This is a genomic window from Bradyrhizobium roseum, assembly GCF_030413175.1.
Taxonomy (GTDB): Bacteria; Pseudomonadota; Alphaproteobacteria; order Rhizobiales; family Xanthobacteraceae; genus Bradyrhizobium; species Bradyrhizobium roseum.
Window position 1 is genome coordinate 1138293 of sequence record NZ_CP129212.1, and the last position, 223954, is coordinate 1362246.

Consider the following 223954-nt stretch of genomic DNA (forward strand, 5'->3'; position numbering starts at 1 on the left):
GAAGCCTTGTCCTTGGCGGTGAAGATGCCCACGCACTCCATCGCGATGTCGACCCCGAGTTCCTTCCAGGGCAGCTTGGACGGATCGCGCTCGGTGGACACTTTGATCTTGCCGTTGCCGACGCTGATCGAGTCGCCGTCGACGGTGACGATGCCGGGGAAGCGGCCATGCACGGAGTCGAAACGCAGCAGGTGGGCATTGGTCTCGACCGGGCCGAGATCGTTGATGCCGACCACCTCGATATCCTTGCGGCCGGATTCCGCGATGGCCCGCAAGATATTGCGGCCGATGCGGCCAAACCCGTTGATCCCAACGCGGATTGCCATGCTCGTTTCTCCTCTGATAGCTGGCGCCACCCCGCGGATCCGTTCCACGAGGAGCTTACGGCGGAACGCCCGGTTCGGCCGGGCGGGAACGGTCAAGATGGCGTTTAGGTAGCGCCTTTTCCCGGCAATCTCAACCGTCAGCCCAAGCGCTTCAGGGCAGCGTTAACGGCAGCCTCGGCCGTAATTCCGAAGTGCTTGAAAAGGTCCTTGGCGGGGGCGCTGGCACCAAAACCGTGCATGCCCACGAATTCACCATCCCGGCCGATCACGGCATCCCAGCCCCAGCGCACCGCGGCCTCGATGGCGATCTTGACCGGGGCGTTGCCGATGATGGCCTTCTGGCGGTCCGCCGGTTGCGCCAGCAGCAGTTCGAGCGAGGGCACCGAGACCACCCGCGACGCGATGCCACGCTCAGCGAGCTGTTTCTGGGCGGCCACGGCGATCTCGACCTCGGAGCCCGAGGCGAACAGCGACACTTTGGCCTCGCCCTGTGCCGCGACCAGCTCATAGGCGCCATGCGCGCAAGGATTGTCGTTCGGCGCACTGGTTCGAAGCTGCGGCAGGTTCTGGCGGGTCAACGCCAGCACGGTCGGGCCGTCGATCCGGTTGAGCGCCAGCTCCCAGCACTCGGTCACCTCAATGGCATCGCAGGGCCGGAACACGCGCATGTTGGGGATCGCACGGAGTGCCGCGAGGTGTTCCACCGGCTGGTGCGTCGGGCCGTCTTCACCGAGCCCGATGGAATCATGGGTCATCACATAGACGACGCCGGCGCCCATCAGCGCGGCCAGCCGCATCGCCGGGCGGGCGTAGTCGGTGAACACCAGGAAGGTCGCGCCGTTCGGCGCAAAGCCGCCGTGCAGGAAGATGCCGTTCATGGCAGCCGCCATGCCGTGCTCGCGGATGCCGTAATGGATGAAGCGGCCCTTCGGCGTCTTGGCTGAGAACGCCACGGCCGATTTCGCCTTGTTGTTGTTGGAGCCGGTGAGGTCGGCGGAACCGGCAAGAAATTCCATCGGCATCGCAGATGCAATTGCTTCGATTGCAGATTCGGAAGATTTCCGCGTGGCGATATTCTGTGGCGATTCCAGTAGCGCCTTCTTGTGCGCCCGCAGCGCTTTCGAGAGCGTGGCCGGCCGCTCGTGCCGCATCCGCCGCTCGAATTCGGCGCGCTTGCGCGGGCCGAGCTCGGCAAAAACGCCTTCCCATTCCTGGCGGGCGGCGGCGCCGCGGCTGCCGGCTTCACGCCACGCCTTCAGCACATCGTCGGGTACCGAGAAAGCTTCCTGCGAGATTCCGAGCTTTTCCTTGGCGCCCTTCAGTTCGTCGGCGCCGAGCGCCTCGCCATGGGCTTTTGCGGTGCCAGCCCGCGTCGGCGCGCCGTAGCCGATCGTGGTCTTGCAGGCGATCAGCGACGGCTTGCTGGATTTCTGCGCGCGGGCGATGGCGGCCGCGATCGCCTTCTGGTCATGACCGTCGATCAGCTCGGCCGCCCAGCCTGCGGACTTGAAGCGCTTCACCTGGTCGACCGAATCGGCGATCGAGGTCGGGCCGTCGATCGAGATGCCGTTGTCGTCATACAGCACGATCATCTTGTTCAGCTTCCAGTGTCCGGCCATCGCGATCGCTTCCTGCGACACGCCTTCCATCAGGTCGCCGTCGGAGGCGAGCACGTAAGTGTGATGGCCGACCACCTTCTTGCCGAATTCGGCGGCTAGCATCTTCTCCGCCAGCGCCATGCCGACGGCGGTGGCGATGCCCTGTCCGAGCGGACCGGTGGTGGTCTCGATACCCTTGGTGTGAAAATTCTCGGGGTGTCCCGGGGTCAGTGATCCGAGCTGGCGGAAGTTTTTGAGATGGTCGAGCGTCATGTCCTTGTTGCCGGTAAGGTACAACAAGGCATAGAGCAGCATCGATCCGTGTCCGGCCGAGAGCACGAAGCGGTCGCGATCGGGCCAGGCCGGCGCCGCGGCGTCGAATTTCAGAAACTGTGTGAACAGCACGGTGGCGATGTCGGCGGCGCCCATCGGCAGGCCGGGATGACCGGATTTCGCCTTCTCGACGGCATCCATGGCAAGCCCGCGAATCGCATTGGCCATACGGGTGTGATCGACCTGCGTCATGATGAAAATCCGCCTGAATTGAGGTGCTTGGTTACGGGTAACGTACCGGGCAAAGCCGGAATACGGGCGTGGGCCTAAGGGAGTTAAGGGCTGGATAGCACCACAATCCCCGTGAGTCCAAGGCACGGAAACGCGCCTGCGGTGCGAAAAGTTGCTTAGCAGTGCATAGCTTCGCGTCGGCGTTGCGCTTGCCTCGCTTGCCACGTAAATTTCGTGCTCTAACCGCTTGCCGAACCGCGGATTTTGCTGCCGCGCGGCGGGCCTACGCGAAGGTGCGCGCTGCTTCCCATGAGCGATCGTCTCACCAACGGGGCCGGCAATGCCGAGCCGATCCAGGTCGACATCGACGCCGCCACGCGGCGGCTGATGATGGCGCTCGACGCGCTTGAGGCTGCCGCGGAACGACGGCGCGATGCCGATCGCGACGAGAACGAGCTGGCGAGCCGTATCCAGGCGCTCGGCGCCGATCGTTCGCGGCTCGCCGACGAACTCGACGGCTCGCTGGTGAAGACACGGCGGCTGGAACGCACCAACCGCGAGATCGCCGAAAGACTGGATATCGCGATCGGTACCATCCGCGCGGTGCTCGATGCCGGAGAGGATGAATGAGCCACATCAACGTCACCATCAATGGCCGGCAGTACCGCATGGCCTGCGAGGAAGGGCAGGAGGTGCGGCTGCTGAAACTTGCCGAAAGCCTGGAAACGCGGGTCGGCGAATTGCGCGGCAAGTTCGGAGAGATCGGCGACGCGCGCCTCACCGTGATGGCCGCGCTCACCGTGTGCGACGAACTGGTCGACGCCAACGCGCGCATCCGCGCGCTGGAGGGCGAACTCGAAACCCTGCGCAATGTCCGCGTCGCCGCCGCCGACCGCGCCAAGGCGACGCAAGCCGCCGTCGCCAATGCCCTCAACGCCGCCGCCGAACGGATCGAAAAGACCACGCAAGTCATTAACCGCACGATAGGTAATGGTGTGGCGATAGGCTGAGGTGGGGGCGGTGTTTTTCCCACCCGCCCCTCGAGGGGGCGGGTCGGCTCACATGACGCGTAGCGCCATGTGAGCCGGGGCGGGGTGACAGACTATCCGCGCCGGTGGCGTCTCAGTGGAAGCGCGTCAGCATCCAACGCACCGTGTACCTCTGCATAGACCCGTTCCATCACCGCGTTGAGGTCACCGGTCACATCCGAATTCCAGAAGCGGATGACGCGATACCCTTCCTTCTCCAGCCACGCTTGCCGTTCGTTATCGCGCTGAGCCGTCGCGTCTTCGTTATGATGCCCGCCATCGAGTTCGACGATTAGGCGCTTCGCTGGACAGAAGAAATCCACGACATAGGGACCGATCGGCGCTTGTCGTCGAAAGTGCGTGCCTTCGATTGGCAGTTCTTTCAGTGCGCGCCAGAGGATACGCTCATGCGGCGTTGTGTTCGCGCGGAGTTTCTTGGCCACGGCGCGGCGGATTGCTGGTGAAACCATTTCTATCTCGCTCGCGGAGAGATCACCCCACCCCGTTTGAAGTCGGCCATGCCGACCTTCAAACGACCCTCCCCCTCCAGGGGAGGGTAAAGTAAAACGCAATCTTAAGATGTTCGCAATCGGTACCGCTGGCGGTTTCCTTCTATAACCCTTACATTGCTCCTGCGAAGCTGCGTCGTGCGTCAGGAGCCATAATATCCCCGGGGCCTTATCGATCCTTTAGGGAACTGTCCCTGGCCGGGTCCGTGGACCCGGACATATGGTGCCCACCTACTTTCGTAGGGAACTCCGGGATCGAGTGCTTCAACGGCGTTCGCGGCTTCGTACTTGTTAATTGGGTTGCTTGCGGCGTTGTGCTACGCGCGCGTCCCGTCATACCCCGCGAATGCGGGTATCCAGTACGCCGCGGCGTCTCGGTTGAATCACTGAAGTCTCTGGATTACTGGATCAGCCGCATTCGCGGGTGATGACAGCGGAAAGATACTGCATGACCGCAACCTTGTCGAAAGCCGATCTTCGCGCTGCTGCGCTCGCCAAGCGCGATGCGTTGAATGACGAGCAGCGCGCGGCTGCAGCGCTTGCGATGGCCAAGCGCGGCGTGCCGTTTGCGATCCAACCCGGCATGATCGTGTCGGGTTACTCGCCGATCCGCAGCGAGATCGATCCCGCGCCGTTGATGCGCAAGCTCGCGGAGCGGGGCGCCAGGCTGGCGCTGCCGGCCGTTCTCTCGCGCGGAAAGTCGCTGGCGTTTCGCGCGTGGTCGCCCGACGACCGGCTGATGCTGGGGCCGCTCGGCATCCTCGAGCCGTCGCCGGCGGCGGAAGAACTGATTCCCGATGTCATGCTGATCCCGCTGGCGGCGTTCGACCGTCAGGGCCACCGCATCGGCTATGGCGCCGGTCACTACGACTATACCCTCGCGCATCTGCGGAAGGCGAAAGCCATCATCGCCGCCGGTACCGCCTTTTCCGTGCAGGAAATAAAAGCCGTTCCTGCGCTGCCGCACGACGTGGCGCTGGATTATGTGCTAACGGAAAAGAAAGTGTTCGATTTCCGGAGCTGAACTTTGCGCATTCTCTTCGTCGGCGACGTAGTCGGCCGTGCCGGCCGCACCGCGATCGCGGAATATTTGCCCGGCATGGTCAGGGACTGGGCGCTCGACCTGGTCGTCGTCAATGGCGAAAATTCCGCGGGCGGTTTCGGCATTACCGAGGCGATCTACCAGGAATTCCTCGATGCCGGCGCCGATGCGATCACGCTCGGCAATCACGCCTGGGATCAGCGCGAGGCGCTGGTGTTCATCGAGCGCGCGCCAAAACTGGTCCGTCCTGCGAACTTCCCGAAAGGCACGCCCGGCCGCGGCGCGGCGCTGATCGATACCAAGAACGGCAAGCGCGCGCTCGTCATCAACGCCATCGGCCGCGTCTTCATGACGCCGTTCGACGATCCCTTTGCCACGCTCAATCGCGAGCTTGAAGCCTGTCCGCTGCGCGAGGCGGCGGACGCCATCGTGGTCGATTTCCACGGCGAGGCGACCAGCGAGAAGCAGGGCATCGGCTATTTCTGCGACGGCCGCGCCAGCCTCGTCGTCGGCACCCACACCCACGTGCCGACCGCCGATCACCAGATCCTGGCCGGCGGCACCGCCTATATGACCGACGCCGGCATGACCGGCGATTATGATTCCGTCATCGGCATGCAGAAGGAAGAGCCGCTGCGGCGTTTCACGACCGGCATTCCCTCAGGCCGGTTCGAACCGGCGGCGGGCGCTGCGACACTCAGTGGTGTGGCGGTCGAGACCGACGACGCCACCGGCCTGGCGCGGCGCGTCGCACCGGTGCGGGCCGGCGGCAGGCTGGAGCCGGCCATGCCCGGCTTCTGGGCTTGAAAATCCCAACGCGGAAAGAATGACGATGCGCAGGCTGCTGATCGTCGCGCTGGCGCTGTTCGTTTCCGCCACGGCCGGCGCGCAGACGCTGACGAAGCGGCCGGTCTCCCAAGGCGCGGTGACACCTGCCGACATGACGGAGCGGCTCGAGAAGGCTGCTCTCCGAACCAAGGAGCAGGCGCCGAAAGGCGCCGCGCGTGGATCGTCGATTGATTTCTGCTGGCCGTCGAGTGCCGCTGAATATCAGGCGATCGGCAAATACGTGCTGGTGCTGGTCAGCGTCGTCACCCAGGACGCAGCCGAACTGCCGCTGCGGCGGGTCTACGTCACCGTCAACGGCGAGCAGACCGAGCTCGTGAGGCTTTCGAGCCAGCGCCGCGACGTCGGCAAGGGATCGACCACGTTCTCGATCCTTGGCCCGTTTCGCGAGGATAGTTTCTACGTCGCGCCCGCCGGCCTGATGATGCGCGACGGCTATCTGCAGGCCGACTTCGCGATCCGACGCAGCAATTTCAATCTCTACAAGCTGCCGGGCACACCGCCCGATTTCATCAAGGCGGACAGTAACCCGATGCCTTCAAAGGATGCGACGCCGAACATGCCGGTGCTGAAGGCGTTGCTGACGCGGGAGTATCAAGGGTTTGAACTCCCGACGGGACTGCGCTAGCGCAGGCCCGCGACGGTGGGTTCGAATTGAACCACCTTGTCCAGCGTGATCGGCAGGTCACGCACGCGCTTACCCGTGGCGTGATAGACCGCATTGGCAATCGCCGCCGCAACGCCGACGATACCGATTTCACCGAGGCCCTTGATGCCGAGCGGATTGACGAGTGTGTCCTGCTCATCGACGAAAATGACCTCGATGTCGTGAATGTCGGCATTCACGGGCACATGATACTCGGCGATATTGGCGTTCATGACGCGCCCGAAGCGGTGGTCGTAGAGCGTCTCTTCGTGCAGCGCCATGCCGATGCCCCAGACCACGCCGCCCATGATCTGGCTTCGCGCTGTCTTTAAATTGAGGATGCGGCCTGCCGCCACGGCGTCGACGATGCGGGTGACGCGGACGACGCCCAGTTCCTCGTCGACCTTGACCTCGGCGAAGACGGCAGAGTGGACGTTGCGCGCGTGAGACTTGTCCTCGTCGGGCTTGTTGGTTTCCTCGCGCGTGATGCGCTCGGCGTTGTCCGACTGCATGACGCTGGCGATCGAAACCGAGCGGCTGGCGTCGCGCTTGCTGGCGATCTTGCCGTCGACCAGCGCAACGTCGTCCACGGTTTCGTCCGCGAGCGGTGAATCCTTCATCGCCTGGGCAAGCCTCAGAATGTCGCCGCGAACGGCGTTCGCCGTATTGGCGATCGCGTTGCACACCGAGGATGCGATCCAAGAACCGCCCTCCAGCGGACATTGAGGCAGCGTCGAATCGCCGAGCTTGACGCTGATGTTCTCGATCGGCAGGCCGAGCATGTCGGCCGTGACCTGCGCCATGATTGTGTAGGTGCCTGTGCCGATGTCGGAGGCTGCTGTCGCCACTTCGGCATGGCCGTTGGCGGTCAGCACGATGCGGACGGTGGCGGGCATCTGCAGGGCTTCCCATACGCCCGTCGCCATGCCCCAGCCCACCAGTTCACGTCCGTCCCGCATCGAGCGCGGCTCGGCGCTGCGCTTGTCCCAGCCGAACGCCGCAGCGCCTTGCTGGTAGCATTCGCGCAACCGTTTGCTGGTGTAGGGGACGTCTTCGCCCTGATCACGATCGGAATAACATTGCAGCCGCAATTGCACCGGATCGGTCTTGAGCGCGACGGCGAGTTCATCCATGGCGCATTCCAGCGCATAGACGCCGGTGGCGGCGCCCGGCGCACGCATGTCGCACGATGTCGGCAGATCGAGCTTGACGAGCTTGTGCTCGAACTTTGCGTTCGGGGTTTTGTAGAGCAAATTGCCCCAGCCGATATCGTTGCGGGAAAATTCTTCATACTGCGATGTGATGGAGACGGCTTCATGCTGCATCGACTCCAGCGTCCCGTCGCGGTTGGCGCCGATCGCCACACGCTCGATGGTCGCTGGCCGATAGCCAAGCGCGTACATCTGTGCGCGGGTCAACATCACGCGCACCGGACGTTTCAGCGCGAGCGCCCCGAGCACCGCCAGCACGACTTGGTATTGCGGCCGAAGGCCAGACCCGAAGCCGCCACCCATGTAGGGCGACATCACGCTGATGGCGTCCGCCTTCATCTTGAACACACCGCAGAGATATTGCTGCACGTTCTGCACGCCCTGCGTCTTGTCGTGGACCGTCAGGTGGCCGTTGTCCCAGACGGCCGTGGAGGCGAACAACTCCATCGGATTATGGTATTCGCTGGGGATGAAATATTCGGCGTCATGGCGAACGGCTGCGGCGGCAAATGCTTTTGCCGCATCGCCCCGCGGCTTTTCCGGCTTCTCGACAACGAAGGCTTCCGAGCGCTGCGCATACAGGTCGGTGACGTGGGGCTCGCGCTGGTATTCGATCTTCACCATCGACGCGGCGATGCGGGCGGTCTCCCAATCCTCCGCCAGCACGAGCGCGAGCGGCTGCCCGCTGAAACGGATTACATCGTCGAACAACGGCCGATAGGGCGAGCCATTTTCGGGCGCGGTTTCGTCCTTGTAGGCTTTATCATCGTCAGCCATCTCCGGCCGGTTCTGATAAGTGAGCACGTCGATCACGCCGCTGACGCCGAGCGCCTCTGAGGCATCGATACGGGCCACGCGCCCTTTGGGAATCGTGGACTCCACGATATAGCCATGGACGAGGCCGTCGACGCTGAATTCGCCGGCATATCTGGCCCCGCCCGTGACTTTCGCCCGGCCGTCGACGCGGGATGTCGCTGTTCCGATATAGCTAGCCATGGCGATCACCGTATCCTCTTGTCTGATATCGACTGCGGCGTTCCCCGCGCAGCCTGACCGAGCGTCCGGATGATCGCGCGTCGCGCCAGGCCGATCTTGAAGTCGTTGTGTCCAAAACCCTTGGCGCCGCGCAGCAGCACGTCGGCGGCGGACTCGAACGCGCCGGCCTCGGCGCGCTGGCCGCGCAGGACGGTTTCCGCCGCCGGGCTGCGCCACGGCCTGTGGGCGACGCCGCCGAGTGCAATGCGGACATCCTTGATCGTGTCGCCCTCAAACTCCATCGCAGCCGCGACCGATACCAGCGCGAACGCATAGGACAGACGGTCGCGAATCTTCACGTAAGAATAGTTCGCGCTGAAACCGTTGGCCGGAAGCTCGATCCGCGTGATGATTTCGTCCGGGTCGAGGTTGGTATCGCGCTGCGGGGTGTCGCCGGGCAGCCGATGGAAATCCGCAAACGCGATGGTGCGCGTTCCGGCGGGGCCGGCGACATGAACGGTGGCTTCGAGTGCGGCCATCGCCACGCACATGTCGGAAGGGTGCGTGGCGATGCAGGATTCGCTCGTGCCGAGGATCGCATTGACGCGGTTGACGCCGTCGATGGCTGAGCAGCCGCTGCCCGGCGCGCGCTTGTTGCAGGGTGTCGTTGCATCGTAAAAATAAAAGCAGCGCGTCCGCTGAAGGAGATTGCCGCCGGTCGACGCCATGTTGCGCAATTGCTGGGAGGCGCCCGCCAGGATTGCCCGCGACAGCAGCGGATAGCGCTTTTCGATCAGCGGGTGATAGGCGAGATCGGCGTTCGGCACCATCGCCCCGACCATGACGCCGCCGTCATCTGTCTCCTCAACTCTGCCAAGCGGAAGGTGCGAGATATCGATCAACCGGGCAGGGCCCTCGACGTCGTATTTGATGAGGTCGAGCAGATTGGTGCCGCCGGCAATGAATTTCGCGGAAGGTTCGGCGGTGATCTGCTTGATGGCGTCGGCGACGTCATTGGCCCGCGTATATTGGAAAGGGGTCATGATCGCTCCATCGCCTGCTGGATCGCCGCCACGATGTTCGGATAGGCGCCGCAACGGCAGATGTTGCCGCTCATCAGTTCCCGGATCTCATCGGGTGTTTTGGCTTTGCCTTCGCTGATCAAGCCGACCCCCGAGCAGATCTGCCCCGAGGTGCAGTATCCGCATTGGAACGCGTCGTGATCGATGAAGGCCTGCTGCAGCGGATGCAGCGCGCCGTTGCTGGACAGACCCTCGACCGTGGTTATCTCCGCGCCTTGTTTCATCACGGCGAGCGTCAGGCACGAATTGATCCGCCGCCCGTCGACGAGCACCGTGCACGCGCCGCACTGGCCGTGGTCGCAGCCCTTCTTGGTGCCGGTGAGATCGAGGTGATCGCGCAGCGCGTCGAGCAGCGTTGTCCACGGCGCGACCGTAAGGTCCAGCTGATTGCCGTTGACGTTCAGCCGGACCGGAATCTTCTCCGGGATCTCTGCGGTTCGGGTAACGCGCGTTGCCGTGCCAGGTTGTGTCATTTCGATCTCCGCGGGCGTGGCTGGTGCGCGCAAAATTGCGCGCGGAGGACGATCCAGCCTGTCTGACTTCGCGCCAACGGGCTTGTCGGCAGCGGGTTCCAGGGCCGCCTGTCAACGAGTTCGAACGAGGAAAGTTCACGTCAAGAACGCCACGCTTGTGGGCTTGCGCAGCCCATCTTCTGGGCAGCTATCGCTTCCCGCGATGCCGTGGCGCGCGCGATGGAGGAGTGCGGTTCTTCAGAAAACGCGGCTACAGCCGGTACGCCGTGCGAAAGCCGCCCCAATGGCGGCCCTTGACACTGACGGGCACGTCGATCTCGCGCATCATCACGGTGTTGCCGTTGCCCATGTCGCGGGCGTAGCTCTGGATCAGATAGGCGCGCTGGTTGCGGCCGGCGGCAAGGCCTGCCGGATCGTTGAAGATGCGGCGGTTGCGGCTGTTAGCGGTGTTCCAGGTGACGTCGCCCGGCCGCTGCGGGTGCGAGTAGATCCTGTTGTGAACCGGCAGATAGCCGTTGGCGTCGATCATTGCGCAGAATGCCATCCGCTTGTCCCTGGCCAGGAAGGCTTCCTGGAACGGGGGCAGGACGCGATCGGCCCAGTCCAGTATCTTGGTGCGATACTGCGTCGGGTTGGTGCCGGGTATCTCGACATAGTTGGTGTCAAACATGTCCTCGATCGAGATGGCCCCGCTGTCGATGGCATCATTGAAAATCTTCTTCAGCGCCGCGCCGGCTTCCATCGCGCGGGTCACCGCCTCGGTGTTGTCGTCCTGGATCGACCACAGCTTGTCTTCGATCTTCTCGGCCAGCGCGGCGTTGACGCGCTCGAAGCGGGCCTGCGTGCCGGTCTGGGTGCGGTCACCGACGTGAATGCGGCAGACGCCGACATCTTGCAGCGTCGCATCGAAACTCTGACCCTGCGTCAGCCGTTCGGCGTTGGGCCCGCCAATCAGGATGCCATCCATCGAAATCTCGTGGACCGGCGCAGATAGCTGTCCGCCCGGTGCCTGGATCTCGAGCGCGAGGCTGCACGGCCATTTTTGCTGTTCGCGGCGCTCGGCGCGCTCGCCTTGCCGCAGCAATACCGTGCAACGCGACTTGAGCTTCTGCGCGAACGTCGTGACGGCGCGCCCGGCCTTGGCGACGCTTTCGCCATGCAACTCGGCTTCCTTGGTCGCCTGATCGATTTCGGTGGCGCTGTCGCCGACCGAAACGATGAAGCTGGAGGCGGTGGCGGCGTTGTCGGCAATTTCTCCGGTCGTGGCGTTCTGCTCGGCGACGGCGCCGTTGACGTTCTCGAATACCGGGCGGATCGCCTCGATCGCCTGCGAAATGCGATGCACGGCATCGACCGAGCCCGCGGCGTCGCGCTGCAGCGCCTCGATCTTCTTGGTGATCTCTTCCGTCGCGTTCTGCGTCTGCACCGCAAGCGCCTTCACCTCGGTGGCGACCACCGCAAAGCCACGCCCCGCCTCGCCGGCGCGCGCCGCTTCGATGGTGGAATTGAGCGCCAGCAGCGTGGTCTGGCGCGCGATCTGCGCGATCAGGTTGACGACATTGCCGATTGCGGCTGAGGATTCCCGCAGGCGGTCGACATTGGTGCTGGCCTCGCGGGCGGCGTCGCTGGCCTGGTCGGCGAGCTTGCCGGCGTCGCGGACCTGGGAGCCGATCCCCTGCGCCGACCGGGTGAACTTGTCGGCGGCGTGCGAAAAGGTCGTGGCCGTGCCCTGCGCGGCGCTGGTGTGGCTTGTCAGGGCATCAGTGCGCTGGCGGATGGTCGACAGCGTGGCAGCCGTTGCCTCCGCACCCCCGGCCACCGAAGTGGCAGCACGTTCGAGCTGGCGGATCATGGCGCCGAGTTCGAGTTCCAGGAGTTCAAGGATGGCCCTGGCCGAATCGCCCTCAGCGGACACGGCTTCCGTTGAAGTGGCGGCCCGCTGAGCCTTGGGCTGGACAGCAGGCAACGCCGGTTCCGGCACCCGCCTTTTGAAGAAACCGAAGGCCATAGCGTCTCGTAAAAGTTGAGGGTCGGTGGGAAATCCTCTCATCCGAGCATGAAATCATGGTTAACAACTGCCTGATATTTTGGTGGGCGGGCACTACTTTAGTCGCCGACTCCGTCCCAAATCTTTGATTTTGCCTGATTGTCGGCCTATAAGGCCGCGCTTTCACCCCACATTCCCACCGGACGAATCCAAGAGAGCCCTGCATGGCCGGCCATTCCCAGTTCAAGAACATCATGCACCGCAAGGGCAAGCAGGATGCCCAGAAGTCGAAACTGTTCGGCAAGCTGGCGCGGGAAATCACGGTGGCGGCCAAATTGGGCACCCCGGACCCGGCCATGAACCCGCGGCTGCGCGCGGCCGTGATCGCGGCGCGCCAGGAGAACATGCCGAAGGACAATATCGAGCGCGCCATCAAGAAGGCGACCGGCGGCGACAGCGAGAGCTACGACGAAATCCGCTACGAGGGCTACGGCCCCGGCGGCGTTGCCGTGATCGTCGAGGCGCTGACCGACAACCGCAACCGCGCCGCCTCCGACATCCGCTCCTTCTTCACCAAGTCCGGCGGCAATCTCGGCGAAACCGGCTCGGTCGCCTTCATGTTCGACCGCACCGGCATCATCGAATATGATTCCAGCAAGGCCTCCGACGACGCGATGCTGGATGCCGCGATCGAGGCCGGCGCCGACGACGTGATCTCGAGCGAGAGCGGCCACGAGATCTACGCCTCGCAGGAAACTTTTCGCGAGGTGGCCAAGGCGCTGGAAGCGAAATTCGGCGAAGCCCGCAAAGCGGCGCTGACCTGGAAGCCGCAGAACACGGTCGCCGTCGACGACGAGACCGGCGAGAAGCTGTTGAAGCTGATGGACCTCTTGAACGAGCACGACGACGTCCAGAACGTCTACGCGAACTTCGAGATTTCGGATGCGCTGGTCGCGAAGATGGGCGGATAGTACCCGGCGTTACTCCCACGCCGTCGTCATCACCCAGCTCGACGGGCGATCCAGTATTCCAGAGACGTCCGTTATCGACCGAAAAGCCTCGGCGTACTGGATCCCCGCCTTCGCGGGGACGACGAGCGAAAGTGGGGCGAGCTCTAGAGGCAGGGGATTTCCGTTCTCTTTATGTTTCGTTCATCCCCCTCTGGCGTTATCACTACGCCATGACACCCCCACCGATTCGCCAACCCGTCCGGATCATCGGCATCGACCCCGGCCTGCGCCGCACCGGCTGGGGCGTGATCGAGACCGAGGGCAACCGCCTCGTGTTCATCGGCTGCGGCTCTGTGGAGCCGCCGGACGATCTGCCGCTGGCCAGCCGCCTGCTGGCGATCCATGAGGGGCTTGCCGCCGTGCTCGGCGATTTCCGCCCGGCGGAGGCCGCGGTCGAGCAGACTTTTGTCAACAAGGACGGCGTCGCCACGCTGAAACTCGGCCAGGCCCGCGGGGTTGCCATGCTGGCGCCCGCGATGTTCGGGATATCGGTTGCCGAATACGCGCCCAACCAGGTGAAGAAGACGGTGGTCGGCGCCGGCCACGCCGACAAGAACCAGATCGCCGTCATGCTGAAGATCCTGCTGCCGAAGGCAGACCCGAAATCCGCCGATGCCGCCGATGCGCTGGCGATCGCCATCACGCACGCCCATCATCGCGGAGGCATAGCGCTTCGGCTGAAGGTGGCGAGCCTATGATCGGCAAGCTCAAAGGCCTGATCGATTCCTACGGCGAGGACTATGTGATCCTCGATGTCGGCGGAGTCGGCTATCAGGTGCATTGCTCGTCGCGAACGCTGCAGGCGCTGCCGTCGTCCGGCGAGGCCGCCGTGCTCTCGATCGAGACGTACGTGCGCGAGGACCAGATCAAGCTGTTCGGCTTCCGCACGGATACCGAGCGTGAATGGTTTCGCCTGCTGCAGACCGTGCAGGGTGTCGGCGCCAAGGTCGCGCTTGCCGTGCTCTCGACGCTGCCGCCGGCCGAACTTGCGAACGCGATTGCGCTGCGCGACAAGGCCGCGGTATCGCGGACGCCCGGGGTCGGCCCGAAAGTCGCCGAGCGCATCGTGAGCGAATTGAAGGACAAGGCGCCGGCCTTCGCCAATGTCGATCCGGCCGTGGTGCATCTCGCCGGCGCGCTCGACGACCAGCGCGCGCCGCGCCCCGTGACGGACGCGATTTCCGCGCTGGTCAATCTCGGCTACGGCCAGCCGCAGGCGGCCGCCGCGATCGCCGCGGCGTCGCGCAGCGCGGGCGAGAAGGCCGAGACGGCACAGCTGATCCGGCTGGGCCTGAAGGAATTGTCGAAATAGACTGGCGTCGGGTAGCCGCCGACCGAAGGAACGCACTCACCACCATGCCGAGCAAAAAAGACCAGGAACTGATCGATGCCGCCACCAAGGCCATCAGCCGGCGCTATCGCAACGATTGGCAGGAGGTCGGCGCTGCCATGCGCACGCGCGACGGCCGTATCGTCACCGGCGTCAATATCGACGCCTATATCGGCCGGATCGCGGTCTGCGCCGAGGCGATCGCCATCGGCCGTGCCATCACCGAGAAAGGCGACCACGGCATTGAGACGATCGTCGCCGTGCGCCATCCCAAGCCCGGCGAGCCCGGCAAGATCGCGGTGGTTTCGCCGTGCGGCATCTGCCGCGAACTGATCCACGACTATGACGCCAAGGCGCGCGTCATCGTCCCAGACAACGGCAAGGCGCCGAAAGTCGTGACCATCGGCGAACTCCTGCCCAACAAATACAAGCGGGGCAGCGAGTGAACACGCCCTCGCGCATCGTCACACCCGAGCGCCGTTCCGACGATGTCGGCGACACCGTGCTGCGCCCGCAATTGCTGTCGGAGTTCGTCGGCCAGGCGCAGGCGCGGAAAAATCTCTCGATCTTCATCGAGGCGGCGCGCAAGCGGGGCGAGGCGCTGGATCACGTGTTGTTCGTCGGTCCGCCCGGCCTCGGCAAGACCACGCTGGCGCAGATCGTGGCGCGCGAACTCGGCGTCGGCTTTCGCGCAACGTCAGGTCCCGTCATAGCGAAGGCCGGCGATCTCGCCGCGCTGCTGACCAATCTCGAAGAGCGCGACGTGCTGTTCATCGACGAGATCCATCGGCTCAGCCCGGCGGTCGAGGAAGTTCTCTATCCCGCGATGGAGGATTTTCAGCTCGACCTGATCATCGGCGAGGGACCGGCGGCGCGTTCGGTCAAGATCGATCTGGCAAAATTCACGCTCGTCGGCGCCACCACGCGCGCCGGGCTTTTGACCAATCCGCTGCGTGATCGCTTTGGCATTCCGGTGCGGCTGAATTTCTACACCGAGGAAGAGCTGGAAAAGATCGTCAGCCGCGGCGCCCGCGTGCTCAACGTCGGCATGACGCCCGACGGCGCCAACGAGATCGCGCGCCGCGCCCGCGGCACGCCGCGCATCGCCGGCCGCCTGCTGCGCCGCGTGCGGGATTTTGCATCCGCTGCGGATGCCAGCTCGATCGACCGCGCCATCGCCGACCACGCGCTGAGCGCGCTGGAGGTCGATGCCGCCGGCCTCGACGCGATGGACCGGCGTTATCTCACGACCATTGCGATGAACTACGGCGGTGGGCCGGTCGGCGTCGAGACCATGGCGGCGGCACTGTCGGAGCCGCGCGACGCCATCGAGGACATCATCGAGCCGTTCCTGATCCAGTGCGGCTACCTGCAGCGCACGCCGCGCGGCCGGCTGCTGACCTCGCACGCCTTCCGCCATCTCGGTCTTGCCGAGCCGGCGCGCGATCCAGCACAGTTTGGGCTGTTCGGCAACGGCGACAGCGACGACTGATCGCTTCGAACCCGATCGTTGCCGCGATGCACTAACGGCCAAATGCCAGGCGCGCTTCAGCGTCGGGTTTGCTGCCGTGGGGTGCGAGTATGGGTTCAATCGAAGACGCTGACATGCTCGTCTTCATCGCGGCGGTGCCGGAACGGGCGACGTCCGACGAGACGGAAGCCTTTTTTGACGCCATGCCGATCGTCGAACTTGCCTCGATGTGGGCCGAACTGCAGCGTCCGGGCCAGCGCGCGCAGAATGGCGCCGTCTGGCCGGCGGTTCTCTATTTCGACCGGCTGCCGCACAGGCAGCCGGATCGCGCGCTCGATCTTGTGCGCGAAGTACTGCGTTCCCAGCTCGACAAGCGCGACGACCAGTTCATGCGGTCGCTGCTTTATGCCTATGGCGTCGCTGCGATCGGCCAGATCGGCGGCGCCTCGCAAACCCGCGCGCCCGACGAATTGAAGGCACGGCTGGATCCGCTGGTGGGACAGGACGGCTGATGAGAAGCTGCTGGAGCTCTGCTGGCGATCTGCACAAGCGCACCGCAATTCAGGCTCAATCCGTCACCATCCTTGCGATGCATCACGAGCGGATCAAATGTTAACACGCCGTCATTTTCTGCAAGGCATCGGTGGGCTGGGTGCGGTGGGCGTCTCGACCGCTGCGTATGGGTTTAGTGCACCGGTCGTGCGGCTTCGGGTTGCGCGCTACCATATCTCGCCGCCGCAATGGCCGGTAGGCTTCAAGCTCCGGATCGCCGCGATCGCCGATCTCCATGCCTGCGATCCCTGGATGTCGCTCGATCGTGTCCAGGCGATCGTCGAGCGCACCAATGCGCTCAAGCCCGATATCGTCGTCATGCTCGGCGACTACGTGGCCGGGCATCGCAAGGTGACGCGGTTCATTCCGGATGCCGAATGGGCCGCCGTGCTGGCCGGCCTGAAGGCGCCGCTTGGCGTGCATGCGGTGCTCGGCAATCACGACTGGTGGGAAGACAAGGAAGTGCAGCGGACGGGGCATGGATTGCCGTTAGCGGGCCGTGCGCTGCAGGCGGCCGGTATTCCGGTTTACGAGAACGATGCGAAGAAGCTCAGCAAGGACGGCCATTCGTTCTGGCTCGCCGGTCTCGGCGATCAACTGGCCTACATCCCGGCGCGCCGCTTCCGGCCGCTCAAGCGCATCGGCGTCGACGATCTCGGCGCGACGCTGGCGAAGATCACCGACGATGCCCCCGTCGTTCTGATGGCGCATGAGCCCGATATCGCGCGGCGCGTGCCTTCGCGCGTCGCGCTGCAGCTTTCCGGGCATACCCATGGCGGCCAGGTGCGGATGCTGGGCTGGTCGCCGGTCTCGCCGTCCGGGCAGCAGCTCGCCTATGGCCATATCAAGATGAACTGCGACGTCGTCGTCTCCGGCGGCCTCGGCTGCAGCATCATGCCGTTCCGCCTCGGCGTTCCCCCGGAAATCGTGCTGGTGACGCTGGGCGCGCCACGGCCGGCGGTGGCGTAACGGAACCTTGCCGCGCTTGCGTGCCGGGCTGATTTTGCGCAAAAGCGGGGCTTTCCAGCGCGATCAGGGACCGCAAGTGACATCACCTATTCTCGACGGCGAGATCCGCGACGGCCGCCATCACATGCAGGTCCGTGTCTATTACGAGGACACGGACTTCTCCGGCATCGTCTATCACGCCAACTACCTGCGCTTCATGGAGCGCGGCCGCACCAATCATCTGCGGCTGATGGGCGCGTCGCAGCATGCGCTGTTCGAACAGGCGCTGGAGGAGACGCCGGGCTTTGCCTTCGTCGTGCGCTCGATGGAACTCGATTTTCTGCGGCCAGCGCGCATGGACGACGTGCTCGACGTGGTGACATGGCCGGTCGCGGTGAAGGGCGCTTCGATCACGCTTGCGCAGGAAGTACGGCGCGGCGACGAGGTTCTGGTCAAGGCCGCGGTGCGGGTCGCCTTCATCAGCGAGGGGCGGGCAAAGCCGATCCCGAAATCGTTGCGGCTGCTGATGAAGGCCGATCTCGCGCCGGAGTAATTACCGATTGACTCTTTGTACCGATCGGTACAACTTCCGGAAGTTGCCCACTCCCGGAGAAGCCACATGTCGCGTCCGCCGCTGCCGCCCTTCACCCGCGAAACCGCCGCCCAGAAGGCGCGCATGGCGGAAGATGCCTGGAATTCGCGCGATCCGGTCAAGGTTTCGCTGGCTTATACCGAGGACAGCCGGTGGCGTAACCGCTCCGAATTCTTTCAGGGCCGCGAGGCGATCGTCGCCTTCCTCACCCGGAAATGGCAAAAGGAGCATGACTATCGGCTGATCAAGGATCTATGGGCGTTCGACCAGAACCGCATCGCCGTGCGTTTCCAGTACGAATGGCACGACGATGCCGGGCAGTGGCATCGCTCCTACGGCAACGAGCAGTGGGAGTTCGACGAGCACGGCCTGATGCGGCGGCGCGAGGCCAGCATCAACGATTTAGCCATCAAGGACAGTGAGCGCCGCTTCCTCTGGCCGGCGCCGGGTCCGCGCCCGGCCGATGTCGCAGGCCTCGGCGAAAGCCCGCTGTGACGCCATGCTGAAGCGGGGCGCCGAGCGCAGGGATGTGTTGCGCGCGCTGGGCGAGGTGTTTCGCGCGCACGGCTATGAGGGCGCCTCGCTGACGCTGATCACGGACGCCACCGGGCTCGGCAAGGGCAGTCTCTACAATTTGTTCCCCGGCGGCAAGGAGCAGATGGCGGCCGAGGTGCTGGCCGATATCGACACCTGGTTCGAACTCAACATCTATGCGCCGCTGCGCGAGGCGGAGAATCCCGCGCGGGCCATCGCCGCGATGATCGCGGGCGTCGACCAGTACTTTCATTCCGGCAATCGCGTCTGTCTGGTCGGGTTAGTGGCGCTTGGCGCGGCGCGCGACACCTTTGCCGAAGCGGTCGATGGCTATTTTGCGCGCTGGCACGCTGCGCTGGCGCAGCTCCTGCGCCGATCCGGCTTGAGCCGAAGCCAGGCGCAGCGGCGCACGGAAGACGCGCTGTTGACGATCCAGGGAGCACTGGTGCTGGCGCGGGCGCGCGACGACACCGGAATCTTTCGCCGGGCACTGAACGACCTGACGGCGCGATTGCTCGCGCCGCCGGAGTGATGGCTGCGATCACGATGTCGCCCCTGCGAACGCAGGGGCCCATACCGCGCGATCTATCGATGAAGCGCCGGAGCTGACGCTACGCCGTGTTCAACACTGCTGTCGCGCGCAGTAGCGTGCCCTGCCGATCCGGCGCGCCGTATGGGTCCCCGCGTTCGCGGGGACGACGTGTTGAGAGATACGGGCTACGCCGCCGCTTTGTGGCGGGCGAGTTCGGCCTTGTACAGTTCGAACTCCTCGGCGACCGCTTTGGCGATGCTGGGGCGGGTGCGCAGTCGCTCGTGATAGGCCTTCACATTGGGCCATTTCGCCAGTTCGATCGGCGGCGTCGCCATCGTCCAGTTGATGATGGTGACGAGGTAGGCGTCGGCCACGCTGAAATGATCGAGCAGGAATTCACGGCCTTTCAGGTAGTTTTCGAGATAATCGAGCCGCGAGAAATTCTTGCCGAGCGCATAAGTCTTCGCCTCCGGCGGCGCGGTCTTGTCGAGCAGCGGCACGAACAGCGCCTTGTGCAATTCAGTGCCGATGAAGCAGAGCCATTGATGCAGGCGGCTGCGTTCCTCGGCCGAGGCAGCCGAGATGCCGGCTTTCGGAAAGCGGTCGGCGACATATTGCAGGATCGCCGCGTTCTCCGTCAGCACCGTGCCGTCGTCGGTGCGCAGCGTCGGCACCAGGCCGAGCGGATTGACCTGGCGAAAATCCGAGCCGTCCTTTCGCACCAGCTTGGTCTTGGGATCGACTTCGAGATAATTGGCCTCGGCGCCGGCTTCATACAGCGCAATCCGTGTCGCCAGCGAGCAGGCGAGCGGCGAGAAATAAAGATCCATGGGTTACCTCCTTGGCGGTTAATCAATCCTGCCGCGCAGGCCGTGCGGGATTGATTATTATACTGTTCCGCATAATATAAATCGGGTCAAGGAATTTATTGCGATATGGTACAAAAAAGTAAAAAGCCGCCCGTGCCGAGGATCGACGATCCCGTGCCGCCAAAGCGCCGCGGCCGGCCGCGCGCCTACCAGCCGGAGGTCGCGCTCGGCAAGGCGCTCGACCTGTTCCGCAAGGACGGCTTTGCGGCGACCTCGCTCGACGATCTTTCCGCTGCGACCGGCATGAACCGGCCGAGCCTTTACGGCGCGTTCGGCGACAAGCGCGCGCTGTTCATCAAGAGCTACCGGCGCTATCGCGAGGACGCGCGCGCCGCCATGGGCAAGATTTTTCTCGACGAACTTCCGATCCGTCGCCGGCTGGAGCGGATTTATTCGGTGGCGCTCGATATCTACCTGTCCGGCGAGTCCGGCCCGCGCGGCTGCTTTACGGTCATGACGGCAGCGTCCGAGGCGGTGCACGATCCCGATATCCGCGCCATGGTGATGGAAGGTTTTACCGAACTCGACAAGGCCTTCGCGGCCTGCTTCCGGCGGGCCAAAGAGAACGGCGAATTGCCCGACAGCGCCGATCCGGCCGTGTTGGCCCAGCTCGCTTCCGCCACCCTCCACACCATCGCCATCCGCGCCCGCGCGCAGACGCCGCGCAAGGAGCTGGAATCGATCGTCAAGGGCGCGCTCGACGTGATGCTCGGCGCGGTGAAATAAGCCGCGGACGCGACCTTAATGCGCAGCGCTTAACGTCGGACGCTGGTAGCGCAGCCACAACACGGCGCAGGCCGCGGCCAGCATCAGCAGCATCGAAAACCAGTTGAGCGGCTGCCAGCCCCAGCGCTCCTGCAGAAAACCCGCCATGAAGCTCGATGTCGCGGTCGTGCTGAACACCAGCAGGTCGTTGAGCGCCTGGGTCTTGCCGCGTTCGTTCGGGCGGTAGCACGTCGTCACCAGCGTGGTAGCGCCGACGAACAGGAAATTCCAGCCGACGCCGTTGACGGTCAGCGCAATCCTGAAATTCCATTCGGTCATGCCCGACAGCGCCGCGACCACGCCGGCCAGCATCAGCGCCACGCCCCAGGCCATGACCGTCGTGGCGCCGAACCGGTTGATCAGATTGCCGGTGAAGAACGACGGCACGAACATGCCGAGCACATGCACGAAGATGACCCAGTGGGCCTCTGAATGCGGAAATCCACAGCCGACGATGGCCAGCGGCGACGCGCTCATGATGAAGGACATCGTGCCGAACGCCAGCATGCCGGCCATCGCCGATGCGACGAAGCGCGGTTGGCTGGCGATCTCCAGCAGCGGCCGCGGCGGCGCGATGGCCTCAGCCGGGCTCGCCGTCGGCGGGGCGGCGGCGACCGATGGGAAGCTGATGAAGGACATGATCGTGAAAACGATCAGATGCAACCCGAGAATGGCGGCATAGGTCGCGACGTACAACGGCATCGCCAGATCATGCGTCACGCGCACCAGGCTCGGCCCGATCACGGCGGCGGCGACGCCGCCCGCGGTCACCCATGAGATCGCCTTGGCGCGGTAGTGGATCGGGACCAGCTCCGCCGCGGCAAACCGATACATCTGCAGACAGGCGACCGCGTAGCCGAGGACGAGCCCGCCGCCGCACATGACGAGGAAGTTGGCGGTGTACAGACCGATGCACATCACGGTGGCGCCGGCCATGCCGAACAGCGAGCCGACGCGGAAGCCGATGCTGCGGCCGATGCGCTGCATCAGCAATGCGGCCGGGAACACCCAGATCATCACGCCAAGATGCTGCATCGTCACCGGCAGATTGGCGAACTCGGGATGATGATAGAAGGTGATGACCGACAGCCCGGTGGCCGCGAACATCATGGTGTTGCAGGATTGGCCGACGGCCTGGCAGCAGGTGAGCAGCAGGAGATTGCGGCGGGTGCGCCGGTCGAGCCCCGGTTCCGGATCGGTTTCAGGCTTGAGCCCGGATTCTGGATTCAGCGCATCCATTATTGTTCTTGCCCAATCGCTCCGGGATGCCGCGCGGCGCAGAGTGCGCGAGGCGGCGCCCGACCTTGTCGGGGAAAAGCGGCTGCCGCTCAAGGAAAAAGAGGAATATTTTTGCTGCCGGGGCCTGCGTGGAAAGCATAACAGTCTCTCCGGCGTTGATGGGTCGCTCAAATCGCGTAAGCTCGCCAAAATGTTCGCGCCGGACGCCGGCCCAAAAGCATGAAAAGCAGGACAGGGGACAGCGATGGCCGATGATCTGAAATTCACGGTCCAGCGCCCGCCAGCCTATGGCGAATTGACGGATGTGCTGCCGGGATTGTTCTGGGTACGGCTGCCGATGCCGAACGCGCCCAATCACGTCAATTGCTGGCTGCTCGACAACGGGCCTGATTGGACGATGGTCGACTGCGGCTACAATACCGACGACACGTTCGAGATGTGGGACAAGCTGTGGCGCGGTCTGCTGCGCAGCCGTCCATTGCAAAACCTCGTCTTCACGCATGCGCATCTCGATCATTTCGGCTTGGCCAGTTTCTTTGTGAAGGAAACGAAATGCGCGGTGCGCCTGCCATTGGCCGAATGGCTCAACGCATGGAAGCTGTGGCACGAGCGCGAGGAGGGGCCGGACGAGCAATTTGCGGTCTTCATGAAGCGCAACGGGGCCTCCGACGACGACGCGACGAGGATCGTGGGAACCCAGCGCCCGTCGAAATATCTCGGCCTGCGGCCGCCGCGCGAATTCATTCGGATTCGCGACGGCGATGTTGTCGCGATGGGAAAGCGCGAGTGGCGGGTGATCACGGCCGGCGGCCACTCGGTCGAACACGCGCTGTTCTATTGCGAAAGCGACAAGATCCTGATCGCGGGCGATCAGGTCCTGTCGCATATGACGCCCTCGGTGATCACGCCATCGGCGCAGCCGGAGGCCAATCCGATGAAGGAATATCTGGATTCGCTGGCGCGGCTCGAGACGCTGCCGCCGGATACGCTGGTGCTGCCGTCGCACGGCCTGCCGTTTCGCGGGCTTCATGACCGCCTGGCGCAGTTGCGTGAACATCATCAGGCACGGCTCGACGACGTGGCCTCCGTCATCAGCGGTAAGACCCATGCGTTTGCGATAGCGCAGGAGGTATTCCCGCGGGTGCTGTACGCCAATCCGCGTCAGGCATTCGGCGAATCGCTGGCGCATCTGAACATGCTGGCCTCGCTCGGGCGGCTGTCGCGCGATGTCGACGCCGATGGCGCGATCACGTTTGCGCCGGCGTGATTACCGAACCTGGTCTTCCCAAGGCGCCGGCCGGCCTGTTTCGCTCCAGGGGCTGGCAGGTCGCCATGATCGGGCTGGGGACGGCGACGGCGCAGCTCGATACGTCGGTGAATATCGCGTTCCCCGCCATCACCCGTGGCTTCGATCTCGGCATCGCCGACATCCAGTGGGTGGTCATCTGTTACGTGCTGACCTACGCCAGCCTGCTGCTGACACTCGGGCGCGTCGGCGACACCGTCGGCCATGCGATCGTCTTTCGTGTCGGCCTGGTCTGGAGCGCGGCGGCGTTGCTGTTCGTCGGTGGCTCGCCGAGCTACGGGGCGGTGCTGGTTTTCCGCTGCCTGCAAGGTGTCGGTGCGGCGCTGGTCTTGAGTTGCGGCGCGGCGTTGGTGACATCGCTCTATGGCGAGGAGCGGCGGAGCCGGGCGCTCGGTGTCTATACCATGATGATGGCGTTCGGATGGATGCTGGGTCCGCTGCTGGGCGGTGCGTTGACGGCCGTTTGGGATTGGCCCGCGGTATTCTGGTTCCGGATTCCCATCGCCGTCGGTGCACTGCTGTTGTTGCGCGGGCTGCCGGTATCGCCGCTGCAACGCGCCGGCGATCGCCTCGATATTGTGGGCGGCATCGCGCTGGTTCTGGGCCTGGTGACAATGCTGCTGGCGATCAACCGCGTGCGTGAATTTTCCGCCGTCTGGTTCGCGTTGCTATCCGCGGCTGCTTTCGCCGCCTTCATCGTCCGCGAGAGGCGCGCGGCGCATCCCATCATCGCGATCGACATTCTCCGGCTGCCGGGATTCGCGCTGCTCAATATTGTGAGCGTGCTGGCCAATCTTGCGGCCTTCTCGGTCTGGCTGCTGGTGCCGTATTTTCTGGCGCGCGCTCCCGGCTATGCGCTGGCCGCGAACGGCGCGATTCTGGCTGCGGCTGCTGCGGGGGCGGTGCTGGCCGCGCCGATCGCCGGCCGCCTCGTTGGGCGAACCATTTCAGCCGAGCAGCTCGCGGTCTTGGGGGCGCTAGCCATCGGCGCAGGTCTCGTACTCATCAGCACGTGGACGGAGCAAACGCCGACCGCGCTGCGGGTCGCCGGGCTCATCGTGCAGGGCGTCGGCCTTGGCCTGTTCCAGCTTGCCTATTCGGATATCGTCACGGCCGCGCTGCCGCTGCGGGATCGCGGCGTCGCCGGCAGTCTCGTCCTCCTGACGCGAACGCTGGGAACGGTGACCGCTGCCTCGATCGTGCTGATGGTGTTCGAAATCCTGCAGCAGCACGACAGCTTCCTCGAAGCCTTCCAGCAGACCTTTCAACTGGCGGCCTTGCTGGCATTTGCCGCTGCGGGTTTGTTGGCGTTGTCGCCCCGCAGGACCGGAACTTCCTAATACCCCCGTCCGCGGTCCACCACATTCTCCAGCGCGCCGCCGGCCTCGAAGCGCGCGATCTGCTCCGCGACGTATTTCGATATTTCGTCGGCATCGGTATCGGCGGCATTGTGCGGGGTCAGCACTACCTTCGGGTGGGTCCAGAACGGACTGTCCGTGGGCAACGGCTCGGTGGCGTAGACGTCGAGCGAGGCGCCGCCCAGCGTGCCGTCGTTCAGGCTTTGCAGAATGTCGGCTTCGTTCTGCAGGCCGCCGCGGCCGGCATTGATCAGGACCGGCGCGCCGAGCGGGCTGCTGCGATTGAGTTTTTCGAACAGCGTGCGGTTGAGGACGTGGCGGGTCCCGGGCGTCAGCGGCAGCAGGCAAACAAGAATATCGGTCCGTCGGAGGAAGGTGTCGAACTGCGCTTCGCCGTGAAAGCAATCGATGCCGGTAAGCGTCTTCGGGCTGCGGCTCCAGCCCGCGACGCGAAAGCCGATACGCTTCAGCGCATCGGCTGCATCCGCCCCTAGCGTGCCGAGCCCCATGACGCCGACCGAGATCGCGCCCGCCGCCCATTGGAGTTTGGGCGCCCAGCGCTTGGCGCGCTGTGACTCCCGCAAATAGAGTTCCTGCCGGTGGTGCATCAGCACGTGCAGCACGACATACTCCGTCATCCGCGCGGTGAGGTCGGTGACGGCCACGCGCACCAGCGGCACGTCGGGCAGGGAGCGGTCCGCCATCAGCGCGTCGACGCCGGCGCCGAGGTTGAAGATGACACGCAGGTTGGGAAAGGCGGCCAGCTCGCCCGGCTGCGGCTTCCACACTGCAGCGTAATGCACCTCGGCCGGATCGAACGAGTCGCCAGGCAGCAGGCGTACGGGGCGATCCGGGCAGACGCCCTCGAACCGGCCTTTCCAGCGCTGCGGCGACCAGTTGTCGGTCCCGCCATGCACCAGAATGGCGAGCGCACCTTTGTTCTCTGTCATTTTCTTGGCCGTCCCTTTCGTGCCGTCACGGGCGTGACCCGTCTCACATCGTCGATCGAACCGCTTCTCTAGCCTCCTTTCGGTGAACAAGGGAGACGCCAGGTGCGCGGAATGACCCCGGCCGACGAGCAAATTGCACGCCAGATTGCCGCGCGACGCGGCTTGATCGGATGATACCGGCCTTCTTCACCGCGGTCGCAGTGGTGTCGCTGGCGGTTTGCTGGCGCAACGACCGATGCAAGGGCATGACCCGGATCGAAATCTTCCGGATGCGGATGAAGACCCTGTTTCTGGTTCTCGTCCTGTGCAGCCTTTGTTCCAAGGTCGCCGTCCACACCTACCGGCATTTCAATCCGCCGCCGGCTGCGATCGTCGGCCCCTGAACGTCTGCGGAACCTCCGATAATTTCTTCGACCCACCTGTCGGCGACAGGCATAATCGTTCGTCATCATGACAATGGAGATGCCGGCCCCATGCTATATGCCATCCTTTGCTATCACGACGAAGATACCGTCGGCTCCTGGACCAAGGAGCAGGACGCCGCGGTCATGCAGAAGCTTTCCGTCGTGCAGGACAAGCTCACCCAGCAAGGCCGGCTCGGCCCGGTCGCCCGCCTGCTGCCGACGACGGCGGCGACCACGCTGCGCAAGGAAGACCCGCCGCTGGTGCTGGACGGCCCGTTCGCCGAAACCAAGGAGCAATTGCTTGGCTTCTATGTGGTCGACTGCAAAAACCTCGACGAGGCACTGGATGTCGCGCGCGATCTCAGCAGGGTCAATCCCGGCGGCGCCTATGAAATCCGCCCGGTCGGTCACTTCACACCCGGGAGCGTCAAGCCGTGACCGATACCGCCTGGATCGATGCCGCCCTGACCTCGGCACGCCCCCAGGCTGTCGGCGCGCTCTTGCGCTATTTCCGCAATCTCGACACCGCCGAGGAGGCGTACCAGAACGCCTGTTTGCGGGCGCTGAAGAGCTGGCCGCAGAACGGCCCGCCGCGCGATCCCGCGGCGTGGCTGATCATGGTCGGCCGCAACGTCGCGATCGACGACATCAGGCGCAGCAAGAAGCAGGAGGCGTTGCCCGACGACGCGGCGATCTCTGACCTCGACGACGCCGAGGAGCAACTCGCCGAACGGCTCGACGGCTCGCACTACCGGGACGATATTTTGCGGCTGTTGTTCATTTGCTGTCATCCGGACCTGCCGGCGACGCAGCAGATCGCGCTGGCGTTGCGCATCGTCTCGGGGCTGACCGTGAAGCAGATCGCGCGCGCCTTTCTTGTATCGGACGCCGCGATGGAGCAGCGCATCACCCGCGCCAAGGCACGGGTCGCCGACGCCGAGGTGCCGTTCGAAACGCCCGGCGCAGTGGAGCGTTCCGAGCGCCTCACCTCCGTCGCCGCCATGATCTATCTGATCTTCAACGAGGGCTATTCGGCCTCGGGTGATACCGCCGAGATCCGCAGTCCGCTGTGCGAGGAGGCCATTCGCCTGGCCCGGCTGCTGCTGCGGCTGTTCCAGAGCGAACCCGAGATCATGGGGCTGACCGCGCTGCTGCTGATCCAGCATGCGCGCGCAGCCGCCCGCTTCGACGCGGGCGGCGCGGTGATCCTGCTCGACGATCAGGATCGCTCGCTGTGGAACAAGTCGCTCATCGCCGAGGGGTTGGCGCTGATCGACAAGGCGATGCGTCATCGCCGCAGCGGGCCCTATCAGGTTCAGGCCGCGATCGCCGCACTGCATGCGCGCGCCGAAACCCCTGCGGATACCGACTGGACCCAGATCGACCTGCTCTATGGCGCGCTCGAGATCATGCAGCCGTCGCCGGTGGTGACGCTGAATCGCGCGGTCGCGGTGTCAAAGGTGAAGGGACCGCAGGCCGCGCTCGACATGATCGAGCCGCTGGCACAACGGCTGTCGAACTATTTTCATTTCTTCGGCGTGCGCGGTGCCTTCCTGATGCAGCTCGGCCGCAACGACGAAGCCCGCACCGCCTTCGACCGTGCCATTGCCTTGGCGAACACCTCGGCCGAAGCCGCCCACATCCGCATGCACCTTGATCGCCTGCAGCGCGACAGCCAGCCCCGCGGCAAGAAGTCGGGGAAGTAGGCTATCGTCGCGCACGACGGACGCTAAATCCCAAAATTTTTCGCTCTTCCTGTCGGCCCCCGCCCGCCCCGTTCGTCTTCAATCCGAACCGCCATTCACGACACGGAGAACCAGTCATGACCGTCATCGCTGACACACCTTCTGGGCCGCGATGGCTTCGCATGTGCGGATCGGCAGTCCCTTGTTTACGCACACGCTGTTCGGACTTTATCTCGGCCGATGGTATGGGGTGGGCTGTGGCTGCGCGACCGGAATCTGCAAACCTTGATCCCGTTTCGCCGCTGACGCGCGGCAACATGTGTGGAGCTCGTCATGTTTGATGTCGTCGTCATCATCGCCGTCATCCTGGCGGTCGCCATCGCCGCGGTTCTCGTTCTCGCAGCGACCAAGCCGGATACGCTGCGTGTGCAGCGTTCGATCGATATCAAGGCGCCGCCGGAACGGATATTTCCGATGGTTGCGGACTTTCATCAATGGCTGAACTGGTCGCCTTACGAGCAGAAGGATCCGGCGATGAAGCGCAGCTATGACGGCGCGGAGCGCGGCGAGGGCGCGGTTTATGCCTGGAATGGCGACAAGAACGTCGGTTCAGGACGCATGGAAATTCTCGAGGCCGCCGAGCCGCAAAAGATCGTCATCAAGCTCGATTTCTTCACGCCGTTCGAAGGCCACAATACCGCCGAGTTCACAATGCTGCCGCAGGGCGATGTCACCCACGTCACGTGGCTGATGCATGGTCCTGCGCGCTTCGTGACCAAATTGGTTCAGGTGTTCTTGAACCTGGACAACATGATCGGCAAGGATTTCGAGGCCGGTCTCGCCAATCTGAAGCGGATCACCGAAAAATGAGTTTCGCCGCAATGACCCCGGAGCAGCAGCGCATCGCTCTATGATGTGCTGCATCCGGGAATGCAATACACACTGATTGACAACCCAAGGAGCCCCCGATGCAAGTCAACCCCTATATCTTCTTCAACGGCAATTGCGAGGAAGCTCTCAGCTTTTACCAGAAGGTGCTCGGTGCGCTGATCGAGGCCAAGATGCCGTTCGGCGACGGGCCTGCCGACATGCCGGTCGCGGCGGATTGGAAGGACAAGATCATGCACGCCCACGTCACCATCGACGGCGAGGTGCTGATGGCGTCAGATGGCATGCCGGGCGACTATCAGCAGCCGCAGGGTTTCCGCATCGCGCTCCAGGTCGAGGACCCGGCGGAAGCCGAGCGCCGCTTCAAGGCGCTCTCCGAAGGCGGCTCGGTGCAGATGCCGTTCGGCGTGACGTTCTTCTCCAACGGCTTTGGCATGTGCGTCGACAAGTTCGGCATCCCCTGGATGGTGAACAGCCCGAAGGACTTGATGTAGCGGCAGATCGGCAGCGCGCGGCAGATTGCGTATGGGGTTGGGTCGGGCGAAGCCGTAACCCACCCCTGGGGCGGGGAAGTTGGCGGGGTACGCTGCGCCAGCCCACCCTGCACGAAATCTCACCTGCACCTTGGGTACATCGCCGCGAGTTCGCGCCCGCGCAGCAGCAGCAGCCGCGAGGTCAATCCGCCGCGGCGGGCGATCCACCGTCGCACTGGCTCCGGATAAGCGGCCTCCACCTCGCGCGAGGCTTCCGGCTCCGCGTACATCCGGCCGCGGCGGTCGATCGAGCGTGCGGCGTGAAATCCCAGCACCGCGCGGCGGGTCACGCAGATTCGCTCTTCCGGTATCGTCATCAGCACCAGCGTGCACGCCGACAGGCAGGGCCCGTCGATCACCACGCGCTCGCCGGACTGACGAACGCGCTCGAACATTTCAAGAAACGGCCCGACCGCGCCGCCGGGGCTCGCCAGAATGCGAATTTCGGCCCGCGCAGGCAGGATCGCCGCCAACAGCGCGGCGGACCCAACGACACCTCTGATGAACGCCATTCGCACGCGCGGCTCCCTTGTCAGACGGAATGCCCTTGCCCAGTTACGCTGAGGTATGTGGCAAGGTTTCGTCAATCCCCCGCGCCGGCGACGCCGGCTTCGGCGAAAGTCGCCATCCCGGCGTGACAGGCGAGCGCGGCGCGGGCCAGCAGGATTGCCACGCCGGCTCCCGAGGCCTCGCCGAGCCGCATGCCGAGGTCGAGCAGCGGATCGAGCTTCAACTCGCGCAGCAGGTCGCCGTGGCCGGATTCGGCCGAAACGTGCCCGGCGCGGCAATGATCGAGCGCACGGACGTCGAGACGCGCGAGCGGCAGCACTGCCGACGTTGCGACGAAGCCGTCGAGTATCACCGGAATGTGACGCCGCCGCGCGGCGAGCACGGCGCCCGCGATCGCCGCGAGTTCACGGCCGCCGAGGTTTACCGCCGCCGCCAACGGGTCGCCAAGGACGTCGCGGTGGAAATTCAGCGCGGCCTCGATTGCCGCGCGCTTGCGGGCCAGCCCTTCGTCGTCGACGCCGGTGCCGCGGCCGGTCCAGCGCGCCGCGCCGCCGCCGAGCAGGGCCGCGCACAGCGTCGCCGCCGTCGTGGTGTTCGCAATCCCCATCTCGCCGACCGCCAGCAGGTCGCAATCGTCGGGTAGAGTGCGGAAGCCGATATCGACCGCTGCGAGAAACTCGTCCACGCTCATCGCCGCGGCCTCCGTGAAATCGCGCGTCGGACGTTCGAGCTCGATCGGCACCACATGGAGTTCGGCGGCCGCAGCTTTTGCGATCTGGTTGATGGCTGCGCCGCCGGCAGCAAAATTCGCCACCATCTGCGCGGTGACAGCCTGCGGATAGGCGGATACGCCGCGCGAAGCGACGCCGTGATTGCCGGCGAACACGGCGATCGCGACGCGGTCCAGCCGCGGATTCTCGCGTGCCTGCCATTGCGCGAGCCAGATCGCGAGTTCTTCGAGGCGGCCGAGGCTGCCCGGCGGCTTTGTCAGATTCTGCTGGCGCTGGGCTGCTAAATCGGCGAACCGCTGTTCGCCGCCGGGCAGGTCGCGACAGAAGGCGCGGATGTCGTCTAGACTGGCGAAGCGCATGCGATTCCTTCGGAGGCATCGTGAGGGGCGCGCAAGCTAGACCAATTCTCCGGACATCTCCATGAATGAATGGTTCGACGATCTCAAAACCGCCGTCGCGTTCCTGACGCGGCTGCCGATGCCGCATCCGGACGGCGCGGTCCCTGCGAATTTCGTGCGCGCGCACCGGATGTTTCCGGTGGTCGGCGCGCTGATCGGCGCGGCAGTTGGATTGCTATGTATCGGCCTGCGATCCATTGGCGTGCCGGATCTGGCAGCGGCTGCGCTTGCGCTGGGCGCCAGCGCGCTTCTGACAGGCGCGTTGCACGAGGATGGGCTGGCCGACATTGCCGACGGATTCGGCGGTGGCCGCACGCGCGAATCCAAGCTGGAGATCATGCGCGACAGCCGGCTCGGCACCTATGGCGCCATGATTTTGCTGGTGAGCTTTGCCGCGAAATCGTCGGCGCTGGCGGCCATCCCGAGCGGCTACGTCGTGCCGAGCCTGATTGCCGCACATGCGTTGGGCCGCGGCGTCCTGCCGGCGATGTCGCTGAATCTGCCCTATGCGCGCAAGGATGGATTGGCCCGCAACGCCGGTCAGCCCGATACGGCGACGGCGGCCATCGCCGGCGGATTGTCGCTGCTGATCGCGCTCTCGTCGCTGTCGTGGAGCAACGCGCTGTTCGCGGCGCTGCTGGCCGGCGCGAGCGCGCTCGTGATGTCGTGGCTGGCGCTGCGGCAGATCGGCGGCCAGACCGGCGACGTGCTCGGTGGCGCCGAACAGGTCGCCGAGACGGCGATTCTCGTCCTGCTTGCCGCGAGATTGGCGCAGCCATGAACGGGCCGACGCATCTCTGGCTGATCCGCCATGCGCCGGTCGATGGGCCGCGCGGCGTGATTCACGGACCCGACGCGCCGGCCGATCTCGGCGATGCCGCGCGCTTCGCCGCGCTCGAGGCAAGGCTGCCGGCAAACGCATGGGCCGTATGCAGCCCTGCGCGCCGCACGCGGGAGACGGCCGATCGGCTGGGCCTCGTTGCAGCCGAGCAACCCGCCTTTCGCGAGCAGGATTTTGGCGCCTGGACCGGACAGCGTCACGAGGAACTCGAACGTGAGCTCGGCCCGGCCTATCGCGAGTTCTGGAAATCGGCCGCCAGCAACCGGCCGCCCGGCGGCGAAAGTTTTGTCGATCAGATCGCGCGCGCCGGCGATGGGCTTGCGCTGCTGCCGGCGGGCGAGGCGATCCTGGTCGTGCATTCCGGCACCATCCGCGCCGTGCTCGCCATCGCGCTCGATCTCGCGCCCGAGCACGCGCTGCGCTTCGTGATCGACCCGCTGTCGTTGACGCGTATCGACAGGCTCGAGAACGGCTGGCGCGTGGTGGCGGTCAATACTGCGTAGGGTGGGCAGAGCGAAGCGTGCCCACCATTCAGTCGTCATCAGATAGATGGTGGGCACGTCGCTCCGCGCCTTTGCCCACCCTACGAAGTCCTACCCGTTTCGCCGCGCGCCGCGCAGCGTCGGGAGGCCGATGCCGGCGGCATCAAAGCCACCGTCGACGGCGAGGATCTGCCCGGTGATGTAGCTGGAGCGATCGCTGCACAAGAAGAAGATCGCTTCCGCCAGTTCCTCTTCCAGGCCGTAACGATTGAGCGGAATCGCGTCGTGATAGTCGGCGCGGATTTCCGGGGTATGGACCTGTTTGGCCATCGCGGTTTCGACCGGGCCGGGCGCCACAGCGTTGACGCGGATGCCGAGCGAAGCAAGTTCGACGGCGAGTTGCTTGGTGAGATGGGCCAGCCCGGCCTTGCTGGTGCCGTAGGCCGATCGCAGCGTCGAGGCGCGCACCGCCGATATCGAGGTGATGTTGACGATCGCGCCGCCACCGTGCTCGCGCATCAGCGGCGCCGCCGCCTTGGTGCAGAGGAACGGCCCGGTGAGGTTGACCTGCAGGATGCGGCTCCAGTCTTGATCGGAGGTTTCGAGGATCGGCGCGAACACCGCGACGCCCGCATTGTTGACCAGTGCGTCAAGCCGGCCGAAGCGCGCGCCGACCGATGCCACGGCGTTCGCCACCGCCTTGGCATCGGAGACATCGCAGTGCAGTTCCAGCGTATTGTCCGAATCGGCAATGCCGGCGATCGCGCCACGCAGCAGTTCGCCCTCGATGTCGAACAGCGCCACCTGCCAGCCCTCGGCGAGAAAGCGCCTCGCGGTCGCGAGCCCGATGCCGCGCGCGGCGCCGGTGACGAGAGCAACTTTTTTGGGAGAGGAGGGCATGAGCGGGTCCGTGGGCGAGAGAAAGAATTCCCGCACCTATAACCCAAGCCCTGTACGGTGTCCCGGCGGCAATGATGCGGGAATTTGGCGCGTCCCCCGGGCAGCCGCTGTGATGCGTGCCCTGGATTTCGCCGAGCGGGTCGCCGAGGGCCTTGAGGCAATGGTTGTTGGCGCGAAGCGAAGCTATCGTCCGTTCACAACGCTTTCATAGGCCGCCTGCAGGCGCGCACCGACCGACGGGCCCGGCCGCTTGCTCCGCTTCGCGCCGAGATGGCTCTCGCGCAGTTCGTCCATGAACTCGGCCCATAATTTCGGTCCGCCATCGCGCAGCAGCCGCGCGCGAATGCCGAGTTCCTTGCTGACCGGAAGATATTTGTAACCCCAGGCCGCCATCTGCGCGAGAACGGGCAACAGCTCGATGCCCTGTTCGGTCAGCGAATAGATTCCCTTCTGCTTGTGCGTGGGATCGTCCTCGCGGGTGATGATGTTTTCATCGAGCAAAGTCTTCAGCCGGTCGGCGAGAATGTTGGAGGAGATGCCTTCCTCCGATTTGGTCAGAAGTTCGCGAAAATGCCGCCGGTTGCCGAACATCATGTCGCGGATGATGAGCAGGCTCCATCTGTCGCCGAGCACTTCCAGCGAGAGGTTGATCGGGCAGCCGGAGCGGGTGGTGTCGGCCATTGATGGTTCCAGGCGGGGCAGGACACCCTCGGAAAACTGCTTGCAATATTGCATCGGTTATCTCAAGATACAACCGGTTGCAAAATGCAATCGGTATGAAGAGATGCTGGCATCCGCGACCAATGTCGGCGTGCCCGCCCGTCGATCGTCTTGCTGGTAAGGCCTGTCAAAACCGGAGATTTTCATGTCGCTGACGCTGCACTTCCACCCGCTGGCCTCGTACTGCTGGAAGGTGCTGATCGCGCTGTACGAGAACGACATTCCGTTCACGCCGAACCTCGTCGATCTCGGCAACCCGGCCGAGCGCGCCGCGCTGGTGAAGCTGTGGGGGATCGGAAAGTTTCCTGTGCTGTGCGACGAGGCGCGGAACGAGACCGTGCCGGAATCGAGCATCATCGTCGAATATCTGGACCGCCACTATCGCGGTGCCACCCGGTTCATTCCGGACGATACCGGACGTGCCTTGCAGGCGCGGCTGCGCGACCGCTTCTATGATCTCTACGTGCATCTGCCGATGCAGAAGATCATGATCGACCGGATGCGGCCTGCCGACAAGCGGGATCCGCTCGGTGTCGAGGAAGCCCGCGCGCAGTTGCGGACATCCTACGCGATGATCGAGCGACAGATGGCAACGGGCGGTTGGGCGGCTGGCCAGGATTTTGGCCTCGCCGACTGCGCCGCGGCGCCGTCGCTGTTCTACGGCAGCATGGTGGTGCCGTTCGAGCAGACGCAGACACATCTCACGGGCTATTTCGAACGGCTGAAAGCGCGCCCCTCGTTCGCGCGGGTGGTGCGGGAGGCGGAGCCGTATTTCAACATGGTGCCCAAAGAGTCATGACCGGGGGCTGATATGACCGAAGCAGACCGGGCAGAGACGATCCGCGCGATCTTTGCAGCCTATCTCGCCAACGATCGTGCGTTCGTCGAGAACGCGCTCAGCGACGATCTCCGCTTCACCAGCCCCTATGACGACGGCATCGACAAACCGACCTATTTCGAGCGGTGCTGGAGGAACAGCGACTGGATCGAACGGCACGAATTGGAGCGGATTGTCGTCAGAGGCGATGAAGCGTTTGTCACCTATCGTTGCGTCGCCAAGGGCGGAAAGACGTTTCGCAATACCGAGTTCTTCACCTTCGACGGTGACAAGGTGAAGCAAATCGACGTCTATTTCGGCGCGACCTACGACAATGGCAAATTCGTCAGCCAGCCCAGGTAGCCCGCGGACTGCCCCGCGCCTGCGGGCGGCAGCACAATTGCCCGCGAAATAATTTTTCCCGATATGTCGGCGGGGTAAAGCCCCGCTCGTCTTGTTGACGAAGGCGGGCGCTGCGGTAGCCGGCCCAAAGATATCCAACCGGGGAACGACGATGCGATTCATGGTGATTGTGAAGGCCAGCAAGGATTCGGAAGCCGGGGTCATGCCGAGCACGGAAATGCTGGCCACGATGGGCAAGTTCAACGAGGGAATGTGCAAGGCCGGCGTGATGGAGGCGGGCGAGGGCCTGCATCCCACCGCCAAGGGCGTGCGGATCAGATATGAAAACGGGCAAAGCAGCGTCAGGCGCGGGCCGTTCGCGCTCTCCGGCGATCTCATTGCCGGGTTCTGGCTGATCAACACCAAATCGCTCGATGAAGCGATCGAATGGATGAGCCGGGCGCCCTTCACCAATGGTGAGGAGATCGAAATCCGCCAAGTGTTCGCGACGGAAGACTTTGGCGAAGCCTTGACCCCCGAACTGCGCGAGAAAGAAGCGTTGATGCGCGCGCAAACTGCGAAGAAATAGCTCTCTCCGAGACGAAGGAAACCCCCATGCGCTTCATGATGCTGATGATTCCCCTGGGCTATGAGACCGCGTCACCCGACGTCCAGCTCGATCCCGAGAGGGTCAAGGCGATGATGAAATACAACGAGGCGCTGCAGGAGGCGGGCGTGCTGATCGCGCTCGACGGGCTGCATCCGCCCTCGATGGGCGCGCGGGTTTCCTTCGCCACCGGCAAGCCGGTCGTGACCGACGGCCCCTTCACCGAGGCCAAGGAAGTGCTCGGCGGCTACTGGATGATCAACGTCGCGTCGCGCGAGGAGGCGATTGCCTGGGCGAAGAAATGCCCGGCTTCCGAGAACGAGATCATCGAGATCCGCCAGGTACAGGAAATCGCCGATTTCTCCGATGAAGTGCAGCAGGCGGCCAAGGGTTTCGAGGAACTGCAGCAGGGTAATGCGCACAAGGCGCGGTGAGAGGCTGCCACCTGTTCCACCGTTAACCTTCCTGAACGCGTAAAATAAGTGACCTTTTCATCCACCTCATGTAAAAGCCGTTCACATGAGCTGGCGCAAGGAACGAGGCCGCGCCGAGCGCGGCTATCATCACGGCAATCTGAAAGAGGCGTTGCTGCAGGCGGCGCTCGGCCTGATCGCCGAGAAGGGCGCGGCCGGCTTCACCTTTGCCGATGCCGCGCGGATGGCCGGGGTCAGCCCCGCCGCGCCCTACCGGCATTTCCGCGACCGCGATGAATTGCTGTCCTCGATCGCCCAGCGCGGTTTCGAGCAGTTCGAGGCGCTGCTGACGCAGGCCTGGGACGACGGCCGTCCGGACACGGTCACCGCCTTCGAGCGCGTCGGCAAGGCCTATCTGGCGTTCGCCCGCAACGAGCCCGCCTTCTATTCGGCGATGTTCGAGTCGGGTCTGCCGATCGACGCCAACCCGACGCTGATGGCGGCCAGCGAGCGCGCTTTTGCGATCATTCGCGCCGCCGCCGAGCGGCTTGCGGCGATGGCACCACCCGGCATACCGCGACCGCCGGCGATGATGATGGCATTGCACATCTGGTCGATGTCGCACGGGGTCGCCTCGCTGTTCGGCCGGGGCGATGCCGCGCGGCGCAAGCTGCCGATGTCGCCGGAAGAGCTGCTGGAAGCCGAAGTGCTGATCTACCTGCGCGGCCTCGGCTTCCCGACCGACCGCCGGCCCGGTCAGAAGCCGTCCGGCCCGCCGCCGGTGCCGCCCGGCAGCGCACCACCCGGCGCGCCATCAGGCCCCTGGGGCACCCCCAAATAATTTTTTGAGAGGCGCGGCGGGCCGCCCGCTTGACAAAACCGCTGGATGGTTTAGGTATGTAAATGTTATTTACATTCACAACGGCGTGATCGCCGTCATGGAGAGGGAAATGGCCTACACCGCAGATGTCAATCGATGGCGCGGCCCGACGACGGACGAGAACTACCGCCCACGCCCGCATATGCTTGAGAGCCCGTGGCATCCCGGCTGGATCGCCGTGACCATCCTGGGCTTCATCATCTGGTGGCCGATCGGCCTCGCCCTTCTCTTTTTCACACTCGGGAGCAGAAAAATGGGTTGCTGGAGCAACGGAGACCGCTGGCAGAACAAGATGGAGCGGATGCAGTACAAGATGGACCGGATGCGCGGCCGCATGGAAAGCCGCGGCTTTGGCGGCTTCGGCTTCGGCCAGCCCACCAGCGGCAACCGCGCCTTCGACGAGTACCGCATGGAAACCCTGCGCCGGCTCGAGGAAGAGCAGGTCGAGTTCAGGAATTTCCTCGATCGGCTGCGCCACGCCAAGGACAAGGAAGAGTTCGACGCCTTCATGGCGCAGCACAAGCCGCGCCCGACCCCGCCGAACGACCAGCCGCAGCAGGGCTGATCGAACGTGAGAGTTCAGCCGCGGGTGTGATGCCCCCATGACGCCCGGTGGCGGATACAGCCGCCCATCTGCGAAAGCAGGTGGGCGGTTTGTTTTGGTGCGCCCAGCATGAGCGCACTTTTATGGGTGCAAGTCCCATCGTGAGTTACCCTGGCCGGTGGCCGGCGCGGGCGTACGAACCAGCGTAAGCCTGGGAGTGCCAGGGTATGGTGGATTTTGCTTGCTGCAACCCGGCATTCCGACTGCCCGCTGTCGTGGTCCGATTATGTGTCCGGATACACCCGCGCGCCCGGCGGTCACAGCAAGGAATTTTCGGCTGGACCGCTGACCTTTGCCGCCTCCGCATCGGACCTCAAGCCGGGAACCCTGTGAAGTTCAGGCCACGGGCCGGTGCGGGCGTAACATTTGCGGTTTCCAAACGAAGCTCATCTGAAGCAACAAGGAGGGCACATGCTGACCCGGCGCGGCCGGTTGCCGGCTGCGGGAATGAATCAGCGCTCGGTCTTTTCTCCTTGTCGTCGGCATCCTCATCATCTCCGGAGCGGACAAGGCGCTTGAGGCCTTCCTGGTCGATGCTTCGCCGGAATGGCTGACCAACCTGACGACGCGCTTCTAGATTCCCTGGCGGCAGGATGAATCCGGCCACGCCAGTTACTCGCTTTAAGATTTTGAAACCAGCAGGAGAAGTCCGATGAAGTTCATATTCGTTTTGGCGGCACTGGTCATGGCAACGCCGGCTCTTGCAAGCGACGGCATCATTACAAGGCCCAGCAATTTTTCGGTGAAGGATACGATTTCGCGCTTTGAGGCGGCCGTCAAATCAAGGGAGGGCGCCGGCTTCATCGTGTTCACCGAAATCGACCACGCCGCCGCCGGAAAGAAATTCGGCATCGATATGCGGCCGCGCACGGTGGTCGTCTTCGGCAATCCGAAACTCGGCACGCCGGTAATGGCCAAGACGCCGTTGCTGGCGATCGATAATCCTCCGAAGGCTCTGGTCTGGGAGGATGATCAGGGCAAGGTATGGCTGTCCTACAATTCGGCTGACTACCTGTACAAGACGATATACCCGCGGCATGGATTGGAAACCCCGCCCAACTACGCGGCGTTCGCAAAGACCTTGAGCGACATCGTCGACGAGGCGACAAAGTAAAGCCGCTGGCTTAACCGGAAGCTCAAAAATAGGCTGACGTCGAGCACGCAGGTTGGCGCGCTTTGGCGGCCAGGTTATATTGGGTGGACGCACTGAGCCGGAGCGGTCGTCATGAACGGAATATTGTCGCTCGATCGGCTCTGGCAATCGATCCGGGATGAAGCGGAAAGCGCCGCGTCGCGAGATCCGTTGTTCGGTACGGCGCTGTCATCGGCCATTCTTGACCACCCCGACTTCGCACGCGCGCTGGCGCACCAGATCGGTGCACGGCTCGGCAAAAGCCCCGCGGATCGCGAGCGGTTTGCGCGCATGGCCGGCGAGGCATTTGCGGCTTCATCCGATCTGGTCGAGGCGGCGAGCCGCGACCTGCAGAGCATCGCTATTCACGATCCCGCCGTGACGACGCTGCTGCCGCCGCTGTTGAACTTCAAGGGCTACGTCGCGCTGCAGGCCTGGCGGGTGTCCCACTGGCTGTGGGGCCAGCGCCGCCACGATCTCGCGCTGCTGCTGCAAAGCCTGTCGTCGGATCAACTTTCCGTCAGCATTCACCCCACCGCGTCGATCGGCACGCAGGTTTTTCTGGATCATGCCACTGGCATCATCATCGGCGCCCACGCCGTGATTGGTGACGAGGTGACGATCCTGCAAGACGTCACCGTCGGCCGCAAGCAGTCCGAGCCAGACCGCGCGCCGAAGATCGGCCGCGGCGTCTTGCTCAGCGCCGGATCGAGTGTCATTGGCGATGTCAGCGTCGGAGACTTCGCCAAGATCGGCGCCGGCGCGCTCGTCGAGCATGACGTGCCCGCAGGCTGCACCGTCGTTGGCGTGCCGGGGCGGCTGACGAATTGCCCGGAGCCTGCGCTGCTGTTGTAGTTGCCACCGGATGGGCACGTCGCTTTGCGCCTTACCCGCCCCTTGAGGGGCGAGGCGGCAACGAATCGCAAGATGCGTGACGGGGACGGGTGAGGCGTGCGCTCGCGCTACTTCACCATCGCGCCGTAGACGATGTCCTGCACCTGCTCGCGATAATATTTGCGAAGCTCGCCGGGCGCCGCCGTGCCGACGACCACGACGAGGCGCTCTTTCGGATCGCAGAAGAACTGCGTGCCATAGGCGCCGTTCCACGAAAACTCGCCGGGATTGCCCGGTACCGCCGAAAGGCCCTCATGCGTGCGGACCGCGACACTCAGCCCGAAGCTGAATCCGCCGCGGTGCGGCTCGACATTGGCGACTTTGTTCCTGATCTCCGGCCCAAGGTGGTTGGAGATCATGTGATGCACCGTCTTGGGCCCGAGCACGCGCTGGCCGTCGAGTTCGCCGCCGTTGAGCAGCATCTGTCCAAAGCGCACATAGTCGCCCACGGTGGCAAACGCGCAGGCGCCGCCGCAGTCGGATTTGGTTGGTGTATCGAGAAGCTTGATCGCCTGCGGCTTGCCGGTCAGCGGATCATTGGGAAACGGCCGGGCCAGGCGCGCGCGCTGCGCCTCGGTGGGGCGGAACGTGGCGTCGGTCATGCCGAGCGGCTGCCATACGTTGCTCGCGAGGTATTCCCCGAGCCGCTGCTCGCTCACCTTCTCGACGACGGCGCCGAGCACGTCGATCGAAAAGCCGTATTCGAAAACCGTGGACGGCTGGTGCGCCAGCGGCAGCTTTGTGATGCGGTCGATGAACGCCTGCGTATCGCCCTCGATCGCCGGCGCGGTGCCGTCAGGATACTGGCGCGCCACCGGGCTCGAACTGTCCGGGCGGCCGCCATACATCAGGCCGGATGTGTGCCGGTAGAGATCGTGGATGTAGATCGGCGAGGCCTGCGCATCGAGCTTAAGGGATCCATCCGCCTGCGGGACGCCGACCTTCATGTCGGCGAATGCCGGATAGTAGTCCGAAAGCTTGGCCTTGAGCGGCAGCCGGCCATTTTCCATCAAGGTCAGACCGGCAACGGCGGCCATCGGCTTGGTCATGGAAGCCAGCGCGAACACCGCATCGAGCGGCATCGTGGTGCCTTTGGTCGGATCGAGCTGGCCGTAGGCCTTGTATTGAACGAGCTTGCCGTCGCGGGCGACCGCGATCACCGCTCCGGGGACACGCTTGGCGGCGATCTCACGGGCGAAAAAATCGTCCAGGCGGGCCAGTCCCTGCTGCGAAAATCCGACGTCATCCGGCTTGGCTTCGGGCAGTGGCGCGGCATTCGCCGCCTGCGCTGCGATGCCGGCGACGATCACGGCGGCCATCATGATCGGCTTCATGCATTTCTCCCTGCAGATGCGGTTCAGACCCGCACGATTATTTTTGGTTTCGAATGTCATGTGTAGGGCTGGCGAACCCGGGGCGCAATGCACCGCCCTTTTCGTGGCATGGTGAGAATGGGTAGGGCGCGGAAGCGGACGATCGGCTTTGTGCCGCTATTGATGGGTGCTCCATCCATCCTTTGAGACGCCGCTTCGCGGTGCAGCGAAGTCGGGCGGCCGAAGGGCGAGCATCCCCGCCAAGACTACCTGTCCGGGCATGGAACCGGGACGACCAGCCCTTGTAACCGCCCGGTCAGCCTCCATTTCCGGCACTCGGATTCCCCTTTGGTAACCTAAAGTTAACCGAGCTTAGCGTTTGGTTAGGGACGGAATGACGCGCGGACAGCCCTCGTTTTGACACGTTGGCAGGGGAAGCAGGGCCCGGCTTTCGGCGGGCCCCCCATGCGACACAAGAGCGGCTTTCGCGCTGGCGCATATTGCCGCGCCCGACGCGCGGCTGTGGAACCGGCAGCCGTTTGCTCCCGGAGGAAATAGGGACACTTTCGTTGAGAGGATACCGCTCATGAATCCCGCCGACGTGGCTTCGACAGCCTTGCCGTTGGTCTCCGCCGATGTCTCGCTGATTGCCCTGTTCATGCAGGCCCACTGGGTCGTGAAAGCGGTCATGCTTGGGCTGCTGGCCTGCTCGGTCTGGGTCTGGGCGATCGCGATCGACAAGATTTTCCTGTACGGCCGCACCAAGCGCGCCATGGACCGTTTCGAGCAGGCGTTCTGGTCCGGTCAGTCGATCGAGGAACTCTACCGCGCGCTGTCGGCCAAACCGACGCAGTCGATGGCGGCGTGCTTCGTCGCCGCCATGCGCGAGTGGAAGCGCTCGTTCGAGAGCCAGTCGCGCTCCTTTGCCGGCCTTCAGATGCGGATCGAGAAGGTGATGAATGTCTCCATCGCCCGCGAAGTCGAGCGGCTGGAGCGGCGGCTGCTGGTGCTCGCCACGGTCGGCTCGGCCGGGCCGTTCGTCGGCCTGTTCGGCACCGTCTGGGGCATCATGTCGAGCTTCCAGTCGATCGCGGCCTCGAAAAATACCTCGCTGGCCGTAGTGGCGCCGGGCATTGCGGAAGCACTGTTTGCCACCGCCATCGGCCTCATCGCCGCCATCCCCGCGACCATTTTCTACAATAAGTTCAGCTCCGAGGTGAACCGGCAGGCGCAGCGGCTGGAAGGTTTTGCCGACGAGTTTTCCGCCATCCTGTCCCGCCAGATCGACGAGCGGGCATGAACACGGCCAATGACGAGCGCATGGTGAGAGCAAGATCATGGCGATGAACATGGCAGGTTCGGCCGGCGGTGGCGGTGGACGCCGCGGCCGGCGTCGCGCCGCCGTCATGGCGGAGATCAACGTCACGCCGATGGTCGACGTGATGCTGGTGCTGCTGATCATCTTCATGGTGGCGGCGCCCTTGATGACGTCGAGCATCGATATCGACCTGCCGGTCGCGTCGGGCAGCAAGCAGATCCAGGCCAACAGCCCGCCGCTGACGCTGTCGGTCAAGCGCACGGGCGGCGCCTGCAATTCCAATGTCGAGCTCTATCTTGCGGATACCCTGATTTCAGCCAACGACCTCCAGCCCAGGATCAAGGCGATCCGGGAAGGCCGGTCGGATGCCGACAGCGTGGTATACCTGAGGGGTGACAAGGACGTCTGCTACACGGATATGATGAGAATATTGGGGTATATTAGAGCGGCTGGGTTCAAGGCGAATATCGTGATTGTGCCGGAGCAGGGCTCCTGAGCATGCAGCGGCGCGCGACGGCTGACAGCGGAGCGGGAAAGCTCAAGTGAAGGTCAAGGTCGATAAAACGGTTCTGGCATCGGTTGCCCTGCACGTCGTCGTGGTGGGGTGGGTGATGCTGTCGTTCTCGACCAAGGCGCTCGAAATGATGCCGGAAGATTCGGTGGCGGTGGATGTGATTTCGCCCAACGAACTGGCCAGGGTCATGGCCGGCACCAAGACCGGCAAGAAGGAAAATCCGAAGCCGCTGGCCGAGAAAGTCGCGGAAGCCAAGCCGGTCGATGACGCGGTCGGCAAGGTCACCGAAAAGCCGCCGGTCGTCACCGAAGCCGCACCGCCGCCTCAGCCCAAGGTCGAGGAGAAGCCGGTCGAGAAGAAGCCCGACCCGCCGAAGGTCGTCGAGAAAAAGGAAGAGCCGAAGAAGGAAGAGCCGAAGCCGGTGGAGAAGAAGCCGGAGCCGCTGAAGCCCGATCCGATTGCGGAAGCGATCAAGAAGGAAGAGAAGAAGCCGCCGCCGAAGCCTGTGCAGGCGGCCAAGCCGCCCGAGCCGCAGAAGCGGATCGTGGAACGGCACTTCGACCAGAACCAGATCGCGGCTCTGCTCGACAAGCGCGACCCGTCGCGTCAGGCGGTCACCAACGACACGCTGAACTCCAACGCCGCGCTCGGCACATCCAGGGGCGCGGCGGCGGACAATTCCGCGACATGGGGCGCGATGTTCCAGCGCCAGGTCGAACGCTGCTGGAAGAAGCCGTATGGCGCGCTCGAATCGCAGAAGCCCCAGGTCGCGTTTGCCATTCGTCTGAAGCGTGACGGCATGCTTGAGGGGACACCGGTTCCGGAAGGCGTTCCGGCGACACCCTATCTTCGCGTTTATCAGGAGAGCGCGTTGCGCGCGATCCTTGAATGCCAGCCATACAAGCTGCCGGCGAACCTATACGAGGAATGGAAATATTTCGCGCCGGTTTTTCAGGAGAAGGCCTGAAGGAGGTCGCCGATCGGCGATCACATCCGTTGCGGATCACACAAGAGTTGGCGATCACAGAAGAGCAAGATTGAAGCCATGATTGACAAAGATGGATTGCCCGCCATGCCGTTCCGCCCAAGCCGCAGGCAGGTCGTTTCCGGGATGGCTGCGCTCGGTGCGTTTTCAGGCGCTTCGCAAGCTTTCGCGCAGGCGCCGATCCGGGTGCCAATTCAAGAGGGCCAATTCGCGCCAACACCGATCGCGATACCGAACTTCGTGGCGGGCACGCCGCAGGATGCCGAGGTCGGTGCCGGTGTGGCGCAGGTGATCACCAACAACCTCAAGCGAAGCGGGTTCTTCGCGCCGATCGATCCGGCCGCCTTCATCGAGCGCATTACCAATCCCGACGCGCCGCCGACGTTTCAGAGCTGGAAGCAGATCGGCGCGCAGGCGCTGGTGATCGGACGCATGACGCGCCAGGCCAACGGGCGTGTGAAGGCGGAATTCCGTCTCTGGGATATCAACACCCAGCAACAGCTCGCCGGCCAGCAATACGACACCCAGGCGGAGTACTGGCGGCGCATCGCCCACATCATCTCCGACCAGATCTATGAACGGGTGACCAGCGAAAAGGGTTATTTCGACAGCCGCGTGGTGTTCGTCGACGAAACCGGGTCGAAGGAGCGCCGCGTCAAGCGGCTGGCGATGATGGATCAGGACGGCGCCAATGTCCGCTATCTGACCAAGGGCGCCGATCTGGTGCTGACGCCGCGCTTCTCGCCGTCGACCCAGGAGATCACCTATATGGAGTTCGGGCAGGGCGATCCGCGCGTCTACCTGCTCAACACCGACACCGGCCAGCGCGAGATCGTCGGCAACTTCCCCGGCATGTCGTTCTCGCCGCGGTTTTCGCCGGACGGCCAGCGCATCATCATGAGCCTGCAGCAGGGCGGCAATTCCAATTTGTTCGTGATGGATTTGCGTTCGAAATCGACGACGCGGCTGACCGATACGCCGGCGATCGATACCTCGCCGTCCTATTCGCCCGACGGCAGCCGGATCTGCTTCGAATCCGATCGTGGCGGCAAGCCGCAGATCTACGTGATGGCGGCCACCGGCGGCGGCGCGCAGCGAATCTCGTTCGGCGAGGGCAGCTATTCGACGCCGGTCTGGTCGCCGCGCGGCGACTACATCGCCTTCACCAAGCAGGGCGGCGGACAGTTCGCGATCGGCATTATGAAGACCGACGGCTCGGGCGAGCGGATCCTGACCTCCGGCTACCATAATGAAGGGCCGACGTTTGCGCCGAATGGCCGGGTCGTGATGTTCTTCCGCGAGCCAGGCGGCAACGGCGGGCCGTCGCTATATACGGTCGACATCTCAGGTCGAAACGAATTACGCGTGCCAACGCCCGGTTTTGCGTCTGATCCGGCTTGGTCACCGTTGCTGTCGTAACGGAACACAACCGCGCGGAGCGTTGTCGTTAATCGGAAAACCGTGCTTAGCCTGATGATTTTTCGGGCAAATTTTTTGCAACCCGAGCAAAAGCAACGTCTCGGTAACGATGTTCCCTCAGAAAGACTTCATCTGCAGCGGGTAGAACTACGTACCCGAACAGGATGCGCGTCCCTCACATGCAGCTTGCAAGTCAAACCGAAGAGCCGGATCAGAAGGTCTCGCCGTCAACCTATTCGGCACTGATTGATTCGCTTTTTCAGAATCCCGCGCCGCTGTTCGCGGGCGCGGTGATGGTTGCCTTTGCAGCGGCCATGACTGCCGTGAAAACCGGACAAGACCTGCTCTGGCCATGTGTCGCTTTTCTCGTGCTGTCCGGCACCGTCCGCGCCCTCGACATGCATCGCTACAACAGCCGCAGAGCCGCTCTGAGCGCCGGTGAAGCCGCGTACTGGGAGGTGCGCTATCAAATCGGGGCGATGATCTATGCCGTTGCGCTGGGGTCTTGGTGCGCGGTGGCCTTGCTCGGCAGCGATGACGCCGTGGCCCACATGATTTGCCTGACGGTGACCACCGGATACGTGGCCGGAGGAGCGGGCCGGACCTATGGAAGGCCATGGATCTTCCACGTCCAGATCGCACTCGCCTGCGGCCCTGCGGCGATCGCGCTGGCGCTTCGCGGCACGCCCTATTACATCGGTATGGCGGTCGTCAGCGCGGTGTTTTTCCTGGCGTTGAAGCAGATTTCGACCGACTTGCAGCGGATTTTCGTGCGCGCGCACGTCGCGCGCGAGCGCGAGGCCGCGCTGGCCGATCAATTCGATACCGCGCTGAACAACATGCCGCATGGCCTTTGCATGTTCGGCGCGGACGGCCGCCTTGCGGTGATGAACTATCGCTTCAGCAGGATGATGGAGCTGTCGGACGGACTCGTGCGAAGTGGCGCAAGTGCTTCCGACGTCATCGCAGCCTGTGTCGGGGCTGGATCGATCTCGGCAGCGAGCGGCCAGATCATCCTCGCTGAAATACAGAATTCGCATGCGAGGGGTATCGTCACCGCTGATCCTGACTTCGCAAGGAATCGCTCGCTGTCATGGACCTTCCAGCCGATGGCCGGCGGCGGCGCGGTCGTGTTGCTGGAAGACATCACCGAGCGCCGTAATGCCGAAGCCCGCATCAGTCATCTGGCGCGTTACGACGAACTGACGGCGCTACCGAATCGGGTCAATTTCCGCGACGAGATCGGAAATCTGCTGGCGGCCCAGCAGGGCGCCGAACAATTGTCGGCGCTGCTGTTCGTCGACCTCGACCAGTTCAAGCAGGTCAATGACACGCTTGGTCATCCCTGCGGCGACCAGTTGCTCTGCGCCGTGTCCGAACGGCTGCGCGAGATGCTGCGGCCCGAAGACTTCGTGGCGCGGTTCGGCGGCGACGAGTTCGTGGTGTTTCAGCAGAACATCCATTCCCCCGACGACGCCGCGGGCCTTGCCCGGCGCATCGTCGATCGCCTGAGCGAGCGCTACAAGATCGACAATCATCTGGTCGAGATCGGCGCCAGCGTCGGCATTGCCATGACCGCGCCCGGCGTCAGCGCCGATACGCTGTTGAAGAACGCGGACATGGCGTTGTACCGCGCGAAGGCCGATGGCCGCGGCACCTTCTGCTTCTTCCGCGAGGAAATGGCGCAGGTCGTCGAGGCCCGCCGCATCCTCGAACTCGACCTGCGCAAGGCATTGGCCAACGAGGAGTTCGAACTGTTCTTCCAGCCGCTCGTCAATCTCAAATCGGGACGGATATCGACCTGCGAGGCGCTGTTGCGCTGGAATCATCCGGTCCGTGGCACGGTTTCGCCGACCGATATCATTCCGATCGCCGAGGACATGGGCCTGATCGTCGATCTCGGCCGCTGGATCCTGCGCAAGGCCTGCATGGAATGCATGAAATGGCCGGAAGGGGTCAGCGTCGCGGTCAACTTCTCGCCGCAGCAGTTCCATCAGCGCGACGTGCTGAGCGAAGTCCGCTATGCGCTCGAGGTCTCCGGCCTGCCGGCGCATCGTCTCGAAATCGAGATCACCGAATCCTCGCTGCTGCGCAACACGCAGTTGACGCATGATGTGCTGTCGCAACTGCATGCGCTCGGCGTGCGGATATCGCTCGACGACTTCGGCACCGGCTATTCGAGCCTCAGCTACCTGCACAATTTCCCTTTGCAGAAGGTCAAGATCGACCGCTCGTTCCTGGAAGGCATCGACAGCGACCGTCCGCTGACCCTGCTGCGCGGCGTGGCGCGGCTGTCGGCCGATCTCGGAATGTCGGTCGCGGTGGAGGGCATCGAAACCAACGAGCAGCTCGAACTTATCAGCGCCGACGGCGCGGTGACCGAGGCGCAAGGCTATCTGTTCAGCCCGCCGGTGCCTGCAGTGCGGGTTCGGCAATTGCTCAATGCCTCGCACGGGCGCCGTCCGGCGGACGGCCATCTGGTTGCGGTGGCCTCGCGCTCCATCGCCTGATTCCCGTATTACGGGAAGATACACGCTATCCGGGGTCCTACGGGGTAACCATAAACTATTGATTGCTTTGCAATCTCGTTAACGAGATGTTAATTCAATACTCGCTCGTTGAAGTTGCTTGTAGCGTTAGGAGTGCAGTATGAGGTCCCCGGCCGAAGCTCGCCCCATGGCCTTGGGACGTAGTCCCGATCCGCTGGATTTGGTCGATTATAGACTCGCGCGGACTCCCGAAGAGAAGGACGAGATCTACCGACTGCGTTATCGGGCCTATTTGCGCGAAGGCGCTATCCAGCCTTCGGCGGACGGGCGCGTGATCGATCAGTTTGAAGAGGCGCCCAACGCTTGGACTTTTGGCGTCTATTTCAACGGTGAGCTCTACAGCTCAATTCGGATCAGTGTGCTGACGTCCGAATGGCGGATGTCGCCGTCGGTTGAACTGTTCGGCGACGTGCTCCACCCCGAACTCGACAAGGGCAAGATCTTTATCGATTCGACGCGCTTCGTTGCCGATCCCGAGAAAGCGCGTAATTTTCCCGAGCTTCCCTATGTCACGGTCAGGCTGGGTTCCATGGCCGGCGTCCATTTCAATGCCGATTATGGCCTGGCGATCGTGCGCCCCGAGCATCAGGCGTTCTACCGTCGGGTGTTTCTGCATGAAACCTGGTGCGAGCCCCGGTTGTATCCAGGCCTCGTCAAGCCGGTCGGGTTGATGGCTGCGCATTTGCCGGCGGTGCGCGACAGGGTTCTGGCCCGCTATCCGTTCCTGCGTTCGAGCGCGTTCGAAAGAAGGGCCCTTTTCGACCGCGACGGTCATCTTCCTTCGCCGTCCAATGCGGTGGTCAACTCGTTAGCGCCTGCCTTAATCGCCCCCGGTTCCTGAACCGGGCGGCAACCGGCGGGCAGAATCAATCTCAGTCTCGCGCGGGCTTCCGCCGCGGCCCCCCCCCTGATCAAGGCTTGGCAAGGCTTGTTTGATTGCGGTAGGGGCGATTTCGCTCAGATGCCGACTATAAAGCAGCAAATCCGGTGATTGGACCATGCTGCGCTTGCGTTCACCGTGGCGCCACATTTACAACCCATTAACTATCGCGGTCGCTTTTCACGGTTCGTCAGCATTTGACCGGGTCCGGCAAGGTTCCATCAAGGTTGACGGAACGTTCGCTTAACCATCGACCTGTAGACCGGATGACAGTCGAAATACGTGAGCGTGGAGGCTCCGGAATGAAATATCAGATGCGTATCCTCCAGGGATGGAAGCTGGCGGCGGTGGTCGCGGTGGCGCTGTCGATGGGCGCCTGCGCCAAGAACAACGTCGGCGCCGATGGGGCGATGGCGAGCGCTGCTACCCCGGGGAGCCAGCAGGATTTCGTGGTCAATGTCGGCGACCGCGTGTTCTTCGAAAGCGACCAGACCGAACTGAGCCCGCAGGCGATCGCGACCCTCGAAAAGCAGGCGCAGTGGCTGCAGACCTACAACCGCTACTCCTTCACGATCGAAGGCCATGCCGACGAGCGCGGCACCCGCGAATATAACATCGCGCTCGGCGCCCGCCGCGCCCAGTCGGTGCGTAGCTATCTTGCTTCGCGCGGCGTCGATCCGAATCGCATGCGGACGATCTCCTACGGCAAGGAGCGTCCGGTCGCGGTCTGCAACGACATCTCCTGTTGGTCGCAGAACCGCCGTGCCGTCACGGTGCTTAACGCCGGCGCCTGACAAATCAAGACTCTCGCAGTTTCAAAAACCGGCATCCTCAGATGCCGGTTTAACTGCGTTTTAACCATTTGAACCAAACGGATGCCGGCGTTCGTTAACGAAACGCGGCAAGACGTTAACCTATTGCCTCAGGATGAATTCCCGGAGCAGCGCCATCGCCCGTTCTGGGGCGTCGGGCACCACGCCGTGCCCGCAATTGGCGAACCGTTCGAACTGCACGAGGTGGCGCGGCAAGGCGGCCGCGAGATCGGCCTGGCTTTCGATCGGATGCATCGGATCGTCCTCACCGCCGATCACCAGGGTCGGACACCGGATCCGGTCAAGCTCTGGAAACATGTCGAACCTGTCGCTTTCGCCGCCCGGTTTGGCGAACCAGTGGAGCGCCACGTCCGGACGGCTGATCGCGCGGCGCGCCATGTCCGGGTCACGAGGGGTGCGCGTGTAGACCGGTATCGCAAGCCGCCTCCAGGCCTCACGCGCCTCCTGGTCCAGCGCAGCCTCGGGCTCCAAAAACCGCCGGCGTGCCAGGGCGCCGACTTCCGGGCCGCCGAGACGCTCGAACAGCGCCACGCGGCGCTCCCGGTACGAACCGCCGGCGGCTTCGGTGCTGATCAGTGCGAGCTTGCCGGGGTGGGCCGGATGACGGGTGGCGTAGGCCAGCGCCACCATGCCGCCAAAGGATGCGCCGAGCACGATCGGATCGACGATGCCGAGCACGTCGCAAAATGCGTGCACGTCGTCGCCCCACTGGGCGAGATTCCAGCGCTCGCGCGGGCCGTCCTCGCTGCGACCGTTGCCGCGGTGGTCGAGATAGACGATCTGGGCGATGTCGGCCAAGGCCGAGTAGGCGGGTCGGTAGATCGAATGGTCGGCGCCGGGGCCGCCATGCAGCATCAGCAGCACGGGCTTTTCCCGCATCGCCGGGCCGTCGGGAACGAACTTCGAGCCCTCGACATCGAAGAACAGCCGCACCCCGTTCACAGTCACGTACATGAACGGAGCTCCCCCGATTTGTGAACGGCCGGCGGCGCCGGACGGCTTGTCTTGTCGTGGATACTAAACCATACCGGAGAGCCGCGAGCCGAGTCGGAACTGCCAGTCACAATTCTGGCGTACTGGCTCTCTCAAGGTATTCTGCTTTCATTTGACACGTGGTTTCGTCGTCAGGGCAAGATGTCATCCAGATTCCTCAATGCTGCCGGCGCCGCGGTGATTGCCGCGATGCTGGTGTTGTCCACGCAGACTGCATCCGCACAGATCACGTTCCCGTGGGAGCGTTCGCAGCAACAGCAAGGTTACCCGCAGGGGCAGCAAGGCTATCCGCAGGGCCAGGGGCAGTCCGACGACGCCGATATGGAGATGCGGATCCAGCGGCTGGAAAGCCAGCTCCGGCAGCTGACCGGCCAGAACGAGGAACTGCAATTCCGCAACCGGCAGCTCGAAGAGCGGCTTCGCCAGCTCGGCGCCGCGCCGCCTGCACCGGGCGGCCAGCCCGCACAGCCCAGCGTGGCTGCGGCGCCGCCTCAAGTTCAGCCTGGCCCGCCGCAGGGGCAACAGGGCTATCCGCAACAAGCCTATCCGCAGCAGGCGCCCCGCCAGCAGGGCTATCCGCAAGCCCAACCCGGCTACGACCAGCAGCCGCAGGCCGCCGCCCCCGCGCCGATCGTACAGGATCCGGCAGCGCCGCCGATCGGTGGTCGCCGTCGCGGCGATGCCTTCGACCCCAACCAGAACCCGAATGCCCCGGGGGCGCCGCGGGCACTCGGGGGTGGTCAGATGCCGATGCCGGCCGAAGCGGCAGTCGGCGCGCCGGGCGGTCGCAATCCGGGCGAGCCGCTCAATCTCGGTGGTCCGCGCGATGGCGGTGGGGCCTTGCCGCCGCCTGTTGCCGCTGCGCCGCCGCGCGGCCCAGGGCCCGGCGCCAGCGCCGCGCTGACCACGCTGCCGCCGTCCGCCACGTCGAAGGACGAATTCGATCTCGGCATTGGCTACATGCAGCGCAAGGACTATGCGCTGGCCGAAGAGACCATGAAGAATTTTGCGCAGAAATACCCAAGCGATCCGCTGGTTTCGGATTCGCAATACTGGCTCGGCGAAAGCTATTTTCAGCGCCAGCAATATCGCGACGCCGCGGAGGCGTTTCTCGGCGTGACCACCAAATACGACAAATCCGGCAAGGCGCCCGACGCCCTGCTGCGGCTCGGCCAGTCGCTGGCGGCGCTGAAAGAAAAGGAAGCCGCCTGCGCCGCGCTCGGCGAGGTGACGCGGAAATATCCGCGTGCATCGGCTGGCGTCAAAGCTGCAGTCGATCGTGAGCAGAAGCGTGTGAAGTGCTGATCGGACCGCTCGGCGACCGGCTCCTGCGATCAATGGGTAGACCGCAGGAGCGTCGACCGGTCTATTCGGCCTGCTCGATCGCGGCCGGCATCCTTGCCACCGACATCAATGAACGCGCGACCTGATTGAGAAGCTGATCCGAATTTTCTTCCTCGGCCAGCGACTTCGACAACAGGGAGACGATCGCGCTATGGCGCAGTTGCTGGGCAAGGTTCTTGGCCGTGGTGTAGGCTGAGATCTCATAGTGTTCGACGCGTTGCGCCGCACCGATCAGCGCAAGATCGGCTGCCGCGTCTTCCTTTTTCTCGCCCTCGGCCATGATCTCCTGGCCTTCCTCGACCAGCCCCATCATGCCTTTGCAGGGCTTCGCGCGCGCCGTCTTGCCGAGGAGATCGAAGCACTCATTGATCCGCTCGACCTGGTTTTCGGTCTCGATCAGATGTTGTTCGAATAGCTCACGCAGCTGATCGAAACGTGCCGCCTCCGCCATTTTCGGCAGCGCCTTGGTCAATTGCCGCTCGGCATGCAGGATGTCGCGGAGCTCATCGACAAGCAGATCGTTCAGTCCTGCGTCATCGACCGGGGCTGAACTTTCCGTGACGATGCCGCTTGCGGCGCCCGGTTCAGCCTGCAGGGCTGGCGATTCCGTGAATACCCAGCCGTTGCCCTCATTCCAGGGACCGCGGGTGTCGATCTCGCCATGTTCGCCTGCGCCGGTGGAGTCATTGAAGTATTGATCGACCAGACCCGGCGTGGGCGCGATGCGGCCAATGCTGAAGGCGGGCTTGCTCATGCTTTCGAGCGCCAGCGCAAAAGCCTTCATGTGGGTGATTTCCCGGGTCATCAGGAACTGCAGCGCGTCCTTGGTGCCGGCGTCATCGCAGAAATTGATAAGCCGCTCGTAGACGATCTTGGCCCGCGCCTCCGCCGCGATATTGCTACGCAGGTCGACATCGAGCTCGCCGGTAATTTTCAGATAATCCGCCGTCCAGGCACTGCCTTGTGAATTGAAGAGGTTTACGCCGCCGCCGCCCGCAATCGCGATCAATGGATCGGCCTCGGCGGCCTCCCGGTCGAATTTCATCGGCTTGAGATGCATACGCGCCAGCGTGCCGACGATTTCAAGATGGCTCAGTTCCTCGGTGCCGATGTCCATCAGGAGATCCTTGCGGTCCGGATCTTCGCAGTTGAGCCCCTGGATGGAGTACTGCATGGCGGCAGCGAGCTCGCCATTGGCGCCGCCGAACTGCTCGAGGAGCATGTTGCCAAAGCGTGGATCGGGTTCATCGACGCGAACGGTGAACATTAGTTTCTTGACGTGGTGATACATGAGACGGCCTCGAGGTTGAGATGATAAGTCTCGAACGGTCCGCCCGGTGCTTCGTTCCTAAACAGCCTGGACGGCTGTGTTGCAGCGCCAATGCTACCGGCGTGATAGGGCGGTGGCTGGAGCGGGCAACTTGCAGTCATTGCCAGATCGTTCCAAAAATAGGCGCCCTCGCAACATCAGCCGAGCCATGCCCGATCCTGACCAGTCTCCGATCCCGGTCCAGCAAGCGAAGGAATTGTTCGCTCAGTGGAAGACTGCGCCCGCATTGGTGCTGGCGGTCTCTGGCGGGCCCGATTCCCTCGCCCTGATGTGGCTGGCTGCCCGCTGGCGCCGCGCGTTTTCGCGCGGCCCACAATTGCTGGCTGTCACCGTCGACCACGGCTTGCGCCCTGAGGCCGCGCGCGAGGCGCGCGAGGTCAAGCGTGTCGCACAGGCGCTCGACGTTCCGCACCGCACGCTGCGTTGGACGGGCGCCAAGCCGAGTACGGGATTGCCGGCCGCGGCACGTGCCGCGCGTTACCGCCTGCTGGCGAAAGCCGCGCGGGCGAGCGGCGCGACGCATGTCCTGACCGCGCATACCCGCGACGACCAGGCCGAGACGCTGTTGATGCGGATGCTGCGCGGCAGCGGCATCGCCGGCCTCGGGGCGATGGCGCGGGAGACCGAGCGCGAGGGCGTGTGGCTGGCGCGGCCGTTGCTGGACGTCCCGAAATCGCAACTCGTGGCGACCCTGGCCAAAGCAAAGATCGCGTTCGCCGACGATCCCACCAATCGCGACACGCGTTTTACGCGGCCGCGGCTGCGCGCGTTGATGCCAGCGTTGGCCGAGGAGGGCGGCGACAGCCGGAACCTGGCGCGGCTGGCGACCCGGCTGGCGCGGGCGAATGCGGCGATCGAAGTGCTGGCCGACGGCGCCGAGCGCTATCTCGCCTTGCGCGACCACGATGATGTCTCGCGCTTCGGCTTCGACGTTACCGCATTTGCGGGTCTGCCTGAGGAAATCCGGCTGCGGTTGCTTAAACGCGCCATCGATCGGGCCGGCCATGAGGGGCCTGCGGAACTCGGCAAGGTCGAAGCGCTGCTGGCGGCACTGGACCGGGCGATTGCCAGTGGCGAGAGACAAGCGAGGCTGAAGCAGACGCTGGCCGGGGCGACGATCAGCCTGGCGAGGGGCCGAATTCATGTCGACCCGGCGCCGCCGCGGCGGGGCAAACACGTGTGAGAGGCGTCCATATACCGCAATATCGGCAGATATCGCCACCGAGAGCCTTAACCACCCCGGAAAAACCTCAGTTCTCGTGCGATATTTTGACGGGGAATCGCCTCGAGATGCGTTAAATAGTCCCTTGTGGTTCCCTTGGCATTGACCCGGGCGCCACCTAGATTGGGTGGCAGGGGACCGGGGATTCTCGTCTCACTACCCAAAGAATACCCAAGGGTTACAGCCAAGGACATAGGGCCGCGATCCGCGCGACCACGAAGGAAGATCGATGAACGCCAATCTGCGCAACTTCGCCCTCTGGGTCATCATTGTTTTGCTGCTGTTGGCACTGTTCACGCTTTTCCAGAATCCGGGTCAGCGTACATCCTCGCAGGATATCTCGTTTTCGCAGCTGCTGAGCGACGTCGATCAGAACCGCGTTCGCGACGTCGTGATCCAGGGGCCGGAAATCCACGGCACCTTCACCAACGGCTCCACCTTCCAGACTTACGCGCCGAACGATCCGACGCTGGTGAAGCGCCTGTATGACGGCAAGGTCTCGATCACCGCGAAGCCGCCCGGCGACAACGTGCCGTGGTTCGTCTCGCTGCTGGTGTCATGGCTGCCCTTCATCGCGCTGATCGGTGTGTGGATCTTCCTGTCGCGCCAGATGCAGGGCGGCGCCGGCAAGGCGATGGGCTTTGGCAAGTCGCGCGCCAAGATGCTGACGGAGGCCCATGGCCGCGTCACCTTCGAGGACGTCGCGGGTGTCGACGAGGCCAAGCAGGATTTGCAGGAGATCGTCGAATTCCTGCGCGACCCCGGCAAGTTCCAGCGCTTGGGCGGACGGATTCCGCGCGGCGTGCTGCTGGTCGGCCCTCCCGGTACCGGCAAGACCCTGATCGCGCGTGCGGTCGCGGGTGAGGCCAACGTGCCGTTCTTCACCATTTCGGGTTCGGACTTCGTCGAAATGTTCGTCGGCGTCGGCGCTTCCCGCGTCCGCGACATGTTCGAGCAGGCCAAGAAGAACGCGCCCTGCATCATCTTCATCGACGAAATCGACGCGGTCGGCCGTCATCGCGGTGCCGGTTTGGGCGGCGGCAATGACGAGCGCGAGCAGACGCTGAACCAGTTGCTGGTCGAGATGGACGGTTTTGAAGCCAATGAAGGCGTGATCCTGATCGCGGCGACCAACCGTCCCGACGTGCTCGATCCCGCGCTGCTGCGTCCCGGCCGCTTCGACCGTCAGGTCGTGGTGCCGAACCCGGACGTGGTCGGTCGTGAGCAGATCCTGAAGGTCCACGTTCGCAAGGTGCCGCTGGCGCCGGATATCAACCTCAAGACCATCGCGCGCGGCACCCCGGGCTTTTCCGGCGCCGACCTGATGAACCTCGTCAACGAGGCCGCTTTGACCGCCGCCCGCCGCAACAAGCGGATGGTGACCCAGGCCGAGTTCGAGGAAGCCAAGGACAAGGTGATGATGGGCGCCGAGCGCAAGTCGCTCGTCATGACTGAGGAAGAGAAGCTGCTGACGGCCTATCACGAGGGTGGTCACGCCATCGTAGGCCTCAACGTCGTCGCCACCGACCCGATCCACAAGGCCACGATCATTCCGCGCGGACGTGCGCTCGGCATGGTGATGCAGCTGCCCGAGCGTGACAAGCTGTCGATGTCGCTCGAGCAGATGACGTCGCGGCTGGCGATCATGATGGGTGGCCGCGTCGCCGAAGAACTGATCTTCGGCAAGGAGAAGGTGACCTCCGGCGCCTCTTCCGACATCGAGCAGGCCACGCGATTGGCGCGCATGATGGTGACGCGCTGGGGTCTGTCCGAAGCCCTCGGCACGGTGTCCTACGGCGAGAACCAGGACGAGGTGTTCCTCGGCATGTCGGTATCGCGCACCCAGAACGCATCGGAAGCCACGGTTCAGAAGATCGATACTGAAATCCGGCGTTTTGTCGAAGACGGCTACAACGAAGCCAAGCGAATCCTCACCGAGAAGCGCGAAGACCTCGAAACCCTTGCCAAGGGCTTGCTTGAATTCGAGACGCTGAGCGGCGACGAGATTCAGGATCTGCTGAAGGGCAAGAAGCCGAACCGCGAGTCGGTGCTGGAGCCGACCACGCCGCGGGCCTCGGCCGTGCCGCCGGCCGGCAAGTCACGCCCGCGTCCCGATCCGGATCCGGGCCTCGAGCCGCAACCGCAGGCGTAAGCGGCAACGTTGCCAGATGAATGAAGGGGACGGGCGCATCGTGCGCCCGTTCTGTTGTGGACCGCCCGCTTGACAGGGGACCGGCATGCGCGTGACCGAATGCGACGTACCGTCCAGCAGTGCGTTGGGTCGGGATCTGATTCGGTCCGCCTATTTTCGCGATTCATACCGCGTTCCGTTGGCGCGTCGCGGGCTGACGATGGTTGAGATTTTCTTTGCGCTGTTCGGCCATACGCCGCGCTGGATGAAGACGGTGTTGATCACCCGCAATGCCGTTGCGAAGTGCTTCGGACTGGAAGTCCCGACCGTCGCCGAAATTCTCAAACCTGCGGCGCGCACGAGCTATAGCGTTGGCGACAAGATCGGTCCGTGGCCGATCTTCTTCATTGGCGATAATGAAATCGTCGCGGGCCGTGACAATAAGCACCTCGACTTCAGGCTCTCGGTGCTTCGGCTGACGGATGGTAACGCGGAGAGCGTTGTCGTCTCGACGATCTGCTCGGTGCATAACCTCGCGGGCAAAATCTATCTGTTCTTTATCGTGCCGTTCCATCGGACCGGTGTGCAGTCGCTGCTGGCCAATGCGCTGGCGGCAAAGCGGCTGTAGATAGCGGCCGAAACCGCTGTTCCCTTTGCGTCCGAGCACTGTGATTTGGGTTGGCGTCGGTAAAAGCGCGCCAATATTCTGACCGCGGGGTACCTTTGATCGACCGCTCGATACTGGGTTTGGTGGGCGACGGGATCCGCAAGGACGACCACAAAACCCCCGGCGTTACGTCAAAACTTAAGATTTCCTCAATTCGACCCGGTCTATTGCTTGGAGGTGTGCGCCTGAAAGCCGGCGCCCAGGCAAGGACCGCGCATGACTGCATCCATTTCCACCGTCAAGGCCGCAGGCGAGCCGGCCTCGATTCCGCCGTGGCTGGTCAGGATTTGCCTGGTGCTGGCGGTTGCAAACCTGACCCTTTGCGGGATCGCCTATTTCTCGCAATGGTGGGTCTACGATCGGGACGGCCTCGGCATCCCGACCGATTTCATCAATGTCTGGGCGGCCGGCCGGCTGGTGCTCGATGGCCTGCCGGCGCAGGCTTATGACTGGGACATCCAGAAGCAGGTCGAGGTCGCAAAACTCGGTCAGGATTTTGTCGGCTACTTCGCCTGGCACTATCCGCCGCCGTTCCTGTTCGTTGCATCCTTGCTGGCGCAGCTCCCCTACAAGCTCGCGTTCATCGGCTGGGTCGTCGTCAGCTTCGTGCCTTTTCTCGTCGCGATGCGCGCGATCGTCGGTCATCCCTTTGGCTTTCTGCTCGCGTTCGCCGTTCCGATGGTTTTCATCAATGCACTGGTCGGGCAGAACGGATTCCTCACCGCCGCGCTGATCGGCGGCGCGCTCTATCTGATCCCGTTACGGCCGGTGCTGGCGGGAATCTGCCTCGGGCTGTTGACCTACAAGCCGCAATACGGGCTGCTGTTTCCGATCGCGCTGATCGCAGCCGGGCATTGGCGCGTGTTCATCAGCGCCGCGGTCACGGCGGTCGTGCTCGCCACCGCTTCCTGGCTCGCCTTCGGCATCGAGAGCTGGCTGGCGTTCTTTCAATGGATGCCGAAATTCTCGCAGGCATTTTTGACCGAAGGCAAGGCGCCGTGGTGGAAGATGCAGAGCATGTTCGCGCTGGTGCGCTACTTCGGCGGCACCGAGCCGCTCGGCTGGGCGTTCCACTGGGTTCTCACCGCTTCCGTCGCTGTGGTGATGGCGCTGATCTGGCGCAGCCGCGTGCCCTACACGCTGAAGGCGGCCGCGCTCGCCGCCGGGGCGCTGCTGACCACGCCCTACCTCTTCATGTACGACATGATGGTGCTGGCGATTCCGGTCGCCTTCCTGGTCCGCACCGGATTGCGGAGCGGCTTTCGCGCCTGGGAGCTTCCGGTGCTGGGCGCCGTTGCCGCTCTCATCGTCTGCTATCTGTTGTCGGGCATTCCGACCGGCTTTTGCGCCACGCTCGCGGTCTCCACGCTGATCCTGCGCCGCGCCGGGTCGTGGTGGCGGCATGAGCCGGCGCCGAAATTGGCCGCGGCGACGGCATAGGTGGTGCTAGCCGGGCTGCGTTGAGGCGCTGTTAATGTTTTGAAAGCCCGGGTAGGGAACGCCGCAAAACCGGCTTGTCATCAGCCCTGAATAGTTGTTCACTTCTTCAAGCGGCGAGCTGGCTCGTTGCTCAAGAGTTGAAGGCGTGCGCGTTCTGGCAGGGTCCGCGGGGCCCAGGGGCGCGCCGGGGACGGAAGCGCGCCATGGTCTATCGGCGAACCCATCAAGTCGTGAAGCGGCTGGCGGCGCGGCGCAGCGCCATCCTGGCGGCGGCGCGGGACGCTGCGTCCGAGGGCGGCATGGCGGCGGTTCAGATCGCCCCGGTCGCGGTTCGGGCGAATGTCGCGGCGGGCACTGTTTATCGCTACTTTCCTTCCAAAGCAGAGCTGATTTCCGAACTGATCGCCGAGGTTTCGCGCGACGAACTGGCGGCGATCCGCCGCGCGGCGGATGCGGCGCCCGGACCGTCCTCGGCGCTCGCCGCCGCCGTCACCACCGTCGCGGTGCATGTGCTGTCGCAGCGCAAGCTCGCCTGGGGAATTCTGGCCGAACCTGTCGATGTCGACGTCTCGGCGTCGCGGCTGGCCAGCCGCCGAGAGATATCCGGCGAGATTGCGACGAGGATCGACGCTGCGGTACGCGCCGGCCATCTGCCGGCGCAGGACACGGCGCTCGCCGCTACCGCGCTGCTCGGTGCGCTGCATGAATCGCTGGTCGGTCCGCTGGCGCCCGAGAACCTCGATGATCCCGCAAAGCTGCGCGATGCGGTGCAGACCGTCACCTTGCTGGCGCTGCGCGCCGTCGGCGTGATGGACGCCCGCGCCCGCGGCCTCGTGGTGCAGGCGGTGCTGCCGGCAAAGGCGCTGGTCGGGGCCTGAGCCCGACGTCATCAATCAGAGTTGGTCGAACCAGGCCTTCCATTGCGGGACGCCCTTGGCGAAGGTCCCGCGATGGCTGGTCGCGCCGGTCGAGATCGCCTCGACCTGCGGATTGCCGCTGCCGATCGCGCGCTGATAGGTCATAGCAAGCTGGCCGAGCCCTATGGAAATAGCCTCATCGGCTTCACCGAAATAGTTTCGCACGGGTGACCTGACGATCCAGCGGTACGCCTGGGTCTGCGCCACGAGCCGGCCGTAGGCCGAGGCTGCGAAGAACTTCGCATCCAGATATTCCGGGCGAACCAGCTTGCGCACGTCGGTCGGAATCTCGGCGGCGTTGAAAGGCAGGCGCTCGTATGCCTTGCGCGACGTCTCGTAGTATTGATCGGCGATGAGCGATCGTGCCAGGCCGGGAACGCCGTAGTAGTTCTCGAACGCAAACGACGACAGGATGAACAGGGTCGGTACCCATGTCGCGTCATTCTTGCGCGGGAAGCTCAGGAAGCCGTTCAGGGCGACGAAGATGTCGACCGGTGCGCTGGCGGTGGCCGCGGCCTGAACGGTGACGCCTGCGGCTTCCAGCTTTTCCAGGAAGGCCATGGTGACGAAGCCGCCCTGCGACCAGCCGGCGAGGAAGAGCTTGGTGCTGGTTAGTTTCAGGTGGCTCAACACCGCGCGGCTTGCGGTCAGCAGATCGTAGGTGGCCTGCTGATGGCTCGCTTTCACCATGTAGCCCTCGGGCTCGGTAGAGACGCCGAGCCCGAAATAGTCGGCGCCGATCAGCAGGTAGCCCTGGCCCGCGAACTGTGCGATCATGAGTTGGGTTTCAGGCGACTGATCGGCGAAAGACGGCACCTCCTGCTTTCCGTACACGGTACCGTGCTGGTAGGAGACCAGGGGAAAGCTGGTGTCCCCGGTGTCGGGCACCGCCAGCAGGCCGCTGGCGGTCACGGGCTTGTTGTCGCGCTCGGGCGCCACCGAGGCATAGGTGATGCGGTACAGCCGGACCGCGTTTCGGGCCGGCGCATAGGTGACGGCGATCCCGGCGAATTTCGGGGTATCGACCTGCAGGATCTTGTTCAGCCGTTCGACGTCCCAACGGTCCAGATATTGGAAGCTCACGCCGCTCGTGACCTGGACTGGCGCCTTGTCCTGCGCGCTGGCGATCGTCGGCATGGCGCTTGCGAGCAGCAGCGCGGCGAGGCAGAGGCAGGTCTTGATGATGTGCGGCATCGTTTTCACCGGGGTTCGAGCGTTCCACCCACGCGTGACGGTGGCGCTGGCCGTTTATGTAGCCACCGGGTGTAAAGATTTCCTACTGCACCACGATTCAGGGCGTGGCGTCGCCTTCCGGCGCGACATTGGCGATGCGCACCATGTTGGTAGTGCCGGCGATGCCGAGCGGCACGCCGGCCACGATGATGACGCGCTGGCCGGCCTTGGCAAAACCATCGCGGAACGCAATCGCCCCGGCGCGATCGACCATGTCGTCCTGATCGTGGGCATCTTCGGCGACCACGCAATGCACGCCCCAGACGACGGATAGTTTGCGCCCGGTGGCGAGATTGGGCGTGATCGCCACCACCGGCGGCTTCGGCCGTTCGCGCGCCACCCGGATCGCGGTCGAGCCCGACGAGGTCCAGCAGATGATCGCCGACAATTCCAGGGTCTCGGCGATCTGCCGCGCGGCGTCCGCAATGGCGTCGCCGACCGTGTTCTCCGGCTCCGGCCGCTGCGCGGTCAGCACCGAGCGATAGATCGGGTCGCGCTCCACTTCCTCGCCGATGCGGTTCATCGTGGACACCGCCTCGACCGGAAATTTGCCGGCCGCCGACTCCGCCGACAGCATGATGGCGTCGGCGCCCTCATACACGGCGGTCGCGACGTCGGAAACTTCCGCGCGCGTCGGCACCGGCGCCTGGATCATTGATTCCAGCATTTGTGTCGCGACCACCACCGGCTTGCCGGCGCGGCGCGCCATCCGCGTCATTTGTTTCTGCAGGCTCGGCACCCGCTCCAGCGGCAGTTCGACGCCGAGATCGCCGCGCGCCACCATCAAGGCGTCGGAGACCTCGATGATCTCACCGAGCCGCTCGATCGCCTGCGGCTTTTCGATCTTGGCCATCACGGCAGCGCGGCCGCGGATCATCCGCTTGGCCTCGAGAACGTCCTCGGCGCGCTGCACGAACGACAGCGCGATCCAGTCGACCCCGGTCACCAGGGCAGCTTCGAGATCGGCACGGTCCTTCGGCGTCATCGCCGACACCGGCAGGTCGGTATCGGGCAGGCTCACGCCCTTGCGGTCGGACATCTTGCCGCCGATCACCACCCGCGTCACCGCGCGCTCGGGCGAGGTTTCTTCCGCGATCAGGCGCACCTTGCCGTCGTCGAGCAGCAGGGCGTGTCCCGGCCGCAGGGCTGCGAGGATTTCCGGATGCGGCAATTGCACGCGCTTGTTGTCGCCCGGCGTCGTGTCGGAATCGAGCACGAAACTCTGGCCGTTCTTGAGCTGGGTCGAACCTTCGGCGAAGGCGCCAAGCCGCAGCTTCGGCCCCTGCAGATCGACCAGGATGCCGATCGGGCGGCCATAGCTCGACTCGACATTGCGGATGGTGTTGACCAATTCGCGCATCTTGTCGTGCGGCGTGTGGCTCATGTTGATGCGGAACACGTCCGCGCCGGCCTCGAACAGTTTTCGGATCATCGCGCTGTCCGACGATACCGGGCCGAGGGTGGCGATGATCTTGATGCGACGGAGCCGTCTCATGGTCTTGGCGCCGGTGCTGGCGGTAGACCGGGTCCGCTTGGATTGGACAGGCCCGGAACCCCGCCGGGTCCGCCCGGTCCCATCGTTCCTGGAATGCCCGGCACGCGCTGCGCGGGCTGCTCGTTGGCTTCGGTCAGTTGCACGGTCCATGCTCGCTGTTCGCCGGTGTCGACCTCAAAAAACCCGGTGCGGTCGTAGCCGCGCGCCAGGCAGTTCTCGGTACCCTTGATGGTGAATTCCTTGTCGCGAGAGCACATGAAGGCCTGTCCCGACCATTCGCCGCCGCGGTCATAGTCGAGTGCGTAGATGTAATAGTACCTGGCCACGAGGGTTCCGCGCAGCAGCGTCTCGCAACTGCGTGATGACACGTTCCACCAGCCCTCGGTGGTCCAGCCCTCGGCGTCCTTGTAGCCGAGCGCGATACCGACCCGGCTGGAGGTGTTGTTGCAGAGCCGAAAGTCCGCCGACGCCGGGCTGCTCCACAGGCCAGCCGCCGCCAGCGCGAGCATCGGCATCAGGCCGACGGTCGTGCGCGCACGGAGAGGGGGCAAGCGGCGAGAATCTTTTCCGATCATGCAACGAAGTTATATCAAATCATTGACGATTTCGCGTGCTCCGGCGGGGAGTGTCAACGGCTGCTACTGCCTTTCCCGCCCTGTGGGAAGCCGGGACTCCACGTGCGACGGCCGCTTTTGCGCCGAGATATGGTAAAATCTGTGACGATAACCACTTGGTAACGATATGCTCATCCCCTGACGCAGGACCTAGGCCATGACGATCGACGACAAAACCAGAACGGAACTCGAAGCGGCGGTTTTCCGCCGCCTGGTCGGCCACCTGCAAAGCCGAACCGACGTCCAGAACATCGATCTGATGAATCTGGCCGGCTTCTGCCGCAACTGCCTCTCCAACTGGATGAAGGAGGCCGCCGATGCCAAGGGTATCGCCGTCAGCAAGGACGAGAGCCGCGAAGCGGTCTACGGCATGCCCTACGAGGAATGGAAGGCGAAATTCCAGGGGGCAGCGACGCCGGAGCAACTGGCCGCGATGAAGAAGGTTCACCCAGGGCACTGAGTCGTTTTCACTCGCGCGCGTGACCTGCTCACGAGGTTCTCGTCAAGCCCCGCGATGACGAGGGAGCAACTTGCCCGATCTCCTGTGGGCGCGCTGTGGATGAGCGTGATGCTGCCTTGACGCAAGGCCGCCCGATCTTGAGGGTCATTCTGCAAAAGCGCCGCGCGGTAACGTGTGCGGCGCTTAATCTTTCAGCATCACTTTCGGTTCTACTCAGGAGTACCCGATGGCCACCTCCGCCGCCGCAGCCGTCCAGGACGAGCCCGCGACAAAATTCGCCAAAGACCAGCTCAAGGCCATCATCGAGCGCATCGAGCGTCTGGAAGAAGAGAAGAAGACGATCTCCGATGATATCCGCGACGTCTATGCCGAAGCCAAGGGCAACGGCTACGACGTCAAGGCGCTGCGCACCATCGTGCGGATGCGCAAGCAGGACGCCAACGAGCGGGCCGAGCAGGAAACCATTCTGGAAACCTACATGCAGGCGCTGGGGATGCTGTGAGGCGTCTCAAGACGTCAGAAGCGGATTAAAGCGCGAAGCGCGTCTGTTGCGGCAAAAGCGCGACGCGCGTCTTTTGAGGACAGTGAGCCGCGTATCCATCACACTTTCAAAAGACGCGTTAGAGGGGGATGGATTGCCGGGGCAAGCCCGGCAATGACGCAAAGCGTCTAGCGCAGCGCGGCTGTGCGCACCGCGAATGTCCGCGTCGGCAGTTGCGCGGTCGCCGATCCCGTGAAGCTGTCGCAGCTGATGCCCATCATCGGATCTTCCGAAAAGGTCATGGCGATCGCGGACAGCGGCTTGACGAAATAGCTGCGCATCTGGGTCATCTCGGTGTCGCCGAGCACCGTCGTCGACATCGCGCTGCTCGCGCTCGGCGCCAGCATCACCACCCGCATCCAGATGTTGTTGCCTTGGGCGGCGGTGAGGCGGGTCGAATTTGCGACCACGGGGTCCTGACCCTGCATACCCTTGGCGACCACGGTATTGATTTCGGTGGTGGCGGCGCCGGCATTGCGCGCCGGGCGGGCGGCACGCGGGATCGCCGCAGTGGCTGCGACGATGTTGCTGCGGTCGACCGGCGAGGAGGCGGGCGGGGCGTAGGCCATCGCCTTGGTGAAGGTGTCGGTAACGCTGGCGGTCGGCTGCGGATCGGTGGCGGCGGCGAGCACCTGGCGGGCCCGCAGGGCGGCGACCTGGGCCGGGGTCGCCTGATTCGATTCCCTCGGTATGTCGTCCCAGAATCCACGGGAATTGATGATATCGGCCGGCGTTTGCAGTTTCGGCTCGGCCTTGTCGGCGGGAGCCTGCGCGGTCTGCCTGGCTTCAGGTTTGGATTTGGGCGCCGACACGATCTGGGCGTCGGCGGAGGCCAGCTGGATGGTCGCGCCGACCGGCTTGGAGCGCGGGGTCGGGACTGGATCGGCAGATTTGACGGCTGCTACGCTCGCCGGGGCGGGCTTCTCGTTCTTGGCCGGAGCGCTGGCGCCCTCGTCATCCTCTTCGGTCGACTTGCCGCCGCGGAACAGCGCTGCGAACAGGCTCGGCTTCTTGCCGATGGTGGCGGCATCCTCGCCATTGCCGCGGCGCTCGATGTCGGCGCGGGCCAGTTCATAGCCCTTCATCGGACCGCCATTGGCGGGCAGGTGCACCGTGCGCCCGTCCGGGAACACCTTGGCGAGTTGATCATGGGTCATGCGCGGCCAGTGACGGACGCTGCCGGTGTCGAGGTGGACGAACGGAGAACCGGAAGTCGGATAAAAGCCGACGCCGCCGCGCTGCAGGCGGAGGCCGGCAGCACGGACGTTCTCCAGCGGTACGTCCGGAATGTAGAAATCCATCGCGTGGCCGAGCATGTGCTGGCTATGGCGGGCCACGCCGGAAGAGCGGCGGCGGAGCATGGCGTTGGTGGCGGGCGAGCGGTAGGCAGAGATGATCTTGATCGGCTTCTTGCCGTCGACGTCGCGGTAGACCTCCCAGAGGATATCGAACAGGTGCCGATCCATCGTGGTCGAGTCTTGGTTGCGCCAGTCGCGGAGGAAATGATTGAGCTTCTTCAGCGCTTCTTCGTCGTAGCGGCCGTCGCGCTTGAACGTGACGGTGAGGTCTTCGTCGGAATGGGTGTGGTGGAAGGAGAGGGTACGGGTCTCGTTCAGCGCGGTCGCATCATGCACCGAGCCGGCGCCGGCGAGCAGCAACAGCGACGTCAGCCCGATCCGGTATCCGGCCTTTGGCAAAGCAAACGGATACAATTGGCGCGCGAAACCAGCCAGCACGTATGAGCCCACCCAGTCGACGAGCATTCACGGTGTTTCTTTTGCAGACCCCGGCAAAAGAGGGTGAACGCTTTCTTAAAGCAGGATGGTTAACCGAGGTTTACCGCACCTGCTCCCCAAGTCAGCTTTAACCTAACCCGTTGACTGTGGCGAAAAAGTGCCGGTGGCGCCTCCGGCATGGATAATGGTTAACGTAAACGAACTCGCCGGAAAGGCGAGTTCGTTGATTTTATTGGATAATTTTCCCAAGCAGGATTATCGGGTGAACCGCTGCTGTGGCCGGCGGCCGACCGCGGCTGGGGGCGTCGGGGTCGAGGGGCCGCCGAACAGGCGCTCGAAGAACGACGGCCCGGAGGACGTGTTGTCGCTGGCGAAGTTGACGCCGGCCGGCAAGGTGTCCCTCGGGCGGGCGTAGCTCGGCTGGGCGTGGGAGACGAGGGTCTCCAGGTCCTTGTTGCGGCTGTTCTTGAGCAGGCCGATCATGATGGCGTCGCGCCCGTAGATGTCTTTGCGGAACTGCAGCTTGCCGGCGTCGTCCACGAACGCGGTCTGGTAGGTGATGTTCACCGGGATCGGCGTCGGGAATTTCAGGTCGATCTCGCTGCGGCCGTACATGCTGCGGATTCTTTCCGGCGTATAGCGCTCGTTCGGCATCGTGATGTTGAGCAGCGTTGCGGCGTATACATCCGGGTTCTGCACGCGCATGCAGCCATGGCTGAAGGCGCGCTCGTCGCGGGCGAACAGGTGCTTGTCGGGCGTGTCGTGCTGATAGACCAGGAACTTGTTCGGGAAGTTGAACCGGACACGGCCGAGCGCATTCGCCTCGCCCGGCGGCTGCGAAATATGGATGGTGCCGTCGCGATTGCGATCGAGCTTCAGGCCCATGCGCTGCAGCACCGTCGGGTCCTGCTGCAGGGCAGGCAGGTATTCGTTGTAGATGATCGACGGAGGCACGTTCCAGGTCGGATTGACCGTGATGAACTTCATCGTCTCCGTCAGCATCGGCGTCGCATGCTTGCCGGGCTTGCCGGTCACCACGCGCGTGGTCCAGACCTGTGCGCCGTTCTGCATCACCTTCAGCGTGAAATCAGGCACGTTGAGAATGACGTAGGCGTTGCCGATCGAGGAGGCGCCGAGCTGGCGCGGCAGCCAGCGCCAGCGCTCCATGTTGACGAGGACCGTGTCGATGTGACGATCGCGCTTCGGGCTGTTGAGCGCCTTTACCGTGCGGTCGTCGAGCACGCCGGTCGCCTTCAGATCGACGCTTTCCTGGAATTTGCGTACGGCGGCAGCGACCTTGGCGTCGTAGGTCGTGCTGTCGGGATGGTCGGAGACGCCGAGCTTGGCGCGCAGTTGCGGCACGCGCGAATCTTCCGGCGCGACCTCACTCTGCTTCTTGGTCGCGGCCTTGTAGGCCAGCGCCGGGCCTTCGGGTATCTGCAGAAGCGGTCCGTCGCCCTGGCCGCGCAATTCGGCGAGCTTGGCTTTCAGCTCCTTGTAGAGCTTGTGGGGCGGATTATAACCCTCGAGCGCGACAGAAGCGTCCTTGGCGGTCGAGATGTTGGCGAGCACTTCCGACGGATCGGTCGGGTGTTCGGGATACTGGATATCGGCGGCGACCTGGGACCAGTGCATCCGGCCGCTCTGCGCCTGCCGCGCATAGTCGAGCATGCTCGCGGTCAGCTTCAGTTCGGCCTCGGCGATCAGGTCCGGCGAAGTAGCAGCCGCAAAATCCGGCACCGGATAGTCGGCCGGATTGAGGCCCTCGGCGGCGGCGTCCTTCAGACGGGCGATCACGCCCTTGCCGCTGTCGGTCAATTGCCCGGCCTGGATCCATTGCGGCGCAAAGTCGCGTGCGGCGTAGAACTTCTCGACGGCGGCGCGCTCGTTCTTGCGGTCGAAGTAACGCACTGACTTGGCGCCGACGATTTCGCGCAGGCGCTCGGCGACCGGCTGATCGGTGGGTGCGACGGTGGAGATCTTCAGCGCTTCCTTGAAGGGTTCGGCCGAAGGCGCGGTAGCGGTCGTGGCCGGAGGCGCTGTGACGGTCTCGGCCGGCTTGTCGATCGCCTTGGCGGCGTCAGGCACCGAGGCGGTGGAGTCGACCTTGAAGTCGCCGATGGTCGGCGGCGGCATATTGGCGGGTTCGGGGCGGGGGACTGCTGCGTCGATCGAGAGCTCGGCGGCGCTGGCGCGCGGTGTGGTCGATTGGGCCGCCAGTGCCGAGGTCGCGGACACCGTGAGGAAGGTTGCCGCGACGGCCATCAGTACGCGGTCAAATCCTGCACGATTCGTCGAACAGTCACGCATCGTCACACCCCCTTGGGCGAAACTGCTCCGACATGAAGCAGTCGTTAGGTATCGTTTGTCACGGCTTGCGCGGGAAGCGCCGGCTCGGTCGGTTCTCAGTCGTACGCCTGCACACCATGGTTCAAACGCAGAACGGGTTCAAACGCAGACGATACATGTGCCCCTTTCATGCAGCCAGCGCCATGCGGGACAACTCACGACAAACTGACCTCAACTAACCACCGGCTTACGTTCGGCTCTTGGATTTTTGCCACGGCACCCGCCTTTTGTCTGTCACCGCCAAGCCACGGTTCGAAAGCTTCGGAACGGCGATGTCTTTGGTTTGCCACGATCTTTGCCATGCCGACGCCATAATCGGCTGGCGCTCCGCCCGCTCAGTTGGCGTCGCCTTGGGCCCGGTCGCCGGCCGCGGCCTCATCGAGCTTTCGGTAGAGCGTGGAACGGCCGATCTTGAGCCGGCGCGCGACTTCCGACATCTGACCGCGATAATGCGTGATCGCAAAGCGGATGATCTCGTTTTCCATGTCGTCGAGCGGCCGCACTTCGCCACTGGCGTTCAGCATCGAAAGGCTGCCGGCAGCGGCCAGCGGCGCGATCGGTATATCGCTACCCGACACCAGGCTTGGCGCCGCCGAGGGTTCGACGATCAGCGGCTCGCCGGGTGCGAGTTCGGCGTTCGTTACAGCGCTGTTGAGGATCTGCGGGAAATCCGACAGGCCGAGCAGGTCGCTCTCGCTCATCACGACGGCGCGGTAAACGGTATTCTCGAGTTGGCGGATGTTGCCGGGCCAGTCGAGCTGCGAAAGATGCGCCATGGCCTCGCCGCTGATGCCGGTGATGGTGCGGTTTTCCTCGGCGGCAAAGCGCGCCAGGAAATGCCGCAGCAGATGCGGAACGTCTTCGCGCCGCATCCGTAAGGGAGGGATGGTCAGCGGGAGCACGTGCAGCCGGTAGAACAGGTCCTCGCGGAACGCGCCGCCCTTCACCAGGTCGAGCAGCTTGCGGTTGGTCGCGGAAATGATGCGAACGTCGACCCTGACCGGCTTGCGGCCGCCGACTGCCTCGACGGTGCCTTCCTGCAGCGCGCGCAACAGCTTGACCTGCGTGGCCAGCGGCAGCTCGCCGACCTCGTCGAGAAAAAGCGTGCCGCCGGACGCTTCGACGAACTTGCCCATGTGGCGTTCGGTGGCGCCGGTGAAGGCGCCTTTCTCATGACCGAACAGGATCGATTCCACGAGGTTATCGGGGATGGCGCCGCAATTCACCGCGACGAACGGTTTGGACTTGCGCTCGCTGGTGCCGTGGATGGCGCGGGCGAACAATTCCTTGCCGACGCCGGACTCGCCCTCGATCAGGACCGGAATGCTGGAAGCCGCCGCCTTCTGCGCGGTGCGCAGGACGGCCGCCATGGCCTCGCTGCGGGTGATGATGTCGGCAAAGGTCAACCGGCCTTCGCGGCTGTGACGGATGCGCTGGAGTTCGCCCCTGAGCGCACTGGTGTTGAGCGCGTTGCGCAGCGACACCTGCAGCCGTTCGAAGCTCGCCGGCTTGACCACGAAATCCTGCGCGCCGGCGCGCATCGCCGAAACCACATTGTCGATGCCGCCATGGGCGGTCTGCACGATCACGGGAATGCTCAGGCCCGCCTCGCGCATTTTTGCCAGCACGCCGAGCCCGTCGAGGCCGGGCATCACGAGGTCGAGCACGACCGCGTCGATCGGCTGGGCGTCCGGCGCGGTCAGCAGTGCCACGGCGGCGTCGCCGCTCTCGGCGACGAGGGCCTCATAGCCGCACTTCTGCACCATGTTTTCAACCAGACGGCGCTGCACGGCGTCGTCGTCGGCAATCAGGATGGTGGCAGCCATGGTACTCCCCGCACGCGACTGATGTATCGAATCGGGGCACTCTGGCCGATGCCGATTAACGCACGATTAATCGTCCGAAATGGCATCCGTGGGGCGGGGAACTCAAGCGACCACGTGGGGCCACACCTCGAGCGCTCCGCGATAGCACATGTCGAAAGCGACATAGAGGATGATCACCAGGCCGACATAGGCGATCCAGCGATGCTTCTCCAGAAGGCGTGCGATGAAGCTGGCGGCGAATCCCATCAGTGCGATGGAAAGCGCCAGGCCGAATATCAGGATCATCGGATGCTCGCGTGCTGCGCCCGCTACCGCGAGCACGTTGTCGAGTGACATCGAGACGTCGGCGATGGTGATCTGCCATACGGCCTGGCCAAGCGTCTTTTGGCGACTTGCTGTCGCTGTCGCATCCATCGTGCTCGCGGAGGACAGGTTCTGAAATGTCGGCTGGTGATGGGAGTCGCGCAATTCACGCCACATCTTCCAGCATACCCAGAGCAGCAGAACGCCGCCGGCCAGCAAGAGGCCGATGATCTGCAGCAATTGCACCGTAATGGAGGCAAAGCCGATGCGCAGCACCGTGGCGGCGACGATGCCGATCAGGATGGCCTTCTTGCGCTGCGCCTCGGGAAGCCCGGCGGCCGCAAGGCCGATGACGATGGCGTTGTCGCCGGCCAGCACCAGGTCGATCATGATGACCTGGAACAGCGCCGTCAGATGTTGCGAGGAGATGAGTTCGAGCATTGCGGGCCACTCCGTTGAAGGTCCAATCCGACATCGCAGTTCGCTTGAACTGCCAGAGGGGCCCGGGCTTGGACGCGCAGAAAAAACGACGCAGTCAGACTGCGGATAAAATACGTTCCGTTACTCAGGTTGATGCGAGAGGGTGAACAGTCCGACCATCTGATCCGGCTCGATCAGAACCGAGATGGCGATGCCGATGAATGTCAGGCTTCCGGCGAGGTCGAGCCACATGATGCGGAATCGGCGGGCATGGCAAAGCCACGCCGCTCCCGCGGTCACCGCCCCCGCCGCAAACAGCAGCGTGACAATGGCGGGCGCCAGAGCGTCGGTCGGCATCAGGCTCCGGATCGCGAGAGCAGCCACCAGCACTGCCAGGAGAATACCGGCGATCAGCTCCTTGCCGGGGGCCGGGGGAGCTCGATCGGTCAGTCGGTCAATCTGGTTGCGGTCCAGGAGCGTCATTGATTCATATTCGCGGCTGGAATTGTGGTAGGGTTGATTACCTAACCAGCAATTCAATTTGGCTAGTTTAGTAAACATGAAACGTGCAAAACATCAAGATGTTTTCGCTGAACCGCCCGCGGTCAAGGCCGCGCCGGATGCCAAACAATTGCGCAAACTGGCCGGGGATTGGCTGAAGCTGCGGAGGGCGGATGCCGGATTGTCGCAGGCCGATCTCGCGGCGCGCCTCGGCCTGAAATATTACACCTTCATTTCGCAGGTCGAGAACGGGTTCAGCCGTGTTCCGACGGTGATCATGGGCGCATGGGCGCGCGAGTTGGGTCTTGAACCAGCCGACTTCGCTAGGCATCTGTTAACGTACTATGAGCCGGAAATGTACCGGCTGCTGTTTGGAGCGGAGAGCAAATGAGCGTGGTTGCGTTCGAACGCAAACAGGACAACGGCGAGTGGAGCGAAAAGGAACTCAACACCCTTGCCGCGGCGTTTGGCGCGGCGATGGCGCGCGGGATCGGCCGGCGATGGGAAACCGGCATGACGGAGAACGGCGACGCGCAGTTCTATCTGCTGGGTCCGCTGCCGGAACAGGTCTGCGAACTCTGCGTATCGCGGATCGGCGGCCGTTACGTCCTCGAGGATGGCTGCGGCCGCCTGCTGTTCGAACACCGCAACCTCGAACGCGTGGCGCTGCATGCCAAGGCCGCGGTTCCCTCGACGTCGTGGCTCATGGTACGCGCGATTACGCTATGGTTTGCCATCCGCAATACGATCCATGAGAAGGTCGAGCCGCTGCTCGTCGAGGGCGAGGAGCTGTTTGTCCAGTTCGTACCGCAACTCGCGGCCCTCGCCTGATCTCACGCATTTCCTGATCACCTCTCAATTCTGAAAGTCTCATGAGCGCAAAATCTGCGACATCCCGAGCCGCCAAGCCATCCCGCAAACCCGTCGCCGGCAAGGCGGCCGTTAAATCCAAGACTGCAACCAAGACCGGCAAACTGCCGGAATGGAATCTGGCCGACCTCTATTCCGGTATCGGCGCGGAAGAAGTGACGCGCGATCTGCAAAAGATGGATGCCGACTGCGCCGCTTTCGAGGCTGACTACAAGGGAAGGCTCGCAGAACGCGTGGCAGGCGACGACGGCGGTCGCTGGCTCGCCGAGGTGGTCAAGCGCTACGAGGCGATCGACGATCTCGCCGGCCGGCTCGGCTCCTATGCCGGCCTCGTGCATGCCGGCGACAGCGTCGATCCGGATATCTCCAAGTTCTACGGCGACGTCTCCGAGCGGCTCACGGCCGCATCGGTCCACCTGCTGTTCTTCGGATTGGAGCTCAATCGCATCGACGATGCCGTGATCGAGCGCGCCTTGCAGACGCCGGAACTCGGCTACTACCGGCCGTGGATCGAGGACCTGCGCAAGGACAAGCCGTACCAGCTCGAGGACCGCGTCGAGCAGTTGTTTCACGAAAAGTCCCAGAGCGGCTATGCCGCCTGGAACCGGCTGTTCGACCAGACCATCTCCGGCCTGCGCTTCAAGGTCGGCGGAAAGGAGCTGGCGATCGAGCCGACGCTCAATCTGCTGCAGGACCGCGCACCCGAGAAGCGCAAGGCCGCGGGGCAGGCGCTGGCGAAGACCTTCAAAGACAATGAGCGGACGTTTGCGCTGATCACCAACACACTCGCCAAGGACAAGGAGATTTCCGATCGCTGGCGCGGTTTCCAGGATGTCGCGGATTCGCGTCATCTCAACAACCGCGTCGAGCGCGAGGTGGTCGATGCGCTGGTCGCGTCCGTTCGCGCGGCCTATCCGCGGCTGTCGCATCGCTATTACAATCTGAAGGCCGGCTGGTTCAAAAAGAAGAAGCTAGCGCATTGGGACCGCAACGCGCCGCTGCCGTTCGCTGCCACCGGCACCATCGCCTGGCCCGAGGCGCAGAAGATGGTGCTGACTGCCTACCGCGGCTTCTCGGACGAGATGGCTGATATCGCGGAGCGCTTCTTCACCGATCGCTGGATCGATGCGCCGGTGCGGCCGGGCAAGGCGCCGGGCGCGTTCTCGCATCCGACCACGCCGTCGGCGCACCCTTACGTGCTGATGAACTACCAGGGCAAGCCGCGCGACGTGATGACGCTGGCGCATGAGCTTGGCCACGGCGTGCACCAGGTGCTGGCCGCCAAAAATGGAGCGCTGATGGCGCCGACGCCGCTGACGCTGGCGGAGACCGCCAGCGTGTTCGGCGAGATGCTGACCTTCAAGCGCTTGTTGTCGCAGACCAGGAACGCCAAGCAGCGCCAGGCGCTGCTGGCCGGCAAGGTCGAGGACATGATCAACACGGTGGTGCGGCAGATCGCGTTCTATTCGTTCGAGCGCGCCGTGCACACCGAGCGCAAGAACGGCGAACTGACGGCGGAGCGTATCGGCCAGCTCTGGCTCAGCGTGCAGGGTGAAAGCCTGGGGCCGGCCATCGACATCCGCCCGGGCTACGAGAATTTCTGGATGTACATCCCGCACTTCATCCATTCGCCGTTCTACGTTTACGCCTACGCGTTCGGCGATTGCCTGGTGAACTCGCTCTACGCGGTCTACGAGAACGCCTCGGAGGGGTTTGCCGAGCGCTATCTCGCCATGCTCGCGGCCGGCGGCACCAAGCATTATTCCGAATTGCTCCAGCCGTTCGGGCTCGACGCCAAGGATCCCAAATTCTGGGACGGCGGACTTTCCGTCATCGCCGGCATGATCGACGAACTGGAGACGATGGGCTGACGGGGCACCCCGGCACGGAACGCATTTGTGATGGGCGCGGACACAATTCCATCCGCCGTCACGCTTCATGATCATGGCGGCAACACGAGTGGAGTGCCCCATGATCGATACCCCGACGCGGCGCGTGATACTCGGAGCGGGCGTCTTCGCGGCTGGTTCGCTGCTGATGAGCGATGGCAGCGTTGCGCAAACCCCGCTGGCGCCTACGCCCTCGTGTCACGACGGCCACGAAGCAACCCTGCCGCAGACCGAGGGGCCATACTTCAAACCGTCATCCCCTGAGCGAATCGAACTGCTCGAGCCTGAGATGGCAGGGCAGCCGATCGAGCTGGTCGGCTTGGTCCTCAGCCGCGCCTGCAAGCCGGTCGCCGGCGCCTTGCTGGATTTCTGGCAGGCCGACGACAAGGGCCGCTACGACAATTCCGGTTTCCGCCTACGCGGCCACCAGTTCACCGATGCGGAGGGACGCTATCGATTGCGAAGCGTCGTGCCCGGCCTTTATCCCGGCCGGACCCGCCACATTCATGTGAAGGTGCAGCCGCGCGACGGATCCGTCCTGACCACTCAGCTCTATTTCCCCGGCGAGGCCAAGAACCGCTCTGACGGCCTGTTTCGCAAGGAGTTGCTGGTGAAGACGGCCAAGAACGAGGGCTGGCTGGCTGGGCGCTTCGATTTCGTGGTGTTGTAGCAATCTGCCGTAAAACATTTGTTGTACGAGGCGGATTTGGCGTGTTATACAGCCGTATAACGGTTGCAGCCGCGTGAAGGGAACTCGCCATGAAAATCGAAATCAAGAAAATTGGTAATTCCGACGGTCTTCTGATCCCGCGCGAATTGATGCAGCGGCTTGATCTCAAGCGTGGTCAGCAGCTCCACATCACGGAACTCCCTGGCGGAGGCTTTCAAGCCCTTCCTTACGATCCTGACTTCGAGAGGACCATGGAATTGGCGGAAGAGACCATGGATACATACCGCGACACGCTGGCAACGCTCGCAAAGTGATTGAAACGCCACATGAGCGATTCCGAAGAGCCGCGTTGGATCACCTATGAGCAAACCATCGCGATCCACAGCCGCCAGCTCCGCCGCTTCGGCGGCGCGCCCGGCTTGCGCGGTGAAGGCATGCTGCGATCGGCGCTGGAGCGTCCCATCAACAAGTGGCGGTATGAACAGGCGGAGCTTGCCGAACTCGCTGCGGCATACGCGTACGGGCTTGCCAAAAATCACGCCTTCGTCGATGGCAACAAGCGCATCGCGTTCCTGGCGTTGCGGATTTTCTTGCTGAAGAACGGCGTCTTATTTAACCCCAAGCCCGAACACGCCACCTCCATCATCCTCTCCCTCGCCGCAGGCGAGGTCAGCGAGGAGAGCCTGGCGCGCTGGATCCGGGATAATTGGCCTTCCGAATGACCCGATAGGCAGGGGGCCGTTGCCCTCCCAAACGCTTTACGGTAATTGCACGCCAGAAGCGCGCATTTGACTGGGGATAGAGATGGCAGAGCATAACGAAGTGGCCTACACGACCGCCGACGGCAACGACTATCCGGCCCATGAGCAGACCTATGAAGGGTTCATCATGCTGGTCAAATACGGCACCATCGGCGTGGTGATCATCGTTGCCCTGATGGGTTACTTCCTGACCTGATGCGTCGATGCCTGCACCGCCCGCGCGGGCGGTCGCCACAATTGCACGCATGCCGGTTGCGAAACCGGTATCCAACGAAGCAAAAAAGACGCTAGTTTGCTTGCGCGCGCCTGCCGCGCGGCGGGAGGCTCTATGAAGATTGCCGTTGCCAAGGAAATCGATCCGTCCGAACCGCGGGTCGCCGCTTCCCCGGACACCGTGAAGAAATTCAAGGCGCTCGGCGCCGAAGTCGCGGTCGAGCCGGGGGCGGGCATCAAGTCGGGCCTGCCGGATTCCGAATTCACCGCTGTCGGCGCCACCGTCAGCGCCGACGCGTTGAAGGATGCCGACATCATCATCAAGGTGAAGCGGCCCGAGCCTTCCGAGCTTTCAAAGTACAAGCGCGGCGCGCTCGTCATCGCGATCATGGATCCCTACGGCAATGAAGCGGCGCTGAAGACGATCGCGGATGCCGGCGTGGCGGCGTTCGCGATGGAACTGATGCCGCGCATTACGCGCGCGCAGGTGATGGATGTGCTGTCGAGCCAGGCCAATCTCGCCGGCTACCGCGCGGTGATCGAGGCCGCCGAATCCTTTGGCCGCGCCTTTCCGATGATGATGACCGCCGCCGGCACGGTTCCGGCGGCAAAGGTGTTCGTGATGGGCGTCGGCGTCGCCGGCCTGCAGGCGATCGCGACCGCCCGCCGGCTTGGCGCGGTGGTTACCGCCACCGACGTGCGCCCGGCCACCAAAGAGCAGGTCGAATCGCTCGGCGCCAAGTTCCTCGCGGTCGAGGACGAGGAATTCAAGAATGCGCAGACCGCCGGCGGCTACGCCAAGGAAATGTCGAAAGAGTACCAGGCCAAGCAGGCCGCGCTCACCGCCGAGCACGTCAAGAAGCAGGACATCGTGATCACCACGGCCCTGATCCCGGGCCGGCCGGCGCCAAAGCTCGTCAGCGCCGACATGGTCAAGTCGATGAAACCTGGTTCGGTGCTTGTCGACCTCGCCGTCGAGCGCGGCGGCAATGTCGAAGGCGCCAAGGCGGGCCAGGTCGTCGATGTCGATGGCATCAAGATCGTCGGCTACACCAACGTCGCCGGCCGCGTCGCACAATCGGCGTCCAACCTGTATGCGCGCAATCTGTTCAACTTCATCGAGACGATGGTCGACAAGGCCAACAAGACGCTCGCGGTCAACTGGGACGACGAACTGGTGAAAGCCACCGCGCTGACTAAAGACGGCGCCGTTATCCACCCGAACTTCCAGCCGAAAGCCTGAGGAGAGAAGCCATGGAGCACATCGCTCAAGCCGTCGATCCCTTTGTATTCCGGCTTTCGATTTTCGTCCTTGCCGTGTTCGTCGGCTATTTCGTGGTGTGGTCGGTAACGCCCGCGCTGCATACGCCGCTGATGTCGGTAACCAATGCGATCTCCTCGGTGATCGTGGTCGGCGCGCTGCTCGCGGTCGGCGTCCCCATGATCTCGAGCGGCTCGGGCTGGGCGCGCGGCTTCGGCTTCATCGCGCTGATCTTCGCCTGTGTGAACATCTTCGGCGGCTTCCTTGTCACCCAGCGCATGCTGGCGATGTACAAGAAGAAGGTGAAGTGAGCGGCGTGCACCTCGTGGTGACGAAGACAATGGGGACCTGAGATGAACGCCAATCTGGCTGCAATTCTTTATCTCGTGGCGGGTGTGCTGTTCATCCTGTCGCTGCGCGGTTTGTCCAGTCCGGCGTCGTCACGCCAGGGCAATTTGTTCGGCATGGTCGGCATGGCGATCGCGGTCGCCACCACGCTCGCAAGCCATCCGCCGGCGGATGCCGTCGCCTGGGTGCTGGTCATCCTCGGCATCGCCATCGGCGGCGGCATTGGCGCCGTGATTGCGCGCCGCGTGCCGATGACCTCGATGCCGGAACTGGTGGCTGCCTTCCACTCGCTGGTCGGCATGGCCGCGGTGCTGGTCGCGGCGGGCGCGTTCTACGCGCCCGAAGCCTTCGACATCGGTACGCCCGGCAACATCCACGCCGCCAGCTTGGTCGAGATGTCGCTTGGCGTCGCCATCGGCGCGCTGACCTTCACCGGCTCGGTGATCGCGTTTCTGAAACTTTCCGCACGCATGAGCGGCGCGCCGATCATCCTGCCCGGCCGCCACATCATCAACATCGCGCTCGCGCTGGCGCTGGTGTTCTTCATCTTCGGCCTGGTCCGTTCCGGCAGTGCGCTCGACTTCTGGCTGATCACCATCATCGCGCTGGTGCTCGGCGTGCTCATGATCATCCCGATCGGCGGCGCCGACATGCCGGTCGTGATTTCGATGCTGAACTCCTATTCGGGCTGGGCTGCGGCCGGCATCGGCTTCACGCTCGGCAATTCCGCGCTGATCATCACAGGTGCGCTGGTCGGCTCGTCCGGTGCGATCCTGTCCTACATCATGTGCCATGCGATGAACCGGTCCTTCATCTCGGTCATCCTGGGCGGCTTCGGCGGCGAAACCGCCGCAGCGGGCGGTGGCGGCGGCGAACAGAAGCCGGCAAAACTCGGCTCGGCGGACGATGCCGCCTTCATCATGAAGAACGCGCAGAAGGTGATCATCGTGCCCGGCTACGGCATGGCGGTGGCGCAGGCCCAGCACGCGCTGCGCGAAATGGGCGACCTGCTGAAGAAGGAAGGCGTCGAGGTGAAGTACGCGATTCACCCGGTGGCGGGCCGCATGCCCGGTCATATGAACGTGCTGCTGGCGGAAGCCAACGTGCCCTATGACGAGGTGTTCGAGCTCGAGGACATCAACTCTGAATTCGCGCAGGCCGATATCGCCTTTGTGATCGGCGCCAACGACGTCACCAACCCGGCGGCCGAGGAGGACAAGACTTCGCCGATCTACGGCATGCCGGTGCTGCAGGTCTGGAAGGCCGGCACCGTGATGTTCATCAAGCGCTCGCTGGCTTCAGGCTATGCCGGCATCGACAACCCGCTGTTTTATCGCGACAACACCATGATGCTCCTTGGTGACGCCAAGAAGGTCACCGAGAATATCGTCAAGGGGATGTAAGCGTTCGCGGGAAATTCATGACCGTCTTTAAATGGCTGCTGATTATCGTCTCAGCCGGCTATGTCTGCGGTCTGCTTACCCTGTTCCTCGCGCAGCGCGCGGTGCTGTTTCCGGCCCCGACCAGTGTACGCACGGCGCCAAAGGCGGCCGGCTTTCCGGAAGTCGAAGAGCACGTCCTGACGACGGCTGACGGGGAGAAGGTCATCGCCTGGTACGTTCCGGCCAGGCCGGGTCGCCCGGTCGTGCTCTACTTCCATGGCAACGGCGACTATCTCGCCGGCTTCTTCGGCCGTTTTCGCAGCCTCCTCGCCGACGGCACCGGGGTCGTCGCGCTGTCCTATCGGGGCTATGCGGGCTCGACCGGAAAACCGAGCGAGCAGGGGCTGATGCAGGACGCTGCCGCTGCCTATGCCTTCACGACGGCACGCTATCGGCCGGACAACATCGTCGTCTGGGGCTTTTCGCTCGGCACGGGTGTTGCGGTCGCGCTCGCCGCAGAGCAACGGATCGGAAAGCTGATCCTGGAAGCGCCCTATACGTCGGTCGTCGATGTCGCCGCTTCGATGTTCTGGTTTGCGCCGGTGCGTTTGTTGATACGCGATCAGTTCCGTTCCGACTCGCAGATCCCGCGCGTGAAGGTTCCGTTGCTGGTGATGCATGGCGCACTCGATCCCGCGATACCGGTTACTTTCGGCGAGCGGCTGTTTGCGCTGGCGAACGAGCCGAAACGGTTTGTACGCATTGCCCGCGGTGCTCATAACGATCTGGACAATTTTGGCGGCATTGAAATCGCGCGCAATTTCATCAACCTTGCCGAGGGAAGTGATTTTCTACATGGGCGCATGCTGCCTCCCCGAACCTAAGGCTTGACTGCATGAGCGCACATGGACCGATGCCGCGATCGGCGTGGATTTTCCCCGCGCTGGCGATGCTGCTGTTTGCCGTTGCCACCGGCCTCGGGCTCGGCTTTACACCCTCGGTTGGCGGGCTTCTTTTCGCGGCAGTGCTGCTGGCGATCCTGTTCGGCACCGTGTTCGCCGCCGTGCATCATGCCGAGGTGATCGCCGAGCGAATCGGCGAACCCTACGGCGTGCTGCTGCTGACGCTGGCGGTCACCATCATCGAGGTGGCGCTGATCGCCACCATCATGCTCGGCGACAAGCCGCAGCCGGCACTGGCGCGCGATACCGTGTTCGCTGTGGTGATGATCGTTTGCAACGGTCTCGCCGGCATCTGCATTTTTATCGGCGGGCTGCGCTATCGCGAGCAGGATTTCCAGGTCTCGGGCGCCAACCTTTATCTCAGCGTGCTGTTCGTGCTGGCGACTATCACGCTGATCATGCCGAACTACACGCTGACGGCGCAGGGGCCGATGTACTCGGCGCTTCAGCTCGGCTTTGTCAGCGTCGTCACGCTCGTTCTCTATGGCGTGTTCGTCTATACCCAGACCTTCCTGCATCGTGATTATTTCATCAACGAGGGCAACGGGGAGGCGGGTGAGTCCCCTCTCTCCAACCGGATGCTGGCGCTCAGCGTCGTGCTGTTGATTCTGTCGCTGCTGGCAGTCGTACTGCTGGCCAAAAAATTTTCGGCGACCGTCGATATCGTCACCGCGATGATCGGCGCGCCGCCGGCCTTTGCCGGCGTGGTCGTGGCGCTGTTGATCCTGCTGCCGGAGAGCGTTGCCGCGGTCGGCGCCGCCCGCAGGAACGACCTGCAGAAGAGCATCAATCTCGCGCTCGGCTCTTCGCTCGCCACGATCGGGCTGACGGTGCCGGCGGTCGCGGTGGTCGCCTACACGCTCGACAAGCAACTGGTGCTCGGCGTCGATGCCCGGGAAATGGTGCTGCTGGTGCTGACCTTCGTCATCAGCATGCTCACTTTCGGCACCGGGCGCACCAACATCCTGTTCGGCGTGGTACACATGCTGGTATTCGCCGTGTTCCTGTTCATGGTATTCGTGCCGTAAATTCCCAAGGAGTGAATCCTGATGCTTGCCGCCAAATCCGATGTTCAGGTCGATACAGCCGAAGTGCGTGTCACCGAGTGGCGGCTGGCGCCGGGCAGCGCCACCGGCCGTCACACCCACGAGATGGATTACGTGATCGTACCGGTGACCGCGGGCGAGATGACCATCGTCGCGCCGAACGGCGAACGCAGCCAGGCACAGCTCGACGCCGGAAAGTCCTATTTCCGAAAGGCCGGCGTGGAGCACGACGTGCTTAACGAAACCGCGACAGAGATTGTGTTCCTGGAGGTTGAGCTGAAGCCGCGATCGCGGTAAGGTTGAGTTTGCTGGAGTCGCTTTCAGGCTGGCCCTACGGCGCTGTAATGGTTAGGTAATTCTTAACCGGCGTGAGCCAGTTTTACCCACCTGCACGGGAACTGCTGAATTGCCACCGATCTGTCGCAGTTGATCCCTCAATGTGCCTCAAAGTTCCTGCAATTGGTGCGCCGCGGGGAGTGGCCGGAATGCTGAATTACCTGAAGAAATTTGCGGTCGACATCTTCCCCTCGGTGGCCGCAACGGTCATCGGGGCGTACATCGTCAACCACTACATCGTGGCCAGACCCAGCTCCGACGCGCCGCCTGCTGCTGCGGCGTCGACCGCCGATCCCAAGGGGGATGCGAAGGCGGAATCCAAGCCGAACACGAAGCCGGTCGAAACCACCGCCAGCGTCAGCAATCTTCCGGCCGCCGGCGTCAAGGCCAAGGGGATCTCCGAGAAGGCGATCATGGAGAAGACCGCCGCCGAGCGTCCGGCGGTGGCCGAGAAAGCTCAGGGCAAGGCCGAAGCGAAGGCTGACGAGAAAGCCGACAGCAAACCCGTCGATACCAAGTCTGCCGATGCGAAGCCGGTTGAACCCAAGACCGAAAAGATCAGGGTGATATTGCCGTCCCCCATCCAGCCCTTGCAGTCTTCAGCTGCCGCGGCGGCGCCTGCGCCAGCCGCTCCGGTTGCGGTGACCGCCCCGGTCGCGCCGGTCGAAGCTGCTGCGGTCGCGCCGGCACCGGCTGCGCCGGAGGAACGTCGCGATGCCAATGATCTGGCGCGCGCTGCGATCGAACGGCTGCGCGCCAACGGCGACGCTCCGCGCGCGCCCGAGGTAGCCCGTGTCCATGAGCAGCCCAAGGAGGCGCAGCCCAAAGAGGCGCCCAGGGTTGCGAATGCGCCCGCGGTCGCACATGCGCCTGTTCCCCCGCCCGCGCTTCGTCCGCTGCCGCCGCCGATCATGGTCTCGGGACCCTCGGTCAACGAACCGCTGGGTCAGGTTTCGTCGCAGCCACGGCCGCCTTATGCCGAGGTTGCCAACCCGAACCGGCCGGTCCCGCCCGCCGACATTCCGCTGTCGCGCCCGCTCGATCTACGTGCCGATATGACCGAGCCTTCCGTGCGCGAACGCGCCACGGCGGCCGCCGAGGACGCGCTGTCGACCGCGAAGTCGATCTTCCACGCAGTCCTGCCGAAGTAATTCTTGAAAGCTTTTCAGCCGCCGGTGCGCGCAAGGCCGCTTCGTGCGGCTTCGTCCTTGGGGCGGAGTGCGAGCGCGCGGCTATAGGAGGCGAACGCCTTGGCCTTGTCGCCGAGGCGTTCATAGGCGGCGGCGCGTGCTGACCAGGCTTGCGCGCTGTTCGGATCGGCCTGCACGGCCTCGTCGAGATCGGAAGCGGCTTCCTTCGGCTTGTCGATGGCAAGGTAGCTGGTGGCGCGCGCCAGCAGCGGCTCGACCCGTTGCGGCGTCAGGCCGTTGGCCGCGGTGAAATCCGCGATCGCCTGCTCATGCCTTTTGTCGGCCTGATGCACCAGCCCGCGGCCATACAGCGCCGGCACATTGTAGGGATCGAGTGCAAGGGCGCGGTCGAATTCCGCCAGCGCTTCTTCAGTCTTGCCGGCCTTGGCGAGCGTGTTGCCGCGCGCAGCGTAGCCTTGGGCGTCGCCGGTGCCTTGTCCGCCGATCGCTCCCGTGGGCTTCTGCTCGGCGGCCTGTGGCCTTTCCCTGTCCGGCCCCCATGATCCCAAATCGAACGAACAGCCGCCGAGCGGAAAGCCGAGAGCAATCGCGAACAGTGCGACGGGGACGGCCGTGACGCGCGAGGCGCGGGGAAGGGCATTGCAATCCGTGACGGCCATGCAGCGGAAGACTCTTCTGTCGAACACGGAACAGGTAACCCGATGCGTGGCAAAATGCATCGGTCAAAATCGCCGCAAGTCCCGCCGAACTCCTGCGCGATTCCGATTCGGTCGCAACGGCGAAAAAAAACGCGGGCTTCGAAGCCCGCGTTTTCAAATTCAAGACTTTGAAGGCTTCAGCGCGGTCCGCGCGGACCAGCGCCCGGGCCACTGCGGCCACCAGCGCCACCACGGTCGCCGCCGGGACCGGCGCCGAACACCGGCTTCGGCTTCATCGGCAGCAGGCCTTCGCGCTGCAGCTTCTTGCGGGCCAGCTTGCGTGCGCGGCGCACGGCTTCGGCCTTTTCACGGGCCTTTTTCTCGGAGGGCTTTTCGTAGTGGCCGCGGAGCTTCATCTCGCGGAAGATTCCCTCGCGCTGCATCTTCTTCTTCAGCGCCTTGAGGGCTTGATCGACATTGTTATCGCGAACGAGAACCTGCACGCGGCATCCTCTTTCAATTGATCGGATAGGAATTCTGGTGAAGTGAAGGGCCGGCCAAAGGCCTGGCTCTTAACCCTGAGCGCGGGCATGTAGCAGACAAAGCTGCCGATGTCCACCTGAGAAGGCGGTTTTCTGGTCCGGAAAGCCACGAAAATCGGCGGAATTCCGCCCTTACGGCCCCACTCCCACAAATAACGAACCCCTCACGGGGGCCTCTATAGCATCTGGGACACAGAAAAACATGCGGGGAGGCGAGTATGAGCAGCAGAAAGTACACCGCTGAGGCCATCGGGACGTTTTGGCTCACTTTTGCGGGATGCGGCAGTGCGGTCATCGCGGCCGGTTTCCCGCAGGTCGGGATCGGCCTGGTCGGCGTATCGCTGGCGTTCGGCCTGAGCGTCGTGACCATGGCCTACGCGATCGGCCACATCTCCGGCTGCCATCTCAATCCTGCGGTGACAGTCGGCCTCGCCGCGGGCGGGCGCTTTCCGCCCGGTCAGATCCTGCCTTACATCATCGCGCAGGTAATCGGTGCGATCGTTGCGGCGGCGCTGCTCTACGTGATCGCAAGCGGCGCGCCCGGGTTCGATGTCAGCAAGGGCTTTGCCTCCAATGGCTATGACGCGCATTCGCCCGGGCAATACAACATGATGGTCTGCTTCATCACCGAGGTGGTGATGACCGCGATGTTCCTGTTCATCATCATGGGCGCCACCCACGGCAAGGCGCCGGCGGGCTTTGCGCCGCTCGCCATCGGATTGGCGCTGGTGATGATCCATCTGGTCAGCATTCCCGTCACCAACACATCGGTGAATCCGGCGCGCAGTACCGGGCCCGCGCTGTTCGTCGGCGGCTGGGCGCTGGCGCAGCTATGGCTGTTCTGGGTGGCGCCGCTGATCGGCGGTGCGCTCGGCGGCGCGATCTACCGCTGGCTCAGCGAGGAGCCGGCCGGTGTCGTGGAAGGCCTGAAGAGGGCCTGACCTGCCGACGCGCCGAGGGCACGGGCAGGCACGCTATTTCTTGCCCGGGGTCACTTCGGTGACGTGGCCCATCTTGCGGCCCGGCCGCGGCGCGCCCTTGCCGTAAAGGTGCACGGTGGCGCCGGGCACGGTGAGCCACCGCCCGTAGTCGAGGATGTCGTCGCCGATCAGATTGGTCATGGTGACCTCGCCGTGACGAACCGGCTTGCCGAGCGGCCAGCCGGCGATCGCCCGTATGTGCTGCTCGAACTGCGAGATCGAGGCACCATCCAGCGTCCAGTGCCCGGAATTATGCACCCGCGGCGCGATCTCGTTGACCAGCACATGCGGCCCGCCGTTTCCGGCAACGACGAACAGTTCGACCGCGAGCACGCCGACATAGTCCAGCGCGTTGGCGATCTTCTCGGCGACGGCGCGCGCGTCGGCGGCCAGCGCATCCGATACCGCCGCCGGCACGCGGGAGAATTTCAGGATGTGATCGCGGTGCTCGTTTTCGGTGACGTCGTAGCACTCGACCTCGCCGTCCGCCGAGCGCGCGGCGATCACCGAGATCTCGCGCTCGTACGGCACGAAGGCTTCGAGGATCGCGGATTTGGTGCCGAGGTCTTCCCAGACCTGGGCGAGATCGTCGCCGTCGCGGATGATCGCCTGGCCCTTGCCGTCATAGCCGAAGCGGCGGGTCTTGATGACAGCGGGAAGCCCGATGCGCGCGATGGCCGTTCGCAGCGATTCCACCGACGACACGTCGGCATAGTCGGCGGTGCCGATGCCAAGCCGCTTCACGAAGTCCTTTTCGATCAGCCGGTCCTGCGTGGTCTCCAGAATCGTCCGCGCCGGCAGCACCGGCCGCCGCGCGGCCAGCACCATCGCGGTGGCGGACGGCACGTTCTCGAATTCGTACGTGATGACGTCGACATCGTTGGCGAACAATTCGAGCGCCTCGACGTCGGCATATTCGGCGCAGGTCGCGTTCAGCACGACGTCGAAAGCCGGCGAGTCCGGGTCCGGCGAAAACACCTGGCACTTCAGGCCGAGGCGCGCCGCCGCCATCGCCAGCATCCGGCCCAATTGTCCGCCGCCGAGAATTCCGATGGTGTCGCCCGGCTTCAGCTTCACCTTGCTTGAAGCGGTCACGCCGATCCCTCCGGGCGCTCCTTGACGGTGTCCGTTTGCTGCTTGCGCCAGGCCGCCAGGCGCGCCGCCAGTGCGGTGTCATTCAGCGCGAGCACGCTGGCCGCGAGCAGCGCGGCATTGATGGCGCCGGCCTTTCCGATCGCGAGCGTGCCGACGGGAACGCCGGCCGGCATCTGCACGATCGAGTACAGCGAATCGATCCCCGACAGCGCCTTGGATTCGACGGGGACGCCGAACACCGGGAGTTCGGTCAGCGCCGCTGCCATGCCCGGCAGATGTGCCGCGCCGCCGGCGCCGGCGATGATGACTTTGAAACCGGCCGCCTTGGCGCCCTTGGCAAAGGCGAACAGCCGGTCCGGGGTCCGGTGGGCCGAGACGATGCGCTTTTCGCAATCGATCCCGAGCGCGGCCAGCGTGTCGGCGGCGTGGCGCATGGTCTCCCAGTCGGACTGGCTGCCCATGATGATGGCGACGGGTACGGTCATCTCGTCAATTCTGTTCGGGAATCCAAAAGCATAGGCCGGATTATAGGGGCGGCCCGGTTCTCATCCAAGGCGTGGCAAGGGATCAGGAATGGACTATCCTGTCTTGGTGAATCCCGGCAAGTCCAGATAAGCGAGCCTGCACAGGGAAGGCCATGACGAAGAAAGCCAGGAAGACCGCGGCCAGGGCCGGAAAAGGCCCTAAAAGCGCGGCTTCCGGTCAAAAAGTCACGCCGCGCCGCTCTGACGTGCCAACATCCCGGCCACGGGCGGTGGCCAACAGCGACAAGGCGACGATTCGCCGCCTCAAGGCGGAACTGGCCCGGACCCAGGCCCAGATCGAGGAACTTCAGGCTTCCGCCGATACGGACTACCTGCTCGGGATTCCGAACCGCCGCGGCTTCGAGCGCGAACTCAAGCGCGCGATTGCCTACATCAAGCGCTATCGGGCCGGCGCTGCTCTGGTGGTGCTCGACGTCGACCGCCTGAAGCCGATCAACGACGCTTTCGGACACGCCGCGGGCGACCAGGTGCTCAAGGTGATCACCACCACGCTGCTGGCCCAGGTGCGCGCTTCGGACGTGGTGGGCCGCCTCGGCGGCGACGAGTTCGCGCTGCTGTTGTGGAATCTCAGCGAGACCGATGCGCGGGCCAAGGCCGCCGCGCTGGAGGAGGCGATCGATCAACTGACCTTCGTGTTCGATGGCCGCACCATCACCGCGGGCGCCTCCGCAGGCGTCGCTCTTCTCGACACCCATTCCGAAACAAGCCGTGCGCTGGAAGCCGCCGACAGCGCCATGTATGTGCGCAAGGCGCTGCGACGGCACGAGGCGTTCTGAATCAGCCGCGTTGCGCTGCCTTCGCCATCGCGCGTGCAAACGCCTCGCGCTTGCCGCAGGCAATGATGCCGCTCACAACCCGCTCAAATCTTCCGGCACGTTGCCGAACTTGCGCAGCAGCTTCGCGTCGCCGAATTCGCCGATCATCGGATCGCCGCTGCGGCTGAAGGCGACGGCGCCGATGCTGCCGGCCATGCGCGACATCGTCTCGGCGCGTCGTAACGCGGTCGTCGGGCTCTGGCATTCTTCCGCGGCGCCCGCCATCGGCGAGCCGTCATCGTCCTGCAGGAACGGCAGTGCGACGTAGTAGGTGACATCGGCCATTGGTTCGCTCCGGCGTGATGGATCAGGCGGCGTTGCTCTCGACATCGGAGCTTCGCGCCGGCGCGCAGCCGGCGGCGATGGCCGTCTGTAATTCCTCCAGTTCGGTTTCCAGATACTCGTTCACCATGATCAGCGCCTTGATGGTCGAACGCAGGTTACCGTCGCACATCGCGATGGCCTGATCGCAGGCTTGCTCGTAGTGGTTGTTGTCGGACAGGATTGGCGTGACGGACATGGCGGACTCCCGGGGCTGGCGGCAGAGCGTTATGTTCTCTTTTTGTTCTATAAGAGTCAAGCGCAGTTGCCGACCGGACGCCGGTTTTTCTGTCACCTCCGACGGCGTCGGGCCGTGTAGCCGGGGCGCGGTGTGGATGTCGGGGAAAAAGGTTCGTTCAAAGACCGGCGGCCTTGGTGAAACACGCTGGCCGAGGGAACCGCGCAACGATCAGGCGATGATGTCGGGCGTGATCTGGTCTTCGATGAAGGCGATGCGGTCGCGCAATTGCAGTTTGCGTTTTTTCAGCCGCTGCAATCGCAGCAAATCCGGCGCCGGCGACTGATGCAGCGCGTCGATCGCCGCATCGAGATCGCGATGTTCCTGCTGCAGCCGGGCGAGCTCGTTTTCAAGCTCGCGCTCATCATCATCGGTCATGGTGTACGTTAGCTGAAAGCGCGATCTGGTTGTGAACGGATTGTTCCGGATTGGCGGTAAATATCGCTCCTGCGCGGCTGCTTCGCAAGCAGCGCAGGTTCCCATACTCACGTTTGGTTACAGATATATCCGAAAATATGACAGGCGCGATTCGGGATACCCATCGACAGCTTCGCAGCCTGGTGTACACTCTCACGTCCGGATCGAATCTGAGGTTCAACCACCGAGGAGATTTCGAATGGCACTACAGGCGCATCTTGTTGAACTTGAACGTAAGCACAAGAGCCTCGAGAATGAATTGCACGATGCACTCGTGCACCTTTCCACCGACGACCTGCAAATTGTCGAGTTGAAGCGCCGCAAGTTGATGGTCAAGGACGAGATCGAACGGTTGAAGCATACCGTCGGCGAAACTCTCCACTAACCACATTCCAGCAAAGTATCGCAGATTCCCCGTGCGGCGGATGGACGCCGATGCTCTTGTCCGCCCGGGTGTAGTTTGTAGCAGCGTAGATCTTTGAACTCCGGCGCTCTCTTCGACCCTGATCCGGAAAAGTGGCAGCCGGTTTTTCAAACCGATCATGCTTGAGCAGAGAAATCAGATCATGCTGCGATTTCGTAATATCGCAGCATGATCTGGAACTCCGCACCTAGAACTCCGCCACCACGCCGATGTGATCGGCGATCGCGAGCGACGACGTCAGTCCCGGCGACTCGATACCGAACAGATTGATCAGTCCGGCGACGCCGTGATCGGCTGGTCCCTGAATCAGAAAATCCTGGGTAGCAACCGCCGGCGGCACGATCTTCGGCCGGATTCCGGAATAGCTCGGCATCAGTGCGCCGTCCGGCAACGCTGGCCAGTAGCGCCGGATCGCCGGATAGAAGCGTTCGGCGCGGGCCGGATCCACCGCGTAATCGATGCTCTCGACCCATTCCACGTCCGGGCCGAAACGGGCCTGCCCTGCCATGTCGAGCGTCAGGTGGACGCCGAGCCCGCCGGGCTCCGGCACCGGATAGATCAGGCGCGAGAACGGCGCGCGTGCGCTGCAGGCGAAATAATTTCCCTTGGCGAGATAGGCGTAGGGGATCAGCGCGACCGGCATGCCTTCGATGCTGCGCGCCACCGCCGGCGCGCCGAGGCCCGCCGCATTGACCAGCAGGTTGCATGCCAGCGTCATCGGCGCATCGCCGCCGGCTTCGATTTCGATTCCGTTGCTGCCGGCCCGGGCGCGCACCAGCGGCGTATGGAACGCGTAGGCCGCGCCGGCTTCTTCCGCTTCGCCTCGTAGCGCCAGCATATAGGCGTGGCTGTCGACGATGCCGGTGGACGGCGAGAGCAGCGCCGCATCGCAGTCGAGCGCCGGCTCCAGCGCGCGCGCCTCCGCGCCCGTCAGCAACTGAAGGTCGCCGACGCCATTGGCTTCGGCATGCGCCCGGATCGACTGCAGTTTTTCGGTTTCGCCCGGCGTCGTCGCCACGATCAGCTTTCCGCAGTTGCGATGCGGAATGCCGCGGTCGCGGCAGTAGCGGTAGAGCGCGTGCTTGCCGCTGACGCACATCTGCGCCATCAGGCTGCCGGCGCGGTAATATATGCCGGCATGGATCACCTCGCTGTTGCGCGAGGAGGTAATGGTTCCGATGCCCTCGGCGGCTTCGAGCACGATCACTTCGCGGCCCGCTTGGGCCAGCCGCCGTGCGATCGCAAGCCCTATCACTCCCGCGCCGACGACGACGCAATCGACCTTGTCCATGTCAGTTCCGGACCTCGAAATACGGCATGAAAATCGGCGCCCGCCACGTCGCGCAATTGTTGTGTGGCCCGCCGGAGCAATCAAACAACCCTTTGGTTTGTCTCGAAATACGCCGGGAGCACGCTGCCGTTAGTAGAGCATTAATCATGTCGGGCCAATTGCCGTAATTTGGGTCGGATTCTGGAATTGAGGGGGTAGTCATTTACCCGATCCAAACCCGTCAAGCCAGACACTCCGGCCGCAAACCTCGGGTGGGTAATGGCTGACAGCAACCGGCAGGCAGGACGGAAGAATTCGATTCCGGCGCAGGCCCTCGTCTGTCTGCTTGCCATTGCTGCGCCGTGTGGATTCGCCTTGGCTGCCGAGCCGTCGGCAGGCTTTGCCCCGTCGAGCCAGATCGGCGAATACGATCCCAGCCGGGTGTGGGAATTCCTGCTCGGGGGGATCGCCGCGGTTTCCTTCCTGGTCGCGATCGGAATCTGGATACTGGCGGCGCGGCGCGGCGCCAAGAGCGCGCAGCTGCGTCGCAGTACCTTCATCAGCTCGGCGCTCAATACGCTCAACCAGGGCGTGATGATCACCAACGCGCAAGGCCGCGTGGTGTTCTGCAACGACCGCTTTCTTGAAATGTACGGGCTCAACCGCGCCGAGATTCCGCGCGCGATGACCGGCCGCGAACTGCTCGAGCTGCGCCGCTCACGGGGGCTGCTCAGCCTCACCGTCGAGGAGTTCAGCACGCTTGCCCGCCGCCCGGAAGGCGTCGTCACCGAACTGGCGGACGGGCGGTCGATGGTCACGAAGCTGTTCCGGCTGCCGAATGGCGGGACGATCGGCACGCATGAGGACTGCACCGAGCAGCGCCAGCTGTCGCGCAAGCTGGCGTCGACCACCAAATTCCTGGAATCGGTGCTCGACAACGTTCCGGTCTGCGTCGCCGCCAAGAACATCGACGACGGCCGCTATATCTTCGCCAACCGCGCGTTCGAGCGCTTCTCGCATTTCTCCCGCGACCACATCGTCGGCAAGCGCGCCGACGAGATATTCCGGCCCGAAACCGCCAAGAGCATCGAAATCGTGGACCAGGCTGCGCTGGCTGCGCCGGAAGGCTCGTACCTCAGCGAATACGTCGTCGAACGCGGCGACGAAAAGCGCGTTCTGTCCTCCAATCGCGTGGTGGCGCGCAACGAGAACAACAAGCCGGAATTCCTGATCGCACTGTTCGACGACGTCACCGACCGCCGCTTGCTGTCGCGCGAGCTCGAAAGCACCAAGAAGTTCCTCGAACTGGTGGTCGACAACATCCCGGTGTCTCTGATCGTGGAGCGCGTCAGCGACGGGCGCTATTTGCTTGCCAACCGCAGCGCCGAGACCATTCTTAATCGCCGCCGCGAGGACGCCACGGGTCTCACCGCCGCCGATATCTTCAATCCGCGCGAAGCCAAGCTGATCATCGCGCGCGACGAGGCCGCGATCAAGAAGCGCGGGCTGCTCACCGAAGAGCATCCGATCTCCACCAAGGACGGCCTGCGGCTGTTTCTGACCCGCCGCATGACCGTGCTCGACGACGCCGGCGAGCCGCAATATCTGATCAAGACCCACGAGGACGTCACCGACCGCCGCCAGACCGAATCGCGGATGGCGCACATGGCCTACCATGACGGTTTGACCGACCTGCCGAACCGCGCCTCGTTCCTGCAGGCGCTGACGCAGATGATCGAGGCCTGTGCCGGCACCGACGAGGAATTCGCCGTGCTGTGCGTCGACCTCGACGGTTTGAAGGAAATCAACGACGTGTTCGGCCATGCGGTCGGCGACAAGCTGCTGATCGAGGTTGCGGGCCGCATCCAGGCCAACGCCCGCGGCGGCGTGGTGGCCCGCCTGTCCGGCGACGAGTTCGGCCTGATCATCGACGGCAAGCAGCCCGAAGCCGGCAAGGCGCTGGCCGACAAGCTCGCCCAGGCGCTGTCGGACGAGTTCGTGATCGACGCCAAGTCGGTGCGCACCGGCATCACCACCGGCATCTCGGTGTTTCCGCATCATGGCGCCGATGCCGCCTCGCTGCTCGCCAATTCCGGCGCGGCGCTGTTTCGCGCCAAGCAGAAGTCGCGCGGCTCGATCAGCGTTTTCGCGCCCGAGATGGACCAGCAGATCCGCGACCGCCGCGTGCTGCACCAGGATCTTTCCGCGGCGATCCGCAACGGCGAATTGTCGCTGTATTATCAGCCGCAGGCCGCGGCGGAGGCAACGATTGCCGCCAGCAAGGTCATTGGTTTCGAGGCGCTGGCGCGCTGGATGCATCCGGTGCGCGGCTTCGTCCCGCCGAGCGAATTCATTCCGCTGGCCGAAGAGAGCGGCCTGATCGTCGAGATGGGGGTCTGGATCCTGCGCGAAGCCTGCCGCGAGGCCGCCTCGTGGCCGGTGCCGCTGCAGATCGCCGTCAATTTGTCGCCGGCGCAGTTCATGCACGGCGACGTGGTCAGCCTGGTGCATTCGATCCTGCTCGAGACCGGGCTCGCCCCCGACCGGCTCGAACTGGAAATCACCGAAGGCGTGCTGATCGAGGATTTCGATCGCGGCCTCGCGCTGCTGCGGCGGCTGAAGTCGCTCGGCGTCCGCATCTCCATGGACGATTTCGGTTCCGGCTATTCCTCGCTGAGCTATCTGCAGGCATTCCCGTTCGACAAGATCAAGATCGACCGGGCCTTTGTCATGAATCTCGGACGCAACCCGCAGTCGGCGGCGATCGTCCGCGCCGTCATCGACCTCGGCCATGGCCTCGAAATGTCGATCGTTGCCGAAGGCGTCGAGACCCAGGAACAGCTCAGCTTCCTGGCCGACGAGGGCTGCGATGCGGTGCAGGGCTATTTCCTCGGCAAGCCGCAGCCGATCGGGAACTACGCCGCGCTGGTCGGCCGTGACGGCGCCACCGGCGAAGCTGCGCGCAAGCTGAGCGCGTGATTTACGAGATCGCGCGCGCTTGCCTTCCCTTGCGGGCCCGGCTATTTTTTGTCCCGTATCTGGCCGAGACAGGGAGGGCTGCGCGGTGACGACGTTTTTCCGGCACTACCGCCAGCATGGTCCTGTCAACGCCCTGCAAATGCGTTTGCAGGGCTGACCAGAGACTTTCCCTACATCTTCTTCCTGGTCTGCCCCCGTCGTAATGCGGCATCGAACGTATGTCCGTTCGTGCCTGCATTCGTGTCGCTCGCCGCGATCCCGCACCGACATCCGCTGACGGCTGTATGCCCCGGATGTCGTGTCGGCCGGCAAGACCAGGGAACGGCCATGACCCTTATCAATCTTCGCAATCTTGGCGTGACGCTGGGCACGCCGCTGTTTTCTCAGTTCGACCTCTCCGTCAATGCCGGTGACCGCATCGGGCTCGTCGCTGCCAATGGGCGCGGCAAGTCCACGCTACTGCGCTGCATTGCCGGCATGGTGGAGCCGAGCGAAGGCGCGATCACCAGATCGCGCGGGCTGACCATAGGTCATGTCGCGCAGGATGTGCCGTCTGCGCTGGCGGATGCGCCGTTCCATGCCGCGGTGCTCGAGATGCTTCCCGCCGAACGGCGGGCAAGTGAAGGCTGGCGGGTCGATGTTGCCCTGGAAACGCTGGAAGTGCCCGAGGCGCTGCGGCAGCGGCCGCTGAAGCATTTGAGCGGCGGCTGGCAGCGGTTTGCCATGCTTGCGCGTGCCGTGGTGGCCGAGGCCGATATGCTGTTGCTCGACGAGCCGACCAACCATCTGGACCTCGCCAGGATTTGCCAGCTCGAAGCCTGGCTGAACGCGCTGCCGCGCGATATGCCGGTCGTGATAGCGAGCCATGACCGCGCCTTTCTCGACGCCACCACCAACCGCACGGTATTCTTGCGGCCCGAGCGGTCGCCGATATTTTCCTTATCCTATACGCCGGCGCGCGCCGCGCTCAGCGAGGTGGACGCATCGGATGAGCGGCGCTACCGGCGCGACCTGAAGGCGGCCGGGCAGCTTCGTCAGCACGCCGCCAAGCTCAACAATATCGGCATCAATTCCGGCAGTGATCTTCTGTTGCAGAAGACGAAACAACTGAAGCAACGAGCCGCAAAGCTGGAAGACGCGGCCAAGCCCGCCCATCTGGAGCGTTCCGCAGGGGCGATCAAGCTCGCCAATCGCGGAACCCATGCCAGGGTCTTGATGGCGCTGGACGATGCCGCCGTCGTCACCCCCGATGGCGGGTTACTGTTCAGGACCGGCAAGCAGTTCATCTGCAAGGGCGACCGGATCGTACTGCTGGGACCGAACGGGGCCGGCAAGACCCGGCTGGTGGCGATGCTGCGTCAGGCGATCGACAACGGGGAAGCCATGCCGGCCGGCATCAAGGTGACGCAATCACTTGCGCTCGGCTATTGCGAACAGAATCTGGCCGATCTTTCCGATGCCGAGACGCCGTTGGACACGATCGTCAGCCGTTTCGAGGTCGGCGACCAGCGTGCGCGCGCGTGGCTCGCCGGCGCCGGCCTGTCGATTGCGATGCACGGCCGTTCGATCGGCCGGCTTTCCGGCGGACAGAAGGCGCGTCTCGCCATGCTGCTGCTGCGGCTCGCCCAGCCGAACTTCTACCTGCTCGACGAGCCCACCAACCATCTGGACATCGAGGGGCAGGAGGCGCTGGAGGACGAGATACTTTCGCATGAGGCGAGCTGCCTGCTGGTTTCCCACGACCGCAACTTCGTGCGAGCGGTCGGAAACCGGTTCTGGCTGATCGAAAAAATGAAGCTGGTGGAACTGGAGGGACCGGAGCGCTTCTTCGACTCAATGGGGGCAGCCGGCTAGTGCAACCGGTCGCTGACTTGATTCATTCCGCAAGCGACATCCTCTTTTGGCCATCATGACCTGCTGTAGAGGAGCAAGCTCCCTGCAGTTACGTTGTGTATGGCGGACTACGATCTCGCGATCATCGGTGGCGGATTGAACGGCGTCAGCATCGCGCGCGACGCCGCCGGCCGTGGCCTGCGCGTCATTCTGCTGGAGCAGGGCGATCTCGGCGCCGGTGCTTCGCAGGCCTCGCCGCGGCTGATCCATGGCGATCTGGCCGATCTCGAGCGTCGACATTTTCTGCGCGTCCGCAGGGCGCTGGCCGAGCGCGACGTCTGGCTCCGGATCGCGCCGCATTTGGTGCGCCCGATGCGCTTTGCGATCCCGGCGCATTCGGACGAACGGACATCCCTGCATTTGCGCTCCTGGCTGCTGCTGTATGACCGGCTCGCCGCGCGCAGCGGTCTGCCGGCCTCGGCCACCGTCGACGTCACCCATCATCCGGTCGGCAATGCGCTGAAGCGGCCGTTCGGTACCGCCTTCGAATATTCCGACTGCGTGGTGGACGATTCGCGGCTGGTGGTGCTCACCGCCGTCGATGCCGCGGCGCGGGGCGCGGAGATCCGCACCGGCGCACGCTGCACCCGGGCTGAACGGGACAGGGAATGGCGGCTGGTGACGATCGATCGCGGCTTTCGCCGCATCGTCACCGCGCGCGCGGTTGCCAGCGCCACCGGTGCCTGGACGCCATCGGTCGCCGAAACGGTGTTGCGCGTGCCGCCGCCGAAGCTGGCCGCCGTGCAGATGGATCAGATCGTCGTCCGCCGCCTGTTCGACAGCGACAACATCTACGTATTCCAGAACCGCGACGGGCGGCTGATCTTCGCAAGTCCCTATCAACGGGAATTCACCCTGATCGGCACCGCCAGCCGCGCCTTCAAGGGCGATCCTGCCATCGTGACGACGGCGGCCGCCGAAGTTGCGTATCTCTGCGACGCGGCGAACCGCTATTTTCGCGAGCGGATCGAGCCGGTCGACGTGGTGCGCACGCTGTCCGGCGCCAACATGGCGATGACGCCCGCGGACGCGCCGTCGCCGCGCGACGGCGGGCTGACGCTCGATCACGGGCGCGGCAGGGCCCCGCTGATCACGATCATCGGCGGCGACGTTACCACCTCGCGGTTGCGCGCCGAACGGGCGGTCTCGAAGCTGACGCCGTTCTATCCGATGTCGGCGCGCTGGACCGCCACGGCGCCGCTGCCCGGCGGCGATTTCGCCTGGGACCGTTTTGACGACGAGGTCGATGCGGTGCGCGAACGCTGGCGGTTTCTCGGCGAGGCGCAGGCGCGGCGGCTGGTCGCGGCGTACGGGTCGAACGTCAAGGAAATCCTCGACGACGCCAGGGAGCCCGGCGACCTCGGCCCGGCCTTCGGGCCGGAATTGACGGCTGCCGAAGTGCGCTATCTCATGCAAAAGGAATGGGCGCGCTTTCCGGATGATGTTCTCTGGCGGCGGACCAAGCTTGGGCTGACCATGCCGCAAGCGGATCGGGACGCCTTGGCGGCGTTCATGGCGACGGGCGCACCGGCACGCGCGAGCGTTGCGCGCTGACCCCGACGAGGTGGCCATTTTCGTCCAGCCCGGGCCGAACGGAGAGGCACGCTGCATCCACAATGTTGTGGCCGCGCGTCGCCCGCCGGTTGAGCGGATGCCGATCCGCCGCTAGCGTGCGGCCACGATGGCGCCAGCGGATTACATGAACGAGCAATTGCCTGAAATCGTCAGATCTGACAGCACTGCGCCGGCTGCGCCTGCCCTGCCGGCCGGCGGCACGCCTTTGCTCCGGATCGAGGGCGTCTCCAAGTCGTTTGGCAGCTTTCGTGCCGTGGACAAGCTCTCGCTCGACATCGCCGCGGGCGAGTTCTTTGCGCTGCTGGGCCCGAGCGGCTGCGGCAAGACCACGCTGCTGCGGATGATTGCCGGCTTCGAGACGCCGGACGAGGGCCGCATCCTGCTCGCCGGACATGACATCGCGCCGGTGCTGCCGCATGAGCGGCCGGTCAACATGATGTTCCAGAACTACGCGCTATTTCCGCATCTCAACGTGCGCGACAATATCGCCTTCGGATTGAAGCGCGCCGGCATGGCGCGTGCGGATATCGCCGACCGCGTCGCCGACATGGTCGCGCTGGTCAGGCTCGAAGGCATGGAGAAGCGCAAGCCCGACCAGTTGTCCGGCGGCCAGCGGCAGCGCGTGGCGCTGGCGCGCTCGCTGGCGCGACGGCCCAAGGTGCTGCTGCTCGACGAGCCGCTGGCCGCGCTCGACAAGAAGCTGCGCGAAAGTACGCAGCAGGAATTGATGGAGCTGCAGCGCCGCCTCGGCATGACCTTCATCATCGTCACCCACGACCAGGAAGAGGCGATGACGATGGCCAGCCGGATCGGCGTGATGGATGCCGGCCGGCTGGAGCAGGTCGCGGCCCCGCGCGACCTCTACGAAGCACCGGCCACCCGCTGGGTCGCGGGCTTCGTCGGCGACATCAATCTGTTCGAAGGCGACATCATCATGCAGGAGCACCGTCGCCTGATGGTGACGACCCGGGATAGCGATGCCATCGTGGTCACGGCGCCGCGCGAGCCTCCGGCCAAGGCGATGATCACGGTTGCGATCCGCCCCGAGAAGGTCAGGCTTTCGCGCCGCGGCCCGGCGTCGGACGCCGACCATGCGCAGTCGATCAACCGGCTCGAAGGCGTCGTCACCGACATCGGCTATCTCGGCGGCTCGACCGTCTACAAGGTCAAGCTGGATTCCGGCGCCGTGGTGCGTGCGACGGTGGCCAATATCGCGCGGCTCGACCGCGATACCTACAGCGCTGGCCAGCGCGTGGTGGCCTGGTTCACGCCCGACGACTGCATGGTGCTTGATCGATGAGCGCGCGCCGCATCTTCGCGCGGCCGGCGCGCTATGCCGCGGTCGCACCCTATGTCTGGATGGGGCTGTTTTTCCTGGTGCCGTTCGGCTTCGTGCTGAAGATCAGCCTGTCGCAGACGGCAATCGCGCAGCCGCCCTATCTGCCGCTGTTCGATGTCACTGAAGGGTGGGCGGCGATCAAGGCGGCCTTCGCGCAGTTGTCGCTGGACAATTTCCGCCTGCTGGCCTCCGACAACCTCTATATCTCCTCTTACCTGCGCAGCCTCGTCGTTGCCGTCACCGCGACGCTGATCCTGCTCTTGATCGGTTATCCCGTCGCCTATGGCATGGCGCGGCTGCCGCAGCGCTGGCAGGCGATCGCGATGATGCTGGTCATCGTGCCGTTCTGGACCTCGTTCCTGATCCGCATCTATGCGTGGATCAACATCCTGCAGCATGACGGCCTGCTCAACCAGATTCTGCTGGCGCTGCATCTGGTTTCCGCGCCGGTGGTGTGGCTCTCGACCGACACCGCGATGTATATCGGCATCGTCTATTCCTATTTGCCGTTCATGATCCTGCCGTTGTACGCGACGCTGGCGAAGATGGATCCCTCGCTGCTGGAAGCCGCCGGCGACCTCGGCGCGTCGCCGCTTCGCGCGTTCTGGCTGGTGACGTTTCCGCTGTCGCTGCCCGGCGTTGGCGCCGGCGCGCTGCTGTGCTTCATCCCTGTTGTCGGCGAATTCGTGATCCCTGATCTACTGGCCGGCTCCGGTTCGATGATGATCGGCCAGACGTTGTGGCTGGAATTCTTCACCAACAAGGACTGGCCGGTCGCCGCCGCGGCGGCCGTCGCGTTGCTGGTGCTGCTGGTGCCGCCCTTGCTGCTGTACGACCGGCTGCAGCGCCGTGAGTTGGAGGGCGGACGCTGATGGCGCAGCGGATCGGGCAGATATCGCGCTTCAACATTACCGCGCTGGCGCTCGGGATGGCGTTTCTGTACCTGCCGATCGTCATCCTCGTGATCTATTCGTTCAATGCCTCGCGGCTGGTGACGGTATGGGGCGGCTGGTCGCTGCGCTGGTATCACGAGTTCTTCAACGATCGCGCGATGCTCGATGCCGCCTGGATGAGCCTGCGCGTCGCCGCGGTGTCCGCCAGCATCGCGACGCTGCTCGGCACGCTGGCGGCGGTGGGGCTGGTGCGCGGCGAACGTTTTCGCGGGCGTTCGCTGTTTTCCGGCATGCTCTATGCGCCGCTGGTGATGCCGGAGGTGATCTCGGGGTTGTCGCTGCTGCTGCTGTTCGTGGCGCTCAACGCCGAGCGCGGCTTCTGGACGGTGACGATCGCCCATACCACGCTGACCATGTGTTTTGTGACCGTGGTCGTGCAGTCGCGCCTCGCCGCGCTCGACCGCAGCCTGGAGGAGGCCGCGATGGACCTCGGCTGCGATCCGCTGCAGGCGTTTCTTCGCGTGACGCTGCCGCTGATCGTGCCGGCGATCGCCGCGGGCTGGATGCTGGCCTTCACGCTCTCGCTCGACGATGTCGTGATCGCGAGTTTTACCACCGGCCCCGGTTCGGCGACGCTGCCGATCCGGATCTATTCCGAGGTGCGGCTCGGCGTGAAACCCGAGATCAACGCGATCTGCACCATGGTGATCGCATTGATCGCGGTGGTGATCGTGATCGCGTCGCTGGCGTCGAAGCTGTCGAGTTCGGACGGCAAGAGCGCGGCGCCGCTTTAGTCTCGTTATGACTTGACGGCGCCCGCGGTCAATCCGCCGACCATATACCGCTTGAACGCGTAGTAGATCGCGGCCGGCGGCAGCGCGTAGATGAAGCCTGTCGTCATCAGCAATTCCCATGGCGAATCGTCGGCGGCCAGGAAGTTGCCAAGCGCCACGGGAAGCGTGATCTCGGTATCTTTTGACAGCAGCAGGAACGCGTAGAGATACTCGTTCCAGGCCAGCAGGATCGCGTAGGTGCCGATTGCCACCAGCGACGGCATCATCAGCGGCACATAGACCAGCCGAAACAGCTGCAGCGTGGTGGCGCCGTCCATGGTAGCGGCTTCGTCGAGTTCGACCGGCAGCTTGTCGGAGGCCTGCTTCAGCACCCAGATCGCGTAGGGCGAAGCGATCGTCACCATTGCGAGGATCAGCGACCAGTGATTGTTGAGCAGGCCGTAGGTGCCCATGGTGCGGTACATCGGCACGGCGAGGAACGCCGCCGGGATGAAATAGGTGAGTAGCGCGAGATTCATCACCCAGCGTCCGCCGGGCACGCGCAGCCGCGAGATCGAGAACGCGGCGGCGGTCGCGATCATCAAGGTCAATGCGCCGGCCGACAGCGCGATGACAACCGAATTCAGGAACTGGGCCCAGAAGTCGCGCAGGAAGTAATGCTGCTGGTGGAACACGATGTTGAAGTTGTTCAGCGTCGGATGCGCCGGCCACAGTTTGCCCGAGAACGCGTCTTCCTTCGGCGAAATCGCGAACAGGAACATGTGGTAGATCGGCACCATGGTCCAGATGAACACGGGAATGCCGATCAGCAGCAGTTTTGCTTCGGTGCCGATTTCGCGGAGTGTTGGCAGCTTCATCGCGACAACCGTTTCATCATGAAATAGACCAGCGGCAGCACGAACGGCAGCGCGCAGACGATCGAGGCCATCGCCAGCGAGAGCTGGTCGAGGCGGAGATAGCGGATGCCGAGCGTGGCCAGAACGTGGGTGAGGTCGGCGGGCCCGCCGCCGGTGAGCAGATAGACGCTGTTGAAGTCGCCGAGCGTCCAGATCATCGATAGCAGCGTGCAGGTGACGTAGAGCGTCTGCATCGACGGCCAGGTGATGAAACGGAACTTCTGAAACCAGGTGGCGCCGTCGACGTCGGCGGCCTCGTACATGTCGTGCGAGATCGCCAGCCGCCCCGTCATCAGGATCAACGTCCAGAACGGCAGCGATTTCCAGATGTGTACGCCGATCGCCATGGCAAGCGCCACCGTCGGGTCGTTCAGCCAGTTCGGGCCGTCCTCGCCGGTGAGCTTGAAGATCAGCTGGTTGACCACGCCCCATTCCGGATTGAACATGAAGCGCACGGACAGAATGGTCGGGATCGACGGCACCGCCCAGGGCAGGATGAACAGCACCGACAGCCATTTGATCCAGGTGCGCTGCTGGGCGAAGAAGCCGGACAAAAACAGCGCGATCGCCATCTTGATGTTGATGCCGATGACGAGGAAGATCAGCGTATTGACGGCGGCGCGCGCAAAGATCGGGTCGTGCCACAGCGCGACATAGCTCGCCGGATGCCGCGCTAGCCACAGCCCGTAGCCGACGGGATAGACCACGAAGGCGAGAAACACGAGGGCGTAGGGCGCCAGCAGCACGATGCCCCACACCTGCGGCGTCGTCAGCCGGGCTGACAACGGCGGGGCGGGTAGCTCGTGATCGGCCGAAAGCGTGATTGCCATGGTCTGAACTCTATTCTCAGGAGACGCCGGCCGCAGCCACACCGTCGTCCCGGCCTGCGCCGGGACGACAAGTTAAGAGCGGCGGCCGGCATCGCTTACTTTAACCCGCGATCTGCTTGATGCGGGTGATCAGTTCGTCGACGGCCTTTTCGACGGGCACCTTCTCGCTCACCACGCGGTTCATCGCCTTGGCCCAGACGTTCTCGTTGTTGAGGATGGTGAACTTCCAGTTCTTGGTGAAGTCGAACGGCGTGGTGCCGCCGGTGAACTGGTTGTACACCGCCTTGCGATGGCGGTCAGCCTGCCAGAACGGGCTCTGCTGGCTGGCCGTCGTCACCGGGAACCAGCGGCCGAGCGCGCCTTCAATATAGGGCCGCAGGTTTTCCTCCTGCATCAGGAACTTGATGAACTCCTTGCCCTCGGTCTTGTTCTTGGCGACCGCGAACATCAGGCCGGTCTTGACGTCGGAGCGGTACTTGATCGGCGTGCCGTCCGGCTTGTTGGGGAACGAGGCGGTGATGATGGTCTCGTCGTAGTTCTTCTTGCCCAGCGCCCGCTGTTCCGGCGTCAGCGCGGCGTTGTTGGAGTCGTCGAGCCATTTGGCCGCGATCGAGATCGTGAAGTTGTGCGTCATCACGATCGTCTTGTTGTGGAAGGCGACGTTGTTGTCGGGATCCTTCCAGGTGGTGGAGGAGGGCGGCGTGCAGCCCTTGATGTAGGTGTCGGTGTAGTCCTTGAGCGCCTTGATCAGGTTCTCGCGCACCTTGGGATCGTCGACCAGGAGCTTGCCGTCGTCGTCGACCAGCTTGACGTTGTAGGCGTCCATGAAGGTGTAGAACGACTGGAACGAGTCGGTCGATTCCACGCCCATCGGCTGGCCGACGGCGTAGACGCGCTGGCCGGTGGCCTTGCGGCTGGAGGACTGCACCTTGTCGCACCAGAACGACCAGTAGTCTTCCCACTTGGTCGGGATGTCGCTCTGCTTGAAGCCGGCCTGCTCCAGCATGTCCTGCCAGATCTGCACATGCATGCTCTGCTGCTTCAGCGGAAAGCCGTAATAGGCCTTCTTCTTGGCAACGTCGTTATAGAGCAGCACGGTTTCCAGCGTGTTCGGCGCGAACGCCGACTTCATCGGCGTCATGATGTCGGTGAGGTCCTCGAGCTTGCCTTCAAAGGCCCACTTGCCCTGCGCCTGCACGTCGTAGCTGTCGGAATAGGCGACGTCGGGCACGGTGCCGGAATCCAGCGCCGCCACGGTCTTCGGAATCATGTCCTGGATGGCGTATTGCGACAGCTCGACCTTGATACCCGTCTTGGCCTCGAACTTCTTGATCGCCTCGAGGAGCGCGTCGTCCTCGGATTTGTAGAAGCCCTTGCCGAACCAGACCGTGATGGTCTTCTGCTGGGCCAGCGCGGGCGCCGTGGCGTACAATAGCCCAGCGGCTGCGACCGCGAGTGAAACTGATCTCCTGGATATCACGTTGTTCTCCCTGAAAACGCCGGCTTATTAACCGGTTGGACAATGATAGCGCAACCATAAAGCGTTATAAAGATGGTGCGAGGCAAACTTCAGTAGGGGGACATTCCGGGCGCAAATGCGGCGGCGGCCTTGCCACAGCATTTTGGTTCAATCATTTGGTTCAATCATTTTCGCCCACAGATACCGGTGGCGGCCGGGCGGACGCGCTCCACATGAACCCTGAACCCGTGGCGAGACCGTCATGCCCGCCGCCGGGTCTCTTCATTGGCGAGCCCGATGGCAGGGCCCCGCCGGGGCATCCGGCACGCCGCGACTTGTCGATTGGGTCACGGCCGTCTCTGGAATACCGGCCCGCCCGGCCAAGGCCGGGCGATGACAACCGAATATGCATCGGCAGTCTCGCGATGCGCCCCTTGCGTCTTGATCAGGCCGCGACCTCGATCGCCTTGCCGTTGACGCGGGTTTCTTCCTTCATGTTGTCGACTGTCACATGAGTGTCGTACCAGGTAAGGCGGGGCCGAACCCCGAAGCGCGCGGTCAGGTCGGCGATGCGCGCTTCGGTAAACCAGGCTTCCGCCGCTTCACGGCTGTCCCAGAGATAGACGCCGCCGGTGCCATTTTCCCCGTTCAGGTAATCCTTGCGGATCAATCCTTTGCCGGCAAGGCCGCGATAGGTCGGCGCGGTCGACGTGCCGCCTTTTATGGCCTGTTCCTCGGAGCGTTTTGGCAAATCGAACTGAACGACAACGATGCAATTGGGCATGGGGAGTCCTCCGGTCAGGTCGGGTATCATGCGCTGAATTTTTAAGCCTGGTCAAAGGCCGGTTGAGATCGGCACAGAAGCGTGATCCCGTCTGCATCGGCAGTCCGGAGAGAACCGAGGAAGCGAATGGAATTATCCTACTCACAGAATCTCGAAGACTATCATCTCTCGCTTGCCTTCACCGGACAGGCTGCCGGAACCTACATCGATGTCGGCGCGGGGCATCCGGTCGCCGACAACGTCTCATTCTGGTTCTATGAACGCGGCTGGCGCGGCATCGTCGTCGAGCCGCAGCCCGAACTTGCGGCGCTTTATCAGCGGCTGCGTCCGCGCGACGTCGCGGTTCGTAGCCTGGTCGGACGTCACTGCGGCGAAATGGATTTTCATGTGGTCGAGCGCCTGCACGGGCTCTCGACGACGGTGGAAGGCCTGGCGCAAAAGGCAAAGGACCTTGGCGCCGATTATCAGACGGTTCGCACGCCAGTGACCACGCTGGCAAAACTATGCGAGAAGCACGATCTCGGCGCGATCGACTTCCTCAAGATCGATGTCGAGGGCGCCGAAGGCGATGTTCTGTTCGGCGGCGACTGGCAACGGTTTCGACCCAAGGTGATCGTCGCCGAAGCGGTGACGCCGCTGGCGTCGGAGCAGGGATGGCAGGACTGGGAGCCGTTTCTTCTGGCGCAGGGCTACCGTTTCGCACTGTTCGACACGCTCAACCGCTTCTATGTCGCGCAGGAACATCCCGATATCCTGGCGCGCCTTCCGTCCGAGCGGGCGCCGTGGCACGCGGTTCGCCACATGTACGAGATCGGTCGCGCGCCCGACAACGAGCTGCATCCCGATCACGCGTTGGCGCAGGATCTCGCGCGCGGGTTTTGGGCGAGCCTGCCTCATCTCGATCCGGACCTGTTGACATCGCTTCTGGCGCGCGCCCGCCGAATTTCGAAATCCGACGACATCGCAGCGCTGGCGTCCACGGTCGATACCGAACCGTTTCGCGCCGCACTCGGCCGCATCGCCTGCGGGTATGACGGCGGACAGATCGTCGATGAGTGAGAGACGGCGAATGTTGTCAGCGTGTCTCAATGTCTCCCGCGCATATGCCGACGTTCAAAACGAATTCGCCAACTCGATCTCCGCCTTCAGCGCGGCGATCCGCCGCTCGGCTTCCTTTGCCGTCAAATCCCGCTCGAACAATTTCGGCTGATAGGCCTCGGCGCTGAGCGTGCGCAGCGTCGCTAGTTGGCGGGGTGTCATGGGGGCGTCCACCTGATCGGGGAGGCGGGGCATTTTTGGAACTCCAAAGAATCTTTGCTCGGCCCCGACTCTTAACTTGAAATTTGTTCTTTATTTGTTCTTATAGGGTTCAACCGCAAGGAGACCACCCATGGACAATAAACTCAACGAAATCAGAAGGAAAATCAGGCTCTTGCGGGCGGAGATGCTGGACGCGGAGGGTAATATCCGCCACCAGGTCAACCGCGATGAGGACTGCTCGGCGGCCGCCGTTCACCTGATGTCCATGCGGGGTGCCATGCTCGGTCTGATCCGGGAGCGCAACCGGCTCGGTGGCGAGGAGCGGCTGCTCAATGTCGACGAGCGGCTGAAGCTGGATGTTCGGGCGGCCAGCCGAAAGCCCGCGACCGGAATGCCGGCGGGTTTTCCGGCGAAGGCCGCCGCGGCAAAGGCCGCCACGACAACGGCCCGAGGCCGCCGTGAGCGATGAAGCGATTCAATCCCTGCGCCGGCGGATCGGCGAGCTGGACCAGCTTGCCCGCCGGCTCGATCAGTCCGGCCTCGACAACGCGCGGGCGCAGCTCCTGCTCGCGCGCAAGCGGGCGGAGTTGGAAGACTTCATCAACAGGGATCGGCGATGTCAGCACCGCTTCGATGGTACGACCACAACGCGGATAACCCGCCATGGATAAAGGCGCTGGCGGAAGTTCGCATCCAGGCCACGCGCGAAGGCTGGTGCCACGCGCATGTGCAGGCGATCATCGTGGCGATCGACCAGTACGCCGAGGCGGCGCTGGGTAACCGGAGTTATTTTCTCAACAAGCCGTATGGTGTCGGCGGGGGGCGGGGGAATGACGTGCCGTGAAGAGCGCCGCTGAACGCCGGCATCTGCCAGCTGATGTCGTTGACATACTTATATAGCAGTACCGCTATAAAGAGCGCGGATGACGGTGCAAAAGCCGACCCATTGGATCGGGGGATGTCGAAACCGGCAAGACGATCCTGCGCGACTACATCAAGGCGACAGTCGGATTTGAAGAGCTCGGCGAAGCGACTGGGACCCAGCCCAAGAGTTTCATCCGAATGTTCGGTCCGCGCGGCAATCCGCAGGCCAGGAACCTCTTTAGCGTTCTTGGCTATCTTCAGAAGCGTGCGGGTGTGAAGCTCCACGTCGCATAGCGGACGCAGCAAGTAGCCTGGATGAGCGCAGCGATATGCTGGCTGCGATCGAGCAAAGAGCCCGGATGTCGCTGCGCTCACCCAGGCTACGCAGCATTGATTAGAACAGATAGCTAATTCGCCTTCGCGCCCTCTGCCGCTTCCGGCGCCGCCGGCTTCTGCCCGCCGCCGGTGAACCGCTCGATCACCGAGCGCACCGCGTCGCGAGTCTTGCGATCCTTCACCGCATCGAGCAGCGGGGCGGCGCCCGGCGAGCGGCGGATCAGGCTTTCGGGATCGGGGAACACCAATGGGTCGTCCCACGGGCCCTGCACCACGAAGGGCAGTTCAAATCCCTTGTCGCCGCCATTGGCCGCCGGCGTCAGGCTGGCGACGCCCTTGAGATCGTATTCGCGCGACGGCACGGAAGCCGTACCGATCAAACTCAGGCGGGTCGTCGGCCCGTCGACGCGGAGGTCCTCGACGGTGGCCAGCCCGTCGTTGAAGCGCACCGAAACCGAGAGATTGTCGTAGGGCGTCGAGCCCGAGCGCAGATTGCCGCTGCCGGCCAGCGGCCGGCGCTCCAGCCGCTTCAGCAGTTGTTCGACATTGAAGCCCGCGATCGCGCCGTCATGGCCGGTCAAGGTCGCGCTGCCGTCGAGCGAGGAGGCGAGGCCGAATGGGCTCGAGCCCGACGCCGTCAGCGATACCCCTAGATTGCCGCGGCCGGAGAGTTTCGTAATGCCGAACAATTCGTTGGCGCAGGCCTGCAGGTCGACATCCGCGAACTGGAATTGCGCCTTGACGTCGGCGACCGCATCCGACCGCGCGATCCCTAACGAGCCCCTGGCGATGCCGCCATACATCTGCGCCTCGCCGATCGAGAGCGCCAGCGCGCCGTTGCGCAGGTTGGCGCCGAAGGCGGTGCGGCCGAGCTTGGTCGGGCCGACCGTCACCTTCGCGGCCGACAGCCGCATGTCGAGATCGGTGGCGGACAGCGAGGACAGGTCGAACAATTGCCGGTTCCAGTCGCGGGCACCGCTCGCCAGCAGCCGCGCCGCGGAGATGTAGGGCGTAAAATCGAGGTTGCCCGCGGCGAGCGTCGCTTGCAGCGTCTGGCGGCCGTTATTGGCGAACGTCATCACGCCCTCGGCGGCATTGCCGTCGAGTTCGACATTGACGTTGGTCAGCGCCACCGAGGCGCCGACCACGTTGGCGCGCGCCTTCAGGGCAAAGCGGCCGAACCCGCCGCTGCCCGGCACCTGCTGTCCCATCCAGCGCAGCGCGTTGCGCAGCGACACGCTGTCCATCGTCAAGACACCTTCCATCATCAGGCTGGTGCGGTTGGCGATCGAGCCGTCGAACGCCAGTTTCAGCGGCGCGCTGACGAGGCGCGCCTTCAACCCCGAACGGTCTCCCGACAGCATCGCGACGAAATCGCCGGCCGAGATCGAGCCGTCGATGCGTTCGCCGCGCCAGTCGAACTGGCCGGTCGCCGCGAACGAGCGTGAGATCGACGGCCAGGCCAGCGACAGGTCGATGTCGCGGAGTTGCTCGGTAACATGGTTGGTGGCGTCCTCGTATTTCAGTACGCCGTCCTGAATCCGGATTTCCGAGAAAGACACCCGGTTTTCGGCGCCGGGCTTCATCGTGCGTGTGATCCGCTCGACGAACGGCGTCCAGTTGCTCTCGCCGCCGGCTTCCCGGACGACATGGATCTGCGGCCGCAGCATCATGACGTCGGCGATTTCAAAGCGGCGCAGCAGCAGCGGCAGCAGCCGCAAATTCGCGGTCAGCGCGTCGACCTGCAGTGCCGGGTCGGCGGTGCCGCCGCCTTTCAGTCCGACTTTGTGGAACGAGACGTAGCTGCCCGGAAACACCGACACGTCGACAGCGCCCGACACCACGAGGTCCAGCCCGGTGACGTCGCGAATCTGGGCCTCGACGGCCTGTCGCAGCGCATCGCGGTTGAGGAACCAGGAGGTTCCGATCAGGGCGAATACGGCCGCGCAAAACAGCACCGCAACCGGCATCCCGAGGCGCTTCATTCCCTTGGCCATCGTCAATGACATATCCGGATCTGACTAAACCGAACTCGGGTTTCTGATAGGGGCTGGTGCTAAAGGGTCTATGTCGATTGGGGCAGACGGCGCAACGGTCGCGCCCGTGCCAACCCACGCAACTTGAAGGGTTTTCTTGACGCTTTCAAGGCCGGGATGGCGCCGGGCTGGCGGTTCGGCGGCATAATCCCCGCATCATTGACGCACCGCGAAGAATTCGCCTAATAATTCCGGATAATGCCGGCCGAAGGGCCGTTCCCTCCATCAGGTATATTCCATGAACAAGGTTTATCCCGACGCCAAATCGGCACTCGATGGCGTCCTCAAGGACGGCATGATGATCATGTCGGGCGGCTTCGGCCTGTGCGGCATCGCCGAGACCCTGTCGGACGCGATCCGCGAGTCCGGCGTCAAGGGTCTGACGGTCGTCTCCAACAATGCCGGCGTCGACGGCATCGGGCTCAGCCGTCTGCTGGAAACGCGGCAGATCAAAAAGATGATCTCGTCCTATGTCGGCGAGAACAAGCTGTTCGCGCAGCAATACCTCGCCGGCGAACTGGAACTCGAGTTCAACCCGCAGGGCACGCTGGCCGAACGCATCCGCGCCGGCGGCGCCGGCATTCCGGCCTTCTACACCAAGACCGGCGTCGGCACGCTGATCGCCGAAGGCAAGGAAGTGAAGGAATTCGACGGCGAGAAATACATCATGGAGCGCGGCCTGGTCGCCGACCTCGCCATCGTCCACGCCTGGAAGGGCGACACCGCCGGTAACCTGATCTACCGCAAGACCGCGCGCAACTTCAACCCGATGATGGCGACCGCCGCGAGGGTCACGGTGGCCGAGGTCGAACACCTCGTTCCCGCCGGCGAACTCGATCCCGACCACATCCATACGCCCGGCATCTTCGTCAAGCGCATCATCGAAGTGGGCACCGGCAAGAAGCGCATCGAGTTCCGCAACACCCGCCCGCGCCCTGCACGCGCGCCCGCGGCCGCAACGGGGAGTGAAGTCTGATGGCCTGGACCCGCGAACAGATGGCCGCGCGCGCGGCCAAGGAATTGCGCGACGGCTATTACGTCAATCTCGGCATCGGCATCCCGACGCTGGTCTCGAACTACATTCCTGACGGCATCGACGTCAGCCTGCAGAGCGAGAACGGCATGCTCGGCATGGGACCGTTTCCCTACGAGGGCGAGGAAGACGCCGACCTCATCAACGCCGGCAAGCAGACGGTCAGCGAACTGCCCGACACCAGCTATTTCTCGAGCGCCGATTCCTTCGGCATGGTGCGCGGCGGTCATATCGATCTGTCGATATTGGGCGCAATGCAGGTGGCGCAGAACGGCGACCTCGCCAACTGGATGATCCCCGGCAAGATGGTGAAAGGCATGGGCGGCGCGATGGACCTCGTCGCCGGCGTCAAGCGCGTCGTCGTCGTGATGGAGCATTCCGCCAAGGACGGCCCGAAACTCTTGAAGAGCTGCAATCTGCCGCTGACCGGCGAGAAGGTCGTCGACATGGTGGTGACGGATTTGGCCGTCTTCACCATCGACAAGCACGGCAAGGACGGTATGGCGCTGATCGAACTCGCCGACGGCGTCACGCTGGACGAGGTGAAGGCGAAGACCGAAGCCGAGTTTCGTGTCGCGCTGAAGAACGCGTAGAGCGAAGCATTTTATCGTCGTCCCGGCGAACGCCGGGACCCATACGCCGCGGCCTCTCGGTCAAGCGCCGACGGGAGATACCTTCTACAAGCAACAGTTCAGCGATCCGCCGGCTTCCCCGGGCCGAGATGATACCGGCTGGAGAAGAACACCAGCGGGAGATCGTCGCAGTAATCGCAGTCGGAAACTTCGGCGATGAACAGCGTGTGGTCGCTGACGTCGATCGTCCGCGTGACCTCGCAGGCAAAGAACGCCACGCAGTTGGCGAGGCGCGGCAAGCCTTCTACGATTTCATAATCGGGATCAGCGGCGCGTGAGCGGCCCGCGAAATGCCGCGACAATGCCCCGCCCTGTTTCGGCAGCACGTTGACGCCATAGCGCCGGCTCGCCGACATCGCCTCGTGCATCCGGCCGGATTTGACCGAGACCAGCACGGTCGGCGGCGACAGGCTGATGGTGACAAAGCTGTTCGCGGTCATGCCGCAGACTTCGCCACGGGAATCGAGTGCGGTCAGTACCGCGACCCCGGTCGCAAAGCGCGATGCGGCCTGGCGGAAGGCGACCGGATCGGCGCGCTGCATTCCGTTCTCCCTCAGGCCGTCGCCCGTAGCGCCGGCGTCGCGTGGCGCGCGATCCAGGCCTGGATGCGGTCGGCCGATGCCACGCGGTCCCATTGCTGGTCCGGATAGTTGAAGTTCTCGGTGAACTCGTCGGCCAGCGCCTGGTTCTGGCTCATGGTGCCGATCAGCTGGCCCAACGCCTCCGATGGCGGCTGCAGCATGATGTTGGTCCAGCGCGCGGCCGCCAGCACGCGGTCCTGCCGCCTGAGGTCGACCTTTTCGCAGAACCGCGCATCGAGTACGTCGGCGTTGACGATCTCCTCGCCGAGCACGAACGCGGCATAGGACGCGACGTTGGCGCCCTGTCCCATCATCGGATCGACCACCGAATGGACGTCGCCGAGCGCGATGGCGCATTTGCCGCCGTCGAACTCCACCACCGTCTTGCGCACCGTCGGCACCACGCCGCCCTGCAGAAGGTCGAGCGGCTGCGCCAGGTCGAAGCGCGCGGTGTCGATGCGGTCATAGGTGGTCGGATGATGCTTTTCGAGTTTCTCCAGCATGGTGGCGAGGAAACGCTTGCGGTCCGCCTCGTAGCTCAGCGTCGCCAACTCCTCCATGTCGCCGCCCGGCACGTTCTCCATCAGGAGCGCGCTGGCGATGCCGTCGAAGGTGATAGTGGGGATCACGATCATCTCGCCGTGCCCGGGCGAAACCGACAGCGTCACGTTCATCGGCTCCGGTTCGCGCACGCCGGTATAGAGGCCGACGCAGAGCCGTCGCTGCGGCTGCGAATAGGGCGAGTGCTCCGGCCGGTAGGCAAACAGCTGGCCGAGCGGGCCCTTGCCGGTGGCGACGACGAGAAGGTCGAAGCGAGCGACCAGCGGCGCGATGTCATTTTCCTCGATGCGCTGGTATTCGATCTTGCCGCCGCGATCGGCAAAGTCCTTCATCAGCACCGGCAGATAGATCCGGTAGTCGACGGCGCGGCTCGGCTTCGAGAAGTAGCCACGGAAGCCGATCGGCTGCGGGAAATTGAAGAAGTGATCGTGGTAGTAATAATGGTGCTTCGGGTCGTTCCAGTGATTGACGCCGAGATAGTCTTCGCGCGCGATCGTGACATGGTGGTGCGCGACCGTGTTGAGCAGGCGGATGCCGCGGTACTCGTCCGGCGCGCGGTCGGTGATCAGCGTGGCGTCGACGCCGTGCTTTTGAAGGTAAAGGGCCAGATGCAGCCCGGCGATGCCGGCCCCGACGATTCCGATGCGCCGCTTCATGTCCGCCTCCCCAAAGGTTTGCTCGGGAGCTGGCCTCCCGTTGTTGCCTGCACCCTAGCGGCGAACTTGCCCGGGAAAAACGGAATGGATAGGATATGATCTATTCCTGTTAGGAATGATTGTATGGACCGGATCGATTGCTTGCGCGCCTTTGTCCGCGCGCTGGAGGGCGGCAGTTTTTCGGTGGCGGCCGACGAACTCGGCATCGGCCAGCCGGCGGTGAGCAAACGGATCGCGCTGCTCGAACGCGAGTTCGGCACGCAATTGTTCTTCCGCACCACGCGCAAGCTGAAGCCGACGCCCGAGGGCCACCGCATCTACGATCTGGCCCGCCAGATTCTTGGAAATTTTGATCTGGCGCGGGCGAACGTCGAGGAAAGCTCGCTGCGTCCGAGCGGTACGCTGCGGGTCAGCCTGCCGTCGTCATTCGGCCGCCGCTATCTGATGCCCGTCATCGCCGAATATGTCCGCACCTATCAGGGCGTTCGCCTCGACGTCCGCTTCAGCGAGCGGTTCGTCAATCTGGTGGAGGAGGGGATCGAACTGGCGCTGCGGATCGGGCAGCTCGAATCGAGCACGCTGGTCGCGCGGCGGCTCGGCACGGTGCGGCGCTATCTGGTTGCGACGCCGGCCTATCTGAAGGAGCGGCCAACGCCGCGTGCGCCGGAAGACCTCGGCGCGCATCAGTGCATCGTCTATTCGCGGGTGCCCGCCGCCAATGACTGGATCTTCGAATCCGAACACGGCCGCCACGTCGCTTCGATCGGCGGTCCACTGCTGGTCGACGATGCCGACGCGATGGAGCAGGCGGTGATGCATCATCTCGGCATCGCCGTGCTGCCGGAATGGAGCGCGCTGGCCGGCATTCGCAGCGGCCAGTTGCAGAATTTGCTGCCGGATTTTTCGATCGCCGCGCTGCCGCTGCACGCGGTCTATCCCGAAACCCACTGGATGTCGCTGCGGGCGCGCAGCTTTCTCGACCTGCTGATCAAGCGCGCCGGGCAATTCTCGACGCCGTGAGCCTGCTCTCGTCGTCCCGGTCAACGCGGTCCCGTAGGGTGGGCAAAGCGCAGCTTGCCCACCCTACGGCACCGCCACGACATCGCCTCACGCCGGCCCGCTCGGAATATCCGAGAACCGCGTCAGCCACGCCACCGGGCCGATGCTGGCGGCGACGATCAATAGCGCGGCGAGCGCGCCTTCCTCGAAACTGCCGCGGCTGGCGTATTGGTAGATCGAGGTCGCCAGCGTTTCGACGTTGAGCGGCCGCAGCAGCAGCGTCGCCGGCAGTTCTTTGAGGCAATCCACGAACACCACGATGACGGCACCGAGCACGGCGGGGCGCAACAGCGGCAGATGGATCAATCGCATCGTCGTGGCCTGGCCGGCGCCGACCGCGCGTGCGCTGTCGTCGTAGTCGCGCGGAATTCGCTCGAACCCTGCCTTGATGAATCCGGTCGGCACCGCCAGAAAGCGGATCACATAGGCGATGACGACAGCGGCTCCCGAGCCGACCATCACCAGCCCCGGCAGCGACCATCCGAGCGAGGCGGCGACCGTGTTCAGCATATTGTCGATGGCAAGCACCGGCGCCAGCAGGCCGAGCGCCAGCACCAGTCCCGGCAGTGCGTAACCCAATTGCGCGATGTTCATCGCCACGAAGCGCAGCCTGGTCGGCCGCCAGCGCCACGCCAGGATGGTCGCAAATCCCAGCAGCAGTGCGGCTGATGTGGCGAGGCTCGCGAACGCGATCGAGTTGAAGGCGTCGCGCCACAACGCCATGTCGAAATTCGCAAACAGCCCGCGCTTGAAGCTCTGATGCGCGAGATACAGAAGCGGCACGAGGAATCCGAGGCAGACCGGCAGCAGGCAGACAATGACGGCGCCAACGCCCTTGATGCCTGACAGCGTCGTCCGCTGGGTCAGCCGCGGGCTTTCGGCGGAAAACTCCGTCGTGACGTTGCGCCGCCCGTAGCGTTCGACCGCGATCAGGACGGCCACGATCGCCAGCATGAAGCAGGACAGTTGCGCCGCGCCGGCGAGGCTGCCGCGGTTCAGCCAGGTGGTGAACACCGAGACCGTCAGCGTGCGGACGCCGAGATATTCGCTGGCGCCTATATCGTTCAGCGTTTCCAGCGACACCAGCGCGGTGCCGACCGCCAGCGCGGGCCGCGCCATGGGCAGCGAGATGCGCCAGAAGATGGTCCAGCGTCCGGCGCCGAGCGTCTTCGCGGCCTCGGCGAACTCCGCGCTCTGAAACTGGAACATGGTGCGCGCCGACAGGTAGACGTAAGGATACAGCACCAGCGCGATGATGATGACGGCGCCGGGCAGCGAGCGCAGCGTGGGCAGCAGGCGCACCGCGTCCTGCATCGGCATCCAGGCGGTGAGCGTCTGATGGACCAGGCCGAGCGGCTCGAACAGATCGACATAGACGTAGGCCGCCAGATAGGTCGGGATCGCGAGCGGCAGCGGCAGCAGCCACAGCAGTAGCCGCCGGCCAGGGAATTCATGCAGCGACACGATCCATGCCGCGCCGGTGCCGATCGCCAGCGACAATGCGCCGACGCCGACCAGCAGCAGCGCGGTGTCGAGCAGGCTGCGCGGCAGCACATAGTGGATCAGGGTTTGCCAGACGTCCGGCGCCGGCTGCATCGCCAGCGTGATGATGGAGATGACGGGTGCTGCGACCACGATGGCGGTCGCGACCGCGATCGCTGCGGCGATCCGTCCCGAGGGCGTGGTCCGGGTCACGCCCGCTCACATCGGCAAGGTGTCGGAAGCCCATGCAGCAATATGCCCTCTTCCGGGGAGGAAGAGGGCATATCGGCGCAAATGCTTCTGCGACGTGGTGCGATCAATTATCGAACCCGACCTTGTCGACCAGCGTCGACGCGGCCTTTCGGTTGGCGACGATCTTGGCGATCGGCGTCGGATCGGTGACGAGCTTGCCATAGCCCGCAATGGTCGGGTTGACGCCGGTGCCCGCGCGGATCGGGTATTCGTAGTTGGCGTCGGCGTAGATGTGCTGCGCCTTGTCGCCGGCGAGCCACTCGATCAGCTTGAGGCCGTTGTCCTTGTTCGGTGCGTGCTTGGCCAGGATGACGCCGGAGAGATTGACGTGGGTGCCGCCACCCTCGAAGGTCGGCAGGATCACCCGGGTCGCTTCCGCCCACGGCTTCTTCTCGGGATCGTTGTTCATCATCAGCGCCCAGTAATAGGTGTTGCCGATGCCGATGTCGCACTTGCCGGCCGCCACGTCGCGCGCGGCCTCGCGGTCGCCGCCCGAGGGCTTCTGCGCCAGGTTGGCTTTCACGCCCTTCAGCCATTCCTCGGCCTTGGCCTCGCCGTATCTCGCCACATAGGCCGCAAACAGGCCGTTGTTGTAGATGTGCTGGCCGGAGCGGATGCAGATCTTACCCTTCCATTTCGGATCGGCCAGCTCTTCATAGGTGATCTTGTCCTGCTTGACGCGGTCTTTCGAGGCGTAGATCACCCGCGCGCGCATCGAGATGCCGGCCCACTGGCCATCGGGATCGCGGAACTGCGCCGGCACGGTCTCGTCGATCACGACCGACTTGATCGGCTGGGTGACGCCGGCCTGCACGGCGTCGTCGAGGCGGCCGAGATCGACCGTCAGCAGCACGTCGGCCGGGCTGTTGGCGCCCTCCGCCTTGATGCGCTGCTCGAGGCCGGAGCTCGCCGAGACGACGTTGACCTTGATGCCGGTGTCCTTGGTGAAGGCATCGAACAGCGGCTGGACCAGCTTGGTTTCGCGATAGGTATAGACGTTGACCTCGCCGCTGGCGGACGCCGGCGAGGCTCCGAATGCGGCAAGGCAAAGCAACGCGGCGGTGGCGGCGGTGGCGCGAAAGTTGGTCATGATGGCTGCCCGGCAAAGCTGGTGAAGATGCTCGTCTCAGTAGCGCAGCGATGGCCATGCCGTCAGCGGCTGGATGTCGCGAAAGGCTCGATTTAGAAGGATTCCAGCGCATTGATTTAGAGTGATTCCAAACTATGGGATATACCGTCGTCAAGGCCGCGTGCGCGCGCCCGGCTGTGGCATCGTTCATGCTTGGAATTCAGCGTGCACGGCGCTTGAAGGCGATACAATTCGGCCACGGAGCAAAATCGATGCGGGCTGTTCTGGACTACTGCACCGGCGGATTTCAGCGGCAGGTGCCGGCCGGCACGTTCGTGCTCCATGAAGGCAGCAAGACCGGACATCTGTTCGTGCTGCTCGAAGGACGGCTGGAGGTCATCAAGGGCAACAGCGTCGTTGCCGTGCTGACCGAGCCGGGCGCGCTGCTCGGTGAAATGTCGGTGCTGCTGGACCAGCCGCATACCGCCACCGTGCGCGCCGCCGCCGATTCGATCGTCTACGAGTTCGACGACGCTGCGGCGTTCCTGCGCGACCAGCCGCAGGTTTCGCTGTTGATCGCGCGGCTGCTGGCGCAGCGCCTCAACGTCGCCAACACCTATCTGGCCGACTTGATGCGTCAGTATGCCGGCCAGGGCAATCATCTCTCGATGGTCGGCGAACTCCTGCAGAGCATGATCAACCTGCCGCCGTCGCAGGTCTCGCCAGGCACGGACCGGCAATCCGACCCGCGCCTATGATTTCATTCCTCCTCCCGGAGGAAGGGAAATGTGGGCGGCCGTCGGATGCGAGCGCGGCGCCTTACTGGAACAATGTCGTGACAGCCAACTTGGCATCCGGGAGGTTGCCAATGCCCCGCTACTTTTTCGATGTGAAGGACGGCCACCGGCTTTTTGATGCATCGGGCTTTGTCTGCGAGGACGACACCGATGCCATGATCAGGGCTTCGGTGCTTGCCATCGGGGTCTCACTCGATAGTCCCGAAGACGATCCCGAGCGTCGCGTCGCCATCATCAACGATGCAGGCCGTGAGATTGGCAACGTGCCGGTATATTCCAGGCCTTCCTATCGAAATCCGGCCAAATAGGGTGGCGCCGCTACGTTGGCGCCCGCAATTGTCCGCGCAGCCATGTGTTCGCTCTGAGAGACTTCATCGGGTTCATCAGTAGATTGACCTCAATCTGATCAATCTGGTTTGACGCCGTGCGTTCGAACGGCCGAAGGTCGAAGCCGACAGGGCCGGGGGCAACCCGCGCCAACGGGGTTCTCGTTGGGCCCACGGGGCAAAGCTGTTCCAGGATAGGCATGATGCTGTCGCCCTTGGTTCAGGTGGGAGCGTGACTGAACTCTCAGTCACCGGCAGAGCCGGTAATGGGCTCAGCATGGAACCTCAGCGGTCACACGGCTGGTCAATATTGCTCATTTTCGAAAGTTAATGACGCTGCAAGGGGCGCTCCATTGCCCAACGACCTTGCCGTGCGAAGGCCCGATTCCAAGGTCGCGCCTCTGGCACATGGAACCCGAGTTGCTCCTGTTCTGTTAGATGGGCTGCGCGTCCCCAAACCAGTCGAGCCGCCCATGCCCAGGATCCGCATTTCAATGCCGGAATTGCAGCGTCGAGCGTTGGCGGAAGTCAGACTGCAGCCGGGCTGTCATAACGTTCAGGAGATCGCGATCAATCGCGTTGCAAGGCAGGCCGAAAACAACTGGTCGCTCTGCGTGCTCGCCGCCGGCGCGGCGGATGCCAACACCGCCGCGCGCGCGGCGGTTCACGTCCAGACTGTCTTGCGCCGGGATTATGAGCTGCTGACGGATTGACCGACAAGTCCCGCACGCGAATGCGGTTCGGCAATCCGGCCGAGGGATATCAGCCACGGCGGCACCTTCTCGATTTCCGCCGCTGGCCGCTGCAGCGGCGCACGCAGGTCGATGCGCTGCGCTTCGCCGGCCGCCAGCCAGAACGCCGCGCCCTCGTCGAGATCGAGCACGATACAGACCGGCGGTCGGCCGTGCTGCAGGCCGGTGTTGAACACCCAGGTGTCGCCGAGCCGGTCGAACCACGAGCCGTCGGGAATGAACGGCGATTGATGCACGTGGCCGGAGATCACCATCGACGGCTGGTATTGCGTGATCCACTGCACCAGTTCGACATCGCCAAAGAACCGCTTGCCGCCCCAGCTGGTCGGCGAATTCGCCGGCGGCGCGTGGTGCACCCAGATCCAGCGCTGCGCCCGCCGGGCTGCGGCGTCGCGCAACTGGGCTTCGAGGCGGCTCTTGACCAGCGGCCCGTCCCACCACGGACACACCGTGAAGTGCGTGTCGCCGATGGCGAGATCGTCGCCGTCGCAGGCGATGCCGAGCTCTCTGACATCACCGACCCAGCGCGCGATCTTCTCGCCTTCCGCGCTGCGGTCGTCGAGGTCGTGATTGCCCGAGCAGAAAATGACCTTTGTCATGCCCGACAGCAGCGAAAGGTATTTCTTCACCACCAGAATCTGCGCGCGATAATCGACGAACGATCCGATGTCGAGCGCGTCGCCCGCAAAAATGACGACGTCGAATTCAGGCGCCGCCGCGAGCAGCCAGTCGAACTGCGGCAATGAATAATGCAAATCGGCAACGACGAGGCAGCGCATAATGCTTCAAGTCCAAAAATGCCCGTGAAACCGGCGATCCGCAGGCGGATGCATTCAGGCAGGTTGGAAGGAGCAAAAATTGTGCCGATCATGACCTCAACCAGGATATATCGGTTGCCGGTACCCAGGCGGACGGAGCCGCGACAGCCGATCGAATACCGCATCGCAGCGAAACGACGTCGAACGGCATCAGTTGACGTTCGCCGGCTCGCCTTGGTTGATGCGGATCAATCAGGTCTCCTCAACCGGCGCTAAAAGTTCGAAACCAGTGGTTTTGAGACCAACCGGGTAATGCTCCAAAAGAAATACTTCGCCCCCGACGAAATTCGGCTGCTTGCTCGATTCTGGCAGAGCGCCTCCGGATTCTGGCGAGGGGGTTCGGCATCCATGGCTTGGCTCCTGGTCGGCCTGCTGGTCGCCACCGTGCTTCTCCAACTGTTTACCCAGTATCGTCTCAACTTCTGGAATCGCGACTTCTTCGACGCGATCGAGCGCAAAAACGCCGCCGGGCTCTGGCAGCAGGCGTTAGCACTCCTGCCCATCGCCACAGCAAGTCTGGCCCTTGCCATCATCTCCGTCTGGGGCCGCATGACCATGCAACGCAAATGGCGGGAGTGGCTGAGCAATCATCTCTACGATTATTGGCTGGAACGGGATCACATCGTCCGGCTCAGGTTCATGTCCGGAGAGCACCAGGCTCCGGAGTTCCGAATTGCCGAGGACGCAAGGGTCGCGACGGATCTGCCGATCGACTTGTTGCTGGGACTGCTTTCATCGATCCTCGTCGCCATCACTTTCATCAGCGTTCTCTGGAATGTCGGCGGTGGCCTCGTCATCAATGCCTTCGGCACCAGTCTGGTCGTCCCCGGATATCTTGTCATTGCGGTGAGCGCCTATTCCGTGCTGCTGACGGCCGCGATGATGCTGATCGCACGTCACCTCACGCGGGTCATCGAAGAAAACAAGCGTACGGAAGCCGAGTTGAGGTCGGTCGGAACGCATCTGCGCGAGGCGGGAGAAAGGCTCGTGGAGCCGGAGGTCTACAGGAACGGCCGTCGGGCGATCGGGGCGGCGCTGGAAGCGGTTATCCGGGTTTGGCGAATCTACTGCTGGCAACTGATGCGAATGACGATGGTGACGCACACGAACGTTTTGCTGACCCCTTTGATCGGCTTGCTGCTCTGCACTCCCAAATACATCGAGGGAACGATGACCCTCGGCGAAGTCATCCAGGCCGCTGCGGCCTTCGTCGTCGTCCAGAGCGCCTTCAACTGGGTTACCGACAGCTACGGGCGCATCGCAGAGTGGGCCGCTTCGGCGAACCGCGTCGCGTCGCTGCTGCTGGCGTTGGACCAGATCCACGGGCAGGGCGATCTAAAATCATGAAATCTGGAGCGGCGATCGCTTGATGTGAGTCAAGCGGATCTGGCTTCGCTGCCTTAGGTTGCTTTGGCCAGGGGCCGATGATCGGTGTCCGCAGAGCCCACCATGGGGCTCGAGGCCGAGAGAAACATCATGATCCGTTCCCATAAGGAGGCCCATCTCGTCGATCGCATCGGGTGGCTCAGGGCGGCAGTGCTCGGGGCGAACGACGGAATCATATCGACCGCAGGCCTGATTGTCGGCGTAGCCGCGGCCGCTGCACAGCAGAACGACGTCCTGATCGCCGGAGTCGCGGGCCGGTGGCGCGAACATCCTTCGCGCGACCATCCGGGTGACGTTCTGGGGCGCATTGGCGCTCGGGGTCACCGCCGGGATCGGAAAGCTCTTCGGTACCATTCTCTGAGCGTGTTTGCCGGTTCATCGAAAAGATTGCTGGCGTACCCGGTGCCGGGTCCCTCAGGCCGACATCCAGGCTCAGACCGGCCTCACGCACCGCGCTGATTCAAATTCCGTCGGGAGCGATGTGATGATCAAGCGCGAACCGCACCGTGAAGCACGTGCCGCGCCCGGAATAATTGGTACCGTAGAGGGCTTGGCCGCCAATTTGATGGACGAGAGAAAAAACAATCTTCATCCCGAGTCCTTTGGATTTCTTCGGATCAAACCCTTCCGGGTAGCCCGGGCCGTCATCGCAGACTGAAAGCTCATAATCGTTTGGCTTCTTCTCCAGCCTCACCATGATCCTGCTGTCGGCATATTTGGCGCAGTTCATGACCAGTTCACTCACGATGTATCCCAGCGGGATTCCGATCGCAGTCGGAACCTCCAACGCAACCCCCTCGACGGAAAGTTGACGTTGCTCGCCGCCTGGCAGGACGCCCGCCAGGTCTTCGCAGAGTTTTTCGAGATATTGTTTGAGTTCGACGGTTCCGACGTGATCCAGCGCGTGAAGGCGTTTGTGGACGCTGCCTATCGTGGCGACGCGGTTCGCGGCGATCCTGAGCTGCTCGGCGGTCCTGACGTCCTGCGCCTCGCGGCTTTGGAGCGATAGCAGGCTCGACACCATCTGGAGACCGTTCATCAGCCGATGATCAGCCTCCCGCCTCATCAGATCCTGATGCCTGATCAATTCGTCCTTTTGACCCAGCAGCGCTTCTTCACGCGCAAGTGCGTTTCGCAGCTCGTCTTCCACACGATACAGTCTTTCCAGCTCCTCTCGCCCCGTGTGGAGTGCCACGCAAAACTCGCGCGGGCATTCTGGCGGCTTTTGAAATGCGGCCGCGTCTGGTTTTTTCTTCACGCGCGTCACTTCGCCACTCATAGGCTGCTCCGACCGTGAGAACTGCGTCCGCCGCTCTTGCGTGGCAAGCGGAGTCTTGCGTGCACAGATGTGCAAGCCGGCTTCGGCCTGCAATGCCCTTTCGTATGTACCCCTTTCGCGGGGCAGGCGGCTGGAAGCGAGGCGAGCTTGAGGGCTCGGCGTGTTCTTGAAGGGTCGTCAGGTCCCTGCTTCGCGCTGAAGCCTAGATCAGGTACGGTACCCACGTGTGACAACGACTTGTTGATTTATATCAAACAGCGTTCGGGCCGCATGGTGCCCCGCCAATGACGACATCGATCAATTCGGAACTTCGCTGCGAGGCCGGAGCGGAGTAAATTAAACCGGCGGCAACCCGAACTTTGCTGCGGGTGAATAAGCCCACGCTCTAATCCTCGATCGCCTTGAACCGTCCCATCCGCTTCAGCACGAACGGCGCGAGAAGCGCGATGCCGAGTAGCATCGCTAACATCTTTCCGGTCGACTTGATCCAGGTCGCAGCCGGGTGCGGCGTCAGTATGTCGTGTCGAAGTTCACCGCTGCCGTGTTGCCGCCGCTGATCACGATGGCAACCCGCTCGCCGGCCGCGGGTTGATAGGCGCCCGACAAGATGGCGGAAAAAGCCGCGGCACCTCCGGGCTCGGCCACGATGCGCAGGCCGCGCCATAGCTGTGCCTGCGCGTTCGCGATCGCGTCGTCCGACACCAGTACGGTCTGTCGCGCATATTGCTGGACGATCGGAAACACTTTCTCGCCGACGCGGCGCGGCGCCAGCGAATCCGCGGCGAGGCCGCCAGCCTCCGCATCGACCGGATGTCCGGCCTCCAGCGCTTTTGTCAGCGTCGGCGACGCCGATGGCTCGACGCCAACGACCTTGACGCGCCCGGCATACCAGGCGGCGATGCCGGCGATCAGCCCGCCGCCGCCCACCGCGACAAGCACGGTGTCGAGATCGGCCGCCTGTTGTTCGAGTTCGAGGCCGAGCGTTCCCTGTCCCATGATGGTTTCGTTCTGGTCGAACGCCGGTATTTGCATCGCGCCGGTCTGCCGCGCCCACGCCTCGCTGGCCGCCAGCGCATCCGCGTAACGATCGCCCTCGATCGCGAGGTCGGCGCCGTATTCGCGGATACGCTGAATCTTCGCGGGCGAGGAGACGTTGGGGACGAAAATCTTCGCCCGCTTGCCGAGCTTCACCGCGGCATAGGCCGTTGCCGCCCCGTGATTGCCGCCGGACGCCGCGACGATTCCGGCTTCCGGCACCTCGCGGGTCAGCACATTGGCAAACGCGCCGCGCGCCTTGAAGGAGCCCGAGTGCTGGAGCAGTTCGAGCTTCAGTGTGAGGGGCATCGAGGGGAGACCAAACTCCTCGCCGTCGATCTCGATGACGGGCGTGCGCCGGATATGCGGCCGGATCAGCCGTTCGCATCGCGCAACGGTTTGTGGATTTGCGGTGTTGTCGGACATCGGACGGCTCGCGGGTGACGATTGACAGGAATTAGTAATTTAGCTAATTAGCAATATGACTTCTTTTGACGATGACGTCGAGTCCGCTTTTCGCGCGCTGGCCAGCGACCGGCGCCTCTTGATTCTGGAATGGCTGAAACGCCCGAAAGCGCATTTCCCGCCTCAGGTGGACGGCGATCTCGTCAAGGACGGCGTGTGCGGCGTGCTGATCGCCGAAAAGCTCGGCGTCAGCCAGCCGACGGTTAGCGAGCATCTGAAGATCTTGTCGAAGGCGGGCCTGCTGAGCGCCAAGCGTGTCAAGCAGTGGACATTCTACAAGCGCGACGAGGCGCGGATCGCGAAGCTGAAGGCGGCGATGCTCGCGAAGATCTGACGTTGAAGCCGCCCCCAATCGATCGGGCCGGAAAGGTTGATGGCGAGCGCGCGGCGCAGTTGCTTTCTTCGATCGGTCCAGGGATCAGTCCGACGACGACGGGCGCGATCGGAAAATCGAAGCGGCGCATCAGCAAGCCGAGCATGGCTTGCCAGCACCGACAGTTCGACCACGGACGGCTTTGCGACGATGGTGCCTATGGTCGCGAACAACAGGATCCCGCTGTAGAGCCAGGGCTGCGGGATCGCGAGCAGCTTTGGCGCGCGGCTGCGCCGGCAAGAATCGTTCGCAAGCGGATTGCGCAACTCAATGGTTGAGGCCTGCTATCCCCCGACCCGTTCAGGAGCCTCAGCGGGAGGTGGCCGGGAAGTCAGTCTTCGTCCCGCGGCGTACCCATCGCGGCCTGCGCTTCCTGGGCCTTCGCCGGTCCCCTGAATACGCCTGCCACCAGAACCGCGACAACGGCGCCGGCAAGCGGACCGACGACATACACCCACCAGGAGGAGAGATCGCCGCGGGCAAGATCGGGTCCGAACGCGCGGGCGGGGTTCATCGCGGCGCCTTCGTAGGGGCCTCCGAGCGTGCCCAGCGACATCACGTAAGCGCCGACGGCGAGCGGGATGAACTGGCCGTTGAGCTTCGGACCATTGGCCATCGACAGCACCATCAGGACCATGCCGAAGGTCAGGATGGCTTCGAACAGAACCGCCTGCAGGGCCTGGCCGTGCTGCGGGATGGTGGCCGCGAGGTTGCCCTCGATTCCAAAAAACGCGCGTGCAAGCAACGATCCTGCCGTGGCCGCGATCAGTTGCACTACGACATAGGCCAGGCACATCACCCAGCCCATATCGCCGCGCAAGGTGAAGGCGAACGTCATCGCCGGATTGAAATGGGAGCTGATGTCGCCGAGAAAATAAATCGCAACCACCAGCCAGAGCGCTGAAATTGCGGACAGGATGAAGGCTGCGATGATGGGCTCGACCTTGATGCCGCCGTAAAGCACCAGAATGGCGGCGCCGGCCGACAGCACGAACGTGAGCCCCGCCGTTCCGATGAATTCCGCCAGCAGCCGCCGAAGCCGATGCTCGGGACTTTTCCAGTCAGCATTGAACCTCTGCTGGCCAACCTGCAGTGCAAGCGCTGCTTCACCGGAAAGAGGGGCTCTCGACTTCATTGGCATTCCTCCGAATTCATATGCCCGCCGTCCGCGGTTGAAACATTGGACGGCGGCGATTGTCGGCGTCAGGTGAGTTGCACGGTCACGCAGACGTCGCGACGTAAGGCTTGACCATCTTCGCGGGGTCGACCACCTGGTCAAACTCGGCTTCGGTCACGAACTTGAGCTGGAGTGCGGCCGCCTTCAGCGTCAAATCGTTGTCCATCGCGTAATGCGCGATCTTCGATGCCTTGTCGTATCCGATGACCGGCGACAGGGCCGTCACCAGCATCAGGGATTCCTCGACATACTGCGCGATCTTCTTCCGGTTAGGTTCCGTGCCTTCGACCAGGAATTTTCGGAAGTTCGTGCAACTGTCCGTCAGCAGCGTGATCGAATGCGTGATGTTGTAGATGATCAGCGGCTTATAGACATTCATCTCGAGGTAGCCGCTGGCGCCGCCGAACCCGACCGCGACGTCGTTTGCCATCACCTGCGCGGCGACCATCGTCAGCGCTTCGGCCTGCGTGGGATTGACCTTGCCGGGCATGATCGACGAGCCTGGCTCGTTGGCCGGTATCGACAATTCGGCAAAGCCGGCGCGCGGGCCGCACGACATCAGGCGGATGTCGTTGCCGATCTTGTAGAGCGAGGCAGCCAGCGTTCGCATCGTGCCGGAGAACTGCACCAGCGCGTCGTGCGCGCCCTGGACCGTGAACTTGTTGGGGGCGGTCACGAACGGCAGGCCGGTCAGTTTGGCTATCTCCGCCGCGGCTGCTTCGGCAAAGCCAGGTGCGGAATTGATTCCTGTGCCCACCGCCGTTCCGCCAAGCGCAAGGCGATAAACGCTCTTGAGCGAATCTTCGAGCCGCTCGATGTCGTCGGCGAGCATGCCCGAATACCCCGACCATTCCTGGCCGAGCGTCAGCGGCGTCGCATCCTGCATGTGGGTGCGGCCGATCTTGACGATGTCCTTCCACTCTTCGGACTTGGCGGCAATCGCATCATGGAGCTGCTTGACCGCCGGGATCAGACGCTGCTTGGCATTGGTGGCCGTCGCAATGTACATCGCCGACGGAAACGAATCGTTCGACGACTGCGCCATGTTGACGTGATCGTTGGGGTGCACCGGCGCCTTGCTGCCGAGCGCGGTGCCTGCGAGCTGGCAGCACCGGTTCGAAATCACCTCGTTCACGTTCATGTTGAACTGGGTGCCGCTCCCGGTCATCCAGACGTGCAACGGAAACATGTCGTGATGCTGGCCCGCCAGAATCTCGTCGCAGGTGCGTACGATCAGCTGATGCGCCTGATCGTTGAGCCGTCCGTCGGCATGGTTTGCGTTGGCCGCGCCCTTTTTCAGGATCGCGTACGAAATGATCATCTCGCGGGGGATCAGGTCTTTACCGATTGCGAAGTGCTCGAGCGATCTTTGGGTTTGGGCGCCCCACAGCTTTTCGGCGGGGACATCGACTTCACCAAGACTATCGGTTTCCTTGCGTACCTGGATCACGCATTGCACTCCTCTCAACGCATTTGTTTTTCAATGTTTTTCGCCAGCCACTCGCCGGAGATCAATGAGGGCAGTTCGTTTCAGGATTATTTCACGGTATCTCAAAATGGCTTCCTCGCCCGGGAAAGCAGCGGTCACGAATGCCGGGCCGTGGCGTTTGACGGGGCTGGGCGACGTCTCGGCCTCTGCCGCCAGGTTCTGCGCTCGGTCCAACCAAGGCATGTTAGCTATTGTCTCGGTCCATGTCAGCAATGGTGGTGTCGGCGATGGTCGATCAGGGAAGCCCTTCGGCGGACCGCTCCTGATTGTCCGTCAGAAGGCCGCCAGATCAGCTTTCGCCCCTTCCGCACTTCAGGCTGAAATCTTAGTCCGGGTGGTGGTTGCTAAGCCTCAACGCACCCACATACAATCAAAGGAAGAACAGGCGCAGGCGTGTATTAGAATGGAATTTTGGAGCCAATTCATCACAACTTGGATAGCAGAAGACCTGCTGGGCCAGTCCAATGACCCCTTTCCCCGGACGCTGCTTGGCTGGACCAAGGTAGGGCTGCTCGCGGGACTTTTCGTGCAGATTGCCTACCTGATCCATTCGAGCATCGCGTCGTCAGCCCCTAATTTCCTGTGGGTCTGCATCCTGGCGAACATCGCGGTGTTGGTTGTCGTGCGCCGCGCGTTGCGATCGCGCTACCCCGTATAATGTAAACAAGTGTCGCAATCTGGGACATTTCTTCCCGCAGTCCCGCTTCTCTAATGGTCACACATGGATGAGCACGACAGATCACGAAGAGCTGTAACAGGTAGGCGTTTTGTGGTCGTGGAAAGTGACCGGTCTCCACCATGGTCGCCCATGCTTGATGGACACGCTTTTCGCTCGGACTTTCAGTCCGAACTTCATCACGACGCGATACGTCTCCTTCGTTCTAGTGGAGTTGCACCAGAGAGTTCATCACGTGCAAACGACGTGAAAGTAGCTTTCGGGCGCTACACGCTTTCAATTTACGTGGATGGCGCAAACGTCCATGCGATTCCGAATCTCGACAAGTACTTCAAGGCAGAAGAGTTTTCCGACTTCGATCGACTAAAGCAATCTGTGCTGCAGTTGCTGACGACGCTGTTGAATTTTGATCAAGTTGGACATGCCCCTTTTGAGGAGGCCATCAAAGCTGTTGTACAGAAGCGGATCGGCGCGCCGATCAAAATCCGCAAGTCGAAAGGTACTCCCGATGGGGTATTTGCGTTTGAGCGTCCGCCGGAAGGCGACGCGCCAACCGTAAACTGGCAGGAGATAGCGGTCGAACTCGCTTACGTTACCGGTGTGGCAGTGCTTTGCATCTTTCATTTGCGGGCGGTCGAAAATCCCGGTATCGACCTGACAATTGTCGTTTTTCATTTCCCTGGACTTACGGAAGACTATGTCGACGACAACCGAAACCTGATCGAACCCGTCGACCTGAGCGGGAGTATGTTTCGGAAGAAATGACACCGAAACCGAAGGTCAATTTGCAATCGCCTCGATCTGAATTTGGCAGCGCACTGACGAGTCCTAATCCTCGCTCGCCTTGAACCGGCCTAACCCCTTCATCACGAACGGCGCCAGCAATGCGATCAGCGCGATGCCCAGCAGCGTCGCCGACATGGGGCTTTGCAGCAGCGTCATGGGATCGCCGAGGCTGATGGCGAGCGCGCGGCGCAGCTGGCTTTCAGCGATGGGTCCAAGGATCAGCCCGACGACAACCGGCGCGATCGGAAAATCAAACCGGCGCATCAGGAAGCCGAGTACGCCAAAGCCCGCCAGCATCGACAGTTCGACGACCGAGGGTTTGGCGGCGATGGTGCCCATGGTCGCGAACACCAAAATGCCGGCGTAGAGCCATGGCTGCGGGATCGCCAGCAGCTTTACCCACAGGCCGACCAGCGGCAGATTGAGCACCAACAGCATGACGTTGGCGATGAAGAGGCTGGCGATCAGGCCCCATACGAGATCGGGGCGCTCGGCGAACAGCAGCGGTCCCGGGTTGAGGCCGTATTGCTGAAAGCCCGCCAGCATCATCGCGGCGGTCGCCGAGGTCGGCAGGCCGAGCGTCAGCAGCGGCACCAGCGTGCCGGCGGCGGATGCGTTGTTGGCGGCCTCCGGACCCGCGACGCCTTCGATCGCGCCCTTGCCGAATTCTTCCGGGTATTTGGTCAGCCGCTTCTCGGTGGAGTAGGACAGGAAGGTCGGAATCTCGGCGCCGCCGGCCGGCAGCGCGCCGATCGGAAAGCCGAACATCGTGCCGCGCAGCCACGGCTTCCAGGATCGCTTCCAATCCTCCTTCGTCATCCACAGCGAGCCGCGCACCGGCTCGATCTTCTCTTCGGTGTGGTGGCGGCGCGAGGCGACGTAGAGTGCTTCGCCGAGCGCGAACAGGCCGACCGCCAAGGTCGTCACCTCGACGCCGTCGAGCAGTTCGGGGATGCCGAACGCAAGCCTGGCCTGGCCGGTGAGCTTGTCGATGCCGACAAGCCCGAGCGTCAGCCCGATGAACAGGCTGGTCAGTCCGCGGATCGGCGAATCGCCGAAGGTGGCCGACACCGTGATGAAGGCCACGCACATCAGCGCGAAATAATCTTCGGGCCCAAAGCGCACCGCGAAGTCGACCAGCCACGGCGCCAGAAACGCAAGGCCGATGGTGGCGATGGTGCCCGCGACGAACGAGCCGATCGCGGAGGTCGCCAGCGCGGGCCCGCCGCGGCCGTCCTTGGCCATCTTGTTGCCCTCGAGCGCGGTCGCCATCGAGGCGCTTTCGCCGGGCGTGTTGATCAGGATCGCGGTGGTCGAGCCGCCATACATGCCGCCATAATAGATGCCAGCGAACATGATCAGCGAGCCGCCGGGATCGAGCTTGTAGGTCACCGGCAACAGCAGCGCGACCGTGAGCGCGGGCCCGATGCCGGGCAGCACGCCGACCGCCGTGCCGAGGAACACGCCGATCAGCGCATACAGCAAATTCATCGGCTGCACGGCGACCGCCATGCCATGCGCGAGCGCGGCAAACGTTTCCATTACAGCAGTCTTTCCAGGGGCCCGGTGGGCAGGCTCAATGTCAGCAGCCGGTCGAACGCGAGGTAGATCAGCGTGGTCATGACGAGCGCGATGGCGGTGTCAGCGAGAAGGGCGCGCCGTCCGAACGCCGCCGACGTCGTGACGAACAGCGCTGACGTCGCGATGATGAAACCGCCACCGAGGCCGATGATCGCAATCAGCAGGGCCAGCCCGCCGAGGGTCAACCATACGGCCTTGGGGTCCGCGCTCTCGCGCGCCGGCAAATTGCCGCGCAGCGCGTCGACCAGATTGCCGATCGCGAGCAGGCCGAGCCCGATGGCGATGACGACCGGCATCACCTCGGGTCCCATGCCGTACATCGTCGTGGTGGCCAGTTGACGCGAGTCCCACACCAGCACCACCGCAAGGGCTGCGAGCGCGGCGGCGATGATCACGCCGGCACGATCGACGCGCCGTGCCGCCGGCCCTTGCGGCAGGTCCGTCATGATTTGACGAGGCCGACCGACTTCAGCACGTCGGTGACCCGCGTCGTTTCCTTCTTGAGAAAGTCGGCAAAGGCGTCGTCGGCGAGATAGGCGTCATCCCAGCCCTTCTGCTTGAGGATCTCCTTCCACGCATCCGACTTCACCATGTTCGCAACCGCATCGCTCAACACCTTGCGCTGCTCAGGCGTGATGCCGGGAGGGGCGACCACCGAGCGCCAGTTGGCCAGCACGAGGTCGATGCCCTGTTCCTTGAAGGTCGGGATATCGACACTGGCGACGCGCTTCTCCGACGTGATGCCGATCGCGCGCAATTTGCCCGACTTGATCTGGCCTTCATACTCGCTGTAACCGGAAATGCCCGCGGTGACTTTTCCGCCGAGAATGGCCGCCAGCGACTCGCCGCCGCCGGAGAATGGGATGTAGTTGACCTTCTTGGCGTCGGCGCCGATCGCGCCGGCAAACAGCGCGGCCATCACATGGTCGACGCCGCCGGCCGAGCCGCCGGCAAAGGTGACCTTGGCGATGTCGGCCTTGACGGCAGCGGCGAGATCCTGCGCGGTCTTGATCGGCGAGTTCGCCGGCACCACGATGACCTGGATCTCCTCGGTGAGGCGCGCGATCGGCGTCACCTGGTCGAGCGTCACCGGCGACTTGTTCATGGCGAGCGCGCCGACCATGACGAAACCGTTCACCATCAGCTGGTTGCCGTCGCCCTTGGCGCCGTTGACGAACTGCGCGATGCCGACGCTGCCGCCGGCGCCGGCGACGTTCGTCACCTGCACGCTGCGCGCGATCTTGGCGGCGACCAGCGCCTGCTGCATCGAGCGCGCGGTCTGATCCCATCCGCCGCCGGGGGCGGCGGGCGCCATGATCTTCAGCTCGAGCTGCTGCGAGAGGGCAGGCGCGCCGGCCGCAAGCGTCAACGCGACGACCGCGCCGAACAGGCGCGTGTGGAACGGGATCATGGGGCTTCCTCCAGGCTCACGGCGAGCCGTTGTGTGTCAATTCGCCGCATATCAACCGGAAAAGCCGCCGCTGTCCAGAAGGACTCGCGGGGCCTTCGCGACGGGTCAGTGCAAGCGCCTAAACGCCTGCAATTTGAAACCCTTCGCTACTGTGCATGGGGTTGTTTTCGATGTTTTTGGTTTGATGCCCCGTCAGGCGCGCGCCACCGCATGCGGGAACACGATCTCGATCAGCGTGCCGGTACGGCCGCCGGTCTTGATCTGGAACGTGGCGCGGTTGGCTTCGACCAGGGCCTTGGTCAGCGACAGGCTGACGCCCGAACCCTCGGCGCGGTCCGACGGCGCAACCGTGCGGAACGGCTGCAGCGCCGCGGCCACCTCGTTGTCGTTGAGGCCGAGGCCGGTGTCGCGGACCCGCAGCATCACCTCGCCGAAATCCGAGAGCGCGGTCGAGACGATGACCTGGCCGCCGGTATTGGCGAGCTGGATCGAGTTGCCGATCAGGTTCAGCGTGATCTGGCGCAGCGCCCGCGCGTCCGCGACCACCGGCGGCAGCATGTGGGCGAGCGAGGTGCGGATGATGATGCGCTCGCGGTTGGCCTGCGGCTGCAGCACGCCGACGCAGTTTTCCACCAGCTCGTTGAGGTTCTGGCTGGTGAAGGCGAGATCGAGCTTGCCGGTTTCGATCCGGGAAAGATCCAGCAGGTCGTTGATGATGGCGATCACGCGCTCGCCGGAGGCGCGGATGTCCTTCATGTATTCGCGGTAGCGCTCGTTGCCGAGCGAACCGAAGCGTTCGCCGATCATCACTTCGGAGAAGCCGATGATGGCGTTCAGCGGCGTCCGCACCTCATGGCTGATCCGCGCCAGCACGTCGGCCTTGGCGTTGGCGGCGCGCTCGGCGAGCCGCCGCGCCTCGCGCAATTCGGTCTCGGTCTGCCGGGCCTGTGACAGATCGCGGAACACCGCGAAGAAGCTCGGGCCGTCGGGGCGCGTGCGGCCCATGGTCATCGTCAGCGGGATGATGCCGCCCTTGCTCTCGCGGCCCAGCACCTCGCGGCCGTGATCGAGCAGGCTCGCGACGCCGGCCGCCTTGATGTCGGCGAGATATTCCAGCACGCCGTGCCGGCTTTCCGGTGCGAACAGGTCGGCGAGATTGCTGCGCGCCAACGCGGCGCCGTCATGGCCGAACAGCGCCTCGGCACTGCGGTTGGCCGCATGAATGTTGCCGTCGGCGTCGAACATCACGATGCCTTCGGCCGTGGTGTCGAGGATGGCGGCGAGGTCTTCGGCGTTGGCGTGCCCGACGTCGGACGTGTCGGGCGCCGGTGCCGGCGGTTCGGAAACGATGCGCTCCGGTGCCGGCTCCGCCTGCGCAATCGCGGCCGCGATCGCCGCGCCCTCATGGCCGGTGCCTGAGAAGATCAGGGCCAACGCAGAATCGCCGTCCCATGAGATCGTGTAGAGACGCGCGTCGGCGGCTGAAGATGGCGTATCGTTATCGGCATCCATCGGCTGGCTCGCCGAAATCCGCACCGGCCTGCCGGTGTCCGATGTCGAGGAGGCGTTGGACGGGCCGGGCTCGACATAGAGCGCGTCGAGGCCGCCGGCGTCTTCCAGCGCGTGCAGGTTCGGATAGCCTATTCGCGCGAGGAAGGCGGGGTTGGCATAGAGCAGCCGGTCGAGCCGGTAGATCAGGATTCCGACCGGCAGCAGATCGAGCAGCGCCTTGTCGCGCGCGCCTTCACCGCGCGCCGGCGGCTCCGGCGCCGCCAGCCATTCGGGCGGCGCGGCAGGAGCTTCGCGCGCCGGCGCGGCGAAGGCGGCTTCGCCCGGCGCCGCGTTGTCGTTTTCGGTATCGAGCCGTGCCGACAATTGCCGTGCGAGTTCGTCGAAGGCGCTGTTTTCAATCGGCGTCAGCACCGGCTGCTTCGCATCGCCCGGGGCGCGGAACGGCACGACGTTCGCGGCGGCATCCGCCGGCAATGCGGTGGCCGTTTCCGCAGGCACTTCCTTGACGATGCTCTCGACGTTTTCGCGAACACGTTCCGCTGGGGATTCCTTGGGAGGTTCCACGGGCGTTTCCAAATCGTTTTGGTGTGAAGTCTCGGCAGCAGGATTTTCGAAGGCAATCGGTTCGGGCGCTTCATCGGCGGATGGCGCAGCGGGCGGCTGTTGCGGCGTCGCCATCCCACCGGACAATTCCGCCAACCGCAGGGCGGCGAGCCGTGCGATGGCATCAAAATCCCGGCAAACGCCGAAGCCGCGATAGCCGGTGAAGTTTCGTGCTGCATCGAAGACCGGCAGGCCCGACAATTCCACCGGCAAGGTGCCGCCGCCATCCACCGTCCAGTTCAGCGTGATGCCGCTCCAGGTGGTCCCCGTCGCAAACGCCTGCATCATCCGTCCGGCGGGATCGAGGCCCAGCGTCTCGGCGATCTCGCGCCATGGCCGGCCGAGCGCGGCCGCGGTGCGCGGACCGATCAGACCGAGAAATTCGTCGCTGCCGAGCGTGAAGCGGCCGTCGCGGTCCATCTGCCAGGTGAAGCGCAGCGGCAGGCGGCGCGTTTGCGCCTGGCCGGCGGGTGCTTCGATGGCGTGTGATGACGCGCGTGCTGGGGTCTCGGTCGCAGGCGGAAGGGTCTCGGCGGGGGGCGTCGCATCGGCATCGGCCGGTTCGGCAAGCGCATCGAACAACGCAAACCCGGCGGGTGCTTCGCCCGATGGGGCCGGTTGCTGGTCATCGGCGATCGGCTGCACCGCGACCACTGGTGCGCTCGGCGGCAACACGGGCTCGGATGCAACGGGCTCCGGCAAGTGCCGCTCAGGCGCCGTGACGGCTGGCGGCATCTCAGGATGGGGCGCCCGAAGCGGCGCGATCAGCGCGATGTTGCCGGCGGCAATCAGAACGCCGTGGCTGCCGTCGGCAAAGTCGATCCGCGAGCAGCCGCAGGTCGCAAGCCCGCCGGGCGCTGCGCCAAATCCCTGCAGGCGCTCCAACCGTATGGCGCCGTCCGCGCGCAGACGGCCTGCGAGCCGCGCGATCTGCCGGCGGTGCCGGTCGGCCGGACCGAAGGTCTTTTCGGCGAGGGCTGTGGCGTCGGCGGCACCGAACAGGCGTGCGCCGGCCGGATTGGCCCACAGAATGCGCTGGCCGTCTGCGGTCCATAGCCATGCGGGCAGGCGGCTCGCCGCATAGGCGGCCAATCGCGGATCGTTCGAGGCCAGGCGCTGAATTTCCGCATCCTTCATCGCAACCACATCACCGGCCGGAATGCCGACAGCGTTAAGCAATCGTTACTATTGCAAGCGCGCCGCGGCAGGTCCACGGCCGGACGGGTCAGGCGGCAACCTTAGCCATGGATAACCTTAATCCGGTCGAGGCTTTCTCGGGCTCAGCTCCCGGCCGGCCGCTTGTGCGGGTGGCTGCGAACGGCCGTCAGGGGAGGAGCTTCTGGGCCATGCATCTTTTACGATTAAATGTGTCGCGCCGCACCTGAATTTGCATTGCGTTGCACAAATTTGACATGATATGGGTGCTTATTAGGCAAGCCCGTGGATGGGCACTTCCGTGAATGTGTGTGTGCATGATCCCTCCGGTGTCCGGCCGATTGCCCGGCGCCCGCAAGGGAAAACATCGTTTAACCCCATTGTGAAGGATGCAAGCCGTGACCAGTTCCACCGATCCCTTCTCTGCCTCCATCATCCCGTTCGAAGTTCCGGAGCAGATGCGCGCGTTTGCCGAAAAGGGCGTTTCGCAGGCCCGCGACAGCTACGCCAAGTTCAAGGACGCTGCCGAAACCCATAACGGCACCATCGAGGCGGTGTTCACCACGGCCAGCAAGGGCGCGAGCGCCTACAACGCCAAGCTCATGGAGTTTTTCAAGGCCAACACGACTTCCTCGCTCGATTTCGCGCAGGAACTGGTCGGCGTGAAGACCCCGGCGGCGGCGATGGAGCTGTGGACGGCGCAAGCCAAGAAGCAATACGAGACCTTTACGGCGCAAGCCAAGGAACTCGCCGAACTCGGCCAGAAGGTCGCCACCGAGACCGTCGAGCCGATCAAGGCCTCGGCCTCGAAATTCTACAAGCCGGCCGCCTGACCGCTCCCGGCGTCCAACACGAAAAGCCCGGGCCTGTCGGCCCGGGCTTTTTGCTGTGTGAGCGTGGACACGGAAGCCGCCAGCAAATGAACGCAAAATGCCCCCGGAACGACGTAATCCGTGACGCCGCGGCCTTGCCAAAGCGAGGCGTTGCACCTAGTTTCCGGCCCATTCGCGACGCCCCTTTTTGAGGGTCTCGCGTCAGGATGCAGTTGTAGCTCAGTTGGTTAGAGCGCCTGTCTGTGGAACAGGAGGTCGGTGGTTCGAGCCCACCCAACTGTACCATCCCTGCAGCGGCGCTCATTCGGAAATCTCCCGCGCTGCCGGCTCATTCGCTCGATGCAGGCCCGCTGCTCCGAACAGTCGATATGTCGAAACGGTATCCGGAGGCAGCTTCTCCGATCTTAGCAGGCGGCTGATCGCGATTTCGAACGGCATGCACGCGCATCGAAGGGCCAACACCCGCTCTGCTTGCCAATCTCCTCACGTTCACTCACAATTCCGCATGAATCGGGCGTGCGCGGCAATGAGGCCCGGTCATTCCAGGGAGATGGGGGACTAATGCTGGCTGTCGCATCAAGGAGGATTCAGCTCGGAATATTGCTGGCCACCGTGCTCGGGGTCTCGACCTCGCCCGCCGCCGGCCAAGGCTACACACCCGAGCAGGAGCAGGCCTGTACCGGTGACGCGTTCCGCCTCTGCAGTGCCGAGATTCCCGACGTCAGCCGCGTCACCGCCTGCATGGTCGCGAAGCAGTCCCAGCTCTCGCCGCCGTGCCGCGCGCATTTCAGGCCCGATCCGGAGCCGAGCGATGTTTCGGCGGCCAGAACGACGGGCCGGCCGACCGTGATCCGGCCGGCAGCGGCTCGCAAGACTGTCAGTAGCAAGGCTGTCAGTAGCAAGGCCGTGAGCGCCAAGGCCCGCAAAGCCAAAAAGCCGGCGAAGGCGACCTGACGGCACGAATGATCCACGGGCGGGAGGTTCCGCGCGGCATCGCATTTTCTCCGCGGCAGAGTGCCGCTTGTCGGCGGCCGATCCGATGAACATCTCCTCATTGACGAGGAGTGGGTTATTGAGCCAGCACCGTAAAGAGCTCGACCGGCACTTTGCCTGGTTTGAGAACAAGCTGCCGCCGCGGCCAGCGAAGTTCGTCGGTTGGGTACGCAAGCCGTCCTCGATCTATGCCCGGATTCCAATCGCCATATTGCTGGTCGCCGGCGGGTTTTTCAGCTTTCTGCCGGTACTCGGCCTATGGATGCTGCCGCTCGGACTCGCTTTGTTCGCGCAGGACGTGCCGCCGCTGCAGAAGCCGATGGCGCATGGCCTGGGGTGGATCGAGCGCAAATGGCTCGAACGGGAGCGCGCCAAGCAAGAACGCGAGCGCGCCAGGGGCACGCAGTAATCCGGTCGGGGCATTTGACCGGCGCCGGTCTCGGCCGCGACGGCGTTCACCTTCGGTTGTGACCGTACTCACACGTGTCACTCAAAAACCAGCCTTGTTGGCAATTACATGGCTGCATCGCGGCATTCAATAAATTTTTCTTTCGCGAATCAGCCCGCTGATTCATTTTCGCTTTCTGGGGTCAACTGGAGGCCAAGGTAATGAACGTCATAGTTTTCGCTTCGCGTAAGGGGGGCTCGGGTAAGAGTACCCTGGCTGCTCACCTCGCTGCCCACGTTCACAAGGCAACGAAGCCAATTCTTCTCGTGGACGCCGATCCGCAGGGGTCGCTAACGCTCTGGCACAAATTGCGCGGCACCAACGAACCGCCGATCAAGGCCGCGGTGAATTCCGTCAGCGGCATCGTCGCCGCCGCCAAGCGCGACGGCATCGAATGGGTGTTCATCGACACGCCGCCGAATCTGTCCGCCGTCGTCGACGACGCGATCCGCAACGCCACGATGGTGATCATTCCGGCACGGCCGGGCGTGTTCGACGTCAACGCGGTGCAGGAAACCATCCAGACCTGCCGCTCGGCGCGCAAGCCCTATGCGGTTGTCGTCAATGGCGCGCCGGCCGAACGTGACGGCGTCGAAAGCCGCATCGTCACCATCGCCCGCGAAGCGCTGGCGAAATTCCGTGCGCCGGTGTGGAGCGGCCAGATCACCAACCGGGCCGATCTGCTGATGGCGTTGAGCCAGGGCGAGGGCGCCCGTGAATATTACGCAGAAGGCCGGGCCGCGGCGGAGATTGCCAGGCTGTGGGGCGCGATCGAACGTTCGATCAAGGCGATCCGCGGAACGGCGTCGGCATCGGGCACCATGCATAAGCAGGCGGCGTAACCGCGTCGTTTTCTTTTCCGGATTATTTTTTCCAGTGACAAAGACGCGCGGCGCTCCGCGCGTTTTTCTTTTGCGCGCCGTGTTCGCAATGACGGCGGTGAGAAAGGCTTAAGCCACCATCAGCACGTAGAACACGACCACCGGCGACAGCGTCAGGATCACCGACCAGATGCCGACGCCCCACACGATGTCCTCGGTGGAAAAACCCTGTTGAGGGATGGAATTGTTGCCTTGGAAGTGCACGACGCGCCCCCGCGTTTATTATGGCTCCTGCCAGTCTGATACGCGACCAGTTCTAAAAACCTGGTTGCGATTTCGTTTGCATTTGATTGCATCTGCGATTGCCGATCAGCCACCGGTGGCTTTCTGGTTAATGGTGGGTGACGGCAAAGCCGCTACTTTGAACGAAGGTCCGGCCGCGACATTAGAATTTTATCGGTAGGTGTCTCCCTCGACGACGTTGAGGGGGATGATGATGACCGCGCGTGACAAATATCCGATCGGCGAACTTGCCCAGCGGGCGAATGATGTTTTGCTGGTGTCTTCGTTCGCCGTCTGGGCGATGGTGCTAGGCTTCGCGCCGGTACTGACCTATCACCTCTTGCTCAGCTGATCCCTCCCGCTACGAAGGCGAGAGGGGCCGACCGAATTCTATGCCCGACGCAAGAGCGGCGGCTTGCGCCGCTCGATTTCCTCGTCCAGCAGGCCGGCGAGTTCGGCGCTCACCTCGACCATGGGCAGGCGCACCTCGGCGCTGTCGATTAGCCCGCCGCGCGCCAGCCAATACTTCGCCGGCGCCGGGCTCGGTTCGGCGAACAGGAGCCGGGTCAGAACGGATATTTCCTTCCAGCACGATAGCGCGCCCTGACGGTCGCCCTGCTTCATCAATGTCTGTACCGAAGCGAATGCTTCGGTCTCCAGATGCGCCGACAGCAGGATCGCGCCATCGGCGCCGTCGGCAAGCGCTTGGTGATACAGCGCGTCTTCGCCGGTCAGCACGCGAAAGCCGCGCGGCCGCCTCTCCAAGAAGTCGATCGACTGCGCGCGGTCGGCGCTGCAATCCTTCATGCCGACGATGTTCGGGTGCAAGGCGAGCTGCAGCAGCGTCTCGTTGGTGAGGCTGACGCCGGTGCGGTAGGGGATGTTGTAGAGCACGATCGGCCACGAGGCGCGGTCGGCGAGCGCGGTGAAATGCTGCACCAGCCCGCGTTGCGAGGGACGGAGATAATAAGGGCTCGCGATCAGATAGCCGTCGATCGGCCAGGTCGCCGTCTCATCCAGCGCATCGGAAAGCTTGGCGGTCGAGGCGCCGGACAGGCCGAGCAGGATCGGCAGGCGGCGACCACTGTCGGCGAGTTCGCTGCGCGTCACCGTCACCAGCCGCGCCAGCTCGTCCGCGCGGAGCGACATGCCTTCGCCCGACGTGGCCGCGAGAATGAAGCCGTCTACCTGGCCGGTCGCGTAGTGCCGGACGAGACGGCGCAACGACGTCTCGTCGAGTTCGCCATCGCGCAACGGCGTGATCAGCGGCAGCCAGAGGCCCTGCAAGCGGCTGGCGAGATCGTCGGTCGGTTGGTTCGTCATTGTTCCATCTCCTCATCGGGTGAGCCGGGAGACGGGACCAATAAAAAACCCCGTCCAATCGGCGGGGTTTTCGGGATCGCGGGTTGCGGCGGTCTTCAGCGCGCGCGTCGATCTCGGGTCCCCAAGTGGGGACCTTTTTTCGACAACAGTGCTGCGCACGAACGCGTGATCATGTACAGATGATGCTGGCAGAGGTCTTCAATGTCAATCTGCAGAACAGCGTCAGGCGCAGACGAAAAAAAGCCGGGCCCAAGAGAGCCCGGCTTGAGGTATTGGCCACGTGAGGCCGACACAATCACCTTCCAAGAGGGATTACTGAACTTCCGCGCCACTGGAGGAGGGGGACATATGCGCGACGCGACCGCTCAGCGTTCGAGTACTATGATCCTCATCAGCGTCGCGCGGCAACCGTCCGAGCCGCATGTCTGACATGCGGGGAGCGGGCCCTCTATAAAAATAGGTTAATCATGTAACGCGGATGAAACGTTACCCGCGTGCGGTTGTCGGTGAAGCTTGATCTGCGGGCGGGCGCTTCAGGAGAAAATCTGTCCGCGGGTCGCAGGTCATGCCTGCTACGATGGCCAGCGTTGCGCCTTGCTCACCACGAAATCGCGGAACACCTGCACGCGCGCCACCGTCTTCAACTCTTCGGGATAGACGAAGTAGGTGTCGATCACGATCGAGTCGGTCTCGCCGAACAGCTGCACCAGGCGGCTGTTTTCCTCGACCAGGTAGTCGGGCAGGGCGGCGATGCCGAGCCCTTGCTGGCATGCGCGAACCAGACCCAGAATATTGTTGACCTTGAAGTAGGCCTCGCGCGGGCCCGAGCCGTTGCGGCCGGCGTCGATCAGCCAGGCGCGGTTCTGCAGATGCGGCGGAACCTGCGCATCGCCGAGCATGATGATGCGGTGCGAATCGAGATCGTCGAGGGTGCGCGGCGTGCCGAAGCGCTTGATGTATTCGGGCGAGCAATAGGCGTGGAAGCCGATCGAGAACAGTTTGCGCTGGATCAGGTCCGGCTGCGTCGGCTTGCGGGTGCGGATCGCGACGTCGGCCTCGCGCATCGACAGATCGAGATCCTCGTCGGTGACGATCAGCGAAATCCGGATGTCGGGATAGAGCGCGGTGAATTCGTCGAGCCGCGGGATCAGCCAGTTGATGCCGAGTGCCGGCGGGGTCGTGATCTTGAGGTCGCCGCTCGGCCGCTCGCGGCTGTCGGTCAGTTTGGCGCGGGCCGCCTGCAACTGCATGAACACGTCATGCGCGGTGCGGAACAAGAGATCGCCCTGTTCGGTGAGGATGAGCCCGCGCGCATGGCGATGAAACAGCGACACCGCGAGTTCCTGCTCCAGCGCACTGACCTGTCGCGATACCGCAGATTGCGAAAGCCCGAGCTGTTCGCCGGCGTGGGTAAAGCTTCCCGCCTCCGCAGCCGCGTGAAAGACTTTGAGCTTGTCCCAATCCATATCCCTTGATCCGTCCCGTGTTCGAGGCATGACTATTCAGCCGCCGCGCGATCGCTCGCGCGCAAGGCCAGGAAACGCTCGGCCTCGAGTGCGGCCATGCAGCCGAGGCCGGCGGCCGTGACCGCCTGCCGATAGGTTTCGTCGGCGACGTCGCCGGCTGCGAACAGGCCGGGGATCGAGGTCGCCGTTGAATTCGGCGCCACCTCGACATAGCCCGAGGGTTTCAGCTTGATCTGGCCTTTGACGAGCTCGGTGGCGGGCGCGTGGCCAATGGCGATGAAGACGCCATCGGTCGGCACGTCGGCCAGTGCGCCGGTCTTGACGTTCTTCAGCCTGATATGGGTGACCTTGTTCGGGTTCTCGGTGCCGCAGATTTCGTCCACGGCCGAGTCCCAGATCACCTTGATCTTGGGATGCTTGAACAGCCGCTCCTGCAGGATGCGCTCGGCGCGGAAGTGGTCGCGCCGGTGCACGATGGTGACCTGGTTGGCGTGGTTGGTGAGGTAGAGGGCTTCCTCGACAGCGGTATTGCCGCCGCCGACCACCACGACGTTCTTGTTGCGATAAAAGAACCCATCGCAGGTGGCACAGGCCGAGACACCGCCACCCTGGAATTTCGCTTCGGACGGTATGCCGAGCCAGCGCGCCTGGGCGCCGGTGGCGAGGATCACCGTTTCGGCCAGATAGACATCGCCGCTGTCGCAGGTCAGTCGGAACGGGCGCTCGCCCGCTTCGAGCTTGTTGACGAGGTCGGTGACGATCTTGGTGCCGACATGCGCCGCCTGCTTCTCCATCTGTTCCATCAGCCAGGGGCCCTGGACGACGTCGGCAAAGCCCGGATAGTTTTCGACGTCGGTGGTGATGGTCAACTGCCCGCCGGGCTGAATGCCCTGGATCAGAATCGGCTCCAGCATCGCGCGCGCCGCGTAGATCGCCGCGGTGTAACCGGCGGGGCCGGAACCGATAATGACGACCTTGGCATGGGTAGGCGCGGGCATCGGCGAATCCCTCTCTGACTCGGGGGTGGTGTTGACTGAGCAGAAAGCGCCCGGAACGGCGTCGCACGGCGCTGAAAGTGTCAAATCCAAGTCTAGGACATCTGGGTAGCTATGCAAGAATTGCAATTCATCCCAGCGGATTTTCCCCGGAACTAGGGGTAACAAACTCGAAATGTGGCGGCGCACGCGCAATAAAATTGCGCTAGCGCCCCGGCCTGCGCTAAGAGAGTTGCCTTAAAGACCCTGCCCAAGGCAGCCAGAATTAGGGAACCCGACGCGCGTGTCGAAGAATCTTGACGAAATCGACCTCAAAATCCTCGCCGAAATCCAGGCCGACGGCCGAATCACCAATGTCGAACTGGCCAAACGCGTCGGCATCTCGCCGCCCCCCTGTCTGCGTCGGGTCCGCACGCTGGAGGAGGAGGGGTATATTCAGGGCTATCGGGGCTTGCTCGATCCGCGCCGGCTCGGATTCGACGTCACGGTGTTTGCGTCCGTGCATCTGTCCAGCCAGGCCGATGCGGATCTGCGCGCGTTCGAGGAGTTTGTCCGCGCCGAGCCGCTGGTGCGGGAATGCTGGATGCTGTCGGGAGAGGTGGACTTCATCCTCAAATGCGTCGCGCCCGACATGGCGACATTCCAGGATTTCGTCACCCATTTGACCGCCGCACCCCATGTGCGCAATGTCAGGACGTCGCTGGTGTTGCACAATTCGAAATATGAAGCCGCCGTGCCCCTCGATGTGAAGCTGGCAGGGTGACGATCTTGTAGGGTGGCCAAAGGAGCGTCAGCGACGTCCCCACCATCCATCAGCGATCAGACTGATAGAGGGTGGGCACGCTGCGCTTTGCCCACCCTACGAATTCCTTACGACTTCTTCCGCATCATCGCATCGAGGCTGATCGGGCCGCCGCCGGCCGTCGAGAGATAGAGGCAGGCGAAGCAGAACGCGATCGCAAGCGTGCCGCCGTTGATGAGCGGAAAGAAATTCCTCGGCGCGTGACCCATGAAATAGGCAAAGGCCATTTCGCCCGCCAGAATGAAGGCGACCGGCCGCGTGAACAGGCCGAGCAGCAGGAGCGCGCCCAGAATCAATTCGATCGCACCGGCCGCTCCGGAGAGTGACATCAACTGCACCTTGTTGAGGAAGGCATAGGCGTTGCCGTCAGGAATGACAGGAAACTTCAGAATCTTCGCGACGCCGAATTGAAACAGCAGCAGTCCGGTAATGAAGCGAAACAGGCTCAGCGCCATCGGCTGATATTTCGCGAGCATCCTGTCGAATTGGTCCATGTCATCGTCCCCCTTTTTGACACGCTGGAAGCCAGCACCCCGATATTACACGGTGGCGGTCGATCACGTGTGATACCGACACAACACCGGTGAACTATGAAATCCGCCCCACCTCCACTCACAATCCGGTCAGGACAGCCGCAACAAAAAAGCCGCGTGGCAAACGCGGCTTTGTCGCAACAGTAACTCGCAGGTGACTATCGCCACTCGACCTTGGTGATCTCGTAGGCCTTGGCGCCGCCGGGAGCAACGACCTCCACGGTCGCGCCCTTCTTCTTGCCGATCAGGGCACGCGCCATCGGTGACGTGATCGAGATACGGCCCTTCTTGGCGTCGGCTTCGACCTCGCCGACGATCTGCCAGACCGTCTTCTTTTCGGTATCCTCGTCGATCAGCGTTACCGTCGCGCCGAACTTGACGGTGTCGCCGGAGAGTTTCGAAATGTCGATAATGTCCGCGCGCGCCAGCTTGTCTTCGAGCTCGGCGATGCGGCCTTCATTGTGCGACTGCTCTTCCTTGGCGGCGTGATATTCCGCGTTTTCCGAAAGGTCGCCATGCGAGCGCGCCTCGGCGATATGCTCGATGATTCGCGGACGGTCCTCCGACTGGCGCTTCTTCAACTCGACCTCGAGGGCGGCATAGCCGCCCGCGGTCATCGGTACCTTTTCCATCATCTCTTCCGTCCTTCCATCGTGCGAGCCGCCCGGGGCGTCGCGCGCACGAGGCACTTTTTAGATTTCGATTCGGGCTTTCATGGCCCAATGCGGGCCCGTCCGCCTATTAATTTCGTAATTTTCGGCCCGTCCAAGGGCCTACTCAACATCCAAACGAGCGGTGAGTTCCTGCCATAAGGCTTTATTGCCAATCATTTAGCGGGCTTTTGGCCCGTCTAACGATCAGTTTTCGGAAAAGTAACTCTGCAGGGTACGGACCTCAAGGTCCCCGCCCAGATAGGCGCGAATGCCTTGGGCGGCCGCCACAGCTCCGGAAAGAGTGGTGTAATATGGCACTTTATGCAAGAGGGCAGCCCGCCGCAGCGAACGGCTGTCGGCCAGCGCCTGCGGCCCCTCGGTGGTATTGAAGACGAGCTGGATGTCGCCGTTGGTGATGGCGTCGACGATATGCGGCCTTCCTTCCAGCACCTTGTTGACCTTCTCGGTCGGAATGCCCTCGTCGGTCAGGAAGCGCTGGGTGCCTGATGTGCCCATCACCTTGAATCCGAGCGAGTGCAGGAGGCGGACCGCCTCGCTGATGCGGTGCTTGTCGGTCTCGCGCACCGACACGAACACGGTGCCCTTGCGTGGCACGCGGGTGCCGCCGCCGAGCTGGCTTTTGGCGAACGCCACCGCGAACGAGCGGTCGATGCCCATCACTTCGCCGGTCGAGCGCATCTCCGGGCCGAGCACGGTGTCGACGCCGGGGAAACGCGCGAACGGGAAGACCGACTCTTTCACGCCGACATGGTCGAGCTTGCGCTTCTTCAATTTGAAATCCGCCAGCTTCTCGCCGGCCATGATTCGGGCGGCGATCTTCGCCACCGGCGTGCCCACCACCTTGGCGACGAACGGCACGGTGCGTGAGGCCCGCGGATTGACCTCGAGCACGTAGATATCGCCGTCCTTGATGGCATATTGCACGTTCATCAGGCCGACGACGTCGAGCCCGAGCGCCAATTCACGCGTCTGCCGCTCCAGCTCCTCGATCATCTTCGCGTCGAGCGAATGCGGCGGCAGCGAACAGGCGGAGTCGCCGGAGTGAATGCCGGCCTCCTCGATGTGCTCCATGATGCCGACGATGAAGGTATCCTTGCCGTCGCACAGGCAGTCGACGTCGATCTCGGTGGCGTCGGACAGATAGCGGTCGAACAGCAGCGGATTGGTGCCGAGCACGGTATTGATCTGGCCGGTCTTGTCGTTGGGGTAGCGCGCCTTGACGTCGCCGGGCACCAGTTCGGGCAGGGTGCCGAGCAGATAATCGTTGAGCTGGTTCTCTTCGCGGATGATCTGCATCGCGCGGCCGCCCAGCACGTAGGACGGGCGCACCACCAGCGGCAGGCCGAGATCGGCCGCGACCAGCCGCGCCTGCTCGACCGAATAGGCGATGCCGTTCTTCGGCTGTTTCAGCCGCAGCTTGTCGAGCACGCGCTTGAAGCGGTCGCGGTCCTCGGCGACGTCGATGGCGTCGGGCGAGGTGCCGAGGATCGGCACGTCGGCGGCTTCCAGCGCGCGCGCCAGTTTCAGCGGGGTCTGGCCGCCGAACTGCACGATCACGCCATGCAGCGTGCCGTTCTGCCGTTCGGTGGCGATGATCTCCAGCACGTCCTCGGCGGTGAGCGGCTCGAAATAAAGCCGGTCGGCGGTGTCGTAGTCGGTCGACACCGTCTCCGGATTGCAGTTGACCATGATGGTCTCGTAGCCGGCGTCGGCCAGCGCGAAGCAGGCGTGGCAGCAGCAATAGTCGAACTCGATGCCCTGGCCGATCCGGTTCGGGCCGCCGCCGAGGATCACGACCTTCTTGCGGTCCGACGGCGCGCTTTCGTCCGCCAGCGCGCCCGCGAACGGCGCTTCATAGGTCGAATACATATAGGCGGTGGGGGAGGCGAACTCGGCCGCGCAAGTGTCGATGCGCTTGAAGGCCGGGCGGACGCCGAGCGAGCGACGTTTGGCCGTCACGTCGGCCTCGGTGGTCTCCGTCAGCACGGCCAGCCGCGCATCGGAGAAGCCCATGGCCTTCAGCGTGCGCATGCCGAATGCGTTCGGTGGCAGGCCGTTGCTCCTGACCTTGGCTTCCATATCGATGATGGCGCGCATCTCGCTGAGGAACCACGGATCGATCTTGCAGGAATTGAAGATGTCTTCGTTCGACCAGCCGAGCCGCATCGCTTGCGCCACCTGCAGGAGGCGGTTCGGCGTCGGCGTGCCGAGCGCCGCTCGGATCGCGTTCTTGTCGTCGCCGCGCCCGAGCCCGTCGATCTCGATCTCGTCGAGCCCGGTCAGGCCGGTTTCGAGCCCGCGCAAGGCCTTCTGCAGGCTTTCTTGAAAAGTGCGGCCGATCGCCATCACTTCGCCGACCGACTTCATCGAGGTCGTCAGCGTGGTGGAGGCACCGGGGAATTTTTCGAACGCGAAGCGCGGCACCTTGGTGACGACGTAGTCGATCGTCGGCTCGAACGAGGCAGGCGTCGCGCCGCCGGTGATGTCGTTGGCGATCTCGTCGAGCGTATAGCCGATCGCGAGTTTTGCCGCGACTTTGGCGATCGGGAATCCCGTGGCCTTGGAAGCCAGCGCCGAGGAGCGCGACACGCGCGGGTTCATCTCGATCACCACCATGCGGCCGTCGGCGGGGTTGACGCCGAACTGCACGTTGGAGCCGCCGGTCTCGACCCCGATCTCGCGCAGCACCGCCAGCGAGGCGTCGCGCATGATCTGGTATTCTTTATCTGTCAGCGTCAGCGCCGGCGCCACCGTGATGGAATCGCCGGTGTGCACGCCCATCGGATCGAGGTTCTCGATCGAGCAGACGATGATGCAATTGTCCTTCTTGTCGCGCACCACCTCCATCTCGAACTCTTTCCAGCCCAGCACGGATTCCTCGATCAGGACTTCGTTGGTCGGGGAGGCGTCCAGGCCGCGTTCGATGATGTCGAGAAATTCTTCCTTGTTGTAGGCGATGCCGCCGCCGGTGCCGCCCATGGTGAAGGAGGGACGGATGATCGCAGGCAGCCCGATTTCGGACAGCGCCATCAGCGCCTGACCGAGCGCGTGCTCCTGGTAGCGCTTGCGGCGCTCGCTCTCGCCCAGCGTCCATTGCCGTTCGAGCTCTTCGAGCGCGGCACCGGACAGCTTCGCGCGTTCGGCCTGGTATTTGTCGCGGTAGGATTTCTTCAGCGCCGAGGCATTGGCGAGCCGCGATTTCGGCGTCTCGAGCCCGATCTTGGTCATGGCCTCGCGGAACAGCTGCCGGTCCTCGGCCTTGTCGATGGCGTCAGCCGTGGCGCCGATCATCTCGACGTCGAACTTGTCGAGCGTGCCCTGCCGGCGCAGCGACAGCGCGCAGTTCAGCGCGGTCTGGCCGCCCATGGTCGGCAGCAGCGCAAAGCCGCCGGGAATGACGTGGCGCTCTTTCTCGATGATTTTGGCGACGATTTCCGGGGTGATCGGCTCGATATAGGTCGCATCCGCCAGTTCCGGGTCGGTCATGATGGTGGCCGGATTGGAATTGACGAGGACGATGCGGTAGCCCTCTTCCTTCAGCGTCTTCACCGCCTGGGTGCCTGAATAGTCGAATTCGCAGGCCTGGCCGATCACGATGGGACCGGCGCCGATGATCAGGATGGTGGAGATATCTGTTCTTTTGGGCATCAGCTCTCAGACTGGATTTTGGGCACAAAAAAAGGGCGCGCATGCCGCGCGTCCCCTAAGCCAAGAGCGCGGGTCACCCTCGCGCGCGGGTGGTCTTTAGACCAGATTCAGCACCCGCGAAACCCCCAAAAACGGGCCATCAACGGGGATTTGAGCTATTTGGGCGGGTCGAGGAAGGCGTCTGTCGGAGGCCCTGGTTCGTCTACGCTTTCGCGTCGCTCCAGCTACGCCGGACACGCCCCCGACCTGACGGTCTCTGCGTGGCTGCGCCACGCTTAGCCCGTCAGGGCGAAGCGTGGAGGCCCGGCCTGGATTTGAACCAGGATAAAGAGCATTGCACTGCTCCCGCGTCGACGCTTCCGCCACCGGGCCGCGGCAATCATCGCCGATCACGGTGCGGTGAACCATCCCTTCCGCGCCGTAGGGTTAACAAGCTCAGACCGGAATCAGCCGAGCTGCAGGGCGTGGCGGGCAACGAAGGTCATCCGCCATGGATTGTGCCCGATATTCTGCGGCGCGCGCACGGCGGAGAAGCCGGCCCGGGCGAGCTTCTCGATCATTTCGTTTTCGCCGTAGCGCTGCAGTCCGACGCGGGTGCGCAGTTGCCGATAGTCCGACAGCGCGGTGCTCGCCAGCCCGTAGAGGGCGTCTTTCAGGAAGCCATGGGCGCGCGCGAATTTCAACAGGGCCAGCACGTCCCTGGCCATGCCGACGTCGGGCCGCAGAATGTCGCCCAGCACGAGGCGGCCAGCGGGCTTCAACAGCCGGCGAACCACGGCGAACGCTGTATCCAGCTCTTCCGGCGTCATGTATTGCGCCACCGAGTTCATGATGACGAGATCGACCGCGTCGTCCATCTTCCGGAGATCATCGAGCGAGCGGACGCGGATCTTGGTGTTCGGCGCAAAGCGCGCGATCAGCCGGCCGCGGACGCCGGGAGCGGGTTCGGCCAGATAGAGCTTGGCACAGGCATCGGCCACCTTGGCGGCGGACAACGCCTCGCCGCAGGCATAGTCCAGCACGACGGCGTCGGGCGAGGAGATGTAGCCGATGATGTCGCGCGCAATGATCTGGAAATGCAGGTCGCGATGCAGCTTGCTCGCATAGATCGTATGCGTGGAATCGTAATAGTCGATCCAATCGTCCATGCGCGCGCGCCCGGCAAAGGGTGGTTCCGGCGGCGGAACCAGCCTGAAAGTGATGCGTTAGGTCGTCCGGCGGCCAATGTCCACCGCCGTCAATCTCCGGTTCCTAACAGGAAGGTGCAACGTGAGCAAAACCAACAACAAATCCGCCAAGGTATCGCCCGATCTCGACACGCCGACCGACCTGGCGCCGGCCGCCGTCGAGAAGATTTCGGCCTCGCTCAACGTCCTGCTGGCGGACGCCTTTGCGCTCTACCTGAAGACCAAGAACTTCCACTGGCATGTCAGCGGACGGCATTTCCGCGACTATCACCTGCTGCTGGACGAGCAGTCGGAAGCGATCTTTGCCACCACCGACCAGCTCGCCGAACGCGTGCGCAAGCTCGGCGGCATCACGCTGCGCTCGATCGGCCAGATCGCCAAATTGCAGACCATCCAGGACAACAACGAGGACTACGTGCCGCCCCGCGAGATGCTGCGCGAACTCATGGAAGACAACAAGAACATGGCGGCGGCGATGCGCAAGGCGCACAAGCTCGCCGACGACAACGAGGACAGGGGCACTGCGAGCCTGCTCGAACAGTTCATCGACGAGACCGAGCGGCGAACCTGGTTCCTGTTCGAAGCCAGCCGTCAGGAAGGCGACAACGCGGCGTAACGGCCGGGCGGGAGACGAGGACTCGCGCCCCGGCGGCGCGGCTGCGACAAAGATGCGCGCAAAAAGCGCGCGTCTTTAGGGTGTGCTGCAAGATTCCGATAATCAATTTAAGCGAGCTTGTCCGAGGCTTCGCTATCATGAAAGCCGCCCGGTTGTTTTCGCGCAGAACGGTGTGAATGCAACCATTCCGTGCGCTGCTGGCTGTTCTGATTTGGAAACGAGCGAATGCATAAAATAATTGAATTCAGGGTCCCGCAGGCCGAAGCCGTGCAGGAACCGCAGACGGCGCCGCCGGCCATGGAGCCGATTATGGCGGTGGTCAATTCATTGTCCCATACCCTCACTTGCATCCAGACCATGTGCGCGACCGAGCGGAACGGCGCGATCCGCGACAGGCTGGAGACGGAACGGGCAAATCTGGTCATCGGACTTTTCGTTGCGCGGGTCGCCGCGATGCGGCTGTCTTCGGCTGAGGGGGAAGCAACGGATTCAGCCAACACGATCACGCCGATTGCTCGCCGCGGCTGACGGGCACATCGCTTTATCGCGCGTCTCTCTTCCACAGTCTGACAAGGGGGCCGTCCGCGCCCCTGACCGGATCGGTTTGCGGCAGCTTCACTTCCGGGATGGTCCTCAGCGCCTTGGCGTGATTTTCCGGCGTCGGGCGTGTGATCTGCATCGGCGGTCCTGGCGGATAGGCGCCGACCACGCAGAAATCGGGACTCGCCGATATCAACCGGTGGCCGGTTCCCGCCGGCAGGATGGCAACGTCGCCGGCTGCGATATCCAGCGCCTTGCCATGGTCGCCGCCGAACTGCACGCGCGCATGCCCACGGGCGACGCCGAGCACCTCATGCACGGTGGCGTGGTAGTGCGTATAGTCATAAACGCCGTTGCGCCACATCGCGCCCCAGCCATTGGCGCCGAACAATCCCTCGATGGTCTTTTCCGGGTGGTCGTTCGCAACATCCACCGCGCCCTGGTAGACGAGGAACGGCATCGAATTGTTGGGCACGAGGCCATCATCCTGGAAGACGAGGGCGAGGGGTTCGATGTCGGTGTTGACGACGGACATGATGTTTCCCGAGATCGTCGAATGGTGTCTCTTCGCTCGACCTATCCTACGACACTATCATCTCAAACCCTCTTCTGTGCCTCACGTTCCCTTCGGGATTTCGAAAACCAGGCACGTCGTCGTCGCATGCGCGAGCAGCCGGCCCTTGGCGTCGGTGATGCGCGCCTCGGCGGTGGCGGCGCGGCGGCCGACGCTGAGCGTCTTGCCCTCGCTGCGGACCGGGCCGGTATCTTGCGTCATGCCCTTGATGAAGGAGATCTTGAATTCCAGCGTGGTGTAGCCGCTGCCGGCCGGCAGCGCGGTGTGAACCGCAAGCCCCATCGCGGAATCCAGCAGGATCGCGGCATAGCCGCCGTGAACCGAGCCGATCGGGTTGTAATGCCGGAAACCCGGCACGCTGTGAAACACCACATGGCCGGTCTCGGCGGTGGAATCGAACGGCTCGACGTTCTGCATGATCGGCGGCGCCGGCAGCTTGCCCTCAAAAATGGCACGGACGAAATCGAGGCCGGACATCGAGGCCATCACATGCGTCGGCGTCACGCCGTATTCGACGGTACGGGCAGAGGGTTTGTCGTCCATGGCAGCGTCCTTTGTTCAATTATGATCATCATATGATGTGATCGAATTGAACACCAGTGCGGCAAATTCCCGTCATGGCCGGGGGCTTGTCCCGGCCTTCCACGTCTTCGCTGTGGCGATACCGTCAAGAACGCGGATGCCCGGGACAAGCCCGGGCATGACGAAGGAGCCAGTCGAAAGGAGCGGCTACGCCCGCTTGTTCGCCCGCATCAGTTCGGCGAACCGCTTGAAGAGGTAGTGCGAGTCGCGCGGGCCCGGCGAAGCTTCGGGGTGGTACTGCACGGAAAATACCGGCTTGCCCTTGAGCTCGATGCCGCAATTGGAGCCGTCGAACAGCGAGATGTGGGTCTGCGTGGCGTTCTCCGGCAGGGTCGCCTGGTCCACCGCAAAGCCGTGGTTCATCGAGGTGATCTCCACCTTGCCGGTGGTCTCGTCCTTGACCGGATGGTTGGCGCCGTGATGGCCCTGGTGCATCTTCATGGTCCTGGCGCCGACGGCGAGGCCGAGCATCTGGTGACCGAGGCAGATGCCGAAGGTCGGCGTCCCCGATGCGATCACCTGCTGGATCACCGGCACGGCGTACTTGCCCGTCGCGGCCGGATCGCCCGGTCCGTTGGAGAGAAACACGCCGTCCGGCTTCATCGCCAGAATGTCTTCGGCCGAGGTCGTTGCCGGCACCACCGTGACCTTGCAGCCTTCACCGGCCAGCAGCCGCAAAATGTTGCGCTTGATGCCGTAGTCGATCGCGACCACGTTGAACTCTGGATCGCTCTGTCGGCCAAAGCCCTTGTCCCAGGCCCATGGCGTCTCGTCCCAGGTGAAGCGCTGGGCTGATGTGACCATCGGCACCAAGTCCATGCCTTCGAGGCCGGGCCATTCGCGCGCCTCTTCCTTCAAACCGTGCAGGTCGAACTCGCCGTTTTTGGCGTGGGCGATCACCGCGTTCGGCATGCCCTTGGTGCGGATCAGCGCGGTCAGCGCGCGGGTATCGATGCCGGAAAGGCCGATGATGCCGCGGGCGCGCAGCCACTGGTCGAGATGCTTTGTGGCGCGGTAGTTCGAGGGGTCGGTAATCGCCGAGCGCAGGATTACGCCGCGCGCACCCGGCGTCGCCGCCATGTTCACCGTCTCGATATCTTCGTCGTTGGTGCCGACATTGCCGATATGCGGGAAGGTGAAGGTAATGAGCTGCCCGGCATAGGAGGGATCGGTGAGGATCTCCTCATAGCCGGTCATCGCGGTGTTGAAGCAGACCTCGCCGACGGCGTGGCCCTCTGCGCCGAGGCCAAAGCCTTCCAGCACGGTACCGTCGGCAAGCACGAGGAGCGCGGTCGGTTTATGGTCCGGCCAGGCTGAGGAATTATCTGATGTGGTCATGAGCGCACTTCATAGTCTCAAGCACCCCCGCGCGTCAAAGCCGGAAGGCCGGAAAAGGGGGAGATTCACATGCGTTTACCGCATGCTTGGCCGCCGGTTCCGGCAAATTCGCCCGAAACTGTGGCCTGCAGCTGCCAATTCCAGCCGTGCTCGTCCGTTCCTGCCGTGCCGGCCGCCGGCCGATACCTCCGCAAGCCGGTGGCGCGGTTTGCCCGTCCCCTGTATAGACGCGCCATACCGAGGGCCCTTTCAGCGACACGATCCCAGTGAGGCGACCATGCTGCGCGACGACATCAACAACGCGGTCAAGGAGGCCATGAAGGCCAAAGAGGAGCGAAAGCTCTCCACGCTGCGCATGGTCAATTCGACCCTCAAGAACGCCGACATCGAGGCGCGCGGGCAGGGCAAGCCGCCGCTTGCCGATGCCGACGTGCTCGGCGTGCTGCAGAAGATGATCAAGCAGCGCCAGGAATCGGTCGAACTCTACGACAAGGGCGGCCGCGCCGAGCTCGCCGCGCAGGAGCGCGAGGAGATCGCGATCATCTCGGCCTATCTGCCGAAGCAGATGTCCGAGGACGAGGTGAAGGCGGCGATATCGGCCGCGATCGCCGAGACCGGCGCCGCCGGGATGAAGGACATGGGCAAGGTGATCGGCGTGCTGCGCGCAAAATTCGCCGGCCAGATGGATTTCGGCAAGGCCAGCGGAATGGTGAAGGCCGCGCTGGCGGGCTGAGCCCACGCCGGGGCTGCAGGCATGCGTTTGCCGGCGCCGGTCCGTCGCGGGGGGCGACTGGACCTGTCGGTTGAAATGGGGAATCGTTTGCGAAAGCTCCGCCCCCCATTCGACAGGCAATTCCATGTCCGCTTCCGCTGCCGAAACCCCTGACGCGACACGTCCTCTGCTGTTTCAGCCATTCAGGATTCGCGACCTGACGCTGAAGAACCGTCTGGTCGTTCCGCCGATGGTGCATTATCGCGCCGGGCCCGGCAGCACCTGCGGCATCTTTCACAATGTGCATCTTGGCCGCTATGCACTCGGCGGATTCGGCATGGTGTTTGTCGAGGCCACCGGGGTCGAGGAAATCGGCCTGATCAACGAGCATGACCTCGGCATCTGGAACGACGCGCAGATCGAGAGCTTCAAGCCGCTGATCGCCTTCATGAAGGGCGAGAACACCGCGATCGGCATTCAGCTCGCGCATGGCGGCCGCAAATCGTCGTCGCAACGGGCGATGGACGGCATGGGGCCGCTCACGCCGGAGCAGATCAAGGCCGGCGCCAAAGTGTGGCAGCCGGTGGGGCCGACCAGCGAGCCGGTTGCGGAGGGATGGCTCACCCCGCGCCAGCTCACCACTGAGGAGTGCCGGGCGATGGTCGGCACCTGGGCAAAGGCCGCCCGCAACGCGGTTGCCGCCGGCTTCGATGCGATCGAGGTTCACACCGCGCACGGCTATCTGCTGGCGTCGTTCCTCTCGCCGGTTTCCAACACGCGCAACGACGAATATGGCGGCGATCTCAAGGGCCGCATGCGCCTGCCGCTCGACATCGTCGAGGCGGTGCGGCGCGAGATGCCGGATGGCATGCCGCTGTTCGTGCGGGTCTCCTCGGTCGACGGCGCCAGGGACGGCTGGAACATGGGCGACACGGTGGCCTTTGCGCGCGAGCTGAAGGCCCGCGGCGTCGACGCGATCGACTGTTCCTCCGGCGGCATTTCCGGCTCGGCGACGGCGGCGCAGGTGCCGCGCGGTCTCGGCTTCCAGGTGCCTTACGCTGAGCGCGTTCGCAAGGAAGTGGACATCCCGACGATGGCGGTCGGCATCATCCTCGAAGCCGAGCAAGCCGAAGCGATTTTGCAGAACAAGCAGGCCGACCTGATCGCGGTCGGGCGGCAATCCCAGTTCAACCCCAACATCGCCCATCACTGGGCCCATGATCTCGGGATCAACCGGAAGTTCGAGGATTGGGCGGCGGAATATGGCTGGTGGCTCGAAAAGCGGATTCGAACCATGGAAGGGTTCGCCACGCCGGTCGGGGCCGTCACGCGACGCGCAGGGGCCAATTCGCCGGCCAAATGAATGGCAGGGATGTGAGGGCTATCGTTTCCGACCAGCTTGCAAGGCGCGATGGAACTGGGAGACCGCGTTCTCGAGTTGGTCGCGATGGATTTCGTCGGCGGGGATCTTCGACGCCTGCGAGCTGAGCTGTGCGACGATGTCGGCAAGCAAGCCGTAGTTGATGTGGATGTGGACGGATTTGCGTACGTCCTCCGAACCTGGACGTTCCAGAACCAGCAATACGCCGGTGGCGTCCACCGAGGCGTCGAAACGAGATGAGCGTTCGAACGTGCCGCTGTAGAACTTGTCGGGATATTCGAGGGCGACTTCTGCCCGGTCGGAGATAGGCTTTGTCATATCGTCAATGTTTCGCCCGATCGCGACCGCGCAGCAGGCGGTCGATTAAACATGGCTGCCGGTGAAAACCCAGGCCACCGACGCCGGAAACTGCGAAGGCCACAGCGCGACGCGGTCCTAAAATAGGGCGCACTCAAAAAATCGAATTTGATTTCGATCAACGATCGGCCACATTGTTGCCGGGACCTCTCCGGGGTCTCCTCCAGGGATACGGGCCGCCAGCATGCTCACCGAAGCCGCCACCTACGACGAGCTCTATCGCAACTTTCGCTGGGATATACCTGCGCGCTTCAACATGGCGACGGCGTGCTGCGATCGTCATGCGGATGGTTCCGGCCGCCTGGCGCTGATCTATGTCGATGAGGACGGCGCGACCACGCGCACTTCGTTCGACGAAGTCGCGGAGCATTCGCGCCGCTTTGCCAATGTGCTGAAGGCCGACGGTCTTGCGCGCGGCGACCGCGTCGCGGTGTTCCTGTCGCAGTCGCTGGAACTGCCGATCGCGCATCTGGCGGCGTTTCGTTCGGCCATGATCTCGATCCCGCTGTTTGCCTTGTTCGGCGAGGACGCGCTGGAATTCCGCTTGTCGAATTCGGAAGCGAAAGCGATCGTCACTGACGAGAGCGGTTGGGAGAAGCTGGCAAAGATCCGCGACCGCCTCCCGGCGCTGCAGAACGTCTACGTGATCGGCGGTCGCGCGCCGGCCGGCACGAAATCGTTTTGGTCTTCGCTGCAGGCGGCGTCGCCGGATTTCGCGACCGTCGACACCTCCTGCGACGATCCCGCCCTGATCATCTACACCTCCGGCACCACCGGAAATCCAAAGGGTGCGCTGCACGCCCATCGCGTGGTGCTCGGCCATCTGCCGAATGTCGAGATGTGCCACGACTTCCTGCCCAGGCCGGGTGATCTGATGTGGACGCCGGCCGACTGGGCCTGGATCGGCGGGCTGATCAACGCCCTGCTGGCGTTCTGGTATCACGGCGTTCCGCTGGTCGGCCACCGGGCGCGCAAGTTCGAGCCGCAGGCGGCGATGCAAATGATGGCGGAGCTTTCGATCCGCAACACCTTCCTGCCGCCGACCGCGCTGAAACTGATGCGGCAGGCCGGCGTGAAGAATCCCGGCCTGAAGCTGCGCAGCATTTTTACCGGCGGTGAATCGCTCGGCGGCGAGTTGCACGGCTGGGTGCGCGAAACCTTCGGCATCGATGCGCATGAAGTGTTCGGACAGACCGAATGCAACCTCGTGATCGGCAGCAATTCGAACCTGTTTCCGATCCGTCCCGGTTCGATGGGAAAGGCGACGCCGGGTTTCGACGTCCGCATCGTCAACGACAGAGGCGAGGAACTGCCGCGCGGTCAGCGCGGCATCATCGGCGTGCGCCAGCCGTGCCCGTGCACGATGATCGAATATTGGAAGAACCCGGACGCGACCGCGAAGAAATACGCCGGCGAGTTTCTGTTGACCGGGGACCTCGGCATGCAGGATGAGGACGGCTATTTCTGGTACGTCAGCCGCGAGGACGACGTCATCACCACGGCCGGCTATCGCGTCGGCCCCTCCGAGATCGAGCACACGCTGATGAAGCATCCGGCGGTGGCGATGTCGGCGGTGGTCGGCATTCCCGATCCGATCCGAACCGAGTCGATCAAGGCCTGGATCGTGCTGCGCCCGGGCTTTGCCGCGAGCGATGCGCTGGCGCGCGAGATCCAGGAGTTCGTGAAAGTGCAACTCGCCGCCCACGAATATCCGCGCTTCGTGCAGTTCACCGATACGCTGCCGATGACCGCGACGGGCAAGGTGCTGCGAAGGGAATTGCGGGCGCTGGGATAGGGCACTCTCTCCGCAGTCGTCCCGGCGAACGCCGGGACCCTTAACCACCGGCGGAAATTATTTGGCTCCGCCGGTCAATCTGTCTTTTCCAACAATGACGGCCGCGGCGTAGGGGTCCCTTACATTCGCAGGGACGACCGCGGGCTGAAATTGACCGAGATCAACACATCCCCCGCACCGCGCTGTCTCAATGCGTCTCAGATCAATGGGAGGGGTGTATGGCATCGGTTTCCGGCAAGGCCGATCCGGTGGTGCGGCGCATTACGGCGGCCGATATCGCGGAGGCGCTGGGCCAGGGGCTGCGGGATTTTCAGGCCGTGCCGCTCTACGGGCTCACGTTCGGCGCGTTTTATGCCGCTGGCGGGATTGCAATCCTGCTCTGCCTGACCGCGTTCCGCATGATCTACCTGGCCTATCCGCTCGCCGCCGGTTTTGCGCTGATCGGCCCGTTCGTCGCGATCGGGCTCTACGAGGTCAGCCGCCGGCGCGAGGCGGGGCTGCCGGTCTCGCTGGGCGTGATCTGGGCCACGGTGCGGACGCGCAGCGAGATCGGCTGGATGGCTTTCGTCACGCTGTTTTTGTTCGTGGTCTGGATGTACCAGGTGCGGCTCCTGATCGCGCTATTGCTCGGGCTCAACGCCTCCTTCGGCAGCCTGCAGGAATTCATCACCGTGGTGTTGACCACCAATGAGGGGCTGCTGTTTCTCGCGATCGGCAACGCGGTCGGCGCGGCGCTGTCGCTGATCCTGTTCTCGCTCACGGTGGTGTCGTTTCCGCTGCTGCTCGACCGCGACGTCGATTTCGTCACCGCAATGATCACGAGCGTCCGCTCCGTGGTGGCAAGTCCGCTGCCGATGATCGGCTGGGCGGCGTTGATCGTGATCCTGCTCGCGGTTTCCGCGATGCCGTACTTCCTGGGCCTCGTGGTGACGCTGCCGGTGCTCGGCCACACCACCTGGCATCTTTATCGCCGGATCATCGCGCCGCTGCCTGGCGAATAGCGGCGAAGGCAAGTCGGGTAGTGGTCAGTCGGCGTTCAGGGCCGCACGCAGCGTCGATGCCAGCTCGTGCCGGCGGTAGGGCTTGTTCAGGACATGCACGGCGCGGCCGGTTCCGTCGGTGGCACTGATGGGATGCTCGTGGTGGCCGGAGGTCAGCAGGATCTTCAGTCCGGGCCGCAGGCGGGCGGCTTCACCGGCAAGGTCGGTACCGAACATGCCGCCGGGCATCACGATATCGGTGAACAAAAGATGGATGCTCTCCGGCCCGCGCAGGATGTCGAGCGCCGCGGGCGCGTTGCGCGCGATGATGACGCGATAGCCGAGCGCCCTCAGCTCGCCCTCGACATAACTGCGCACCATGTCGTCGTCCTCGACCGCGAGAATGGTTTCGCTGCCGGTGGTCGCTTGCCGCCGCAGAACAGTGGGGGCGGCGCCGGCGCGTGGCGGCCGGATGCGGGGAAAGTACAGCCTGACGACGGTGCCCTGTCCGGGCTCGGACCGTATCTGCATCATGCCGCCGGATTGCCGGGCGAATCCGTACACCATGCTGAGGCCCAGTCCGGTGCCCTTGCCGACTTCCTTGGTCGTGAAGAACGGTTCGAACGCCCGCCGTGCGACTTCCGCGGTCATGCCGTTGCCGGTGTCGGTCACGGCGACCATGACGTAATCCCCGGGCCGCGCCTCGCCGCTGACGTCGAGATCGGCGTCGCCGAGCGGCATATTGCGCACATCGACTCCCAGCTTGCCGCCCGACGGCATGGCGTCGCGCGCGTTCAGCACGAGATTGAGCAGCGCGGAGGCCAACTGGCCAGGATCGACGCTGGCCCGCCACAGATCTTGGCCGAGCTGCAATTCGCAGTCGACCTGCTCGCCCAGCGTCCGGCGCAGCAGCGGCTCCATGCCGGCAATCTTCTGGCCGATGTCGATGTCCTGCGGCATCAGGGGCTGCTTGCGCGCGAAGGCGAGCAGGCTTCGCGTGAGGTCCGATCCGCGCTCGGCGGCGGTCGCGATGCTCTCGGCGATGCCGCGCAGTTCCATGTCGGTCGCGAGCTGTTCGGCGAGGTGCTCCGCGTTGCCGAGGATCACGGTCAGCAGGTTGTTGAAGTCATGCGCCACGCCGCCGGTGAGCTGGCCCATCGCTTCCATCTTCTGGGCTTGCGTGAGCTTCTGGTTGAGCTCATCGATCGCGGCGCGCTGTCGCTCGAGCGATTCGGCCGTGCCGTTGAGCAACTTCATCAGCCCGCCCAGTTCGCCACGCGGATAGGGCGGGGCGATGCGCGCCTTCAGGTCGCCGAACCCGAGCGTGGTCGCCATCGCCGCGAGGCGGCCTACCTGGCGGCCGATGCTTATCGTGGCCAAAATCCAGACGCCCGCGAGGAGCAGCAGCAAGGCCACCGCAAGGATCGTCATATCCTCATAGAGGCGGCGGTTGGCCGCGGCGACGAGTCCGTCCTTGGCCCGTCCGACCATGATGTAAAGTCCGGCATCGCGCAGCGCGGGCGTGCGCGCGACGGCCCAGACACGCACCTGGCCATCGCGCCCGGTGACCTCGCGGGAGGGCTCGCGCCCCGCTGATGCCGCAAATCGAAAGAGCCCGGTGTCTGCGATCGAACTGCCGGCCGGCTCGACCCAGCCCGCGCCCTCGGGCGCGACGAGCACTATGCCCTTCCTGTCGACGAGCAGGATTTCGTTTTCGTTGGACAGGCGTCTTTCGTGGCCCTCGGCGAATTTTTTCAGATTGAACGAGGCCAGCAGGATGAACTTCAGTTCGCCGGCTTCCGAACGAACCGGATAGGCGATCTGCAACACGGAGGTCCCCGTCAGCCGGCCGAACACCGGCTCGAGCGTGACGGTGCCGTGAGCCGCCAGCGCCTGCCTGAAATAGGTCCGGTCGCGCAGATCGAGCGTGCGATCGGTGCGCAGCGAGTCGCAGAACAGGCTACCTTCGGGGGTGATGGTCAATATGCCGGTGAAGCGGGTGTATTCCTCGCGAACGGCCGACAGGAAGTCCGAACACGCCGCCTTGTCCCGCGTATCGAGGTCGCGGGCGCGGGCAAGACCGTAGTGAAGCTGCGCCGTGCCCTGGATTTTCTCGTCGAGATCGTTGGAGATATCGTTGGCGGAGGCCGACAGGCCGGCGACCGCCTCGTCGATCTCGCTGGTGCGGTTCTGCGCAAATCTGAGCCCGACCAAAATCGCCGGCACCAGCATCGCGGCAATAACCAGGATCAGTAGCCGCGTGCGCAGGCTCATCGGTGCGTCGTTCCGCGCTCGAAGTGGCGACTTCGTTATCAGCGGCGTCTGCAATCTGCCGGCGAAGCCGAATTTGTATCCTCGTGCTGGAATATCTCCTGAGCAGGCGTAAGTCCACTCGCGAGGAAAGGCGCTACGGCGTACCGATGCCCATTTCCTTCAGCGCGGCCAGCATTCGCTCCGGCGGCGCCATCTTGATCGTCAGCGCCTGGCCGGTTTCCAGGAGGCTCTTCAGGCTCGACAGGATCGCGGGCCAGCCGCTGCGCCCGCCGGACAGGATGTCGTCGCTGATCTCGCGGTCGTGCGATTGCAGCATCGTCAGCCTCACCGTTTCGCCGGCGGGCTCGATCTCGTAGGTGACGAGCGTCGGCCCGAGTTTCTCCACCAGCGCCGGCCAGTTCAGGTTCCAGGTCACGGTGAGGCGCTTCGGCGGATCGCATTCGATGACTTCGCCGCCGATATGCACCGAGCCGTCAGGCGCGCGGACGCTGAAGGCGCCGCCGACTTTCAGGTCGGCCTCGACGGCAAGACCGGAAAAATAGTGCCGGCTGAACTCGGCGCTCGTCAGCGCCTGCCACACCTTCTCGGGCGGCGCGGCGATGTAGATGGTATAGACGATGGCAGGCTTGAAATCGCCGGGGTTGATCGTCCTACTCATCACGCTTCTCCAATTTCCGTTTCAACTCGCTGAGCGCGACGAGTTTGCCGCGCTCGAATTTCCTGATCCAGCGTTCGCCGATCTGATGGATCGGCACCGGGTTGATGTAGTGCAGCTTCTCGCGGCCATGCCTGAGCGTGGTGACGAGACTCGCCGCTTCGAGAATTCCAAGGTGCTTTGTCACCGCCTGCCGCGTCATGGCGAGACCGTCGCAGAGTTCATTCAGCGTCTGTCCGTTCCTCACGTGAAGCCTGTCCAGCAGCGAGCGCCGCGACGCATCGGCAAGCGCTTTAAAGACCTCATCCATGGCCTTGAATAATAGGCAACCAAAAAGTTGCGTGTCAATTGGCGTTTTCCGTGCCGCCATGCATAGTGCGGCAATCCTCCTTCAAGCCGGGTTCGCTCCTCATGTCGCTTCAAGCCTATTTCGCCTTTGTTGCCGCCTGCATCGCGCTGGCGCTGTTGCCGGGTCCGGTGGTGACGCTGCTGATTGCCAACGGCCTGCGGCACGGCACCCGCGCGGCGCTGATCAACTGCGCCGGCGCGCAGACCGGGCTTGCCATCGTGATCGGCATCGTCGCGATCGGCCTGACCTCGCTGATGGCGACCATGGGTTACTGGTTCGACTGGGTGCGCTTTGCCGGCGCGGCCTACCTGATCTGGCTCGGCATCAAGCTGGTCCGCGCGCCGGTCGAAGACCTCGATGCCGACGCGTCGCCACCGCCGCCGCGCGGCGGTTTCTTCCTGCAGGGCTTTCTGGTCCTGCTCTCGAACCCCAAGGTGCTGGTGTTCTTCGGCGCGTTCATTCCGCAGTTCATGGACATGGACAAGCCGCATTTGCCCCAGGTCGCGCTGCTCGGCGTGACCTTCATGGTGATCGCCGCCTCGACCGATGCGGTCTATGCGCTGCTCGCCGGCCGTGCGCGGCTGTTCTTTTCGAAGGAGCGGACGCGGCTGCTGTCGCGCATCTCCGGCGGCTTCATGATCGGCGGCGGCATCTGGCTGGCGCTGACACGGGCGAGGTGACCTCGCGGCCGTTGAACCGGCACGGGCGGCGGCGCGTCTAATTCAGCGCCGTCTGGGGGAAGCTTCATGCCCGATCTGCCGTGGTTCGCCTACGCGATACTGCTTGCCCCGCTCGGGCTGCTGCTCGGCATCGCCTGCTACAAGTCGCTGCAGGTGCGCGCTGCGCGCGAATGGCCCTCGACCGCGGGCAAGGTGGTGGTGTCCAAGACCGAGGTTCGCAAGGTCAAGGTGATCGACAGCGACCGGGCAGAGGGGCATCGCTTCGAGGAACGCAACTTCGCCGATATCGTCTACGAATATTCCGTCGCAGGCCGCAAGCTGCGCAACAACAGAGTCAGCATCGGCGAGGACCGTGGAAATTTCCAGGTCGCTGAAACCATCGCGAAATATCCGGTCGGCGCCGCTGTCACCGTCTATTACAACCCGCTGCATCCCGACCAGGCGGTGCTGGAGCGTGATCTGCCGAAGGGCATGTGGGGCTGCCTCGGCATCGGTACGGCGATCGTGCTGTCGATCGTGTTCGGCTCGGCGATCGGGTTGCATCAGCTGACGGAGATCGCCGCGACGCATCTCGTGAACCCAAAAGTGTCGCCGTTTGTCGTCGCCATGGGCGCGTTCGGACTTCTGATTGCTCTGTTCGGGCTGGCGCTACAACGCCGGGCTTCGTTGGCAAGGAAATGGCCGGTGGTGCCTGGCACCATCAGATCATCGGGCCTCGAACAATTCATGTCCGCGCCGTCGGAATCTTCCGGACGCAGCCAGCTCACGTTTCAGTCCAAGGTTTCTTTCGCGTATCGCTTCAAAGACATCGAGTATGTCAGCGAGCACGCCAGCCTCAGCGGCACCGTCTCGTCGACGTCGAGGGCTCTGATGCAGCGCTTTGCCCGAAAATATCCCACCGGCGCCAAAGTCCAGGTGTACGTCAATCCGCTTGATCCGTCGGACGCCGTGCTGGAGCCTCGCGTCAGCCACATCTGGATCATCTGGGCGTCCGTCGCGTTTATCTGGGGCGTCGCGTATTACGCCGCGGTGCACGGCTAGGCGGGCAGCAACTGCTGGGCGCGAAGCATGGTTTCGATCTCGCCCAAAATCCGCGCCAGCCGATCCGCCCACGCCTGCTCGCCCGCCCGGTCCGAGATCAAATCCTGGCGAATCTCGATTCCCGTGTTCATCAGCCCGCGCGCTTCGCCATGCACGGGGATCGTGTAATCGGTCTCGTCGCTGACCGCATAGGGCTCGTTGTCGCCGACCACGAGGTCGCCCTCGGCGCGCAGCAGCTTCAGCAGCAGCGGCGGCAGATGGGTGTCGCGATGATAGAGCGTGCCGATATGCCAGGGCCGCGCGATGCCGGCATAGATGGGGGTAAAGCTGTGTAGCGACACCAGCACCGTCGGCAGGCCCGCGCTGCCGCGCTGGTCGATGATCTCGTCGATGCGGCGGTGGTAGGGATCGAAGATCTGTGCGCGCCGCGTCGCCGCGGCCTCGCGCGAAATGCCTTCGTTGCCTGAAATCGTCGTCGCCTCGCTGATGCGCGGGATGGAGCTGGCGACATTCGGCGGGCGGTTGCAGTCGATCACAAGCCGTGAGTACCGCTGCGCGATCAGATGGGCGTCGAGATGTTTCGAGAGCGCCTCCGCGACGCCGGCAATGCCGATGTCCCAGGCGATGTGCCGCACCAGTTCGCTCTCGGGGAGGCCGAGGTCGCCGAGGACCTGCGGGATCAGCCGGCCGTAATGGTCGCAGGTCAGCAGGAAGGGCGAGCGTCCCTCGGCATTGAATTCGCGGGCCGGAGGAACCTCCTCGGGCTTGAGGAGTAGTGATGTGTCGGCGGCGGCGGCCAAAGCATTTTCCTTGAACTGGTGCCTATCGAAGCGGCATTCCGATCTACAAATAAGCAGGGTACCTAGCAGGGTTCGACCTAGATTGAACGTACCAGAATCGATGATTGTTTGACGATGCCGCTCCTGACCATCAACCACAAGACCGTTTATCGCTACGACCGCCCGGTGGCGTTTGGTGAGCACCGGATCATGCTGCGCCCGCGCGACGGCCATGATCTGCGGGTGCTGTCCAGCAGGCTCGATATCGCGCCGCAGCCGATGCGCCTGCGCTGGATCCACGACGTGTTCGGCAACAGCGTGGCGATTGCGACCTTTGACGAGCGCGCCAACGCCCTGTCGTTCACCTCGACGGTGACGGTGGAACACAATCCGGAGAATGAGTTCGCGCTCACGCCGGATGATCCGGCCTACTTCTATCCGTTCCTATACGACGATGAAGAGTTTCCCGACCTGCAGCAGTTCGTGTTGCCGCAATATGGCGACCCCAATGGCGAGCTGTCGGCCTGGGCACGAAATTTCCTCGACGTCGAGGGGCCGACGCCGACCTTCAACATCCTGAGCGGCATGACGCATGGCATCCGCGAATCCTTCACCTATCGCAAGCGCCACGAGCAGGGCACCCAGCATCCGCTCGATACGCTGCAGACCGGCTCGGGCACCTGTCGCGACTATGCGCTGTTCATGATCGAGGCGCTGCGCCGGCTCGGCATCGCCGCGCGTTTCGTCTCGGGATACGTCTTCATTCCCGGCGACCGGGCCCATGGCTATGTCGGCGGCGGCTCGACCCATGCGTGGGTGCAGGTCTATCTTCCGAGCGCGGGCTGGATCGAGTTCGATCCGACCAACGGCATCGTCGGCAGCCGCGACCTGATCCGCGTGGCGGTGGCGCGCGATCCGCGCCAGGCCATCCCGCTGCACGGCACCTATCTCGGTTCACCCGACGCTTTCGCCGGCATGGAGGTGAACATCAACGTCGTCTCGACCGGCGAACCGCAACCCGAAGCGCCGCAGGCGGAGAAGGTCTGAACATGGAAATCAGAGTCGGCTTCGAAATTTCATATGCGGCGGTGCAGCCGACGCCGATGGTGATCATGCTGTCGATCCATCCGTCGCGCTTTTCGGACATTGTGGGGACCGAACGGATCGTGGCTGAACCAAACGTGCCGATCGGTTTCTACCGCGACAGTTTCGGCAATGTTTGCGGCCGTCTCGTCGCGCCGGCCGGCGGCGTGACGCTGCGCGGCGACGCGCTGGTACGCGATTCCGGGCTGCCCGACGTCGTGATGCCCACCGCGCAGCAATTGCCGATCGATCAGTTGCCCGACGAGGTCCTGCAATACTTGATGCCGAGCCGCTATTGCGAGACCGACAAGCTGACCGATATCGCCTGGTCGCTGTTCGGCGGCACCCCGCCGGGATGGGCGCGGGTGCAGGCGATCGTCGACTTCGTGCACAACCACGTCACCTTCGGCTACCAGCACGCCCATCACATGAAGTCGGCGCACGACGTCTACGAACAGCGCGCCGGCGTCTGCCGCGACTTTGCGCACCTGGCGCTGACCTTCTGCCGCTGCATGAACATCCCGGCGCGCTATTGCACCGGCTATCTCGGCGACATCGGCGTGCCCCGCGATCCCGCGCCGATGGATTTTTCCGGCTGGTTCCAGGTCTACCTGTCCGGCCAGTGGTACACGTTCGACGCGCGCCACAACGTCCCCCGGGCCGGCCGCATCCTGATGGGCACCGGCCGCGACGCCGCCGATGTGGCGCTGACCACGAGCTTCGGGCGGATGGATCTGGTGAAGTTTCTGGTGATCAGCGATGAGGTCGTGCCGGCCTAGGTGGCTGTGCACTACATCATTGCGAGGAGCGGAGCGACGACTTGTTCGCCGTAGCTCGAAGAGCGAAGGTGGAAGCAACCCATGCCTCCGCCTGCCGCGCCAAGGATTGCGTCGCTGGGCTCGCAATGACATAGAACATCCATGATTTCAGACCGTCTCTTCGTCTACGGCACGCTGATGCGTGGCTTCGACCATCCGATGGCGCAACTGCTGTCGCGCAGTGCGGATTTTTTGGGTGCCGCCACCTGCCGCGGCCGGCTCTACCTCATCAAGCACTACCCGGGGCTCGTGCTCTCGGACGATCCCGCCGACCTCGTGTTCGGCGAACTGTACCGCCTGCGTGACCGCGACGCGCTGCTCGGCGAGTTCGACATGTATGAAGCCTGCGGCGAAGGTTTCCCGGAGCCGACCGAATACATCCGCCGCATGCTGCCGCTGACGCATGAAGACGGCACGGCCGGCGAGGCCTGGACCTATGTCTACAACTGGCCGGTCACCAGCCTGCCGCAGATCGCCTCGGGGAAGTTTCTGGAGATGTAGACCTGCTGCCGATGTTGCGGTGATGCCGCAAAAAATTAGCCTTGCGCCGCCGTGCGCCGCGACTGCCACTCGAACAGATTCTGAATGATGCCGAGCGCAATTTCGCGCTCGCCCATGATGATCAGGTCCGCGCCCAGCGACTTCAGATGCTCGACTTCGGCGTCCGAATGCGCGCGGGCGATGATCTGGATTTTTGGATTGGCGGCACGGGCCTGTTGCACGATCTGCCCGGCTTCGAACGCTTCCGGTATCGCCACCAGCAGATACTGCGCGCCCGCGAGATTGGCGGCTTTCAGCACGTCGGAACGCGCGGCGTTTCCGGTGATGGTCTCGAGATTTCTCTCGCGAAGCTGCGCCGTGACCGCGTCTGTATCCTCGATGATGAGAAACGGCTGATCGCTCTTCTTCAAGGCATCGGCGACAATGCTGCCGACGCGTCCATGGCCAACCAGGATCGTATGGCCTGTCAGACTTGTCGCTTCAAGCGAAGCGGACGATGGCGCGGGCGAGACAACCTTTCCCGCCTGCATGCTGTCCACCTCGTCGCGGCCGGTCGAAGGCTCGAGGCGTCGGGACAGCCGATCGGCCGCCGCAAAGATCAGCGGATTGAGCAGGATCGAGAGGATGGCGCCCGCCAGGATGAGGTCGCGTCCCGCCGTCGGCAGAAGGTTCAGGTTCACCCCGAGCTCGGCAAGTATAAACGAAAATTCGCCGATCTGCGCGAGACTGGCCGAGATCGTCAGCGCCGTGCCCGGTGGATGACGAAACGCCAGCACAATCAGGTACGCCGCCACCGACTTGCCGATGATGATGATGAACAGCGTGGCGAGCAACGGCCACGGCTCGCGCAGCACGCTGGCCGGATCGAACAGCATGCCGACCGAGACGAAGAACAGCACGGCAAAGGCATCGCGCAACGGCAAGGTTTCCTGCGCCGCCCGCTGACTGAGCGCGCTTTCGCTGAGGATCATGCCCGCAAAGAATGCGCCGAGCGCCAGCGAAACGCCGAACAGCTTTGCCGATCCGAACGCCACCGTCAGCGCGATGGCCAGCACGGCGAGGCGGAACAACTCCCGCGATCCGGTGTGGGCGATGTAGTGCAATATCCAGGGAATGACACGCCGCCCCACGACCAGCATGGTGCCGACAAAGACGGCGACCTTGGCGATGGTGAGCAGCAGCACGCCGCCGACGCCGAGACCAAGCCATGACGCGAGCGGGTCGGCGGCAACCGCATTGCCGTTTGCGCCGAGCATGCCGGCCAGCGCCGGCAGCAGCACCAGCGTCAGCACCATCGCGAGGTCTTCGACGATCAGCCAGCCGACCGCGATGCGACCCCGCTCGGTTTCCATCAGCCGGCGCTCCTGCATGGCGCGGAGCAGCACCACGGTGCTGGCGACCGACAGCGCAAGCCCGAAGACGAGACCGGCGCCGACCGACCATCCCATCAACAGCGCGAGGCCGAGTCCCAGCAGGCTGGCGACGATGATCTGGACGACGGCCCCCGGCAGCGCAATCGCGCGCACCGACAGCAGGTCATTCAACGAGAAGTGCAGTCCGACGCCGAACATCAGCAGGATGACGCCGATCTCGGCCAGTTCGGTCGCCAGCGGCTGATCGGCAACAAAGCCCGGCGTAAAGGGTCCGACCGCCACGCCCGCCAGGAGATAGCCGACCAGCGGCGGGATCCGAAAGCGCTGGGCGAGTGCTCCGAACACGAAGGCCAGTCCCAGGCCGGCGACGATGGTGGCGATGAGAGGCGTGTCGTGCGGCATTCCTGATTCCGTGTGGTTTCCATTCCACACAGTCTGCCATGGCGATGCCTGCACACCCTGCGACCAAGTGAGGCGCTTTCGTCAGGCCGCATCCAGCCTTTCGCGCTCGACGCGGATATCCATCTCGCGGTCGACGTAGTTCCATTCCTCCGTCGCGCGCAGCATGCCGACCAGTTCCTCGAACGCCTCCGCCTGTGCGGGCTCGTATTCGAACCAGGTCAGGAAGTCGAAGGGTTCGCCGAGGTCGCGGCTGTGATAGAGCTGCCGCGCAATCGCGGGCAAATATTTCATGCTGGCGGCGATGTGCTGCGACTTGTCCTCAAAAATCTGCCGACGCTCTTCCTGCGTCAGCTCCCACCAGGCCGCCGATTTCTTGATCGGGATCAGCGCGGCGCAGGTCGCCTCGGGGCGGCCAAGCTTGGCCTGCACGGCAACGAGCTGGTCCTTCTCAGGGCGCTCGGTATAGCGGACATGGCTGGCGACGCCGGCCAGCCGCCAGGAAGTCAGCGCGGGCATGATTGGCAGCGCGATCGAGGACGAGGAAACTGTCGACAGCGCCGGCGTCCGCACCAGCGTCGCGCCCTTGACCGGCACAAACCTCGTCACCCGCCAGGCCCCGCTCTGGCCGCCCCTGAAAATCGTAAACATGGCGGGGATGGAAGCGCGGAACCGGACGGGATTCAAGTCCTACTGCCGTCATTCCGTCGGTCATTCCGTCCGTCATTCCGGGGCGTCCGCAGGACGAACCCGGAATTCAACGGGCCGCGTAGTGGCTGATAGTTGGATTCCGGGTTCGTGCGTCGCACGCCCCGGAATGACCGAGGGCTGTGAATAGCGGCGAGAATCGCGATAAACATCGCTTTCGGGTCGAGCATCCCTATATCCATCATCGGTTGGCATCCGCCCCGACTCAGGCACACACTCAACCCATGCGCTTCACGCCCCAATTCCTCGAAGAGCTTCGCGAGCGGCTTCCGGCCTCGGAAGTTGTGGGCCGCCGCGTCAAGCTGAAGAAGGCGGGGCGCGAGTACAAGGGGCTGTCGCCTTTCCAGCAGGAGAAGACGCCGTCCTTCTTTGTCAACGATGAGAAGCAGGCCTGGTTCGACTTCTCGTCCGGCCTGAACGGAAACATCTTCGATTTTGTCATGAAAACGGAGGGCGTGTCGTTCCCCGAAGCCGTCGAGCGGCTGGCTTCGATGGCCGGCATGGCGCTGCCGGTGGCCACCCCCGACGCCGCGCGGCATGAGCAGCGCCGCAAGACGCTGCATGACGTCATGGAACTGGCCGCCAAATTCTTTGCCGATACGCTGGCCTCGCGCAACGGCGCCAAGGCGCGCGGCTATCTCGGCGATCGCAGCATCACCCCGCAAACGCAGCTGCAGTTTCGCCTCGGCTATGCGCTGCCGGATCGGTTTGCATTGAAAGAGCACCTCGGCGCGCAGGGCATTTCCACCGAGGACATGGTGGAGGCGGGGCTTTTGGTCGGCGGCGACGACATTCCCGTCCCCTATGATCGTTTCCGCGACCGCGTGATGTTTCCGATCACGGATGCGCGGGGCCGCGTCATCGCCTTCGGCGGCCGTGCGCTGGAGAAGGAGGTTCCGGCCAAATACCTGAACTCGCCGGAAACGCCGCTGTTTCACAAGGGCGACAACCTCTACAACCTCGCGACCGCGCGGAGGGCCGCGCATGACGGCTCGCCGCTCATCGTGGTGGAAGGCTATGTCGACGTCATCGCCATGGTCACCGCGGGATTTGCCGGCGCGGTGGCGCCGCTCGGCACGGCGTTGACCGAAAACCAGCTCGCGCTGCTGTGGAAGATGGCGGACGAGCCGATCCTGTGTTTCGACGGCGACCGCGCCGGCCAGAAGGCGGCGTATCGCGCCGCGGATCTCGCGCTGCCCGCGCTGCTGCCGGGCAAGAGCCTGCGCTTTGCGCTGCTGCCCGAAGGGCAGGACCCTGATGATCTCGCGCGCTCCGGCGGCCGGGTTGCGATCGAGGAAGTGATCTCGGCCGCGCGGCCGCTGTCCGACATGCTGTGGTCGCGCGAGGTCGAGGGCGGCAGCTTTGCAACGCCCGAGCGGCGCGCGGCGCTGGAGGCGCGCATCAACGAACTCTCCAAGGGCATCCGCGACGAGGTGGTGCGCCGGCATTACCGCGATAATCTCGCCGATCGCCTGCAGCGCGCCTTTGCGCCCCAGGGCGGCGGCTACGGCCGGGGCAATTTCCGGGGCGGACGGAGCGAATCACCCCGCGCATTCACCCCGCGCGGACCGGCTGCGGCCGGCCGATTCGCCGCCCGGGGCGGCAGCCGCGGGCCGGGGGCGGGGGCAGCCCCGTCGATCGCGCCCGGTCCCTACCAGGCCGCCAGCCCTCAGCTCGCGACCAGCCCGATCATGCGCGGCCAGCGCAGCGCGATGTCCCGCCGCGAGGCGTTGATCCTGCAATCTCTCATTAACCACCCATGGCTGTTGCACGATCATCTGGAGGAGGTGGCGATGCTGGAACTGGCCCATCCCGAAGCCACCAAGCTCCGCGCCGCCATAATTGCGGCCTTCGCCAACGACCATCACCATTCCCCGGATGTCGAGGAGCAGGCCGAGAAAATGCGGGCCGATCTCGAGGCTCGCGGATTAACTGATATTCTTCAAAGGGTTGAGCGGGCGATTACGACCTCGGCGGTATGGGCCGCCAAGCCCGGCGCGGCGCGGGAAGACGTTTTGGCCACATGGCAGCAACTCGTTGTCTTGCATCAGAAAACACATGCCTTACTTAGGGAGAGGAAGGACGCCGAGCTGGCGCTGGGCGATGAGCCCACCGAGGCCAACATGGCATGGCTGAAGGACGTCAGCGCCCGCCTGGAGTCGATCGACGGTACCGAAGCCCTGATCGAGGGGTTCGGCGAGCTTTCGGGCCGGTTCCGAAAGAGCGTCTGAGGAAATAAATGATGCGGACGGCGGCGGCCGTGCCCGCAAAAAGACTCGCCAAATCCTTGGTTTGGCGGCAAAAACAGGGTTAAGCGAAGCTTAATAGTCCAGAGGTTACTTATAAGGCGCCTAAGGGCTATTGGCATAACACCGGCGATGGCGGGTTAATGGGGTGGCGACATCTGCGCCGCCCTTTGCGCGTCATGCGTATGCGAATATTCAAGGGGCACGAGCGTGATCGGGAAAAGCGGACTATCCGGTTTTCCGAATCGATCACACAGGCAAGGATCTGGCGGGTTGGCTTTTCAAACAAAAGACATCCGGCCAACGACTTCAGTAATTCAGGAGCGGATGGCGTCGCGCGCCATCCTGCACGAGCGCGTTTCGGGAGCTTGATGAATGGCCACCAAGGCAAAGACGCTGCAGGTTAAAGACAAGGAAAAAGACGACAAGGCAGCGGACGCCCCTGAGAAGGATTCGGCCGACGCGCCGTCGCCGTTGCTCGATCTTTCCGATGCCGCGGTCAAGAAGATGATCAAGCAGGCCAAGAAGCGCGGCTTCGTGACCTTCGATCAGCTCAACGAAGTGCTGCCCTCCGACACCACCTCGCCCGAACAGATCGAGGACATCATGTCGATGCTCTCCGACATGGGCATCAACGTCTCCGAGGCCGAAGAGGCCGACAGCGACGAGGAAAAGGAAGACGACGCCGACGACACCGACAACGAGCTTGTCGAGGTCACGCAGAAGGCCGTCACCGAAGTCAAGAAGTCCGAGCCCGGCGAGCGCACCGACGATCCCGTCCGCATGTATCTGCGCGAAATGGGCACGGTGGAATTGCTGTCGCGCGAAGGCGAAATCGCGATTGCCAAGCGCATCGAGGCCGGCCGCGAGGCGATGATCGCGGGCCTTTGCGAAAGCCCGCTGACCTTCCAGGCCATCATCATCTGGCGCGATGAACTCAACGAAGGAAAGATCTTCCTTCGCGACATCATCGATCTCGAAGCCACCTATGCCGGCCCCGACGCCAAGAACAACATGAACCCGGCGTTGATCGCCGGTCCCGGTGGTGAGGGAGCTCCCGCCGCCAATGGCGAGGCTGCGCCCGCGCATGTCGCGCCTCCCGCGGCGCCCCCCGCGCCGACACCGTTCCGCGCCGCGCCCGCGGCGGCCCCCGGTGGCGACACCGTGGAAAAGGACCCGGCCGAGTCCGCCGCCGACGGCGACATGGACGACGACGAGTTCGAAAACCAGATGTCGCTCGCCGCCATCGAGGCCGAGCTGAAGCCGAAGGTCGTCGAGACGTTCGACAAGATCGCCTCCGAATACAAGAAGCTGCGCCGCTTGCAGGAACAGGATATCGCCAACCAGCTGCAGAGCGAGTCGCTGTCGCCCTCGCAGGAGCGCAAATACAAGAAGCTGAAGGACGAAATCATCGTCGAGGTGAAGTCGCTGCGGCTGAACCAGGCGCGTATCGATTCGCTCGTCGAGCAGCTCTACGACATCAACAAGAAGCTGGTCTCGTTCGAGGGCCGCCTGCTGCGCCTCGGCGACAGCCACGGCGTCGCGCGCGAAGACTTCCTGCGCAACTACCAGGGCTCGGAGCTCGATCCGCGCTGGCTCAACCGTGTCTCGAAACTTTCCGCCAAGGGCTGGAAGAATTTCGTTCATCACGAGAAGGATCGCATCAAGGAGCTGCGCGGCGAGATCCAGCAGCTGGCGGCGCTCACCGGGCTTGAGATCGGCGAATTCCGCAAGATCGTGCACGGCGTGCAGAAGGGCGAGCGCGAGGCACGCCAGGCCAAGAAGGAAATGGTCGAGGCCAACCTGCGCCTCGTGATCTCGATCGCCAAGAAGTACACCAACCGCGGCCTGCAGTTCCTCGACCTGATCCAGGAAGGCAATATCGGCCTGATGAAGGCGGTCGATAAATTCGAATACCGCCGCGGCTACAAGTTCTCGACCTACGCGACATGGTGGATCCGGCAGGCGATCACGCGCTCGATCGCCGACCAGGCCCGCACCATCCGCATCCCCGTGCACATGATCGAGACCATCAACAAGATCGTGCGCACCTCTCGCCAGATGCTCAACGAGATCGGCCGCGAGCCGACCCCGGAAGAGCTCGCCGAAAAGCTAGGCATGCCGCTGGAGAAGGTCCGCAAGGTCCTGAAGATCGCCAAAGAGCCGCTCTCGCTCGAAACCCCTGTCGGTGACGAGGAAGATTCACACCTCGGCGATTTCATCGAGGACAAGAACGCGATCCTCCCGATCGACGCGGCGATCCAGTCCAATTTGCGCGAGACCACCACGCGCGTGCTGGCCTCGCTCACCCCCCGCGAAGAACGCGTGCTGCGCATGCGCTTCGGCATCGGCATGAATACGGATCACACGCTGGAAGAAGTCGGCCAGCAGTTCTCGGTGACGCGCGAACGTATCCGCCAGATCGAGGCGAAGGCGCTGCGCAAGCTGAAGCATCCGTCGCGAAGCCGGAAGCTGCGGAGCTTTTTGGATAACTGAACGATGTCAAAGAAGAGGGATGTCCTTCATGACCTCAGCTTCGGCAATCAAATTGCCGAAGAAGAAAAGGACACCCTCAAAGACTACTTTGTTCAGACTTCCTCATGGCAAAAAATTCTTCGCGGCGAGATCGACGTAATCTACGGGCCTAAAGGCGCCGGGAAGAGCGCGATCTATGTCTTGATCCAAGACTATGTTGACTATCTATTTGATAAAAACGTTCTGCTCGTGTCCGCGGAACACATTCGCGGCGATCCGGCTTTCAAAAGTCTGACGCTCGACCCGCCAACAAGCGAGCGTGAATTTACCAATATTTGGAAGCTGTATTTTCTGACGCTGATAGCTAGAGCGTTAGATGACTACGGTATGAAGGGGGCGAGCATTGAGCAGTTGCGAACGGTGCTTTCCGAGAACGGCCTGCTGGCTTCGAAATCAACGACGCTTGGCGCGATATTGAAGCTGGTCCAAACGTATGTACGCAAATATTCGAACCCGTCCGCGGTCGAGGGCGGAGTTCAGGTATCGGCCGAGGGGATGCCGAAGTTCTCGGGGAAGCTCACTTTCGAGGATACCACCCCTGAGAACGAGAAGAAGGGTTTCGTGTCTATCGACCAGCTCTTCAATTTGGCGAATCAGTCGCTTGACGGTGCGCGCCATAAGGTTTGGGTCCTGCTGGATCGCTTGGACGTGGCATTCGATGAATCCTCCGAGCTTGAAAAAAATGCATTGAGGGCGCTCTTCAGAGCATATCGAGACATTCGAAAGTACGACCATGTAGTCGTTAAGGTGTTCCTGCGAACAGATATCTGGGAGCGGATTGCGGATAGAGGATTCCGCGAGGCCACTCATATCTCGCGCGACATTACGCTTAAATGGGATAAGAATTCCTTGCAAAATCTGATTGTTAGGCGCTTGCTGAGCAACCCGAAGGTGTTAGACTTCTATTCTGTAAAGCAAGAGCAGGTATTGGAAGACTATAATGCTCAGAGCGATTTTTTTTATCGAGTGTTTCCCGACCAAATAGAGCTTGGCGAGAAGCAATCAAATACTATGGACTGGATCATTAAGCGCAGCACCGACTCTCGTAATGATCCGGCGCCTCGTGAGATTATATATTTTTTGAATAAGGCGGTAGAGCATCAAATGGCTCGTTTGGAGCGTGGTGAAGAAGAGCCCGATGGGAATGCGCTGTTCGATCGGGCGGTGTTCAAAGAGGCGCTTCCAGAGTTGTCAGAATATCGAACAACTAAGATGTTGTATGCTGAGTACCCCGACGAAAAAAAGTACATTGAAAAAATGCGGGGTGAAAAATCGGAGCAAAGCGTGGTGACCCTCTCTAGTCTTTGGGCTGTGAACGAAGACGAGACGAAACGGATAGCTCAAAAGCTCGTAGATATCGGCTTTTTCGAGCAACGAGGATCGCGTGAAAACCTTAGTTTTTGGGTGCCATTTATGTACCGTCCTTATTTAGGTTTGGTGCAAGGTAAAGCCGAAACTGACCAATAAGAGATGCAGCCGCTCCTCGCGCATAGTGTAGGGGGCGATGACGCGGCTATTTGCTCCGGCGCACCAGGCCGATGCTGTTGATCGCCAGCGGCGCGGGGAGCGGTTGTTTCCGGCGCTCTGCCGGTCCTATTTTTTGACATAGCCACCGCCGATCGGCGCGGCGATTCAGTCCAATCAGCGCGAAACCACTACGCGCGTGCTGGCCTCGCTCACCCTGCGCGAAGAACGCGTGCTCCGCATGCGCGTTGGAAAGCTTCAACGGGCGCATGCGCGATGAACTGCTCAACGAGACCCTGTTCTTCGATCTCGACGACGCTAGGGCAAAGACTGCGGTGTGGGTCGCAGACTACAACGGCGACCGCCCCCACTCATCGCTGAAATACCTCACCCCGGCGGCCTACGCTACCACATTCACCGCAACGGGCGATCGGCTGCGCAACCCCGACCAGCTCCGCCGATCGCCCGTTGCTCCACCTGCGCCAATCGGCGTACAAAACCCCGGGACTCTAATTGCCACCGGATGAAAGTTCAGTGGCAGGTCAGTATCGGCATGAATACGGATCACACGCTGGAAGAAGTCGGCCAGCAGTTCTACGTGACCAGCGTACGCATGCGCCAGATCGAGCGAAGGCGCTGTGCGAGCTGAAGCATCCGTCGCGGAGCCGGAAACTGCGGTCGTTCCTGGATAGCTGATTCAAACTGTCGTCGCCGGTTTGGCCGGCAAATAAATTGATGCATAAGCGGCGGGCGAAAGCTCGCCGCTTATTTTTGTGTTTTGAAGGCGGGCGCTGCAAAAATTACTATCAAGCTCGATCTCAGTTCGATCGGACTTGACGCCCCACGATGACGACAAATTTGTGATGGTCACTTGACAACCTCGGCCAATATAGATTGCATCTATAGATTGTATTTGGGGGAGGATTACCATGAAATGGTCGACTGCAAATATTTTATTCGCCGATGTGAAAGGCTACAGCGCGCTCAAAGACACGCACATGAAGACATTCGCAGAAGTAATATTGCTTGCAATAGCGAAGCGACTATACGGCATTTCCATCAAGCACGCGAACACGTGGGGAGATGGGATAGTTATTGTGTGCGACAAGATCGAAGATGTGTGCGAGTCCGCGGTTCATTTGAAGGACCTTTTTCAAGGCTTCAATTGGAAGCGGCATGATCTGCCGAAACTCGATATTCGCATATCTATTCACCATGGAGAATATTTGGAAGGCGATGACGCCTTCACGGGAAGGCCTACGTTTTGCGGCCGTACCGTTGTTACTGCGGCGCGGATTGAACCGGTGACACCACCTGGCAAAATTTGGATGACCGTCCAAGCTGCAAATATGTTGAAGCAACATATGAACGGAGAGGACAATCCCTACTTCGCAATCGACAGCGTCGGCGAAATTAAGCTTCCGAAGAAATACGGTTCAATTGAGATTTGCACTCTGCGCCGCTTCTCCGAACCTCCTTTATCGGATCAAGATCTGAAGGAGATCAGAGAGGCGGAACGCATGCGGTTAAAACTCGGCGGTGTTGTTGATCGTGACAGTGACATCCGCGAACTAGTCAGCGGAAATCAAATCGAATCGTACGGCATCGTGATCGGTGTAGTGGTTAATCGCAGGGAAGTTTTGTTGGTCAAAAGAAGGGATCGTAGCGAGGGGCTAGACTGGATGTTTCCGTCAGGCAAGAAATGGCCCAATCAAGACGAAATTTCCGTTATCGAAAAAGAGGTGCTTGAAGAGGCGGGGATCACTTGCGGTGTGATGCGGAAAATTGCTCAAGTCGAGGACCATCCAAAAACCCACTTCAGATGCAGCTACTTTCACTTGGAACCTGGGGAGAATACCACAATCGTGAACGGCGATACGCGGGAAAATGAGGAGGTTAAGTGGGTATCTATTCCTGAGGCATTAGCTAAGATTGGAAGTGATATTAATCCAGATGTTGCTAGATTCTTGACCAAGTTTGCGACCGATTCGGCCTGATTTGGAGCTCTGGATGGTGCAACTATCGTTGTATCTACCTTCGGGGTCTGCGATAAACTCTGGATCAGAGAGGATCTCCCCGGTGCATAGGTTGTCACAAAACCGGCCTGAAGTGGCATTGGCCGTCGTAGTTCGGTCTGACGAGGGCTGCAAATCTGTATTGATGGTTCGACGCGCAAATTCTGCTGAGAATTGCCCTCGTTGGGTATTTCCTGGTGGGAAAGTCGATGCTGGAGAAAGCGTGCGAGCAGCAGCAAAGCGCGAGCTTAAGGAAGAAACTGGAATTGAAGTCGCTCGCCCCGACATTCTTGGATCACGAATCCATCCGGTTTCAGGAATGCGCATTCACTACGTGAGCTTTCACTACAGGAAAGGATTCGCGCGTTTGTGCGAGCCAAGCAAGCTTGATCAGCTGAGTTGGGTTAGTGTTTCTGAAGTCGCGGGCTTCGCTGGGGATACGCTCTTTGCTCCAGTCGAATCTTTTCTGCAAGATAGCGCCAGCTCAGCTCAAGCGGAGCTGCTGTAAGATTTTCAAGAGCCCTCGCCGCGTGCGAATGTCCTGACTTATTTTTCGTCGTTCGGAAGCATTATTGTTTGCTTAGCATTTTGGCTTCAAAGCGGAGATGAAGGTTTGCAGTTTTGCATTCGATAGATATTCAGATCAAAACCCTACTTCTTCTTCGCCCCGACCCGGCTGAGGCTCTTGATCGCCAGCGGCGCGCGGCCGGATTTTTCGGCGATTTCGCGGTCCTGCTCCATGATGAACGCGCGCGCCGGCTCGTCGCCGTCCAGCCCGCCGAGCAGCTCGGACGGCACGCGGCGGTTGGAGCGCTGCGAATCGTCCTCATAGACGACGTTGAAAAAGGCGAACTCGCCCTTGGGATTGGTTCCGGGTTTCTTGGCCATGGGCGGCTTGTCTCCGATTAGAGCTGTGCTGTCAAAGAAAAAGGGCAGGCTCTGATCGCCGTTTCGGGGGACGCCCGGCGCTGCCGGGGCATGCCGAAAAACTCGGCGAAATCTGCAAATCCCGGCCCCGTTTCGACCGCGATGCCCCGCCACGTTCCCTGCCATGCATCCCGCCCCGGACCGGTTTTCCACGCACCCGAGCGCCGCCGCCAACTGGCCGCCGCTGCGCCGCTTCATCGCCGGCGAATACCGGCTCGGCTGCGTCATGGCCCGCCGCCGCTGGACTGCAGCACTTTATGAATGCTTTCGTTTCGGCGTGAAGCAGGCCTGGGCCAGCCTGTTTGGCGGCATCGCCATCTTCCTGATGATCGCCACCTGGTGGTTCTATCCGGCCGGCGCGGCGCTGCCGCGCTACGACTTTCTGTTACTCTGCATGGTCACGGTCCAGCTCGCGTTGCTCGCCGGGAAACTGGAGACGCCGGACGAGGCCAAGGTGATCCTGATCTATCACGCCGTCGGCACGGTGATGGAGCTGTTCAAGACGCAGGCCGGCTCCTGGATCTATCCGGAGGCGAATTTTTTCCGGGTCGGCGGCGTGCCGCTGTTTACCGGTTTCATGTATGCCTGCATCGGCAGCTATCTCTGCCGCGCCTGGCGGCTGTTCGATTTCGAATTCTCCCACCACCCGCGCCGCCGCGGCCTTGCCGCGCTCAGCATCGCGATCTACCTCAATTTCTTCAGCCATCATTACATCGTCGACCTGCGCTGGCTGCTGTTCGCGCTGGCAGGCGCGCTGTTTTTCCGCACCCGGGTTCATTTCAGGATCTGGCGCCGCCACCGCTCGATGCCGCTCCTGCTTGGCCTCGTGCTGGTGTCCGCGCTGATCTGGTGCTCCGAAAACATCGGCACGTTCACCAAAATCTGGCTCTATCCGTCGCAGCGGCTGGGCTGGTCGATGGTTTCCGTCGACAAGCTCGGCTCATGGTTCCTGCTGCTGATCATCAGCTACACGCTGGTGAGCTTGGTCAATGCGCCGCGGCCAAGGCGCGGGGAGGCGGTGCGAAGTCATGTGTTCCTTCGCCCCCGCGGTTCGCCGGCAGCGGGCTGAAAGGTCTCTACGCCGCCGACGCCGTACCCGGACCGCCCCGCCCCTTCTGCTGGCTGGACAGGATGCTCTGCCACAGCGCGGCAACGCTCTTCTGCGTCTCCGGCGCGATCAGGCAATGGCCCTGGTTGTCGAAGCCGCAGAATTTCGCCGAGGCATCGCCACGCACGCGCGCGAAGGCCTCGTTGATCGCCTCGAGGCATTCGATGACCTGGCCGATGTCCTGCAGCCGCGTGTGATAGAGGATGTCGATCAGGCGGAAGGCCATGACGGGCGGCTGTCCGAACGAAATGCCGGGCCGCGCGAATTCGAAGAACACGTTGAACGCCGGCATCATGCCCTTGATCTGCGCCAGCACCGCGGCGGCGTCCTCGGTCGTGCAGCCGACCAGGTGTGCGGCTTGCGGATGTTCCGCTGCCGCCGGCGCGTCGGCCGCCAGCCCGAGCGAGGCAATCACCTCGTGCTCGATCCACTGCCGGACATGGGCAGGGGCATTGCGGATCTGGTCGGTGGTCAGGGTAATTCCGATCATGGCGGGCCTCCTTTGGATGACATCCTAGGAAAGCCGGCGTGCGGTAATATTGACGCGGATCAATCGTGTCGGCCGAAGCCGTAAGGTCAGCGGCGGCGTGCCCTTGCCATCGCGTGTTCCGGCCGCACCACCGGGGCCGGCGGGCCGCGCCGCTTCTCGCCGTCGGCACGGCCCATCGCCATGATCGCGGTGCCCATCGCGGCCGAACCGAACGTGACGGCGAAGCCGAACAGCAGCAGCCCGAGCGCGGTGCCGGGCGAGGCGTCGGCGAAAATCAGATGCCGCAGGCCACCGGGGTTGAGCGCCAGCAGCCCGCCGACCAGCAGCGCCGCCAGCGCTATGCCGACGGCGAGATTGATGAAGAGCAGGCGAAACAGCGGCACGCGGAGGAAACCGAATTTTCGGGACATCTGCGCCTCGCTTGCTGGTTCGCGGGGCCATGTGGCTCCGCCTCTCTGCGGGCCATTCTAGCAGAACTTCGCCGCCGTCAGAAAGCGCGTTGCGCGCCGGTCTCGCCCGGTTCAGGCGAGCCTTACGGCGCCACCAGTTCCACGCGGCGATTGAGCGCGCGGCCGGCCTCGGTGGCGTTGGAGCCGGCCGGCGCCAGCAGGCCGACGCCCGCCGTGCGCAGTCGCGGCGCACCGATGCCGTAGTTCTTCACCAGTTCGGCGGCGATCGCCTCGGCGCGGCGTCGCGACAGGTCGAGATTGTAGGCGTAGGGCCCCTGGTTGTCGGTGTGGCCGACGATGAAGACGTTGAGCCCGACATTGGCGTTCAGGAGCTTGGCAATCTGTTCGAGGGTCGGGCGGCTCTCCGGCTTCACTTCGGCCCGGTCGGTGTCGAAATAAATCCCGTACAGCGCGATGCGGCCGGTCTCGCGCAGGCCCTTGGCCATGACCGTGGCATCCACCATCTTGTTCTCGATCGCACGAACCTCGGCGATGACGAGTTGCGCATAGATCTCGCGGTTGTTCTCGCTGACGGTGAGGCCGACGAAAGTCTCGCGTCCGCCCTCCGCCTTGCGCCCCGAAAAATAGCGGTAGTTGAAACCGTCCACCCACATCTGCGGGATCGGCAGCGCGTCGATGCCTTCCGAAAACGGAATGCCGCCGCAGGCGTCGGTGTCGCAGGCCAGCAGCGTCTCGAACCCGGCCTTCGCCAGCTGGGTTTCGAAATTGCGCGACACTTCCAGGATCGAGGGGCCGGGATTGGTACGATAGGCGATGCGGGTGATGCGCCCTTCCAGCCGCCGCGCATCGGTCGGCTGGCCGTCCCTGAACACCGCAGCCTGCACGCGCGCCGCGTCAAAATCCTTCACCTGATATCCGGTGATGACGCTGCCGCCGAACCGGCCGATGCCGGGATAATCCTTTGCGCCGACGACGTCGCGCGTCTGCGCGGCGGCGCTCGTCATCGCGCCGAGCGAGAAAGCGAGCAGCAGCAGGATCGGCTTGAACAGGGTATGCGGCACGCTCATGGGAAATCCATTCGTTGGGAAGCGGTCGGAGGATGGGAGGGAAGGTCGACCGGTAATGGTCGCGCCGGCAGATCAACCGGTTCAATTTCGTCGCAATCATGGCCGTTTTCGCAGGAGATTTGGCCCGTGCGTCCAGCCGCCGCCCTCGAAGCGCGGGCAGGGACGTGCTAGAAGCCGGGGCTATTTGCAGTGCTCTCCAAGGATTGGCCGTTCATGCTCCGCATCGCATTTGCTTTCAGCGCCGCCCTGGCTGTGTCCGCAGGCCTCAGCCACGCCCACGCCGCCCAATGCGGCAACTCTTCGGCCGGCTACGCCGCATGGAAGCAGGAGTTTGCCGGCGAGGCTCGCGCCAAAGGCGTCAGCGCCGGCACCATCCAGGCGCTGATGGCGACGAACTATGCCCAGGCGACCATCAATGCCGACCGCGGCCAGCGCAGTTTCAAGCTCTCGCTCGACGAGTTCCTCGCCAAGCGCGGCGCGACGACGATCGTCGCCAAGGGCCGCCAGCTCAAGCAATCGCAGGCCGCGCTGTTCGCCTCGATCCGAGAGCGCACCGGCGTGCCGCCGGGACCGCTGCTCGCGATCTGGGGCATGGAAACCGGGTTCGGCACCCAGCGCGGCAACCAGAACATGCTCGCCTCGATTGCGACGCTGTCCTACGACTGCCGCCGCTCGGAATATTTCACCGAGCATCTCTATGCCGCGCTGCAATTGATCGATCGCGGCACGCTCTCGCCGAGCCAGCGGGGCTCGATGCATGGCGAGGTCGGGCAGACGCAGTTCATGCCGAAAGCCATTTTGGCGTACGGCACCGGCAATCTCGAAAACTCGGCGAACGCGCTGATGTCGACCGGCAACTTTTTGAAGGCGCACGGCTGGAAGGCCGGCGCCGGCTATCAGCCCGGCGAGCCGAACTTCGCCGCCATCCAGGCCTGGAACGCCTCCGGCGTCTATCAGAAGGCGATCGCGCTGATGGGCAAGCAGATCGACGGCGGCGGCGAGTAGGGGCTTCTGACTTCGCGCATGCTCTCACAGTCATAGGGCTCATGCGCGCGGTCGATGTGTCTAACGCGCCACACCGGAAACTTTTCGCGCCGACGGTACCCGCCGAGATTGTACCGGATGCCGTCCCCTGAGACTCTACGAATCATTTTGAGATTCGAACCATCTTCGGATCGGGGTCTGCATTGGGGGCGGAGCTTGGCGAATTTTTTGATTGCAACGGTTGTGGGCGCTTTGGCGGGGGCCGCGCTCGCGGGTTCGGCGTTGGCGGCCGACATACCGGCGAAGGCGCCACCGGCCGCGCCGTCATGGTCGGGATTCTACGCTGGCGTGTCGCTCGGAGCCCGCTGGGCGGCCAACGACTGGCGAACCAGCAACGTCGCTCCGAATTTCGGCGCCAACTTATTCATTCCGACCGCTGGCACCGGTGGCGCGATGGATAGCGTTGCGGCCAGGTTCGGGGCCTATCTCGGTTACAATCTGCAGGTCGCGACATCATGGGTTGTCGGTGTCGAGGCCGACTTCGGGTGGGCCGACAACAGCAAGGCGGCGAATTCTCTGCCGGGAACGGCCGGGGTCATGTTCGGCGCCCCTCTGGTTGGCCTTCCATCTGGCTCCGTAAAGGAGACGTGGGACGGCAGCGTGCGCGGCCGTCTCGGTTATTTGGTCGCGCCCGCCACACTGGTTTACGGCACCGGCGGCGTCGCATGGCAGCGCCTCGGACTGAACGCCAGTTGCACCGTGGTTCCCGGAAACTCCTTCTGCTTCGGCAATCCTCACAACGAAACCCTTGGGACGACCAGGGTCGGTTGGACCGTCGGCGGCGGCGTCGAGCAGATGATCGGCCGCAACTGGCTCGTGCGCGTCGATTACCGTTACGCCGATCTCGGGACCGTCACCCAAACTTTCTTCACTGCCGGCGGGGTCGGCGTCGGGTTCGACGACCGCTTCGACGCCCGCGTCAAGGTGCACACCCACACCGCGACGGTCGGCCTCGCCTACCGGTTCTGATTTTGAAACTCAGTTGACTGGTTCGGCGCCGTCGCAGGGCCGCCGCGAAGGGACGTAACTCCGGCCCTGCGTGCACATGCGCCGTCGGGACGGCGAGGTTTCGCAGGTCATTCTCCCATGGCATGATCGGGCCCAGATGAACAAGGGATTCGCATGCGCATGTTTCGTTGGGCCATTTTCCTCAGTGCCGTCATTCTCTCCACCCCCGTTTACGCCGCCCGCTGCGGCGGCGATTTCAACACCTTCGTCGCGGCGATGTCGCAGGAGGCGCGGGCGGCGGGGATTTCGGAGGCGGTGATCAGCCAGGCGTTCGCCGGCGTCACGCAGGATCCGGCGGTGCTGGCCTTCGACCGCCGCCAGCGCGGCACCTTCAACAAATCGTTCGAGCAGTACGTCTCCACCCGCGTCGGTCCCGGGCGCATCAACATGGGCCGGCAGATGCTGCAGCGGCACGGCTCGCTGCTGTCGCGCATCGAGCAGAAGTTCGGCGTGCCGCCGGAAATCGTGGTCGCGATCTGGGGGCTGGAGTCTGATTTCGGCAAGGGCGACATCGGCAAGATGCCGGTCATCCGCACGCTCGCCACCATGGCGCATGATTGCCGCCGCACCGAGCTGTTCCAGGGCGAATTGCTGGCGGCGCTGAAGATCGTGCAGCGCGGCGATCTGCCGTTGCGCGACCTGATCGGCGCCTTCGCCGGCGAACTCGGCCAGACGCAATTCCTGCCGTCGTCCTACATCAAATACGGCGTCGACTTCGACGGCAACGGCCACGTCGACCTCCGCCACAGCGTGGCCGACGTGCTCGCCTCCACCGCAAACCTGCTGCACGTCTCCGGCTTCAAGGGCGGCGCGCCCTACGGCGAGGGCACGCCGAATTTCGAAGCCATGCGCGAGTGGAACAGGGCGACCATCTACCGCAAGACGATCGGGTATTTTGCCGATCGGCTGGCGGGAAGGTAGATCTGTCTGCAGTCATTTTCGAACGACAGCCGTCATCACCCGCGAAGGCGGGTGATCCAGTATTCCAGAGACAGTGTTGATTGAACCGACAAGCCGCGGCGTACTGGATCTCCGCCTGCGCGGGGATGACATTGGCGCGAGCGACGGTACCGCCTCTAACTCGACTGCCTGCTCATCTTTTCGATCCGCTTCGCCAGCACCGCCCAGTACGTCGCCGGGCGAAACCGCTGCAGCAGGTCCATGAACTTCGCATCGTTCCCGATCAGGATGCGCGGCTGGTTCTTCTCGATGCCGGCGATGATGCGCTGGGCCGCGACCGGCGGCGTGGTCTTGGCGACCGCATCGAAACGGTCGATGGATTCGACGCGGCGCGCATTGTCGGTGATCCCCGCGCCGGTGCGGGAGTTGCGCACGATGTTGGTCAGCACGCCGCCGGGATGCACCACCGAGAGCTTCACCGGGCTGTTGGCCATCGCGAGTTCATGCCGCAGGCTTTCCGAAAAGCCGCGCACCGCGAATTTCGCCGCGCAATAGGCGGTCTGGCCGGGCGGCGCGATGATGCCGAAGATCGAGGACAGATTGACGATATGCGCCTCGCGCTGTTTGGCCAGATGCGGCAGGAACGCACGGGTGCCGTGCACGACGCCCCAGAAGTTGATGTTGATCAGCCACTCCATCTGCGCCTGATCGACCTCGTGGAAGGCGCCGAGCAGGGCGACGCCGGCATTGTTGATGAGGATGTTGAGCGAAGGGTGGGCGGCCGTCGCCGACCCGGCAAATTCCTGGATCTGCGCGGGTTCGCCGACATCGACGCGATGCGTCGTGACCTTGCGTGAATTCGTCTTGCCGATCTCGGCTGCCACCTGCCGCAGCCCGGCCTCGTCGCGATCGGCGAGCGCGAGATCGCAGCCGCGCGATGCCAGCTCCAGCGCCAGCGCGCGGCCGATGCCGCTGGCGGCGCCGGTCACGGCGGCCGCGCTTCCGGATATGGCGGTCATGTGGAGAAACTCCCTACGGATGCAGTGCTGGTTCCCGCGAAGTTTCGCAAATTGGAACCGAACCATAAAGCGGTTTCCTCGCTTAACTTGAACCACTTGATAGAAAAAGTCGTCGCCAAGCCGGCGCAAATGCTGAGGAGGCTCCTTATGGGACAATCAAAACCGTTTCGCGCGACCGCCCTCATCGTCGAGGACGACCCGATGCAACGTGACATGATCTGCCTGCTGCTGGAGGAGAGCGAGGTCGATGTCATCGAATGCGAAAGTGCGGAAGCCGCGGAGCTGGTGCTGGAGCGCGCCGCCGGCAATCTCGTCCTGATGATGACCGACGTTCAACTCGCCGGCAATATGGACGGCGTCGAGCTCGCGCATATCGCGAGAAAGTACAATCCAGGGATGGGCGTGATCGTCACCTCGGGCCGGCCGCTGCATCAGCAGTTGCCGGATGGCTGCCAGTTCTGGGAAAAACCGTGGGCACCGCTCGATGTGATCCGCGAGGCGGAGCGGATGGTGAATGAGAAGCGCCGCGACCACGAGGCGCGTCCGGATTCCTGAGCGACCGCGCCGCGCGCTTCCACGCCGGGTACCGCCGTGGTAATGGCGGAGCATGACGCTGTCGTTCCTGTTGACCTCGCTGATCGTGGTCGCATCCCCCGGCACCGGCGTGCTCTATACGCTGGCGGTGGCGCTGACCTCGGGTGCGCGGCCGAGCATCGCAGCCGCCTTCGGCTGCACGCTCGGCATCGTGCCGCATATGCTGGCGGCCATGCTGGGCCTGGCGGCGGTGTTGCACACCAGCGCGTTGGCTTTCGCCGCGCTGAAATGGTGCGGCGTGGCCTATCTGCTCTATATGGCGTGGCAGGCGTTGCGCGAGACGGGCGCCTTGTCGGTCGACACGCGCCCCGCCACTTCCGCGCGCTCCACTCGCCGCGTCATCATGACCGCGATCCTGATCAACATCCTGAACCCGAAACTCTCGATCTTCTTCCTGGCCTTCCTGCCGCAGTTCGTCGCGGTCGATGAACCGCATCCGTTGGCGCGGATGCTGGAATTGAGCGCGGCCTTCATGGCGATGACGTTTGCGGTGTTCGCGGTCTACGGCCTGTTCGCCGCCGCGCTGCGCGACCGCGTCATCACCCGCCCGAAAGCGATGGCCTGGTTGCGCCGGAGTTTTGCCGCAGGCTTCGCCGCTCTCGGCGCCAAGCTGGCGTTGTCGGAGCGCTGACTTCACGGCCCGGCACGTCGTCCCTGCGCTCGCGGGGACGACGTGGCACCGAAAATGAAAAAGGCGGGCCGAAGGCCCGCCGTTCTCCAAATCGCACCCGGAGTTGGGGGCCCGGGCGAAGCTGAACGAGCTTCACCCAGGCCGAAATTCACTTCTTCTTGGCTTTCTTGACCTTCTTCGCCTTGGCCTTTTTCGCCTTCTTCGCTTTCTTAGCCATCGTATCCTCTCAAGGTTTTCATGGATTGAACGCGACACCGAGGCATGCTTGGCGGAGGGCCAGCCTCGCAACATCCTCGATCGCGATCCCAGCAGATTCGCAGGCGCCTGCCGCGTGTCGTCATGGCGCTGTCATCACGTTATCCACAGCTGTTATGCATTTCGATGCGATTTTTCGGCGAAGCCGGCCGCGCCTGCGCGTTCGCATCGCGCGCGTCATGCTTAACGATGTCCGACGCCGGCGATCTTCATCAATTCAAAACCACAGTTCGGATTGGCCGGCGACGGTGAGGATTCCATTAAGCAGCGCGGAGGCAATTAGTCCCGTGGACGGCGGAGACCGTCATGGGACAAGTGCTTGGGGGCGCGCGGGCGCCTTGTGCGGTGGTTAGACAACAGGGGAGACGCGTCGTGCGCGTCCCGGGTTCGCAATGCTGAGCGTTCCGACGCTTTGGACGGTGTTCGTCATCAATTTTCTCGCGCTGGGCCTGATCTGGGCCTACGTCGTGCGCTGCTATCCGTCGTTCGAAGCGGCGCGGTTCTGGACCGGCTCGGCGTTCGCCGCGGCGGCTGGCGCGGCCATGGCGACGATGCGCGTGGTATTCCCGGATTCGCTGGTGCCCTTGCTGTTCGGCGGCACCGCCCTGCTGCTGGCGATCTGCCTGGCCGCGATGGGGGTGCGGAAATTCTTCGACCGACCGGTGTCATGGCGCGCCACCCTGCTGACGACCGGCCTCAGCTTTGCCAGCCTGTCGTTCTTCATCTTCGTCTACGACAGCGTGACCGCGCGGTTGACCATCTTCACGGTCGCGCAGGCGTTGCCTATGGCCACGAGCCTGAAACTGCTGCTGGGCCCGCATGAGGGCCGCGTGTATCCGGGCGCCCGGCTGGCCGGTATCGTCACCATCGTCATCCTGGGAATTTTCGCAAGCCGGCTGGTCGGTGCGCTAACCGAGGTCGGTGGTGGATACTCCTACCTGCAGTTCGGTCCGGTGCAATCGGTCGTCATCCTCGTGCTGGTGTTCCTGTCGATGTCGCTGAATTTCGGCTTCCTGCTGATGGCGATGGACCGCCTGCGCAACGAGGTTGCGGATCTGGCGCTGCTCGACGATCTCACCGGCGTCGGCAATCGCCGCTATCTGCTGCAGCGGCTGGAAGAAGAATGCGCGCGCTCGGAGCGCAGCGGCAAACCCTTCGCGCTGCTGGTGATCGATCTCGACAGCTTCAAGGCGATCAACGACACGCACGGCCATGCCGCCGGTGACGCCTGCCTGCAGCATTTCACATTGATGGCGCAGACCCGCCTGCGGCCCGGCGACATGCTGGCGCGGACCGGTGGCGACGAGTTCTGCATCGTGCTGCCGTCCTCGACGCTGCGCGAGGGCGCCATGATCGCGCGCCGCGTGCTGGAGGTCTGCCGTGCGGATGCCGAACAATGCGTCGGCAACGATATCCCGGTCGCGGTGTCGATCGGCGTCGCGCAATGGGGCCCCGAGATGGGCGCCTATCCCGACCGCCTGATCGCGGCCGCCGACCATGCGCTCTACGATGCCAAGAAGGCCGGCCGCAACGGCTTTGCCCTCTACGAACCGGCGCCGCCGCTGGCGCCTGAATCGGCAGCGCTGGAATTGTCGGACATCGCGTTGCGCCAGCGCGCCTGAGCCATGCTACGCTGGTCCGTCACCGGACCTCGCGCATGAATTTTCGCCTCGTCGCCGCCGCCCTGTTCGTCCTTGTATTTTCCCCATGCGCCGTGGCGCAGACGCCCGATCTTGCCGCGATCGCGCGCGCGTCGGGCACGCCCGACATTCCCGGACTGAAGATGGTCTGGCTCGCGCCATGGGGCGACCTTTCAAAAGCCCATTCCTGGCGCAACATCATCGTGCACCAGACCGAAGGGCCGGCCGGCTCGGCGCGCGGCGGCGCGCAGGCGCAGTCGAAGAACCCGACCCGGCGCGGCGTCACCGTCTGGGTGGAGACGGACGGCACGGTGTACTGGGCCGTCGCCGAACATCTCATTCCCACCCATGGCGACGGCGCCAACCGCAACGACAACAAGTACATCGACAACCGCGCGACATACCGCCAGGTGATCGGCGCCAACTCGATCGGCGTCGAATTCGCCGGCAATTATCCCGACGTTACCCGCGGCCCGACCGAGGCACAGATCGCGGCGTGGAAGATCCTCGTGAAGGTGCTGCGCGCGCGTTACAACATCCCGCGCGAGCGCGTCTACGCGCATAACTGGATCGACTACAAGGACGCGCGGTATTGCGAAGGCTGTGCGTTGGCGACGATGGCACGGGAGTGGGGGGAGTAGGACGCTCGCTCGTGATGCTTCTGTTCAAGCACGCTCAACTCCACATGCTGCCTCGTCGTCGCCCGGCTTGTCCGGGCGATCCAGTCTTCCAGAGGTTGTTGCTATTGCACGCTGTCTCATCGCCACCGCGGCGTACCGGGTCCCCGCTTTCGCGGAGGACGACAGCGGAGTGGGCGGAGACAGCTCCGCAAAACGGAACCCCAAAAACAAAAAGCCGGCGTTGCCGCCGGCTTTCCGTAATCGTTACCTCGATCCCGCGATCAATGCGCGGCTTCGAGCGCTTCGGCTTCCGCCTTTGCAATCGTGCCCTTGACGGCCGACTGCACCTTTTCGAAAGCGCGGACCTCGATCTGCCGCACGCGTTCGCGGCTGACGCCGAATTCGGCGGCGAGGTCTTCCAGCGTCATCGGGTCTTCCGCCAGGCGCCGCGCCTCGAAGATGCGGCGTTCGCGCGGGTTGAGCACACCGATGGCGCCGTTCAGCGCCTGCCGTCGATGATCGAACTCCTCGTGTTCGGCCATCACGGCTTCCTGGTTGGGCGAATTATCGACCAGCCAGTCCTGCCATTCGCCGGCTTCACCGTCGTCGCGGATCGGCGCGTTGAGCGACGCGTCGCCGCCGAGGCGGCGGTTCATGTCGACCACGTCCTGCGTCGTCACGCCGAGGCGCTTGGCAATGATCGCCACCTGGTCGGGGCGAAGATCGCCTTCGTCCAGCGCGGAGATCTTGCTCTTCGCCTTGCGCAGGTTGAAGAACAGCTTCTTCTGGTTCGCGGTGGTGCCCATCTTCACGAGCGACCACGAACGCAGGATGTACTCTTGTATTGACGCCTTGATCCACCACATGGCGTAGGTGGCGAGACGAAATCCCTTCTCGGGCTCGAACCGCTTCACCGCCTGCATCAGGCCGACATTGCCTTCCGAGACGACCTCGGAGATCGGCAGGCCGTAGCCGCGATAGCCCATGGCGATCTTGGCCACGAGCCGGAGATGGCTGGTGACGAGGTGATGCGCGGCCTCGCGATCGTCATGTTCGCGCCAGCGTTTGGCGAACATGTATTCCTGCTGGGGTTCCAGCATGGGGAATTTGCGGATCTCGGCGAGGTATCTGGAAAGGCCGGATTCTCCATTAAGAACCGGCAGCGTAGCTGTACGGGCCATTGAGCGCCCTCCAGTTGGTTCAGGCCCCCGATAGCGGCGGGCCAGGCAGGTGATCGCTGGGTTAAAGCCGACCAGGCTGCGATGTTCCGCGCTGGATATTCAGCGCAGGTGCAACATACACAAAAACGAACAAATAGGGAAGGAATACTGACGTCACGAGCCCGTGTGGGCGGCTTAATCTTTTGTAATGTCAGGCCTTTTCAGGATGGCCTGCGTCATACCGCCGCTTCCAGCGCGCCCTGCAGGAGACGCAAATCCTCCGGCAGGGCCGCCTCCCAATGCAATAATTCTCCGGTCCGGGGGTGCTCCAGGGCCAGCAGCCAGGCGTGCAAGGCCTGCCGGCCGAGCGCGGTGAGTATCTCCTTACCTTGGGGCCCGAGGTGCCCGACCTTGGTCTTGAAATGCGGGCCGTAGACCGAATCGCCCAGTAGTGGATGTCCGATATGGGCGAGGTGGACGCGGATCTGGTGCGTCCGCCCGGTCTCGAGCTGGCAGGCCAGCAGCGAGGCCACCGGCTTGCCGTCGCGCCCATGATAAGTCGCCTGCATTTCCCAATGCGTCACCGCCTCGCGTCCGCCCTGGCGCACCGCCATCTTTTCGCGGGCATAAACGTGCCGGTCGATCGGCGCGTCCACCGTGCCGCGCTGGCGGCCGGGCACGCCCCACACGAAGGCCATGTAGCCGCGCTGCATCGGCCCGGTGCGGCCGTGGTCGGCGAATTGCGCGGTCAGCGATTGATGTGCCTGGTCGTTCTTGGCGACCACCATCAGCCCGGTCGTGTCCTTGTCCAGCCGGTGCACGATGCCCGGCCGTCGCACGCCGCCGATCCCCGACAGGCTGGCCCCGCAATGGGCGATCAGCGCGTTCACCAGCGTGCCGCTCTCGTGGCCGGCGGCCGGATGCACCACCAGCCCCTTGGGCTTGTTGATCACGATGATGTCGTCGTCCTCGTAGACGATATCGAGCGCGATATTTTCGCCCGCAGGCTCCGGCGCCACCGCCTCGGGCACGTCGATAATGATCGTATCCCCCGCGACGACATGATAAGCGGGGTCGCGGATGGGGGCGCCCTTGGCGGTGACGGAACCGGCCAGAATCAGCGCCTTCAGCCGCGAGCGCGACAATTCGGGGCGGAGCACCGCGAGCACGCGGTCGAGCCGGGGCGATCCCTCGTCGCCGCCGACGATGACCTCCAGCCGTTGTCCGCTGTTCGACGAAAAACCTTGTTCCAATGACGCGCCTTGTTGAGAGCCTTGCATGACCGATACCACAGCCCCCGAACCGACCCCCGAGCAGGCCGCGCTGATGGCGCGGGTGCGGCGGATGATGCTGATCGCGGGCCTGACCTCGGTGCTGGCGGTGGCCGTGGTCCTGATGGCTGTCGGGTACCGCCTTTACCGCGGCGATGGAAGCCCCGCGGCGTCCGCGACCGACACCATCGCGACCGTCCCTAAGGGCGCCCGCATCGTCTCCACGGCGGTGGCCGGCGAGCGACTGGTGGTGACGCTGGATATAGGGGGGGTGACCGAAATCCGCACGTTCGACGCCAAGACGCTGAAACCGGCCGGAAAGCTGAAATTCATCAGCGAACCCTGATTAACCTTTCTCTGCCGTCATCCGGATCGTCGTTACCCGGTCTGCCGTCATCCACCCTTCCGTCATTCCGGGGCAGCCCGCAGGGCTGAACCCGGAATCCATCTCAAGGCCGTGACGGTGCCCGTTGGATCCCCACTCCGGAGCCCGAAACCGCACCTTCCGCCTTGCCCGCCGCACATTTCGCGGCTATTCCCTCTCCCGTACGCTCCCTTCGTCTAGCGGTTAGGACGCGGCCCTCTCAAGGCTGAAACAGGGGTTCGATTCCCCTAGGGAGCGCCAGCAATTTCAAATAGTTAGATTTAGTTTGGAAATGTCGTCGAATATCCGTCGAATAAGCCTCGGCGAGCATTGGCGAACGCGGGTTGCTAGTCACTCTGCTGGCCGAAGCTTATGCTCGCGTTCAGCGTCGTTTGTATCTGACGCGCTGACTGACCTATCCGCTGCGCAATAAGTCGCGCACAGGCGAATGCATGCTTTGCGTTTCGAACGGCAACGAATCCTCGCTGCGCCGGCCCCACTGCCTCACCGTTAAACTACGAATCTGGGGGTCAGGAGTTCGAATCTCTTCGGGCGCGCCATTTAATTCAAACACTTGCAACAAATCGCCGTTTGAGAAATCGAAACTAAAACGGTTTTTCAAACGGTGTTTTTACTGCTTTAGAGCACATTGATCTCACTCAACCAATGAGAACTGAAAGGCGTCCAGTTCGACTGCAACAGTCCTGAGTTCGCGGTTCGATCGGCCGGCCGGACGACGGCGGCGGCGGCACTATGCACTGATAAGCGCGCGCGGCTCCGCGGAAGGTCACGCTTCGCCGCACATTCAACGCTTCCTATGTTTGGCGCGCCACCGGCGAGTGAACAATTTGCCTTCCTCCTATGCATGCTCTTACAGGACGGCCCCAGAAGGCGGCTTTTGAACGTGGGGATCACCCCGTGGGGCAAGCGCATCTACAAGCGCCGCAAGGAGACGGTCGAACGCTCCTTTGCAGATGCCAAGCAACTCCATGGTCATCGCTACGCGCGCTTTCGGGGTCTGCTCGCCGTCACTTGCCAGTGCCTGCTCGCCGCAGCCGCCCAGAACATCAAGAAGATCGCTCTCGCCCTGGCGCTCCGCCCCGCCTGGGCCTGAAGCCCCACCAAGCCCAATCGACCCGTCCCAAAAACAAAACCCCGCCGAAAATCGACGGGGTTTGTCAGCGGTCTGAGCCCGCCTCTGGCGGGCTTTTTCATGCCTTACAAGTCATTCGCACTCTATGCGAACGAAAACCATTGTTTCGCAACGGGTTAGAGAAATTCCGGCTCGAACTACCAAGCTCTCCCAAAAACTCCGCGGCACAAAACTGGCACAAAACGGCACAAAAATTTCGACGTAAAGTCAGCCCCAAAGCGGCAGTTCGAGCGATGCTTTTTGGGTCGTCATGCATGCCTGTGGCGCCAACCTACGCATCAAGGCGAACCAAGTCCGACGCCCCGTTTGGAATCGTTGAGCAGCAGCGCGCCGACGGCATCCACGTCGAGGTCTGCGCCTTGTCTTTGCGAGCGCGATGTTGCGCCAACAATGCGAAGTCCCTCGACCATTTCGGTCGCGCACAGCGCAGAAGTGCTCCTTGTGCTGTTGTCGTCTGCCCGCGACCAAGGAAGGCAAGGCGAGCGGTATAACTTGCCGCTTCCCTGATACTCTAATTTCCGCTTTGCTCGGTGGAACTCACCTTCACCAGCGCTGCGCGTCAAAGGCAAATGCCGAAAAAGAAGAAAACATCATCAGGGGGAAAGGCCGAAGCATCCGGGGGCAATTACGAGACGCTGGTTGCCACGTGGTACGCCCATGCGGCGCTACTCGGTGGTGGCGCACATCCGCCATTTGACCTCGACGCTGGCACGCAGATCGTGTCGTTCGCCTGCCAATCGGAGGCGCCCGTCGACGACGTCAACGCGGTCACTAGCCACGCCGGTATCATCTTCGTTCAGGCCAAGCGCAGTGTCGCTATGAGTTCGGCCGCGACCTCAAGCTTTGCTGGCGCTCTCGACCAATTCGTGCGGCAGATAAAAGCAAGCGCCGCCGCTGACTCCAAGCACGCCTGGTCGCGACCGCTTGATTCATCACGTGACCGGCTCGTTCTTGCAACCCCCAGCACCAGTTCGTCGAAAGTTATCGTGACGCTGCCGGAGCTTCTGCGCCGCGTACGAGATCGCAGCGACGTGCGCACGCTGAAACAAGTGGCCGTGTCACAGTCTGAGAGGGATGTAGCGAAGACGGTAGAGACCAATCTTAAACGCTCCTGGAAAGCCGCCTATCGCAAGAGTCCGACGGATAAGGAGCTCAATGCGCTGCTTCGGCTGATCTGGGTGCATCAGCTTGACCTCGAAAGTGGCGGACGAGACAGGAAGTTCATTCTTGAGCAGTTTCGCGCAAACCTGTTGGAGGACGCCACGCAGGCCAGCTTGGCTGTCTCGGAATTGTTCAAGCTGGCAGCGCGCCTCCGCGCTGAACGATCAGGAGCGGACCGGTCTACGCTCCTACAGTTGCTCGCCCGTGCCGGGATTCGGCTTACGGCACTTCCCGACTTTCGCGGTGATGTCGCTGCTCTAAGGAGATGGACGGCAGCCCGTCTTGAGCCTGCGCCTAGCTTTACTAGACTTCTCGCCGACGATCCGAAGCTGACAATTGAGCGGGCTGCGTGGCCCGAATTCCGGGATGCCGCAACCTCTCAATCACTGTTGCTTGTGGGAGAGCCGGGAGCTGGAAAAAGCGGTCTTATGTATCGGCTCGCAGCAACCGCGATCGCGGCCCAGCAGGATGTCGTATTTCTTCCGGTCGATCTGCTGAATGTTGATACATTCTCTGGTCTTCATGCCGAACTCGGCATTAGCCACGGCCTGGTCGAAGTTCTCGACAACTGGCCGGGCTCGAAGCCGGGCCTGCTCATTTTGGATGCGCTCGATGCGGCCCGAAAGCCAGAAACGCAGAAATTATTGCGCGAGGTGGTCGGAGCGGTTCTCAGGTTGCCCGGTTCGCGTTGGAGGGTGATCGCGTCAGTTCGCAAGTACGACCTTCGTCAGGGCACCGAATGGTCAATGATGTTTCGCGGCCAACCGCCGATACCGGCACAGGCCGATCGCGAATTCTCTCGGGTCTGTCACGTTTCGGTCGGTCGGTTGGCGGATCACGAGATACTCCAGATCGCAGAGTTGTTCCCAGCTCTGGGGGCGCTTTATAGCGCCGCTTCCCCAAAGCTGCGCGATTTGCTCCAAAACATCTTCAATCTGCACTTGCTGGCTGATTTGCTTCGCGCCGGCGTCGCTGGTTCGGACTTGAGCGCAATCACCACCCAGTCGGAACTTCTCGACAGCTATTGGCGCCATCGCATCCGTCGGGCTGACGGAAAACACGACTCGCGCGAAGCTACGTTGACCACCGTGGTGAACGCGATGATTGACGCACAAGTTCTTCGTGTCCTGCGCGCCGACGTCCGCACCGAGGTTGATACCGATGCATTGGTCGACCTGGAGCGCAACGGAATTCTTCGCGCTGAGGATCAGGGTGGACAGCCCGACGAAAGCGTGCTGCTGTTCAACCATCACGTCCTGTTCGACTATGCCGTGGCACGGCTCGTGTTCGGGCGCGGAAGGGATGCTGTTCGACTGGTCGCGCTTTTGCGTGCGCGTCGCGAGCTTTCGCTCATGCTTAGTCCCAGTCTCGTGCTGGCGCTATCAGATGCGTGGAATACCGGTGATGGTCACGCGCTGTTCTGGAATTTGGCATTCGCGTTAGGGCAGGAAACCGGATTGCCCGGCGTCGCGCTACTCGTCGCTCCTATGGTTGCCGTTGAACAGACAAGGGACTTGGGCGACCTGCAGCCCATCTTTGATGCGCTGAATGGTCCGGAACCACGCAAGAGCGCCGCCGAACAGGTCGTACAAAACATGATAGGCGCGCTTTTCGTTCGCAAGAATGCGGGCGTGCCCTTGCTGGGCCCGGACGCAGGCCCATGGATGCAGTTCGCCGAGCGGCTGGCGGCGATAGGTTCGGACCGGTTGATGTTGGCTTTGCGCGCATTAATTGCCACGGCAGTGGAGGCGCTATGACCGCGACCCCGGATCAAATGATCGCAGTCGGAAAAGCCGCGCGGGATCTTTTGCGCTTCGCTTGGACGCGAACGCCCCGGTTCGAGCTGATGATCGCCAACGGTCTCATTGCCGTAGGAAAGACCTTTGCCGCAGATCCTTCAGAGTCGGCCGCGTTACTCAAGCAAGCGATCGAGCCCGGACACTTGAAGGATCACGGTTATAAAGAACTGAGATGGATAGCTCATGAGATCAGGGGTATTGCGAAGGGTGATCCTGGCCTGGCCATAGATATTTATCGTGCAGCCTACGGTTATGTAGAAGTCTCCGGCGACGCTACGAACATTGGCAATAGTGCGATTCTGCCGCTTCGCTCCAACAGGCGGCAAGATTATGAGGGAGCCTGGTTTCAGTTGTCGGAAGCCATCCCCGCCTTGCTGAATGACAATCTTGAGGCGGGTGTCCGCGCCGTTGTTGTCGGCCTGCATGGCTACGTGGAACGAGAGCGTCGCCGTCTCCCCCGTCCCGGCGAGCTATCGACGGAGTCGTTCCCTCTCGGTCCCACCACGGCGAGTTTCAAGGCCGATTTGAGTTGCTCCTGGTATCGTGGCGGATATCAGCCGATGCAGGACGGGCCGGTACTGCTGAAAAAGTTTGACGCATTCCTGGAAGGTCTTGCGAGCGATGCCGACGCCCAGGGCAAAATTGAACGAATACTTTCGACCCTCTCGCGTGAACCGGATGTACCTGCGGCCATCTGGGGAAGTTTGCTGGTTGCCGGCACGAGGCATCCGTCGATCTACGGACACCAGCTCGTTCCGCTGGCCTGCGCCGCACCGATCATGATGAGTTCCGATACGCGGTACCAACTGGGAACGTTTATCGGCGCTGCATACGCACATCTCGCCGAGCCCAAACGCGGTGCGATCGAACACGCAATCTTGTCGTTGCCAAGCGATCGAGCCGGCGACGGAAGTAAGGCCGCGCTGATCGGTTGTATTCCGAAGGAGGCAATCGCAAGCGCGGAAATGCGCACATTCATCGAGACATTGGAACAAACAGGGGCAACGCGCCCGAACACGCAGCCCGTTCGATTCACAAGCTCATCGCGCCCCTTCGATACGGATGCCTATTTGGCGTCGGAAGGCGTTTCGCTCGATGATCCGGAAAGTGCTGCGCTGCGCGAGACGATGCGGGACGTCGAAGCGCTGGTTACGTCCGACCGCACGACAGATCTTTCATTGTCTTCCTTGAAACAGCATCTCGTCGTCCTCGATGATGCTCGAAAGGCCTTGCTCAAGCGTTTTCATGGTCGAGTTCCGGACAAGCTGTTCGAACATGCCATCGGACACGTGGCGTACGTTGCCGGACGTATTGCGCACGCGGCACCGAAGGTGCTGGCAGAACCTACGGTCAAGACGCCGCTAAAACGCATTTTGCTTTTCTGCGCCGGCAGCGAATATCCGCGCCATGACGCTGAACGCGACGATCAGTTCCATGAAAATCTGTCATGGGGCGGACAATCGGCTCGCACGGAGGCGGCACACGGGCTGATCGATCTTACGCGTGCATCTCAAAAGCAGGATCGGCAAGTCATGACCGCCATCCGCAAACTCGCGAGAGATCGAGTTCCGGAGGTCCGACTTCAAATCATCCAGAACCTGTCAGTGCTTCGCAGCCTCGATCCGAATTGGGTTTGGTCAGAATTGGAGCATGTTCTTGCGAAGGAGCCGGCGCGAGGTCTCGTGGATAGCGCTATCGGTGCGCTGGCCGCCATCATCTATCAGGACGTTCCACGCAGCGTTCGCGCGGCGAAGGGGGTTATCCGCCGCTATCGTAACAAGGAGATGGCGGGGATGGCTGCGTGCCGACTCTCCGCGGCAACCCTTATTTTCGATATTCATATCCTCGGAACAAATGCCGAGGCCGATAAATTCGCGGAGAGCTTCATCGATGACGTGATAAGCAATGCGGGGAGCATCCAGCATCTTGTCGCGCGATATTCGGACAAGCTGTTGACTGGAAGCTTAGAAAATCCGCAAGCTAAGGACAATCGACCGCGGCAGAACACTCTGGCCTTTTATCGTACTGTTACCGAGCTTGCCTTCTCAGAAATTGAGAAACGCGCCACGGCGCTTGATATCCGCCAGTTCTCGACGTGGCCAGACGCCGACCAGGCAGCGCTCCGCGACATGGTCGGTATACTCAACGAGGTGGCGCTGAGGCTGTATCTCGCCGCCGGGACGCATTACAACGGCTCCATCCCCCCTGATGATGTCTCTCCGCCGCGCGCACGACTGTACTGGGAGACGAAGCCGATCTTGGCTCGCCTCGCCAAGGCAATTGTTGTTCCGGTCGCTCATCATCTTGTTCAGGCGCTTGAGACATTCATCCCGCTCGATCCTCCCGGTGTTTTCGCGCTCATTGCGCAAGCGGTAAAGTCGGCCGAACAAGGCGGATACAGCGACGAGTCGATGGGCGCGGATCTGATTGTACGAATTGTCCAACGATACTTGGCCGACTATCGTGGCGTCTTTGCTGATCGGGCTCGGCTGGACGATCTCATGGATTGTTTGGATGTGTTTGTGCGCGCTGGTTGGCCCGCGGCGCAGGCCCTGACATTCAAACTCGGCGAGATTTGGCGATGATGGACGGCAAATAGAGAACGGGCATGGCCATGAGGTTTTCATTCGATCCCGATTTGATTGCCAACGCCCGTCAGCTCATTCTCCACAACCCAGGCCTCAACATGCTTAGGCCGGAGCATGAGGGCCAATATTCCCCTTTGGTTGTCGCAATCGAAGCGGAACTCAAGAAGCGTGACGCCGCCGGACTGCTGCTGTTGCCTGATTTGAGTGCGCTCGCGAACAGCACGGTTGGAATTTTCTCGGACTATGGTGGCGAACACTCCTCCAGCAGCTATCTCACATACTCGTTTCTGATATGCGCTTGGGGCTCGCTGGATACATTTCGGATGAAGATGAAGGAGCTCCGCTCAGAATGCGGGCTCGGAGACAAGGAGATTGAATTTAAGGATTTTGGGATGGGCGTTGTGCGCAACGCGCTGCTGCCCTATTTGGACGTTCTCAACGGATATGTACCCGGGCTTCTCTTCACCGTCGTCGTGCACAAGCGCATTGTCTCGCTGTTTGGCCCGCAAGGCAGGTCGACCGGAAATGCTTTGGTCAAAAGGCTAGAAGAGCAAGGCTTTGGAAAACTTAAGCCTCAGGTCGCGGAAAAAGCACTTCGCGTCGTTCATACGGCCGCATTCTTGACCGCCTTGCTCGGGCACGAGCGACAGAAAATTTTCTGGATGTCGGATCACGACGCGATTTGTCCCGATCTGAAAGCGCACAACCGTTTGCTTGCGCTCTTTCATAACGTCCTCAATCTCTACACGTCACGTCAATTCGGCCTCATCGGAGGCGCGCTGCCGTTCAGTGAACGCAGCACCGATTACCTTGATCTGTTGAGCGCGGCCGATATCGTCGCGGGCTCGGTCGGTCAATACTTTACGGACCGCGACAAGGTCGGTGAGCGCAATGCTAGCGTCAAAGAAGGAGCCGAAAAGATTCTTGTTTGGCTTGGGCACGACGGACTTGCACTGAAGAAGTTGTGCATCCAGCTCTGTCTTGACGAGGACGGCAAGATTCGGTTCGGCGCCATTGAATTTGAACCTAAGCGAACGCGCGACACGATCACATTCCTGCCCGTTCACTGGTGCCGGTAGTTGCTGCGCACGCGACTTGAAGCGTCTACGGCTTGTCTGTAAGGGCCATAGCTAGAAGGTTTATATTTTTGCCTGAAAATCAATACCGTATTGATTTTCATGAGTTTTTTCAAACTGGCTGGCGGTTTGAAAATGTGCTATATTATCAAGTATGAGTAGAGAAACGGCAGGTCTTCTAAACCAGCTCGCCAGCAAACTCCCCGAAGGAATGCTGGTGGACGCTGCTTGGCTGAAGGCTCAAGGGTACTCGACCCAACTGCAACATCTCTACGTGAAATCTGGCTGGCTCGAACAACCCGCGCGCAGCGTCTTTCGCCGGCCCCGTGGAGCATTGAGCTGGCAGCAGGTCGTCATATCGCTCCAGACCATCCTCAACTATTCGCCGCTCGTCGTCGGTGGACGCACCGCACTCGAATTGCAGGGGTACGCCCACTACCTCGCGCAATCGAGCACGACCGTCCATCTCTACGGTCCCAAAGCGCCACCTGCATGGGTTCACAAACTGCCGCTCAAGGTCAAGTTCGTCTATCACAACGATCGACGGCTCTTCAAAAACGACCCCGTCACCAAAGGCCTCGGCAGTCTCAAATGGAATGTCGATACAGGCGAGGCGCGTGATGTGGCGGGCTTGCATGGCGGCGACATAACCGCATTGAGCTGGGGCCAGTGGGATTGGCCTTTGACGCTATCGACGCCTGAGCGTGCACTATTCGAGATGCTCGATGAGTTACCCAATCACGAGACCTTTGAGCAGGTCGATGCCCTGTTCGGCGGCCTCGCCAATTTGCGCCCCGTTCGTTTGCAAAAGCTCTTGAAGGATTGCTCCAGCGTTAAGGTCAAGCGCCTGTTCTTCTACTTTGCTGACCGACACAGGCAGCCCTGGCTCAAGCGACTCGACAAGGAAGCCGTCGATTTGGGCAGCGGCAAGCGTATGCTCGTCAAAGGCGGCGTCCTCGACCCCACCTACCACATAACGGTTCCTGAGGATCTGAATGGCGTTCGCTGACATCTACAAACGGCAAGTCGCCCTGCTGATCCGCGTTCTTCCTCTGGTCACCGAGGAGGAGTGTTTTGCCCTCAAGGGCGGGACAGCGATCAATCTGTTTGTTCGCGATCTTCCGCGCCTCTCCGTCGATATTGATCTTACCTACTTGCCGGTAGCACCACGCGCAGAATCTCTCGCGGATATCGATGCCGCTATGAAGCGTATCGCCGGCAAGATCAAAGTCCTCATTCCGGACGCCCAGATCACCGAAGCCAAGACCGAAAACGCCGTCGTCAAACTGACCGTTCGTTCCCAAGGCGTTCAGATCAAGATTGAGGTAACGCCCGTTCTGCGCGGTTGCGTGTTCGAACCCAAGCTTGTGTCTGTCAAGCCCGCAGTCGAAGAAGAGTTTGGCTTTGCCGAGGCGCGGACTGTGTCCTTCGAAGACCTTTATGCCGGGAAAACCGTTGCTGCCCTGGACCGCCAGCATCCCCGTGATCTCTTTGATGTGCGCGACCTGATCGCGAACGAAGGTATCAGCGACGCTTTACGCAAGGCCTTTATCGTCTATCTGCTCAGCCACGACCGCCCCATGTCGGAGGTGTTGGCGCCGACCCTCAAGAATATTGAGCCGGCGTTCAAGCATGGCTTCTCGGGAATGACACGCGATCCTGTGGAGCTTGCCGATCTACTTGCCGCCCGTGCGACGTTGATAAAGTCCATCGTGGGCGACATGCCAGCCGATCATCGCAAATTCCTCATCTCGTTTGAGCGTGGCGAGCCCGACTGGGATCTGTTAGGTGTGCCCAATGCGGCGGAACTTCCCGCGGTGCGCTGGCGGCAGAAGAATCTCAACAAACTCTCAGCGAACAAGCGTGCCGTCCTCGTCGCGAGGCTTGAAGAGGTGCTCGCCGACCCTGGGACCGAACCAGCACAAACGACACCCCCAACTTGATCTCAATAGCGGTCTATGAAGCGGCGAAGAACCGATCAGCACGGCAAGCCGAGAAAGCCGCATCCAAAGTCGGAGCCCGGCCTCAAGCTGTTTCGGCGCCCGTTATCAACCGCTGAGCCTGCCGCCATTCGGGCGGCGTTTCTCAAGATGGCGGACCGCAAGACCGAGCAATTCCCCGCGCTTATTAAGACGATCCTACAAGGCTTTCGCGAGAGATATCCGCCGCACATAATCGCGGTGATGGCGGGGTACGGTCTAACCGCCCCCGTCTCGGATGCTGGCGTTTCCGCTAAACGGCTCACCCCAAAGATCGAGCAGCATCATATCGAGCTGCTTCAGGCGCTGATGCTGATGCTTCCCATCTCGGAGTGGGGCGAACCGCCTGCATCACCAGCCGATATCCAAAAGATAATCGACTCGATTGTTGATCTCGCCGATGCATTTTTTGCGCGCCGCTTCAAAGCCATCGAAGAAGCGTCCGATCTCCAAGCCCGGACGGTTTTGGCGCTTCAGGAGAGACTGCGCATGCATACGCAAATGGTGCGAAATTGGGGTTATTTCTCCGAAGTCGTGCAGATCTCATCCGAGCTCTATGCACCCTTGGATGATGCGTTTCGTAACGCCCATGGCTTTGCCGCGTCCGATCTTATCGCTACGGGCCGACATCTCGTTCGGTTGCTCGAAGATCGCAATACCGAGAACTTCAAGCGGTTAAAGCTCGCCTTTCGTGAGAGGACGATCCCGCGCTTGGTTCGGGCCTTCTTCAAACATCATCCCGAGATGAAGGAAGACGCCGAGCAATTCCTGCGCGCCATTCCGGACGACGTGACGCTTGAACAAGTCAAGTTCAGACTCTTGGCGCACGCTAGCATTTCGTTGGTGGTCGCTATGAGCTTCGCCGCCCAACAAGTGGCGCAAAGCTCCGGGCTTACCGTGGACACAACCGGCGCCGTATTAGATGCATTGTCGCTGCATCCTGGCGACCTAAGTGGTCAGGACCCAGAACGACTATTTATGGCCAATCCAGTCTGGCGTTCTCCTGTCCTCAAGGTCGGCAGTGCTTATTTTTGCCCAGCGCCGCAGAGTCTCTTCAGCCACATCCACGAGGTGATGCGCTCGCTCGCAGACAAGATAGGCTTAAGCAAGAGCCTCGAAAGTCGGCGCGCCGCATATCTCGAAGATAAGGTGAAGAGACTGCTCTCCGAGGCATTACCGACGGCTCAATTCCGTCACGGCATCAAATGGCGCAGCGATGAGGTCGAATATGAAACCGACCACGTCGCGGCTATCGACAAAACCGTTGTGATCATTGAGGATAAATCAGCGGCATTAACGGCGCCGGGATTGAGAGGCGCACCCGACCGCGTCCGGCGGCATGTCACCGACCTTATCGTCGCGCCATCAGAGCAGTCGAGTCGCCTCGAGAATATCATCTGGGAGGCGAAAGCCGGAGACCGCAATGCGGCCGCAACCCTAACGCCTTTCGGCCTTGACTTCGCCGGCACTGAGCGAGTTGTCCGCATCTCGGTGACGCTGGACGATTTCTCCATACTCGCGTCGGCCGAAGGCGAACTGAAAGAGGCCGGCTGGATTCCCCGTTCTCTGATGTTGGCGTCGACGCTCAATGTCGCTGATTTTCAAGCGGCCATCGATATACTAGGAAGGCCTGCCTATTTCCTTCACTACTTTGCGGAGCGGGGACGACTACAAAGAGCGCTCCGGATTTTTGCGGATGAGATGGATTTTCTAGGTTTCTATCTCGATACAGGTTTCAACGTTGGCGATCTCGAAAAGGAGAACGTCTCACTCGCTCTGACAGGAATGTCGGCGGCCGTCGATCACTATTACAACAGCCGGGACGCAGGCGTTGTGGTTCGAAAGCCGACGCCGAAACTTAGTCCCTATTTTTCGGCGCTCATCAGCGCGATCGAGAGCCGCGCGTTTGCAGGCTGGACGACGGTGACGACGGACCTGTTGCGATGTGCGAGTTGGGAGGAGCAGAGGAAGGCCGAGAAGATCCTGGCGAAGCTGAAGAAGCAGGTCGAGCGCGACTGGCGTGATCCGGAAAATGAATGTTCACTTGTCATCAGTCCGCCCGAGGCACGCGATACGGCCGTGGTGTTTTACGCATATCCGCCGCAGCATGCCACGCGCCGGGATAAAATAGCGGAAGAGCTGGCATCCAAGGCATTTGAGATGAGTGGTCGGCAAAGGTGCATAATGATCTGTCGAAACACTGCGCAATGGGATGAGCCCTACAAATCGATCTTCATCTTTCACGCGGCCGCCGATCAAGCTGATGACGTCTTCCCACTCTCGTAAGATACTAGGGCTGGAAGGGTTGCGGATAGCGTAATCCTTGTGGCGACGACGGCCCACTCGTCTTTGATATTCCCTGCAATAATTTCGTGGATCAAATAATCTCCCCATACCAGCCCGATCTGGGCTTCGTGGGGGTGATTGGTTGGGACCCTGCCGGAATACACGCTAACGAACTTGTTGAGTGGGGTATCAACCAGCGCAACGACACCAGGTTCGACCATATGATTTGTCCAGCTTCGGCGTATCACAGGCGCGCCAGACATTCCGGGCCGGGACGCGGTGTCAACGAGCATATAGTCTGTCGTGATCCGAGCTAGTTGCGGCTCGGACGCGATGCTTCCACGTTTCCAGACCGGATAAGCAGGAGGCTCAATCCTGAATGGATAACCAAGGATAAAGACCTCCATGCCGATCTCAATGCGTAGCCTCGCTATTCCGCTTTGTTCTTTCGCGCAGCTTCCGTCAGTGAGGTCAAAAGGCGGATATGAGGCACTGCGCCGATCAAAAGTGTCGCGACTTTCTCGTAGGAGTTCGACATTGCCGGTTCAGCTCCATAGTGGATTGAGTTTCTGGAGTCGCGCACGCAATCTGCCCAGACAACACAGTTCCGAAGGTCTTGGAGTTTGACGCCGCTTGCTTTCGCGATACCACTGAAAACATGCTGGTGAGCATAGAGATCGAGTGTGGTCTTGATCTTGCGACCGATTCCGACAAAGGGATCTTGAAGTTCGTCGCCGATTTTAGTCCCGTTGACCGACGATCCGGCCGGTACGGCTGCGGCAAGCGCGAGTCCCGTTTCAATCCACGCTGCCTCGGACGCGCGGCCCAGCATCGCCAGACACGCCATATAGAGTTCGTGCCGGATGCATCGCACCGCCTCGCGGAGCGCCATTTCGACCGCCGGGAGAAGACCGGGTAGGTTGAGCTCCTTCAGATAAAGGTCAGGATCGGTAAGGGGCAGGTCGACATCGGGACTTGTCGACCTTGGAAGCGCCAGTTTATCGGGTACCTGAATGGCATACTCGTCGAGAGAAAATCCCGACGAAGTGCCACCGCTTCCAGGCACGACGGTTGTCCATGGCAGCGTCCCAAACCCGCCGCACAGTCCGCTTGATGCTGGAAAGACAGCGGCATTTGCAATGAGACCCCAAATCGCCTCGCACGCGGCGAGTTGCCACGAGATCGCGTTGACGACGCCGTCTAACGTGGGAAGAGGATCGACCGAGGAATGAAGTACGAGCCTATGAGGCATCTTCGCATCAACCGACACCAAGAATTGGCTGAGGAGTTCGGATGTCGTCGGATGGAAGTGTTCCAGAATGAACGCTTTGGCGATCGTGACATGAAGCCGCGACACCTCGACGTGTTCAGCGACGTAGCGCTTTGCGTCGTCTTCATTCACTTTGTTTCTCCCGCGTTCGGTTCTGACTTCTTGGCTCGTTCAAAGAACGTTTTAGCACGCTCGCTTCCGTATGCGCGAACTCGCCCGGCACCCTAAGCGGCTTAGCGACAGGCTCAAGAAGCGTGGGGTCGAGGTCATCAAGTAATGCGGTAAACTCCAGCGACGAATGGAGACACGTTGGACGAGTTGTCCGAATCGCGCAAGAACTCAGCAACCCGGGGCGGTATCTTTGTCGCGATCAATTGGCTGAGGTTCTGGGGCCACGGCTGCCGCTCTTCAGGCTTGGTTCAATGCTTTGCGCGGAAATCAGTTCTGCTGGACTTCATCGCTGCGCAGGAGATCCGCGCACTCGAAGAACATGGGATAGCAGGGGACGAGCAGCCAGATTCTGGCGTGTGTAGTCGGGCCGGCTGTCGGAACGACGGCCAGTACCCCTCGGGCAATTGCCGCGTCGTTGAATGCAGCAGCGAACTCCTGTATATTCACCTCAAGTCCGGGGTACCGGAGGCCGCGTCCTGCAGGACGCGGCTTTTTTATTGGGCAGCTGCTTTGTTAAAAATGAAGCCCGCGCTGCACCATCGCGCGGCGAATGTTATCGAGGCTGGTCGGGGCGTTCAGCCGCCCGACCGTGCCAGCTTCGAAACCAGGTAGAACGCTTTCGATCCGGCCGGCGAGATCGCAAAGCTCGTCTCGCGTCAGGTGCATCAGTTCGTCGATCGTACATGGCTGCATTGTCTCCTCCATCGCTTTGACCGCGCCAATCGCGGCCTTCGCGGGAGGCCGTTGCGCCGGAGGAGGCGGATGCATCGACAGACCGGAGCGAAGCGGAGGAGTGCGACCCTGCCCGCCGAAGCCTTGGCGTAGACGGGAGCACTTGCATCCGTGAGCCGACGAGAGGTGCGATAAGGCCGAGCAAGGATGCGTGGTGCGGGAGTGAGGGAGGATTTGCGACTGCCGACGTGACGATCAAGCAACTAGGACCAGCGAACGCGTCAAACGAACCCGTCGCAGCGGACGCCTTGCAATGCGCCGTATGCATCGGCAGAATCGGCCGCCCCCGGGTCACGGAATGATTGCGCCGATGGAGCTGAAGCTACCGAACGACTGTTTAGCGGTGTTTGCTGACGATACCGGTCACGAAGCCCTGGTTCCGGGCCAGCCCGTATATGGCCTTGGCGGCTGCGCTGTGCTCGCGCAAGATCTTGATGCTATCGTTCGGACGCCGTGGCGCGAAGTAAGGCGGCAGGCGACCGGTTCGCCGGATACACCACTGCATGCCAGCGACTTTGGTCAGAGCGCGACCCGCGAGCAGATTCTCGCGGCCGCCGCGTTCTTCCGCCAGGGCCGTTTTGCGCGGTTTGGTGCCATCGTGTCTGTCGATACCGCGTTTGCTGACAATCTTGGCCCTCTGCCGACCATCGCTTTGGTGCTCAAACAACGCATTGTCGACATCGCCAGGTGGACCCGCTTCCGTTCAGTCGCGGTGACCTTCGAATCGTCGGAACGCGCCGATCCCCTGGTCGAGGAAGCATTCCAGAACTTCTCTCTCGAGGAGAATGGGAAGCCGCTGCCGGTCGAGTGCTATTTCATGCGAAAGCAGGAGGGCGAGCCCGGCCTCGAAGTCGCCGATTTCATCATGCACGCGATCGGCCGGCAGGCACGTCACAATCTCACCAAACGGGGCACGTTCGTGCCGGACTTTGCTGCCGTCTTTCATGGCATCGATACAAAGCTGGTCAGCTTTATGGAAGTGTCATCGGTCGTGCAGAACACAAGGCAATCAGGTTAGGCCGCTGCGAGAGGTCGTAAAGTGACCTACTCTCAGCCGCGCCTCGCCCGAGAGCTCTTTTCCGAAGACAGTCGAGGTCTCAAGTCCAATCCCCTTGCCATCAGCTTTGCCGTCCCTCCGAGTTCCCTGGATATTCGTTCCGCTTCATCGTTCAGGAGGGACATCAGTTCTTCGAACCCGATGAGCTTGCGGGTCTGGGGATGCTCCCACTCGCGGACCTTTGCGATCGTCACGAGGAGACATCCTGCCCGGCACTCGTCGGCGGCCATGTACTTGGTCAAAAGTTGATCGTGGATCGTGTTGAACAGGTCGGTGCCGGAACGCTCATCGCCGAGTTTGAGTTCAATCGTTCCTTGCTGTCCGGATGCAGTCGATCGAAACCGAATGTCGGTCTCCTTCTCATCCGCCGTTACCGCCTCCTGATCGATGGTGTAGTTTTGCCTGGCGGCGTCCCGGAGGACGCCGGCTAATGCTCGCCGCATCACGTGCTCGTCTCTGATGCTGGCCCATAGTTCGCGTGGCGAAACATCCTGAAGCAACAGGTCGTCAATGTCATCGAGACGATCCTGCATGAGCGCAAACATCGCTTCGCGGGTCTTTGGCGGCGCCTCTCCGGTCTTGTCGAGAATTGAGAATTCGGCCTCCGCCAGCGCAACGCTGTCCGCTTCCTCCGCCGCTTTTTGCTGTGCGAGCGCCATGGTGCGGTCCTTGATGTGCGCAAACAACGGATCGCCAGCCATTTCGATCTTTGCCGCCCAGCCTTGGGGGCCAGTTGAAGCAAACAGCGCGCTTAAGATTGCGCTCCGCCCCCGCTCGGCATGGTCTCGGGTGTCGAGTGAATGTGACCCTTCATGCTGCGTATCGTCGCCTATCCGAACTTGGACATAGGCGAGCCGGAGAAGACGAAGCAAAAGCTGTGGTCCAAATCCAGGCCCGTGGAGATCGAAGCCAAGACCGCCGTATTCGTGGCCGAAAAGGTCCGCAAATAACTGAACGCCGGAGCCCAGCTTGGCGGCCGGCGTATTCGCGAGCTCCTTTTCCAGGACATCGACGCCTGCGCCCGGATTTAGGTTTAGAAGCGCCGGCAACCACACCTTCGCGAAAGGAACGGTGAGTCCCCCAGCGAGACGTTGCTGTGCGGCTAACTCTATGAAACGGCGATCATCATCGGTACCCGATTTGACCAAGATTTCGATCGCCTGACGCAGGTTTTGCTCATACTGCTGATCGTTGGGGCGAGTCTCGCTCTGCGCCACCTCGGCCAACCAAGCGCGGATACGTGGAACAAAGAGTGCGGCTATGATGGCCGGTGCATGATTGATGTTCTGCAGGAACATTGAATAGCCGTTTGTGCTCGCGACCTCGCGCAGAGACAGGCTGAGCTCCTGACCAAGGACACGGTCCACGGCTTGCGGATACTCGACGGCAACTGTTTCGAGCCACGACGGAAAGCTGTTGAACTCCAGCGGCGCGTAACGGCAGGCGAGTTCAGCTTCGCTCTCCGTCAACCGCTTCGCCCAGTTTGGGTCTTCCGCCTCCGCTGCAATCCCGGCTAGACCAAACTGCCATCGAACGAGGAACGTGTTTTCCTCTCCTTCGGCACGTTCGCTGCGCAGTGTCGGTCGATCCTTGCGCCAAGCAGCCATCATGGTTTCGCGAAGCCGGTCAGCGACAGTCGCACCGAACTGTTCTTGGATGAAGCGCCGGTTCCATCCCGAAGCGCGACTTTTTTCGCCGGAGCGCTCGACCGCTCGCCATAAGTCCCAAGCCGTGCCTTCAGCCCGATCCGCAGTAAAAACGGCGTCCGGATTTTGCACGATCTCACGCCAGAACGTCCCCCAACTCGCATGTGCCTTGGCTGTGCGGCGTTCGGCCTGCTTTGCCTGTTTTGCTCGCTCCGCCTCCATACGGCGGTATTCGGCAGAGCCCTCTTGCGGCTTCAGGCGATTATCGATGATTGTCGCGAGGACAGACGAATCCGAAACAAGCGGCTTGAGGCTTTCAAGCAGCGTCCGGTGATCGGTCATGTTGGTTGTGAGCAAGACCATCTCGGCCCACAGCATCATCTCGCGATGATCGAGTGGCTCCTGACTGTCGGCGAGGCGTTTTCGAACCCACGCAGCATCCTTGTCGCTGAGCTGGATGCCACCATGGTGGGACAAGTCGAAGATGCGCTGCCAGGCGTCCTGAACCTTATGAATCGTCGCGACAAAAGCATTTTCCGTCCAAAAGGCCGTCTCTCGAGCCTCCGGAGAAAGTTCTCGGATCGCGCGTCGCAATCCGGCGAGAGCTTGCTGGTCAGTGCCATGCTCATCTTTTGAGAGCCGAATTGCGAGCAAGCTCGACGAAATCCATGCTTCCGTTCGGACGCCTTCAGCTGCCTGCCGGTGGCATGTTGCTATGAGCGTCGGCAACAGCTCGTAGCGTTTCGTTCGTAGATGCGGGTATTTGTCACGGGCCCACGCGATTCCATCAAGGATCAGATCCGTCAGCGCTTGGCGCAATTCATCAAGATCCTCGGGTGAGAGGCCCGCGGTCTCAATCTCGTGTGGCAGACGGTGATTTAGTTCGCCGATACCACGGGTATTCTGCCTCACGCGCTTCAATATGCGTGACAATCGGCTTACCGAGAGGTGGGTGGGGAATAAGGTGATCAGCGCACGGCGGGCCATCGCGTCAGGCCACCGAGCAGGCTCGTTTTCGAGCGAGTCTGCCAGTGCTTCGAGATGCTTGTCGTTCAGTTGCACCAAGGCTTCCGTTGCGAGACTTCGTTCATAGTCATCGCCGGCAGCATCCATCGCAATCGCATAAGCGATATCCGCACAATCCTTTAGCTTTCCGGCAATGACGATCCGGAGCAAAAGGCTGCGCACTTCCGGATTCTCGATCCCGGAATTCCACAGCCGCCTAACACTCGGCGCAAGTTCCGGCGAAGCGAACCGATGAACCTGAATTTCCGGGGTGCTGAGGCCCCGCCAGCCGCCGCGGCCGTAGCGCTCGACATAAGCGTCGAGCGCTCTGATCCGCTGGGCCGTGCTCAGCGACTGCGGGTCACCGTGATCCAAAACGACCGCCGGATCGAGTTCCACGATATCATCAAAGATGGTGTGGTGCCAAAGAGCCAGCCACGCGGCCACCGGATGCATTGACGGACGGACCGTCCGTGCCCCCTGCGCCGTCTCTACGAACAAGAGCCGCTTGATGGACTTGATCGAAACACCGCGGGTAAGCAAGGCGTCGAGGCGCTTCGCGGCAAGAAATTCGAGCACGGACCGGTGGTGAAATCGAACGCGGCCATAGCTGGCGAAACCAAACAGCGCGCGCTCCAGGAGGACCGATTGCGCCGCGTCGCTCCAGTCCAGCAAAATCTTGGAAACGTCCAGCGCTGCCTCGCTTGCGTGGATGCTGTCCGCATCTGCCGAGTGGCGCAGGGTAAGCTTTCGGGTCAGCAGCGCAGCGAGAGCCAGGCGGCTGGAGCCTTCAATCGCCGTGTCTTGCGATAACTCCACTCTCTCCTTCGGGTCCGTCCTCGGCTTCAGCTTGGTGGCGATGTTGCTCTCAACCTGTTCCCGATGGGAACGAATGCGATGATGCTCGCGCCAATCGGAGCACAACTCGATCAAATCCTGTGGGCGTTCCGCGAATTGTTCCGCATCGCGCTCCCGAATGTCGGCCAGCAATTTATCGGGATCGGTTACGCCTTGGAGCACGGCAAATTCGCCCATCTGCTCTGTCGACAGCGGCATCAGGCTGACATTGCGCCATGGTTTTGGCCTCGTTTCGTCTTTGGTCTTTTGTTGGTTCCGGTCCATCACCATGTCGGCGAACGCTTCGGCTGTAGAAGTCGCGTTTCGCGCAGTTGGAATCGGCAAATGTTCTGCAAAAAGCTCGCGGTCGATAGGTACTGGCCGCGTCGTGACGATTATTCTCGCGCGTCCGAGCTGGCCGGCCAGCGCCTTGTTGAGACGTTTCAGCGCTTGCTCAAAGCTCCCAAGCGTCAGCTTAAGTTCGTCGTAGGAGTCCAGGAAGAAGGTCGCCATCTCGGATTGGGAGCGTAGCCACGCGTCGAAGCGCTGTTCCTCGTCATAAGTCAGCATGTCGCGGACCGAACTGCCGGCCAGCGTCGCGAGTTCAAGAAAGAACGCTGGTTCGCCGTCCTTCCAGAGTCTGGCCTGCTGTGTTTGGCACTCGTAAGTCTTTCCCGCGCCAGCTTCGGACACCATGACGACGCGTTGCGAAAGCAACAGCTCGTCCCAGCCAAAACCACCGCTCCAGCCCATGCGCGCGAGGGTTGAAGCCCTTTCGATATCCGCGACCTCGACATCCGACAGATCTCGAAACGAACGCTTGATGGATGATGGGGTGGAGGCAGCAGTGGCGATTGGTGTCATGGCGGCGTGACTGGCCTATCGGAGGGAGGTGTCTGATTCGATGATGCTAGAATAGCACTGTGCAACCACGGGAGAATGGTGGCCGATTTAATCAACCAAGGATCACCAAGGCCAGATCGAGGCGAGGGTCATCGGGTTAGCCGTGTTCGGTCATCCATCTGTCGCCGGCGAGATGACTCTCGTGAGGCTTGCGGGCGCGCTACGGTAGGCGCCGCAGCGCCACTGCGGATGTTGTTGAGGCTCGCCAGGTCGTTCAGCCGTCCGTCCGACAGTGCTCGGTTCGAAACTCAGCAGGGTGGCGGTGGTAGGAGCAGACAGCAATTGATCGTCGGTCTGGACGGTGGGGTGGGCCGATCCCTCAGCGAAAAGCGTGCCCCACAACTAGCCGGCGAGTTGTGGTAAGCATGGTTAATTAAACAAGCGAATACGCATCTCGGCCGATTAGCGCCGGGCCTACATGTTTGGGAAGGTAGTGGTATTCGCGGCGAAATGAGGGGCTATGGATGTCATACAAGTAATGGGTGAGGTTTTTCGGACCGATGTCCAGTTGGTCCAGATGCCGGCGAAACAGGCGAGGGGACGGGACTCGTCGAGGGCGAACCAGATGTCGCCGCCTTCGGCCTTGTTGAACTCGCTGAAAGAGTTGAACGGCACTACGCAGTTCTCGGGTCCCAGCCATCGCGTCCAGTGTTTGCTTTTCACGTTGCGGATGTTGGTCGTTCCGCCATCCGGCTCCATGCGGAGCAACTCCTTGAAGTCGACCGGCTTGCCCATGGCTTCAAGTTTCCTGGCCCGCTTCTTGGTCGCCTCCATCAAGGCCTGCTGGGATGACGGCATTCCCCACCGTGCAGTGGCAAGCTCGCGGCCTTCGGCGCCGTTGCGCACGATCGGCGCCTTGTAATCCGGAAAGACGCCTGGCATCGGCGCGAGGTTGCCGACGTAGCGGTTGACCACGCGAAACAGCGCACTGATGGCCGCCTGATTGGTGGTGATCGAGTAGAGATTGCACATGTTCAGGCTTCGGTTCGAGGATGGCGCGTATGCGATGCAAGTTGGAGCAGGGTCGCCGATGGACGCCGCCCTGCCTTCACGCACTTCCTGCAGCGCAGCCGGCTGGCGAGATCGTGCACGAACGTGGTCGGAGGATGCATCATCGCCGCAAGATCGACGTCACTCGGCGTCTTGCAACGCGCGCACTGGCTTTCCAGCCACGGGAAGCCGCCGTTGACGGCCTGGTCGATGGTCGGCGACGGATCGATTGGCTCGCCGTCGCTCCACATCCGCTCGTTACAGCTTTCGCAGAGAAGTTTGTCGGCCTGCTGGATCAGCGCTTCCCCCTTGGCTCGCATCTCGGCCGACTGCGTGGCCAGAATACTGGCCATCGCGCGCGACTTGCCGAGCGCCTTCGCGAGAGCCTTGCGATCGCCGCCCGAAAGGAGTGTGGGGTGATACTTTGGCTCCATCCGGACATCCAAGCGCAGAGAGAGCGGATCGGCAATGCGGTGCAGGTCAGGGCGCCTCGAACGCCGGCCAACACCCGTCTTCCTCATGCCTTCCGGTGCGCTGCTGGCAGGTGTTGTCGAGTAACCGCTGGGCGACGTCCTTCCAGATTGCATTTCCGCCATTGAGCCGGACCGCATCGACGGTCTGGATTTCCAACGTTCGATCGCAGCGGCGGCAGCTGACGCGCAGGACGTGGCGCTGAATTTCAGAGAGGTGCCTTTGGCGCAATTCGGCGCCGGTGATAGCGGCGCGGGGGTCTTTGAGCACCGAATCCCAATATTCGGGCGGCAGCGGTTCCTCGGGAGCCGCCACCGGGGTTGCCTGCTTCCGGACGGTACCGGCAGCCAGCTTTTCCATCTGTTTTGGCGTCGGCATGCGCCAGCTCGCGGGTCGGTCAGTCATGTCCGCATTAGAACATAACAAGAACGAATGTCGAGTCCGTAGAAATAGGGATAGGAGGAGGCCCGTTAAAAATATTGGGTCCCGGCTCGGTCAGGCGTGTCGGAACAAGGCTGGCTGGATCGTCTTGAATCCGGCATCAGTGTTGGAGTTCCCCGCCATGGCCCCGCGCGCAAATTGGAAAGGCTTCCTGCGCCTTTCTCTCGTCACCTTGTCCGGTAGCGCTCTATCCGGCCACTTCGGAATCCGAAAAAGTCACCTTCAACCAGCTCAACCGGAAGACCGGCCACCGCATCAAGTATGCCAAAGTGGACGCTGATACCGGCGAGGAGGTAGCCAATGAGGACATCGTCAAGGGCTATAAGGTCGACACCGACATCTTCATCGAAGTGACTAAGGAAGAGCTCGAGAACGTCGCGCTGGAATCGACGCGAACGATTGAAATCGATGAGTTCGTGGACCGCAGCAAAATCGACTCGCGGTATGTGATCCGTCCCTACTATCTGTGTCCAGACGGCAAGGTCGGCCACGACGCCTTCGCATTGATCCGCGAAACCATCCGCGAGATGAACAAGGTCGCCATTGGACGCGTCGTCCTCACAAACCGCGAACACATCGTTGCGCTGGAGCCTCTGGACAAGGGGCTGATGGGAACGCTGCTGCGCTATCCCTACGAGGTGCGTGCCGCGGACGAGTATTTTAGCGAGATCCAGGACGTCAAAGTCACCAAGGACATGCTCGATCTCGCCAGGCACATCGTCAATCAGAAGGCGGGTCATTTCGAGCCGGACAAGTTCGAAGACCAGTACGAAACGGCCCTCATCGATCTCATCAACCAGAAGCGCGCCGGCAAACCCATTGCCGAGAAAGCGCGACCTCGGGGCGAGAACGTGGTGGATCTGATGGACGCGCTGCGCAAGAGTCTCGGCAGTAGTGCGGCGGCAGCCGCTCCAGCGAAGAAGCCGGCCAAGAAGCCGCGTAAGGTCGCCAGCGGTCAGAAGGAAATGCTGATGCCGATCGCCGGCAAGAAGCCTGCAAAGGAAACGGCAACCAAGAGACCTGCGGCCAGGCAGCGGAAGTCGGCTTAGGACAATCGCGAAGCGTTCCCCAAGGCGGAAGAAGTGGGGTGCCATTCTTCGTTGGGGCTGGGCGCGTCCGCTGGTCGCGGACCGGGCTCTCGTGAACCGAGCCACTCCGCGTCTCGACCTCCGGCTTCGATCCCTCGCGCAGAGCTGCGGTGCTCCTCGCCGGGGGCACTCGGGACAGGGTCCCGCCGTCATGAATCATGCCGGCGTCGCTATCACTGCCCCTGTCCCGGGTGCCCTTTCAACCGGTCTCGTCGCTGCACTCGGTCCCGCGTGCCGCCTTCGGCGTCGCTATGCTCACGCTCTTGCGGGTGCCATTTCTGGAGGGCGATGCGCCCATTGGCGCACGCCTGATCGGGGCCTGCGGCCCCGGCGATATCGCGCACTACCTGAGGTAAGAGTGCCGGCTGCGGTGACGTCTTGTCTTCAACCTTCGTTGCTGATGAATTAGCTAGACTTCGCGCTTGGATCGTCCGACCTCCTTTGAGGTCAGATAGCGCCGCATGAGAGTAATATGGTTGCGCGATCTCCAAGATCGATGTTGAGCGCGGGCATTCTCGCCTACCGCAAGGGCGCTGGACGTCTCGAAGTGCTGCTCGTACACCCGGGCGGGCCCTATTGGCGCAACAAGGACAATGGCGCTTGGTCAATCCCGAAGGGGGAAGTCGATGGCACGGATGATCCGCAGCAGACCGCCCGACGGGAATTTTCGGAGGAGCTCGGTCCGGCCGCTTCGATCGGACCATTAACGGCAGTGGGAGAAGTCCGACAACGAGGCGGGAAGCGCGTCATCGCATTCGTCGGTGAAGGCGAATTCGACCCGACGGCGCTGGCCAGCAACACGTTTGAGATCGAGTGGCCGCCCCGAAGCGGTCGGCGGCAAATCTTTCCCGAAGTCGATCGCGCGGAATGGTTTGATATCGAGTTCGCTCGAACCAAGCTGATTGCTGCGCAGGTGGAGCTTCTCGATCGCCTTCTGGCAATCGCGGCCGACAATAGCGTCGAAGGATGATATGTTCACGATCGGGATCATCTCAGACACGCACGGGCTGCTAAGGGCGGAGGCAGAAGATCGCCTGGCGGGGGTCGATCACATCATTCACGCCGGCGACATTGGCCGTCCTGAGATCATCGCTTCGCTTCGCAAGATTGCCCCCGTCACTGCAATCCGGGGGAACGTCGATGACGGCGAATGGGCCTGCGAGTACGCCGATACCGAAGTCGTGCGTCTCGCCGGTAAAACGATTTCTGTCCTGCACGACCTGAAGACGCTGCGCACCGACTCCCTGTCCGGCGTCGACGTGGTCGTTTCCGGGCATTCCCACATGCCGAAGATCGAAACGGTCGACGGCGTCCTCTACCTCAACCCGGGCAGCGCGGGCCCACGGCGCTTCAAGCTGCCGATCACCCTTGCGACGCTTGCAATCACATCTGAAGGTGGCATGGATTGGAAGCTTCTTGATCTGGCCGTTAGCTGAAGCGCGAAGACCGGGAAAATTGTTAGACAGATGGCCAGAAAGCTGAAGACCTATGAGACTTCGCTCGGATTCTTCGATCTGGCAATTGCCGCGCCATCGATGAAGGCGGCGCTGGACGCCTGGGGCGCGGATAGCAATTTGTTTCACCAGGGCGTCGCCCGGCAAAGCGAGGACCCGGACGTCGTCGCCGCAACGATGGAAATGCCGGGCGTCGTCCTTAAGCGTCCGGTTGGCTCGAATGGTCCCTTCAAGCAAAATGCGGACCTGCCGACCGCCATCGAAGATGGACGATCGAAGAAGTCCACTCGCAAATCGACGACAAGCAAGGCGCCTAAGCGGTTCAAGCCCGCGGGCGACAAGGCGGCGGAGCGTGCGGCCGCGGTCGCTTATGTGAGAGAGCAAAAGCAGCGCGATCGCGAACGTGCGCGGGAAGAAGCCATCCGCGAGAAGGAGCGCAAGCGCCGGCAGGCAGTCGTCGAAAAGGCGGAAAACGCGCTCAATGTCGCCCGTGAAAGACACACCAGGGCTACGACTGATCTTAGAAACGAGATCGAGGCCCTCGAGCAAATGGTTCGGACGGAAAATCAACGCTGGGAGAAGGAGAGACGTAAGCTGGAAGCTGCGCTGAAACGTGCCAGGATCTGATGCGATACCTAATAAAACGTTGGCCTGAGGGCTTCATATAGGTAGATCCAACTGAGGAGCGCTGCTTTCCTCGTTCTGAAGAGAAGACAAAGATATCCCAAGTAGTCGCACCGACTTTGGCAGCGGCATCTCTGCCTGCAGTAGGCTAATCGCAATACGCGCCAGCTCGTCCCGACTAGAAATCGGGTCCGAAACGGATCGTGCACGCGTGATAATCTCAAAGTCAGAGAACTTGACCTTCAGCGTTACCGTTCGCCCACGGTTGCCAGTGGTCTCGCAATGCCGCCAGACTTTGTCGGCTAAGGGCCGCAATTCGCCGACCATGGCGTCGAAGTCGACCAGGTCGCTGGAGAAGGTGTTCTCGGCGCCTACAGACTTGCGGATTCGATCGGCACGCACGGGGCGATCGTCGACGCCGCGCGAGATGTAGTAATAGTAGGCGCCGGACTTGCCGAAATTTTCTTGCAGAAAGGCAAGTGTTTGATTGCGAATGTCGAGGCCGGTGAAAATCCCCAACGCGTTGAACTTCGCGCTTGTCGCAGGGCCGATGCCGTGAAATTTGCCGACGGGCAGCGTCTCCACGAATGCAGCGCCCATTTCCGGCGAGATGACGTACTGGCCGTTCGGCTTTCTGTGGTCGGAGGCGAGTTTGGCTAGGAATTTATTGTAGCTGATACCAGCCGACGCGTTAAGGTCGGTCTCGGCCTTGATCTTCTCGCGTATCCGCAGTGCGATGTCGCGCGCCAGAGGGATCGCCTGAATGTTTTCCGTGACGTCGAGATAAGCCTCGTCCAACGATAACGGCTCGATGATGGCGGTGTGCTCGGCGAAGATGTCGCGGACCTGCCGGCTGATCGCCTTGTAGACCTCGAATCGCGGTTTCACGAATATCAAGCCTGGACATAGCCGCTTCGCAGTCACCGACGGCATAGCCGATCGGACGCCGAACTTTCGAGCCTCGTAGCTTGCAGCGGCCACGACGCCGCGCTCCGCCGAACCGCCGACAGCCACCGGCTTGCCGCGAAGGGCTGGGTTGTCCCGCTGTTCGACCGAGGCATAGAATGCATCCATGTCGACGTGGATGATCTTGCGAGGGCTCGCAGCGGCGGCCGGGTGTTGCTGCTCCAATTCGTTCATGAGCGATGCCATCGAGACCTAAGTCTTGTATCGCGGCGGCTGCGGTCCTTCGAAAAAATGCAACCTCGATCCAATCCGCTAGGCCGCTTCCGCGCTTTGCGCGACTTCCTCGTCGCGCTTGCGGTTGATCAGGTTCAGAAGATGAACGGAAGCCCGCGCGTCGCATAGTGCCCGATGGTGATTCTCGAGCTCTATCTGGTAGATTTCGCACAGTTTTCCGAGGCTGTACGACTTATGACCTGGATAGCGTCGGCGCATCCCGGCGCACGTGCAAAGCTTCGGAAAACGAAAACGTCGTTCCAGGCGTTCGAATTCGTAGGCGATGAAGCCGTAGTCAAAGTTGACATTGTGAGCGACGAAGATGCCGTCCGCCATGAATTCCATGAAGCTGTCGGCAACTTCTACGAACAAGGGCGAACCGTTCACCATCTCGTTCGTGATTCCGGTCAGCTGAACAATCTTCGCCGGAATGGAACGCTGGGGGTTAACGAGGCTGTGCCACTCGTCGATAACGCGATGGTTACGCACTTTCACCGCGCCAATTTCGGTGATGCGGTCGCCATTCGCCCAGGCGCCGGTGGTCTCGATGTCGACCACGACGTAGTCCTGCTCGGGGTCAAATCGATAGTCGACCCGACCGATCTCGGCGATGATGCCGGCGGCGCCGAGTTGATGAAGCCGGGTGAGCTGATTGCGCCGGATCACATCGCCTTCCGCCTTGATTTCCATGAACGAGGCGTTGCTTTCGCGCACAAGCATCAGGTCGGGGAAGCCGTCTTTCATGCCACTGAAATCGCAACACATGGCATGGACGATCCTGGCGACGCCGCCTGGATCTGCCCCCTCGAGCAACGCGCGTAGTGCTTCGACCTGCACATGGTCCCAGGCGAAGATACCGTTGGGGCGCCCCCATCTTGTCGCCACCGTGCGGAGGATCAACGGAAAGGCAGTATTGGATCTGATGGCGTCCAACTTCTCCTCGATCGTCGAGGCGAACAATCGGGAGAAGCTGCGGTCCTTCAAGCAATGCGGCACCCAGTCGAAGCCGCTCGCCAAATGAGCCGTTTCGAAAAGTTCATCCCAGAAAAGCAAGCCGAATAGGGTGTGCCAAAGTACGTTCTCCGCGAAGAAAACCTGGACACCTTCGCGTCGCAGCACGCCGGCGACGCCCGCTTCGGGATTGCCGCGGTGAGTATCGTCGACCGTGATCACGCGACCCGAGCGGAGCAATTCCGTGTAGAGCCCGGTGCGCCGCCCTCCAAACTTGCGGGCGTAGAAATCCGTGGCAAAAAGATGCTCCCCGTCGCTGACCGGGTCATCGATCATCCGTTGTAGGACTTCTTCGGCTTCGTCGCGGTCGCCTTCGATGTAGAGCAAGCGCACCAGACGCTCATTGCAGTCCGGTGAAGAGCCGGCCCGATAAAGTTGCCGTGCGAGAGGCGGATCGTTCTTCTCGAAAAATTGTCCGGTGCGATATGCCGCTTGGCTGCGAAGATCGGCGGCATAATCGGTCCCGCAAACCGGGCCCGCGAAAATATCAATTGCAGCCTGTCGATAGGCGATCTCTGATTTCACCTCGAGACGGTCAATGATCTGGCTGTAATGGAAGGAGGCTAGTGCCTCCTGGCCGTCGGCGAACCGCGCACTAAAGGAGGTCTCGCGGTTGGTGCGGAGGATACCAAGGTCGCGTAGCGCGAAATTCTTCAGGCTGACCTCGGTCTTGCCGAAATAGAGGTAGAGCAGGAATTCGATAGGTCGCGTGTTGTCGAGTGCGATGAATTTGTGGGCGCCGCAATGTTGCGCGGCAACTGAGAAGGGGATCTTGTCGAGATAATAGTCGATAAGTTTCCCCTTCGACCACGACTTCCGGACGTCCTTTCTTCCGGCGGCCTGCGTCCCTCTAATGAGAATATCTTTTGGAAGGCAGGCGACGAATGCTCCGTAGTCAGGTTCGCAAAGTGCTCGGGCATGACCAACTGCCATTAGTTCGGCTGCTGCGCGTTCGATGTCGGTGATCTCGGGGTAATTGAATAGCGATCGGTTGAAAATCGCACCACGCCGATTGACCATCCGGATCAACAGACAGCGGGCGTCTCTCGAGAGGCCCTCGAAGCGAGCGATGAAGGCGCAGTGTTCTTCCGTAAGGATCGACCCGTACGTCCTCTGTACGAAGCCGAGCATCTCCGTGAAGTGATCGAGGTAGTAAAAGGCGGGCAATATCGGCAGCTTCACGGCGCGCCCTTTCTTGGCCGGAATCAGAGGATGTTCTACTTTTGTTCGGAAGTGACATTGAAAGTCAATAGTCGGGCCGATAGGCCCGCTTCCGCACGGACCGCACTGAAGTCCGCGTTCAGCTGCATGCTCCCGTAAGAGGGGCATCCGCTGCCTACCTTAGTTGTTCGGATGCGTGACTAGTATAATGGACGGCCAGCCGGCGCTCCGGCATATGTCGGTCAGCAGGTTGAGTCCTCGCTTTAATTCGTCGTCCGTGAACAAGCCTCTAACCGATTGAGGGGGATTCTGTTTTTCGGATGCGCCGGCATTTGAGATTGCAGGGATTGGGGGCTTGAGAACCCAAAACCCTGCAATTTCGTTTTTGGATTCCCTTTCGCGGCGGGCCATGATTCTGTGGTGCATCGGAGGGGACGATGCGGCCGAAGAAGCACACGACGACGGGATCGAACGATCTGTTCCGGGCGCGGTTGGACCAGATCATCAACCTGAAGCACGAACTGGTTCTGCTTGCCGGCAAGATCGATTGGGACTGGATCGACGGCGAGATCGCACCGCTCTACAGCGAGAACGGACGGCCGGGGATCGAGACCCGCTTCATGATCGGGCTGTTGCTGCTCAAGCACATCTATGGGCTGTCCGATGAGGGAGTGTGTGAGCGCTGGGTCCACGACCCGTATTTCCAGTTCTTCACCGGAGAAGAGTTTTTCCAGCACGCCTTCCCGCACGAGCGGTCGGACCTGAGCCATTGGCGCAAGCGGCTCGGCGACAGACTGGAGTTGCTGTTGGCTGAGAGCCTGCGGGTGGCGCACGAGGCCGGCGCGTTACGCGGCCAGGACCTCAAGCGGGTCACGGTCGACACCACGGTGCAGCCGAAGGCCATCACCTTCCCGACCGACGCCAAGCTGCTTCATGCGGCCATCAAGGGTCTCAGCCGCCTGGCAAGAAGGCACGGCGTCAGGCTGTGGCAATCCTATTCTCGCGTAGCCAAGGCCGCGGCGATGATGGCGGGCCGCTACGCCCATGCCAAACAGTTCAGGCGGCATCAGCGGCAATTGCGCATCCTGCGCAGCCGGCTCGGCCGCATCATCCGGGACATCCGCCGCAAGATCGAGGGCCAGCCAGCCCTGGAGGAGGCGTTCGCCCTCCCACTGAGCCGAGCCACCCAGATCCGCTCGCAGCAGCAGCGCCAGCGCGGCTGGAAGCTGTATTCCTTCCATGCTCCGGAGGTCGAGTGCATCGGCAAGGGCAAGGCCAGCGCACCTTACGAGTTCGGAGTGAAGGCTTCCATCGTCACCAACAACCGCCGGGCTCCCGGTGGACTGTTCGTGCTCCACGCCAGGGCGCTGCCCGATAACCCCTATGACGGTCACACCCTGCGGGACGTCCTCGCTCACCGGCTGTCCGATCGAGCGGGCCTATGTCGACAAGGGATACCGCGGCCACGACGCCCAAAATCCACGTCGCGTCTTCATCTCAGGCCAGAAGCGCGGCGTCTTCGGTGTCATCAAGCGCGAGCTGCGCCGCCGCTCCGCCATCGAGCCCATCATCGGACACCTCAAGGCGGAAGGCCACCTCGGACGCTGCTACCTCAAGGGCCGCGACGGCGATGCCGCCAACGTCGTCCTCTCAGCAGTGGGCCACAACTTCCGCCGCATTCTCGCCTGGCTCAGAGAACTCTTGTGCATGTTCCTGGCCCAGCTATCGCGAACGCTCGCCTGTCCAGCCCCGCTCAATTCAGCTTCTTAACGGACGACTAATTCTTCCCGCGTAGGGCCGCCAATTCTACCCGCACGCCGCGACTGTGGGCGTGAGGGGCCAGTGAAAAATGATCTCCCGACACCACGGAACGACCCGCCCGCTCGGCCTCGACAACGAAATCGCGCGCCATCTTTGCTCGCCCGCGCTCGCATCTCGTCGGTTGACGCGAGCGACGACGACGTGACCGTTACTGCGCGCGACCTAGCGCGTTGGTAATTCGAGCCAAAGCCAAGCCACAAAAATTTGGAGACGGAAGACGGGGCAGGATAGGGTAAGCGTCCGGAGCTTGCACCTGACCTCATCCCTTGACAGGATTTTCGATTTTCCAGGCCCACGGCAGTAACTCGTCGAGGCGGGTCACGGGATATCCGTCGACCATCCGCGTGAGCACGTCGCGCAGATAATGGTACGGTTCAACGTCGTTCAGCTTGCAGGTTTCGATCAGCGAACAAAGGATAGCCCAGCGTGTCCCGCCGCCGTCGCTTCCGGCAAAAAGGTGGTTCTTGCGTACGCATACGATGAAGACCGCCTGATTGACGCATGCGCGCGGGCACGGCGAGTTCTATGATGGCGATGCGTGAAGGTCAGGCGGCTCGCTGATCGGTGGGGTTGTCGGCTTGGCGCAGGAGCTTCCATTCCCATGGCAGCAGCTCGTGCAGACGGGATACGGGAAGATCGGCGATGCGGGCGAGGACGTCGGCGAGCCAGGCTTTGGGATCGACGTCGTTCAGGCGACAGGTCGTGATCATCGTCAGCATGATGGCGGCGCGGTCAGCGCCACGCAGACTGCCGGCGAAGGTCCAGTTGCGCCTTCCCAAGGCGATGCCGCGCAACGCTCTTTCGGCGGCGTTGTTGCTGAGGCAGATCCTGCCATCGTCGAGGAAGCGGGCGAAGTCGTCCCAGCGCCTGAGCATGTAGTTCATGGGCTTCAGGACCTCGGCGGAGCGCGATAGGGTTTCTCGCTCGCGGAGCAGCCAGGCGTGCATGTCGTCGAGCAGCGGCTTGCTCTGCTCTTGGCGAACGGCACGCCGTTCGTCGGCACTGCGGCCATTGATGGCGCGCTCGATCTCGAACAGGGCGTCCAGACGCCTGACCGCCTCCAGCGCGATCGGGGAGACCGGTTTGCCTTTTTGTCCGTCCCGGGCGGTTTTCTCGATATCGGCCAGTTCGAAGAAGCCCCGCCGCGCATGGGCGAAGCAAAATGCCGGCGTGATTGGCATCGCTTTCTTCTGCGGGTCGAACAGCGGCTCGAAGCCATTGTAGCAGTCGGCTTGCAGGATGCCGGTGAAGGCGGCCAGATGCTTCTGCGGATGCTCACCTCGTCGGTCGCTCGAGGCGTAATAGACCGCCGCTGGCGGCGCAGGCCCACCGTAGGGCCGGTCATCCCGCACATAGGTCCAGATTCGTCCGGTCGTGCACTTGCTCTTGGCCAGGATACGGATGGTGGTGTCGTCGCCATGCAGGCGCTCCGCCGCGAGCACATGCCGCTCGATCAGTTGGAACAGCGGCATGACGGCGAAGGTTCCGTGGCCAACCTGGTCGGCCAGCGTCGATAGCGGCAAGTCGATCCTCTCGGCCTTGAAGCGCACGCTCTGGCGATTGAGCGGGATATGCATGCCGAACTTGTCGAACAGGATCGTCGCCAGCAATTGCGGACCAATGAAGCCGCGCGGCGTGGCATGGAACGGTGCGGGCGACTGGCTGATCTTTTCGCAATCGCGGCAGGTGAACTTTTCTCGAACCGTCTCGATCAGCTTGAACCGACGCGGAATCTCCTCCAACGTCTCGGTCACATCCTCGCCCAGCTTCGCCAAGCGCGCCCCACCGCAGCAGGCGCAGGTCGTTGGCGCCTTAATGACGACCCGCTCGCGTTCGATGTCGTCCGGCCACGGCTTGCGCACCGGCCGCTTGCGCGTGAAGGCCCGAACGTTCTGTACCTTTGCAGCCGCGGCACGCGCGGCGAGTTCATCCTCACTCGCCGTGGTGATCAGCTCTTCGAGCTCCAATTCCAACTGCTCGATCAGCCGCGCCGTGCGCTCGGAGCGCGGCCCGTACAGTTCGCGTTTGAGCTTCTCGATCCGCAGCTCGAGATGCGCGATCAGCGCCTCGTTGTCCGACAGCTCCGCCTGCGCACTGGCAGCCACCGCCTCGGCTCGCAGCCGCGCCTCACGCTCGGCCTGCAGCGCCGCCAGGGCACTCGCAAGGTCCGATGGAAGATCGTCCGGCTTCGATATCATGAAGCCATTGAATCAGATCAAGCAGCAGATTCAAACCGTAAAAGCGGCTATCCGGCCCGCGTCGGCCGATGGGTTTCTTGAGGGTTACGCCAATCGATCCCGGACAGCAGATAGCTCAACTGCGCCGGCGAGATCGTTACCGATTCACCGGCAACCGATGGCCAGATGAACTTTCCTCTCTCCAGTCTTTTTGTGAACAAGCAGGCTCCCTGGCCATCGTGCCAGATCACCTTCACAAGATCGCTTCGGCGACCGCGGAACACGAACAGATGACCGCTGAGCGGGTCCTTGCGAAGAACCTCCTGCACCTGGAGTGCCAGCGATGGAAAGCCTCGGCGCATGTCCGTGTAGCCTGTCGCCAGCCACACTCGCGCGCCCGTCGGAACCGGGATCATCGGCGTACCAAAGCATCGAGAACGCGACGTAGCGCGTCTCCATCGACGTCGCCATCGACCCGGATGCAGTGCCCGCTACCAAGATCAATCTCGATGATGCCCTGGCTCTTCCGTGGACGAGCCGCCGTCGTCGTCAATGGCGCTTTGGCCACCTCCCGCGGCGGTGCAGACGGCCCAATCTCGACCGGCACGAACGGCGCTGTACTCGCTTCACCATGCTTGCAAAGCGCTTTGCGCCACCTGAACAGCTGGCTCACATGTAGGCCTGCCACGCGGGCCACCTCGGAAACACTGGCTCCGGGCTCGAGCGATGCTGCAACCAGCCGTTCCTTCTCATCCAGCGACCACCGGCGCCGCCGCGCGACCGATGTGATCACCTCCGCCCGCGAAATCGTCATAGTGCTTCTCCTAGGATTACTCCTAGGACCTGCAGCCCTCGCGTCCCTCAAACAAGACGGCCTCTGGCGGAGGGATACGTTCTTGCGGCCGAGGGCGACAGGGCGGATCGCGCGTTCGACCGGATTGGTGTCGAGTTCAACGCGGCCATCATGCAGGAAGCGCGTCAGCCCATCCCATCGCGAGAGTGCGTAGCGCATCGCCTCGGCGAGCTTGGCACGGTCGGGTAGCAAGGGAAGCTGCGTCCCCATCCAAAGCCGGAAGCTGTCGACGTGCGGCTTGGATAATGAGCGCCGCGCAGCCTGCCGATACGCCGGCGATTGACCGCGGATTCTGACCTCGACGGCATAGATTGCGCCGATGCGGCGCAGTGCTTCCCGCGCTAGGGGAGCGCCGTCGGCTTCAGCAATTTCATAGAACTTGCGTCTGGTATGGGCCCAACAGGCGGCGAGAATGATGTCGCCATTGCCGGTCAGCCGCTCGAAGCCGGCATAGCCATCGACATGCAGCACGCCTTTGAAGCGCTCGAGATGCGCGGCGGGACGCTCGGCCTTTCGGTCCGGTGCAAACAGATAAACTGCTGCCGGTGGCGCCGGTCCACCCCAGCCGTGTTGATCGCGGGCATAGACCCATAATCGTCCCGTTTTCGTTCGTCCCCGTCCTGGATCGAGCACCGGGATCGGGGTGTCGTCCGCAAAAAGATGATCGGAGGCGAACACGTTCTTGCACAGCCGTTCGTGCAAACTCTCGAACCACCAGCAGGCTCCGCCCACCCAGCCAGCCAGGGTCGAGCGCTCCACTTCGACGCCGTGGCGCGCAAAAATCTGCGCTTGGCGATAGAGCGGCGTGTGATCGCAATACTTGCTGACCAGTACCTGGGCGAGCAGGGCCGGTGTGGCCAGACCACCAGCGATCGGCCGCTCGGGAGCAGGGGCCTGGGTGACCGTTCCGCATGCGCGGCAGGCAAATTTCGGACGGCGGATGCGCGCGACGCGCAGCTGGGCCGGCACCCAGTCCAGCATCTCGCTGACGCTCTCGCCGATGGCATGCAAAGCTCCGCCGCAGCCCCCGCATGCCTCGCCACCGGTGCCGAGAACGACCTCGTCGCGCGGCAGATGAGCGGGCAGCGACCTGCGTTGCGGCGGTGCATCCGGAGCCGGCGCGTGTGGTGTGATTGGGGCAGGATCGGTCTCGGCAACCGCCAAATCGGTGTCGAGATCTTCGAGTCCGAGCGCGAACTGATCACTGTCGAGACGCTCGGAGCGACGCCCATACTGGGCGCGCTGAAGCTGTTTGATGATCAGACGAAGACGCTCGATCTCAGTGTTTCGGTGCTCGATGAGCGAGGCGATGTCGCGCACCAGACGGTGCAGAAGCGCTGGGTCCGACGGCAGATTGTTGAGATCAAGCTGCATGTCCGATCCTACTCGGACGTGCTGATTCGAAGAATCAAATTCGCTTTATTCCAAGATGTTTTTACATTCTCAGCCCGCGATTGCGGGCCGCCATCGGCGCTCCGGTGTGCGCCAGTCGATACCCTCGATCAGCATGGCGAGTTGCGCTGGTGACAGCGTGACCGTACCGCCGGGTTCGCTCATTCTGGGCCAGATGAAGCCGCCTTGATCGAGCCTTTTGGTGAACAGACAAAGTCCGTTGCCGTCCCAGAACAGGATCTTCAGCATGCTCGCCCGCTTGCCTCGGAAGGCAAACAGATGGCCGGAGAATGGATCTTTCTTCAACGTTTCCTGGACAATCGTCGCGAGCCCATCCAGCCCCTTTCTCATGTCGGTGTACCCCAGAGCCAGATGCACCTTCACGCCCGCGGGAACGATCATCATGATGCGGTCTCCCGGTCGGCAACATGTCGCCGGACGACGTCCGGATCAGCACCGGCGGGCGCGAAGACGCGTCGTCCGTTGGGCAGTTCGACCACCGCCATGCCGTCTGGCGGCTGCAACAAATCATGGAGAACGAGCGGGGCCGACGAAGCGCCCGACGCATCGCTTGCGAGCTCGACCCGGACCAATTTTGACCGCTTTGGCTTGCCAAAGCCGAGCTCGACGCGCCATCGGAACAGCACGCTGGTAACGATCCGATGCCGCCGCGCCACCGATGATACCGTCTGCCCCGTGCGATCAACCTCGAGCACGATCGCAAGCTTTTCCACGGCAGTGAAGTTGCGCCGGGTCGACTTCACGGGTGTTTCCGCGTCGCCAACCGTTGGCGTTGTCAAGACCGATTTGCTGTCCGTCTCCTTAGCACTACCCTTAGCACTAGTGCTTATTTGCGCGCGGGCACTGGGGTGCAGCTGCGCTCGCCAGTCGATTTCCACCTCGTTGGCGTCGATTAGATCGCGCCACCGCTGCAGGCCAAAACGCGATATTCCATGGGCCTTGGCATACGCCCGCACGCTCATTCCGGACCACGTCATCGCCTCCACATGCATCGCCCAGAACGCCTGGACGGCACGGCTGCGCGCGTCGCTGGACAACTTGAGAGGTCGCCGCAAACGACGCTCCTCACGCTTTAATTCGGCTTGTACTCTAAGGGCTTCAGCGTCGACGAGGACGCTTAGCCAGCGTGCAAAAGTGCCCTGATCCAGGCCGTGCTGACGGCAATAACTGCGCCGGCTGAGGCCGCTTCTACGCCACGCCTCGATGTGCACCGACCGCCAGGTTCGGCGCGCCGTGTTCTCATATTGTTTCCGCCCCACAAGAGATCCTCCATGCTGCAGGAGAATGGAATATGGAACGACAAGACATTCTCGAAAGACGTGCGAGAACCGGACGGTTACAGGATAGGGGTGTAGGGCTCTTCAAATCGGGCTTCGAGATACCGGTGCACGGCGGTAACGCGGCCGTGGCCGAATCCGGAGGCTGGTGCAACGACTTGGGAGGTC

214 protein-coding genes, 3 tRNA genes, 1 other RNA gene and 12 pseudogenes (1 of these 230 running past the window's edge) are annotated in these 223954 nt (G+C 62.9%); 135 read left to right on the forward strand and 95 right to left on the reverse strand.

Annotation, left to right across the window (positions count from 1 at the left end; translation table 11 throughout):
- A protein-coding gene (gene gap, locus QUH67_RS05255; protein WP_300945594.1) for a type I glyceraldehyde-3-phosphate dehydrogenase crosses the window boundary here: on the reverse strand, positions 1 to 326 show its 5' portion. It extends 682 nt beyond the left edge of the window; 326 of the gene's 1008 nt are visible here — the first part of the coding sequence; the start codon lies at positions 324 to 326; its stop codon lies off the left edge, out of view.
- Between the two features lie 137 nt (positions 327 to 463).
- Positions 464 to 2449, reverse strand: a complete 1986-nt coding sequence (gene tkt / locus QUH67_RS05260; RefSeq protein ID WP_300945595.1) for a transketolase — start codon at positions 2447 to 2449, stop codon at positions 464 to 466.
- Between the two features lie 288 nt (positions 2450 to 2737).
- Here tkt and QUH67_RS05265 point away from each other — a divergent pair, with 288 nt between their 5' ends.
- Positions 2738 to 3058, forward strand: coding sequence for a DUF4164 domain-containing protein (locus QUH67_RS05265; protein WP_300945596.1), 321 nt, complete (start codon positions 2738 to 2740; stop codon positions 3056 to 3058).
- Positions 3055 to 3438, forward strand: a complete 384-nt coding sequence (locus QUH67_RS05270) for a cell division protein ZapA (RefSeq protein WP_300945597.1) — start codon at positions 3055 to 3057, stop codon at positions 3436 to 3438. The genes QUH67_RS05265 and QUH67_RS05270 overlap by 4 nt, the downstream gene beginning before the upstream one ends.
- Before the next feature lie 92 nt (positions 3439 to 3530).
- On the opposite strand, the gene QUH67_RS05275 is transcribed toward QUH67_RS05270, so the two are convergent.
- Complete coding sequence (locus QUH67_RS05275) at positions 3531 to 3926, reverse strand: endonuclease domain-containing protein (RefSeq protein WP_300945598.1); 396 nt, start codon at positions 3924 to 3926, stop codon at positions 3531 to 3533.
- Between the two features lie 164 nt (positions 3927 to 4090).
- On the opposite strand from QUH67_RS05275, the gene ssrS reads away from it, so the two are divergent.
- The 4 genes and pseudogenes from ssrS (at position 4091) to QUH67_RS05295 (ending at position 6481) form a co-directional block, all read left to right on the forward strand.
- Positions 4091 to 4252, forward strand: a non-coding RNA gene (ssrS, locus tag QUH67_RS05280) — 6S RNA.
- Between the two features lie 161 nt (positions 4253 to 4413).
- Positions 4414 to 5012, forward strand: a pseudogene (locus tag QUH67_RS05285) (5-formyltetrahydrofolate cyclo-ligase); the annotation flags it as partial.
- A complete protein-coding gene (locus QUH67_RS05290) occupies positions 4993 to 5814 on the forward strand; it encodes a TIGR00282 family metallophosphoesterase (RefSeq protein ID WP_300945600.1) in 822 nt (273 codons plus the stop codon). The pseudogene QUH67_RS05285 and the gene QUH67_RS05290, both read left to right, overlap by 20 nt.
- 19 nt (positions 5815 to 5833) lie before the next feature.
- Positions 5834 to 6481 (forward strand): hypothetical protein, encoded by a 648-nt coding sequence (locus QUH67_RS05295; RefSeq protein WP_300945601.1) that lies wholly within the window; start codon positions 5834 to 5836, stop codon positions 6479 to 6481.
- On the opposite strand, the gene QUH67_RS05300 is transcribed toward QUH67_RS05295, so the two are convergent.
- The 4 genes from QUH67_RS05300 to QUH67_RS05315 all read right to left on the reverse strand — a co-directional run bounded on the left by QUH67_RS05300 (position 6478) and on the right by QUH67_RS05315 (position 12248).
- A complete protein-coding gene (locus QUH67_RS05300; protein WP_300945602.1) occupies positions 6478 to 8706 on the reverse strand; it encodes a xanthine dehydrogenase family protein molybdopterin-binding subunit in 2229 nt (742 codons plus the stop codon). The genes QUH67_RS05295 and QUH67_RS05300 overlap by 4 nt on opposite strands.
- A gap of 5 nt (positions 8707 to 8711) precedes the next feature.
- Positions 8712 to 9728 carry an FAD binding domain-containing protein gene (locus QUH67_RS05305; RefSeq protein WP_300945603.1) on the reverse strand — a complete coding sequence of 339 codons (1017 nt, stop codon included), beginning with the start codon at positions 9726 to 9728 and terminating at the stop codon, positions 8712 to 8714.
- Entirely contained in the window at positions 9725 to 10240 is a 516-nt protein-coding gene (locus QUH67_RS05310) for a (2Fe-2S)-binding protein (RefSeq protein WP_300947947.1), read from the reverse strand. Before QUH67_RS05310 ends, QUH67_RS05305 begins: the two co-directional genes overlap by 4 nt.
- Before the next feature lie 250 nt (positions 10241 to 10490).
- On the reverse strand, positions 10491 to 12248 hold the full coding sequence (locus QUH67_RS05315) for a methyl-accepting chemotaxis protein (RefSeq protein ID WP_300945604.1): 1758 nt from the start codon (positions 12246 to 12248) through the stop codon (positions 10491 to 10493).
- A gap of 203 nt (positions 12249 to 12451) precedes the next feature.
- Here QUH67_RS05315 and QUH67_RS05320 point away from each other — a divergent pair, with 203 nt between their 5' ends.
- The 10 genes from QUH67_RS05320 to QUH67_RS05365 all read left to right on the forward strand — a co-directional run bounded on the left by QUH67_RS05320 (position 12452) and on the right by QUH67_RS05365 (position 19196).
- Positions 12452 to 13198 (forward strand): YebC/PmpR family DNA-binding transcriptional regulator, encoded by a 747-nt coding sequence (locus QUH67_RS05320; RefSeq protein WP_300945605.1) that lies wholly within the window; start codon positions 12452 to 12454, stop codon positions 13196 to 13198.
- A gap of 209 nt (positions 13199 to 13407) precedes the next feature.
- Positions 13408 to 13935: a crossover junction endodeoxyribonuclease RuvC gene (gene ruvC, locus QUH67_RS05325; RefSeq protein ID WP_300945606.1), complete on the forward strand. Its 528-nt coding sequence runs from the start codon at positions 13408 to 13410 to the stop codon at positions 13933 to 13935.
- Complete coding sequence (ruvA, locus tag QUH67_RS05330; RefSeq protein ID WP_300945607.1) at positions 13932 to 14549, forward strand: Holliday junction branch migration protein RuvA; 618 nt, start codon at positions 13932 to 13934, stop codon at positions 14547 to 14549. Before ruvC ends, ruvA begins: the two co-directional genes overlap by 4 nt.
- 44 nt (positions 14550 to 14593) lie before the next feature.
- The gene (locus QUH67_RS05335) at positions 14594 to 15013 is read left to right on the forward strand and encodes a cytidine deaminase (protein ID WP_300945608.1); all 420 of its coding nucleotides are present in this window, start codon (positions 14594 to 14596) and stop codon (positions 15011 to 15013) included.
- A complete protein-coding gene (gene ruvB, locus QUH67_RS05340; RefSeq protein WP_300945609.1) occupies positions 15010 to 16059 on the forward strand; it encodes a Holliday junction branch migration DNA helicase RuvB in 1050 nt (349 codons plus the stop codon). Before QUH67_RS05335 ends, ruvB begins: the two co-directional genes overlap by 4 nt.
- 89 nt (positions 16060 to 16148) lie before the next feature.
- Positions 16149 to 16550 carry a hypothetical protein gene (locus QUH67_RS05345; protein WP_300945610.1) on the forward strand — a complete coding sequence of 134 codons (402 nt, stop codon included), beginning with the start codon at positions 16149 to 16151 and terminating at the stop codon, positions 16548 to 16550.
- A 97-nt stretch (positions 16551 to 16647) separates the two neighbouring features.
- Positions 16648 to 17559, forward strand: coding sequence for a metallophosphoesterase (locus QUH67_RS05350; protein WP_300945611.1), 912 nt, complete (start codon positions 16648 to 16650; stop codon positions 17557 to 17559).
- A gap of 76 nt (positions 17560 to 17635) precedes the next feature.
- On the forward strand, positions 17636 to 18091 hold the full coding sequence (ybgC, locus tag QUH67_RS05355; RefSeq protein ID WP_300945612.1) for a tol-pal system-associated acyl-CoA thioesterase: 456 nt from the start codon (positions 17636 to 17638) through the stop codon (positions 18089 to 18091).
- A gap of 66 nt (positions 18092 to 18157) precedes the next feature.
- The gene (locus QUH67_RS05360) at positions 18158 to 18625 is read left to right on the forward strand and encodes a nuclear transport factor 2 family protein (RefSeq protein ID WP_300945613.1); all 468 of its coding nucleotides are present in this window, start codon (positions 18158 to 18160) and stop codon (positions 18623 to 18625) included.
- Positions 18626 to 18629: 4 nt separating this feature from the next.
- A complete protein-coding gene (locus tag QUH67_RS05365; RefSeq protein WP_300945614.1) occupies positions 18630 to 19196 on the forward strand; it encodes a TetR/AcrR family transcriptional regulator in 567 nt (188 codons plus the stop codon).
- Between the two features lie 185 nt (positions 19197 to 19381).
- On the opposite strand, the gene QUH67_RS05370 is transcribed toward QUH67_RS05365, so the two are convergent.
- Positions 19382 to 20026 carry a glutathione binding-like protein gene (locus tag QUH67_RS05370; protein WP_300945615.1) on the reverse strand — a complete coding sequence of 215 codons (645 nt, stop codon included), beginning with the start codon at positions 20024 to 20026 and terminating at the stop codon, positions 19382 to 19384.
- Positions 20027 to 20131: 105 nt separating this feature from the next.
- Between QUH67_RS05370 and QUH67_RS05375 the strand changes: the two genes are divergently transcribed.
- Positions 20132 to 20791: a TetR/AcrR family transcriptional regulator gene (locus tag QUH67_RS05375; RefSeq protein WP_300945616.1), complete on the forward strand. Its 660-nt coding sequence runs from the start codon at positions 20132 to 20134 to the stop codon at positions 20789 to 20791.
- A 15-nt stretch (positions 20792 to 20806) separates the two neighbouring features.
- On the opposite strand, the gene QUH67_RS05380 is transcribed toward QUH67_RS05375, so the two are convergent.
- Complete coding sequence (locus QUH67_RS05380) at positions 20807 to 22069, reverse strand: MFS transporter (RefSeq protein ID WP_300945617.1); 1263 nt, start codon at positions 22067 to 22069, stop codon at positions 20807 to 20809.
- A 244-nt stretch (positions 22070 to 22313) separates the two neighbouring features.
- On the opposite strand from QUH67_RS05380, the gene QUH67_RS05385 reads away from it, so the two are divergent.
- Together QUH67_RS05385 and QUH67_RS05390 are read left to right on the forward strand one after the other, a co-directional pair.
- Positions 22314 to 23336, forward strand: coding sequence for an MBL fold metallo-hydrolase (locus QUH67_RS05385; RefSeq protein WP_300945619.1), 1023 nt, complete (start codon positions 22314 to 22316; stop codon positions 23334 to 23336).
- On the forward strand, positions 23333 to 24715 hold the full coding sequence (locus tag QUH67_RS05390) for an MFS transporter (protein ID WP_300945622.1): 1383 nt from the start codon (positions 23333 to 23335) through the stop codon (positions 24713 to 24715). The genes QUH67_RS05385 and QUH67_RS05390 overlap by 4 nt, the downstream gene beginning before the upstream one ends.
- On the opposite strand, the gene QUH67_RS05395 is transcribed toward QUH67_RS05390, so the two are convergent.
- Positions 24712 to 25683: a 2-hydroxyacid dehydrogenase gene (locus QUH67_RS05395; protein WP_300945625.1), complete on the reverse strand. Its 972-nt coding sequence runs from the start codon at positions 25681 to 25683 to the stop codon at positions 24712 to 24714. The two genes, QUH67_RS05390 and QUH67_RS05395, sit on opposite strands and share 4 nt — an antisense overlap.
- A gap of 170 nt (positions 25684 to 25853) precedes the next feature.
- Here QUH67_RS05395 and QUH67_RS05400 point away from each other — a divergent pair, with 170 nt between their 5' ends.
- From QUH67_RS05400 to QUH67_RS05425, 6 genes and pseudogenes are all read left to right on the forward strand, one after another.
- Positions 25854 to 26066: a hypothetical protein gene (locus QUH67_RS05400; RefSeq protein ID WP_300945626.1), complete on the forward strand. Its 213-nt coding sequence runs from the start codon at positions 25854 to 25856 to the stop codon at positions 26064 to 26066.
- Between the two features lie 90 nt (positions 26067 to 26156).
- Positions 26157 to 26525, forward strand: coding sequence for a YciI family protein (locus QUH67_RS05405; protein WP_300945627.1), 369 nt, complete (start codon positions 26157 to 26159; stop codon positions 26523 to 26525).
- On the forward strand, positions 26522 to 27793 hold the full coding sequence (locus QUH67_RS05410) for an RNA polymerase sigma factor (RefSeq protein WP_300945628.1): 1272 nt from the start codon (positions 26522 to 26524) through the stop codon (positions 27791 to 27793). The genes QUH67_RS05405 and QUH67_RS05410 overlap by 4 nt, the downstream gene beginning before the upstream one ends.
- Positions 27794 to 27941: 148 nt before the next feature.
- Positions 27942 to 28078: pseudogene (locus QUH67_RS05415) on the forward strand (DoxX family protein); the annotation flags it as partial.
- Between the two features lie 27 nt (positions 28079 to 28105).
- A complete protein-coding gene (locus tag QUH67_RS05420; RefSeq protein ID WP_300945629.1) occupies positions 28106 to 28642 on the forward strand; it encodes an SRPBCC family protein in 537 nt (178 codons plus the stop codon).
- Between the two features lie 98 nt (positions 28643 to 28740).
- Positions 28741 to 29154, forward strand: a complete 414-nt coding sequence (locus tag QUH67_RS05425) for a VOC family protein (protein WP_300945630.1) — start codon at positions 28741 to 28743, stop codon at positions 29152 to 29154.
- A gap of 119 nt (positions 29155 to 29273) precedes the next feature.
- On the opposite strand, the gene QUH67_RS05430 is transcribed toward QUH67_RS05425, so the two are convergent.
- Together QUH67_RS05430 and cobT are read right to left on the reverse strand one after the other, a co-directional pair.
- On the reverse strand, positions 29274 to 29705 hold the full coding sequence (locus tag QUH67_RS05430) for a hypothetical protein (RefSeq protein WP_300945631.1): 432 nt from the start codon (positions 29703 to 29705) through the stop codon (positions 29274 to 29276).
- Between the two features lie 71 nt (positions 29706 to 29776).
- Positions 29777 to 30793 (reverse strand): nicotinate-nucleotide--dimethylbenzimidazole phosphoribosyltransferase, encoded by a 1017-nt coding sequence (gene cobT, locus QUH67_RS05435; protein WP_300945632.1) that lies wholly within the window; start codon positions 30791 to 30793, stop codon positions 29777 to 29779.
- A gap of 61 nt (positions 30794 to 30854) precedes the next feature.
- On the opposite strand from cobT, the gene cobS reads away from it, so the two are divergent.
- Positions 30855 to 31613: an adenosylcobinamide-GDP ribazoletransferase gene (gene cobS, locus QUH67_RS05440; RefSeq protein WP_300945633.1), complete on the forward strand. Its 759-nt coding sequence runs from the start codon at positions 30855 to 30857 to the stop codon at positions 31611 to 31613.
- Positions 31610 to 32176, forward strand: a complete 567-nt coding sequence (locus tag QUH67_RS05445; protein ID WP_300945634.1) for a histidine phosphatase family protein — start codon at positions 31610 to 31612, stop codon at positions 32174 to 32176. Before cobS ends, QUH67_RS05445 begins: the two co-directional genes overlap by 4 nt.
- Before the next feature lie 90 nt (positions 32177 to 32266).
- Here the strand turns inward: QUH67_RS05445 and QUH67_RS05450 are convergent, their stop codons facing one another.
- Positions 32267 to 33055: an SDR family NAD(P)-dependent oxidoreductase gene (locus tag QUH67_RS05450; RefSeq protein ID WP_300945635.1), complete on the reverse strand. Its 789-nt coding sequence runs from the start codon at positions 33053 to 33055 to the stop codon at positions 32267 to 32269.
- 183 nt (positions 33056 to 33238) lie between these two features.
- Entirely contained in the window at positions 33239 to 33736 is a 498-nt protein-coding gene (locus QUH67_RS05455; protein ID WP_300945638.1) for a winged helix-turn-helix transcriptional regulator, read from the reverse strand.
- 184 nt (positions 33737 to 33920) lie between these two features.
- Between QUH67_RS05455 and QUH67_RS05460 the strand changes: the two genes are divergently transcribed.
- The 8 genes from QUH67_RS05460 (at position 33921) to QUH67_RS05495 (ending at position 39425) form a co-directional block, all read left to right on the forward strand.
- Positions 33921 to 34574 (forward strand): glutathione S-transferase family protein, encoded by a 654-nt coding sequence (locus QUH67_RS05460; protein ID WP_300945640.1) that lies wholly within the window; start codon positions 33921 to 33923, stop codon positions 34572 to 34574.
- 12 nt (positions 34575 to 34586) lie between these two features.
- A complete protein-coding gene (locus QUH67_RS05465; RefSeq protein ID WP_300945641.1) occupies positions 34587 to 34955 on the forward strand; it encodes a nuclear transport factor 2 family protein in 369 nt (122 codons plus the stop codon).
- Between the two features lie 151 nt (positions 34956 to 35106).
- Positions 35107 to 35523: a YciI family protein gene (locus QUH67_RS05470; RefSeq protein WP_300945643.1), complete on the forward strand. Its 417-nt coding sequence runs from the start codon at positions 35107 to 35109 to the stop codon at positions 35521 to 35523.
- Positions 35524 to 35549: 26 nt separating this feature from the next.
- Positions 35550 to 35975: a YciI family protein gene (locus tag QUH67_RS05475; RefSeq protein WP_300945644.1), complete on the forward strand. Its 426-nt coding sequence runs from the start codon at positions 35550 to 35552 to the stop codon at positions 35973 to 35975.
- 85 nt (positions 35976 to 36060) lie between these two features.
- On the forward strand, positions 36061 to 36795 hold the full coding sequence (locus tag QUH67_RS05480; protein ID WP_300945645.1) for a TetR/AcrR family transcriptional regulator: 735 nt from the start codon (positions 36061 to 36063) through the stop codon (positions 36793 to 36795).
- 109 nt (positions 36796 to 36904) lie between these two features.
- On the forward strand, positions 36905 to 37399 hold the full coding sequence (locus QUH67_RS05485) for a DUF2852 domain-containing protein (RefSeq protein ID WP_300947948.1): 495 nt from the start codon (positions 36905 to 36907) through the stop codon (positions 37397 to 37399).
- A gap of 691 nt (positions 37400 to 38090) precedes the next feature.
- A complete protein-coding gene (locus tag QUH67_RS05490) occupies positions 38091 to 38552 on the forward strand; it encodes a DUF302 domain-containing protein (protein WP_300945646.1) in 462 nt (153 codons plus the stop codon).
- A gap of 111 nt (positions 38553 to 38663) precedes the next feature.
- Positions 38664 to 39425 (forward strand): serine O-acetyltransferase, encoded by a 762-nt coding sequence (locus QUH67_RS05495; RefSeq protein ID WP_300945647.1) that lies wholly within the window; start codon positions 38664 to 38666, stop codon positions 39423 to 39425.
- A 107-nt stretch (positions 39426 to 39532) separates the two neighbouring features.
- Here the strand turns inward: QUH67_RS05495 and QUH67_RS05500 are convergent, their stop codons facing one another.
- A complete protein-coding gene (locus tag QUH67_RS05500; protein ID WP_300945648.1) occupies positions 39533 to 40798 on the reverse strand; it encodes a serine hydrolase domain-containing protein in 1266 nt (421 codons plus the stop codon).
- A gap of 565 nt (positions 40799 to 41363) precedes the next feature.
- Here QUH67_RS05500 and tolQ point away from each other — a divergent pair.
- The 7 genes from tolQ (at position 41364) to pal (ending at position 49236) form a co-directional block, all read left to right on the forward strand.
- A complete protein-coding gene (gene tolQ / locus QUH67_RS05505) occupies positions 41364 to 42077 on the forward strand; it encodes a protein TolQ (protein WP_300945649.1) in 714 nt (237 codons plus the stop codon).
- 37 nt (positions 42078 to 42114) lie between these two features.
- Complete coding sequence (locus tag QUH67_RS05510; RefSeq protein WP_300945650.1) at positions 42115 to 42591, forward strand: biopolymer transporter ExbD; 477 nt, start codon at positions 42115 to 42117, stop codon at positions 42589 to 42591.
- A 46-nt stretch (positions 42592 to 42637) separates the two neighbouring features.
- Entirely contained in the window at positions 42638 to 43576 is a 939-nt protein-coding gene (locus QUH67_RS05515; protein ID WP_300945651.1) for a cell envelope integrity protein TolA, read from the forward strand.
- Between the two features lie 105 nt (positions 43577 to 43681).
- Positions 43682 to 45013, forward strand: coding sequence for a Tol-Pal system beta propeller repeat protein TolB (gene tolB, locus QUH67_RS05520; protein ID WP_300947949.1), 1332 nt, complete (start codon positions 43682 to 43684; stop codon positions 45011 to 45013).
- Positions 45014 to 45192: 179 nt separating this feature from the next.
- The gene (locus QUH67_RS05525; protein WP_300945652.1) at positions 45193 to 47523 is read left to right on the forward strand and encodes a putative bifunctional diguanylate cyclase/phosphodiesterase; all 2331 of its coding nucleotides are present in this window, start codon (positions 45193 to 45195) and stop codon (positions 47521 to 47523) included.
- Between the two features lie 139 nt (positions 47524 to 47662).
- Positions 47663 to 48403, forward strand: coding sequence for an N-acyl amino acid synthase FeeM domain-containing protein (locus QUH67_RS05530; protein WP_300945653.1), 741 nt, complete (start codon positions 47663 to 47665; stop codon positions 48401 to 48403).
- 341 nt (positions 48404 to 48744) lie between these two features.
- The gene (gene pal / locus QUH67_RS05535; RefSeq protein ID WP_300945654.1) at positions 48745 to 49236 is read left to right on the forward strand and encodes a peptidoglycan-associated lipoprotein Pal; all 492 of its coding nucleotides are present in this window, start codon (positions 48745 to 48747) and stop codon (positions 49234 to 49236) included.
- Positions 49237 to 49356: 120 nt separating this feature from the next.
- Here the strand turns inward: pal and QUH67_RS05540 are convergent, their stop codons facing one another.
- The gene (locus QUH67_RS05540; protein WP_300945655.1) at positions 49357 to 50229 is read right to left on the reverse strand and encodes an alpha/beta fold hydrolase; all 873 of its coding nucleotides are present in this window, start codon (positions 50227 to 50229) and stop codon (positions 49357 to 49359) included.
- 180 nt (positions 50230 to 50409) lie between these two features.
- Here QUH67_RS05540 and ybgF point away from each other — a divergent pair, with 180 nt between their 5' ends.
- Complete coding sequence (gene ybgF, locus QUH67_RS05545) at positions 50410 to 51573, forward strand: tol-pal system protein YbgF (protein ID WP_300945656.1); 1164 nt, start codon at positions 50410 to 50412, stop codon at positions 51571 to 51573.
- Between the two features lie 61 nt (positions 51574 to 51634).
- On the opposite strand, the gene QUH67_RS05550 is transcribed toward ybgF, so the two are convergent.
- Entirely contained in the window at positions 51635 to 52903 is a 1269-nt protein-coding gene (locus QUH67_RS05550) for a DUF892 family protein (RefSeq protein ID WP_300945657.1), read from the reverse strand.
- 187 nt (positions 52904 to 53090) lie between these two features.
- Between QUH67_RS05550 and tilS the strand changes: the two genes are divergently transcribed.
- From tilS to QUH67_RS05575, 5 genes are all read left to right on the forward strand, one after another.
- The gene (gene tilS, locus QUH67_RS05555) at positions 53091 to 54125 is read left to right on the forward strand and encodes a tRNA lysidine(34) synthetase TilS (RefSeq protein WP_300945658.1); all 1035 of its coding nucleotides are present in this window, start codon (positions 53091 to 53093) and stop codon (positions 54123 to 54125) included.
- Between the two features lie 268 nt (positions 54126 to 54393).
- Positions 54394 to 56316 (forward strand): ATP-dependent zinc metalloprotease FtsH, encoded by a 1923-nt coding sequence (gene ftsH / locus QUH67_RS05560; RefSeq protein ID WP_300945659.1) that lies wholly within the window; start codon positions 54394 to 54396, stop codon positions 56314 to 56316.
- 85 nt (positions 56317 to 56401) lie between these two features.
- Positions 56402 to 56923: a DUF2867 domain-containing protein gene (locus tag QUH67_RS05565; protein WP_300945660.1), complete on the forward strand. Its 522-nt coding sequence runs from the start codon at positions 56402 to 56404 to the stop codon at positions 56921 to 56923.
- Between the two features lie 255 nt (positions 56924 to 57178).
- A complete protein-coding gene (locus QUH67_RS05570; RefSeq protein WP_300945661.1) occupies positions 57179 to 58402 on the forward strand; it encodes a glycosyltransferase family 87 protein in 1224 nt (407 codons plus the stop codon).
- Between the two features lie 203 nt (positions 58403 to 58605).
- On the forward strand, positions 58606 to 59280 hold the full coding sequence (locus tag QUH67_RS05575) for a TetR/AcrR family transcriptional regulator (RefSeq protein WP_300945662.1): 675 nt from the start codon (positions 58606 to 58608) through the stop codon (positions 59278 to 59280).
- Positions 59281 to 59295: 15 nt separating this feature from the next.
- Here the strand turns inward: QUH67_RS05575 and QUH67_RS05580 are convergent, their stop codons facing one another.
- The 3 genes from QUH67_RS05580 to QUH67_RS05590 all read right to left on the reverse strand — a co-directional run bounded on the left by QUH67_RS05580 (position 59296) and on the right by QUH67_RS05590 (position 62562).
- Entirely contained in the window at positions 59296 to 60513 is a 1218-nt protein-coding gene (locus tag QUH67_RS05580; protein WP_300945663.1) for an alpha/beta hydrolase family protein, read from the reverse strand.
- 97 nt (positions 60514 to 60610) lie between these two features.
- On the reverse strand, positions 60611 to 62047 hold the full coding sequence (gene pyk / locus QUH67_RS05585) for a pyruvate kinase (RefSeq protein WP_300945664.1): 1437 nt from the start codon (positions 62045 to 62047) through the stop codon (positions 60611 to 60613).
- Positions 62044 to 62562: a DUF1036 domain-containing protein gene (locus QUH67_RS05590; RefSeq protein WP_300947950.1), complete on the reverse strand. Its 519-nt coding sequence runs from the start codon at positions 62560 to 62562 to the stop codon at positions 62044 to 62046. The genes pyk and QUH67_RS05590 overlap by 4 nt, the downstream gene beginning before the upstream one ends.
- A 256-nt stretch (positions 62563 to 62818) precedes the next feature.
- On the opposite strand from QUH67_RS05590, the gene QUH67_RS05595 reads away from it, so the two are divergent.
- A complete protein-coding gene (locus QUH67_RS05595) occupies positions 62819 to 63121 on the forward strand; it encodes a DUF1244 domain-containing protein (protein ID WP_300945665.1) in 303 nt (100 codons plus the stop codon).
- Positions 63122 to 63347: 226 nt separating this feature from the next.
- Positions 63348 to 63623 (forward strand): DUF2312 domain-containing protein, encoded by a 276-nt coding sequence (locus tag QUH67_RS05600; protein WP_300945666.1) that lies wholly within the window; start codon positions 63348 to 63350, stop codon positions 63621 to 63623.
- A gap of 167 nt (positions 63624 to 63790) precedes the next feature.
- Here the strand turns inward: QUH67_RS05600 and QUH67_RS05605 are convergent, their stop codons facing one another.
- From QUH67_RS05605 to QUH67_RS05625, 5 genes are all read right to left on the reverse strand, one after another.
- Positions 63791 to 65425, reverse strand: a complete 1635-nt coding sequence (locus QUH67_RS05605; RefSeq protein WP_300945667.1) for a DUF882 domain-containing protein — start codon at positions 65423 to 65425, stop codon at positions 63791 to 63793.
- A gap of 228 nt (positions 65426 to 65653) precedes the next feature.
- Positions 65654 to 67708, reverse strand: a complete 2055-nt coding sequence (locus QUH67_RS05610; protein WP_300945668.1) for a L,D-transpeptidase family protein — start codon at positions 67706 to 67708, stop codon at positions 65654 to 65656.
- Between the two features lie 374 nt (positions 67709 to 68082).
- A complete protein-coding gene (locus tag QUH67_RS05615; RefSeq protein ID WP_300945670.1) occupies positions 68083 to 69573 on the reverse strand; it encodes a sigma-54-dependent transcriptional regulator in 1491 nt (496 codons plus the stop codon).
- Positions 69574 to 69675: 102 nt separating this feature from the next.
- Entirely contained in the window at positions 69676 to 70317 is a 642-nt protein-coding gene (locus QUH67_RS05620; RefSeq protein WP_300945672.1) for a TerC family protein, read from the reverse strand.
- 120 nt (positions 70318 to 70437) lie between these two features.
- Positions 70438 to 70779: a hypothetical protein gene (locus QUH67_RS05625; protein ID WP_300945674.1), complete on the reverse strand. Its 342-nt coding sequence runs from the start codon at positions 70777 to 70779 to the stop codon at positions 70438 to 70440.
- Between the two features lie 76 nt (positions 70780 to 70855).
- On the opposite strand from QUH67_RS05625, the gene QUH67_RS05630 reads away from it, so the two are divergent.
- The 14 genes from QUH67_RS05630 to QUH67_RS05695 all read left to right on the forward strand — a co-directional run bounded on the left by QUH67_RS05630 (position 70856) and on the right by QUH67_RS05695 (position 81686).
- Complete coding sequence (locus QUH67_RS05630; RefSeq protein ID WP_300945677.1) at positions 70856 to 71188, forward strand: helix-turn-helix domain-containing protein; 333 nt, start codon at positions 70856 to 70858, stop codon at positions 71186 to 71188.
- Positions 71185 to 71628, forward strand: coding sequence for a hypothetical protein (locus tag QUH67_RS05635; protein ID WP_300945678.1), 444 nt, complete (start codon positions 71185 to 71187; stop codon positions 71626 to 71628). Before QUH67_RS05630 ends, QUH67_RS05635 begins: the two co-directional genes overlap by 4 nt.
- 41 nt (positions 71629 to 71669) lie before the next feature.
- A complete protein-coding gene (locus tag QUH67_RS05640; protein ID WP_300945679.1) occupies positions 71670 to 73538 on the forward strand; it encodes a M3 family oligoendopeptidase in 1869 nt (622 codons plus the stop codon).
- A 100-nt stretch (positions 73539 to 73638) separates the two neighbouring features.
- Positions 73639 to 74226, forward strand: coding sequence for a dioxygenase family protein (locus tag QUH67_RS05645; RefSeq protein WP_300945680.1), 588 nt, complete (start codon positions 73639 to 73641; stop codon positions 74224 to 74226).
- Positions 74227 to 74315: 89 nt separating this feature from the next.
- Complete coding sequence (locus QUH67_RS05650) at positions 74316 to 74540, forward strand: AbrB/MazE/SpoVT family DNA-binding domain-containing protein (RefSeq protein WP_300945681.1); 225 nt, start codon at positions 74316 to 74318, stop codon at positions 74538 to 74540.
- Between the two features lie 12 nt (positions 74541 to 74552).
- On the forward strand, positions 74553 to 74948 hold the full coding sequence (locus QUH67_RS05655) for a type II toxin-antitoxin system death-on-curing family toxin (RefSeq protein WP_300945683.1): 396 nt from the start codon (positions 74553 to 74555) through the stop codon (positions 74946 to 74948).
- Positions 74949 to 75030: 82 nt separating this feature from the next.
- Positions 75031 to 75183: an aa3-type cytochrome c oxidase subunit IV gene (locus QUH67_RS05660; protein WP_300945684.1), complete on the forward strand. Its 153-nt coding sequence runs from the start codon at positions 75031 to 75033 to the stop codon at positions 75181 to 75183.
- A 132-nt stretch (positions 75184 to 75315) separates the two neighbouring features.
- A complete protein-coding gene (locus tag QUH67_RS05665; protein ID WP_300945685.1) occupies positions 75316 to 76443 on the forward strand; it encodes a Re/Si-specific NAD(P)(+) transhydrogenase subunit alpha in 1128 nt (375 codons plus the stop codon).
- An 11-nt stretch (positions 76444 to 76454) separates the two neighbouring features.
- Entirely contained in the window at positions 76455 to 76772 is a 318-nt protein-coding gene (locus QUH67_RS05670; protein WP_300945686.1) for a proton-translocating transhydrogenase family protein, read from the forward strand.
- Between the two features lie 42 nt (positions 76773 to 76814).
- On the forward strand, positions 76815 to 78212 hold the full coding sequence (locus QUH67_RS05675) for an NAD(P)(+) transhydrogenase (Re/Si-specific) subunit beta (protein WP_300945689.1): 1398 nt from the start codon (positions 76815 to 76817) through the stop codon (positions 78210 to 78212).
- A gap of 17 nt (positions 78213 to 78229) precedes the next feature.
- Entirely contained in the window at positions 78230 to 79075 is an 846-nt protein-coding gene (locus QUH67_RS05680) for an alpha/beta hydrolase (RefSeq protein WP_300945690.1), read from the forward strand.
- Between the two features lie 11 nt (positions 79076 to 79086).
- Positions 79087 to 80181: a calcium:proton antiporter gene (locus QUH67_RS05685; protein WP_300945692.1), complete on the forward strand. Its 1095-nt coding sequence runs from the start codon at positions 79087 to 79089 to the stop codon at positions 80179 to 80181.
- 21 nt (positions 80182 to 80202) lie between these two features.
- Positions 80203 to 80496, forward strand: coding sequence for a cupin domain-containing protein (locus QUH67_RS05690; RefSeq protein WP_300945695.1), 294 nt, complete (start codon positions 80203 to 80205; stop codon positions 80494 to 80496).
- A gap of 188 nt (positions 80497 to 80684) precedes the next feature.
- Positions 80685 to 81686, forward strand: a complete 1002-nt coding sequence (locus QUH67_RS05695; protein ID WP_300945696.1) for a hypothetical protein — start codon at positions 80685 to 80687, stop codon at positions 81684 to 81686.
- Between the two features lie 14 nt (positions 81687 to 81700).
- Here the strand turns inward: QUH67_RS05695 and QUH67_RS05700 are convergent, their stop codons facing one another.
- Together QUH67_RS05700 and rpsU are read right to left on the reverse strand one after the other, a co-directional pair.
- Positions 81701 to 82345 (reverse strand): tetratricopeptide repeat protein, encoded by a 645-nt coding sequence (locus QUH67_RS05700; RefSeq protein WP_300945698.1) that lies wholly within the window; start codon positions 82343 to 82345, stop codon positions 81701 to 81703.
- Positions 82346 to 82521: 176 nt separating this feature from the next.
- The gene (gene rpsU / locus QUH67_RS05705; protein ID WP_300945701.1) at positions 82522 to 82827 is read right to left on the reverse strand and encodes a 30S ribosomal protein S21; all 306 of its coding nucleotides are present in this window, start codon (positions 82825 to 82827) and stop codon (positions 82522 to 82524) included.
- A gap of 257 nt (positions 82828 to 83084) precedes the next feature.
- Here rpsU and aqpZ point away from each other — a divergent pair, with 257 nt between their 5' ends.
- Complete coding sequence (gene aqpZ, locus QUH67_RS05710) at positions 83085 to 83807, forward strand: aquaporin Z (RefSeq protein WP_300945702.1); 723 nt, start codon at positions 83085 to 83087, stop codon at positions 83805 to 83807.
- Positions 83808 to 83840: 33 nt separating this feature from the next.
- Here the strand turns inward: aqpZ and QUH67_RS05715 are convergent, their stop codons facing one another.
- The gene (locus QUH67_RS05715) at positions 83841 to 84941 is read right to left on the reverse strand and encodes a 5-(carboxyamino)imidazole ribonucleotide synthase (RefSeq protein WP_300945703.1); all 1101 of its coding nucleotides are present in this window, start codon (positions 84939 to 84941) and stop codon (positions 83841 to 83843) included.
- Positions 84938 to 85426: a 5-(carboxyamino)imidazole ribonucleotide mutase gene (gene purE, locus QUH67_RS05720; protein WP_300945704.1), complete on the reverse strand. Its 489-nt coding sequence runs from the start codon at positions 85424 to 85426 to the stop codon at positions 84938 to 84940. The genes QUH67_RS05715 and purE overlap by 4 nt, the downstream gene beginning before the upstream one ends.
- Before the next feature lie 152 nt (positions 85427 to 85578).
- Here purE and QUH67_RS05725 point away from each other — a divergent pair, with 152 nt between their 5' ends.
- Complete coding sequence (locus QUH67_RS05725; RefSeq protein ID WP_300945705.1) at positions 85579 to 86262, forward strand: GGDEF domain-containing protein; 684 nt, start codon at positions 85579 to 85581, stop codon at positions 86260 to 86262.
- Between the two features lie 72 nt (positions 86263 to 86334).
- On the opposite strand, the gene QUH67_RS05730 is transcribed toward QUH67_RS05725, so the two are convergent.
- From QUH67_RS05730 to QUH67_RS05740, 3 genes are all read right to left on the reverse strand, one after another.
- Complete coding sequence (locus QUH67_RS05730; protein ID WP_300945706.1) at positions 86335 to 86586, reverse strand: hypothetical protein; 252 nt, start codon at positions 86584 to 86586, stop codon at positions 86335 to 86337.
- Between the two features lie 22 nt (positions 86587 to 86608).
- Positions 86609 to 86821 (reverse strand): hypothetical protein, encoded by a 213-nt coding sequence (locus tag QUH67_RS05735; protein ID WP_300945707.1) that lies wholly within the window; start codon positions 86819 to 86821, stop codon positions 86609 to 86611.
- Between the two features lie 210 nt (positions 86822 to 87031).
- Positions 87032 to 87238, reverse strand: a complete 207-nt coding sequence (locus tag QUH67_RS05740) for a YdcH family protein (RefSeq protein WP_057851906.1) — start codon at positions 87236 to 87238, stop codon at positions 87032 to 87034.
- A 238-nt stretch (positions 87239 to 87476) separates the two neighbouring features.
- Between QUH67_RS05740 and QUH67_RS05745 the strand changes: the two genes are divergently transcribed.
- A complete protein-coding gene (locus tag QUH67_RS05745) occupies positions 87477 to 87662 on the forward strand; it encodes a YdcH family protein (protein ID WP_300945708.1) in 186 nt (61 codons plus the stop codon).
- Positions 87663 to 87888: 226 nt separating this feature from the next.
- Here QUH67_RS05745 and QUH67_RS05750 read toward each other — a convergent pair whose 3' ends face one another.
- Entirely contained in the window at positions 87889 to 88992 is a 1104-nt protein-coding gene (locus QUH67_RS05750) for an NAD(P)/FAD-dependent oxidoreductase (RefSeq protein ID WP_300945709.1), read from the reverse strand.
- A gap of 258 nt (positions 88993 to 89250) precedes the next feature.
- Here QUH67_RS05750 and QUH67_RS05755 point away from each other — a divergent pair, with 258 nt between their 5' ends.
- From QUH67_RS05755 to QUH67_RS05780, 6 genes are all read left to right on the forward strand, one after another.
- Positions 89251 to 91950, forward strand: a complete 2700-nt coding sequence (locus QUH67_RS05755) for a sensor domain-containing protein (protein ID WP_300945710.1) — start codon at positions 89251 to 89253, stop codon at positions 91948 to 91950.
- Positions 91951 to 92277: 327 nt separating this feature from the next.
- On the forward strand, positions 92278 to 93804 hold the full coding sequence (locus tag QUH67_RS05760; protein ID WP_300945711.1) for an ATP-binding cassette domain-containing protein: 1527 nt from the start codon (positions 92278 to 92280) through the stop codon (positions 93802 to 93804).
- Positions 93805 to 93903: 99 nt separating this feature from the next.
- Complete coding sequence (locus QUH67_RS05765) at positions 93904 to 95397, forward strand: glycerol-3-phosphate dehydrogenase (RefSeq protein ID WP_300945712.1); 1494 nt, start codon at positions 93904 to 93906, stop codon at positions 95395 to 95397.
- Positions 95398 to 95542: 145 nt separating this feature from the next.
- Positions 95543 to 96718: an ABC transporter ATP-binding protein gene (locus QUH67_RS05770; RefSeq protein WP_300947951.1), complete on the forward strand. Its 1176-nt coding sequence runs from the start codon at positions 95543 to 95545 to the stop codon at positions 96716 to 96718.
- Positions 96715 to 97629, forward strand: a complete 915-nt coding sequence (locus tag QUH67_RS05775; RefSeq protein WP_300945713.1) for an ABC transporter permease — start codon at positions 96715 to 96717, stop codon at positions 97627 to 97629. The genes QUH67_RS05770 and QUH67_RS05775 overlap by 4 nt, the downstream gene beginning before the upstream one ends.
- Entirely contained in the window at positions 97629 to 98444 is an 816-nt protein-coding gene (locus tag QUH67_RS05780) for an ABC transporter permease (RefSeq protein WP_300945714.1), read from the forward strand. The genes QUH67_RS05775 and QUH67_RS05780 overlap by 1 nt, the downstream gene beginning before the upstream one ends.
- A gap of 5 nt (positions 98445 to 98449) precedes the next feature.
- On the opposite strand, the gene QUH67_RS05785 is transcribed toward QUH67_RS05780, so the two are convergent.
- The 4 genes from QUH67_RS05785 to QUH67_RS05800 form a co-directional block, all read right to left on the reverse strand.
- Positions 98450 to 99301, reverse strand: a complete 852-nt coding sequence (locus QUH67_RS05785; protein WP_300945716.1) for a carbohydrate ABC transporter permease — start codon at positions 99299 to 99301, stop codon at positions 98450 to 98452.
- Complete coding sequence (locus QUH67_RS05790) at positions 99298 to 100170, reverse strand: carbohydrate ABC transporter permease (RefSeq protein WP_300945717.1); 873 nt, start codon at positions 100168 to 100170, stop codon at positions 99298 to 99300. The genes QUH67_RS05785 and QUH67_RS05790 overlap by 4 nt, the downstream gene beginning before the upstream one ends.
- 100 nt (positions 100171 to 100270) lie before the next feature.
- Entirely contained in the window at positions 100271 to 101650 is a 1380-nt protein-coding gene (locus QUH67_RS05795) for an ABC transporter substrate-binding protein (protein ID WP_300945718.1), read from the reverse strand.
- Between the two features lie 424 nt (positions 101651 to 102074).
- A complete protein-coding gene (locus tag QUH67_RS05800) occupies positions 102075 to 102413 on the reverse strand; it encodes a monooxygenase (protein ID WP_300945719.1) in 339 nt (112 codons plus the stop codon).
- Positions 102414 to 102539: 126 nt separating this feature from the next.
- Here QUH67_RS05800 and QUH67_RS05805 point away from each other — a divergent pair, with 126 nt between their 5' ends.
- The gene (locus tag QUH67_RS05805; protein ID WP_300945720.1) at positions 102540 to 103472 is read left to right on the forward strand and encodes an FkbM family methyltransferase; all 933 of its coding nucleotides are present in this window, start codon (positions 102540 to 102542) and stop codon (positions 103470 to 103472) included.
- Positions 103473 to 103526: 54 nt separating this feature from the next.
- Here QUH67_RS05805 and QUH67_RS05810 read toward each other — a convergent pair whose 3' ends face one another.
- Entirely contained in the window at positions 103527 to 103673 is a 147-nt protein-coding gene (locus tag QUH67_RS05810; protein WP_300945721.1) for a DUF3072 domain-containing protein, read from the reverse strand.
- A gap of 130 nt (positions 103674 to 103803) precedes the next feature.
- Here QUH67_RS05810 and QUH67_RS05815 point away from each other — a divergent pair, with 130 nt between their 5' ends.
- From QUH67_RS05815 to QUH67_RS05825, 3 genes are read left to right on the forward strand one after another with little or no spacing between them, the layout of a single operon-like run.
- Positions 103804 to 104142: a hypothetical protein gene (locus QUH67_RS05815; RefSeq protein ID WP_300945724.1), complete on the forward strand. Its 339-nt coding sequence runs from the start codon at positions 103804 to 103806 to the stop codon at positions 104140 to 104142.
- Complete coding sequence (locus QUH67_RS05820; RefSeq protein WP_300945725.1) at positions 104132 to 104344, forward strand: hypothetical protein; 213 nt, start codon at positions 104132 to 104134, stop codon at positions 104342 to 104344. Before QUH67_RS05815 ends, QUH67_RS05820 begins: the two co-directional genes overlap by 11 nt.
- A complete protein-coding gene (locus tag QUH67_RS05825) occupies positions 104290 to 104517 on the forward strand; it encodes a hypothetical protein (protein ID WP_300945727.1) in 228 nt (75 codons plus the stop codon). Before QUH67_RS05820 ends, QUH67_RS05825 begins: the two co-directional genes overlap by 55 nt.
- A 427-nt stretch (positions 104518 to 104944) precedes the next feature.
- Here the strand turns inward: QUH67_RS05825 and QUH67_RS05830 are convergent, their stop codons facing one another.
- On the reverse strand, positions 104945 to 106870 hold the full coding sequence (locus QUH67_RS05830) for an AsmA family protein (RefSeq protein ID WP_300945729.1): 1926 nt from the start codon (positions 106868 to 106870) through the stop codon (positions 104945 to 104947).
- A 277-nt stretch (positions 106871 to 107147) separates the two neighbouring features.
- Between QUH67_RS05830 and QUH67_RS05835 the strand changes: the two genes are divergently transcribed.
- Positions 107148 to 107885: a CoA transferase subunit A gene (locus QUH67_RS05835; protein ID WP_300945730.1), complete on the forward strand. Its 738-nt coding sequence runs from the start codon at positions 107148 to 107150 to the stop codon at positions 107883 to 107885.
- Positions 107885 to 108535, forward strand: a complete 651-nt coding sequence (locus tag QUH67_RS05840; protein WP_300945731.1) for a 3-oxoacid CoA-transferase subunit B — start codon at positions 107885 to 107887, stop codon at positions 108533 to 108535. Before QUH67_RS05835 ends, QUH67_RS05840 begins: the two co-directional genes overlap by 1 nt.
- 98 nt (positions 108536 to 108633) lie before the next feature.
- On the opposite strand, the gene styB is transcribed toward QUH67_RS05840, so the two are convergent.
- A complete protein-coding gene (styB, locus tag QUH67_RS05845; RefSeq protein ID WP_300945732.1) occupies positions 108634 to 109116 on the reverse strand; it encodes a styrene monooxygenase NADH-dependent flavin reductase subunit StyB in 483 nt (160 codons plus the stop codon).
- 11 nt (positions 109117 to 109127) lie between these two features.
- Entirely contained in the window at positions 109128 to 110372 is a 1245-nt protein-coding gene (styA, locus tag QUH67_RS05850; RefSeq protein WP_300945733.1) for a styrene monooxygenase subunit StyA, read from the reverse strand.
- Positions 110373 to 110495: 123 nt separating this feature from the next.
- Here styA and QUH67_RS05855 point away from each other — a divergent pair, with 123 nt between their 5' ends.
- Positions 110496 to 111392: a LysR family transcriptional regulator gene (locus tag QUH67_RS05855; protein ID WP_300945734.1), complete on the forward strand. Its 897-nt coding sequence runs from the start codon at positions 110496 to 110498 to the stop codon at positions 111390 to 111392.
- Positions 111393 to 111479: 87 nt separating this feature from the next.
- Here QUH67_RS05855 and QUH67_RS05860 read toward each other — a convergent pair whose 3' ends face one another.
- Both QUH67_RS05860 and QUH67_RS05865 read right to left on the reverse strand, forming a co-directional pair.
- A complete protein-coding gene (locus QUH67_RS05860) occupies positions 111480 to 113126 on the reverse strand; it encodes an ABC transporter permease (RefSeq protein WP_300945735.1) in 1647 nt (548 codons plus the stop codon).
- A gap of 103 nt (positions 113127 to 113229) precedes the next feature.
- Complete coding sequence (locus tag QUH67_RS05865; RefSeq protein ID WP_300945736.1) at positions 113230 to 114255, reverse strand: Fe(3+) ABC transporter substrate-binding protein; 1026 nt, start codon at positions 114253 to 114255, stop codon at positions 113230 to 113232.
- 251 nt (positions 114256 to 114506) lie between these two features.
- Between QUH67_RS05865 and QUH67_RS05870 the strand changes: the two genes are divergently transcribed.
- The 3 genes from QUH67_RS05870 to QUH67_RS05880 all read left to right on the forward strand — a co-directional run bounded on the left by QUH67_RS05870 (position 114507) and on the right by QUH67_RS05880 (position 116070).
- Positions 114507 to 114992 carry a Crp/Fnr family transcriptional regulator gene (locus QUH67_RS05870; RefSeq protein ID WP_300945737.1) on the forward strand — a complete coding sequence of 162 codons (486 nt, stop codon included), beginning with the start codon at positions 114507 to 114509 and terminating at the stop codon, positions 114990 to 114992.
- Positions 114993 to 115102: 110 nt separating this feature from the next.
- On the forward strand, positions 115103 to 115339 hold the full coding sequence (locus QUH67_RS05875; RefSeq protein WP_300945738.1) for a DUF6894 family protein: 237 nt from the start codon (positions 115103 to 115105) through the stop codon (positions 115337 to 115339).
- Between the two features lie 371 nt (positions 115340 to 115710).
- A complete protein-coding gene (locus tag QUH67_RS05880) occupies positions 115711 to 116070 on the forward strand; it encodes a hypothetical protein (protein WP_300945739.1) in 360 nt (119 codons plus the stop codon).
- Here QUH67_RS05880 and QUH67_RS05885 read toward each other — a convergent pair.
- Positions 116049 to 116888, reverse strand: a complete 840-nt coding sequence (locus QUH67_RS05885) for a metallophosphoesterase family protein (RefSeq protein WP_300945740.1) — start codon at positions 116886 to 116888, stop codon at positions 116049 to 116051. The genes QUH67_RS05880 and QUH67_RS05885 overlap by 22 nt on opposite strands.
- A 291-nt stretch (positions 116889 to 117179) precedes the next feature.
- Here QUH67_RS05885 and QUH67_RS05890 point away from each other — a divergent pair, with 291 nt between their 5' ends.
- A complete protein-coding gene (locus tag QUH67_RS05890) occupies positions 117180 to 118274 on the forward strand; it encodes an SbmA/BacA-like family transporter (RefSeq protein WP_300945741.1) in 1095 nt (364 codons plus the stop codon).
- 129 nt (positions 118275 to 118403) lie between these two features.
- Positions 118404 to 118568, forward strand: a pseudogene (locus tag QUH67_RS05895) (VIT1/CCC1 transporter family protein); the annotation flags it as partial.
- A 205-nt stretch (positions 118569 to 118773) separates the two neighbouring features.
- Here QUH67_RS05895 and QUH67_RS05900 read toward each other — a convergent pair.
- Both QUH67_RS05900 and QUH67_RS05905 read right to left on the reverse strand, forming a co-directional pair.
- Positions 118774 to 119592, reverse strand: a complete 819-nt coding sequence (locus QUH67_RS05900; RefSeq protein WP_300945743.1) for a sensor histidine kinase — start codon at positions 119590 to 119592, stop codon at positions 118774 to 118776.
- A gap of 510 nt (positions 119593 to 120102) precedes the next feature.
- On the reverse strand, positions 120103 to 121053 hold the full coding sequence (locus QUH67_RS05905; protein ID WP_300945744.1) for a threonine/serine dehydratase: 951 nt from the start codon (positions 121051 to 121053) through the stop codon (positions 120103 to 120105).
- 55 nt (positions 121054 to 121108) lie between these two features.
- Here QUH67_RS05905 and QUH67_RS05910 point away from each other — a divergent pair, with 55 nt between their 5' ends.
- Entirely contained in the window at positions 121109 to 121426 is a 318-nt protein-coding gene (locus QUH67_RS05910) for an ArsR/SmtB family transcription factor (protein ID WP_300945745.1), read from the forward strand.
- Here QUH67_RS05910 and QUH67_RS05915 read toward each other — a convergent pair.
- From QUH67_RS05915 to fumC, 3 genes and pseudogenes are all read right to left on the reverse strand, one after another.
- Positions 121366 to 121683 (reverse strand): annotated as a pseudogene (locus QUH67_RS05915) (tripartite tricarboxylate transporter permease); the annotation flags it as partial. The gene QUH67_RS05910 and the pseudogene QUH67_RS05915 sit on opposite strands and share 61 nt — an antisense overlap.
- Before the next feature lie 113 nt (positions 121684 to 121796).
- The gene (locus QUH67_RS05920; protein WP_300945746.1) at positions 121797 to 122600 is read right to left on the reverse strand and encodes an MIP/aquaporin family protein; all 804 of its coding nucleotides are present in this window, start codon (positions 122598 to 122600) and stop codon (positions 121797 to 121799) included.
- Between the two features lie 85 nt (positions 122601 to 122685).
- On the reverse strand, positions 122686 to 124092 hold the full coding sequence (gene fumC / locus QUH67_RS05925) for a class II fumarate hydratase (protein WP_300945747.1): 1407 nt from the start codon (positions 124090 to 124092) through the stop codon (positions 122686 to 122688).
- A gap of 106 nt (positions 124093 to 124198) precedes the next feature.
- Between fumC and QUH67_RS05930 the strand changes: the two genes are divergently transcribed.
- Positions 124199 to 124789, forward strand: coding sequence for a hypothetical protein (locus QUH67_RS05930; RefSeq protein ID WP_300945748.1), 591 nt, complete (start codon positions 124199 to 124201; stop codon positions 124787 to 124789).
- Positions 124790 to 125053: 264 nt separating this feature from the next.
- Positions 125054 to 125572: a hypothetical protein gene (locus tag QUH67_RS05935; protein WP_300945750.1), complete on the forward strand. Its 519-nt coding sequence runs from the start codon at positions 125054 to 125056 to the stop codon at positions 125570 to 125572.
- A gap of 63 nt (positions 125573 to 125635) precedes the next feature.
- On the opposite strand, the gene QUH67_RS05940 is transcribed toward QUH67_RS05935, so the two are convergent.
- The 4 genes from QUH67_RS05940 to QUH67_RS05955 form a co-directional block, all read right to left on the reverse strand.
- The gene (locus tag QUH67_RS05940; RefSeq protein ID WP_300945751.1) at positions 125636 to 127135 is read right to left on the reverse strand and encodes a tripartite tricarboxylate transporter permease; all 1500 of its coding nucleotides are present in this window, start codon (positions 127133 to 127135) and stop codon (positions 125636 to 125638) included.
- Positions 127135 to 127620 (reverse strand): tripartite tricarboxylate transporter TctB family protein, encoded by a 486-nt coding sequence (locus QUH67_RS05945; RefSeq protein ID WP_300945752.1) that lies wholly within the window; start codon positions 127618 to 127620, stop codon positions 127135 to 127137. Before QUH67_RS05945 ends, QUH67_RS05940 begins: the two co-directional genes overlap by 1 nt.
- Positions 127617 to 128585 (reverse strand): Bug family tripartite tricarboxylate transporter substrate binding protein, encoded by a 969-nt coding sequence (locus QUH67_RS05950; protein ID WP_300945753.1) that lies wholly within the window; start codon positions 128583 to 128585, stop codon positions 127617 to 127619. The genes QUH67_RS05945 and QUH67_RS05950 overlap by 4 nt, the downstream gene beginning before the upstream one ends.
- 192 nt (positions 128586 to 128777) lie before the next feature.
- On the reverse strand, positions 128778 to 131837 hold the full coding sequence (locus QUH67_RS05955) for a PAS domain-containing protein (protein ID WP_300947952.1): 3060 nt from the start codon (positions 131835 to 131837) through the stop codon (positions 128778 to 128780).
- A 416-nt stretch (positions 131838 to 132253) separates the two neighbouring features.
- On the opposite strand from QUH67_RS05955, the gene QUH67_RS05960 reads away from it, so the two are divergent.
- The 5 genes from QUH67_RS05960 to QUH67_RS05980 all read left to right on the forward strand — a co-directional run bounded on the left by QUH67_RS05960 (position 132254) and on the right by QUH67_RS05980 (position 134971).
- Positions 132254 to 132688: a phasin gene (locus QUH67_RS05960; protein WP_300945754.1), complete on the forward strand. Its 435-nt coding sequence runs from the start codon at positions 132254 to 132256 to the stop codon at positions 132686 to 132688.
- Positions 132689 to 132896: 208 nt separating this feature from the next.
- Positions 132897 to 132973, forward strand: a tRNA-His gene (locus tag QUH67_RS05965).
- 276 nt (positions 132974 to 133249) lie between these two features.
- Positions 133250 to 133642: a hypothetical protein gene (locus tag QUH67_RS05970; protein ID WP_300945755.1), complete on the forward strand. Its 393-nt coding sequence runs from the start codon at positions 133250 to 133252 to the stop codon at positions 133640 to 133642.
- Positions 133643 to 133727: 85 nt separating this feature from the next.
- Positions 133728 to 134090 carry a hypothetical protein gene (locus QUH67_RS05975; RefSeq protein ID WP_300947953.1) on the forward strand — a complete coding sequence of 121 codons (363 nt, stop codon included), beginning with the start codon at positions 133728 to 133730 and terminating at the stop codon, positions 134088 to 134090.
- Between the two features lie 200 nt (positions 134091 to 134290).
- Positions 134291 to 134971 (forward strand): ParA family protein, encoded by a 681-nt coding sequence (locus QUH67_RS05980; protein WP_300945756.1) that lies wholly within the window; start codon positions 134291 to 134293, stop codon positions 134969 to 134971.
- 108 nt (positions 134972 to 135079) lie between these two features.
- On the opposite strand, the gene QUH67_RS05985 is transcribed toward QUH67_RS05980, so the two are convergent.
- Positions 135080 to 135214 carry a hypothetical protein gene (locus QUH67_RS05985; RefSeq protein ID WP_300945757.1) on the reverse strand — a complete coding sequence of 45 codons (135 nt, stop codon included), beginning with the start codon at positions 135212 to 135214 and terminating at the stop codon, positions 135080 to 135082.
- A 232-nt stretch (positions 135215 to 135446) separates the two neighbouring features.
- Here QUH67_RS05985 and QUH67_RS05990 point away from each other — a divergent pair, with 232 nt between their 5' ends.
- Entirely contained in the window at positions 135447 to 135584 is a 138-nt protein-coding gene (locus QUH67_RS05990; protein WP_300945758.1) for a hypothetical protein, read from the forward strand.
- A gap of 38 nt (positions 135585 to 135622) precedes the next feature.
- Here QUH67_RS05990 and dapA read toward each other — a convergent pair whose 3' ends face one another.
- From dapA to trxB, 3 genes are all read right to left on the reverse strand, one after another.
- Positions 135623 to 136555, reverse strand: a complete 933-nt coding sequence (gene dapA, locus QUH67_RS05995; protein WP_300945759.1) for a 4-hydroxy-tetrahydrodipicolinate synthase — start codon at positions 136553 to 136555, stop codon at positions 135623 to 135625.
- A 572-nt stretch (positions 136556 to 137127) separates the two neighbouring features.
- Positions 137128 to 138051: a LysR family transcriptional regulator gene (locus QUH67_RS06000; protein ID WP_300945760.1), complete on the reverse strand. Its 924-nt coding sequence runs from the start codon at positions 138049 to 138051 to the stop codon at positions 137128 to 137130.
- Positions 138052 to 138053: 2 nt separating this feature from the next.
- Positions 138054 to 139019, reverse strand: a complete 966-nt coding sequence (gene trxB, locus QUH67_RS06005; protein WP_300945761.1) for a thioredoxin-disulfide reductase — start codon at positions 139017 to 139019, stop codon at positions 138054 to 138056.
- 280 nt (positions 139020 to 139299) lie between these two features.
- Here trxB and QUH67_RS06010 point away from each other — a divergent pair, with 280 nt between their 5' ends.
- Positions 139300 to 139779 carry an Lrp/AsnC family transcriptional regulator gene (locus QUH67_RS06010; RefSeq protein ID WP_300945762.1) on the forward strand — a complete coding sequence of 160 codons (480 nt, stop codon included), beginning with the start codon at positions 139300 to 139302 and terminating at the stop codon, positions 139777 to 139779.
- Positions 139780 to 139886: 107 nt separating this feature from the next.
- Here the strand turns inward: QUH67_RS06010 and QUH67_RS06015 are convergent, their stop codons facing one another.
- The 5 genes from QUH67_RS06015 to QUH67_RS06035 form a co-directional block, all read right to left on the reverse strand.
- Complete coding sequence (locus QUH67_RS06015; RefSeq protein WP_300945763.1) at positions 139887 to 140312, reverse strand: DoxX family protein; 426 nt, start codon at positions 140310 to 140312, stop codon at positions 139887 to 139889.
- A 197-nt stretch (positions 140313 to 140509) separates the two neighbouring features.
- Positions 140510 to 140983 carry a transcription elongation factor GreA gene (gene greA, locus QUH67_RS06020; RefSeq protein WP_300947954.1) on the reverse strand — a complete coding sequence of 158 codons (474 nt, stop codon included), beginning with the start codon at positions 140981 to 140983 and terminating at the stop codon, positions 140510 to 140512.
- Positions 140984 to 141208: 225 nt separating this feature from the next.
- The gene (gene carB, locus QUH67_RS06025; protein ID WP_300945764.1) at positions 141209 to 144673 is read right to left on the reverse strand and encodes a carbamoyl-phosphate synthase large subunit; all 3465 of its coding nucleotides are present in this window, start codon (positions 144671 to 144673) and stop codon (positions 141209 to 141211) included.
- A gap of 296 nt (positions 144674 to 144969) precedes the next feature.
- Positions 144970 to 145045: transfer RNA gene (locus QUH67_RS06030), tRNA-OTHER, on the reverse strand.
- Between the two features lie 74 nt (positions 145046 to 145119).
- Positions 145120 to 145821 (reverse strand): class I SAM-dependent methyltransferase, encoded by a 702-nt coding sequence (locus tag QUH67_RS06035; RefSeq protein WP_300945765.1) that lies wholly within the window; start codon positions 145819 to 145821, stop codon positions 145120 to 145122.
- Between the two features lie 76 nt (positions 145822 to 145897).
- On the opposite strand from QUH67_RS06035, the gene QUH67_RS06040 reads away from it, so the two are divergent.
- The gene (locus QUH67_RS06040; protein ID WP_407080411.1) at positions 145898 to 146476 is read left to right on the forward strand and encodes a Dps family protein; all 579 of its coding nucleotides are present in this window, start codon (positions 145898 to 145900) and stop codon (positions 146474 to 146476) included.
- Positions 146477 to 146583: 107 nt separating this feature from the next.
- On the opposite strand, the gene QUH67_RS06045 is transcribed toward QUH67_RS06040, so the two are convergent.
- From QUH67_RS06045 to carA, 4 genes are all read right to left on the reverse strand, one after another.
- Positions 146584 to 146982, reverse strand: coding sequence for a hypothetical protein (locus tag QUH67_RS06045; RefSeq protein WP_300945767.1), 399 nt, complete (start codon positions 146980 to 146982; stop codon positions 146584 to 146586).
- 35 nt (positions 146983 to 147017) lie between these two features.
- The gene (locus QUH67_RS06050; RefSeq protein WP_300945768.1) at positions 147018 to 147551 is read right to left on the reverse strand and encodes a cupin domain-containing protein; all 534 of its coding nucleotides are present in this window, start codon (positions 147549 to 147551) and stop codon (positions 147018 to 147020) included.
- Positions 147552 to 147632: 81 nt separating this feature from the next.
- Entirely contained in the window at positions 147633 to 148133 is a 501-nt protein-coding gene (locus QUH67_RS06055) for a PaaI family thioesterase (protein WP_300945769.1), read from the reverse strand.
- Positions 148134 to 148319: 186 nt separating this feature from the next.
- Complete coding sequence (gene carA / locus QUH67_RS06060) at positions 148320 to 149510, reverse strand: glutamine-hydrolyzing carbamoyl-phosphate synthase small subunit (protein WP_300945770.1); 1191 nt, start codon at positions 149508 to 149510, stop codon at positions 148320 to 148322.
- 277 nt (positions 149511 to 149787) lie between these two features.
- Here carA and QUH67_RS06065 point away from each other — a divergent pair, with 277 nt between their 5' ends.
- Complete coding sequence (locus QUH67_RS06065; RefSeq protein ID WP_300945771.1) at positions 149788 to 150243, forward strand: GatB/YqeY domain-containing protein; 456 nt, start codon at positions 149788 to 149790, stop codon at positions 150241 to 150243.
- 124 nt (positions 150244 to 150367) lie between these two features.
- Entirely contained in the window at positions 150368 to 151585 is a 1218-nt protein-coding gene (locus tag QUH67_RS06070; protein WP_300945772.1) for an NADH:flavin oxidoreductase/NADH oxidase, read from the forward strand.
- An 18-nt stretch (positions 151586 to 151603) separates the two neighbouring features.
- Here QUH67_RS06070 and QUH67_RS06075 read toward each other — a convergent pair whose 3' ends face one another.
- Positions 151604 to 151921: a hypothetical protein gene (locus QUH67_RS06075; protein WP_300945773.1), complete on the reverse strand. Its 318-nt coding sequence runs from the start codon at positions 151919 to 151921 to the stop codon at positions 151604 to 151606.
- Between the two features lie 223 nt (positions 151922 to 152144).
- Here QUH67_RS06075 and QUH67_RS06080 point away from each other — a divergent pair, with 223 nt between their 5' ends.
- Complete coding sequence (locus QUH67_RS06080) at positions 152145 to 153755, forward strand: acyl-CoA synthetase (RefSeq protein WP_300945774.1); 1611 nt, start codon at positions 152145 to 152147, stop codon at positions 153753 to 153755.
- A gap of 218 nt (positions 153756 to 153973) precedes the next feature.
- Positions 153974 to 154756 (forward strand): DUF2189 domain-containing protein, encoded by a 783-nt coding sequence (locus tag QUH67_RS06085; protein WP_300945775.1) that lies wholly within the window; start codon positions 153974 to 153976, stop codon positions 154754 to 154756.
- A gap of 24 nt (positions 154757 to 154780) precedes the next feature.
- Here the strand turns inward: QUH67_RS06085 and QUH67_RS06090 are convergent, their stop codons facing one another.
- The 3 genes from QUH67_RS06090 to QUH67_RS06100 all read right to left on the reverse strand — a co-directional run bounded on the left by QUH67_RS06090 (position 154781) and on the right by QUH67_RS06100 (position 157974).
- The gene (locus QUH67_RS06090; RefSeq protein WP_300945776.1) at positions 154781 to 157009 is read right to left on the reverse strand and encodes an ATP-binding protein; all 2229 of its coding nucleotides are present in this window, start codon (positions 157007 to 157009) and stop codon (positions 154781 to 154783) included.
- Positions 157010 to 157142: 133 nt separating this feature from the next.
- Complete coding sequence (locus QUH67_RS06095) at positions 157143 to 157667, reverse strand: SRPBCC family protein (RefSeq protein ID WP_300945777.1); 525 nt, start codon at positions 157665 to 157667, stop codon at positions 157143 to 157145.
- Positions 157660 to 157974: an ArsR/SmtB family transcription factor gene (locus tag QUH67_RS06100; RefSeq protein WP_300947955.1), complete on the reverse strand. Its 315-nt coding sequence runs from the start codon at positions 157972 to 157974 to the stop codon at positions 157660 to 157662. The genes QUH67_RS06095 and QUH67_RS06100 overlap by 8 nt, the downstream gene beginning before the upstream one ends.
- A 101-nt stretch (positions 157975 to 158075) precedes the next feature.
- Between QUH67_RS06100 and QUH67_RS06105 the strand changes: the two genes are divergently transcribed.
- Positions 158076 to 158693, forward strand: a complete 618-nt coding sequence (locus tag QUH67_RS06105; protein WP_300945778.1) for a LysE family translocator — start codon at positions 158076 to 158078, stop codon at positions 158691 to 158693.
- Between the two features lie 66 nt (positions 158694 to 158759).
- A complete protein-coding gene (locus QUH67_RS06110; protein WP_300945779.1) occupies positions 158760 to 159734 on the forward strand; it encodes a DUF3592 domain-containing protein in 975 nt (324 codons plus the stop codon).
- Here QUH67_RS06110 and QUH67_RS06115 read toward each other — a convergent pair.
- Positions 159731 to 160534, reverse strand: coding sequence for an N-formylglutamate amidohydrolase (locus QUH67_RS06115; RefSeq protein WP_300945780.1), 804 nt, complete (start codon positions 160532 to 160534; stop codon positions 159731 to 159733). The two genes, QUH67_RS06110 and QUH67_RS06115, sit on opposite strands and share 4 nt — an antisense overlap.
- Positions 160535 to 160648: 114 nt before the next feature.
- On the opposite strand from QUH67_RS06115, the gene QUH67_RS06120 reads away from it, so the two are divergent.
- The 3 genes from QUH67_RS06120 (at position 160649) to QUH67_RS06130 (ending at position 162915) form a co-directional block, all read left to right on the forward strand.
- Positions 160649 to 161560: a transglutaminase family protein gene (locus tag QUH67_RS06120; protein WP_300945781.1), complete on the forward strand. Its 912-nt coding sequence runs from the start codon at positions 160649 to 160651 to the stop codon at positions 161558 to 161560.
- A 2-nt stretch (positions 161561 to 161562) separates the two neighbouring features.
- The gene (locus QUH67_RS06125; protein WP_300945782.1) at positions 161563 to 162375 is read left to right on the forward strand and encodes a transglutaminase-like domain-containing protein; all 813 of its coding nucleotides are present in this window, start codon (positions 161563 to 161565) and stop codon (positions 162373 to 162375) included.
- Positions 162376 to 162516: 141 nt separating this feature from the next.
- Entirely contained in the window at positions 162517 to 162915 is a 399-nt protein-coding gene (locus QUH67_RS06130; RefSeq protein ID WP_300945783.1) for a gamma-glutamylcyclotransferase family protein, read from the forward strand.
- Positions 162916 to 162950: 35 nt separating this feature from the next.
- Here QUH67_RS06130 and ybaL read toward each other — a convergent pair whose 3' ends face one another.
- Positions 162951 to 164690 (reverse strand): YbaL family putative K(+) efflux transporter, encoded by a 1740-nt coding sequence (gene ybaL, locus QUH67_RS06135; protein ID WP_300945784.1) that lies wholly within the window; start codon positions 164688 to 164690, stop codon positions 162951 to 162953.
- 81 nt (positions 164691 to 164771) lie between these two features.
- Positions 164772 to 165338 (reverse strand): chlorite dismutase family protein, encoded by a 567-nt coding sequence (locus QUH67_RS06140; RefSeq protein WP_300945785.1) that lies wholly within the window; start codon positions 165336 to 165338, stop codon positions 164772 to 164774.
- Between the two features lie 281 nt (positions 165339 to 165619).
- Between QUH67_RS06140 and dnaG the strand changes: the two genes are divergently transcribed.
- The 7 genes and pseudogenes from dnaG to QUH67_RS06175 all read left to right on the forward strand — a co-directional run bounded on the left by dnaG (position 165620) and on the right by QUH67_RS06175 (position 174163).
- Positions 165620 to 167626, forward strand: coding sequence for a DNA primase (dnaG, locus tag QUH67_RS06145; RefSeq protein WP_300945786.1), 2007 nt, complete (start codon positions 165620 to 165622; stop codon positions 167624 to 167626).
- A 390-nt stretch (positions 167627 to 168016) separates the two neighbouring features.
- Positions 168017 to 170137 (forward strand): RNA polymerase sigma factor RpoD, encoded by a 2121-nt coding sequence (gene rpoD, locus QUH67_RS06150; protein WP_300945787.1) that lies wholly within the window; start codon positions 168017 to 168019, stop codon positions 170135 to 170137.
- Positions 170138 to 170140: 3 nt separating this feature from the next.
- The gene (locus QUH67_RS06155; protein ID WP_300945788.1) at positions 170141 to 171643 is read left to right on the forward strand and encodes a P-loop ATPase, Sll1717 family; all 1503 of its coding nucleotides are present in this window, start codon (positions 170141 to 170143) and stop codon (positions 171641 to 171643) included.
- A gap of 245 nt (positions 171644 to 171888) precedes the next feature.
- Positions 171889 to 172167: pseudogene (locus QUH67_RS06160) on the forward strand (integrase core domain-containing protein); the annotation flags it as partial.
- Between the two features lie 17 nt (positions 172168 to 172184).
- Positions 172185 to 172336: pseudogene (locus tag QUH67_RS06165) on the forward strand (sigma factor-like helix-turn-helix DNA-binding protein); the annotation flags it as partial.
- A 233-nt stretch (positions 172337 to 172569) separates the two neighbouring features.
- A complete protein-coding gene (locus tag QUH67_RS06170) occupies positions 172570 to 173637 on the forward strand; it encodes an NUDIX domain-containing protein (protein ID WP_300945789.1) in 1068 nt (355 codons plus the stop codon).
- Positions 173638 to 173650: 13 nt separating this feature from the next.
- Complete coding sequence (locus QUH67_RS06175) at positions 173651 to 174163, forward strand: NUDIX domain-containing protein (RefSeq protein WP_300945790.1); 513 nt, start codon at positions 173651 to 173653, stop codon at positions 174161 to 174163.
- Between the two features lie 143 nt (positions 174164 to 174306).
- Here QUH67_RS06175 and QUH67_RS06180 read toward each other — a convergent pair whose 3' ends face one another.
- The gene (locus QUH67_RS06180; RefSeq protein ID WP_300945791.1) at positions 174307 to 174543 is read right to left on the reverse strand and encodes a hypothetical protein; all 237 of its coding nucleotides are present in this window, start codon (positions 174541 to 174543) and stop codon (positions 174307 to 174309) included.
- Positions 174544 to 174706: 163 nt separating this feature from the next.
- Between QUH67_RS06180 and QUH67_RS06185 the strand changes: the two genes are divergently transcribed.
- Positions 174707 to 175651, forward strand: a complete 945-nt coding sequence (locus QUH67_RS06185) for a DUF817 domain-containing protein (protein WP_300945792.1) — start codon at positions 174707 to 174709, stop codon at positions 175649 to 175651.
- 7 nt (positions 175652 to 175658) lie between these two features.
- Here the strand turns inward: QUH67_RS06185 and QUH67_RS06190 are convergent, their stop codons facing one another.
- The 3 genes from QUH67_RS06190 to QUH67_RS06200 all read right to left on the reverse strand — a co-directional run bounded on the left by QUH67_RS06190 (position 175659) and on the right by QUH67_RS06200 (position 177657).
- Positions 175659 to 176180 carry a hypothetical protein gene (locus tag QUH67_RS06190; RefSeq protein ID WP_300945793.1) on the reverse strand — a complete coding sequence of 174 codons (522 nt, stop codon included), beginning with the start codon at positions 176178 to 176180 and terminating at the stop codon, positions 175659 to 175661.
- An 86-nt stretch (positions 176181 to 176266) separates the two neighbouring features.
- The gene (locus QUH67_RS06195) at positions 176267 to 176590 is read right to left on the reverse strand and encodes a hypothetical protein (protein WP_300945794.1); all 324 of its coding nucleotides are present in this window, start codon (positions 176588 to 176590) and stop codon (positions 176267 to 176269) included.
- Positions 176591 to 176712: 122 nt separating this feature from the next.
- Positions 176713 to 177657 (reverse strand): OmpA family protein, encoded by a 945-nt coding sequence (locus tag QUH67_RS06200; RefSeq protein WP_300945795.1) that lies wholly within the window; start codon positions 177655 to 177657, stop codon positions 176713 to 176715.
- A 213-nt stretch (positions 177658 to 177870) separates the two neighbouring features.
- On the opposite strand from QUH67_RS06200, the gene QUH67_RS06205 reads away from it, so the two are divergent.
- The 3 genes from QUH67_RS06205 to QUH67_RS06215 all read left to right on the forward strand — a co-directional run bounded on the left by QUH67_RS06205 (position 177871) and on the right by QUH67_RS06215 (position 180630).
- Entirely contained in the window at positions 177871 to 178662 is a 792-nt protein-coding gene (locus QUH67_RS06205) for a lytic murein transglycosylase (RefSeq protein ID WP_300945796.1), read from the forward strand.
- 195 nt (positions 178663 to 178857) lie between these two features.
- Positions 178858 to 179670 carry an outer membrane protein gene (locus QUH67_RS06210; RefSeq protein ID WP_300945797.1) on the forward strand — a complete coding sequence of 271 codons (813 nt, stop codon included), beginning with the start codon at positions 178858 to 178860 and terminating at the stop codon, positions 179668 to 179670.
- A 159-nt stretch (positions 179671 to 179829) separates the two neighbouring features.
- A complete protein-coding gene (locus QUH67_RS06215; RefSeq protein ID WP_455423967.1) occupies positions 179830 to 180630 on the forward strand; it encodes a lytic murein transglycosylase in 801 nt (266 codons plus the stop codon).
- Between the two features lie 155 nt (positions 180631 to 180785).
- Here QUH67_RS06215 and QUH67_RS06220 read toward each other — a convergent pair whose 3' ends face one another.
- Complete coding sequence (locus QUH67_RS06220; RefSeq protein ID WP_300945799.1) at positions 180786 to 181628, reverse strand: SDR family NAD(P)-dependent oxidoreductase; 843 nt, start codon at positions 181626 to 181628, stop codon at positions 180786 to 180788.
- Positions 181629 to 181775: 147 nt separating this feature from the next.
- Here QUH67_RS06220 and QUH67_RS06225 point away from each other — a divergent pair, with 147 nt between their 5' ends.
- The 4 genes from QUH67_RS06225 (at position 181776) to QUH67_RS06240 (ending at position 185389) form a co-directional block, all read left to right on the forward strand.
- On the forward strand, positions 181776 to 182183 hold the full coding sequence (locus QUH67_RS06225; protein WP_300945800.1) for a response regulator: 408 nt from the start codon (positions 181776 to 181778) through the stop codon (positions 182181 to 182183).
- Positions 182184 to 182235: 52 nt separating this feature from the next.
- Positions 182236 to 182853, forward strand: coding sequence for a LysE family translocator (locus QUH67_RS06230; protein ID WP_300945801.1), 618 nt, complete (start codon positions 182236 to 182238; stop codon positions 182851 to 182853).
- A gap of 647 nt (positions 182854 to 183500) precedes the next feature.
- Complete coding sequence (locus tag QUH67_RS06235; protein WP_300945802.1) at positions 183501 to 184730, forward strand: GGDEF domain-containing protein; 1230 nt, start codon at positions 183501 to 183503, stop codon at positions 184728 to 184730.
- 35 nt (positions 184731 to 184765) lie between these two features.
- Positions 184766 to 185389, forward strand: coding sequence for a peptidoglycan recognition protein family protein (locus QUH67_RS06240; RefSeq protein ID WP_300945803.1), 624 nt, complete (start codon positions 184766 to 184768; stop codon positions 185387 to 185389).
- Positions 185390 to 185649: 260 nt separating this feature from the next.
- On the opposite strand, the gene rpoH is transcribed toward QUH67_RS06240, so the two are convergent.
- Both rpoH and QUH67_RS06250 read right to left on the reverse strand, forming a co-directional pair.
- Positions 185650 to 186549 carry an RNA polymerase sigma factor RpoH gene (gene rpoH, locus QUH67_RS06245; protein ID WP_300945804.1) on the reverse strand — a complete coding sequence of 300 codons (900 nt, stop codon included), beginning with the start codon at positions 186547 to 186549 and terminating at the stop codon, positions 185650 to 185652.
- Between the two features lie 215 nt (positions 186550 to 186764).
- A complete protein-coding gene (locus QUH67_RS06250; RefSeq protein WP_300945805.1) occupies positions 186765 to 187808 on the reverse strand; it encodes an RluA family pseudouridine synthase in 1044 nt (347 codons plus the stop codon).
- On the opposite strand from QUH67_RS06250, the gene QUH67_RS06255 reads away from it, so the two are divergent.
- From QUH67_RS06255 to QUH67_RS06295, 9 genes and pseudogenes are all read left to right on the forward strand, one after another.
- Positions 187807 to 188145 (forward strand): hypothetical protein, encoded by a 339-nt coding sequence (locus QUH67_RS06255; RefSeq protein WP_300945807.1) that lies wholly within the window; start codon positions 187807 to 187809, stop codon positions 188143 to 188145. The genes QUH67_RS06250 and QUH67_RS06255 overlap by 2 nt on opposite strands.
- A 204-nt stretch (positions 188146 to 188349) precedes the next feature.
- A tRNA-Glu gene (locus QUH67_RS06260) sits at positions 188350 to 188424 on the forward strand.
- Between the two features lie 649 nt (positions 188425 to 189073).
- Positions 189074 to 189277: pseudogene (locus QUH67_RS06265) on the forward strand (transposase); the annotation flags it as partial.
- A 608-nt stretch (positions 189278 to 189885) separates the two neighbouring features.
- Positions 189886 to 192234 (forward strand): NACHT domain-containing protein, encoded by a 2349-nt coding sequence (locus tag QUH67_RS06270; RefSeq protein WP_300945808.1) that lies wholly within the window; start codon positions 189886 to 189888, stop codon positions 192232 to 192234.
- Complete coding sequence (locus tag QUH67_RS06275) at positions 192231 to 194861, forward strand: hypothetical protein (protein WP_300945809.1); 2631 nt, start codon at positions 192231 to 192233, stop codon at positions 194859 to 194861. The genes QUH67_RS06270 and QUH67_RS06275 overlap by 4 nt, the downstream gene beginning before the upstream one ends.
- 23 nt (positions 194862 to 194884) lie before the next feature.
- Positions 194885 to 195943 (forward strand): hypothetical protein, encoded by a 1059-nt coding sequence (locus tag QUH67_RS06280; RefSeq protein WP_300945810.1) that lies wholly within the window; start codon positions 194885 to 194887, stop codon positions 195941 to 195943.
- Positions 195944 to 196094: 151 nt separating this feature from the next.
- A complete protein-coding gene (locus QUH67_RS06285; RefSeq protein WP_300945811.1) occupies positions 196095 to 196949 on the forward strand; it encodes a type IV toxin-antitoxin system AbiEi family antitoxin domain-containing protein in 855 nt (284 codons plus the stop codon).
- Positions 196936 to 197883, forward strand: a complete 948-nt coding sequence (locus tag QUH67_RS06290; RefSeq protein ID WP_300945812.1) for a nucleotidyl transferase AbiEii/AbiGii toxin family protein — start codon at positions 196936 to 196938, stop codon at positions 197881 to 197883. Before QUH67_RS06285 ends, QUH67_RS06290 begins: the two co-directional genes overlap by 14 nt.
- A 15-nt stretch (positions 197884 to 197898) precedes the next feature.
- Entirely contained in the window at positions 197899 to 200205 is a 2307-nt protein-coding gene (locus QUH67_RS06295; protein ID WP_300945813.1) for a hypothetical protein, read from the forward strand.
- Between the two features lie 430 nt (positions 200206 to 200635).
- Here QUH67_RS06295 and QUH67_RS06300 read toward each other — a convergent pair whose 3' ends face one another.
- Complete coding sequence (locus QUH67_RS06300; RefSeq protein ID WP_300945814.1) at positions 200636 to 201607, reverse strand: hypothetical protein; 972 nt, start codon at positions 201605 to 201607, stop codon at positions 200636 to 200638.
- 552 nt (positions 201608 to 202159) lie between these two features.
- Positions 202160 to 202339 (reverse strand): hypothetical protein, encoded by a 180-nt coding sequence (locus QUH67_RS06305; RefSeq protein WP_300945815.1) that lies wholly within the window; start codon positions 202337 to 202339, stop codon positions 202160 to 202162.
- Positions 202340 to 202676: 337 nt separating this feature from the next.
- Here QUH67_RS06305 and QUH67_RS06310 point away from each other — a divergent pair, with 337 nt between their 5' ends.
- Positions 202677 to 203396: a hypothetical protein gene (locus QUH67_RS06310; RefSeq protein ID WP_300945816.1), complete on the forward strand. Its 720-nt coding sequence runs from the start codon at positions 202677 to 202679 to the stop codon at positions 203394 to 203396.
- 32 nt (positions 203397 to 203428) lie between these two features.
- Here QUH67_RS06310 and QUH67_RS06315 read toward each other — a convergent pair whose 3' ends face one another.
- The 4 genes and pseudogenes from QUH67_RS06315 to QUH67_RS06330 form a co-directional block, all read right to left on the reverse strand.
- Complete coding sequence (locus QUH67_RS06315) at positions 203429 to 207787, reverse strand: NACHT domain-containing protein (protein WP_300945817.1); 4359 nt, start codon at positions 207785 to 207787, stop codon at positions 203429 to 203431.
- 459 nt (positions 207788 to 208246) lie between these two features.
- Positions 208247 to 208798, reverse strand: a pseudogene (locus QUH67_RS06320) (SOS response-associated peptidase family protein); the annotation flags it as partial.
- Positions 208799 to 208800: 2 nt separating this feature from the next.
- Entirely contained in the window at positions 208801 to 209250 is a 450-nt protein-coding gene (locus QUH67_RS06325; RefSeq protein ID WP_300947956.1) for a hypothetical protein, read from the reverse strand.
- Positions 209251 to 209296: 46 nt separating this feature from the next.
- Positions 209297 to 209692, reverse strand: coding sequence for a hypothetical protein (locus QUH67_RS06330; RefSeq protein WP_300945819.1), 396 nt, complete (start codon positions 209690 to 209692; stop codon positions 209297 to 209299).
- Positions 209693 to 209849: 157 nt separating this feature from the next.
- Between QUH67_RS06330 and ku the strand changes: the two are divergent.
- The 4 genes and pseudogenes from ku (at position 209850) to QUH67_RS06350 (ending at position 212897) form a co-directional block, all read left to right on the forward strand.
- Positions 209850 to 210777 (forward strand): annotated as a pseudogene (gene ku / locus QUH67_RS06335) (non-homologous end joining protein Ku).
- Positions 210778 to 211312: 535 nt separating this feature from the next.
- Positions 211313 to 211786 carry an NUDIX domain-containing protein gene (locus QUH67_RS06340; protein WP_300945820.1) on the forward strand — a complete coding sequence of 158 codons (474 nt, stop codon included), beginning with the start codon at positions 211313 to 211315 and terminating at the stop codon, positions 211784 to 211786.
- Between the two features lies 1 nt (position 211787).
- Complete coding sequence (locus QUH67_RS06345; RefSeq protein ID WP_300945821.1) at positions 211788 to 212252, forward strand: metallophosphoesterase family protein; 465 nt, start codon at positions 211788 to 211790, stop codon at positions 212250 to 212252.
- Positions 212253 to 212282: 30 nt separating this feature from the next.
- Entirely contained in the window at positions 212283 to 212897 is a 615-nt protein-coding gene (locus QUH67_RS06350; protein WP_300945822.1) for a cell envelope biogenesis protein TolA, read from the forward strand.
- Between the two features lie 33 nt (positions 212898 to 212930).
- On the opposite strand, the gene dinB is transcribed toward QUH67_RS06350, so the two are convergent.
- Positions 212931 to 214034: a DNA polymerase IV gene (dinB, locus tag QUH67_RS06355; RefSeq protein WP_300945823.1), complete on the reverse strand. Its 1104-nt coding sequence runs from the start codon at positions 214032 to 214034 to the stop codon at positions 212931 to 212933.
- Positions 214035 to 214112: 78 nt separating this feature from the next.
- A complete protein-coding gene (locus QUH67_RS06360; protein ID WP_300945824.1) occupies positions 214113 to 216266 on the reverse strand; it encodes an exonuclease domain-containing protein in 2154 nt (717 codons plus the stop codon).
- A 416-nt stretch (positions 216267 to 216682) separates the two neighbouring features.
- On the opposite strand from QUH67_RS06360, the pseudogene QUH67_RS06365 reads away from it, so the two are divergent.
- Positions 216683 to 218015, forward strand: a pseudogene (locus QUH67_RS06365) (IS5 family transposase).
- A 310-nt stretch (positions 218016 to 218325) separates the two neighbouring features.
- Here QUH67_RS06365 and QUH67_RS06370 read toward each other — a convergent pair.
- The 7 genes and pseudogenes from QUH67_RS06370 to tnpA (QUH67_RS06395) all read right to left on the reverse strand — a co-directional run.
- Positions 218326 to 218535 (reverse strand): annotated as a pseudogene (locus QUH67_RS06370) (transposase domain-containing protein); the annotation flags it as partial.
- Positions 218536 to 218611: 76 nt separating this feature from the next.
- Positions 218612 to 220264 carry an IS66 family transposase gene (gene tnpC / locus QUH67_RS06375; RefSeq protein WP_300941314.1) on the reverse strand — a complete coding sequence of 551 codons (1653 nt, stop codon included), beginning with the start codon at positions 220262 to 220264 and terminating at the stop codon, positions 218612 to 218614.
- A 47-nt stretch (positions 220265 to 220311) separates the two neighbouring features.
- A complete protein-coding gene (gene tnpB, locus QUH67_RS06380) occupies positions 220312 to 220659 on the reverse strand; it encodes an IS66 family insertion sequence element accessory protein TnpB (RefSeq protein WP_300941317.1) in 348 nt (115 codons plus the stop codon).
- Positions 220656 to 221057, reverse strand: a complete 402-nt coding sequence (gene tnpA / locus QUH67_RS35085) for an IS66-like element accessory protein TnpA (protein WP_300941319.1) — start codon at positions 221055 to 221057, stop codon at positions 220656 to 220658. The genes tnpB (QUH67_RS06380) and tnpA (QUH67_RS35085) overlap by 4 nt, the downstream gene beginning before the upstream one ends.
- A 78-nt stretch (positions 221058 to 221135) precedes the next feature.
- A pseudogene (tnpC, locus tag QUH67_RS06385) lies at positions 221136 to 222470 on the reverse strand (IS66 family transposase); the annotation flags it as partial.
- 69 nt (positions 222471 to 222539) lie between these two features.
- The gene (gene tnpB / locus QUH67_RS06390; protein WP_300945827.1) at positions 222540 to 222893 is read right to left on the reverse strand and encodes an IS66 family insertion sequence element accessory protein TnpB; all 354 of its coding nucleotides are present in this window, start codon (positions 222891 to 222893) and stop codon (positions 222540 to 222542) included.
- The gene (gene tnpA / locus QUH67_RS06395; RefSeq protein WP_300945828.1) at positions 222890 to 223768 is read right to left on the reverse strand and encodes an IS66 family insertion sequence element accessory protein TnpA; all 879 of its coding nucleotides are present in this window, start codon (positions 223766 to 223768) and stop codon (positions 222890 to 222892) included. Before tnpA (QUH67_RS06395) ends, tnpB (QUH67_RS06390) begins: the two co-directional genes overlap by 4 nt.
- Positions 223769 to 223954 lie beyond the last annotated feature (186 nt).

Bases quoted from the DNA above. Each gene is read 5' to 3' on its own strand.
- tkt (WP_300945595.1), bottom strand. From the start codon at position 2,449: ATGACGCAGGTCGATCACACCCGTATGGCCAATGCGATTCGCGGGCTT.
- QUH67_RS05265 (WP_300945596.1), top strand. From the start codon at position 2,738: ATGAGCGATCGTCTCACCAACGGGGCCGGCAATGCCGAGCCGATCCAG.
- QUH67_RS05270 (WP_300945597.1), top strand. From the start codon at position 3,055: ATGAGCCACATCAACGTCACCATCAATGGCCGGCAGTACCGCATGGCC.
- QUH67_RS05275 (WP_300945598.1), bottom strand. From the start codon at position 3,926: ATGGTTTCACCAGCAATCCGCCGCGCCGTGGCCAAGAAACTCCGCGCG.
- QUH67_RS05295 (WP_300945601.1), top strand. From the start codon at position 5,834: ATGACGATGCGCAGGCTGCTGATCGTCGCGCTGGCGCTGTTCGTTTCC.
- QUH67_RS05300 (WP_300945602.1), bottom strand. From the start codon at position 8,706: ATGGCTAGCTATATCGGAACAGCGACATCCCGCGTCGACGGCCGGGCG.
- QUH67_RS05305 (WP_300945603.1), bottom strand. From the start codon at position 9,728: ATGACCCCTTTCCAATATACGCGGGCCAATGACGTCGCCGACGCCATC.
- QUH67_RS05310 (WP_300947947.1), bottom strand. From the start codon at position 10,240: ATGACACAACCTGGCACGGCAACGCGCGTTACCCGAACCGCAGAGATC.
- QUH67_RS05315 (WP_300945604.1), bottom strand. From the start codon at position 12,248: ATGGCCTTCGGTTTCTTCAAAAGGCGGGTGCCGGAACCGGCGTTGCCT.
- QUH67_RS05320 (WP_300945605.1), top strand. From the start codon at position 12,452: ATGGCCGGCCATTCCCAGTTCAAGAACATCATGCACCGCAAGGGCAAG.
- ruvC (WP_300945606.1), top strand. From the start codon at position 13,408: ATGACACCCCCACCGATTCGCCAACCCGTCCGGATCATCGGCATCGAC.
- ruvA (WP_300945607.1), top strand. From the start codon at position 13,932: ATGATCGGCAAGCTCAAAGGCCTGATCGATTCCTACGGCGAGGACTAT.
- QUH67_RS05335 (WP_300945608.1), top strand. From the start codon at position 14,594: ATGCCGAGCAAAAAAGACCAGGAACTGATCGATGCCGCCACCAAGGCC.
- QUH67_RS05345 (WP_300945610.1), top strand. From the start codon at position 16,149: ATGGGTTCAATCGAAGACGCTGACATGCTCGTCTTCATCGCGGCGGTG.
- QUH67_RS05350 (WP_300945611.1), top strand. From the start codon at position 16,648: ATGTTAACACGCCGTCATTTTCTGCAAGGCATCGGTGGGCTGGGTGCG.
- QUH67_RS05360 (WP_300945613.1), top strand. From the start codon at position 18,158: ATGTCGCGTCCGCCGCTGCCGCCCTTCACCCGCGAAACCGCCGCCCAG.
- QUH67_RS05365 (WP_300945614.1), top strand. From the start codon at position 18,630: ATGCTGAAGCGGGGCGCCGAGCGCAGGGATGTGTTGCGCGCGCTGGGC.
- QUH67_RS05370 (WP_300945615.1), bottom strand. From the start codon at position 20,026: ATGGATCTTTATTTCTCGCCGCTCGCCTGCTCGCTGGCGACACGGATT.
- QUH67_RS05375 (WP_300945616.1), top strand. From the start codon at position 20,132: ATGGTACAAAAAAGTAAAAAGCCGCCCGTGCCGAGGATCGACGATCCC.
- QUH67_RS05380 (WP_300945617.1), bottom strand. From the start codon at position 22,069: ATGGATGCGCTGAATCCAGAATCCGGGCTCAAGCCTGAAACCGATCCG.
- QUH67_RS05385 (WP_300945619.1), top strand. From the start codon at position 22,314: ATGGCCGATGATCTGAAATTCACGGTCCAGCGCCCGCCAGCCTATGGC.
- QUH67_RS05395 (WP_300945625.1), bottom strand. From the start codon at position 25,683: ATGACAGAGAACAAAGGTGCGCTCGCCATTCTGGTGCATGGCGGGACC.
- QUH67_RS05400 (WP_300945626.1), top strand. From the start codon at position 25,854: ATGATACCGGCCTTCTTCACCGCGGTCGCAGTGGTGTCGCTGGCGGTT.
- QUH67_RS05405 (WP_300945627.1), top strand. From the start codon at position 26,157: ATGCTATATGCCATCCTTTGCTATCACGACGAAGATACCGTCGGCTCC.
- QUH67_RS05420 (WP_300945629.1), top strand. From the start codon at position 28,106: ATGTTTGATGTCGTCGTCATCATCGCCGTCATCCTGGCGGTCGCCATC.
- QUH67_RS05425 (WP_300945630.1), top strand. From the start codon at position 28,741: ATGCAAGTCAACCCCTATATCTTCTTCAACGGCAATTGCGAGGAAGCT.
- QUH67_RS05430 (WP_300945631.1), bottom strand. From the start codon at position 29,705: ATGGCGTTCATCAGAGGTGTCGTTGGGTCCGCCGCGCTGTTGGCGGCG.
- cobT (WP_300945632.1), bottom strand. From the start codon at position 30,793: ATGCGCTTCGCCAGTCTAGACGACATCCGCGCCTTCTGTCGCGACCTG.
- cobS (WP_300945633.1), top strand. From the start codon at position 30,855: ATGAATGAATGGTTCGACGATCTCAAAACCGCCGTCGCGTTCCTGACG.
- QUH67_RS05445 (WP_300945634.1), top strand. From the start codon at position 31,610: ATGAACGGGCCGACGCATCTCTGGCTGATCCGCCATGCGCCGGTCGAT.
- QUH67_RS05450 (WP_300945635.1), bottom strand. From the start codon at position 33,055: ATGCCCTCCTCTCCCAAAAAAGTTGCTCTCGTCACCGGCGCCGCGCGC.
- QUH67_RS05455 (WP_300945638.1), bottom strand. From the start codon at position 33,736: ATGGCCGACACCACCCGCTCCGGCTGCCCGATCAACCTCTCGCTGGAA.
- QUH67_RS05460 (WP_300945640.1), top strand. From the start codon at position 33,921: ATGTCGCTGACGCTGCACTTCCACCCGCTGGCCTCGTACTGCTGGAAG.
- QUH67_RS05465 (WP_300945641.1), top strand. From the start codon at position 34,587: ATGACCGAAGCAGACCGGGCAGAGACGATCCGCGCGATCTTTGCAGCC.
- QUH67_RS05470 (WP_300945643.1), top strand. From the start codon at position 35,107: ATGCGATTCATGGTGATTGTGAAGGCCAGCAAGGATTCGGAAGCCGGG.
- QUH67_RS05475 (WP_300945644.1), top strand. From the start codon at position 35,550: ATGCGCTTCATGATGCTGATGATTCCCCTGGGCTATGAGACCGCGTCA.
- QUH67_RS05480 (WP_300945645.1), top strand. From the start codon at position 36,061: ATGAGCTGGCGCAAGGAACGAGGCCGCGCCGAGCGCGGCTATCATCAC.
- QUH67_RS05485 (WP_300947948.1), top strand. From the start codon at position 36,905: ATGGCCTACACCGCAGATGTCAATCGATGGCGCGGCCCGACGACGGAC.
- QUH67_RS05490 (WP_300945646.1), top strand. From the start codon at position 38,091: ATGAAGTTCATATTCGTTTTGGCGGCACTGGTCATGGCAACGCCGGCT.
- QUH67_RS05495 (WP_300945647.1), top strand. From the start codon at position 38,664: ATGAACGGAATATTGTCGCTCGATCGGCTCTGGCAATCGATCCGGGAT.
- QUH67_RS05500 (WP_300945648.1), bottom strand. From the start codon at position 40,798: ATGAAGCCGATCATGATGGCCGCCGTGATCGTCGCCGGCATCGCAGCG.
- tolQ (WP_300945649.1), top strand. From the start codon at position 41,364: ATGAATCCCGCCGACGTGGCTTCGACAGCCTTGCCGTTGGTCTCCGCC.
- QUH67_RS05510 (WP_300945650.1), top strand. From the start codon at position 42,115: ATGGCGATGAACATGGCAGGTTCGGCCGGCGGTGGCGGTGGACGCCGC.
- tolB (WP_300947949.1), top strand. From the start codon at position 43,682: ATGCCGTTCCGCCCAAGCCGCAGGCAGGTCGTTTCCGGGATGGCTGCG.
- QUH67_RS05525 (WP_300945652.1), top strand. From the start codon at position 45,193: ATGCAGCTTGCAAGTCAAACCGAAGAGCCGGATCAGAAGGTCTCGCCG.
- QUH67_RS05530 (WP_300945653.1), top strand. From the start codon at position 47,663: ATGAGGTCCCCGGCCGAAGCTCGCCCCATGGCCTTGGGACGTAGTCCC.
- pal (WP_300945654.1), top strand. From the start codon at position 48,745: ATGAAATATCAGATGCGTATCCTCCAGGGATGGAAGCTGGCGGCGGTG.
- QUH67_RS05540 (WP_300945655.1), bottom strand. From the start codon at position 50,229: ATGTACGTGACTGTGAACGGGGTGCGGCTGTTCTTCGATGTCGAGGGC.
- ybgF (WP_300945656.1), top strand. From the start codon at position 50,410: ATGTCATCCAGATTCCTCAATGCTGCCGGCGCCGCGGTGATTGCCGCG.
- QUH67_RS05550 (WP_300945657.1), bottom strand. From the start codon at position 52,903: ATGTATCACCACGTCAAGAAACTAATGTTCACCGTTCGCGTCGATGAA.
- tilS (WP_300945658.1), top strand. From the start codon at position 53,091: ATGCCCGATCCTGACCAGTCTCCGATCCCGGTCCAGCAAGCGAAGGAA.
- ftsH (WP_300945659.1), top strand. From the start codon at position 54,394: ATGAACGCCAATCTGCGCAACTTCGCCCTCTGGGTCATCATTGTTTTG.
- QUH67_RS05565 (WP_300945660.1), top strand. From the start codon at position 56,402: ATGCGCGTGACCGAATGCGACGTACCGTCCAGCAGTGCGTTGGGTCGG.
- QUH67_RS05570 (WP_300945661.1), top strand. From the start codon at position 57,179: ATGACTGCATCCATTTCCACCGTCAAGGCCGCAGGCGAGCCGGCCTCG.
- QUH67_RS05575 (WP_300945662.1), top strand. From the start codon at position 58,606: ATGGTCTATCGGCGAACCCATCAAGTCGTGAAGCGGCTGGCGGCGCGG.
- QUH67_RS05580 (WP_300945663.1), bottom strand. From the start codon at position 60,513: ATGCCGCACATCATCAAGACCTGCCTCTGCCTCGCCGCGCTGCTGCTC.
- pyk (WP_300945664.1), bottom strand. From the start codon at position 62,047: ATGAGACGGCTCCGTCGCATCAAGATCATCGCCACCCTCGGCCCGGTA.
- QUH67_RS05590 (WP_300947950.1), bottom strand. From the start codon at position 62,562: ATGCCGATGCTCGCGCTGGCGGCGGCTGGCCTGTGGAGCAGCCCGGCG.
- QUH67_RS05595 (WP_300945665.1), top strand. From the start codon at position 62,819: ATGACGATCGACGACAAAACCAGAACGGAACTCGAAGCGGCGGTTTTC.
- QUH67_RS05600 (WP_300945666.1), top strand. From the start codon at position 63,348: ATGGCCACCTCCGCCGCCGCAGCCGTCCAGGACGAGCCCGCGACAAAA.
- QUH67_RS05605 (WP_300945667.1), bottom strand. From the start codon at position 65,425: ATGCTCGTCGACTGGGTGGGCTCATACGTGCTGGCTGGTTTCGCGCGC.
- QUH67_RS05610 (WP_300945668.1), bottom strand. From the start codon at position 67,708: ATGCGTGACTGTTCGACGAATCGTGCAGGATTTGACCGCGTACTGATG.
- QUH67_RS05615 (WP_300945670.1), bottom strand. From the start codon at position 69,573: ATGGCTGCCACCATCCTGATTGCCGACGACGACGCCGTGCAGCGCCGT.
- QUH67_RS05620 (WP_300945672.1), bottom strand. From the start codon at position 70,317: ATGCTCGAACTCATCTCCTCGCAACATCTGACGGCGCTGTTCCAGGTC.
- QUH67_RS05625 (WP_300945674.1), bottom strand. From the start codon at position 70,779: ATGACGCTCCTGGACCGCAACCAGATTGACCGACTGACCGATCGAGCT.
- QUH67_RS05630 (WP_300945677.1), top strand. From the start codon at position 70,856: ATGAAACGTGCAAAACATCAAGATGTTTTCGCTGAACCGCCCGCGGTC.
- QUH67_RS05635 (WP_300945678.1), top strand. From the start codon at position 71,185: ATGAGCGTGGTTGCGTTCGAACGCAAACAGGACAACGGCGAGTGGAGC.
- QUH67_RS05640 (WP_300945679.1), top strand. From the start codon at position 71,670: ATGAGCGCAAAATCTGCGACATCCCGAGCCGCCAAGCCATCCCGCAAA.
- QUH67_RS05645 (WP_300945680.1), top strand. From the start codon at position 73,639: ATGATCGATACCCCGACGCGGCGCGTGATACTCGGAGCGGGCGTCTTC.
- QUH67_RS05650 (WP_300945681.1), top strand. From the start codon at position 74,316: ATGAAAATCGAAATCAAGAAAATTGGTAATTCCGACGGTCTTCTGATC.
- QUH67_RS05655 (WP_300945683.1), top strand. From the start codon at position 74,553: ATGAGCGATTCCGAAGAGCCGCGTTGGATCACCTATGAGCAAACCATC.
- QUH67_RS05660 (WP_300945684.1), top strand. From the start codon at position 75,031: ATGGCAGAGCATAACGAAGTGGCCTACACGACCGCCGACGGCAACGAC.
- QUH67_RS05665 (WP_300945685.1), top strand. From the start codon at position 75,316: ATGAAGATTGCCGTTGCCAAGGAAATCGATCCGTCCGAACCGCGGGTC.
- QUH67_RS05670 (WP_300945686.1), top strand. From the start codon at position 76,455: ATGGAGCACATCGCTCAAGCCGTCGATCCCTTTGTATTCCGGCTTTCG.
- QUH67_RS05675 (WP_300945689.1), top strand. From the start codon at position 76,815: ATGAACGCCAATCTGGCTGCAATTCTTTATCTCGTGGCGGGTGTGCTG.
- QUH67_RS05680 (WP_300945690.1), top strand. From the start codon at position 78,230: ATGACCGTCTTTAAATGGCTGCTGATTATCGTCTCAGCCGGCTATGTC.
- QUH67_RS05685 (WP_300945692.1), top strand. From the start codon at position 79,087: ATGAGCGCACATGGACCGATGCCGCGATCGGCGTGGATTTTCCCCGCG.
- QUH67_RS05690 (WP_300945695.1), top strand. From the start codon at position 80,203: ATGCTTGCCGCCAAATCCGATGTTCAGGTCGATACAGCCGAAGTGCGT.
- QUH67_RS05695 (WP_300945696.1), top strand. From the start codon at position 80,685: ATGCTGAATTACCTGAAGAAATTTGCGGTCGACATCTTCCCCTCGGTG.
- QUH67_RS05700 (WP_300945698.1), bottom strand. From the start codon at position 82,345: ATGGCCGTCACGGATTGCAATGCCCTTCCCCGCGCCTCGCGCGTCACG.
- aqpZ (WP_300945702.1), top strand. From the start codon at position 83,085: ATGAGCAGCAGAAAGTACACCGCTGAGGCCATCGGGACGTTTTGGCTC.
- purE (WP_300945704.1), bottom strand. From the start codon at position 85,426: ATGACCGTACCCGTCGCCATCATCATGGGCAGCCAGTCCGACTGGGAG.
- QUH67_RS05725 (WP_300945705.1), top strand. From the start codon at position 85,579: ATGACGAAGAAAGCCAGGAAGACCGCGGCCAGGGCCGGAAAAGGCCCT.
- QUH67_RS05730 (WP_300945706.1), bottom strand. From the start codon at position 86,586: ATGGCCGATGTCACCTACTACGTCGCACTGCCGTTCCTGCAGGACGAT.
- QUH67_RS05735 (WP_300945707.1), bottom strand. From the start codon at position 86,821: ATGTCCGTCACGCCAATCCTGTCCGACAACAACCACTACGAGCAAGCC.
- QUH67_RS05740 (WP_057851906.1), bottom strand. From the start codon at position 87,238: ATGACCGATGATGATGAGCGCGAGCTTGAAAACGAGCTCGCCCGGCTG.
- QUH67_RS05745 (WP_300945708.1), top strand. From the start codon at position 87,477: ATGGCACTACAGGCGCATCTTGTTGAACTTGAACGTAAGCACAAGAGC.
- QUH67_RS05750 (WP_300945709.1), bottom strand. From the start codon at position 88,992: ATGGACAAGGTCGATTGCGTCGTCGTCGGCGCGGGAGTGATAGGGCTT.
- QUH67_RS05755 (WP_300945710.1), top strand. From the start codon at position 89,251: ATGGCTGACAGCAACCGGCAGGCAGGACGGAAGAATTCGATTCCGGCG.
- QUH67_RS05760 (WP_300945711.1), top strand. From the start codon at position 92,278: ATGACCCTTATCAATCTTCGCAATCTTGGCGTGACGCTGGGCACGCCG.
- QUH67_RS05765 (WP_300945712.1), top strand. From the start codon at position 93,904: ATGGCGGACTACGATCTCGCGATCATCGGTGGCGGATTGAACGGCGTC.
- QUH67_RS05770 (WP_300947951.1), top strand. From the start codon at position 95,543: ATGAACGAGCAATTGCCTGAAATCGTCAGATCTGACAGCACTGCGCCG.
- QUH67_RS05775 (WP_300945713.1), top strand. From the start codon at position 96,715: ATGAGCGCGCGCCGCATCTTCGCGCGGCCGGCGCGCTATGCCGCGGTC.
- QUH67_RS05780 (WP_300945714.1), top strand. From the start codon at position 97,629: ATGGCGCAGCGGATCGGGCAGATATCGCGCTTCAACATTACCGCGCTG.
- QUH67_RS05785 (WP_300945716.1), bottom strand. From the start codon at position 99,301: ATGAAGCTGCCAACACTCCGCGAAATCGGCACCGAAGCAAAACTGCTG.
- QUH67_RS05790 (WP_300945717.1), bottom strand. From the start codon at position 100,170: ATGGCAATCACGCTTTCGGCCGATCACGAGCTACCCGCCCCGCCGTTG.
- QUH67_RS05800 (WP_300945719.1), bottom strand. From the start codon at position 102,413: ATGCCCAATTGCATCGTTGTCGTTCAGTTCGATTTGCCAAAACGCTCC.
- QUH67_RS05805 (WP_300945720.1), top strand. From the start codon at position 102,540: ATGGAATTATCCTACTCACAGAATCTCGAAGACTATCATCTCTCGCTT.
- QUH67_RS05810 (WP_300945721.1), bottom strand. From the start codon at position 103,673: ATGACACCCCGCCAACTAGCGACGCTGCGCACGCTCAGCGCCGAGGCC.
- QUH67_RS05815 (WP_300945724.1), top strand. From the start codon at position 103,804: ATGGACAATAAACTCAACGAAATCAGAAGGAAAATCAGGCTCTTGCGG.
- QUH67_RS05825 (WP_300945727.1), top strand. From the start codon at position 104,290: ATGTCAGCACCGCTTCGATGGTACGACCACAACGCGGATAACCCGCCA.
- QUH67_RS05830 (WP_300945729.1), bottom strand. From the start codon at position 106,870: ATGGCCAAGGGAATGAAGCGCCTCGGGATGCCGGTTGCGGTGCTGTTT.
- QUH67_RS05835 (WP_300945730.1), top strand. From the start codon at position 107,148: ATGAACAAGGTTTATCCCGACGCCAAATCGGCACTCGATGGCGTCCTC.
- QUH67_RS05840 (WP_300945731.1), top strand. From the start codon at position 107,885: ATGGCCTGGACCCGCGAACAGATGGCCGCGCGCGCGGCCAAGGAATTG.
- styB (WP_300945732.1), bottom strand. From the start codon at position 109,116: ATGCAGCGCGCCGATCCGGTCGCCTTCCGCCAGGCCGCATCGCGCTTT.
- styA (WP_300945733.1), bottom strand. From the start codon at position 110,372: ATGAAGCGGCGCATCGGAATCGTCGGGGCCGGCATCGCCGGGCTGCAT.
- QUH67_RS05855 (WP_300945734.1), top strand. From the start codon at position 110,496: ATGGACCGGATCGATTGCTTGCGCGCCTTTGTCCGCGCGCTGGAGGGC.
- QUH67_RS05865 (WP_300945736.1), bottom strand. From the start codon at position 114,255: ATGACCAACTTTCGCGCCACCGCCGCCACCGCCGCGTTGCTTTGCCTT.
- QUH67_RS05870 (WP_300945737.1), top strand. From the start codon at position 114,507: ATGCGGGCTGTTCTGGACTACTGCACCGGCGGATTTCAGCGGCAGGTG.
- QUH67_RS05875 (WP_300945738.1), top strand. From the start codon at position 115,103: ATGCCCCGCTACTTTTTCGATGTGAAGGACGGCCACCGGCTTTTTGAT.
- QUH67_RS05885 (WP_300945740.1), bottom strand. From the start codon at position 116,888: ATGCGCTGCCTCGTCGTTGCCGATTTGCATTATTCATTGCCGCAGTTC.
- QUH67_RS05890 (WP_300945741.1), top strand. From the start codon at position 117,180: ATGCTCCAAAAGAAATACTTCGCCCCCGACGAAATTCGGCTGCTTGCT.
- QUH67_RS05900 (WP_300945743.1), bottom strand. From the start codon at position 119,592: ATGAGTGGCGAAGTGACGCGCGTGAAGAAAAAACCAGACGCGGCCGCA.
- QUH67_RS05905 (WP_300945744.1), bottom strand. From the start codon at position 121,053: ATGTCCGACAACACCGCAAATCCACAAACCGTTGCGCGATGCGAACGG.
- QUH67_RS05910 (WP_300945745.1), top strand. From the start codon at position 121,109: ATGACTTCTTTTGACGATGACGTCGAGTCCGCTTTTCGCGCGCTGGCC.
- QUH67_RS05920 (WP_300945746.1), bottom strand. From the start codon at position 122,600: ATGAAGTCGAGAGCCCCTCTTTCCGGTGAAGCAGCGCTTGCACTGCAG.
- QUH67_RS05930 (WP_300945748.1), top strand. From the start codon at position 124,199: ATGGCTTCCTCGCCCGGGAAAGCAGCGGTCACGAATGCCGGGCCGTGG.
- QUH67_RS05940 (WP_300945751.1), bottom strand. From the start codon at position 127,135: ATGGAAACGTTTGCCGCGCTCGCGCATGGCATGGCGGTCGCCGTGCAG.
- QUH67_RS05945 (WP_300945752.1), bottom strand. From the start codon at position 127,620: ATGACGGACCTGCCGCAAGGGCCGGCGGCACGGCGCGTCGATCGTGCC.
- QUH67_RS05950 (WP_300945753.1), bottom strand. From the start codon at position 128,585: ATGATCCCGTTCCACACGCGCCTGTTCGGCGCGGTCGTCGCGTTGACG.
- QUH67_RS05955 (WP_300947952.1), bottom strand. From the start codon at position 131,837: ATGAAGGATGCGGAAATTCAGCGCCTGGCCTCGAACGATCCGCGATTG.
- QUH67_RS05970 (WP_300945755.1), top strand. From the start codon at position 133,250: ATGCTGGCTGTCGCATCAAGGAGGATTCAGCTCGGAATATTGCTGGCC.
- QUH67_RS05975 (WP_300947953.1), top strand. From the start codon at position 133,728: ATGAACATCTCCTCATTGACGAGGAGTGGGTTATTGAGCCAGCACCGT.
- QUH67_RS05980 (WP_300945756.1), top strand. From the start codon at position 134,291: ATGAACGTCATAGTTTTCGCTTCGCGTAAGGGGGGCTCGGGTAAGAGT.
- QUH67_RS05990 (WP_300945758.1), top strand. From the start codon at position 135,447: ATGACCGCGCGTGACAAATATCCGATCGGCGAACTTGCCCAGCGGGCG.
- dapA (WP_300945759.1), bottom strand. From the start codon at position 136,555: ATGACGAACCAACCGACCGACGATCTCGCCAGCCGCTTGCAGGGCCTC.
- QUH67_RS06000 (WP_300945760.1), bottom strand. From the start codon at position 138,051: ATGCCTCGAACACGGGACGGATCAAGGGATATGGATTGGGACAAGCTC.
- trxB (WP_300945761.1), bottom strand. From the start codon at position 139,019: ATGCCCGCGCCTACCCATGCCAAGGTCGTCATTATCGGTTCCGGCCCC.
- QUH67_RS06015 (WP_300945763.1), bottom strand. From the start codon at position 140,312: ATGGACCAATTCGACAGGATGCTCGCGAAATATCAGCCGATGGCGCTG.
- greA (WP_300947954.1), bottom strand. From the start codon at position 140,983: ATGGAAAAGGTACCGATGACCGCGGGCGGCTATGCCGCCCTCGAGGTC.
- carB (WP_300945764.1), bottom strand. From the start codon at position 144,673: ATGCCCAAAAGAACAGATATCTCCACCATCCTGATCATCGGCGCCGGT.
- QUH67_RS06035 (WP_300945765.1), bottom strand. From the start codon at position 145,821: ATGGACGATTGGATCGACTATTACGATTCCACGCATACGATCTATGCG.
- QUH67_RS06040 (WP_407080411.1), top strand. From the start codon at position 145,898: ATGTCCACCGCCGTCAATCTCCGGTTCCTAACAGGAAGGTGCAACGTG.
- QUH67_RS06050 (WP_300945768.1), bottom strand. From the start codon at position 147,551: ATGTCCGTCGTCAACACCGACATCGAACCCCTCGCCCTCGTCTTCCAG.
- QUH67_RS06055 (WP_300945769.1), bottom strand. From the start codon at position 148,133: ATGGACGACAAACCCTCTGCCCGTACCGTCGAATACGGCGTGACGCCG.
- carA (WP_300945770.1), bottom strand. From the start codon at position 149,510: ATGACCACATCAGATAATTCCTCAGCCTGGCCGGACCATAAACCGACC.
- QUH67_RS06065 (WP_300945771.1), top strand. From the start codon at position 149,788: ATGCTGCGCGACGACATCAACAACGCGGTCAAGGAGGCCATGAAGGCC.
- QUH67_RS06070 (WP_300945772.1), top strand. From the start codon at position 150,368: ATGTCCGCTTCCGCTGCCGAAACCCCTGACGCGACACGTCCTCTGCTG.
- QUH67_RS06075 (WP_300945773.1), bottom strand. From the start codon at position 151,921: ATGACAAAGCCTATCTCCGACCGGGCAGAAGTCGCCCTCGAATATCCC.
- QUH67_RS06080 (WP_300945774.1), top strand. From the start codon at position 152,145: ATGCTCACCGAAGCCGCCACCTACGACGAGCTCTATCGCAACTTTCGC.
- QUH67_RS06085 (WP_300945775.1), top strand. From the start codon at position 153,974: ATGGCATCGGTTTCCGGCAAGGCCGATCCGGTGGTGCGGCGCATTACG.
- QUH67_RS06090 (WP_300945776.1), bottom strand. From the start codon at position 157,009: ATGAGCCTGCGCACGCGGCTACTGATCCTGGTTATTGCCGCGATGCTG.
- QUH67_RS06095 (WP_300945777.1), bottom strand. From the start codon at position 157,667: ATGAGTAGGACGATCAACCCCGGCGATTTCAAGCCTGCCATCGTCTAT.
- QUH67_RS06100 (WP_300947955.1), bottom strand. From the start codon at position 157,974: ATGGATGAGGTCTTTAAAGCGCTTGCCGATGCGTCGCGGCGCTCGCTG.
- QUH67_RS06105 (WP_300945778.1), top strand. From the start codon at position 158,076: ATGTCGCTTCAAGCCTATTTCGCCTTTGTTGCCGCCTGCATCGCGCTG.
- QUH67_RS06110 (WP_300945779.1), top strand. From the start codon at position 158,760: ATGCCCGATCTGCCGTGGTTCGCCTACGCGATACTGCTTGCCCCGCTC.
- QUH67_RS06120 (WP_300945781.1), top strand. From the start codon at position 160,649: ATGCCGCTCCTGACCATCAACCACAAGACCGTTTATCGCTACGACCGC.
- QUH67_RS06125 (WP_300945782.1), top strand. From the start codon at position 161,563: ATGGAAATCAGAGTCGGCTTCGAAATTTCATATGCGGCGGTGCAGCCG.
- QUH67_RS06130 (WP_300945783.1), top strand. From the start codon at position 162,517: ATGATTTCAGACCGTCTCTTCGTCTACGGCACGCTGATGCGTGGCTTC.
- ybaL (WP_300945784.1), bottom strand. From the start codon at position 164,690: ATGCCGCACGACACGCCTCTCATCGCCACCATCGTCGCCGGCCTGGGA.
- QUH67_RS06140 (WP_300945785.1), bottom strand. From the start codon at position 165,338: ATGTTTACGATTTTCAGGGGCGGCCAGAGCGGGGCCTGGCGGGTGACG.
- dnaG (WP_300945786.1), top strand. From the start codon at position 165,620: ATGCGCTTCACGCCCCAATTCCTCGAAGAGCTTCGCGAGCGGCTTCCG.
- rpoD (WP_300945787.1), top strand. From the start codon at position 168,017: ATGGCCACCAAGGCAAAGACGCTGCAGGTTAAAGACAAGGAAAAAGAC.
- QUH67_RS06155 (WP_300945788.1), top strand. From the start codon at position 170,141: ATGTCAAAGAAGAGGGATGTCCTTCATGACCTCAGCTTCGGCAATCAA.
- QUH67_RS06170 (WP_300945789.1), top strand. From the start codon at position 172,570: ATGAAATGGTCGACTGCAAATATTTTATTCGCCGATGTGAAAGGCTAC.
- QUH67_RS06175 (WP_300945790.1), top strand. From the start codon at position 173,651: ATGGTGCAACTATCGTTGTATCTACCTTCGGGGTCTGCGATAAACTCT.
- QUH67_RS06180 (WP_300945791.1), bottom strand. From the start codon at position 174,543: ATGGCCAAGAAACCCGGAACCAATCCCAAGGGCGAGTTCGCCTTTTTC.
- QUH67_RS06185 (WP_300945792.1), top strand. From the start codon at position 174,707: ATGCATCCCGCCCCGGACCGGTTTTCCACGCACCCGAGCGCCGCCGCC.
- QUH67_RS06190 (WP_300945793.1), bottom strand. From the start codon at position 176,180: ATGATCGGAATTACCCTGACCACCGACCAGATCCGCAATGCCCCTGCC.
- QUH67_RS06195 (WP_300945794.1), bottom strand. From the start codon at position 176,590: ATGTCCCGAAAATTCGGTTTCCTCCGCGTGCCGCTGTTTCGCCTGCTC.
- QUH67_RS06200 (WP_300945795.1), bottom strand. From the start codon at position 177,657: ATGAGCGTGCCGCATACCCTGTTCAAGCCGATCCTGCTGCTGCTCGCT.
- QUH67_RS06205 (WP_300945796.1), top strand. From the start codon at position 177,871: ATGCTCCGCATCGCATTTGCTTTCAGCGCCGCCCTGGCTGTGTCCGCA.
- QUH67_RS06215 (WP_455423967.1), top strand. From the start codon at position 179,830: ATGTTTCGTTGGGCCATTTTCCTCAGTGCCGTCATTCTCTCCACCCCC.
- QUH67_RS06220 (WP_300945799.1), bottom strand. From the start codon at position 181,628: ATGACCGCCATATCCGGAAGCGCGGCCGCCGTGACCGGCGCCGCCAGC.
- QUH67_RS06225 (WP_300945800.1), top strand. From the start codon at position 181,776: ATGGGACAATCAAAACCGTTTCGCGCGACCGCCCTCATCGTCGAGGAC.
- QUH67_RS06230 (WP_300945801.1), top strand. From the start codon at position 182,236: ATGACGCTGTCGTTCCTGTTGACCTCGCTGATCGTGGTCGCATCCCCC.
- QUH67_RS06235 (WP_300945802.1), top strand. From the start codon at position 183,501: ATGCTGAGCGTTCCGACGCTTTGGACGGTGTTCGTCATCAATTTTCTC.
- QUH67_RS06240 (WP_300945803.1), top strand. From the start codon at position 184,766: ATGAATTTTCGCCTCGTCGCCGCCGCCCTGTTCGTCCTTGTATTTTCC.
- rpoH (WP_300945804.1), bottom strand. From the start codon at position 186,549: ATGGCCCGTACAGCTACGCTGCCGGTTCTTAATGGAGAATCCGGCCTT.
- QUH67_RS06255 (WP_300945807.1), top strand. From the start codon at position 187,807: ATGACCGATACCACAGCCCCCGAACCGACCCCCGAGCAGGCCGCGCTG.
- QUH67_RS06250 (WP_300945805.1), bottom strand. From the start codon at position 187,808: ATGCAAGGCTCTCAACAAGGCGCGTCATTGGAACAAGGTTTTTCGTCG.
- QUH67_RS06270 (WP_300945808.1), top strand. From the start codon at position 189,886: ATGCCGAAAAAGAAGAAAACATCATCAGGGGGAAAGGCCGAAGCATCC.
- QUH67_RS06275 (WP_300945809.1), top strand. From the start codon at position 192,231: ATGACCGCGACCCCGGATCAAATGATCGCAGTCGGAAAAGCCGCGCGG.
- QUH67_RS06280 (WP_300945810.1), top strand. From the start codon at position 194,885: ATGGCCATGAGGTTTTCATTCGATCCCGATTTGATTGCCAACGCCCGT.
- QUH67_RS06285 (WP_300945811.1), top strand. From the start codon at position 196,095: ATGAGTAGAGAAACGGCAGGTCTTCTAAACCAGCTCGCCAGCAAACTC.
- QUH67_RS06290 (WP_300945812.1), top strand. From the start codon at position 196,936: ATGGCGTTCGCTGACATCTACAAACGGCAAGTCGCCCTGCTGATCCGC.
- QUH67_RS06295 (WP_300945813.1), top strand. From the start codon at position 197,899: ATGAAGCGGCGAAGAACCGATCAGCACGGCAAGCCGAGAAAGCCGCAT.
- QUH67_RS06305 (WP_300945815.1), bottom strand. From the start codon at position 202,339: ATGCAGCCATGTACGATCGACGAACTGATGCACCTGACGCGAGACGAG.
- QUH67_RS06310 (WP_300945816.1), top strand. From the start codon at position 202,677: ATGATTGCGCCGATGGAGCTGAAGCTACCGAACGACTGTTTAGCGGTG.
- QUH67_RS06315 (WP_300945817.1), bottom strand. From the start codon at position 207,787: ATGACACCAATCGCCACTGCTGCCTCCACCCCATCATCCATCAAGCGT.
- QUH67_RS06325 (WP_300947956.1), bottom strand. From the start codon at position 209,250: ATGGAGCCAAAGTATCACCCCACACTCCTTTCGGGCGGCGATCGCAAG.
- QUH67_RS06330 (WP_300945819.1), bottom strand. From the start codon at position 209,692: ATGACTGACCGACCCGCGAGCTGGCGCATGCCGACGCCAAAACAGATG.
- QUH67_RS06340 (WP_300945820.1), top strand. From the start codon at position 211,313: ATGTTGAGCGCGGGCATTCTCGCCTACCGCAAGGGCGCTGGACGTCTC.
- QUH67_RS06345 (WP_300945821.1), top strand. From the start codon at position 211,788: ATGTTCACGATCGGGATCATCTCAGACACGCACGGGCTGCTAAGGGCG.
- QUH67_RS06350 (WP_300945822.1), top strand. From the start codon at position 212,283: ATGGCCAGAAAGCTGAAGACCTATGAGACTTCGCTCGGATTCTTCGAT.
- dinB (WP_300945823.1), bottom strand. From the start codon at position 214,034: ATGAACGAATTGGAGCAGCAACACCCGGCCGCCGCTGCGAGCCCTCGC.
- tnpC (WP_300941314.1), bottom strand. From the start codon at position 220,264: ATGATATCGAAGCCGGACGATCTTCCATCGGACCTTGCGAGTGCCCTG.
- tnpB (WP_300941317.1), bottom strand. From the start codon at position 220,659: ATGATCCCGGTTCCGACGGGCGCGCGAGTGTGGCTGGCGACAGGCTAC.
- tnpA (WP_300941319.1), bottom strand. From the start codon at position 221,057: ATGACGATTTCGCGGGCGGAGGTGATCACATCGGTCGCGCGGCGGCGC.
- tnpB (WP_300945827.1), bottom strand. From the start codon at position 222,893: ATGATGATCGTTCCCGCGGGCGTGAAGGTGCATCTGGCTCTGGGGTAC.